This window comes from Lysobacter sp., from assembly GCA_013141175.1.
Classification (GTDB): Bacteria; Pseudomonadota; Gammaproteobacteria; order Xanthomonadales; family Xanthomonadaceae; genus Lysobacter_I.
Window position 1 is genome coordinate 1,599,860 of the sequence record JABFRN010000001.1, and the last position, 230,146, is coordinate 1,830,005.

Annotated in this window: 219 protein-coding genes and 1 tRNA gene (2 of these 220 cut by a window edge); 100 read left to right on the forward strand and 120 right to left on the reverse strand. The window is 64.9% G+C overall.

All coding sequences use genetic code 11. The features are described from left to right. The 6 genes from HOP03_07135 to HOP03_07160 form a co-directional block, all read right to left on the reverse strand. Positions 1–321, reverse strand: the start of a protein-coding gene (locus tag HOP03_07135; protein ID NOT87938.1) for an ATP-binding cassette domain-containing protein. 1,560 nt of this gene lie to the left of the window's left edge; only the first 321 of its 1,881 coding nucleotides appear in the window; the start codon lies at positions 319–321; its stop codon lies beyond the left edge, outside the window. Between the two features lie 321 nt (positions 322–642). Further along, the gene (locus tag HOP03_07140) at positions 643–2,289 is read right to left on the reverse strand and encodes a YdiU family protein (protein ID NOT87939.1); all 1,647 of its coding nucleotides are present in this window, start codon (positions 2,287–2,289) and stop codon (positions 643–645) included. After that, positions 2,267–3,379 carry a glycosyltransferase family 4 protein gene (locus HOP03_07145; protein NOT87940.1) on the reverse strand — a complete coding sequence of 371 codons (1,113 nt, stop codon included), beginning with the start codon at positions 3,377–3,379 and terminating at the stop codon, positions 2,267–2,269. The genes HOP03_07140 and HOP03_07145 overlap by 23 nt, the downstream gene beginning before the upstream one ends. A 12-nt stretch (positions 3,380–3,391) precedes the next feature. After that, positions 3,392–4,300, reverse strand: coding sequence for a glycosyltransferase family 2 protein (locus tag HOP03_07150; GenBank protein NOT87941.1), 909 nt, complete (start codon positions 4,298–4,300; stop codon positions 3,392–3,394). Positions 4,301–4,310: 10 nt separating this feature from the next. Next, positions 4,311–5,261, reverse strand: a complete 951-nt coding sequence (locus HOP03_07155) for an SDR family oxidoreductase (GenBank protein NOT87942.1) — start codon at positions 5,259–5,261, stop codon at positions 4,311–4,313. A 144-nt stretch (positions 5,262–5,405) separates the two neighbouring features. Then, positions 5,406–6,206 (reverse strand): glycosyltransferase family 2 protein, encoded by an 801-nt coding sequence (locus HOP03_07160; GenBank protein ID NOT87943.1) that lies wholly within the window; start codon positions 6,204–6,206, stop codon positions 5,406–5,408. Here HOP03_07160 and HOP03_07165 point away from each other — a divergent pair. Then, complete coding sequence (locus HOP03_07165; protein ID NOT87944.1) at positions 6,205–7,257, forward strand: CDP-glycerol glycerophosphotransferase; 1,053 nt, start codon at positions 6,205–6,207, stop codon at positions 7,255–7,257. The genes HOP03_07160 and HOP03_07165 overlap by 2 nt on opposite strands. Before the next feature lie 103 nt (positions 7,258–7,360). Here HOP03_07165 and HOP03_07170 read toward each other — a convergent pair whose 3' ends face one another. The 3 genes from HOP03_07170 to HOP03_07180 form a co-directional block, all read right to left on the reverse strand. Continuing rightward, the gene (locus HOP03_07170; protein ID NOT87945.1) at positions 7,361–8,893 is read right to left on the reverse strand and encodes a PH domain-containing protein; all 1,533 of its coding nucleotides are present in this window, start codon (positions 8,891–8,893) and stop codon (positions 7,361–7,363) included. Further along, the gene (locus HOP03_07175; protein ID NOT87946.1) at positions 8,874–9,302 is read right to left on the reverse strand and encodes a PH domain-containing protein; all 429 of its coding nucleotides are present in this window, start codon (positions 9,300–9,302) and stop codon (positions 8,874–8,876) included. The genes HOP03_07170 and HOP03_07175 overlap by 20 nt, the downstream gene beginning before the upstream one ends. 185 nt (positions 9,303–9,487) lie before the next feature. Further along, complete coding sequence (locus HOP03_07180) at positions 9,488–10,405, reverse strand: lauroyl acyltransferase (GenBank protein ID NOT87947.1); 918 nt, start codon at positions 10,403–10,405, stop codon at positions 9,488–9,490. 225 nt (positions 10,406–10,630) lie between these two features. Between HOP03_07180 and HOP03_07185 the strand changes: the two genes are divergently transcribed. From HOP03_07185 to HOP03_07195, 3 genes are all read left to right on the forward strand, one after another. Beyond that, complete coding sequence (locus tag HOP03_07185; GenBank protein NOT87948.1) at positions 10,631–11,071, forward strand: D-tyrosyl-tRNA(Tyr) deacylase; 441 nt, start codon at positions 10,631–10,633, stop codon at positions 11,069–11,071. Between the two features lie 206 nt (positions 11,072–11,277). Further along, a complete protein-coding gene (rpoD, locus tag HOP03_07190) occupies positions 11,278–13,128 on the forward strand; it encodes an RNA polymerase sigma factor RpoD (GenBank protein NOT87949.1) in 1,851 nt (616 codons plus the stop codon). Positions 13,129–13,299: 171 nt separating this feature from the next. Beyond that, a tRNA-Ile gene (locus tag HOP03_07195) sits at positions 13,300–13,375 on the forward strand. Positions 13,376–13,495: 120 nt separating this feature from the next. On the opposite strand, the gene HOP03_07200 is transcribed toward HOP03_07195, so the two are convergent. Both HOP03_07200 and HOP03_07205 read right to left on the reverse strand, forming a co-directional pair. Beyond that, the gene (locus HOP03_07200) at positions 13,496–13,984 is read right to left on the reverse strand and encodes a helix-turn-helix domain-containing protein (protein ID NOT87950.1); all 489 of its coding nucleotides are present in this window, start codon (positions 13,982–13,984) and stop codon (positions 13,496–13,498) included. A gap of 43 nt (positions 13,985–14,027) precedes the next feature. Continuing rightward, positions 14,028–14,339 (reverse strand): hypothetical protein, encoded by a 312-nt coding sequence (locus HOP03_07205; GenBank protein ID NOT87951.1) that lies wholly within the window; start codon positions 14,337–14,339, stop codon positions 14,028–14,030. Positions 14,340–14,468: 129 nt separating this feature from the next. Here HOP03_07205 and HOP03_07210 point away from each other — a divergent pair, with 129 nt between their 5' ends. The 5 genes from HOP03_07210 to HOP03_07230 all read left to right on the forward strand — a co-directional run bounded on the left by HOP03_07210 (position 14,469) and on the right by HOP03_07230 (position 21,281). Further along, complete coding sequence (locus tag HOP03_07210) at positions 14,469–15,305, forward strand: cytochrome P450 (protein NOT87952.1); 837 nt, start codon at positions 14,469–14,471, stop codon at positions 15,303–15,305. 533 nt (positions 15,306–15,838) lie between these two features. Continuing rightward, positions 15,839–17,260 carry a cytochrome P450 gene (locus HOP03_07215; GenBank protein ID NOT87953.1) on the forward strand — a complete coding sequence of 474 codons (1,422 nt, stop codon included), beginning with the start codon at positions 15,839–15,841 and terminating at the stop codon, positions 17,258–17,260. Beyond that, positions 17,261–18,637: an MATE family efflux transporter gene (locus HOP03_07220; protein ID NOT87954.1), complete on the forward strand. Its 1,377-nt coding sequence runs from the start codon at positions 17,261–17,263 to the stop codon at positions 18,635–18,637. Beyond that, complete coding sequence (locus HOP03_07225) at positions 18,634–20,004, forward strand: insulinase family protein (protein ID NOT87955.1); 1,371 nt, start codon at positions 18,634–18,636, stop codon at positions 20,002–20,004. Before HOP03_07220 ends, HOP03_07225 begins: the two co-directional genes overlap by 4 nt. Further along, on the forward strand, positions 20,004–21,281 hold the full coding sequence (locus tag HOP03_07230; protein ID NOT87956.1) for an insulinase family protein: 1,278 nt from the start codon (positions 20,004–20,006) through the stop codon (positions 21,279–21,281). The genes HOP03_07225 and HOP03_07230 overlap by 1 nt, the downstream gene beginning before the upstream one ends. Positions 21,282–21,322: 41 nt before the next feature. Here the strand turns inward: HOP03_07230 and HOP03_07235 are convergent, their stop codons facing one another. From HOP03_07235 to HOP03_07245, 3 genes are all read right to left on the reverse strand, one after another. Further along, positions 21,323–22,267, reverse strand: a complete 945-nt coding sequence (locus tag HOP03_07235) for a sugar kinase (GenBank protein ID NOT87957.1) — start codon at positions 22,265–22,267, stop codon at positions 21,323–21,325. Next, the gene (locus tag HOP03_07240; protein NOT87958.1) at positions 22,264–23,277 is read right to left on the reverse strand and encodes an SPFH domain-containing protein; all 1,014 of its coding nucleotides are present in this window, start codon (positions 23,275–23,277) and stop codon (positions 22,264–22,266) included. Before HOP03_07240 ends, HOP03_07235 begins: the two co-directional genes overlap by 4 nt. 79 nt (positions 23,278–23,356) lie before the next feature. Continuing rightward, a complete protein-coding gene (locus tag HOP03_07245; GenBank protein NOT87959.1) occupies positions 23,357–24,337 on the reverse strand; it encodes an AraC family transcriptional regulator in 981 nt (326 codons plus the stop codon). A gap of 112 nt (positions 24,338–24,449) precedes the next feature. Here HOP03_07245 and HOP03_07250 point away from each other — a divergent pair, with 112 nt between their 5' ends. The 5 genes from HOP03_07250 to HOP03_07270 all read left to right on the forward strand — a co-directional run bounded on the left by HOP03_07250 (position 24,450) and on the right by HOP03_07270 (position 26,821). Then, a complete protein-coding gene (locus HOP03_07250) occupies positions 24,450–24,857 on the forward strand; it encodes an MAPEG family protein (GenBank protein NOT87960.1) in 408 nt (135 codons plus the stop codon). Between the two features lie 16 nt (positions 24,858–24,873). Continuing rightward, the gene (locus tag HOP03_07255; protein ID NOT87961.1) at positions 24,874–25,587 is read left to right on the forward strand and encodes an SDR family NAD(P)-dependent oxidoreductase; all 714 of its coding nucleotides are present in this window, start codon (positions 24,874–24,876) and stop codon (positions 25,585–25,587) included. 87 nt (positions 25,588–25,674) lie between these two features. Beyond that, positions 25,675–25,881: a 4-oxalocrotonate tautomerase family protein gene (locus HOP03_07260; protein ID NOT87962.1), complete on the forward strand. Its 207-nt coding sequence runs from the start codon at positions 25,675–25,677 to the stop codon at positions 25,879–25,881. Next, on the forward strand, positions 25,878–26,360 hold the full coding sequence (locus tag HOP03_07265; GenBank protein NOT87963.1) for a SnoaL-like domain-containing protein: 483 nt from the start codon (positions 25,878–25,880) through the stop codon (positions 26,358–26,360). The genes HOP03_07260 and HOP03_07265 overlap by 4 nt, the downstream gene beginning before the upstream one ends. Next, on the forward strand, positions 26,360–26,821 hold the full coding sequence (locus HOP03_07270; GenBank protein NOT87964.1) for a DMT family transporter: 462 nt from the start codon (positions 26,360–26,362) through the stop codon (positions 26,819–26,821). Before HOP03_07265 ends, HOP03_07270 begins: the two co-directional genes overlap by 1 nt. A gap of 30 nt (positions 26,822–26,851) precedes the next feature. Here the strand turns inward: HOP03_07270 and HOP03_07275 are convergent, their stop codons facing one another. After that, the gene (locus tag HOP03_07275; protein ID NOT87965.1) at positions 26,852–28,018 is read right to left on the reverse strand and encodes a beta-lactamase family protein; all 1,167 of its coding nucleotides are present in this window, start codon (positions 28,016–28,018) and stop codon (positions 26,852–26,854) included. 224 nt (positions 28,019–28,242) lie between these two features. Here HOP03_07275 and HOP03_07280 point away from each other — a divergent pair, with 224 nt between their 5' ends. Beyond that, entirely contained in the window at positions 28,243–28,779 is a 537-nt protein-coding gene (locus tag HOP03_07280; GenBank protein ID NOT87966.1) for a sigma-70 family RNA polymerase sigma factor, read from the forward strand. Then, the gene (locus tag HOP03_07285) at positions 28,776–29,549 is read left to right on the forward strand and encodes a hypothetical protein (GenBank protein ID NOT87967.1); all 774 of its coding nucleotides are present in this window, start codon (positions 28,776–28,778) and stop codon (positions 29,547–29,549) included. The genes HOP03_07280 and HOP03_07285 overlap by 4 nt, the downstream gene beginning before the upstream one ends. 629 nt (positions 29,550–30,178) lie before the next feature. Here the strand turns inward: HOP03_07285 and HOP03_07290 are convergent. The 4 genes from HOP03_07290 to trxA form a co-directional block, all read right to left on the reverse strand. Next, positions 30,179–31,237 (reverse strand): hypothetical protein, encoded by a 1,059-nt coding sequence (locus tag HOP03_07290; protein NOT87968.1) that lies wholly within the window; start codon positions 31,235–31,237, stop codon positions 30,179–30,181. Then, a complete protein-coding gene (dcm, locus tag HOP03_07295) occupies positions 31,203–32,372 on the reverse strand; it encodes a DNA (cytosine-5-)-methyltransferase (protein ID NOT87969.1) in 1,170 nt (389 codons plus the stop codon). Before dcm ends, HOP03_07290 begins: the two co-directional genes overlap by 35 nt. Before the next feature lie 222 nt (positions 32,373–32,594). Next, on the reverse strand, positions 32,595–34,364 hold the full coding sequence (gene rho / locus HOP03_07300; protein NOT87970.1) for a transcription termination factor Rho: 1,770 nt from the start codon (positions 34,362–34,364) through the stop codon (positions 32,595–32,597). A 350-nt stretch (positions 34,365–34,714) separates the two neighbouring features. Beyond that, positions 34,715–35,041, reverse strand: a complete 327-nt coding sequence (gene trxA / locus HOP03_07305) for a thioredoxin (protein ID NOT87971.1) — start codon at positions 35,039–35,041, stop codon at positions 34,715–34,717. A 224-nt stretch (positions 35,042–35,265) separates the two neighbouring features. On the opposite strand from trxA, the gene rhlB reads away from it, so the two are divergent. The 7 genes from rhlB (at position 35,266) to HOP03_07340 (ending at position 43,213) form a co-directional block, all read left to right on the forward strand. Next, positions 35,266–37,050, forward strand: coding sequence for an ATP-dependent RNA helicase RhlB (gene rhlB / locus HOP03_07310; GenBank protein ID NOT87972.1), 1,785 nt, complete (start codon positions 35,266–35,268; stop codon positions 37,048–37,050). A 190-nt stretch (positions 37,051–37,240) separates the two neighbouring features. After that, positions 37,241–37,642 (forward strand): hypothetical protein, encoded by a 402-nt coding sequence (locus HOP03_07315; protein ID NOT87973.1) that lies wholly within the window; start codon positions 37,241–37,243, stop codon positions 37,640–37,642. Between the two features lie 115 nt (positions 37,643–37,757). Continuing rightward, positions 37,758–38,447: a cell division ATP-binding protein FtsE gene (gene ftsE, locus HOP03_07320; protein NOT87974.1), complete on the forward strand. Its 690-nt coding sequence runs from the start codon at positions 37,758–37,760 to the stop codon at positions 38,445–38,447. Next, entirely contained in the window at positions 38,440–39,393 is a 954-nt protein-coding gene (locus HOP03_07325) for an ABC transporter permease (GenBank protein ID NOT87975.1), read from the forward strand. Before ftsE ends, HOP03_07325 begins: the two co-directional genes overlap by 8 nt. 65 nt (positions 39,394–39,458) lie before the next feature. Beyond that, positions 39,459–40,298, forward strand: a complete 840-nt coding sequence (locus tag HOP03_07330; protein NOT87976.1) for a response regulator — start codon at positions 39,459–39,461, stop codon at positions 40,296–40,298. Between the two features lie 206 nt (positions 40,299–40,504). After that, on the forward strand, positions 40,505–41,218 hold the full coding sequence (gene ung, locus HOP03_07335) for a uracil-DNA glycosylase (protein NOT87977.1): 714 nt from the start codon (positions 40,505–40,507) through the stop codon (positions 41,216–41,218). 417 nt (positions 41,219–41,635) lie between these two features. Beyond that, positions 41,636–43,213: a sodium/solute symporter gene (locus tag HOP03_07340; protein NOT87978.1), complete on the forward strand. Its 1,578-nt coding sequence runs from the start codon at positions 41,636–41,638 to the stop codon at positions 43,211–43,213. A gap of 226 nt (positions 43,214–43,439) precedes the next feature. Here HOP03_07340 and HOP03_07345 read toward each other — a convergent pair whose 3' ends face one another. The 5 genes from HOP03_07345 to HOP03_07365 all read right to left on the reverse strand — a co-directional run bounded on the left by HOP03_07345 (position 43,440) and on the right by HOP03_07365 (position 53,291). Then, complete coding sequence (locus tag HOP03_07345) at positions 43,440–44,474, reverse strand: LacI family DNA-binding transcriptional regulator (protein ID NOT87979.1); 1,035 nt, start codon at positions 44,472–44,474, stop codon at positions 43,440–43,442. Between the two features lie 95 nt (positions 44,475–44,569). After that, complete coding sequence (locus HOP03_07350; protein ID NOT87980.1) at positions 44,570–46,477, reverse strand: 9-O-acetylesterase; 1,908 nt, start codon at positions 46,475–46,477, stop codon at positions 44,570–44,572. A 70-nt stretch (positions 46,478–46,547) separates the two neighbouring features. Then, a complete protein-coding gene (locus HOP03_07355) occupies positions 46,548–47,288 on the reverse strand; it encodes a hypothetical protein (GenBank protein ID NOT87981.1) in 741 nt (246 codons plus the stop codon). A 1,110-nt stretch (positions 47,289–48,398) separates the two neighbouring features. Further along, positions 48,399–50,330 (reverse strand): glycoside hydrolase family 3 protein, encoded by a 1,932-nt coding sequence (locus tag HOP03_07360; protein NOT87982.1) that lies wholly within the window; start codon positions 50,328–50,330, stop codon positions 48,399–48,401. Positions 50,331–50,537: 207 nt separating this feature from the next. Beyond that, positions 50,538–53,291, reverse strand: a complete 2,754-nt coding sequence (locus HOP03_07365; protein ID NOT87983.1) for a TonB-dependent receptor — start codon at positions 53,289–53,291, stop codon at positions 50,538–50,540. 234 nt (positions 53,292–53,525) lie between these two features. On the opposite strand from HOP03_07365, the gene HOP03_07370 reads away from it, so the two are divergent. The 6 genes from HOP03_07370 to HOP03_07395 all read left to right on the forward strand — a co-directional run bounded on the left by HOP03_07370 (position 53,526) and on the right by HOP03_07395 (position 60,829). Next, on the forward strand, positions 53,526–54,983 hold the full coding sequence (locus HOP03_07370) for a glycosyl hydrolase (GenBank protein NOT87984.1): 1,458 nt from the start codon (positions 53,526–53,528) through the stop codon (positions 54,981–54,983). Positions 54,984–55,141: 158 nt separating this feature from the next. Next, a complete protein-coding gene (gene zwf, locus HOP03_07375; GenBank protein NOT87985.1) occupies positions 55,142–56,602 on the forward strand; it encodes a glucose-6-phosphate dehydrogenase in 1,461 nt (486 codons plus the stop codon). A gap of 14 nt (positions 56,603–56,616) precedes the next feature. Continuing rightward, complete coding sequence (gene pgl, locus HOP03_07380) at positions 56,617–57,321, forward strand: 6-phosphogluconolactonase (protein NOT87986.1); 705 nt, start codon at positions 56,617–56,619, stop codon at positions 57,319–57,321. Beyond that, complete coding sequence (locus HOP03_07385; GenBank protein ID NOT87987.1) at positions 57,321–59,156, forward strand: phosphogluconate dehydratase; 1,836 nt, start codon at positions 57,321–57,323, stop codon at positions 59,154–59,156. Before pgl ends, HOP03_07385 begins: the two co-directional genes overlap by 1 nt. A gap of 3 nt (positions 59,157–59,159) precedes the next feature. After that, a complete protein-coding gene (glk, locus tag HOP03_07390; GenBank protein NOT87988.1) occupies positions 59,160–60,179 on the forward strand; it encodes a glucokinase in 1,020 nt (339 codons plus the stop codon). Beyond that, positions 60,179–60,829: a bifunctional 4-hydroxy-2-oxoglutarate aldolase/2-dehydro-3-deoxy-phosphogluconate aldolase gene (locus HOP03_07395; GenBank protein NOT87989.1), complete on the forward strand. Its 651-nt coding sequence runs from the start codon at positions 60,179–60,181 to the stop codon at positions 60,827–60,829. Before glk ends, HOP03_07395 begins: the two co-directional genes overlap by 1 nt. Before the next feature lie 30 nt (positions 60,830–60,859). On the opposite strand, the gene HOP03_07400 is transcribed toward HOP03_07395, so the two are convergent. After that, positions 60,860–61,324, reverse strand: coding sequence for a hypothetical protein (locus HOP03_07400; protein ID NOT87990.1), 465 nt, complete (start codon positions 61,322–61,324; stop codon positions 60,860–60,862). A 338-nt stretch (positions 61,325–61,662) separates the two neighbouring features. On the opposite strand from HOP03_07400, the gene HOP03_07405 reads away from it, so the two are divergent. Further along, positions 61,663–62,499: a CHAD domain-containing protein gene (locus HOP03_07405; GenBank protein ID NOT87991.1), complete on the forward strand. Its 837-nt coding sequence runs from the start codon at positions 61,663–61,665 to the stop codon at positions 62,497–62,499. Between the two features lie 12 nt (positions 62,500–62,511). On the opposite strand, the gene HOP03_07410 is transcribed toward HOP03_07405, so the two are convergent. The 7 genes from HOP03_07410 to HOP03_07440 form a co-directional block, all read right to left on the reverse strand. Beyond that, the gene (locus tag HOP03_07410; protein NOT87992.1) at positions 62,512–63,171 is read right to left on the reverse strand and encodes a DUF2278 family protein; all 660 of its coding nucleotides are present in this window, start codon (positions 63,169–63,171) and stop codon (positions 62,512–62,514) included. Between the two features lie 304 nt (positions 63,172–63,475). Further along, on the reverse strand, positions 63,476–64,234 hold the full coding sequence (locus tag HOP03_07415) for a hypothetical protein (GenBank protein ID NOT87993.1): 759 nt from the start codon (positions 64,232–64,234) through the stop codon (positions 63,476–63,478). A 178-nt stretch (positions 64,235–64,412) separates the two neighbouring features. After that, positions 64,413–64,577: a hypothetical protein gene (locus HOP03_07420; GenBank protein ID NOT87994.1), complete on the reverse strand. Its 165-nt coding sequence runs from the start codon at positions 64,575–64,577 to the stop codon at positions 64,413–64,415. Further along, a complete protein-coding gene (locus HOP03_07425; GenBank protein ID NOT87995.1) occupies positions 64,519–64,848 on the reverse strand; it encodes an excalibur calcium-binding domain-containing protein in 330 nt (109 codons plus the stop codon). Before HOP03_07425 ends, HOP03_07420 begins: the two co-directional genes overlap by 59 nt. A 255-nt stretch (positions 64,849–65,103) precedes the next feature. Then, positions 65,104–65,595 carry a CAP domain-containing protein gene (locus HOP03_07430; protein NOT87996.1) on the reverse strand — a complete coding sequence of 164 codons (492 nt, stop codon included), beginning with the start codon at positions 65,593–65,595 and terminating at the stop codon, positions 65,104–65,106. Positions 65,596–65,814: 219 nt separating this feature from the next. Further along, the gene (locus HOP03_07435) at positions 65,815–66,033 is read right to left on the reverse strand and encodes a YdcH family protein (GenBank protein NOT87997.1); all 219 of its coding nucleotides are present in this window, start codon (positions 66,031–66,033) and stop codon (positions 65,815–65,817) included. Between the two features lie 51 nt (positions 66,034–66,084). After that, positions 66,085–66,342, reverse strand: coding sequence for a hypothetical protein (locus tag HOP03_07440; protein ID NOT87998.1), 258 nt, complete (start codon positions 66,340–66,342; stop codon positions 66,085–66,087). 301 nt (positions 66,343–66,643) lie between these two features. Here HOP03_07440 and HOP03_07445 point away from each other — a divergent pair, with 301 nt between their 5' ends. Beyond that, positions 66,644–66,808, forward strand: coding sequence for a DUF1328 domain-containing protein (locus tag HOP03_07445; GenBank protein ID NOT87999.1), 165 nt, complete (start codon positions 66,644–66,646; stop codon positions 66,806–66,808). A 75-nt stretch (positions 66,809–66,883) separates the two neighbouring features. On the opposite strand, the gene HOP03_07450 is transcribed toward HOP03_07445, so the two are convergent. From HOP03_07450 to HOP03_07475, 6 genes are all read right to left on the reverse strand, one after another. Beyond that, positions 66,884–67,984, reverse strand: a complete 1,101-nt coding sequence (locus HOP03_07450) for a hybrid sensor histidine kinase/response regulator (protein NOT88000.1) — start codon at positions 67,982–67,984, stop codon at positions 66,884–66,886. Further along, the gene (locus tag HOP03_07455) at positions 67,974–70,121 is read right to left on the reverse strand and encodes a response regulator (GenBank protein NOT88001.1); all 2,148 of its coding nucleotides are present in this window, start codon (positions 70,119–70,121) and stop codon (positions 67,974–67,976) included. Before HOP03_07455 ends, HOP03_07450 begins: the two co-directional genes overlap by 11 nt. A gap of 58 nt (positions 70,122–70,179) precedes the next feature. After that, a complete protein-coding gene (locus HOP03_07460) occupies positions 70,180–70,698 on the reverse strand; it encodes a tryptophan-rich sensory protein (GenBank protein NOT88002.1) in 519 nt (172 codons plus the stop codon). Between the two features lie 49 nt (positions 70,699–70,747). Then, entirely contained in the window at positions 70,748–72,271 is a 1,524-nt protein-coding gene (locus HOP03_07465) for a sigma-54-dependent Fis family transcriptional regulator (protein NOT88003.1), read from the reverse strand. A 437-nt stretch (positions 72,272–72,708) separates the two neighbouring features. Then, positions 72,709–72,915, reverse strand: coding sequence for a CsbD family protein (locus HOP03_07470; protein ID NOT88004.1), 207 nt, complete (start codon positions 72,913–72,915; stop codon positions 72,709–72,711). 67 nt (positions 72,916–72,982) lie between these two features. Further along, positions 72,983–73,348: a BON domain-containing protein gene (locus tag HOP03_07475; protein ID NOT88005.1), complete on the reverse strand. Its 366-nt coding sequence runs from the start codon at positions 73,346–73,348 to the stop codon at positions 72,983–72,985. A gap of 199 nt (positions 73,349–73,547) precedes the next feature. On the opposite strand from HOP03_07475, the gene ttcA reads away from it, so the two are divergent. The 3 genes from ttcA (at position 73,548) to HOP03_07490 (ending at position 76,351) form a co-directional block, all read left to right on the forward strand. Then, a complete protein-coding gene (gene ttcA / locus HOP03_07480; GenBank protein NOT88006.1) occupies positions 73,548–74,453 on the forward strand; it encodes a tRNA 2-thiocytidine(32) synthetase TtcA in 906 nt (301 codons plus the stop codon). A 121-nt stretch (positions 74,454–74,574) separates the two neighbouring features. Then, positions 74,575–75,480 carry a recombination-associated protein RdgC gene (locus HOP03_07485; GenBank protein ID NOT88007.1) on the forward strand — a complete coding sequence of 302 codons (906 nt, stop codon included), beginning with the start codon at positions 74,575–74,577 and terminating at the stop codon, positions 75,478–75,480. A 58-nt stretch (positions 75,481–75,538) separates the two neighbouring features. Beyond that, on the forward strand, positions 75,539–76,351 hold the full coding sequence (locus HOP03_07490; GenBank protein NOT88008.1) for a M48 family metallopeptidase: 813 nt from the start codon (positions 75,539–75,541) through the stop codon (positions 76,349–76,351). A 113-nt stretch (positions 76,352–76,464) separates the two neighbouring features. Here HOP03_07490 and HOP03_07495 read toward each other — a convergent pair whose 3' ends face one another. Together HOP03_07495 and hemH are read right to left on the reverse strand one after the other, a co-directional pair. Beyond that, entirely contained in the window at positions 76,465–77,301 is an 837-nt protein-coding gene (locus HOP03_07495) for an alpha/beta hydrolase (protein ID NOT88009.1), read from the reverse strand. Continuing rightward, positions 77,301–78,338 (reverse strand): ferrochelatase, encoded by a 1,038-nt coding sequence (hemH, locus tag HOP03_07500; GenBank protein NOT88010.1) that lies wholly within the window; start codon positions 78,336–78,338, stop codon positions 77,301–77,303. The genes HOP03_07495 and hemH overlap by 1 nt, the downstream gene beginning before the upstream one ends. A gap of 125 nt (positions 78,339–78,463) precedes the next feature. On the opposite strand from hemH, the gene HOP03_07505 reads away from it, so the two are divergent. The 4 genes from HOP03_07505 to tatC all read left to right on the forward strand — a co-directional run bounded on the left by HOP03_07505 (position 78,464) and on the right by tatC (position 80,817). Beyond that, entirely contained in the window at positions 78,464–79,306 is an 843-nt protein-coding gene (locus HOP03_07505; protein NOT88011.1) for a lipid-binding SYLF domain-containing protein, read from the forward strand. Positions 79,307–79,400: 94 nt separating this feature from the next. Beyond that, entirely contained in the window at positions 79,401–79,622 is a 222-nt protein-coding gene (gene tatA / locus HOP03_07510; GenBank protein ID NOT88012.1) for a twin-arginine translocase TatA/TatE family subunit, read from the forward strand. Positions 79,623–79,682: 60 nt separating this feature from the next. Further along, on the forward strand, positions 79,683–80,081 hold the full coding sequence (gene tatB, locus HOP03_07515; GenBank protein NOT88013.1) for a twin-arginine translocase subunit TatB: 399 nt from the start codon (positions 79,683–79,685) through the stop codon (positions 80,079–80,081). Next, a complete protein-coding gene (gene tatC, locus HOP03_07520) occupies positions 80,068–80,817 on the forward strand; it encodes a twin-arginine translocase subunit TatC (GenBank protein ID NOT88014.1) in 750 nt (249 codons plus the stop codon). Before tatB ends, tatC begins: the two co-directional genes overlap by 14 nt. A gap of 733 nt (positions 80,818–81,550) precedes the next feature. Here tatC and HOP03_07525 read toward each other — a convergent pair. Both HOP03_07525 and HOP03_07530 read right to left on the reverse strand, forming a co-directional pair. Further along, entirely contained in the window at positions 81,551–83,212 is a 1,662-nt protein-coding gene (locus HOP03_07525) for an MFS transporter (protein ID NOT88015.1), read from the reverse strand. A gap of 50 nt (positions 83,213–83,262) precedes the next feature. Further along, positions 83,263–84,624, reverse strand: coding sequence for a hypothetical protein (locus HOP03_07530; GenBank protein ID NOT88016.1), 1,362 nt, complete (start codon positions 84,622–84,624; stop codon positions 83,263–83,265). A 156-nt stretch (positions 84,625–84,780) separates the two neighbouring features. Here HOP03_07530 and acs point away from each other — a divergent pair, with 156 nt between their 5' ends. Both acs and HOP03_07540 read left to right on the forward strand, forming a co-directional pair. Next, positions 84,781–86,796 carry an acetate--CoA ligase gene (gene acs / locus HOP03_07535; protein ID NOT88017.1) on the forward strand — a complete coding sequence of 672 codons (2,016 nt, stop codon included), beginning with the start codon at positions 84,781–84,783 and terminating at the stop codon, positions 86,794–86,796. 88 nt (positions 86,797–86,884) lie between these two features. After that, on the forward strand, positions 86,885–87,550 hold the full coding sequence (locus HOP03_07540) for a response regulator transcription factor (GenBank protein NOT88018.1): 666 nt from the start codon (positions 86,885–86,887) through the stop codon (positions 87,548–87,550). Positions 87,551–87,583: 33 nt separating this feature from the next. On the opposite strand, the gene HOP03_07545 is transcribed toward HOP03_07540, so the two are convergent. The 10 genes from HOP03_07545 to HOP03_07590 form a co-directional block, all read right to left on the reverse strand. Then, complete coding sequence (locus HOP03_07545) at positions 87,584–87,784, reverse strand: CPXCG motif-containing cysteine-rich protein (protein ID NOT88019.1); 201 nt, start codon at positions 87,782–87,784, stop codon at positions 87,584–87,586. 7 nt (positions 87,785–87,791) lie between these two features. Further along, on the reverse strand, positions 87,792–88,898 hold the full coding sequence (locus HOP03_07550) for a hypothetical protein (protein ID NOT88020.1): 1,107 nt from the start codon (positions 88,896–88,898) through the stop codon (positions 87,792–87,794). Between the two features lie 40 nt (positions 88,899–88,938). Then, positions 88,939–89,310, reverse strand: a complete 372-nt coding sequence (locus HOP03_07555) for a phosphotyrosine protein phosphatase (protein ID NOT88021.1) — start codon at positions 89,308–89,310, stop codon at positions 88,939–88,941. Positions 89,311–89,411: 101 nt separating this feature from the next. Then, positions 89,412–90,518 carry a hypothetical protein gene (locus HOP03_07560; protein ID NOT88022.1) on the reverse strand — a complete coding sequence of 369 codons (1,107 nt, stop codon included), beginning with the start codon at positions 90,516–90,518 and terminating at the stop codon, positions 89,412–89,414. Between the two features lie 64 nt (positions 90,519–90,582). After that, positions 90,583–91,017: a hypothetical protein gene (locus HOP03_07565; protein ID NOT88023.1), complete on the reverse strand. Its 435-nt coding sequence runs from the start codon at positions 91,015–91,017 to the stop codon at positions 90,583–90,585. Between the two features lie 46 nt (positions 91,018–91,063). Further along, positions 91,064–91,249 (reverse strand): hypothetical protein, encoded by a 186-nt coding sequence (locus HOP03_07570; GenBank protein ID NOT88024.1) that lies wholly within the window; start codon positions 91,247–91,249, stop codon positions 91,064–91,066. Between the two features lie 15 nt (positions 91,250–91,264). Then, on the reverse strand, positions 91,265–91,768 hold the full coding sequence (locus tag HOP03_07575) for a hypothetical protein (protein NOT88025.1): 504 nt from the start codon (positions 91,766–91,768) through the stop codon (positions 91,265–91,267). Positions 91,769–92,108: 340 nt separating this feature from the next. Next, entirely contained in the window at positions 92,109–93,149 is a 1,041-nt protein-coding gene (locus HOP03_07580; GenBank protein ID NOT88026.1) for a DUF4917 family protein, read from the reverse strand. A gap of 112 nt (positions 93,150–93,261) precedes the next feature. Continuing rightward, positions 93,262–96,714, reverse strand: coding sequence for a hybrid sensor histidine kinase/response regulator (locus HOP03_07585; protein ID NOT88027.1), 3,453 nt, complete (start codon positions 96,712–96,714; stop codon positions 93,262–93,264). A gap of 81 nt (positions 96,715–96,795) precedes the next feature. Beyond that, the gene (locus HOP03_07590; GenBank protein NOT88028.1) at positions 96,796–97,755 is read right to left on the reverse strand and encodes a WYL domain-containing protein; all 960 of its coding nucleotides are present in this window, start codon (positions 97,753–97,755) and stop codon (positions 96,796–96,798) included. Between the two features lie 108 nt (positions 97,756–97,863). Here HOP03_07590 and HOP03_07595 point away from each other — a divergent pair, with 108 nt between their 5' ends. The 3 genes from HOP03_07595 (at position 97,864) to HOP03_07605 (ending at position 99,596) form a co-directional block, all read left to right on the forward strand. After that, positions 97,864–98,454 carry a hypothetical protein gene (locus HOP03_07595; GenBank protein ID NOT88029.1) on the forward strand — a complete coding sequence of 197 codons (591 nt, stop codon included), beginning with the start codon at positions 97,864–97,866 and terminating at the stop codon, positions 98,452–98,454. Beyond that, positions 98,439–98,930, forward strand: coding sequence for a DUF1579 domain-containing protein (locus HOP03_07600; protein NOT88030.1), 492 nt, complete (start codon positions 98,439–98,441; stop codon positions 98,928–98,930). Before HOP03_07595 ends, HOP03_07600 begins: the two co-directional genes overlap by 16 nt. 84 nt (positions 98,931–99,014) lie before the next feature. After that, entirely contained in the window at positions 99,015–99,596 is a 582-nt protein-coding gene (locus HOP03_07605; GenBank protein NOT88031.1) for a GNAT family N-acetyltransferase, read from the forward strand. Here the strand turns inward: HOP03_07605 and rpmG are convergent. Together rpmG and rpmB are read right to left on the reverse strand one after the other, a co-directional pair. After that, on the reverse strand, positions 99,589–99,753 hold the full coding sequence (gene rpmG / locus HOP03_07610; protein NOT88032.1) for a 50S ribosomal protein L33: 165 nt from the start codon (positions 99,751–99,753) through the stop codon (positions 99,589–99,591). The two genes, HOP03_07605 and rpmG, sit on opposite strands and share 8 nt — an antisense overlap. Positions 99,754–99,766: 13 nt before the next feature. Beyond that, positions 99,767–100,003, reverse strand: a complete 237-nt coding sequence (rpmB, locus tag HOP03_07615) for a 50S ribosomal protein L28 (GenBank protein ID NOT88033.1) — start codon at positions 100,001–100,003, stop codon at positions 99,767–99,769. Between the two features lie 422 nt (positions 100,004–100,425). Here rpmB and HOP03_07620 point away from each other — a divergent pair, with 422 nt between their 5' ends. Then, positions 100,426–101,127, forward strand: coding sequence for a 2OG-Fe(II) oxygenase (locus HOP03_07620; protein ID NOT88034.1), 702 nt, complete (start codon positions 100,426–100,428; stop codon positions 101,125–101,127). A 2-nt stretch (positions 101,128–101,129) separates the two neighbouring features. Further along, entirely contained in the window at positions 101,130–101,561 is a 432-nt protein-coding gene (locus HOP03_07625; GenBank protein NOT88035.1) for a hypothetical protein, read from the forward strand. 141 nt (positions 101,562–101,702) lie between these two features. On the opposite strand, the gene HOP03_07630 is transcribed toward HOP03_07625, so the two are convergent. Then, on the reverse strand, positions 101,703–102,842 hold the full coding sequence (locus HOP03_07630) for a PA0069 family radical SAM protein (protein NOT88036.1): 1,140 nt from the start codon (positions 102,840–102,842) through the stop codon (positions 101,703–101,705). 52 nt (positions 102,843–102,894) lie between these two features. Between HOP03_07630 and cls the strand changes: the two genes are divergently transcribed. The 3 genes from cls to HOP03_07645 all read left to right on the forward strand — a co-directional run bounded on the left by cls (position 102,895) and on the right by HOP03_07645 (position 105,556). After that, the gene (cls, locus tag HOP03_07635; protein ID NOT88037.1) at positions 102,895–104,364 is read left to right on the forward strand and encodes a cardiolipin synthase; all 1,470 of its coding nucleotides are present in this window, start codon (positions 102,895–102,897) and stop codon (positions 104,362–104,364) included. A gap of 131 nt (positions 104,365–104,495) precedes the next feature. Next, positions 104,496–104,777 carry a hypothetical protein gene (locus HOP03_07640; protein NOT88038.1) on the forward strand — a complete coding sequence of 94 codons (282 nt, stop codon included), beginning with the start codon at positions 104,496–104,498 and terminating at the stop codon, positions 104,775–104,777. 29 nt (positions 104,778–104,806) lie between these two features. After that, complete coding sequence (locus tag HOP03_07645) at positions 104,807–105,556, forward strand: pyridoxine 5'-phosphate synthase (GenBank protein ID NOT88039.1); 750 nt, start codon at positions 104,807–104,809, stop codon at positions 105,554–105,556. 46 nt (positions 105,557–105,602) lie between these two features. Here the strand turns inward: HOP03_07645 and HOP03_07650 are convergent, their stop codons facing one another. The 12 genes from HOP03_07650 to dnaA all read right to left on the reverse strand — a co-directional run bounded on the left by HOP03_07650 (position 105,603) and on the right by dnaA (position 118,161). After that, on the reverse strand, positions 105,603–105,971 hold the full coding sequence (locus tag HOP03_07650) for a biopolymer transporter ExbD (protein ID NOT88040.1): 369 nt from the start codon (positions 105,969–105,971) through the stop codon (positions 105,603–105,605). A gap of 210 nt (positions 105,972–106,181) precedes the next feature. Continuing rightward, complete coding sequence (locus HOP03_07655) at positions 106,182–106,595, reverse strand: biopolymer transporter ExbD (protein ID NOT88041.1); 414 nt, start codon at positions 106,593–106,595, stop codon at positions 106,182–106,184. Positions 106,596–106,619: 24 nt separating this feature from the next. Then, positions 106,620–107,042: a biopolymer transporter ExbD gene (locus tag HOP03_07660; protein ID NOT88042.1), complete on the reverse strand. Its 423-nt coding sequence runs from the start codon at positions 107,040–107,042 to the stop codon at positions 106,620–106,622. A gap of 36 nt (positions 107,043–107,078) precedes the next feature. Beyond that, positions 107,079–107,846, reverse strand: a complete 768-nt coding sequence (locus HOP03_07665) for a MotA/TolQ/ExbB proton channel family protein (protein NOT88043.1) — start codon at positions 107,844–107,846, stop codon at positions 107,079–107,081. 91 nt (positions 107,847–107,937) lie between these two features. After that, entirely contained in the window at positions 107,938–108,114 is a 177-nt protein-coding gene (locus HOP03_07670; GenBank protein ID NOT88044.1) for an energy transducer TonB, read from the reverse strand. Beyond that, positions 108,075–108,596, reverse strand: a complete 522-nt coding sequence (locus HOP03_07675) for an energy transducer TonB (GenBank protein NOT88045.1) — start codon at positions 108,594–108,596, stop codon at positions 108,075–108,077. Before HOP03_07675 ends, HOP03_07670 begins: the two co-directional genes overlap by 40 nt. A 246-nt stretch (positions 108,597–108,842) precedes the next feature. Beyond that, positions 108,843–110,030, reverse strand: a complete 1,188-nt coding sequence (locus HOP03_07680) for a hypothetical protein (protein NOT88046.1) — start codon at positions 110,028–110,030, stop codon at positions 108,843–108,845. Between the two features lie 122 nt (positions 110,031–110,152). Next, positions 110,153–110,986 (reverse strand): M48 family metallopeptidase, encoded by an 834-nt coding sequence (locus tag HOP03_07685; protein NOT88047.1) that lies wholly within the window; start codon positions 110,984–110,986, stop codon positions 110,153–110,155. A gap of 228 nt (positions 110,987–111,214) precedes the next feature. Beyond that, a complete protein-coding gene (gene gyrB / locus HOP03_07690) occupies positions 111,215–113,683 on the reverse strand; it encodes a DNA topoisomerase (ATP-hydrolyzing) subunit B (GenBank protein NOT88048.1) in 2,469 nt (822 codons plus the stop codon). Positions 113,684–114,190: 507 nt separating this feature from the next. Further along, on the reverse strand, positions 114,191–115,303 hold the full coding sequence (gene recF, locus HOP03_07695; GenBank protein ID NOT88049.1) for a DNA replication/repair protein RecF: 1,113 nt from the start codon (positions 115,301–115,303) through the stop codon (positions 114,191–114,193). A gap of 117 nt (positions 115,304–115,420) precedes the next feature. Then, positions 115,421–116,521, reverse strand: a complete 1,101-nt coding sequence (dnaN, locus tag HOP03_07700; GenBank protein ID NOT88050.1) for a DNA polymerase III subunit beta — start codon at positions 116,519–116,521, stop codon at positions 115,421–115,423. 317 nt (positions 116,522–116,838) lie between these two features. Continuing rightward, entirely contained in the window at positions 116,839–118,161 is a 1,323-nt protein-coding gene (dnaA, locus tag HOP03_07705) for a chromosomal replication initiator protein DnaA (protein NOT88051.1), read from the reverse strand. A 309-nt stretch (positions 118,162–118,470) separates the two neighbouring features. Between dnaA and rpmH the strand changes: the two genes are divergently transcribed. The 6 genes from rpmH (at position 118,471) to HOP03_07735 (ending at position 123,898) form a co-directional block, all read left to right on the forward strand. Next, positions 118,471–118,611, forward strand: coding sequence for a 50S ribosomal protein L34 (rpmH, locus tag HOP03_07710; protein ID NOT88052.1), 141 nt, complete (start codon positions 118,471–118,473; stop codon positions 118,609–118,611). 110 nt (positions 118,612–118,721) lie between these two features. After that, positions 118,722–119,189 carry a ribonuclease P protein component gene (gene rnpA / locus HOP03_07715; GenBank protein NOT88053.1) on the forward strand — a complete coding sequence of 156 codons (468 nt, stop codon included), beginning with the start codon at positions 118,722–118,724 and terminating at the stop codon, positions 119,187–119,189. Then, positions 119,186–120,892 (forward strand): membrane protein insertase YidC, encoded by a 1,707-nt coding sequence (yidC, locus tag HOP03_07720; protein NOT88054.1) that lies wholly within the window; start codon positions 119,186–119,188, stop codon positions 120,890–120,892. The genes rnpA and yidC overlap by 4 nt, the downstream gene beginning before the upstream one ends. Positions 120,893–121,032: 140 nt before the next feature. Then, positions 121,033–121,383 (forward strand): hypothetical protein, encoded by a 351-nt coding sequence (locus tag HOP03_07725; protein NOT88055.1) that lies wholly within the window; start codon positions 121,033–121,035, stop codon positions 121,381–121,383. 7 nt (positions 121,384–121,390) lie between these two features. Continuing rightward, positions 121,391–122,725: a tRNA uridine-5-carboxymethylaminomethyl(34) synthesis GTPase MnmE gene (gene mnmE / locus HOP03_07730; protein ID NOT88056.1), complete on the forward strand. Its 1,335-nt coding sequence runs from the start codon at positions 121,391–121,393 to the stop codon at positions 122,723–122,725. A 114-nt stretch (positions 122,726–122,839) separates the two neighbouring features. Next, positions 122,840–123,898: an energy transducer TonB gene (locus HOP03_07735; GenBank protein NOT88057.1), complete on the forward strand. Its 1,059-nt coding sequence runs from the start codon at positions 122,840–122,842 to the stop codon at positions 123,896–123,898. A gap of 130 nt (positions 123,899–124,028) precedes the next feature. Here HOP03_07735 and HOP03_07740 read toward each other — a convergent pair whose 3' ends face one another. The 5 genes from HOP03_07740 to HOP03_07760 form a co-directional block, all read right to left on the reverse strand. Continuing rightward, positions 124,029–125,219, reverse strand: coding sequence for an ABC transporter permease (locus HOP03_07740; GenBank protein NOT88058.1), 1,191 nt, complete (start codon positions 125,217–125,219; stop codon positions 124,029–124,031). Then, entirely contained in the window at positions 125,216–125,962 is a 747-nt protein-coding gene (locus tag HOP03_07745) for an ATP-binding cassette domain-containing protein (GenBank protein ID NOT88059.1), read from the reverse strand. The genes HOP03_07740 and HOP03_07745 overlap by 4 nt, the downstream gene beginning before the upstream one ends. A gap of 120 nt (positions 125,963–126,082) precedes the next feature. Then, positions 126,083–127,585, reverse strand: coding sequence for an alpha/beta fold hydrolase (locus HOP03_07750; GenBank protein NOT88060.1), 1,503 nt, complete (start codon positions 127,583–127,585; stop codon positions 126,083–126,085). A gap of 63 nt (positions 127,586–127,648) precedes the next feature. Continuing rightward, positions 127,649–128,785 (reverse strand): hypothetical protein, encoded by a 1,137-nt coding sequence (locus HOP03_07755; GenBank protein NOT88061.1) that lies wholly within the window; start codon positions 128,783–128,785, stop codon positions 127,649–127,651. A 158-nt stretch (positions 128,786–128,943) separates the two neighbouring features. Next, the gene (locus tag HOP03_07760; protein ID NOT88062.1) at positions 128,944–129,762 is read right to left on the reverse strand and encodes a ferredoxin--NADP reductase; all 819 of its coding nucleotides are present in this window, start codon (positions 129,760–129,762) and stop codon (positions 128,944–128,946) included. Positions 129,763–129,824: 62 nt separating this feature from the next. Between HOP03_07760 and HOP03_07765 the strand changes: the two genes are divergently transcribed. The 6 genes from HOP03_07765 to HOP03_07790 all read left to right on the forward strand — a co-directional run bounded on the left by HOP03_07765 (position 129,825) and on the right by HOP03_07790 (position 134,243). Continuing rightward, the gene (locus tag HOP03_07765) at positions 129,825–130,790 is read left to right on the forward strand and encodes an ABC transporter ATP-binding protein (GenBank protein ID NOT88063.1); all 966 of its coding nucleotides are present in this window, start codon (positions 129,825–129,827) and stop codon (positions 130,788–130,790) included. Continuing rightward, a complete protein-coding gene (locus HOP03_07770; protein NOT88064.1) occupies positions 130,787–131,593 on the forward strand; it encodes an ABC transporter permease in 807 nt (268 codons plus the stop codon). Before HOP03_07765 ends, HOP03_07770 begins: the two co-directional genes overlap by 4 nt. Before the next feature lie 55 nt (positions 131,594–131,648). Beyond that, entirely contained in the window at positions 131,649–132,164 is a 516-nt protein-coding gene (locus tag HOP03_07775; protein NOT88065.1) for a hypothetical protein, read from the forward strand. A 76-nt stretch (positions 132,165–132,240) separates the two neighbouring features. After that, a complete protein-coding gene (locus tag HOP03_07780; GenBank protein NOT88066.1) occupies positions 132,241–133,146 on the forward strand; it encodes a DUF2167 domain-containing protein in 906 nt (301 codons plus the stop codon). A 108-nt stretch (positions 133,147–133,254) separates the two neighbouring features. Then, on the forward strand, positions 133,255–133,659 hold the full coding sequence (locus HOP03_07785; protein ID NOT88067.1) for a hypothetical protein: 405 nt from the start codon (positions 133,255–133,257) through the stop codon (positions 133,657–133,659). Positions 133,660–134,045: 386 nt separating this feature from the next. Continuing rightward, positions 134,046–134,243: a hypothetical protein gene (locus HOP03_07790; GenBank protein NOT88068.1), complete on the forward strand. Its 198-nt coding sequence runs from the start codon at positions 134,046–134,048 to the stop codon at positions 134,241–134,243. Here HOP03_07790 and HOP03_07795 read toward each other — a convergent pair. Beyond that, entirely contained in the window at positions 134,219–135,055 is an 837-nt protein-coding gene (locus tag HOP03_07795; protein ID NOT88069.1) for a hydrolase TatD, read from the reverse strand. The two genes, HOP03_07790 and HOP03_07795, sit on opposite strands and share 25 nt — an antisense overlap. A 185-nt stretch (positions 135,056–135,240) precedes the next feature. Between HOP03_07795 and HOP03_07800 the strand changes: the two genes are divergently transcribed. Next, positions 135,241–136,425: a beta-lactamase family protein gene (locus HOP03_07800; protein NOT88070.1), complete on the forward strand. Its 1,185-nt coding sequence runs from the start codon at positions 135,241–135,243 to the stop codon at positions 136,423–136,425. Between the two features lie 53 nt (positions 136,426–136,478). Then, on the forward strand, positions 136,479–137,648 hold the full coding sequence (locus HOP03_07805) for a beta-lactamase family protein (GenBank protein ID NOT88071.1): 1,170 nt from the start codon (positions 136,479–136,481) through the stop codon (positions 137,646–137,648). Between the two features lie 104 nt (positions 137,649–137,752). Here HOP03_07805 and HOP03_07810 read toward each other — a convergent pair whose 3' ends face one another. The 3 genes from HOP03_07810 to HOP03_07820 all read right to left on the reverse strand — a co-directional run bounded on the left by HOP03_07810 (position 137,753) and on the right by HOP03_07820 (position 141,745). Further along, positions 137,753–138,178 carry a hypothetical protein gene (locus tag HOP03_07810; protein NOT88072.1) on the reverse strand — a complete coding sequence of 142 codons (426 nt, stop codon included), beginning with the start codon at positions 138,176–138,178 and terminating at the stop codon, positions 137,753–137,755. A gap of 142 nt (positions 138,179–138,320) precedes the next feature. Further along, positions 138,321–139,601: an amidohydrolase family protein gene (locus HOP03_07815; GenBank protein NOT88073.1), complete on the reverse strand. Its 1,281-nt coding sequence runs from the start codon at positions 139,599–139,601 to the stop codon at positions 138,321–138,323. A gap of 398 nt (positions 139,602–139,999) precedes the next feature. Then, positions 140,000–141,745: a ribonuclease gene (locus HOP03_07820; GenBank protein ID NOT88074.1), complete on the reverse strand. Its 1,746-nt coding sequence runs from the start codon at positions 141,743–141,745 to the stop codon at positions 140,000–140,002. Positions 141,746–142,529: 784 nt separating this feature from the next. Here HOP03_07820 and hrpB point away from each other — a divergent pair. Further along, the gene (hrpB, locus tag HOP03_07825) at positions 142,530–144,536 is read left to right on the forward strand and encodes an ATP-dependent helicase HrpB (protein NOT88075.1); all 2,007 of its coding nucleotides are present in this window, start codon (positions 142,530–142,532) and stop codon (positions 144,534–144,536) included. A 184-nt stretch (positions 144,537–144,720) separates the two neighbouring features. Here the strand turns inward: hrpB and HOP03_07830 are convergent, their stop codons facing one another. Continuing rightward, a complete protein-coding gene (locus tag HOP03_07830) occupies positions 144,721–145,257 on the reverse strand; it encodes a pseudouridine synthase (protein NOT88076.1) in 537 nt (178 codons plus the stop codon). A 72-nt stretch (positions 145,258–145,329) separates the two neighbouring features. Here HOP03_07830 and HOP03_07835 point away from each other — a divergent pair, with 72 nt between their 5' ends. Beyond that, positions 145,330–145,875, forward strand: a complete 546-nt coding sequence (locus HOP03_07835; protein ID NOT88077.1) for a DUF1003 domain-containing protein — start codon at positions 145,330–145,332, stop codon at positions 145,873–145,875. 312 nt (positions 145,876–146,187) lie between these two features. Here the strand turns inward: HOP03_07835 and HOP03_07840 are convergent, their stop codons facing one another. Then, positions 146,188–147,072: a class I SAM-dependent methyltransferase gene (locus HOP03_07840; GenBank protein ID NOT88078.1), complete on the reverse strand. Its 885-nt coding sequence runs from the start codon at positions 147,070–147,072 to the stop codon at positions 146,188–146,190. A gap of 35 nt (positions 147,073–147,107) precedes the next feature. Further along, positions 147,108–148,853, reverse strand: coding sequence for a bifunctional isocitrate dehydrogenase kinase/phosphatase (gene aceK, locus HOP03_07845; GenBank protein NOT88079.1), 1,746 nt, complete (start codon positions 148,851–148,853; stop codon positions 147,108–147,110). A 504-nt stretch (positions 148,854–149,357) separates the two neighbouring features. On the opposite strand from aceK, the gene HOP03_07850 reads away from it, so the two are divergent. Then, on the forward strand, positions 149,358–149,567 hold the full coding sequence (locus tag HOP03_07850) for a hypothetical protein (protein NOT88080.1): 210 nt from the start codon (positions 149,358–149,360) through the stop codon (positions 149,565–149,567). 78 nt (positions 149,568–149,645) lie between these two features. On the opposite strand, the gene icd is transcribed toward HOP03_07850, so the two are convergent. Continuing rightward, complete coding sequence (gene icd, locus HOP03_07855) at positions 149,646–150,974, reverse strand: isocitrate dehydrogenase (NADP(+)) (protein ID NOT88081.1); 1,329 nt, start codon at positions 150,972–150,974, stop codon at positions 149,646–149,648. A 187-nt stretch (positions 150,975–151,161) separates the two neighbouring features. Between icd and HOP03_07860 the strand changes: the two genes are divergently transcribed. Both HOP03_07860 and HOP03_07865 read left to right on the forward strand, forming a co-directional pair. Further along, entirely contained in the window at positions 151,162–152,325 is a 1,164-nt protein-coding gene (locus tag HOP03_07860; protein NOT88082.1) for an NAD-dependent epimerase/dehydratase family protein, read from the forward strand. Positions 152,326–152,706: 381 nt separating this feature from the next. Continuing rightward, positions 152,707–154,218, forward strand: a complete 1,512-nt coding sequence (locus tag HOP03_07865; protein ID NOT88083.1) for a hypothetical protein — start codon at positions 152,707–152,709, stop codon at positions 154,216–154,218. Between the two features lie 202 nt (positions 154,219–154,420). On the opposite strand, the gene HOP03_07870 is transcribed toward HOP03_07865, so the two are convergent. Together HOP03_07870 and HOP03_07875 are read right to left on the reverse strand one after the other, a co-directional pair. After that, positions 154,421–155,926 (reverse strand): hypothetical protein, encoded by a 1,506-nt coding sequence (locus tag HOP03_07870; GenBank protein NOT88084.1) that lies wholly within the window; start codon positions 155,924–155,926, stop codon positions 154,421–154,423. 76 nt (positions 155,927–156,002) lie between these two features. Next, positions 156,003–156,704 carry a UPF0149 family protein gene (locus HOP03_07875; GenBank protein NOT88085.1) on the reverse strand — a complete coding sequence of 234 codons (702 nt, stop codon included), beginning with the start codon at positions 156,702–156,704 and terminating at the stop codon, positions 156,003–156,005. A 126-nt stretch (positions 156,705–156,830) separates the two neighbouring features. On the opposite strand from HOP03_07875, the gene HOP03_07880 reads away from it, so the two are divergent. Next, positions 156,831–157,355: a DUF1579 family protein gene (locus HOP03_07880; protein ID NOT88086.1), complete on the forward strand. Its 525-nt coding sequence runs from the start codon at positions 156,831–156,833 to the stop codon at positions 157,353–157,355. Positions 157,356–157,418: 63 nt separating this feature from the next. Here the strand turns inward: HOP03_07880 and HOP03_07885 are convergent, their stop codons facing one another. The 5 genes from HOP03_07885 to HOP03_07905 all read right to left on the reverse strand — a co-directional run bounded on the left by HOP03_07885 (position 157,419) and on the right by HOP03_07905 (position 161,114). Further along, complete coding sequence (locus HOP03_07885) at positions 157,419–157,919, reverse strand: hypothetical protein (protein NOT88087.1); 501 nt, start codon at positions 157,917–157,919, stop codon at positions 157,419–157,421. Positions 157,920–157,982: 63 nt separating this feature from the next. After that, positions 157,983–158,342 (reverse strand): LysM peptidoglycan-binding domain-containing protein, encoded by a 360-nt coding sequence (locus HOP03_07890; protein NOT88088.1) that lies wholly within the window; start codon positions 158,340–158,342, stop codon positions 157,983–157,985. 89 nt (positions 158,343–158,431) lie between these two features. Next, a complete protein-coding gene (gene queF / locus HOP03_07895) occupies positions 158,432–159,241 on the reverse strand; it encodes an NADPH-dependent 7-cyano-7-deazaguanine reductase QueF (protein ID NOT88089.1) in 810 nt (269 codons plus the stop codon). A gap of 68 nt (positions 159,242–159,309) precedes the next feature. Further along, positions 159,310–159,780 carry a hypothetical protein gene (locus tag HOP03_07900; GenBank protein ID NOT88090.1) on the reverse strand — a complete coding sequence of 157 codons (471 nt, stop codon included), beginning with the start codon at positions 159,778–159,780 and terminating at the stop codon, positions 159,310–159,312. Positions 159,781–159,803: 23 nt separating this feature from the next. After that, a complete protein-coding gene (locus HOP03_07905) occupies positions 159,804–161,114 on the reverse strand; it encodes an amidohydrolase (protein NOT88091.1) in 1,311 nt (436 codons plus the stop codon). A gap of 250 nt (positions 161,115–161,364) precedes the next feature. Between HOP03_07905 and HOP03_07910 the strand changes: the two genes are divergently transcribed. Further along, positions 161,365–162,702, forward strand: a complete 1,338-nt coding sequence (locus tag HOP03_07910; GenBank protein NOT88092.1) for an APC family permease — start codon at positions 161,365–161,367, stop codon at positions 162,700–162,702. Positions 162,703–163,305: 603 nt separating this feature from the next. Beyond that, positions 163,306–164,790 carry a hypothetical protein gene (locus HOP03_07915; protein ID NOT88093.1) on the forward strand — a complete coding sequence of 495 codons (1,485 nt, stop codon included), beginning with the start codon at positions 163,306–163,308 and terminating at the stop codon, positions 164,788–164,790. 99 nt (positions 164,791–164,889) lie between these two features. On the opposite strand, the gene HOP03_07920 is transcribed toward HOP03_07915, so the two are convergent. From HOP03_07920 to HOP03_07970, 11 genes are all read right to left on the reverse strand, one after another. Next, positions 164,890–165,618, reverse strand: a complete 729-nt coding sequence (locus HOP03_07920) for a hypothetical protein (protein ID NOT88094.1) — start codon at positions 165,616–165,618, stop codon at positions 164,890–164,892. Between the two features lie 3 nt (positions 165,619–165,621). After that, positions 165,622–166,872, reverse strand: a complete 1,251-nt coding sequence (locus tag HOP03_07925; protein NOT88095.1) for an ammonium transporter — start codon at positions 166,870–166,872, stop codon at positions 165,622–165,624. A gap of 182 nt (positions 166,873–167,054) precedes the next feature. Beyond that, entirely contained in the window at positions 167,055–168,140 is a 1,086-nt protein-coding gene (locus tag HOP03_07930; protein NOT88096.1) for a methyltransferase, read from the reverse strand. A gap of 162 nt (positions 168,141–168,302) precedes the next feature. Then, positions 168,303–168,653, reverse strand: coding sequence for a hypothetical protein (locus HOP03_07935; protein ID NOT88097.1), 351 nt, complete (start codon positions 168,651–168,653; stop codon positions 168,303–168,305). A 2-nt stretch (positions 168,654–168,655) separates the two neighbouring features. After that, complete coding sequence (locus tag HOP03_07940) at positions 168,656–169,378, reverse strand: glycosyltransferase family 2 protein (protein NOT88098.1); 723 nt, start codon at positions 169,376–169,378, stop codon at positions 168,656–168,658. Next, positions 169,375–169,671 (reverse strand): type II toxin-antitoxin system RelE/ParE family toxin, encoded by a 297-nt coding sequence (locus HOP03_07945; GenBank protein ID NOT88099.1) that lies wholly within the window; start codon positions 169,669–169,671, stop codon positions 169,375–169,377. Before HOP03_07945 ends, HOP03_07940 begins: the two co-directional genes overlap by 4 nt. A gap of 3 nt (positions 169,672–169,674) precedes the next feature. Beyond that, on the reverse strand, positions 169,675–169,959 hold the full coding sequence (locus HOP03_07950) for a ribbon-helix-helix protein, CopG family (GenBank protein ID NOT88100.1): 285 nt from the start codon (positions 169,957–169,959) through the stop codon (positions 169,675–169,677). Between the two features lie 54 nt (positions 169,960–170,013). Then, a complete protein-coding gene (locus HOP03_07955; GenBank protein ID NOT88101.1) occupies positions 170,014–170,931 on the reverse strand; it encodes a ParB/RepB/Spo0J family partition protein in 918 nt (305 codons plus the stop codon). Further along, positions 170,928–171,749, reverse strand: a complete 822-nt coding sequence (locus tag HOP03_07960; protein NOT88102.1) for a ParA family protein — start codon at positions 171,747–171,749, stop codon at positions 170,928–170,930. Before HOP03_07960 ends, HOP03_07955 begins: the two co-directional genes overlap by 4 nt. Before the next feature lie 106 nt (positions 171,750–171,855). Further along, entirely contained in the window at positions 171,856–172,512 is a 657-nt protein-coding gene (gene rsmG, locus HOP03_07965) for a 16S rRNA (guanine(527)-N(7))-methyltransferase RsmG (GenBank protein ID NOT88103.1), read from the reverse strand. A gap of 7 nt (positions 172,513–172,519) precedes the next feature. Next, positions 172,520–173,149, reverse strand: coding sequence for a 4'-phosphopantetheinyl transferase superfamily protein (locus tag HOP03_07970; protein NOT88104.1), 630 nt, complete (start codon positions 173,147–173,149; stop codon positions 172,520–172,522). Between the two features lie 128 nt (positions 173,150–173,277). Between HOP03_07970 and HOP03_07975 the strand changes: the two genes are divergently transcribed. After that, positions 173,278–174,663 (forward strand): acyl-CoA synthetase, encoded by a 1,386-nt coding sequence (locus HOP03_07975; protein NOT88105.1) that lies wholly within the window; start codon positions 173,278–173,280, stop codon positions 174,661–174,663. 61 nt (positions 174,664–174,724) lie between these two features. Beyond that, a complete protein-coding gene (locus HOP03_07980) occupies positions 174,725–175,126 on the forward strand; it encodes a hypothetical protein (protein NOT88106.1) in 402 nt (133 codons plus the stop codon). A gap of 350 nt (positions 175,127–175,476) precedes the next feature. Here HOP03_07980 and xth read toward each other — a convergent pair whose 3' ends face one another. Next, the gene (gene xth / locus HOP03_07985) at positions 175,477–176,250 is read right to left on the reverse strand and encodes an exodeoxyribonuclease III (GenBank protein NOT88107.1); all 774 of its coding nucleotides are present in this window, start codon (positions 176,248–176,250) and stop codon (positions 175,477–175,479) included. 188 nt (positions 176,251–176,438) lie between these two features. Next, on the reverse strand, positions 176,439–177,341 hold the full coding sequence (locus HOP03_07990; protein NOT88108.1) for a LysR family transcriptional regulator: 903 nt from the start codon (positions 177,339–177,341) through the stop codon (positions 176,439–176,441). 162 nt (positions 177,342–177,503) lie between these two features. Between HOP03_07990 and HOP03_07995 the strand changes: the two genes are divergently transcribed. Then, entirely contained in the window at positions 177,504–178,016 is a 513-nt protein-coding gene (locus tag HOP03_07995) for an SRPBCC family protein (GenBank protein NOT88109.1), read from the forward strand. Between the two features lie 55 nt (positions 178,017–178,071). Here the strand turns inward: HOP03_07995 and HOP03_08000 are convergent, their stop codons facing one another. Continuing rightward, the gene (locus HOP03_08000; protein ID NOT88110.1) at positions 178,072–179,616 is read right to left on the reverse strand and encodes a coniferyl aldehyde dehydrogenase; all 1,545 of its coding nucleotides are present in this window, start codon (positions 179,614–179,616) and stop codon (positions 178,072–178,074) included. A 45-nt stretch (positions 179,617–179,661) separates the two neighbouring features. Here HOP03_08000 and HOP03_08005 point away from each other — a divergent pair, with 45 nt between their 5' ends. The 4 genes from HOP03_08005 to HOP03_08020 are packed head-to-tail and all read left to right on the forward strand — an operon-like array spanning position 179,662 to position 182,915. Then, positions 179,662–180,222, forward strand: a complete 561-nt coding sequence (locus HOP03_08005; GenBank protein NOT88111.1) for a gamma carbonic anhydrase family protein — start codon at positions 179,662–179,664, stop codon at positions 180,220–180,222. A gap of 1 nt (position 180,223) precedes the next feature. After that, a complete protein-coding gene (locus HOP03_08010) occupies positions 180,224–181,246 on the forward strand; it encodes a DUF2157 domain-containing protein (protein NOT88112.1) in 1,023 nt (340 codons plus the stop codon). Further along, on the forward strand, positions 181,243–182,328 hold the full coding sequence (locus tag HOP03_08015; protein NOT88113.1) for a DUF4401 domain-containing protein: 1,086 nt from the start codon (positions 181,243–181,245) through the stop codon (positions 182,326–182,328). The genes HOP03_08010 and HOP03_08015 overlap by 4 nt, the downstream gene beginning before the upstream one ends. Continuing rightward, a complete protein-coding gene (locus HOP03_08020) occupies positions 182,325–182,915 on the forward strand; it encodes a GDYXXLXY domain-containing protein (protein NOT88114.1) in 591 nt (196 codons plus the stop codon). The genes HOP03_08015 and HOP03_08020 overlap by 4 nt, the downstream gene beginning before the upstream one ends. Positions 182,916–183,046: 131 nt before the next feature. Here HOP03_08020 and HOP03_08025 read toward each other — a convergent pair whose 3' ends face one another. Continuing rightward, a complete protein-coding gene (locus HOP03_08025) occupies positions 183,047–183,328 on the reverse strand; it encodes a YkgJ family cysteine cluster protein (GenBank protein ID NOT88115.1) in 282 nt (93 codons plus the stop codon). Between the two features lie 193 nt (positions 183,329–183,521). On the opposite strand from HOP03_08025, the gene HOP03_08030 reads away from it, so the two are divergent. The 6 genes from HOP03_08030 to HOP03_08055 all read left to right on the forward strand — a co-directional run bounded on the left by HOP03_08030 (position 183,522) and on the right by HOP03_08055 (position 190,707). Then, complete coding sequence (locus HOP03_08030; GenBank protein NOT88116.1) at positions 183,522–184,220, forward strand: RDD family protein; 699 nt, start codon at positions 183,522–183,524, stop codon at positions 184,218–184,220. A gap of 35 nt (positions 184,221–184,255) precedes the next feature. Further along, positions 184,256–185,359 (forward strand): stage II sporulation protein M, encoded by a 1,104-nt coding sequence (locus HOP03_08035; GenBank protein ID NOT88117.1) that lies wholly within the window; start codon positions 184,256–184,258, stop codon positions 185,357–185,359. Continuing rightward, entirely contained in the window at positions 185,356–187,047 is a 1,692-nt protein-coding gene (locus HOP03_08040) for a DUF4129 domain-containing protein (GenBank protein NOT88118.1), read from the forward strand. Before HOP03_08035 ends, HOP03_08040 begins: the two co-directional genes overlap by 4 nt. Next, positions 187,044–188,309 (forward strand): DUF4350 domain-containing protein, encoded by a 1,266-nt coding sequence (locus tag HOP03_08045; protein NOT88119.1) that lies wholly within the window; start codon positions 187,044–187,046, stop codon positions 188,307–188,309. Before HOP03_08040 ends, HOP03_08045 begins: the two co-directional genes overlap by 4 nt. Next, complete coding sequence (locus tag HOP03_08050; GenBank protein NOT88120.1) at positions 188,306–189,313, forward strand: MoxR family ATPase; 1,008 nt, start codon at positions 188,306–188,308, stop codon at positions 189,311–189,313. Before HOP03_08045 ends, HOP03_08050 begins: the two co-directional genes overlap by 4 nt. A gap of 95 nt (positions 189,314–189,408) precedes the next feature. Further along, the gene (locus tag HOP03_08055) at positions 189,409–190,707 is read left to right on the forward strand and encodes a DUF58 domain-containing protein (protein ID NOT88121.1); all 1,299 of its coding nucleotides are present in this window, start codon (positions 189,409–189,411) and stop codon (positions 190,705–190,707) included. A gap of 302 nt (positions 190,708–191,009) precedes the next feature. Here the strand turns inward: HOP03_08055 and HOP03_08060 are convergent, their stop codons facing one another. From HOP03_08060 to hemB, 5 genes are all read right to left on the reverse strand, one after another. Beyond that, the gene (locus tag HOP03_08060) at positions 191,010–191,681 is read right to left on the reverse strand and encodes a hypothetical protein (GenBank protein NOT88122.1); all 672 of its coding nucleotides are present in this window, start codon (positions 191,679–191,681) and stop codon (positions 191,010–191,012) included. A gap of 587 nt (positions 191,682–192,268) precedes the next feature. Next, positions 192,269–192,625, reverse strand: a complete 357-nt coding sequence (locus tag HOP03_08065; GenBank protein ID NOT88123.1) for a hypothetical protein — start codon at positions 192,623–192,625, stop codon at positions 192,269–192,271. After that, positions 192,622–192,990 carry a hypothetical protein gene (locus tag HOP03_08070; GenBank protein ID NOT88124.1) on the reverse strand — a complete coding sequence of 123 codons (369 nt, stop codon included), beginning with the start codon at positions 192,988–192,990 and terminating at the stop codon, positions 192,622–192,624. Before HOP03_08070 ends, HOP03_08065 begins: the two co-directional genes overlap by 4 nt. A 3-nt stretch (positions 192,991–192,993) precedes the next feature. Then, a complete protein-coding gene (gene aroE / locus HOP03_08075) occupies positions 192,994–193,833 on the reverse strand; it encodes a shikimate dehydrogenase (protein ID NOT88125.1) in 840 nt (279 codons plus the stop codon). 10 nt (positions 193,834–193,843) lie between these two features. Further along, positions 193,844–194,839: a porphobilinogen synthase gene (gene hemB / locus HOP03_08080; GenBank protein ID NOT88126.1), complete on the reverse strand. Its 996-nt coding sequence runs from the start codon at positions 194,837–194,839 to the stop codon at positions 193,844–193,846. A gap of 195 nt (positions 194,840–195,034) precedes the next feature. Here hemB and HOP03_08085 point away from each other — a divergent pair, with 195 nt between their 5' ends. Together HOP03_08085 and HOP03_08090 are read left to right on the forward strand one after the other, a co-directional pair. Beyond that, positions 195,035–195,892 carry an ABC transporter permease gene (locus HOP03_08085; GenBank protein ID NOT88127.1) on the forward strand — a complete coding sequence of 286 codons (858 nt, stop codon included), beginning with the start codon at positions 195,035–195,037 and terminating at the stop codon, positions 195,890–195,892. Between the two features lie 142 nt (positions 195,893–196,034). Continuing rightward, positions 196,035–197,651, forward strand: a complete 1,617-nt coding sequence (locus HOP03_08090; protein NOT88128.1) for an ABC transporter ATP-binding protein — start codon at positions 196,035–196,037, stop codon at positions 197,649–197,651. 113 nt (positions 197,652–197,764) lie between these two features. Here HOP03_08090 and HOP03_08095 read toward each other — a convergent pair whose 3' ends face one another. Then, positions 197,765–198,013 carry a hypothetical protein gene (locus HOP03_08095; protein ID NOT88129.1) on the reverse strand — a complete coding sequence of 83 codons (249 nt, stop codon included), beginning with the start codon at positions 198,011–198,013 and terminating at the stop codon, positions 197,765–197,767. A gap of 72 nt (positions 198,014–198,085) precedes the next feature. Continuing rightward, on the reverse strand, positions 198,086–199,018 hold the full coding sequence (locus tag HOP03_08100) for a pteridine-dependent deoxygenase (protein ID NOT88130.1): 933 nt from the start codon (positions 199,016–199,018) through the stop codon (positions 198,086–198,088). 439 nt (positions 199,019–199,457) lie between these two features. Between HOP03_08100 and HOP03_08105 the strand changes: the two genes are divergently transcribed. The 9 genes from HOP03_08105 to HOP03_08145 all read left to right on the forward strand — a co-directional run bounded on the left by HOP03_08105 (position 199,458) and on the right by HOP03_08145 (position 206,893). After that, on the forward strand, positions 199,458–199,727 hold the full coding sequence (locus HOP03_08105) for an acyl carrier protein (protein NOT88131.1): 270 nt from the start codon (positions 199,458–199,460) through the stop codon (positions 199,725–199,727). Between the two features lie 26 nt (positions 199,728–199,753). Beyond that, positions 199,754–200,410 (forward strand): ketosynthase, encoded by a 657-nt coding sequence (locus HOP03_08110; protein NOT88132.1) that lies wholly within the window; start codon positions 199,754–199,756, stop codon positions 200,408–200,410. A 7-nt stretch (positions 200,411–200,417) separates the two neighbouring features. After that, the gene (locus tag HOP03_08115) at positions 200,418–200,747 is read left to right on the forward strand and encodes a hypothetical protein (GenBank protein NOT88133.1); all 330 of its coding nucleotides are present in this window, start codon (positions 200,418–200,420) and stop codon (positions 200,745–200,747) included. Positions 200,748–200,757: 10 nt separating this feature from the next. After that, entirely contained in the window at positions 200,758–201,732 is a 975-nt protein-coding gene (locus HOP03_08120; GenBank protein NOT88134.1) for an acyltransferase, read from the forward strand. Beyond that, a complete protein-coding gene (locus HOP03_08125) occupies positions 201,692–202,363 on the forward strand; it encodes a fatty acyl CoA synthetase (protein ID NOT88135.1) in 672 nt (223 codons plus the stop codon). The genes HOP03_08120 and HOP03_08125 overlap by 41 nt, the downstream gene beginning before the upstream one ends. Positions 202,364–202,490: 127 nt before the next feature. After that, positions 202,491–204,842 carry an MMPL family transporter gene (locus HOP03_08130; protein NOT88136.1) on the forward strand — a complete coding sequence of 784 codons (2,352 nt, stop codon included), beginning with the start codon at positions 202,491–202,493 and terminating at the stop codon, positions 204,840–204,842. Further along, positions 204,839–205,267, forward strand: coding sequence for a phosphotransferase (locus HOP03_08135; protein NOT88137.1), 429 nt, complete (start codon positions 204,839–204,841; stop codon positions 205,265–205,267). Before HOP03_08130 ends, HOP03_08135 begins: the two co-directional genes overlap by 4 nt. 109 nt (positions 205,268–205,376) lie before the next feature. Beyond that, positions 205,377–206,111: a 3-oxoacyl-ACP reductase FabG gene (gene fabG, locus HOP03_08140; GenBank protein NOT88138.1), complete on the forward strand. Its 735-nt coding sequence runs from the start codon at positions 205,377–205,379 to the stop codon at positions 206,109–206,111. A gap of 185 nt (positions 206,112–206,296) precedes the next feature. Next, on the forward strand, positions 206,297–206,893 hold the full coding sequence (locus HOP03_08145; protein ID NOT88139.1) for a hypothetical protein: 597 nt from the start codon (positions 206,297–206,299) through the stop codon (positions 206,891–206,893). A 71-nt stretch (positions 206,894–206,964) separates the two neighbouring features. On the opposite strand, the gene HOP03_08150 is transcribed toward HOP03_08145, so the two are convergent. Genes HOP03_08150 through HOP03_08165 form a run of 4 tightly spaced genes read right to left on the reverse strand, consistent with a single transcriptional unit; the run spans position 206,965 to position 211,474 of the window. Further along, complete coding sequence (locus HOP03_08150; protein NOT88140.1) at positions 206,965–208,656, reverse strand: NAD(P)-binding protein; 1,692 nt, start codon at positions 208,654–208,656, stop codon at positions 206,965–206,967. Positions 208,657–208,661: 5 nt separating this feature from the next. Next, the gene (locus tag HOP03_08155; protein ID NOT88141.1) at positions 208,662–209,471 is read right to left on the reverse strand and encodes a glycosyltransferase family 2 protein; all 810 of its coding nucleotides are present in this window, start codon (positions 209,469–209,471) and stop codon (positions 208,662–208,664) included. A gap of 7 nt (positions 209,472–209,478) precedes the next feature. After that, on the reverse strand, positions 209,479–210,270 hold the full coding sequence (locus HOP03_08160) for a hypothetical protein (protein NOT88142.1): 792 nt from the start codon (positions 210,268–210,270) through the stop codon (positions 209,479–209,481). Further along, a complete protein-coding gene (locus HOP03_08165; protein ID NOT88143.1) occupies positions 210,257–211,474 on the reverse strand; it encodes a beta-ketoacyl-[acyl-carrier-protein] synthase family protein in 1,218 nt (405 codons plus the stop codon). Before HOP03_08165 ends, HOP03_08160 begins: the two co-directional genes overlap by 14 nt. A 258-nt stretch (positions 211,475–211,732) precedes the next feature. Here HOP03_08165 and HOP03_08170 point away from each other — a divergent pair, with 258 nt between their 5' ends. From HOP03_08170 to HOP03_08180, 3 genes are all read left to right on the forward strand, one after another. Then, positions 211,733–213,157 (forward strand): S8 family serine peptidase, encoded by a 1,425-nt coding sequence (locus HOP03_08170; protein NOT88144.1) that lies wholly within the window; start codon positions 211,733–211,735, stop codon positions 213,155–213,157. A 21-nt stretch (positions 213,158–213,178) separates the two neighbouring features. Then, positions 213,179–214,240, forward strand: a complete 1,062-nt coding sequence (locus tag HOP03_08175) for a DUF1176 domain-containing protein (GenBank protein NOT88145.1) — start codon at positions 213,179–213,181, stop codon at positions 214,238–214,240. A gap of 273 nt (positions 214,241–214,513) precedes the next feature. Beyond that, positions 214,514–215,548, forward strand: a complete 1,035-nt coding sequence (locus tag HOP03_08180) for an adenosine deaminase (GenBank protein ID NOT88146.1) — start codon at positions 214,514–214,516, stop codon at positions 215,546–215,548. Between the two features lie 580 nt (positions 215,549–216,128). Here HOP03_08180 and HOP03_08185 read toward each other — a convergent pair. The 5 genes from HOP03_08185 to HOP03_08205 form a co-directional block, all read right to left on the reverse strand. Continuing rightward, positions 216,129–218,687 carry a hypothetical protein gene (locus HOP03_08185; GenBank protein NOT88147.1) on the reverse strand — a complete coding sequence of 853 codons (2,559 nt, stop codon included), beginning with the start codon at positions 218,685–218,687 and terminating at the stop codon, positions 216,129–216,131. Between the two features lie 200 nt (positions 218,688–218,887). Further along, a complete protein-coding gene (locus HOP03_08190) occupies positions 218,888–220,696 on the reverse strand; it encodes a DUF885 domain-containing protein (GenBank protein NOT88148.1) in 1,809 nt (602 codons plus the stop codon). Positions 220,697–220,817: 121 nt separating this feature from the next. Then, positions 220,818–221,255, reverse strand: coding sequence for a hypothetical protein (locus tag HOP03_08195; GenBank protein ID NOT88149.1), 438 nt, complete (start codon positions 221,253–221,255; stop codon positions 220,818–220,820). Between the two features lie 16 nt (positions 221,256–221,271). After that, positions 221,272–223,506 carry a S9 family peptidase gene (locus HOP03_08200; GenBank protein NOT88150.1) on the reverse strand — a complete coding sequence of 745 codons (2,235 nt, stop codon included), beginning with the start codon at positions 223,504–223,506 and terminating at the stop codon, positions 221,272–221,274. A gap of 41 nt (positions 223,507–223,547) precedes the next feature. Beyond that, positions 223,548–224,261 carry a thiol:disulfide oxidoreductase gene (locus HOP03_08205; protein ID NOT88151.1) on the reverse strand — a complete coding sequence of 238 codons (714 nt, stop codon included), beginning with the start codon at positions 224,259–224,261 and terminating at the stop codon, positions 223,548–223,550. A gap of 116 nt (positions 224,262–224,377) precedes the next feature. On the opposite strand from HOP03_08205, the gene HOP03_08210 reads away from it, so the two are divergent. The 3 genes from HOP03_08210 to hemF all read left to right on the forward strand — a co-directional run bounded on the left by HOP03_08210 (position 224,378) and on the right by hemF (position 228,408). Further along, complete coding sequence (locus HOP03_08210; GenBank protein ID NOT88152.1) at positions 224,378–225,028, forward strand: TIGR00645 family protein; 651 nt, start codon at positions 224,378–224,380, stop codon at positions 225,026–225,028. 146 nt (positions 225,029–225,174) lie between these two features. Then, positions 225,175–227,370, forward strand: coding sequence for a DNA helicase II (gene uvrD / locus HOP03_08215; GenBank protein NOT88153.1), 2,196 nt, complete (start codon positions 225,175–225,177; stop codon positions 227,368–227,370). A 117-nt stretch (positions 227,371–227,487) separates the two neighbouring features. Next, on the forward strand, positions 227,488–228,408 hold the full coding sequence (hemF, locus tag HOP03_08220; GenBank protein ID NOT88154.1) for an oxygen-dependent coproporphyrinogen oxidase: 921 nt from the start codon (positions 227,488–227,490) through the stop codon (positions 228,406–228,408). Between the two features lie 5 nt (positions 228,409–228,413). On the opposite strand, the gene HOP03_08225 is transcribed toward hemF, so the two are convergent. After that, on the reverse strand, positions 228,414–228,905 hold the full coding sequence (locus HOP03_08225; protein ID NOT88155.1) for a DUF421 domain-containing protein: 492 nt from the start codon (positions 228,903–228,905) through the stop codon (positions 228,414–228,416). Positions 228,906–229,300: 395 nt separating this feature from the next. Further along, positions 229,301–230,146, reverse strand: partial view of a DNA polymerase I gene (polA, locus tag HOP03_08230; GenBank protein ID NOT88156.1) — the 3' end only. 1,920 nt of this gene lie beyond the right edge of the window; only the last 846 of its 2,766 coding nucleotides appear in the window; its start codon lies beyond the right edge, outside the window; its stop codon occupies positions 229,301–229,303.

Below are 230,146 nucleotides of genomic sequence, written 5' to 3' on the forward strand. Positions count from 1 at the left end.
GGCGTGGATCAGGTGGTGATAGTCGGCAAGCAGCTGGCCCATCTCGCCCAGACCGTCGGCGACCACGTCGAACACGCTGCCGGCGGCACCGGCCGGCACTTCCTGCTCCAGTCGGGCGATGCGCACCCCGCCCTCGATGCGGATTTCGCCGTCGTCGGGCTTGTGCTCGCCGGCCAGCAGGCGCAGCAGGGTGGATTTGCCGGCGCCGTTGCGGCCGATCAGGGCGATGCGCTCGCCGGGCTCGATCGCGAGATCGACGCCTTGGAGCAACAGCGGGCCGCCGACGCCGAAATCGACGTCATTCAGAGTGAGGATGGGCATCCGCCTAGTTTACCGGCTGCACCCTGCCGCAGTACGCTTGGCTTTCGATTAGCCATCAAGCGGAGCCCGTCATGTCCAAAGGCATGGATCAGAAGAAGCAGGACAAGAAGAAACCGGAAAAGACGCTGAAAGAGAAGCGCGCGGAAAAGAAGGAAAAGAAGGGCAAGTGAGCGCAGGCTTGCGCGATCACCGCGCTTGATCCTCCTTGATCGTCATCCCCGCGAAAGCGGGGATCCAGAGTCATTCAGAGCCACTGGATCCCCGCTTTCGCGGGGATGACGGCTTTTGGGGTATCGCGCCCGTTGAAAACTGCGCTGGTATTCAGGAACTGCACGACAGCATCGAACATCCCGCACGATCGCGCGCCCAGTCGGGACGCTTTTCGGCGAAGCGTTCGTTGCCCGGCCGGCCCGCATCAAGCGCGTCGTCGTAAGGCCGGCGCATCACTTCCAGCAATTCGCCGATGCCCGCCGTGTCGCCGGCTTCGGCGCGATCGATGACCTGCTGCGCCAGGTAGTTGCGCAATACGAATTTCGGATTGGCCAGACGCATCCGCTCGCGACGATCCGCAGCCGTCAGCGGGTCTTCGCGCAGCCGCGCGGCGTAGCGCTGCAGCCAGTCGTCGAACTGCGGCGCATGCGTGTCGCGCTTTGCCTCGTCGTAGAACGCGTGCTCGAACGGCGCCAGCGTTGGCGCTTCGATGTCGATGTCCATCAACGCGCGGAACCACAGGGTCATGTCGACTTCGGCCGCATGCATCGACGCGTGCAGGTCGCGAATCAACACGACATCGTCGTCGCGACAGGTCTCTAAACCCAGCTTGCGCGCGATGTTGTCGCGGTCCGCCGCGCTGTAGGCGATACCGAAGCCATCGATGCCGGCCTGCAGCGCTTCACCGCTTGCGAACAGCGGCGAGATCGCCTGCGCGAGGCGTACCAGATTCCAGCGCGCCACCGCCGGTTGCCAGCCGAAACGATAGCGACGGCCGCCGGCATCGGTGGTGTTCGGCGTCCAGTCCGGGTCGTAGGCGTCGATCCAGCCGTAGGGGCCGTAATCGATGGTGAGGCCGAGGATCGAAAGATTGTCGGTATTCATCACGCCATGGACGAAACCGACCCGCATCCACTCGGCCATCAGCCGAGCGGTGCGCGTGGAAACTTCGGCGAACCAGTCGGCGTACAGCGTCTCGCCACTGCCGGTGAGGTGCGGGAAGTCGCGGCGGATCGCGAAATCGAGCAACTGCCGCAGCAGGTCGACTTCGCCGCGCGACGACGGCAGCTCGAAATGACCGAAGCGCAGGAACGATGGCGCGACCCGGCAGACCACCGCGCCGGGTTCGGGCTTCGGATGGCCGTCGTAGAACATGTCGCGGACCACGTCCTCGCCGGTGGCGACCAGCGACAGCGCGCGCGTGGTCGGCACGCCGAGGTGATGCATGGCTTCGCTGCACAGGAATTCGCGGATCGACGAGCGCAGCACCGCGCGGCCGTCGGCGCTGCGCGAATACGGCGTCGGGCCTGCGCCCTTCAACTGCAGCTCCCAGCGCTGACCGGCGGCGTCGACGGTTTCGCCAAGACTGATCGCACGGCCGTCGCCGAGCTGGCCGGCCCAGTGCCCGAACTGGTGGCCGCCGTAATTGGTCGCGAACGGGTCCATGCCCGGGAGCAGCGCGTTGCCCGCGAAGACCTGTGCGAACTGTTCCGACTCAACTTCGGCTTGGTCCAAGCCAAGCACTTCTGCCATCTCGCGCGAAATCGCCAGCGTGCGTGGCGCGACGACCGGCGCCGGCGCCACGCGCGACCACAGCGCGCCGCGCACTTCGCGACGTCGCGGCCCTGTGTCTGCGTCGCCCGGCAGTTCGGCAAGCAGGCGGTTGTCGAAATCGAACTTCATGCCCGGCAGGATAGACGCGCCGGGCGTCGCGTGTCGCCGACGTTGCGGGCGATCACCCGGAACGCGCAGTGGCATAGGCCGCTTCGGTGCTGGAGACGAAGATCTCCAGCCCGAATTCCCGTTCGGCATGGGCTGCAGCATGGCGACCCATGTCCGCCAGCCGGATCGGGTCTTCGAGCATTCCGGTCACCGCCTGCGCGATCGCCGCACGATCGCGGACCGGAACGCACCAGCCATCGGCGCCGGGCTCGATGTTCTCCGGCAGACCCGCGTAATCGCTGATCAGCACCGCCTTGCCCATCGCCATCATTTCGCGACAGGCGAACGAAATGGTTTCCACCGCGTACGACAGAACGAAACCGGCATCGATGGCGGCGATCATCGGCCGCACATCGTCGAGCATGCCGAGATGACGGACCCGGTCGCGCAGGCCGAGCGCTTCCAGCCGCGTCGACTGCGCGGGCGTCAGCGGTTTGCCGCACAGCAGCAGCCGCACCTGGCGCTTCGCGTCGTCGTCGAGCGTCGCGATCGCTTCGATCAGGTCCATCCAGCCTTTGTGATCGGCGGTGCCGGCGTTGCTGCCGAGCAGCAGCGTCGCACCCTCGGCATGGCGCGCGCGTTCCGCCGCCACCGCGTCCGTCGGCCAGGGATGGAAGTAGCCGGTGTCCACGCCGTTGCGCACGGTCACGATCGGCAGGTTTGCGTACGCGCTGGTTTGCAGCATGCGCCGGGTGTAATCGCTCACCGCGAGCACCAGGTGCGTGCGCTTGGCGCGCCAGCGATGGCCTAGCCCGGCGATCGGTTTCGAGTTGTGTTTGGTCAGCACGATGCGCGGCGCGTTTTCCGCGCCGCGCAGCGCCGCGAGCACCAGCCGGTGGTCGGCCGAACCATTGACATGGACGATATCGAACGCGTGCTGGCGCAGATAGGCGCGCAGTTGCCGGCGTGCGCGCAGCGACTCGGCCAGTTTGCCCAGTCCGTTCGGAAACGGCTGCGCGACGGCACGGATACCTTCGACCGTGGCCGCTTCGCGATACAGCCGACTGGTGGGCGGCGCGGCGACATGGATCTCGTGCCGGTCGCGGAGCCCGCGCGCCAGCGCCATCAGGTACGTGGTGTGGCCGCCGCCGTCGCCTTCGTGGAAATTGGTCAGCAGGATCTTCATGCGGGCATGCGTTCAGCGGGCACGTTTGCGGCCACCGAGAATGCTCAGCGCGCGCTCCAGCCGCTTCCAGAGCGGCGCCGGGCCGCGCATGCACAGGCGCATGTAGCGCTTGGTTTCGGCCCAGTCCGGCGCGGGCTTGGTCTTGTATTCCAGCTTGGCCAGTTCGAGACAGGACTCGTCGATGCCCACCATGCGCGCGTAATGGCCGATCAGGCCGCGCGAGTGCAGGCGGTTGAGGAAATTCGAGGTCGGGCCGCGATTCGACCACCAGCCGTTGTTGCCGTGGATGCGGTAGCCGACATCGCCGGTGGGCAGAAAATATTTGTGCGCACCGTACACGCTGGCGCCGTAGACCAGACAGTTGTCGGCGCAGAGTTTCCAGGTGCGATAGAGCTGCTGCGGCAGATCGAGCGAGCGCTCGGCGTAGCTCTTCCGCATCGACAGCGCCGAAGTCGGGGCACCGTACCAGTAGGTCAGCGCCCAGGTGCTGATCGCGGTGTAGCCCAGATCCACCGCCTTGTCGGCGTAACCGATCCGCCGCTGTTCATCGCCGAACAGCACGATGTCGGTGAACACGAAACCGACCTCCCTGCGGCCGTCGTAGATCTCGCCGATCTTCGCCAGATAGTCCGGCGCCCAGCGGTCGTCGGCATCGAGAAAACACAGCACGTCGGCATCGCTCGCCGCCACGCCGCGCTGGAACGCGACCAGCTGGCCGCCGTTCTCGCCGCACAGCAGCGTCACCCGCGCATCGTGGCCGTAGCGTTCGCGCAGATAGTCCTGCGAACCGTCGGTGGAACCGTCGTCGACGACGATGATCTGTTTCGGCGCACGGGTCTGCGCCAGCGCGCCGTCGATCGCCTCGGCGACGAAGTTGCGGTAGTTGTAGCTGGTGACGATGACCGCGAAGGTCGTGCTCATAAGCTCGTACTCATGCCGCAGCACCCTCGCCCAGCGTGCGCCGGAAGTAGGCGATGGTTTCCTTCAACCCGTCTTCCAGCGCGACCTTCGGCTCCCAGCCGAGTTTCGAGCGGGCCAATGAGATGTCCGGCTGACGCTGGCGCGGATCGTCTGAAGGCAAGGGCCGGAACACCAGTTTCGAGCGACCGCCGACCAGCTTCAATACCAGTTCGGCGAGTTCGACCATGGTGAATTCGCCCGGGTTGCCGATGTTGATCGGGCCGGTGAAACCCGCCTCGGTATCCATCGTCCGCACGAAGGCTTCGATCAGATCGTCGACATAGCAGAAGCTGCGCGTCTGCTTGCCGTCGCCGTAGATGGTGATGTCTTCGCCGCGCAATGCCTGGACGATGAAATTGCTGACCACGCGGCCATCGTTCGGATGCATCCGCGGGCCGTAGGTGTTGAAGATGCGCACGACCTTGATGTCGAGACCATGCTGGCGGTGGTAGTCGAAGAACAGGGTTTCGGCGCAGCGCTTGCCTTCGTCGTAACAGCTGCGGATGCCGATCGGATTGACGCGGCCCCAGTAGCCCTCGGTCTGCGGATGCACTTCCGGGTCGCCGTAGACCTCGCTGGTCGAGGCCTGCAGGATCCGCGCCTTCAGCCGCTTGGCCAGTCCAAGCATGTTGATCGCGCCATGGACGCTGGTCTTGGTGGTCTGCACCGGATCGTGCTGGTAGTGCACCGGCGAAGCCGGGCAGGCGAGGTTGTAGATCCGGTCGACTTCGACGTACAGCGGAAAGGTCACGTCGTGACGCATCAGCTCGAAGTACGGGTGGCCCAGGCGGTGCGCGATGTTGCGTTTGCTGCCGGTGAAGAAATTGTCGACGCAGATCACATCATGACCGTCGTCCAGCAGGCGATCGCACAGATGCGAGCCGAGAAAGCCGGCACCGCCAGTGATGAGCATACGAGCCATGTTGACGGTAGTCCTTGAATGAATTGGGATGGCATTCCTGTGCCGAACAGGACGCCGCAATCAACGGCCCCCAACCGTCGCGATATTTTCGTGGATCGGGCGCCGGAACGCGAGCGATGGGTGAAACCGGACCTCAGTCACAGGTCAGCGTTCAGGCGTATCCAGCGGTCGACCTTCCTGCAGCAGCCACAGCATGATCGTCTTCTGGCGCACGTAATTGGCGCGCACATAGGCGTAGACCAGACCATGCCAGCCGTCGAGAAACCCCAGCCGGAACACGTAGCCGCGCCAGAACCGCCATGCGGGCGACAGGATCAGTTTGGCGAGCGAGGCGCGTTTGCCGCGCGAGAATTCGTATTCGGCCATCATCCGCGCGTAACGCTCGGTCTTGCTCAGCTGCTGCATCAGCGAGCGATACGGGTAATGGATCAGATCGCCGGCCAGCGTTCGCACCGCGCCGTCGACGCTGGCGGCCTCGTGGATTTCGCGATCGCCGCGCCAACCGCCGCGACGGCGGTCGAACAAGCGCAGCACGCGATCGGGATAGGCGTTGCCGCGGCGCAGGAATTTGCCGAAATACTCGCTCAACCGCGCGAACCGGTAGCCGACCGCATCGGCGAAACCGGCATCGCGCGCGGCCAGGATCGACGCCTTGAGTTCCGGGCTGATGCGTTCGTCGGCGTCCAGGCACAGCACCCAGTCGTGGGTCGCTTGATCCACCGCGAACTGCTTCTGGCTGCGGAACCCGTCGAACGACCGCACCAGCACGCGCGCACCGGCCGCCTCGGCAAGCGCACGGGTGTCGTCGGTGGAACCGGAGTCCACCACCACGATCTCCGCGCAGAATGCCAGCGAAGCGAGGCAGTCGCCGATGCGGTCGGCCTCGTTGAACGTGATAATGACCGCCGAAACCGGCGGGTCCGAAGCGGGTGAGGACGTATTGATGGCGGAGTACCTGTTGTTCGCGACCGAGCGCTATGCGCTGCCCATCCTGCAGCCGTTGGCGGATGCGCTGCAAGCCTCGGGGCACGGCGTGTCCGCGTGGCTGGTCGACGGCGCCGCTGGCGCGCGCCTGCCCGCACCGGTGCGCAGCGTGGGTCTGCGCGAAGCGGTGGCGCTGAAACCGCGTGCGGTGTTTTCGGCCGCGAACTGGGTGCCGACCTTCCTGTCGGGCCCGAAGGTGCAGATGTTCCACGGCTTCAACGTGGAGAAGCGCGACGATGCGCGCGGGCATTTCCGGGTGCGCGGTCTGTTCGACCTCTACTGCACGCAAGGCCCGGCGACGACCGCCCCGTTCCGCGCACTGGCCGCACAGCATCCGCACTTCGCGGTGGTCGAAACCGGCTGGCCCAAGCTCGACCCGCTGTTCCGCGACGACGGCGGCGCTTCGGCCGCCTTGCGCGCGCCCGCGAACGGACGACCGACCGTGCTGTTCGCCTCCACCTTCACCGAACGCCTAAGCGCCGCGCCGCATCTGTTCGACGCCATCGCCGCCGAGATCGCGCGCGGCGACCGCTACTGGCTGCTGACCCTGCACCCGAAATGCGCGCCCGAGCTGTTCGACCGCTATCGCAGCCTCGTCGGTCCGAACGCCGCTTTCGTCGAAACCGAACAGCTGATGGCCGCGCAGCGCGCCGCCGATGTGCTGGTGGCGGACACGACGTCGGTGGTCTCGGAATTCGTGGTCCAGCACAAACCGGTCGTGACCTTCCGCAACCGGGCGCCGAAGCCGCACATGCTCGATTTCGACGCGCCATCGCAGCTGCCGACGATGCTGGCGCAGGCGTTCGCGCCCAGCGCATCGCTGCGCGACGCCTTGGCCGACTACGCGAATGCGATTCATCCGTATCGGGATGGCCGTTCGTCCGAACGCGTGCTCGCGGCCACCGAAGCGCTGCTCGAGGGCAGGTTCGGCAGGCTCGCCGGCAAACCCTTGTCGGGGCGACTGCGCGCCCTCCAGATTCGCGCCGATCTGGGCTACTGGCGTCCGGGCTGATTCTTCAGTTTTTTGTGGGAGCGGCGGAAGCCGCGATGCTTTCCGAAAAATCTTTCGGTCGCTTATCGCGGCTTCCGCCGCTCCCACAGGATCCCGTACCCGGTCACCAGCGCAGCGTACTGCGCGCGATTTCACGGCCAAGACGGGCATGCAAGTCATGCGCATCGGCGGCGGGCAGGAAACGCAGCCGCAGCGGTTCGGCCATCGCATTGCCGCCAGCGGTGTCCAACAGCAGCGAAGCCATGCCGAGACTGCGTTCCAGCGGCGATTGCCCGATACGGATCGCCTGCAGTTTGTCGATCTCGGCGAAACGCCATTTGCGGTTCCACCACCCGTTGCGGATCGCGATCAGGGTGTCGTCGATCGCATAGCCGGCATGACGCGCATCCTGCCATGAGATGTACGCCGCCCAGGGCACCCACAGCGCCACCAGCGTCGCGCCGAGTACGCCGAATTTGTACCAGCCGACCCAGGCGACGGCAGCGGTGATGAGCAGCCGGGGCACGAACAACCGCCAGCCCGTCCATCGATGCAACGGCCGCCATTCGACGATCGGCCAACGGATCCGGGGCGCGAGATGGCGGATCAGTTCGTCGCAGCGCTCGGGCGTGGCGACCGGTGCGATTTCGCGCAGCGAGCGCGGCTGGCCATGCGAGCCGTTGTCGAGCACCGCCGTGCTTACTTCCAGCGTGCGCCGGTGGAACAACCGGTGCAGCATGCCCTCGCGCAGCGCCCACGACTGGATGCGCCGGCGCGGCGTGCTGGTACGCATACGGGTGAAGAGGCCGCGTTCGAGCGTCAGGCGGCGGCCGTGCTCTTCCAGTCGGAAACCGCTGTACTGCAGGACTGCGATGACCACCGAGAACAGCCGGATCAACACGACGAAACCGATGATCATGATCACCACCGCGATCGCTTCGTGGCCGCGACCATAGGTTTCGACGACCCCGAACATGCCATAGGCCATCGCTCTGAACACGCCTTCAATCAGGTCGGGGCTGAACTGGGAGAGTGCCGCGAACGCACCGCCGATCACGAGCATGCCGCGATTGGAAATCAGCCCCGCCCGGACGATCTCGGACAACGACAGCGTGTGCAGCACGTCGCCCGTGTCCGCCATCGCACTCTGCGCGGGCGCGCCGGCCGGCGCGCCCGCACCGCCCCGGCGTCGCACCAGCGCTTCCAGCGCCAGTGCGTCTTCGAGCTTCAACACCCGCATGTCCGCTTCCGGCTTGATCCCGCCGGCCGATTCCAACCGCACTTCGGCCACGCCGAAAATGCGGTGCAGCAGCGTCTGATGCAGGCCGACGTTGTGGATCCTCGCGAACGGGATCTGGCGCAGGCTGCGTTCGAATAGACCGCTGCGGATCTGCAGACTGTCCTCGCCGATGCTGTAGCGATAGCTGTAGTACTGCCAGAGCGAGATCGCACCGAGGATGCAGATCGTCACCAGCCCCCAGAGATCGTTGCGATCGCCGCGACCGAACAGGAACACCACCAGGATCGGCACGATGAATTGCCGCAGTTGCTGGATCAATACGAACAGCCACGACATCGGGTGCAGCCGACGTTCCAGCGGCGCGGCGGCGGCGATGGCGGCGGGTCTCTCCAGCGCGTCAGGCGTCGGCGTGGTCATCGTCTTCCTGGCGATCGATCTGGCGGCTGAAGTAATTGCGCAGGCGTTCGGCGTCCTCGTCCTCCAATCCGGAAATGCTGACCGCATTCAGCCGTGTGCCTGCGGTATGCAGGACCAGCGAAGCGAGACGATGCGCGCGTTCCAGCGGCCCGCGCTTGATGTCCAGATGCTGCACGCGCGAGGTCGGCACCCGGGTTTCCCACTGCCACAGTCGCCCGCGACGCACCGAGAAGCCGTCCGCATCCAGTTTCCAATGCGTATGGCGATAGCGCTTGTGCGCCACCCACAGGACCAGCGAGATCGACGCCATCCAAAGACCCGCCATCGCCAGCCATGTCCAGTCGTGCTCGAATCGATTGGCGTAGAGCGAAGCGGAGATGAACAGCGTCGGCGGCAGTGCGACGAACATCGCCACATACAGGAAGACGCGATATGCGCGCTGCGGCAGGCGCTGCCAGTCGCTGGGACCGGACCAGCCGGGGGCGGTGTCCAGCGCCGGGATGGCGCTTCCGGTCGTGTCGAACGACGGTTCGATCGCGAGGGCGTCGGCTGTCGCGGGGTCGCTCGGATGTGGCGTGGATTCGCTCTGCGGCGTCATGCGCGGCCTTCAAGATCGCGGTAGGGGTTGTGATACGGGTTCAACGACGGTTGCAAGGTGTAGCGCTTGTAGGTCCACTGGTACTGCGTCGGCGCGCGACGGGCGATGCGCTCCACCGCCGCATTCAACGCCGCGACCGCGACGATGGTATCGCCCGACGCGATCGCGTCGGGCGCCGGCTCGATCCGCAACGCGAACGCCTGATCGCCGATCCGCTCGCAGTAGGCGAACAGCACCGTCGCGCCGCTGCGTTCGGCCAATCGCGGCAACAGGGTCATCGTATACGCAGGCCTGCCGAAGAACGGCGCGAACTCACCGTCGCCGCGCTTCGGTTGCTGGTCGGGCAGGATACCTATCACGCCGCCGTCGCGCAGGCGTTTGAACAACTGGCGGATACCGGCGGCCTCGGCGCGGATCTGGGCGACACGGCCGTCATCGTCCGCGCGCACCCGGCGCAGGAAGGCTTCGCCCAGCGCCGAGTCCGGCGGGCGGTACAGGATCGCCAGCGGCGTGTGCGCGGCCAGCCACTGGCTCAACAGTTCCCAGTTGCCGTAATGCGGCGCGGCGACGATCACGCCCTTGCCCGCCGCGATCGCCGCATCGAACAGTTCGACGCCCTGGGTTTCGCGGATCAGCCGGAGATTCGCTGCGTGCGGCCGGGTCCACAGTCGAAGGGTTTCGAGCGCCTGGCGCGCGGTGGTGCGCAGGATCTCGCGCTGCAGCGCGTCGCGCTGCCCGGGCAGCAGCTCGGGGTAGGCCAGTTCCAGATTGCGGTGCGTCACCCGGCTCTCGCGACCGCCGCTGCGCCACCACAACCAGGCGATCCCATCGCCGAACACGCGCAGCCACGGCCACGGCAGGCGCGCGAAGGCACTGGCGAACAGAAACAACAGGTGGGCGACGACTTCGGACATCCGTCGAGTCTACTTGGCCGGCGGCAGCGGCACGGAGTGACGGATGTCACTGCGTGCGGGTCATTGCGTGCGAGGTCGTTCTCCTGATGACCACCGCAGCGATGACAGCCGCCGCGATGACAGCCGGCCCATCCAGGACAGGCTTGCGTCTCGAAGCGCATCCCGGAGATGCTGCCGCGTCCCGTCTCCCTCATCGCTGCCCGACACCATGCTCGCCCTGATCCAATGCTCGCCCTGATCCAACGCGTCACCGAAGCCAGGGTCGTCGTCGACGGCGAGACCGTCGGCGCCATCGGCCCCGGGCTGCTGGCCCTGATCGGGGTGGAGCCCGGCGATGGCCCGGCACAGGTCGCCAAGCTCGGAGACCGCCTGCTCCGTTACCGGGTATTTTCCGACCCCGCCGGAAAAATGAACCTGTCCCTCGCCGACACCGGGGGCAGCCTGCTGCTGGTCAGCCAGTTCACCCTCGCCGCCGAGACGTCCTCGGGGCTCCGGCCGAGCTTCAGCACCGCGGCTGCGCCTGCCGACGCAGAGCGTATCTTCGACGAAATGGTGGTTTACTGCCGTCAAAAGCATGACAAGGCCGTTGAAACCGGCCGCTTTGGCGCACACATGGTCGTCAGCCTCGTCAACGACGGTCCGGTGACCTTCCTGCTCCGGGCCTGAATCCCGCAACCGCGCCGCCGCACGAGGCTTGAATGCGTGGCTGCGGCGCACCACATCGTCCGGGCACAGCCTCCTTTTCCCCGGTCGCGCGTTGTACCGACCGAATGCTTCCGAATCACCTCAAGCGCCGTTTCCGCCCACTCCGGCGCCCAGTCCCCGCCCCGGGGCTGTTATAATTACGGGTTCACTTTCCCACGGTGGCGCCCATGGCCAACGAACGTCAGGCTCCGCAGTCCGACATCAAGCAACTGATCAGCAAGGGCCTGGAGCAGGGCTATTTGACCTATGCCGAGGTCAACGATCACCTGCCCGACGACCTTGTCGATCCCGAGCAGATCGAAGACATCATCGGCATGATCAACGGCATGGGCATCGAGGTGCACGAAGTCGCGCCCGATGTCGACACCCTGCTGCTCGCCGAAGGCACGACCGGCAATCGCGAAGTCGACGATACCGCTGCCGAAGAAGCCGCGGCCACGCTGACCGCGCTCGACGGCGAAGGCGGTCGCACCACCGACCCGGTGCGCATGTACATGCGCGAAATGGGCACGGTCGAGCTGCTGACCCGCGAAGGCGAAATCGCCATCGCCAAGCGGATCGAAGAAGGCCTCGTGCAGATGATGTCCGCGCTGGCCAGCTTCCCGTGGTCGGTGCAGCTGTTGCTCGAAGAGTACGACCTGCACAAGGCCGGCAAGAAGCGCCTCGCCGACATCGTCGTGGGCTTCAACGACATCGAAGAGCCGGTCGAAGAGATTCCTGTCGCAGAGATCGCCGAAGACGCGCTGGAAGCGGCCGAAGACGAAGAAGTCGCGGAAGGCGCCGAAGCCGAAGCCGGCCCGACCGGTCCGGATCCTGCGGAAGTCGCGCGTCGCATGGAAGGACTCGGCGCCAGCTACGTGAAGTTCCAGAAGGCCTACGCCAAGCAGGGCCCCGCCAACAAGGCCGTCGCCAAGCTGCGCGAGGAAATGGCCGAGCAGTTCATGACCCTCAAGCTGCCGCTGCCCTTGACCGATACGCTGGTCCGCAAGCTGCGCGAAGTGCTGGGCCAGATCAAGGAACACGAGCGCCGCATCCTCGACCTCTCCACCCGTATCGCGCGCATGCCGCGCAAGGATTTCATCCGCGCGTGGGAAGGCAACCAGACCAATGTGGGCTGGGTCGACGAAATGCTCAAGCGCAAGCAGAAGTGGTCATCGGGTCTGCGCGACGTGAAGGACCAGGTCATCGCCGAACAGGAAGCGACCATCGCCATCGAACAGGCGCTGTACCTCAACCTCGTCGACATCAAGGACATCAGCCGCGCGATGGCCTACGGCGAAGCCAAGGCGCGCAAGGCGAAGAAGGAAATGGTCGAGGCCAACCTGCGCCTCGTCATCTCCATCGCCAAGAAATACACCAACCGCGGCCTGCAGTTCCTCGACCTCATCCAGGAAGGCAACATCGGCCTGATGAAGGCCGTGGACAAGTTCGAATACCGTCGCGGCTACAAGTTCTCGACCTACGCGACGTGGTGGATCCGCCAGGCCATCACCCGCTCGATCGCCGATCAGGCGCGCACCATCCGCATCCCGGTACACATGATCGAAACGATCAACAAGTTGAATCGTATTTCGAGGCAGATGCTGCAGCAGTACGGCCGCGAAGCGACGCCGGAAGAATTGGCGAAAGAAATGGACATGCCGGAGGACAAGATCCGGAAAGTCCTGAAAATCGCCAAGGAACCGATCTCGATGGAGACCCCGATCGGCGACGACGAAGACAGCCACCTCGGCGACTTCATCGAAGACACCAACGTCGAATCGCCGATCGAGAACACGGTCAACATCAACCTGCAGGAAACCGTGCGCGACGTCCTCGCCGGCCTCACCCCGCGTGAAGCCAAAGTGCTGCGCATGCGCTTCGGCATCGACATGAACACCGATCACACGCTGGAGGAAGTCGGCAAACAGTTCGACGTCACCCGCGAGCGCATCCGCCAGATCGAAGCCAAGGCACTGCGCAAACTGCGTCACCCCAGCCGGTCGGAACAACTGCGGAGCTTCCTCGATATCGAGTAGGCACCACTGCGTTCAACCGGAGAAAAGCCCGCCGCATGGCGGGCTTTTCGTTTTTGCGGGGCATGCTGCAGGAACGCCTTCAGGTGCGACTGCCGACATGAGCCCAGACCCGTTGTCCCGGCGAAAGCCGGGACCCAGTTCTTCGCCTCGCTTTGCTAAGATTCCGCTCACGGGCCTATAGCTCAATGGTTAGAGCAGGGGACTCATAATCCCTTGGTTCCAGGTTCGAGCCCTGGTAGGCCCACCACATCGACCTCCGGCGGCATCCGCTTCGCGCGGATTCGTCATTGACCAGACATCCGATCGATTTCGGATCGCCGTAATCGCCGGATTGCAGCAAGCGCTTTGCAGAATCAGCCGGGGTTGCCTATGCGGACAATCGCCGCTTCCGCAACGGGCGAGCGGACAGGTTTTCGGTAAGACCCACCACCGCAGCGCGATCGAAAGCATCCAGTTCGCGGAAGGCTTCGATCAATTGTTCTTCTTCGTCGCTGCGGGCGAAGTGACGATGCACCACGGCGAACTCGCCGTTTTCTTCCGATGCGGCGTCGACTCGACGAGTCGCATGCCTGGTGCCTTTGCCTGTGGCGAGCCACTCGAACGAGCAACCCAAAGCGGCAGCAAGGTCCGCGAAGTGCGTGGTGGACGGCGTCGAACCGGAAGCGCTCTCCCATTGCGCGACGGCGCTGCGACTGAGGTTCAGCATTGTCGACAGTTGCGCTTGGGTCAATCGCGCGGCCTGCCGGGCGCTTCGGATCCGCAAAGCAATGCTTTTCTGCACCAGTCGTCTCCTGCTTGTCAGCCCCCCTGACATGTTAAATATCGGTAACCGGATGTTGTAGCGTTCGGATAACAAGATGTCTTTTACACGACGGAGAAAAAAGAAAACCGGATTGACGTCAGTGTTGCTTGCCTGAAACGCCCATTGACGAATTTCCGTTTTCGTTATTGTTGGCTCGCCGGTGGCGCGCAGGCGCGATGCATCGAATCGGTAGAACCGTCACGTACTGTTCGCGATCCGAAGGAACGGATAAGACATGCTCAAGGAAAACCTCGAAGCTCGCTTTTCCAACGACCCGCTTCGGTTCCTGGACGAGCAGTTCCCCGGAAACGGCGATGCCGTGAAAACCGGACGGCATGAATACCTGCTGGGCAATCCGATCGATGCGCGCGCAGTGCTTCGCAACAGCGAAGGTCGTTACGGCGAACATTCGGATTTCTTCCATACCCGGTATGGGATCTTCGGCCCGAGATCCGCGCAGCTCAAGATCCGTCGTGCCGCGCGGTTACTGGTGCGCACTCATGTACAGGCGTGCGATCAGGGCGAACTGTCATCGTTCATGGCCGCCCATCTGCCTTCGGCGAGCGATTGGCCGGATACCGGCAATCGGCTTGCCTATCGTTTTCTTTCGCCGGTATTGCTTGCGCCGGGCAGCCCACCGGAATTGCGCAGGCTCCTCGACCGCATCGTCGAACAGGCGGTGCTCGCCAATGCCCGGTCGCGCCAGCCGCGCTGGCGACGGATGCTGCTGCAATTCAATACGACGTTGCGGCTTTCAAAAGCGATCGAAGCGCGCCAAGCGCTTGCGCGCGAGCAGCCGATCGATCTTCTGGACGTCGTGGCCTGCTCATCGGGACCGGAACAGCGGGTCGACGAGCTGGTCGAAGTGTTCCTGTCGTTCCTGTTCGCGATCGCCGGATCGGTCGGTTTCGTCCTGGGGTGGTCGCTGTATCTGGCAGGCACGCACCCCGATCGCGAAACGCCACCGGAATGGATGGTGCAGGAAGCATTGCGCCTGTGGCCGGTCGCGTGGCAGTTGGGACGACATCCAACGAAGGACCACGAAATTTCGGGCGTGAGCGTCGGCGCCGCGGACGAAGTCGTGGTGTGTCCTTACCTGGTGCACCGGAATCCACAGTACTGGTCGGAACCGACATCGTTCCAACCGCAGCGCTGGTCGTCGCCGGACGCATGGCGCAATCCGGCGTTCATTCCATTCGGTTACGGGCCTCATCGCTGCATCGCGGCCGATCTGTCGTCGCAACTGGTCAGCGCGATGCTCGGCGCGATCCTGCGGTCGAACATGCTGTCGATCGAAGCACATGAAACGCGCCCGACCGTGGCGGCGGCAATGGCGCCGCCGCCGTTTCGCATGACGCTTCGACCTCGCGGTTGAAGCGCCATGTTTCAAGATCAGCGCCGATCGCGAAGCGGTCGCCGCAACTGGGCACCATGGCATTCAGCGATGTTTATCGAGCTGCCTGTCCTGGCGTAAACGCGGTGAATATCCACTCATCTGGAACAAGGAGATCGACATGAAAAAGACAATCTGCGCGTTGAAAGCCGCTCTTGGCGTGCGTGGCATCGGCTGCGGGATGTGGCGTTGGCTGCAGTACCACAACATCTGAGCGGCAGGCGCCGGAATGCAGTGAAAGAAGCATTCAGCGCCGCCACCTCGACACAACACGGCAAGTATCCACACACCCGAAACAAGGAGATCGACATGAAAAAGGCAATCTGCGCGATGAAGGCTGCATTGGGCATTCGCAGCATCGGTGGCGGCAACCGCTGGCGTTGGGTGCATTACCACAACATCTGAGCGACCCGCGCTGCAGGGTGGTGCCGGCAGTCCGTTGCGCCGCCCGGATTGAAGCGATGCCGTAATTTCCCACACATCCGAAACAAGGAGATCGACATGAAAAAGGCCATTTGCGCGATGAGAGCCGCACTGGGCATTCGTGGTATCGGTGGTTGCCAGATCGGCGCCTGGCGTTGGCAGCACTACCACAACATCTGATCCGTCGACGCCGGAGGGCGGCGCGAGCCGCTCTCCGGCTGATGCATATTCCATCCGGAGTGTTGGCGATGTCGGACTCGACAGTGACAGAATCAGAAGCGATGCGGGCGTTTCGCCACCGCCGTCTCGACGAGGGGGATGTGTTCTGGGCGCGCGAAAACTTTCTGGCGATATTCGACGCGCAGACCGCTCAGCGGTTCGAAGCGACGAATTTCGCCGACCTGACGATGCTGGATGGCTTCGCCGACGTCGTCCGTGGCAAGCAGAGCGAGTCGTTCGATTGGACCCGGTTGCGCTCAGGCTGGTCGGGTCAGTTGCGCCACTTGAGCAATGCCGATGGCCTGCGACAACTGGCGCAACGCATGGACCGGGTGCTCGACGCGGAAACAGGGCGGCATCAGGATCTGGTGTGGCTGGCCGAGCGGGTGTCCGTCGAAGCGCTGGTGCCCTCGATCATTTCCGGGCTGAAGCCTGCCGCGCATCGCCGCGTCGTCAAGGAAGTGCTCTCGAAGGTGGCTTGGGTGCTGTCGGATATCGATTCGCACCGCGCTCCGCCCTGGCACAAATCGAAGATGTTCGCGCTGCAGGTGATCGCAGGCATCGATGTCCGGCGCGAATTGAAAGGACGCGCCAGCGGGAAGCGGCAGCGACAGCGGGATCTCGTCGATCCGGTCGTGGACATGATCCCGGCATTGGGAATGGGCCGCGCCGTGGACGCGGTAACCGCCCTGCTCACCGCCATCACCGGATCGCCGGGCGCAGCCGCCGCATGTTTTCTTTACGAGTTGAGTCGACAGCATGCATGGCGTAGCCGCCTGGAGGCGGAGCTGGCCGCCGTGCCGTTGGAAAATCTCTGCGAATCGCCGATGCGCATGGCGCCATTGACGGGACGATTCATCAAGGAAATCCTCAGGATCTGGAGCTCGCCACCGATCGTGGTGCGCAACGTGCGCACCGATATCCAGCACGAGGGCGGCTGTTTGAAAGCCGGCCAGCACTATGTGCTCAGTTCCTTCCTGATCCACCACAACGACAAGGACTGGTCCGATCCCGAGACCTTCGATCCTGATCGCTGGCTGGCGGAAGGCCGCCGCGAACAGTGTCCGCACGGCAGCTACGTGCCGTTCGGGTGGGCGCCGAAGGCGTGCATCGGCGCGAACCTCGGCATGGCGCAGCTGGTGATCCTCGCGCATCTGCTCTGCACGCGCTATCGCCTCGATGTGTCGCAACCCGAGCGGGCGCGCATGGCAGTGGCCTCGGTCGTCAGGCCGGCGGATTTCAATGGCGTGGTCACGCGTCGCGAGCCCGCTGTCACAAGCGCTGCGGAGTCCTGAATGAAGGATCTGACCCAAGGCCGCATCGATGTGCATCTGCTGAGGATGTCGGGCGCAATGCTGCTCAACATGCTCATGGGCACGCTGTTTTCGCTGGGGAACATCTATTGGCTCGGACGTCTCGGCGCTCAGGCGCAGGCGGCGGTCACCCTGTCCGGCATTCCGATGATGCTGCTGCTGACCCTGATGCCTGTGATCAGCATGGGCGCGGGGATCCTGATTTCGCATGCGGTCGGCGCCAAGGATCAGGCGCGCGCGAATCGGATCTTCAACGAAGCGTTCGGCGCTTCCATGATCCTGATCGCCGTGATCGGAGCGATCGCCTGGGTGCAGCGTGAAGCGTTCGGGTCTCTGATGACGAGCGACCCCGGGACCGCTGCGCTGATCGCGACCTACACGCGCTGGTTCATCCCGTCGATCGTGGTGCAACTGCCGCTGTTCGTGTTGGCGGGGGCGCTCGAGTTCACCGGCAATGTCCGCGCCGGCACCATTGCCCAGTCGGCAACGGTGGTGTTGAACGCGATACTCACGCCGATCCTGATGTTCGGCTGGCTGGGCATGCCGAAGCTCGGGCTGACCGGCACCGGCATGGCGTCGTTCATCGCCTGCAGCATCACCATGCTGTGCATGCTCGCGTATTTCGCGCGCAAGGACGCCTACCTCAGCATGCGTCCGTCGATCTGGTTCTCGCGACCGAAGGAGCTGTGGGGCGCGCTGAAGATCGGCCTGCCGATCGGTATCGAAGGCGGTCTGGTCGCCGCCTATCTGCTGGTGATCGCATTGTTGCTGCGCCCGTTCGGTCCGGTCGAGCAGGCCGCCTTCGGCATCGGTCATCGGGTCTTCCAGGCCGCGCTCATGCCGTTGATGGCGCTCAGCACCGCGGCCTGCGTCATCGTCGGTCAGAGCCATGGCGCCGGGATGGGAGATCGGGTGCGCGAAGTGCTGCGGACCAGCCTGATCATCGGAGGCATCGTCGGCCCCACGCTGCTGATCGTGTTCGAGAGCTTCGCGCCCTGGATCTGCAGCCGCTTCTCCGACGACGCGGCCGTCATCGCAGCGGGCTCGGTCTTCCTGCGCATCGGCGCACTGACCTTCATCCCATCGAGTGTCGCCTATGTCGTCTTCGCGGTGCTCACGGGCATGGGCAACACGCGCGCGAGTCTGTTCACGCAGATCGCTTACGCCGCCCTCGTCGTGCTGCCGGCGTTCGCCTTGTCGCGTCTCGCGGAATTCGAACCACGCTGGCTGTGGACCGTGATGGTGGTCGCCGGCTGTGTGCAGGCATTGATGGCCTGGTATTTCCTGCGCAGGGACTTCGGCAAACGCGTCGACCAGGTCCCGGCCATGCCTGCCGTCGAAATGGGTACGGCGTCTTGAGTGTCTTCAGTCCAGCGCCGCAAGAGGCCGGAAGACTGCGTCCTTCCGTCGCCTGCGATACCGGCGGCGCATTGTCCGGCTTCCGATGCATCCGCAGCGTCGGCGGCATCGAGGAGTACCGGCTTGCCGCCAACGGTTTGCGCGTGCTGTTCATGGAGGCGCGCGCCGCGCCGGTCGCCTTGTTGATGTTGACCTACGAGGTCGGCAGTCGACACGAAACCGATGGATTCAAGGGTGCGAGCCACATGATCGAACACCTGATGTTCAAGGGCAGCGCGCGCTTCAACAGGCAGCTGGGAACCTCGATCTTCGATCTACTCCACCCCGTTGGTGCCCAGACCAACGCGACCACCTGGCTGGACCGCACGAATTACTTCAACCTCGTGCCGGTCAGCCATCTCGAGATCGCCGCGGACGTCGAAGCGGACCGGATGCGCAATCTGCGCATCGCGCCGGCCGACCTGGAAGCGGAAAGAACCGTCGTGCTCAACGAACACGACATGTACGCAGGCGATCCGCTGGAACGACTCAATCAGGCGGTCTGGGGCGCGGCATTTCGTGATCATCCCTATGGCCATCCCGTGCTGGGCACCCGCGACGACATCCTGGGGCTGACGCGCGAGCATCTGTTCGAGCACTACAACCGCTATTACTGGCCCGACAACGCCACGCTGACCGTGATCGGCGATGTCGACCGCAAGCGCACCTTCGACCTCGTCCGTCGACACTTCGAGCCTCTGCCCTCCGCGAATCGCAGCTTCGAAACGGATCATGGGGCCGAACCCGGGCCGCATGGCGAACAACGTGTCGTCGTCGAGCAGGAAGGTCAACCGGGCTGGGTCATGCTGGCCTATCGGACACCCGATGGTTCGAGCGCGGATGCGGATGCGTTGGAACTGCTGGGCAGCGTGCTGACCTGCGGCAAGTTGTCCCGCGTGTACCGGCCGCTGGTGGTCACTGGATTGGCGACAGGGGCATGGTCCAGTATTTCGCGCTTGAGGCATCCAGGCCTGTTCCAGGTGCAGTCGCTCCTGGGCAGCGATCAGGCGCATCTTCGCGTGGAACAGGTGCTCCGCGACGCCATCGCGGACATCCGGCGCCACGGTGTGTCCCAGCAGGAACTGGATCGCGCCAAGGGCCGCACGCGCGGAAACCTGCTGACGTCGCGCGATGGCCCCGTCGCTGTCGCGCTGCAGCTCAACGAAGCGATCGCCGCCGGCGACTGGACATCGTATGCGGCGGCGACCGACCGGATCGCTGCGGTGACGGTCGCCGATGTGCAGCGCGTGGCCCGCGACTATCTGATCGACGCACGCCTGACGGTCGGCCACCTTGCCCAACCCGGGCATGGCGGAGCCGTGCAGTGATGGAGATCGCCCGGTCGAAGCAGCCCGACAGCGTGATCGAAGTTCCGCTGTCGCACGGTCGCGTCCATGCGCTGCGCGTCGCCACGCCGGATTTGTTCGCGGTGACCGGCTCGTTCCGCACCTCGCCCGCAATCGATCGTGGCGACTTGCTGCTGCAGCAACTGGTCGCAGCGCTGGCGACCTGCGGCAGTCTCCACCACGATCCGTTCGAGATGGCGGACCTGCTGGAAAGCCGCGGCGCTGCGTTGTCGATCGAATCCGAGTCGCAACGGGTCACGTTTTCGGCCCAGGCCTGCAGCGCGGACCTGCCGCTGGTCGTGGCATTGCTCGCGGAATGCCTGCGCGAGCCGAGGTTCGATGCGGACGATTTCGTCACCGAACAGGCGCGTCTGATCGCGGAGCTGGAATACCGCGCGGCCGAACCGACCGCGATGGTCGCCGATGGCCTGTCGCGCGCGCTCTATCCTCCATCGCATCCGCATCATCAAGCCGTTCTCGCCGAACAGGTCGCGCATCTCGAGCGGTTCAGCGTCGACGACGTACGCCGCTATCATCGCGAACACTTCGGCGCGAACGATCTGTGCATCGTGGTCGTGGGCGATATCGATCCGTGGATGGCCGCTGCCGAATTCGACCGCCACCTCTCCTCGTGGCCACCGCGTTTCGTCCGCACGCACGACGACGACGCGACGCTTCCGGATTCGAAGCAGGACCTCCGCATCGCCGCGCCGGGGCGCGAAAATTTCGATGCCGCGCTGGGCCATCGGCTGGACATCCGCTGCGACGATCCGGACTACATGGCGCTGTGGATGGCCAACCATATCCTCGGCGCGACCTTCGACTCCCGGCTGGTCGCGGCCGTGCGCGAGGAACAGGGGCTGACCTACTCGATCCGCTCGCAACTGACCAAGCCGTGTCGCGAGTACGACGGGCATTGGCAGTTCAATCTCTCGTCGAGTCCCGACAAACTCGAGGCCGGCCTGGCGGCGACCCGCGCGGAAATCGCGAAGTTCGTCGACCTCGGCGTTTCGCCGCAGGAACTTTCCGCCAAACAAGCGCAAGCCATCGGCGCTTTCCAGATCGGCCTGGCGACGCTGTACGGGCTGAGCGAAACCATGCTGTTCGGCGCGGAGCGGGGTTGGGGTCCGGGCTATATCCGCGACTTCGCCGGCAGGATCGGCAGCGTCACCGTCGAACAGCTCAATCGCGTCATTCGGGAACATCTGCGGCCCGCGGAACTGCGCACGGCGATTGCGGGACCGTTCGCGCACGTCTGACGCGAGTACGCGCGAGCGCCTGGCGCGCGTAGCCATCGAGACTATTGCAACAACCGCCCGTGCTTGTCGGCCAGATCGATCACCGCTTCCATGCCGGAACGGAAATCCAGGCCATCGGCTTCGATGCCGTCGCTGAAGATCACGCCGCCGTCGGGCATCAGCGAGCGGATGCGCAGTGGATGCGATGCGTCGATATCGCCGAACACCAGTTCGGCCTGACTCCAGCGGCTCGGGAACGGTTCGCGCACGCTGAACACGAGTTGCCGCGCGTCCCAGGCGAAACCTTCCTTGCGCAAGGACTGCGCGCGCTTCGACGGTCTGCCGCCGGCAACGGCGGTCGCGCCGGTCAACACGCTGCGCAGCCAACCGGTGGAACCCAGTCCAGTGGACACGATCACGCCGCTCGACGATTGCCGCTCCGCGCGTTCGCCGAGCTGCAGTTCGTAGCGCGCGGAGATGTGGCTGCGCGCGCCGATGAAGAAATCGTTCACCGCCAGCAGCTCCTGTCCATCGGTCAGCCGCGCGCGCGCCATCGTGATCTCGCGGATCGCGCGACGGCCGCGCCAGATCTCCGGCAGGAGTGTCGGCAGTTCTTCCGGCTTGAACGGCAGCAGCGCGCCGTCGAAGCGCTGCGGATCGGGATTGACGGCGATCACGGATTGCTCGCCGAGATATTTCAGCGTGTTCGCCACCAGTCCGTCCTGCCCCAGCACCACCACGATGCAATCCGGCGGGAACAGGAAGTTCGGCAGGAAGCCGCGATCCAGCGGCTGCACGCGGCCGTGCTTGCGCAGCGACTGTTCGACGCTTGCGATCGCCGCGCGATAGACGCGGTCTTCGAGCAGGAAATCCTCGAAATCCATGCCCAGATGTTCGGCCTGGAAGCGCGCCTGCTCGACGGTGTTGTAGCGCGCCACCAGTTCCTGCAGGCGCGTGCGTCGCGTGATCAGGACGATCTTGCGGTCCTGATCGTTGCCTGCGGTCATTTCGATTTGCCGGCGAGCTGTCGCAGCAGATCCGGCGAGAAATTGAACTCGCCGATCTTCGCGGCGTTGTCGGCGATGTTCTGGAACCCCAGCGCCAGCAGCGTTTCCGGGCTGGCCTGTCCCAGCAGCAGCGCCTGCTGGGCGCGCGGATCGAGGCTCTGCATCGCTTCGACCAGCGTCTGCACCGCGTACGCGCGCACTTCGGCTTCACGCTTGCGGTTCTCCGCCTGCAGCTGCACCAGCTCTGCGTTCTGCTTTTCAAGGCCCACGTTGCCGGCCAGCTCCTGGGTCTGGATCTCCTGCCGCTTCTCCAGGATCACGCGCTCGGACTCGACCTCGGTCTCGCGCACCTGGCGTTTCTTCTGCTCGATCACCAGCTCGCTGCGCAGCTCGCTTTCCTTGATCATCTGTTCCTGCGCGATCGCCGCGTTGCGTCGCGCGTAGGTCGCGTCGTCGGCCTGCTTGAGGATTTCCTCGCGCATCGGCGCTTCCAGCGCACGCGAGGTTTCCGGCGTTGGCTTCGCCGCGAGCAAGGCGAGATCGACGATTTCGATGCCCAGCGCGATCAGGCTCGGCGCCGCCGCCAGCCCCTGCCGCGCGGTCTTCGACAGCTGCTCGGTGCCGTGCAGCACTTCGCGCAGATCGGCTTCCTGCAGCAGCGCGCGGAACTGCGCCTTCACCGCGTTCAACACCCGGATCGGCAGGCGCTCCGGATCTTCCGATGCGTACGCGCCGTTCGGCAGCAGCACGAAGTTCTGCTGCTCCGCCAGGGTCTTCGGCTGCACGATGCGATAACCGACCTGTCCCTGCAGCGTCACCGCCTGGAAGTCGCGGGTGGTCTCCTCGAACATGAAAGGCACATCGACCGCATTCAGCGGCACGCTCACCAGCGTCGACTTCGGCGCGAAATAGAAGAACGCCAGACCGGTGCCCTCGCGCACCACCTTGCCGTTCTGGAACTGCATCAGATAGTGGCTGGGCGAGGATTTGACGTAGCGGACACCGAACATGCGGGGGTTCTCCTGGGATGCCCGCCACGGATCGGGCAGGCGGACATGGAACGACGCCGTCATCTTCTCAAAAGTACGCTCACAGCGGCAGCCGCTTCCGTTCGCCGATACCTGGATTGCGCCACGCCGTGGGCGACTGCCCGAGCTGTGCCTTGAACGCGCGGCTGAAGGCCGGCAGGCTTTCGTAGCCGATGCGATCGGCGATTTCGCCCAGCTGCAGATCGGTTTCGCGCAGCAACCGGCAGGCGAGATTGACGCGCCACGACGCGACATAGGCCATCACGCTCTGTCCGGTGGTCTCGCGGAAGCGCGCCGCGAAGCGCGAAGCCGAGAGCGCCGCCGTCGACGCCAGCGCCGGCACCGTCCACGCCCGAGCAGGTTCCGCATGGATCTGCCGGATCGCTTCGGCGATGCGCGGATCAGCCAGTCCTTTGAACCAGCCCGGGTGTTCGATGCCGCCGGTGCGCCGGTAGGCACTGATCGCTTCAGCGCAGAACACTTCGAGCAGACGCGCCACGGTGTAGCTGCCGAACGCGCCGCGACCGATCTCGTGCGCAAGCATGGTCGCGGTGCTGGAGAGGATCGGGCTGAGCGCGACATCGTCGGCCGCCACCCGTACCGCCGACGGCAATGCCGCCAACAGTGGATTCAACGGCGCTGCGCGCAGATAGAAAAAACCGCAGATCAGTTCGGTGGAACCGGGCGTGCCCGAAGCGACCCGTTGCGGGCCGCCGCCGCGCACGATCTCGTCGAACGGCGCCGACACCGCATCGCCACACGACATCAGATGGCTTCCGCCGCCGGGGCAGATCACCACTTCGCCAGCGCGCACGGGCATCGCGGCGCTGCCTTCGACCTGCAGATCGAAGGTTTCGCGACGGACGTAGTGGAACACCACGACGCGCACGTCGTTGCCGACCCCGAGCAGCTCGCGCAGTTGCGCCTCCTCGGGCACGGCAATGGCCCAGGGGGCGAGATAGGACTCATGGAACAGGACCGCGCCGGAGACACGCAGGTCTTCCAGCGCATCGTCGAAGGGGTCGTGCTTGCGTCGGGTCACAGTCGTTCTGGTTAAGTATCGAGTCGATTGAATCATAGATCCAATCAGGTCCCGGGCATAGGATCCCTCCACCCGATCTCCGGCGCCACGCGCCCATGCCCAGGACCTCCCGATGACGATGCTTTCGCCGGAACTGACCTATACCGCCCTCGCCGCCGCGCTGACCGGCTGTCTCTGGGTGCCGATCATCCTCAACCGCCTGCGCGAGATGGGCCCGTGGAAGGCGCTGAAGAACCCGCAGCCCGATGTCCGCCCGGACGCCGACTGGGCCTACCGCCTCGCCAACGCGCACCGCAACGCGATCGAGAATCTGGTCGTGTTCGCACCGCTCGCGCTCGGCGTGCACGCGATGGAACTCGGCACCGCCGCCACTGCGATCGCCGCCGCCCTGTATTTCTGGAGCCGCCTCGCGCATGCGCTGATCTACACCTTCGGCGTACCGCTGCTGCGCACGATCGCGTTCGTCGTCGGTTTCGGTGCGCAGGCGACGATGTTCCTGCGTCTGTTCGGCAAGCTTTGACTGGACGGCATGACCCATGCACTCGAATACGAACAAACCCGCCTGCGTCATCGTTGGCGTCGGTCCGGGCAATGGCGAAGCGCTGGCGCGAACCTTCGCCGATGCCGGTCATGCGGTCGCACTGCTTGCGCGGCGCCACGCGTTCTGCGAGGCGCTCGCGGCACAGTTGCCCGACGCGCGCGCATTCGCCTGCGAAGCGACCGACGCCGCAGCGGTCGAACGCACGTTCGCGCTGATCGCAGAAGACATGGGCGATATCGCCACGCTGGTCTACAACGCCGGCAAGGGCGTGTGGGGCGCGGTCGATCAGGTCAGCCAAGACGATTTCGAGCAGGCCTGGCGGGTCAACGCGCTTGGACTGTTCCTCGCCGCACGCCAGGTGATTCCAACGATGAAATCGCGCGGCGCGGGCAATATCGTCGTGATCGGCGCCACCGCGTCGCGACGTGGCGTCGCCGGTACCGCCGCGTTCGCGCCCGCGAAAATGGCGCAACGCGCGTTGACCGAATCGATGGCGCGCCATCTCGGCCCATCCGGCATCCATGTGTCGCTGCTGATCCTCGATGGCGCGGTCGGCGGCCCGGAACCGCGCGTGCGGTTCCGGGATCGCCCCGACGATGCGTTCATCGCTCCCGAGGCGATCGCAAGCACTGCGCTGCAATTGACGCTTCAGGATCGCTCGGCATGGAGCTTCGAGGTCGACCTGCGTCCCTTCAACGAGAAGTGGTGACGCGTGACGCGCGACGTGCCCGTTCGACACGGTCGCCAACGTCGCGTTGCCGCGAAACCGCTTTCCACTGCATTGCCGGGAAACGACATGCCTTACGTCAATATCAAGATCACCCGCGATGGCGTGACCCGCGAACAGAAAGCCGCATTGATCGCAGGCGCGACGCGTCTGCTGGTGGACGTACTCGCGAAAAATCCGGAGACCACCGTGGTGGTCATCGACGAAATCGATACCGACCACTGGGGGATCGGCGGCATGCCCGTCACCGAACGCCGCAAGGACGCGACACCATGATCGACGCCGATACCATCATCACCGGCAGCGAAGCGCCCGCCGGCGACGACAGCGCACTCGATGCGCTGATCGCCTTCTATCGCGCGTTCAACCGCGGCGACATCGATGCCTTGTCGCGGAACTGGATGCCGGGCGATACGCCGAGCATGAACAACCCGATCGGCGGCATCCGCCGCGGCTGGCCGTCAATCCGCGAAGGCTATGCGCGCCTGTTCGATGGCCCGGCGAATGTGCGCGTCGAATTCTTCGATTTCACCACCCTCGGTGGGGACGATTGGCATCTGTTCGCGGGCCGCGAGCGCGGCGAATGCGTGACGCCATCGACACGCCTGACGTTGCGCATCCGCACGACCCGCTGGTTCGTGCGCCGCGATGGCGCATGGCGCCAATTGCACCACCACGGCTCGATCGAAGAGCCGTCGTTGCTGGCCGATTACCAGCGTGCGGTTTTCGGCAAAGCGCTTGGAGACGACGCATGATGTATCTGCGCTATGCCGTGTGGGCTTCGATGGCCGGCATGTTCATCCCGGTCATGGCGGTGTTGAACGCCCGGCTGGGACGAACCCTCGGCGAACCGCTGCACGCCGCATTCATCCTGTTCGCCGTGGGGTTGCTCGCGACCGGTCTGGCGAGCCTCGCTTTCACCGGGCGTCTGCCTTCGCCCGCGGCGCTGCGGCTGGTCGCGCCGATCAATTTCGCCGGCGGCGCGATCGTCGGCTTCTACATCTTCAGCATCACCCTGCTGGCGCCGCGATTCGGTGTGGGCAATGCGATCCTGTTCGTGATGACGGCGCAGATCTTCACCTCGGCCGCGATCGATCATTTCGGGCTGTTCGATGCCGCGGCACGTCCGATGACGGCGCTGCGCGCCGGCGGACTGGCGCTGCTGCTCGCAGGCCTGTGGATCTCGCAGCTTTCGACGCAGACGCCGGCGCGCTGATTCCACCATCGTCGTGCCGTGCGTCGGCTTTCATTTCCCGATACGCGCGGGCTCCCAGAACGTCATGTCGCCGTATTCCCAGCGCCACGGCGCACCGGTCTTGCCGAGCACGAATTCCACCAGTCGCGGAAACGCCGCTTCGGCACGCACATCGTTCGCCAGAATCACCACGCAGCGCTGCCCGCGTTCGACGCAGACCAGGGTGTTGCCGGTGGAATCGTTGTGGCCGCCTTTCATGAAGCCCGCGCCCTGCGGGCCGCGAAACGCGATCACGCCCAGACCGGCGGCGAGATCCTTTCTGCGCTGATCGACAGGAAGCTCAGGCTGCAGAGACGGAAACTGGGAAGCGGTCGTGATCGGCAACTGCGGCTTGGTCAGTTCGGTCCGCGCCTTTTTGCCGATGCCTTCGCCGCGCACATAGGCCGCCGCGAACTTGGCGATATCGTCGATGGTCGTGTCCATCGAACCTGCCGCGCGCACCTTGCTGCGTTCGTCGTGCGGTTCCACCGAACCATCCGCGCGCCAGCCATCGGCGAGATTCGTCGCGAATTGCGGACGCCAGATCATGCTGGTGTTTTTCATCCCGAAACGGTCGAACACCCGGCGCTGCATCTCGACGCCGACATCCAGACCCAATCCACGTTCGATCACGAACTGCAGCAGGATCATGCCTTCGCCCGAATAGGCATAACGCGCGCCGGGATCGAAATGGAAACGCAATTTGCCGTCGGGTTCGACGAAGGCAAAATTGGCGAAGCCGACGCTGTGTGTGAGGACATGGCGCGCGGTGATCGACCGCCAGCGCTCATCGCCGGCGAGATCGGACCAGGGTGCGTATTTTTCTTCGCTCGGGTATTCGGGCAGCGGGCGGTCGAGATACTCGGCGAGCGGCCGGTCCAGATCCAGCCGCCCTTCTTCGACCAGTTGCATCACCAGGTAGGCGAACGCCGACTTGGTCAGCGACGCGCCGTACATGATCGTGTCGGTCCGCAGCGGCGCGCCGTCGGCATTGCGCGCGCCGTAGCTGCGCACGCGCACCACGCGGCCCTTGTCGATGATCGCGATGGCCAGCCCGCGCGATTGCGTGGCGGTCATGGCGCGCGCGACCTCGGCGTCGAGTGCGGCCTCGGTCGGCACGCGTGCGGCAACAGGCGACACGGTGGCGGCGGTCAGCGCTGCGGCGCAGAGCAAACGCATTGCATGGCGGCGCAACGACGGATTCGGTGGAGGCATGGTCATGGCGGTTTCCTGTGAGGTTCACTGCACATGACGGACAGAAAGGCGCGAACTTACATCGTCATGCCTGCGATTATTTGCATTTCCGGATGTAAGAACCCGCGTCCCGGCACGTCATCACGGGTAAACCCTCCCCGCAGAACCCCACGATGTCATGCTTGCCCACTCTTTGCAGGAGCCCGCTGGTGGCCGAATCCACAGCGTCCGATGACCCCGAGGCCTTGGCGCGCCAGTACGGCCAACTGGTGTTCAAGGCCGCGTATCGCGTGCTCGGCGACGCCTCGCTGGCCGAGGACGTGCAGCAGGAGGTGTTCCTGCGGCTGATCGAAGCGCGTTCGACAGACGCGCGGCAGGATGCGGTGAAGTCCTGGCCGGCCTATCTCAGCGCATCGGCCGCGCGCGCCGCGATCGATATGCTGCGCCGCCAGCGCCGCTGGTGGCGCCTGCTCCCGATGTGGCAGATGCATGCGCCGAGCGAAGCACCATCCGCCGAAGACACCGGCATGGCGCACGAACAGGCGCAGCGGCTGCGCAGCGCGCTGGCGAAACTGCCGCGCCGCGAAGCGCAGTGCTTCGGCCTGCGCTATCTGCAGAGTCTGGACATCGGCGAGATCGCACAGGCGCTGTCGATGACCGAAAACAACGTCAACGTCACCCTGCACCGCGCGCGCCGCCGGCTCGAAGCGCAGCTGGGCGACGCCACCATGGAGACCACGCCATGAGCCGCCATCACGAAAACGAACTCTCCGCGACGCTCGCTGCGCATGTGCGCAGCACCGATGAGGTGCCTGACGACGCGATCGACGGTGCGCAGGCGCGACTGACCGCGCGGCTGCAGCAGCAACGCAAACCCGCGCGCGCACCGGCACGCGCATGGTGGGCGGTCACCGCGACCGCCGTGCTCGCGATCGCCGCGATCATCGCCGGTCCGATGCTCTCCGGCGGCGGCGATGCGTTCGCAGCGGTACAGGCGCACTTCCGTCATTTCGACACGCTGTCGATGACCATTACCCAGCGCCTCGGCGGCCAACCGCTGCAGACCTCGCACACCATCGTCGACGCACGCGGCGTGGTGCGCACCGATGTGGGCGATCAACTCAGCGTGATCGTCGATGCGCCGCGCGGCCGATTGCTGACGCTGCTGCACGACTCGCGGCAGGCGATGCTCGCGACCATTCCGAAAAACAAACCCGCCGCCGACGACGCGCTGTCGTGGTTGGACGACGTGCGCAATTTCAAGGGCCAGGCCACACCGCTCCCCGACACCCGCATCATCGACGGCCGCACCGCCCACGGCTGGACCCTGCAGACCGGCGGCACCACGATGGAGCTCTGGGCCGACGACGACGGCTTGCCCCTGGCGATGCGCCAACTGGGCGGTGGTGGATTGGAGATCGACTACCGGTTTGAGTTCAACCAACCGATTGCGCCGGAGATGCTGAGCAGCGATGTGCCGGCGGGGTATGCGCCGGTGGCGCCGGATGAGGAGTGATGCGTTGGGGCGATGTGGTTCGTTTCGATTGTCTATGTCTATTGCCGAGCCGCCCATAGGGTGCTGCCTTGGCGCACCGCTTGTGCTTTTTCGCCGGTCAACAACACATAGGGTGCGCCAAGGCACACCCTATGAATACATTCGTTATGAATCCATTCGTTCGTCATAGGGCGTGCTCAAGCACGCCGTTTTGTGCGCCTGTGGCGCAAAAGCGCCCCTCATCCGCCCTTCGGGCACCTTCTCCCCACGCGTGGGGAGAAGGACAAAACAACCTGCGCTCGATTGAACCTGCCCCTCTCCCCATCTGCGGGGAGAGGGTGCCCGAAGGGCGGGTGAGGGGCGAACGAAGCGACTGTCAAATAGCGAGCACGATAGGTTAATAGGCGAAGCATCAGGAAGTCGACGCTGACCCGAATGGCACTTACTTAAGCCCCGTCATCCCCGCGAAAGCGGGGATCCAGCGACTTTGCTTGGTCAAGAAAGCCTGAAGTCACTGGATTCCCGCCTGCGCGGGAATGACGAAAATCTGGATGCCGCGCTTAAGTAAGTGCCATTCGACACTGACCCTCTATTTACCATCGTCATAGCGCGTGCTCAAGCACGACTTTTGTACACGTCATGGCCTTAAGTCACTTGGAAGTTTTCTTGATATTGCTTTTGATTTTCCCCGACTTCTTACCGAATAGCCGTCCAAAGTTATACCTCCACTGGAGCGCAAAACTCATCCCTATCATTCCATCGAGAGGGCTCTCTAGGAGCCTCTCCCACTCATTGTCATTAGGTGCTCGAGATGCATCCTTGAGAAACTCGGTTACCCAATTATCTAGCTGATTAATTACCCCAACATGTCTCGGAGTGACTTCAAATATCTTTAAAAGAGATGCTAAATCAATATCAGGAATGAGTTCTTTATCTTTCTTCGCCCTTTCTTTGTTCTGTTTCTCGAAGTCTGCTTCGATTTTCTCTTTGTGAACATCGAAATCTGGAATTTCGGCACTGATGTTGTCCAAGAGAGTAAGCAGCCACTTGGCCATCCAGTCAGCTTGATTAACGTACGCAAGAAAGCGGAAAACACGCTTTGCAGTAGATCCAGAGGCGTCCTCTGCCAGTAATTTTTCACGACAGTGTCGCGCTACCCGGCAAAGCTCCTGATCAGCAATCTGACTACCGCGCATGTAGCACCATGACTGCACTTGAAGCTTAAAATCGCCTTTCTTCTTTTTCGCATCTTGATAGTCAGTTAGCAGAACCAGGCAATCATGTTCGTTTCCATACAAGCGCTCATATGCTGAAAAAAATGGCTCGCTTGTGCAGAAGTTCGTAGAGGGCGATTTAATTCCAAGATCCAAGTCAGGAAGGTCGACTCCCCGAGCAGGATTGACTCGGAGTTTCATTCTGGTATCTGCAAGCGTTGATTTCTCGATGACAGCAACCAAGAGCATTTCCAGAATGCTGCCGATTGTCTTACCGTCTAGGTTAGCGATAGTGCCCTTCTCTTTTAGCTCTTGGTACCAGTGCGGCAGTTGCCCACCGCGCGAAATTCGGGCAATAACATCTTCCAACTTCTTGAGCCTTTCCCCACGCAGCGCTGCATTCAACGTGCGCATAATCGTATCAAGGTCTCCTGCAACACGTGCGCGAAGCTTTGCCTTTTCATTGGACACAGAACAGATCCTTTTGAGTTGCATCTCGGCGTATAGCGATGGGAGAGAAGGATGGCTCAGATAGCACTTTTCGCATTACCCATTCGATCATAGGTGGCGGAACCGCATTTCCAAGTAAAGCGTACTGATCATAACCTCTCACTACCGCGCAATGGCTGTCAGCAAACCCTTGAAGCCTCGCATATTCAACTGGTGAGAGCCGCCGATATCTTTCACCGATTTTGTAGCGCTCATAGTGGCGACTTGTCGATGCAGTCAGTGTCGGGGCAAGACCATTCGCACCGAATATGGTGTATCCCATGCGCGCCCCTCCACTCTGGTTACTCACTATCTCAACCCCATTTACGAAACGGTCGACCACTTCGTTCATGTGAAGTCTGTCAAGCGTCTGTGTGGTGTAGTCATACTCCTCACCTGGGTTTTTTTCGAGGACATCAAGCAACGATCTTCTCGGGAAAATTTCAGGAAAATCATTTAACTCGTGCGCGACGTAGCGCGAACCAAACGCGACCCCCCAGTTTGGAAATTTTGATCGGTGCTTGTCGACAATGCTCCAAATGCTAAGGTCTCGGAGAATTTGATCTATGCCTGCAGGCGTGTGCGCGGCTTCCATAAGCCGAATCTTTCCGTGCGCCTGAAAATGACCGAGCTCGTACGCATCAACGCGAGTGCCGACAATTACGACTCTTTCTCGGTTCTGCGCCAATCCAAAGTGTTTTGCGTTTAGAACGCGCCACTCAACAAAGTAGCCTAATGAAGTTAATGCAGAGAGCACTGTTGCGAAGTGTGCGCCCAATTCCATTGACAGCAAGCGCTTAACGTTTTCGAGGATGAAATGTTTAGGTTGCTTTTCTCTTACCACGTCAACGATTGTTTGGAACAACGTTCCACGATGATCTCTAATGCCCTTCTTCTTGCCCGCTGCACTAAACGGTTGGCAAGGAAACCCTCCCGTAAGGATGTCGTGTTCAGGAATCCCTAAGACCAACCCTGCAATGTCACCTTCATGAAGGACGTCAGAACCAAACTGATCTCGATAAACATTACATGCGAGAGGGCTAAAATCGTTCGCCCATATAGTTTTGATTCCTATCCTGTCTGCTGCAATTCGAAAACCACCTATTCCGCAGAAAAGTTCTACGGTTGTGAGACCATTCAATTTTTCAGCGTACAACTCATCTGTTCGGTCTATCGAACAAATGCTTTTGCTTTTTTTGACTCGCTGGTTCAATTGAGTACCTTCTAGATGACGTTAGGGCGTCCTAATCAAGTCGCCTTATGACCAAATAATATGGTACAGCGTACTAGCACGGGTCCGGCTCTACAACAAAACGCCCTGCAATGCAGGGCGTTTTGTTGTAGAGCAGGGTTTTCCCCCAACTCACCGCTTCATAGAAGAAAAGAACTCATCATTCGACTTGCTGCTCTTCATCTTGTCCAGCATGAATTCCATCGCGGCGATTTCGTCCATGCCGTGCAGGAGCTTGCGGAGGATCCAGATCTTCTGCAGCAGGTCCGGTTCGATCAGCAGGTCTTCGCGGCGGGTGCCGGACTGGTTGATGTTGATCGCGGGGTAGACGCGTTTCTCGGTGATGCGGCGGTCGAGGTGGATTTCGGAGTTGCCGGTGCCCTTGAACTCTTCGTAGATCACCTTGTCCATCGCGCTGCCGGTGTCGACCAGGGCGGTGGCGATGATGGTCAGGCTGCCGCCTTCCTCGACGTTGCGCGCGGCGCCGAAGAAGCGCTTCGGGCGATGCATGGCGTTGGCGTCGACGCCGCCGGTCAGCACCTTGCCGGAGCTGGGCACGACGTTGTTGTAGGCGCGGGCGAGGCGGGTGATGGAGTCGAGCAGGATCACGACGTCCTTCTTGTGCTCGACCAGGCGCTTGGCGCGTTCGATCACCATTTCCGCGACCTGCACGTGGCGGGCGGCGGGTTCGTCGAAGGTGGAACTCACCACTTCGCCGCGCACGGTGCGCTGCATTTCGGTGACTTCTTCCGGACGCTCGTCCACCAGCAGCACGATCATGTGCACGTCGGGATGGTTGTAGGTGATGGCGCTGGCGATCTGCTGCATCATCATCGTCTTGCCGGCCTTGGGCGGCGAAACGATCAGCGCGCGTTGGCCCTTGCCCTGCGGCGCGACCAGGTCGAGGATGCGGCCGGTGATGTCTTCGGTGCTGCCATCGCCGCGCTCCAGCTTGAAGCGCTTGCGCGGGAACAGCGGGGTGAGGTTTTCGAACAGCGCCTTGTTCTTGGACGCTTCCAGCGGTTCGCCGTTGATGGTGTCGACCACGGCCAGCGCGAAGTAGCGTTCGCCGTCCTTCGGCCAGCGGATGCGGCCGGAGAGGTGGTCGCCGGTGCGCAGGTTGAAGCGGCGGATCTGGCTGGGCGAGATGTACACATCGTCCGGGCCGGCGAGATAGCTGGCTTCGGCGGCGCGCAGGAAGCCGTAGCCGTCGGGCAGGATTTCCAGCACACCGTCGGCGGCGACGCCTTCGCCATGGCGGGTAAGCACCTTGAGGACGGCGAAGATGACGTCCTGCTTGCGCGCGCGGGCCACGCCTTCCTGGATCTGCAGCTGCTCGGCGATGTCCAGCAGCTTCGGCATGGGCATGCGCTTGAGATCGCCCAGCGAGTACTGCGGGAAGCCTTCCGGGACACTGGACACCTGTCGCGCCACGTACTGCGGCTGCTGGAAGCTGCCGGCGTCCTGGTTGCCGTCCTGGTCGCCGCTGTCGTCGCGATTGCGATAGCGGTTGTTGTTGTTATTGCTGTTGTTGTTGCGGTTGTTGCGGAAGCGGTCGCGACGATTGTTGTTGTTGAAGCGCTGGTTGTCGCCCGGCTGGCCTTGGCCGCCCTCGCCCTGCATACCGCCGCCCTGCGGGTCGAACTGACCGCTGGGCTGGCCGTTGCCGCCTTCCTGCGTGGAAGGCTGCTGGGGCTGTGGTTGCGGCTGCTGGTGCGCCTGTTGCGGCGGGTGCTGCTGATGATGACGCGGCTGCTGCGGCTGGGCCTCACGCGGCTGCGACTCGCGCGGCGGTGCGGCCTGGGCGGGCGGCGGATTCGGGGATGGCGGCGCGGCGACCGGTGGTGGCGCGACCGGTGGTGGCGCGGCCGGCGGCGGTGCGGGCGGAGGCGGCGCGGCCATGGGCGCCGGCGCTTCGGGAAGCGGGATGCTGGTCTGGGCGGCGGATGCCTTGGGGGTGCGCGGCTTGCGCACGCGCTTCTCGGCGGTTTCGCCGGATTCGGGGGTCTTGTCGGACAAACGGAATTCCTCGCGGCTGCGAGCGTCCGCGGTGCGCGGACGGGATCTGGGGAGTGGGTGGTCGGTTAAGACGGAAGGTTACGGCGCCGGAGGCGCGTCGTTTTCAGGAAACTAGCACCCGCAAGGCGCGGCGGCAAGTCTCGGAATGAAGATGGGTTCAGGCGTGCGACCGGCGGTAAGCAGATCGACGATCGCGTTCTGCGCCCGAAACGGGCGCTGTGGCGAGGTTGTCTTCAAAGCGCCTTGTCGATCAACTGGGCCAGGTGCGGCTTGCCGACAGCACCGATCTGGGTGCCGTGGACCTGGCCGTTCTTGAACACCAGCAGCATCGGAATGCTGCGCGCATTGAAGCGGCGGCCGAGGTTGGGGTGGTCCTGCACGTCGACCTTCACGATCTTCGCGCGGCCTTCGTATTCAACGGCCAGCTGGTCGAGCAGCGGCGCGATCATCTTGCACGGGCCGCACCACGGGGCCCAGAAATCCACCAGCACCGGGACGTCGGAATTCAGGACGAGCGCATCGAAATCGGCGTCGGTGGCATGGGTGATCTTGTCGCTCACGGGGGTCTCCGGGGAATACGGACGGCCGGATCGGCGCGTCGGAAGGTGGGGTCGGCGGGGGTGAAGCCGGCCTGTTACACTGCGGGCTTCCGTCGCCGGCTTCAAGGGTCAGAGCCCGAACCGAGCGCCACGTCCCGGCAGTGCGCAGAAGCCTGCAGTCTGCTTCCCCACGCCCGCCCGCGCAAGCGCATCCGCCTGCGCCAGCCCGCATTCAACGCCAGAGCATGAGCGATAAACCCCTAACCGACATCACCTTTTCCTCCTTCGAGCTGCATCCGGCGCTGTTGGCCGGGCTCGAAGCCGCGGGCTTCACCCGCTGCACGCCCATCCAGGCCCTGACCCTGCCGGTGACCTTGCCCGGCCGCGATGTCGCCGGACAGGCCCAGACCGGTACCGGCAAGACCCTCGCCTTTCTGGTGACGGTCATCAATCGCCTGCTGTCGCGTCCGGCACTGGCCGAACGCAAGCCGGAAGATCCCCGCGCGCTGATCCTCGCCCCGACCCGCGAACTGGCGATCCAGATCCACAAGGATGCCGTGAAGTTCGGCGCCGATCTGGGCCTGAAGTTCGCGCTGGTCTACGGCGGCGTGGACTACGACAAGCAGCGCGCCCTGCTGCAGGCCGGCGCCGATGTGATCATCGCCACGCCGGGCCGGCTGATCGACTACGTCAAACAGCACAAGGTCGTCAGCCTGCACGCCTGCGAAGTCTGCGTGCTGGACGAGGCCGACCGCATGTTCGACCTCGGCTTCATCAAGGACATCCGCTTCCTGCTGCGGCGCATGCCGGCCTGCACCGAGCGCCAGACCCTGCTGTTCTCGGCCACTCTCAGCCACCGCGTGCTGGAGCTGGCCTACGAGCACATGAACGATCCGGAAAAGATCGTCGTCGAGAGCGAGTACATCACCAACTCGAAAGTCCGGCAGCTGATGTACTACCCGGCCGACGACGAGAAGATCCCGCTGCTGCTGGGCCTGCTGTCGCGCAGCGAGGGCGCCCGGACGATGGTGTTCGTGAACACCAAGGTCTTCGTGGAACGCGTCGCCCGCGCGCTGGATCGCGCCGGTTACCGGGTCGGCGTGCTCAGCGGCGACGTGCCGCAGAAGAAGCGCGAATCGCTGCTGAAGAAATTCCAGGCCGGCCAGCTCGAACTGCTGGTGGCCACCGATGTGGCCGCGCGCGGTCTGCACATCGATGGCGTCAGCCACGTCTACAACTACGACCTGCCGTTCGATGCCGAGGACTACGTCCACCGCATCGGCCGCACCGCCCGTCTGGGTGCGGAAGGCGACGCGATCAGCTTCGCCTGCGAGCGCTACGCGGTGTCGCTGCCCGATATCGAGGCCTACATCGAGCAGAAGATTCCGTCAGAGCCGGTCACCCGCGAACTGATGACCTCGCTGCCGCGCCCGGAGCGCGAGCGTCAGGCGGTGGTGGAAGGCGAAGAAGGCGACAACGACGACAGCCTCAGCACGATCTTCCGCGAAGCGCGTGAAGCGCGCGAGGCCGACCGGACGGGCGGACGCACGGGTGGCGCGCGCAGCGGCAGCGGTGGTCGCAGCGGTAGCGGCGGCCCGGGCGGTCGTTCCAGCGGACCACGCTCCGGTGGTCCACGCTCCGGCAGCCCGGGTTCCAGTGGTTCAGGCAGCGGCGAACGTCGCGAGCGCACCCCGCGTCCGCCGCGCGAAGGCGATGCCGCGCCGAAGCCGGCAGTGGCGCAGGTCGCGGCAGCCGCCGCCATCCCGAACGCAGCGGACGGCGAGCGCGGTCCGCGCAAACCGCGCAGGCGTCGCGGCGGCAAGCGGATCGACGGTGGTGGCGAGAATACGAACCCCGTCAGCCAAGCGGTCCGCGCGCTGGAGACCCCGGCGCCGGTTTCGGTGGGCGGCACCTCGGCGGGCGGCATGCCGCCCGCGAAGTCTGCCGGCGAATCCAAACCGTCGCTGTTCTCGCGCCTCGGCAACAAACTGAAATCGCTGGTGATCAAGCCGCCGCGTTCGCAGCACTGACGCGTTGCATTCTTTTTCGAGCATGCGAAGGCCCGCTTTCAACGCGGGCCACGGCGGGAGGGCGTGGTCTTTCGCCATCGCGACAGCGGTCGCGCCGATCGCCCCGTGCTTGCGACTGTGAACGTCTTGAAGCGCGCGCTATAGTCGAAACGCAGGGGACGGTTTACGAGTCATCACACGAAGGAATGTCATGAAACTCAAATCAGTCTTGATGTCTGCGGCGCTGCTCGGCGGGTTGATGGCCGGCCAGGCCAGTGCGAACCCCACCGGCTGCTCACTGAGCGTCAGCCAATCGTATGTTCCGGTCGGCCAGATGTTCACTTATGGCGTCGGCATCTATGAGCTCTATCCCGGCCCGCAGCCGCCCCCGTCCTACCCGTACAGCGTGGTTTTCCACGGAACCAGGAACGGGGTCACCGACATCCCGGCCGAGGGCGAAACCTACCCGGCGATGTTCGATCGGGGCAACAACACGTTGACCGGCTACGGCAACCCCGGCGGATACAGCGGCTACTACCTCCGCTACGCGCTGATCTACAAGTTCGATCAACTGTTCTGCGTCACCAATCTGGTCGGCGTGACGCTGGAATAAGGCTTCCCGACGAAGCTATCGCCCGCGCGCTTGCAGGCTGTTGAAAACAGCCTGCAAGAATTCCGGGGCCTTCCCTGGCGTTCTTTGCGGTGGCGGCTTCTGCAATACTTCGCGCATGACCGTTCTTCGCTTCGACAACGTCGGCAAGCAATACCCCAGCGGACATCGTGCGCTGACGGATGTCTCGTTCGCGGTGAATCCCGGCGAGATGCTGTTCATCACCGGCCACTCCGGCGCCGGCAAAAGCACCCTGCTCAAACTGATCCATCTGTCCGAGCGCCCGAGCAGCGGCGCGGTGCTGTTCGGCGAGCGCAATCTGCGCAAGGTGGGCGGGCGCGGGGTGGCGATGCACCGGCGCGAGGTGGGCGTGGTGTATCAGGATCACCGCCTGCTGACCGACCGCACCGCAGCCGAGAACGTGGCGCTGCCGCTGATCCTGCGCGGCGTGCGCCGCGACGAGATCCGCAAGCGCGTGCGCAGCGTGCTGGACCGCGTCGGCCTGGGCGCACGGCTGGAAGCGCTGCCCGGCCAGCTGTCGGCGGGCGAACAGCAGCGCGTGGGCATCGCCCGGGCATTGGTCGGCGAGCCGCAGCTGCTGGTCGCGGACGAACCCACCGGCAATCTCGATCCCACCCTGTCGGCCGAGATCATGGCGCTGTTCGCGGCGCTTCACGAACGTGGCACCAGCGTGCTGATCGCCAGCCACGACCTGGGCCTGGTCAAACGCATGCGCAAACGGGTGCTGGTGCTGGATCACGGCCGGCTGCTGGACGACATCGCGCCGGAGGAGCTGGCCGATGGCTAAGCCCACCGCGCCCGGCGCCACCGTCGCCAAACCGCGTTCGCGGATCGCCGCCTGGGCCGAGCACCACGGCGACAGCCTGGTCGCCAGCCTCGGACGGATGTCCGGCAAGCCGTGGGCCACGCTGCTCACCGTCGGGGTGATGGCCGTGGCGCTGGCGCTGCCGCTGGGCCTGGCGCTGGTGTTGGACAACGCTGCACGGCTGGGCGGCAACATCGAGCGCGCCCGCGAAGTCACGGTCTTCCTGAAACAGGACATCGCGGTCGACCGCGCCCGCACGCTGGCGAAGACGCTGCGCGCACGCGCCGACATCGCCGGAGTCGCACTGCGCACGCCGGACGAGGGGCTCGCCAGCCTGCGCGACAGCGGCGACACCGATATCTACGCCGACGCCCTTGCGGCAGTGGGCGGGAATCCGCTGCCGAGCGTGCTGGTCGTGCGTCCCCGCGGCGACGAGCGCGCGCTGGTCGCCGCGCTGGCGGCGCTGCCGGAAGCCGATCTGGTCCAGCACGACGCGGTCTGGCGCGAACGCCTGGACCGCTGGCTCGGTTTCGGCGAGCGCGTGGCTTGGGTGCTGGCGGCGCTGCTGGGGCTGGGCGCGCTGCTGGTGGTCGGCAACACGGTGCGCCTGGACATCCAGTCGCGGCGCGAGGAGATCGCGGTACTGCAGTCGCTGGGCGCCACCGACGGCTTCATCCGCCGGCCGTTCCTGTATCTCGGTGCCTGCTATGGCCTGGCCGCCGGCGCATCGGCGCTGGGGCTGTTGACCGCCGCCGAATTCGCCTTGCGCCAGCCGTTGCGCGCGCTGGCCGACAGTTACGGCAGCCGCTTCGCTTTCTCCGGAGTGGAGCCGCTGCACGCTCTGCTTGTGCTCGCCGTCGCAGGGGCGCTGGGCTGGCTTGGGGCCGGCGTGGTCACCGGACATTTTCTGCGTCAAACTAAGGTTTGATTGATCTCTGGCGCAAGGTTGCGCCGCTGGCCCCCTTCCGCAACCGAAGCGACCGAATCCGACCCATGGCAGCCCACGATGTCCGCCACCTGACCACCGACACTCCACGAGTGATGGTGGTCGACGCATCGAAAATGGTCCGCCGGCTGATCGGCGACATGCTGCAGCGCGATCTGCCGGGCGTGGAAGTGATCGGCTGCGGCGGTCTGTCCGAGGCCAAGGCCGCGCTCGAAGAGGGTCCGGTGGATCTGGTGACGACGTCGCTGGTGCTGATGGACGGCGACGGGCTGCAGGTCGCCCGCCAGGTGCGCTCCAGCGCCGGCCAGCGCTATGTGCCGGTGATCGTGGTCTCGGGCGACGCCCAGGCGCATCTGGAAGCCCGCCGCTTCACCGAAGACGTCACCGATTATTTCGACAAGGCCGATGGCTATCCCGCGCTGGCCGCATTCATCCGCGGCTACGTGCATCCGGAACCGATCCCCGACGCGCGCGTGCTCTACGTCGAGGACAGCATCACCGTCGCGGTCGCGACCCGGCGCATGCTGCAGGCCCACGACATCAGCGTGATCCACATGAGCCGCGGCGACGATGCGCTGGCTTATCTGCGCGAACACCTCGGCCAGGACGACGTCGGCGCCGATCTGCTGCTCACCGACGTGACCCTCGATGGCGAAGTCAGCGGTCTGGATCTGCTGCGCGCGGTGCGCAACGAATTCAGCTACGGCAAGCGCCGGCTGCCGGTGCTGGTGATGACCGGCGACGGCAACCGCGACAAACAGTCGAACCTGCTGCGCGAAGGCGCGAACGATCTTGTGCTCAAGCCGATCGAGGAACGGATGCTGATCACCAAGACCCTGTTCCAGCTGCGCATGGCGAAGCTGCCGGAGCGCGCGCCGCTGGTGTAGCGCGATGCGGTTGTGCGGGTTGCCCGGCGCGTCGACGCGGGATTCCCCGTGGGGACGATGTCTTTCGAAGATGGATGGATCACCGCAGGGGCTTGTTCACGGGCTGGGCGCGCGCGAAACAAGCGTCATGCCCATCGGGCCGCGCCATCCGCAAGAGCGTTGGTGCATCATCGGCACCCCCACCGTTCGCAGGGATTGATCTCGTCATGGCCGACAAAGACCGCATCAAACTCGAACCTTCCTGGAAGGCCCGCATCGGCGATTACCTGCAGCGCGAGGACATCGCTGCGCTCGGTGCCTTCCTGCGCCAGCGCAAGGCGCAGGGCGCGCGCATCTATCCGCCGGGCGCACAGATTTTCTCCGCCTTCGACGCCACCCCGTTCGACGCGGTGAAAGTGGTGATCCTGGGCCAGGACCCGTACCACGGCGCGGGCCAGGCGCACGGACTGTGTTTCTCGGTGCGCCCGGGCGTGGCGGTGCCGCCGTCGCTCGACAACATCTTCAAGGAGATCCAGCGGGATCTGGGCATCGCCCGGCCCGACCATGGTTGCCTCACGCCCTGGGCCGAACGCGGCGTGCTGCTGCTCAATGCCGTGCTGACGGTGGAAGACGGCCGCGCTGGCGCGCACCAGGGCAAAGGTTGGGAAGGCCTCACCGATCACGTCGTCGATGTGCTCAATCGGGAAAAGGAAGGCCTGGTGTTCCTGCTCTGGGGCAGCTACGCGCAGGCCAAGGGCAAGATGATCGATCCGGGCCGCCACCGCGTGTTGAAGGCACCGCATCCTTCGCCGCTGTCGGCGCATCGCGGCTTCATGGGCTGCGGGCATTTTTCGGCGACGAACGATTATCTGGCCCGCAAGAGTCGGACGCCGATCGACTGGTCGTTGCCGCCGCGCGCGGCGCTGGCTCCCTCCGGCTGATGTCCGCAGCGACACCCCGCAAGCTTCGGACACTGCGGCCGGCCCCTGCATCACGCCGGTGTATCGTCGACACCGTTGACAACGCTGTCAGTAACGACTAGAACGTTTCACGCGGCCACGGGCAGAGCGCCCTCTCCGCATCGGTACCGCAGGGCATTGCGGTGGGCCGATGTCCGGAGAGGGATCGACTTGCACGAGTGCGGGCATACAGCGGTAACGTTCGCATGCCGAACCGACGGATCCCCCGGTTCGGACCACAGCGGACAGCGACCGCCGAATGCATGCATGCTCGCCGTGGCCGCCACTTTACCGATGCGGCGGATCCAGACCGCAGACCGCCGTCCCCCTCCGGCGCACAATCAACGCAACCATTGAAGACGCTCCGTCGCGCAAGCGACGAACGAACCGGAGAACGACGTGAGACTTTCGACAATCGACACGATCATCGTGCTGGCCTATCTGGTCGGCATCTTCGTGCTGGCGCAATGGGTGTCGCGCGAAAAGAGCGGGCATCAGAAGGACGCGAAGGATTATTTCCTCGCCAGCAAATCGCTGCCGTGGTGGGCGATCGGCGCCTCGCTGATCGCGGCCAACATTTCCGCGGAACAGATCATCGGCATGTCGGGCTCTGGCTACGCGCTCGGGCTCGCCATCGCGTCCTACGAATGGATGGCGGCGCTGACCCTGCTGATCGTCGGCAAGTTCTTCCTGCCGGTGTTCCTGCGCAACGGCATCTACACGATGCCGCAGTTCCTCGAGGAGCGTTACGGCCCACGCATCCGCACGATCATGGCGGTGTTCTGGCTGGGCCTGTACGTGTTCGTGAACCTCACCTCGATCCTGTGGCTGGGCTCGATCGCGGTGACCCAGGTCACCGGCATCAGCCAGTTCGCGGCGCTCGCGCTGCTCGGCGGCTTCGCGCTGATCTATCAGCTGTACGGCGGACTGAAGGCGGTCGCGCTCACCGACATCGTGCAGGTCTCGCTGCTGGTGCTGGGCGGCCTGCTGATCGTCGGCATTTCGCTGGACCGCATCGGCGGCGATGCTGGCGTGGTCGGTGGTTTCCACGCGCTGATGGCCGCGCATCCCGATCATTTCCACATGATCCTGTCGCGCGACAACCCGTTCTACAAGGATCTGCCCGGCCTGAGCGTGCTGATCGGCGGCATGTGGATCATGAATGTCAGCTACTGGGGCTTCAACCAGTACATCATCCAGCGCGCGCTGGCGGCGAAGGACATCGCCGAAGCGCAGAAGGGCGTGGTGTTCGCCGCGTTCCTCAAGCTGTTGATGCCGGTGATCGTGGTGCTGCCGGGCATCGCCGCGCTGATGCTGGTGACCGATATCGAAAAGCCCGACCAGGCTTATCCGAAGATGATGTCGCTGCTGCCGACCGGCGTGCTGGGGCTGGTGTTCGCGGCCTTGATCGCGGCGATCGTGGCCTCGCTGGCATCGAAGATCAATTCGGTATCGACCATCTTCACCCTCGATTTCTACAACAAGCGCGCAAAACTGCCCGGCGCGAAACCGCACGACGAAGCGCATCTGGTGAAGGTGGGGCGGATCTCGGCGTCGGTGGCGATCCTGCTGGCGGTGCTGACCGCGAAGCCGCTGCTCGGCAGTTTCGACCAGGGCTTCCAGTACATCCAGGAATACACCGGCTTCTTCACGCCGGGCATCGTGGTGATCTTCATGCTGGGTCTGTTCTGGAAGCGCGCCAACGAAGCCGGCGCGATCGCCGCTGCGGTCGGTTCGTTCGCCCTGTCGATCGCACTGAAGCTCGCATGGCCGGAACTGCCGTTCATGGACCGCGTCGGCCTGGTGTTCCTGTTGGCGCTGGTGCTGGCGGTGATCGTGTCGCTGACGCTGCGCGCGAGTTCGGATCCCAACCGCATCCGCACCGACGACGTGAGTTATGCCACCAGCGGCACGTTCAACTTCGGCGCCTTGGGCGTCACCGGGATACTGATCGCGCTGTACGCGGCGTTCTGGTGATCGGTTGAAATCGAATCGGGTGCGCCTCGGCGCACCTGCTTTTTCATATCGGCGAACGCAGACGGCGCTCCTTCGGGCATTTCAAAAACAGCGTCATCCCGCGAACGCGGGGATCCAGTGACTTTCAAGCTTCTTCGCAGGGCAAAGACACTGGGTTCCCGCGTTCGCGGGAACGACGGGTAAACGTGGGGATACCCCAGGCCAGAAGCGCGCCCCATGGACACCGTTACCGGTGCCGTTTCGGCGCCGGCCCCGTGGAGGCACGCAGGACCAGTTCGTAAGGCACCTGCACCATGCCGGCGACCTCCGGTTCGCGGATCGACAGCAGCAGCTGTTCGGCCGCGATCCGACCCATTTCACGGCTCGCCTGGCGCACAGTGGTCAGCGCTGGCCACAGCTGCCGCGCCATCGGCAGGTCGTCGAAACCGAACACCGACAGATCCTGCGGAATACGCACGCCGCGTTCCGCTGCGGCGTGCATGACGCCTGCGGCCGTATCGTCGTTGGCGGCGAAGATCGCGGTCGGCCGCTGCTTCAGCGAGAGCAGCGTCTCGGCCCCGGCGACGCCGGATTCGAACGAGAACTCGCCGGACAACACCAGATCCTTGTCGAATTCGATGCCTGCGGCAGCAAGCCCGTCCTTGTAACCGTTGAGGCGCCATTCGGACGCGCCGTGATCGCGGTGGCCCTTGATGTGGCCGATCCTGCGGTGCCCCAGCGACACGATGTGCGCCATCATTTCTCTCACCGCGCGACGCTCGTCCAGGCGCGCGCCGATCCCCGCGTTCTTCTCGCGCGGCGAAATACTCGCGTAACGGACATTCAACGACTTCAGCTTTTCCAGCAGCGCGACATCATCTGTCAGCGGCGGGGTGAGGATCAGTCCATCGGGTGCGTACTGGGCGACGCTCTCGGCAAGGACATCCACGTGATTCCTGCTGCTGAAATCGACCGGCCGCATCATCATGCTGTAGTGCGCGGCTTCGCAGGCGTCGAGCACGCCGGACACCACCTGCATCACGTAACTGCTCGATGGATTGTCGTAGACCAGCGAAACCAGGTAGGAGCGGTTTCCTGCAAGGCTGCGCGCCGAAGGATTAGGCCGGAAATTCAGGGTTTTGGCCGCCACTTCGACTTTCGCGCGCGTTTCCGGGCGCACGTTCGGTTCATGATTGAATACGCGCGAAACGGTCTTCATCGACACGCCGGCGAGTCGCGCCACGTCGTCGATCCTGACCCCGGAACCTGCCGATTTACCCATCCCCCCCGCTCCTCAACATTGTCGTGAAATCGTCTCCGCGTCAGCGACGGCGCCGGTCTTGCCGGCACTCCGCACAACCGCCATGCGCCAGCGTATCACCACGCGTCGCTTCGGAATGGCGAAACGGGCAGCTGCTCCCGGCCGATCAGGTCGGCGTCTTCCGGATCGTCGCGCCAACCGTAACGCACTGCTTGCGGTTTCGCGACCTGCGGACTGCTGGCCACGACGATATCGCCCTGGAGATTCGCTTGCGCAGGATGAAAAACCCGATCCGCACCGGCCAATGCGAATCCACCGACCCGATCGCCTCCACCACGCACCGCCAACGCGGCGCCATGATCGAAGCGGACATGCGCTTCGTTTCCGACGAAATCGACGCTCTTGAAGACAGGCGGCGAGTACACCAGCGATTCCCCGTAGGCCAGATGACGCGCGGCCAGCGCCAATCGATGCGCGACGTCCTGTTTGTTCGCGGGATGGATATCGCCTGGCGTGCCGATATCGATGGTCACCGCCTGCGCGGTGGACGGCAGCGCCAGCGCAACCGATTGCGATTCGCGCAGCAGCGCCCACGGGCTTTGCGTGGAGGTGTCGAAGCCGGATCTGAAATTGGCGAGCTGCACCCACAGGAACGGCAGTTCCGGCGATGCCCACTGGCGGCGCCACTGCCGGATCATCGCGACGAACTGTTGGCGATAGCGCAAGGCGTCTTCGGCATTGTCCGCATTCGCCTCGCCCTGGTACCAGACCACACCGCGCAGCGGCATGTCGCGCAGCGGCGCGATCATCCGGTTGTAGAGCAGCGTCGGCTTGTGCTGTTTTCCGTCGACGGTCGAAAACACCGCGTCGGCCACGCGGAACCGCCATTCGCGCGGGAGCGGCACGCACGCGCGATCGTCGCTCTGTACACAGACATCTTCCGGCGGGCCATGGATTCCGCCACCACCGCCGCCGTCGATGACCCGCACCGCCAGCGAATTCCTGCCCGCATGCAGCGCGCGCGCCGGCACCTCGTAGCTCCGGGGCGTATTCCACTGATTGCGCATGGCGCCGACCGCGATGCCGTTGACCCAGGTGTCGTCGGAATCGTCGATACGGCCCAGCGACAGCCGGAGGCCGCGCTTCGCCTGCGCCTCGTCCAACTCGAACGTCGTGCGATACCACGCCACGCCGTCGAGGCCCGTCCAGCCCGCCTGCTCCCACAGCATCGGCACGGCGATCGACACCCAGTCGCGTTCGTCGAGATGCTCGGCCTGCCAGCCTGCGTCGTTTGCAGGCATCGTTTTCCAGAAAGCGAGGCGGTGGCGGGTTTCGCTCAACGCGGCCTCTTCTTCCGCGCGCATGCGCTCCACATCGCGCGCGACCTGTACCGGATCGATGCCGAGCGTCTGCGCATCCATCCAGGCTTCGATGCGGCTCCCGCCCCAGCTGCTGTCGATGATGCCGATGGGAACACCGGTCGTGGCGCGGATTTCGCGCGCGAACAGATGCGCCACCGCCGAAAACTCACCGGCGGTTTCTGGCGAGGACGCGACCCACGATCCGCCTTCCAGCTGCCATTGCCGTTGACCCGACCAGGCGTGCGGAATCTTGAAATGACGGATCTTCGGATCATCCGCGCGCGCGACCTCGGTCGCGGCATTCGCCGCGCGCGACAGCGTCCATTCCATGTTCGACTGGCCCGAGGCCAGCCAGACATCGCCGATCAGGATGTCGTGCAGTTCGCGCGATGCGTCAGCGCCGATGATGCGCATCCGGTAGGGGCCGCCTGCGGCATGCGCCGGCAACATCAAACGCCATCGACCGCTGCCGTCGGCCACGGCTTCGATGGCGTTGCCGTCGAATTCGACCCGGACACGACTGCCGGCATCGGCCATGCCCCACACCGGGATCGGCCGGTCGCGCTGCAGCACCATGCCGTCGGAAAAAAACAGCGGCAAGTCCACCGTCGCGTGCGCAAATCCGCATGTCAACAGCAGGCATATCGCCACGAAGCATTTCATTCGAACGTCTCCATCCACCCATGATACCGAGAGCGCGCAGCTCGATCAGGGCCGCCGGAAATGGCGCCTGTCAGCGATACAGGATGCTCCGCGTGCGATCCACGATCCAGACCGGGCCGAAGGTGTAGGCGAAGATGGCTTCGAGCCCGGCCACGCCGTCCACGTTCGCGTAAGTCGGCGCACCGCCGTTGGTGAAGTAGAAATACGCACGCGTGGCGTGCAGACGGTCGTCCACGACATAGCTGGTGCCGTCCACGTACGAGAACATGATCTCGTTGCCCACCGCACCGTTGAATTCGGCGATTTTCACGTAGCGCGGGCCGCCGCCGCTGCCGATGGCCGGAACGTTGTACAGCCGCGTTTTCCTGGCGCGATCGTCGATGACCCACACGGTGCCGTCGTTGTTGATGAAGGTCACCTCATTGCCTGTCACGCCATTCATCTCCGAAAAATAGATGACGCGCCCGGCCCCTGCGGGCGTCGCGAGATACAGACGCGTGGCTCTGATACGGTCGTCGACGATCCACACCGTGGTGCCCGCGTACGTCACGACGAATTCGTACCCGGCGACGCCATTGGCTTCGACCGCGCTGATCGTCAACCAATTCACAGGCACACTGTAACTTGTGGTTCCGCCGCCGCCGCGAGCGATCGAGATCGCGCCCGACGCGGCGGTGATCGTCGCCGTGTCGATTTTGCCGTCGCCGTTGAAGTCGGCGACGATCGTCGCCGCCTGGCTGGTGACCGAAAGTCCCAGCAGGCCTGCCGCGAACAACAGGCCGGCAAGGAAGCGCTCGGAGATGCTGGACATTGAGATTTTCATACGTCGAAGTTCCTGTGTTGGTTGGTTGAACTGACTGCAGCCCACACCTCATTCCATTCGCGCTACGAAAATTCCTCTGTCTTTTCCCCGGAAAGTCGATTGAAATATCTCAGCATCAAGATCCACACCGGTACACCCGACATCGAGCGCTGCCCCGGCTTTTGGTGCAGCGATGGATGTCCGAAATCGAAAGCGGCCGGCTCCTCGAAAAACGCTACGACGACCATAAGCCGAGGACATCCCGGGTCATTCGGTCACTTGCTGCCGCACGCCTGCGCTGCGAATACAGGCAGCGAGGCTCACGTCAAGCACAGCGTGCAGATTTTCGTATCACCTTTGCGCGTCAAGACGCGCCCGTGTCGATGTCTTTTGCTCCACTGTTATGTTGCGGAACACATCAGTTGGGCCGCACGACGGTGATATCGCGCGGCCCAACTGGTTCGTTCGTTTTAGTTGCAAACCATTACGAGTCTACTCTCCCGGTAGATTTGGTTCTGGCAGCCCCAGCAAGGCGTTGGCGAATTACGGGGTACCGCCGGACCTTGTATCCCCCATTGCCCATAGCTCCCACAAACGGCGCCGGGAGTTCTACTGAACAGAACTACACGGTCGATTTGCCAAAGCTTGCCCTGATAGTTGAACTGACAGGAATTGCCGTTGAGATAGGGCGCTTCCCAGCAGGTTCCCCATGCGATCGGCCTCCAAATCCCTTGGCGGGCAAAAGCAGGCGCACTCGCCAGAAGGCTGCCAAATGCAACCACCAGTGCACAACAGACCAACATTTTCGTTTTCATATCCAGCTCCTGAGTACTAAGTTGAGTACCGATCGAATCGGTAGGTTCAAAGCATTCGGGCGAAACCTCCGATTCGGCGGCTGTTTGCCCTTCCCCCTGTTCCGTGCATACGGCGGAAATTTCTGCGCCCGAGGTACGAATGCCGTCGGAGAATTCCGTCCATGGTTTCCGCCGAGCGAGCGCAATGTGTTTCGCTCGACGGTTGGAACGACGACGAATTCCTGCTGCAAGAAACCAGAAATCGCCGTTTGATCGGATACTGTTGTTCGCTTACTCGTAACTCGGGCCGTTTTTGGCGACACGATCACCGCACGCCGCAACTCTGCTCGGCGGATACGGACAGCATCGGTACCGCTTTCGCCCGCGCATAGCTCGATCCATAGCCACCCGGAAACAGCGGCGGCTCCGCAGCCATCGCCGCGGCCGAGAACAATGCTCCGCACGGCGTGCCGGGCCACGGGAACGACAGCCGGCCGCGAAAGTCGTATTTGGCGCGACCGGTTGCATCGGCGAACAGCACATCCGCCACGCCCTTGCCTTCGGTTCCCGGCAGCCATGCAGCGACGAAAGCATGGGAGAGATTCAGCAGATCGTTCGCATACACCGGTCTGCCGGAAACGAAGACGGTCACCACCGGTTTGCCGGCAGCCGAAAGCGCCTGCAGCGCGGCGAGATCTTCCGGATAGCGCTGCGTGTGTGTCAGAGTTTTCGGCGGCGCGAGGTCGCCCTTGGTTTCGGCATAGGGCGTTTCGCCGATGATGGCGATCGCCACATCGAAACTCGCGGGATCGATGCGCTCGGGCTTCTCGACGAATACGACATTGTCCTTGCCCGCAGCCGCTTCGATGCCGGCCAGGAGGGTGTCGGCATCGGGATAATCCGCATTCGTGGTTTCGTCGCCCTGCCAGGTCAGCGACCAGCCGCCTGACTGGTTCGGCACGCTGTTGGCGGTTTTGCCCACCACCAGCACGCGCGTGCCGCGACGGATCGGCAATGCGGCGCGTTCGTTCTTGAGCAACACCAGCGATTCGCGGACGGCGCGGCGCGCGAGTTCGCGGTGCTGCACGCCCGCGAGTTGGCCGGCGCCCGCATGCGCGGACGGCGCGATGCCATCGAACATGCCCGCGCGCAGCTTCACGCGCAGGATGCGGCGGACCGCGTCGTCGATGCGCGACATCGGGATCTCGCCCGCCTCGACCTGTTTCGTGGTGTTGTCGATGAACGCTTTCCAGTCGTCCGGCACCATGATCATGTCGATACCGGCGTTGATCGACTGCGGGCAGCTTGGTTTGGTGCAGCCCGGCACCTGCTCGATCGCGTTCCAGTCCGAAATCAGGAAGCCGTCGAAACCGATGCGGTTCTTCAGCACATCGGTCAACAGCATGCGGTTGCCGTGCATCTTGCCGTGATCGATGCCGGTGTCGGCATCCTTCCAGCTGTTGTACGAAACCATGACCGTCTGCGCGCCGGCGCCGATCGCGCCGTAGTAACCCTGCGCATGCGTGCGCACGAGGTCGCGCTGGCTCGCGATGTTGAGCCCCTGGTCGGTGCCGTTCTGCGTGCCGCCATCGCCGAGGAAATGCTTGACCGAGGCGATCGCGCTGTTCGCGCCGAACCGCTGCTGCAGACCTTGGACGTAAGCGCTGGAATACGCTTTCACCAGTGCGGGATCGTTGGAATAGCTTTCATAGGTGCGGCCCCAGCGCGCGTTCTGCACCGCCGGCACGGCCGGTGCGAACACCCAGTCGATGCCGGTCGCGCGCACCGCTTTCGCGGTGGCGGCGGCGATCTCGCGGATCAGCGCCGGGTCGCGCGCGGCGCCAAGCCCGATGTTGTGCGGAAAGATCGTCGCGCGGTAGACGTTGCTGTGCCCGTGCACCGCGTCGGTGCCCCACATGATCGGCACTTTCACCGCCATGTCGGTCGACATCGACGCCGAATAGTAGGCATCGGCGAGCGCGGCCCACGCCACGACGCTCGCGTGCTTGTCCTTGCCCGGCCACGAACCGCCGCCGTTGAGCACCGAGCCGATGTAATGGGTTCTGACTTCATCGGGCGTGATCGATTTGATCTCGGCCTGGGTCATCTGGCCGATCTTCTGCCGCAGCGACATGCCGGACAGTATGCGATCGATCTCCGCCTCGAGTTTGCGATCGATGGCGATCGCGCTTCTGGTCTTGCGCCAGTCGCCGGACAATGCTGTCGTGGCGACATCCGTCGACGGTGTAACCGGCATCGGATTGTCGGCGTGCGCGGGCGACACGATGCCGGCGATGAGGACGACCGAAACCGACGTTCCGGCCAGAATGCGTGGATTGATCTTCAAAGCGGACTCCTGCAATGACTGGGCCCCGGCGATCGTCGCGTCGCGCCCGCATCGCCCGGGAGTAACGTCCCTGCGCCGGAGCGCAGGGACGTCGCAGGCCTGTGGCCTGCCCGTGGATTACATCTTGTAGCTGATGCCCAACAGATACTGCCGCCCGTACTCGTTGTATTCCAGCGGCGTGGTGTAGAAATCGCCGCCCGCGCCGAAGTCGGAACGCTGCACCGTGCGATACGGCGAGTTGGTGAGGTTGTTGACCTGCAACATCATCGACCAGCCGGACAACTTGCTGGAAGGCTGGAACTCGTAGCCGATCTGCATATCGGTCTGTCGATCCGGCAGGATCTGGGTGTAGTCCCGCTGCGCGAACAACGTGGTGATCTCGCCTTGGAATCCGGAACGGTAACGCTGACTGACGCGCGCGGAAAACCCACTCTTCTCGTAGTACGCAGTGATGTTGCCGACCACCTTGGACAGGCCGGGCAGGCCGCGTCGCAGGCGCGTATCGTCCAGCGGATTCGGATCGATCGACGACTCGGTGTACGAGGCGTTGAACAGCACACCGAAGCCATCGAGCATCGACGCGATCGCGCCGCCTTCGAGCGAGGTGCTCAGCTCCGCACCACGCATGTAGCCGCCCTTGCCGTTGGCCGGCGTGCTGAAGGTGCCGATATTGCTGATCGGAACGACGGTCGTCGGGTTGCTGAACCCCGTGAAATCGTAGGGGACGTTCTGGTTGTAGACGTAGCTCTGCAGGTCCTTGTAGAACAGGGCCAACGCGACATAACTGGCGGTCCCGAAATACTTTTCGAACGACATGTCGACCGAGTCCGCACGCCACGGCTCGAGCAACGGATTGCCGCCATTTCCACTCCACAACCGCGTGGTGGTGCTCACGCCAGCAGATGCGGAAGCGCGCATATCGTCGATGCGCGGCCGGGCCATGGTCTTGGTCGCGCCGAAACGGGCCATCCAACCATCGCCGAAATCCGCGACCAGGTTCAGACTCGGCAGCACATCGTCGTAGCTGGTTCCCCGATTGAGCGTACCGGCGGCACTGTTGTTGTCGATATCGAAGCCGGTCGATGATTGCTTGGTATGCACCAGTTGCACACCGACGTTGCCGCGCAGGCGCACAGAGCCGATCTCGGTATCCAGATCGAGTTTGGTGTAGACGGTTTCGATGTTCTCGCGGACCGTGAAGTCTTTTCTGAGGTCGTTGCCGTCCAGCGCGAGCACCAGATCGTAGTGCCTTGCCAGCGCGCCGTACACATCGTAGGTCAGGACGCCCGGAAAACCTGCGAAACCGAGTCCGGTCGAACGTCGGACCAGATCGCTGTCTATGGTCGCCGTGGTGGCGCCACCCCTCAACTGGGCGAAATACACCGATGAGGTCTTGTCCTTCACCCGGTTGGTCCCCGCGAAGCCGAACTGCACGGCCGAGAACGGGCCCGAGGTGAACGACCGCTCGATCTCGAAACGCACGCCGGTGTGCTTGTCGTCCTGCTTTGTTTTCTCCAGACGGCCTTCATGGCCCCAGCCGGCGGGGTCGCTCAAACGAATCGTGGAAGCATCAGTGTAGTCCAGGCCCGGATCGAAGGTCGGGAAGTCCGAGGAACCCAGGTTGATATCGAAACCGATACTGTCGAGCGCGGTTGAGCCCGCATAGGTTTCCAACGTACTCGCATTGCGTCTGGCGCGGGAAATATAGCCGTCGACCGAACCCGACCAGTTTTCGTTGAGCTGGAATTCGTTCTTCAACCCGACCGAATACATGTTGTCGTCGCGGCCGTTGTTGTCGTTGCGGACGATCGGACGAACACGATTCACCGTACCGCTGTTCACGACCGAAACGCCGCCCAGACTCGTGGTTCCGGCATTGCTCAAGGTCACGTTGTTGCCGGTCCACGGGTCCTGCGACCACATGATGCCGCGCATCGATTCCTTCTGTTCGAACTTGGAGTAGTAAACGTCGAGAATGCTGTGCAGGAACTCGTTGGGCTTGTATTCCAGCACGCCCATCACGCCATCGCGAACCTGGTCGCGCGAGCGCGCCCAGATTTCGGCGCCTTCCATCATCGCCGCGTCGGCCGGCTTGCCGGGAACGGGCGCGCCCCAGCGGGTCGTGTTACCCCACCACCAAGCCTTGAAATGCTGTTCCTGGAACGGCGAATCCAGTTCGGCGACACCGATGGCGATGCCGACGGTGTTGTCCGCGAACTGGTCGACATACGACGCGCTGACCCGGTAGCCGGTATTGCTGCCGTCATGATTCTGCTTGCCCAGCGTGTTGTATTCGCCGCGGGCATTGGCCACGAAGCGGCGCTGGCCGACGGTCAACGGACGAATGGTCCGCAGGTCGACGGTGCCCGACAGACCCTGCCCGATCACGCTGGCATCGGGTGTCTTGTAGACGACGGCCGAATCGAGCAGTTCCGACGGGTACTGGTCGAACTCGACGCCGCGGTTGTCACCGGTGCTGACCTGCTCGCGGCCGTTGAGCAGGGTCGCCGCGAAATCGGGCGACATGCCGCGGATCGCGATGACCTGCGCGCGACCGTCCACGCGCTGGGCCGCCAGACCCGGCAGCCGCGCCAACGATTCGGCGATGCTCACGTCGGGCAGTTTTCCGAGGTCCTCGGACGACACCGCTTCGACGATCGAGCTGGATTCCTGCTTGGTCACGCGGGATGTTTCGATACTGCGACGCAGGCCGGTGACGACGATCGCGTCCAGCTCTTGTTCTTCTTCTTTGGCCGAGTCCTGCGCGGCTGCGGAGAACGACAACACGGCCAGGGAGCAAGCGGCGGCCAGCGCGCACTTCCGGATTCCGGAATAGGCCGGCGCTGCGGGTTTCTTATAAGTACGGATCATGGGTGTCATTGCTCCCCCTCATCGGATGCAAGTTGTTGACAGCGCTGTCAAATACATGTAATTCAGCACTGTGTCAATACCGATGCACGAATCAATAGTCGATATGCCGGGAATACCTTTCTGCAGCGCGTCATCCCACTGCAACAGGCGGTGCATTTTTGCTGCACTGCAATATCGGTATTGCGCGGAATTTTCGCCTCTCTGCACCGCAGTTCGCGGGAAGGAATACGCAACATGAAATCGTTCTGCGTCCTGTCGCTCGCGGCCCTGTCGTCCCTGTTTTCCTTCGACGGCGCTGCTGCGGACCTTTCAGCCGCAGATCGGGATTCCGCGCCCACGATCCAGGTCTGGGCGACGACATCGGATCGCAGCTACGCACTGACCCCCCTGCCTGCGGCCACGACCGGCGATGCTTCGACATCCGATGTCCGGATCGCGATCGACCCCGGCCAGCGCTATCAGGACATCCTGGGTTTCGGTGCTGCGGTGACGGACACATCGGCATGGCTGATCCAGCGGCGGATGCGTGCGGACCAGCGCAAGGCCCTGCTCCGGGAACTGTTCGGTCGCGATGGCGGCATCGGCCTGGGCTTCACCCGGATGACCATCGGCGCGTCCGATTTCTCATTGAGTCATTACAACCTCGACGACCCGCCGCGCGGCAAAGCCGATCACAAACTGCGTTATTTCCGCGTCGCGCCGCAGGCGCAGGACGTGTTCACCGTGGTGCGCGCCGCGCGTGCGATCAATCCGCAGCTGCAGACGATGGCCTCGCCGTGGAGCGCGCCGGCCTGGATGAAGAGCGGCGGCAGCATGATCAAGGGCACGCTGCGCGAAGACGCCCACGACGCGTTCGCCCGCTACCTGCTGAAGTACCTCGACGCCGCCGCCTCGAAAGGCGTGCCGATCTTCGCGCTGACCGTGCAGAACGAACCCGCGTTCGAGCCCGAGAACTATCCCGGCATGCGCCTGGGCGCAGCCCAGCGGATCGCATTGATCGGAAAACATCTGGGGCCGTTGCTGGAGGCCTCGGGCCGCGACGTCCGGATCCTCGACTGGGACCACAACTGGGACATGCCCGAAGAACCCACCGCCGTCCTCTCGGATCCCGAAGCCTCGGCATATGTGGATGGCGTGGCATGGCACTGCTATGGCGGCGACATCGCCGCGCAATCGCAGGTGCATGACCGGTTTCCGTCGAAAAGCGTCTACCTCACCGAATGCTCCGGCGGCGACTGGGAACCGGTGCGCAGCGGCGGCATGACCATGCTGGCGCGGCAGTTGATCATCGGCGGCACCCGTCACTGGGCGCGCGGGGTGTTGTTGTGGAATCTGGCGCTGGACGAGACCGCCGGCCCGCATGCCGGCGGCTGCGGCAACTGCAGGGGCGTGGTCACCATCGACAGCCGCACCGGCGCGGTGACGCGCAACGACGAGTACTACGTGCTCGCGCATGCCAGCCGTTTCGTCAGGCCCGGTGCGCACCGGATCGAATCCAGCGCCGGTGCCGACGATGTCGACAACGTCGCATTCACCAATGCCGACGACGGCAGCGTCGCGCTGATCGTCACGAATTCGTCGACGAGCCCCCGGACCATCGCCGTCGCGTACGCAGGACGCACGTTCCGCTATGCGCTGGTGCCGAAGAGCCTCTACACCTTCACGTGGCCCGGTCGAGCTGCGGCCCGGTGACCGTGCATTTCGCGAAAACCCCAGACACCGCACTGAAACATCACCACTGAAACATCCGCAGCGATGCGCATCCCGATCATGTCCATGCAAACGTTTACAATGCGGCAAACCAACGCCAAAGTTTACGCTTGCGAACCCCCACGACGGAATCGGCTGTGATCACCTCTCCCGCCTCGCTGCTGACCATCTTCGGCGCCACCGGCGACCTCGCCCAGCGCATGCTGCTGCCCTCGCTGTACGGCCTGCAGGGCGACGGCCTGTTGCCGGCGTCGATGCGCATCCTCGGCACCGCGCGCAGCGCGCTGGACGACGAAGCGTTCCGCGCGTTCGTCGCCGACGCCATCGCGCGCTTCGTGCCGGCGGATCAACGCAAGGATTCGACGCTGCAGGCGCTGCTGGCGCGCGTGCACTATCAGCCGGCTTCGCTCGACAACGACGCTTCGATGCAGGCGCTGGCCGAACGCGTCCAGGGCCTGCGCAGCGGCGACATCGTCTATCACCTCAGCACGTCGCCGAAATTCTACGAACAGGCCTGCGCCGCGCTCGCGCGCCACGGTCTCGCCGGCCCCGGCACCCGGGTGATGCTGGAAAAACCCATCGGCCACGATCTGGCCGAAGCCATCGCGATCAACGACGGCGTGACCCGCAGCTTCGACGAAGACCGCGTGTATCGCGTCGATCATTACCTCGGCAAGGAAGGCGTGCAGAACCTGCTGGCGCTGCGCTTCGGCAACGCGTTGTTCGAGCCGCTGTGGAACGCGCGGCATATCGAACAGGTGCAGATCACCGTCGCGGAAACCGTCGGCGTCGAAGGTCGCGGCGATTACTACGACCACTCCGGCGCGATGCGCGACATGCTGCAGAACCATCTGTTGCAGCTGGTGTGCCTGACCGCGATGGAGCCGCCATCGCAGTTCGAGCCAACCGCGGTCCGCAACGAGAAGATCAAAGTGCTGCGCTCGCTGCGCCCGATCGGTCGCAATGATGTCGCCGCCGAAACCGTCGCCGGCCAGTACACCGCCGGCGCGATCGGCGGCCGGGCGGTGCCCGGTTATCTCGAAGAATTGGGCCGCAGCAGCAATACCGAAACCTTCGTCGCGATGCGCGCGCACATCGACAACTGGCGCTGGTCGGGCGTGCCGTTCTACCTGCGCACCGGCAAGCGCATGCCGAGCCGCTGCACCGAGATCTACCTGCAGTTCCGCGCGGTGCCGCATTCGATCTTCGCCCGTGGCGGCGCGGCTACCCAGCCGAACGCGCTGATCATCAAGCTGCAGCCGGAAGAACGCATCGAAATGCAGTTGATGCACAAGACGCCCGGCCTGGACCGCAGCGGGCTGCGCCTGTCGCAGGTCTCGCTGGATCTTGATCTCGACGAGCGCTTCGCGCACGAGCGCCGCCGGCTTGCCTACGAACGCCTGTATCTGGATGCGATCGAAGGCAACGGCACGCTGTTCGTGCGTCGCGACGAAACCGAGGCCGCGTGGCAATGGATCGATGCGATCTTCGACGGCTGGGCGCATGCCGGCAGCGCGCCGAAACCCTACGCCGCCGGCACCTGGGGCCCGAACGCAGCGGTGGCGATGACCGAACGCCACGGCCACAGCTGGCGCGAATAAGCGAACCGACGACGATGGCCTGGATCGAACACGACTACACCGACAGCGACGCATTGATCGATGCGGTGTCCGCGCAGTTGCGCGACCGCTGCGCAGCGGGCCTGAAGCAGCACGGCCACGCCCTGCTCAGCCTCGCCGGCGGGCGTACGCCGTTTCCGATCTATCGCAAGCTCGCCGCGAGCGCGCTCGACTGGCATCGCATCGTCGCCATGCCCGGCGACGAGCGCTGCGTGCCGCATGCGCATGCCGCCAGCAATATCGCCGCGCTGCGCGAGGCGTTCTCGGCCGCCGAAGGCCTGCGCATCGAATCGCTGACCACCGCCGACGGCAACCCGGAGGATTCGCTCGCGCACGCGCGCACGATGCTCGCCACGCACGCGGACGCATTCGACGCGGTGGTGCTGGGCATGGGCGAGGACGCGCACACCGCGTCGCTGTTTCCCGGCGCCGACGACCTGCCCGAGGCGATGGCGAAGGACGCGACCGAAGACGCCTTCCTGCTGGTGCCGAAACCTCTGCCGCCGGAAGCGCCGTTTCCGCGCATCACCCTCGGCCTCGACCGCCTGCTGCGTGCGCGCAGCCTGCACCTGATCGTCACCGGCGCGCGCAAACGAGACGTGCTGCGCGCCGCACAGACCGCGCACGATCCGCTGCGGGCGCCGATCTCGGCGCTGCTGCACGCATCGGGCACGGTCGTCCATCTGCACTGGAGCCCATGATGTCATTGCACCCCGTCATCGAGCGCGTGACCGCACGCATCGCCGGACGCAGTCGTCGAACCCGCGACGGCTATCTCGCGCGTATCGATGCCGCCCGCATCGATGCGCCCGCGCGCAGGCAATTGAGCTGCGGCAATCTCGCCCACGGCTTTGCCGCATCCGGTGGCGACAAACCGATGCTGAAGACCGGCGCGGGCGGCAACATCGGCATCGTCACCGCCTACAACGACATGCTCTCGGCGCACCAGCCGATGGAGCAGTACCCGACGCTGATCCGCATGGCCGCGCGCAACGCCGGCGGCAGCGCGCAGGTCGCCGGCGGCGTGCCGGCGATGTGCGACGGCGTCACCCAGGGCCGCACCGGCATGGAGCTGTCGCTGTTCTCGCGCGACACCATCGCATTGGCGACCGCGGTGTCGCTGTCGCACGAGATGTTCGACGCCGCGCTGATGCTCGGCGTGTGCGACAAGATCGTGCCCGGCCTGTTGATCGGCGCGCTGAGCTTCGGCCATCTGCCGGTGATCTTCGTACCCGCCGGACCGATGCCCTCGGGCCTGCCGAACAAGGAAAAAGCGGCGGTGCGCCAGCGTTACGCCGACGGCAAGGCATCGCGCGACGAATTGCTGGAAGCCGAATCCGCGTCGTACCACAGCGCCGGCACCTGCACGTTCTACGGCACCGCCAATTCCAACCAGATGCTGATGGAAGTGATGGGCCTGCACATGCCGGGCAGCGCGTTCGTCAATCCGAACACGCCGCTGCGCGATGCGCTCACCGTGGCCGCGACCGAACAGGCGCTGCGCATCACCGCGCTCGGCGACGACTACCGCCCGCTCGGCCATACCGTCGACGAGAAGGCGATCGTCAACGCGATGGTCGGGCTGGCCGCGACCGGCGGTTCGACCAACCACGCACTGCATCTGGTCGCGATCGCGCGCGCGGCCGGCCTGATCATCGATTGGGACGATCTGGACGAACTCTCGCAGGCCACGCCGCTGCTGGCGCGGGTCTATCCCAACGGCAGCGCCGACGTGAACCATTTCCATGCCGCCGGTGGCATCGGCGTGGTGATCCGCGAACTCATCGATGCCGGCCTCATGCATGCCGACATCCGCTGCGTGCACGGCGGCGATCTGCGCCAGCAGACGCTGGCGCCCGCACTGGACGGCACCTCGCTGCGCTGGACGCCGCCGCCCGCGCAGTCGCGCGATACCAGCATCCTGCGCGGCGTGGCCGAACCCTTCGACCGCGAAGGCGGCCTGCGCCGGCTGCAGGGCAACCTCGGCCGCGCGGTGGTGAAGATTTCGGCCGTGGCACCCGAACATCGCGCGATCGCAGCACCGGCGAATATCTTCGATTCGCAGGACGCGATGCTGGATGCATTCAAGGCCGGCGCGCTCACCGGGGATTTCGTCGCGGTGATCCGTGGCCAGGGCCCGCGCGCGAACGGCATGCCCGAGCTGCACAAACTCACGCCGACGCTCTCGCTCTTGCAGGATCGCGGCCAGCACGTCGCCCTGCTCACCGACGGCCGCATGTCCGGCGCATCGGGCAAAGTGCTCGCGGCGATCCACATCACGCCCGAGGCCGCCTGCGGCGGCGCCATCGCGAAGCTCCGCGACGGCGACCTGATCCGCATCGATGCCGAAGCCGGCACGATGCAGGCGGACGTGCCCGAAGCCGAATGGAACGCGCGCGTGGCCGCGACCCTCGACCTGCGCGGCAATGCGCACGGGGTCGGCCGCGAACTGTTCGGACTGATGCGTGCGCAGGTCGGTTCGGCGGAAGCAGGCGCCTGCAGTCTGTTCGCAAACGATGACTCCGGGGAACACTGATCGATGATGGACACCGTGAATCCCCCAGCGCTCGCGCTGATCGCCGACATCGGCGGAACCAACGCACGTTTCGCGCTGACCGATCTGTCGGCGCCCGCCGCGCAGGTGCTGGACGCGCGCAGTCTCGACGCATCCGCATTCGCCAGCCTGCAGCACGCAGCCGAACACTACCTTGCCGCGGTCGGCGTGCAGCCGCGCCGCGCCGCGATCGCGGTCGCCAGCCCGGTCAATGGCGAAGAGATCCGGCTGACCAATCGCGCCTGGTCGTTCACGCGCAGCGAATTGCAAAGCGCGCTCGGGCTCGACCGCCTGCACGTGCTCAACGATTTCGGCGCGGTGGCGTGGTCGGTGCCGGCGCTGTCGGACGCGGAAACCATCACCGTGCACGGCAGCGACGACGCTCCGCTAGAGGGCCCGATCAGCGTGCTCGGGCCGGGCACCGGTCTTGGCGTGGCGATGCTGGTCGGCAACGACACGTCTGCTCAAGGCCGGCGCTGGCAAGTCGTGGAAACCGAAGGCGGCCATATCAGCTTCGCGCCGCTGGGCGAGGAAGAACTCGCGATCGCGCGCTGGTTCACCGCGCGCTTCGGCCGCGTATCGAACGAACGCCTGCTCTGCGGCAGCGGCCTGTCGCATATCGATGCGGTGCTGCGCGGCGCGGTCGATCACGCCACCGGCCAGCATCAGGATCTGCGCGAGCCGGCGGACATCGTCGCCGCGGCGCTGGAAGGTCATGATCTCGCCGCACGCCGTACGCTCGCGCGCTTCTGCGCGGTGCTCGGCAGCGTTGCCGGCGACGCCGCACTGATCCACGGCGCACGCACGGTGATGCTGGCCGGTGGCATCGTGCCGCGCTTCGTGCCGTTCCTGCGCAGCAGCGCGTTCCGCGAACGCTTCCTCGCCAAGGGCCGCTTCGCCGCGTATCTGGAATCGGTGACGATCCGCGTCATCACCCACAGCAGTCCCGGTCTGCTCGGCGCGGCGATGTCGCTGCGCGCGGACGCCTCGAACGAGAACCGATGATGAGTCACGCCCACACCGATCGCATGACCGCCATCGTCGACGACATCCTGCGGCAGGCGCCAGTGGTGCCGGTGCTCGCCATCGCCGATCTCGACGATGCCGTTCCGCTTGCCGAAGCCCTGGTCGCCGCCGGCCTGCCGGTGCTCGAAATCACCCTGCGCACGCCGGTCGCGCTCGACGTGATCCGACGCATGCGCGGCGTGCCGGGTGCGATCGTCGGCGCCGGCACGGTGTTGACCTCGGACGATCTGGCTGCAGTGCAGGCCGCAGGCGCCACCTTCGCGATCTCGCCCGGCGGCACCGACGCGCTCTACGCCGCCGCACGCGGCGCCGATATCCCGCTGCTGCCCGGCATCGCCACCGCCAGCGAACTCATGCGCGGCCTCGAACACGGCTACAAGCGCTTCAAATTCTTTCCCGCCGAATCCAGCGGCGGGGTCGCCGCACTCAAGGGCTTCGCCGGCCCGTTCGCGCAGGTGAAGTTCTGCCCCACCGGCGGCATCGACGCGGCGAAAGCGCCTTCGTATTTCGCGCTGCCCAACGTCATCACCGTCGGCGGCTCGTGGATGGTGCCCAACGATGCGCTGGCGGCGAAGGACTGGGCGCGGATCGGCGCGCTGGCGAAAGCGGCGGCGGCGTTGCGCGGCTGACAGCAACACCTCCCGGAGGACACGCGCGCGTCAGCGCACGGGACCACTCGCCGCAACCGCGAGCGCTTCCGACTCGGCCCATTCGCGCAGACCGCGTTCGACCGCTTCCGCTTCGAACGCATACCAGGCATTCAATGCCTGTTCCTGTTCCAGCATGTCCTTGAACCGCGCATAGGCGCCCCGCGCCGCGAACATCTCGTAAGTCTCCTCCAACCGCTCCGGCAACGATGCCTGCACGAAACGCACCGCAAGCCGCTTGCCCAGGCGCAGATCCTGACGCGACGGCACGATCGCGTATTTCGCGACATCATCGAGATCGGACGGCAGATCAGGCTCAAGCTCGACGCCGAAGTCCTCCTCCGACGTCATGAACACCCGCCCGCTTTCGCGACAGACGAACGCCATGTTCTCGGAACCCGAAAGATCGGACACCCAGTCGAGCGCCTGGATCATTTCATCGAGCGAAACGGTGACGGTATCGGCGGATGAGGACATCTGCGAGGCTCACGGTGGCGGGACCAGACGCAGACGATAGCGGTGGTCCGTTTTGACGGCAAATCCGTCGGCAAATGATCCGGATGCGATCGAGTCGCAGCACCGGCAATCGAAAACGCTGCCGGCTCCGCCACTCCGGAGATAGACTCCACCGTTGCAAAGCGCACGACAGACCGCACGCGTTCGTGCAGAGGTGCGCTCGCTGCGGGACCTGCCACACTCCGACCACGCACCACGGTCTACGCGCGGCGAACCCTCTGCCGGACCGCGATGCCTGTTGCGACGATACAGATCCATCCTCGCGAAATGACGGTACTGTGGCCTTTGGAGGCCAGCGCATGTCACGCAGCACAGCCGACGTATCGACAAAATCGAGCGCCATCACCACGACACCCCTCCCACTCGGCATGCGGCTGCTGGTGTTCGCCGGCGAGCAGCTGCAACAGGCGCAGGCCCATCTGGTCCGCAAAGGCGAGGCGCTGCACGAAGGCATCCATCAAGCGCGAAAATCCATCCGCCGCGCGCGGGCGACGCTGGCACTCGGCGCACGGGTCTTCGGGCCGCGCGCGCAAGCGCTGGATGACGAACTGGGTCGGCTGTGTCGCGGCCTGTCGCATCTGCGCGATGCACAGGCGCTGATCGAAGTCCTGCAACGGCTGGAGGCACAAGCACCGGATCGTATCCGCGCGATTCTTCCTGCTGCGGAACGACTCGCGCGGGAGCGTCGCGACGATATTCTCGAACGCGCACTCGTGCGCGATCCGGCGTTCCAGGCGCGCGGCCTGCGCCTACAGGCAGCGCAGCAACGCCTGGCACGTCTGGGTTGGCGCGCAGTAGACGAAACCGAGGTCTCGTCAGCGATGAAGCGCAGCCAGCGCCGCGCCGACAAGGCGGCCAAACAGATCAAAAAGAACCCGGAGGACGATGAGGCCTGGCACGTCTATCGACGCCGCCTGCGCCGTCTGCGTCAGCAGGACAGCCTCCTGGCCGAGCTGCTGCCCGCACTGCGCCTGTCGAAAAAGCGCGCCCGCGATCTGGCCGATGTATTGGGCGAATCGCAGGACGATGCGCTGCTGTTGCGCCACTGCGACAGGCGCTCGCCGTTTCCGTCCGATCAACGCAAGCAGTTGCGCGCCATCGCGCGGGAGCGCTTGCGGCGCACGCGCAGCGGCTGACCGGAGGTCGATTCAGATCGGCTTGCCCAGATCATCGGTCTTGAACGCTTGTGTCTTGAACTTGTTCAGGAACGCATGGAACTCGCCCTGCGCGGTTTCGACGATGGTGCCGCCGTCCTGCCAGATCGCGTTTTCGCGATCATGCCCACCACCGACCGGATCTCCCTGATTCTGATGGATGTTGTGCACGCCTTTGTCGCTGGTGAACGGTTCGCCGAAGACGTAGAACCGCACGCCCTGATCGATGATCGCCTCCAGATCGGTCAGCGCCTGGAACCCGGTACCGCTGTTCCACGGCGGATTCCAGCGGATGAAATCCAGGAAGCGCGACAGACAGCTGTCGTAGCGGACGTTCCAGATCATGATCGGCGGATGCAGCATCGGTGAACGGATGTAATCGAGCGCACCGGATATCGCATTCGACGCCAGCATATGCCAACCATTCGCCAACATCCGGATGTCCGCGAACTCCGACGGCCGGATCTTCACGATGCGCCACTGGATGCCGTCGGGCATGTTCTGCGGATCGACATCGATCGCGCATTTGTAAACGCCATCGGGCGCCTGCACGAACAGATTGCCGTGGTAGTAACGCCCGAAATCGTCCGGCGGATCGCGTTGGTAACCTGCCTTGGTGCCGATCACGACCCCGTAGCCATCGCTGAGTCCCATCGTGCTTCTCCTTCGCGACAACCCTGCGCGTTATATCGCAATGGCCTTGCCCTTGAAGACCAGTACGGCATTTCCGATGCCGGACGGACAATTCATGGAGGTTGCCGGATGTCGGCCAGAACCCGCTTTTCGTAGGGCGGGCATCTTGCCCACCATTGCAATATCTCGGCGCAATGCGGATTGAACGCAGTCACGATACATGGCGATGATTTTTTCGTGCGTTCAAGCTTCATTCGGTGGGCATAAAGCCCACTCTACGGCCCTAAAGAGATAAATTTCATCGCATTTCTGGAACTTTGCATGGCTATGGGTAAGAACTACCAATAAAGTCTTTGTCCGTTTCGGATAGAACCCTATTCCAATCAACCTTCCAGTCACCAACAGTCAATTCGTTAGGTATCGCGTAATGCATGATCGATTTGGAGTCGTATCGGCTGGTGTTCAGACGGTCATAGCCATATCTCGCGAATATGTTGTTGTCCACATCCTCTCTTTTCCAGCCCATTTCCGCGTAATAGGCGTACACCTTTTCCCTGTCCCACGGAATTCCACTCTCAGGATGCTGGTGCTCATGGATAGCGCCCAATGCATGGCCAAACTCATGCAGTACTACGCGACTGTATTCTTCATCCGGCGTATCCTTGTGCAACCAACCAAAATTCATCGTCGGCTGCCCGGGCTCTATCAGCTTTGCGTCCGTACCAATGTACGACCACGATCCACCCGGAGTCGTCGCAATGCGGATATCACCGTCCAGCCCGCTTACGAAATCGAACTTAAGATTGACGTGTTGAAGCCAGCGATTTGCGTAAAGAATTATTTTTTCTTTGACTGCTGGATCCACGCCACCCAGGAACGCGATGCGTAAAGTTCGCCCTGTCTTCCATTTTTTCGAGAAAATGATCGCCATGCGAGGTGCGTCGCTGCTGGCAAGCGCCATCGCCAAACCTGGATGTCGAAAGTTATTCACCACGTTATTCGGGTTTTCTTCAGCTGCCACACGTAGCGAAGCTGCTCTGTCGTCTATTTTCATTTCCGTGCAGAGTTCAATATGTTTTTTCATTTATTACTCCCGATTATTCTTTGGCCGCCTGATCGGTAACTTTTACTTTGCATACTGATCAGGATTTATTTTTCTCTGTTGTGTCAAATAACGCAGCTTTACATTGCGTACGATTCAGGTCGTTTTCGGTGTCATGGCGACGCAAGAAAACGCAGAAACGCATCAAGTCCACTTCTCTTCAGCACTTGATGCCAAAAGAAATCACTTCGCTGCGAATTTCATGATCACGCTTCACAGTCTGCGCTTCGGTTTTGTTTTGCGTTCTTTTCAGCATCTTTTCAGCATCACTTCCGCCTCGGCTCACACCCCACCCCATCCCCATCGCGATCCAGATGCGGTCCATATCCCGGCTCGCCACGTCTTACCGGCGCAGCCCCCGCAGCCCGCGCGTCCGCACAATTCGCAAACACCCCCGATCCTCGCGGCGCAGGCGCAGTCCGCACTGGCGTGAAGCCGTTCGCCGGTATCAATTCGCTGCGCAATGAAGGCGCACTGCCGCGATGGCAGTGATAGCCACCATGCTTGCGATCGTGATGACACCCTTCGGCGTTGAGCCGTCCGCCATGGCTGGCAGCGTTGCCGGCAATACACAGTGCGATGACGGCGAGCGCCATCGTCAATGACGCGCGGCTGGGCGTCGATTGCGGTGCGTTCCCTGCGCTTGCCCTGGCCATCCTGCATTCCCCCTGTGGAATGCGCTTCGATGTCGGTCCGAAGCGTGATCGGTGTTGTCTTCCTGCGCGATGCGCTTGTCAATCGTTTCCGCGCATCCGCTATCGCCGGGACGCAATGTGAATTCGGGTCTCTGTGCCGTAAGCCATGAAATGGCGATTCCTCGTCAATCGCAGAGTGAACATCGATTCACCACGTCAATGTTCTGGCTCCATCCCCAGCCACAGCACCGCATAGTGCTGCGAGACGCGGATGCCGAGCGCGCGCCAGGTGGTGTCCCGCCAATCGCCGCGGTTGAGGATGACGCCGTGATGCGTGGCGCTGCGTCGCCAGCAGTCCATGGCGATTTCGGGGGTCATGCTGTCCGCGTTCCAGCAGACGATCTCGAAGCCGTGGCCACGGTACGCGCCACGGGTGATCTCGCGAGGTTTGTCCCACATGCAGCGCGCCTGGGTGTGATCGCGGGTGTAGCAGCATGCGGACCAGCGCCCGTTCGCGGACCAGCTGTGGGTACTGCATTGGCCGCTGGGTGCGTGTCGTTCGAGATCGGCGACGTGCAGTGCGGCGACGGTGCTGAGGCTCGGCGATACGGGGATCGCCGGCAGGCCGTTCTGCGCACGGTAGTCGAAGATCAGGTCGGTGAGTTGTTCGGATGCCGGATCGGCGGCGGCGGCGCAGAATGCGGACATCGCGCAGCACACCGCCGAAAGCCACGCGATGCGGTGCGCAGGTCGGCGCTGTTGCTGTCGCGATGGCGTCGACCACGATGTCGGCATGCCCGCCCCCGGAACGATGACTGTCCCGGAGTCTAGGCGAGGCGATCGATACGGAATGCGGCGGTGGTCTCGGACGCGCAACGCCGGGTGGCGGGAGACGGGCTTATGCGGTTTCGATCGCCGCCGGGGTGTTCACGCCGGTTCGTCGGGAATCAATGCGGACTCGAAGCGGATGATCGCGTCCTTCAGCTGCAGCTTGCGCTTCTTCAGGCGCTTGATGGCCAGTTCGTCGGCGACGATGTTCTCGTGCAATCGGGCGATGGCCAGATCGAGGTCTCGGTGTTCCAGGCGCAGCTCGTTCAGCCGATGGGCGACTCGGGAGAGTTCTGCGGGGTCGGAAGGCTGGTTCATCGTCCCGAAGCTTAGCATCGGGCCGCTGCCGCGCGGGCAGGCGGCAGCGGATCAGCGCTCGGCGATGTAACGGTCGGCGAGGGCGCCCTCGGTGTCGACGGATTCTTCGGGATCGGCCCCTTGAAGAACAGCGTCCGGCAGGGCCGATGCGGTCGGCGATACGGCTTCTGCGGGGGTCGCCCAAGGCTTCCACGCACCGGATGCGCACAGCAGCAGGACCACGGCGGCGACCAGGATGCGGGTTCGCAGATAGCGCGTGCGGCGACGCGAACGATGGCGATACGGCAGGGCGTGCAGGAGCATGGGCATGGTTGAAGTCCTCACGGTCTTTCAGGACAACGCATCAAGTTCCGTGCCACGGCCAAGCGCTTGTTTTTCCTGCGCGATCGCCGGACGCCGACAGGCGTTCTGCACGGCCGCCGAGGCTGGATCGTGCGCATCGCGGGCCAGGCCGACAACCCGATATCGCGAGGCATCGGAAATCATTGCGCAAAGCGCTGAAAAACAAGGTGTTGCCGGCGATTCAGATCGCGCCGCCGCTGGCACGCAACTTGTGTGCTTATCCGTGAGGCCGCGCTCTGCGGCGCCTCGCGACTTCTGGAGAAATCATATGTTGTATTACGCCGTTGTCTTTTTCGTGATCGCGCTGATCGCCGGTGTGCTCGGCTTCGGCGGTATCGCCGGTGCTGCGGCCGGGATCGCCAAGATCCTGTTCTTCGTGTTCCTGGTCCTGTTCGTGGTGTCGTTGATCATGGGGCGCCGCGTCAAAGTCTGAAGTTCCGTAGCGCGTTTCGAAGCACGACCACAACGAAGCCCCGTGCCGGACCGGCGCGGGGCTTCGTTCCTGCGTTCACGCGAGCGGCAATTCCAGCGTGAAGCTGGCGCCGCCGCCCTCGCGGTCGTCGTACCAGACATCGCCGTTCATGGTGCGCGCGCGCTGCTTCGCGAGCGCCAGGCCCAGGCCGGTCGACGATTCGCCTCCGGTGGGCTGCGCGCTCAAACGCACGTAACGCTGGAACATGCGTTCGCGATCCTTCGCCGAAATGCCCGGGCCGCGATCGTGCACCGTGAGCCGTCCATATTTGCCCTGCCGCGAGGCGGTCAGGCGCACTTCGCTGCCGGGCGGCGCGTATTTCAACGCATTCGACAGCAGGTTCTGCAGGACATGCAGCGTACCCGCGCGCTCCGCCAAGAGATACATCTCGTCCGTAGCGTCGGTATCGATATGCACGCGCATGCGTTTGGTCTGCGACTGGTGCGAAAGCAACCCGGCCACTTCGTCCAGCAGTGCGCGTGCGGCGAGCGGGCAAGGAGGAACGCCGTGCGACCGGTCCTGCTGCTGATCCAGGAAGGCCTGCAAGAACAGGACGCCGGCATCGGCTGAGGTGCGGATCGATTGCGCCAGCCGCTGGCGCGCATCGTCGGCCATGGCCGGATCGCGCAGCAGTTCGGCGGAAAACAGGATGTTGGCGAAGTGATTGCGCAGATCGTGACTGACGATTTCCGCGACTTTCTGGCGCTCGTCCGCGACCCGCGCCAGGCGATCTCGCGCCTGTTTCAGATCGAGGTGCGTGCGCACCCGCGCCAACAATTCTTCGGCGAGGAAGGGCTTGGTGATGTAGTCGACCGCGCCCGAGGAGAACGCGCGGGTCAGGCTGTCGCGCTCGTGGTCGGCGGTGAGGAACACCACCGGCACATCGCGCGTCTGCGGCATGGCCTGAAGACCTTCCAGTACCTGGAAGCCGTCGATGCCAGGCATCCGCATGTCGAGCAGCACCAGATCCGGCGGGCTGCGTTCGGCGAGCGCCAGGGCTTCGCGACCATCCAACACCGGTACGACGTCGTAATCCGACCGGGTCAGCAATTGGCCGACCACCTGCACGTTCGCGGTCTGGTCGTCGATCACCATCACCACCGGCAACGCGACCGTCGCCTGGAATCTATTCGGCATCGCCATTCTCCTCATGCCAGTGGGCCAATCGATCAAGCACGATCTTGACCTGATTCACATCGAAGCGCTGCAGCGCGAGCTTGAGCCGGTGCGCTTCGGCCTGCAGGGCGAGGTCGCGCAGATCGTCGGCCAATTGCAGCAGCCGCTTCGAGAATTCGCCGATTTCGCGCATGCGCATGCGCGTGCGCAACGCCTGCAGCGGCAGGCCGCGCATGCTGCGCCATTCGGCACGGGCACGGGTACGACGTTCCTCGCTGTCGGCATCATCGGCCTGCGACGCGGGCGCGACCGCTTCGACGCGCTCCGCATCGTCGTTGCGGAACAGGGTATTCAACACCGCGAACAATTCCAGCGGCGTATAGGGTTTCCGCAGGAATCCGTCGAACGGCGCGTGCTGCGGTCCGGCCTCGCCGGCAAGACTGGACGCGGTGACCGCGATCACCCGCGTGCCGAGCAGGGCGGTGTCGGCGCGAATCGCTGCCAGCGCGTCGAAACCGTTCATCCGCGGCATGCGCAGATCCATCATCACCACGTCCGGGCGCAATCCGTGCGCGATCCGGACGCCCTCGGCGCCATCGTGCGCCACCACGACCTGATGGTGGCTGTCGTGGAGATAGCCTTGGGCGACTTCGAGATTCCATTCGACATCGTCCACGACCAGGATCTTCAGCGCCGGCAACTGGTCGAAATCGACCCGCGCTTCTTCAGCGCCGGCAGGCACGATGGCCGCTGGTTCGAGATTCGGGATATTGACGCGGAAGGTCGCCCCTTCCCCCGGTTGACTGACCACATGGATGCGGCCATGCATCAGGTCGACCAGCCGTTTGGTGATGCTCAGGCCCAGGCCGGTGCCCTGCCGCACCCGTCCGTCGGGACTGTCCGCCTGATAGAACGGTTCGAAGATCTGTTCCTCTTGTCCCTGGTCGATGCCGACCCCGGTATCGATCACCGCGATCCGCAGGTCGCGGCCCTGGCCGAGCGGCGAAGGCAGCATCGACAGGCGCAAGGTGACATCGCCGCGTTCGGTGTATTTCACCGCGTTGCTCAGCAGATTCATCAGGATCTGGCGCAGCCGCTGCGCATCCACCACCACCGGTACAAGATCGCTGTGATCGATCTCGATCTGCAGCCGCACGCCTTTGGATTCGGCCATGGGCTCGAACAGGGCGAGCGTTTCGGTGGCCAGTTCGGTCAAGTCGGTGCCCTGCGGGGTCAGATGCATTTTCCCCGCTTCGATCTTGGACAGATCCAGCACATCGTTGATCAGCGACAGCAGCATCTGTCCGCTCTTCTTGATCGACGCCACCCATTCGCGCTGCAGCGGATCGCGGACATGGTCGCCGAGCAGCTGCGCGAAGCCGAAAATCGCATTCATCGGCGTGCGGATCTCGTGGCTCATGCTGGCCAGGAACACGCTTTTTTCTTCATTGGCACGGCGTGCCTGGGCGGCGCGCAGTTCGCCGCGCAGTGCGTTTTCGGCTTCCTGCTGCGCGCGGCGCAATGCGAAGAATCCAAGCAGGCCGGCCACCAGCGCCAGGCCATTGGCGATCATCAGCGTGGCGGTGGTCTGTTTCACGAGCGCATCGCGCTTCAAGCGCCGCTCATCCAGCAGGCGGTCCTCCTCGCGGGACATCGAAAACACCTTTTCGCGCATCCTGTCGACGACGTCTTCGCCCTTGCCGTCGCGAAGACGCAGCGCCGTCCTGCCGGATTTGCCGTTTCGCAGTTCGGCATCCTTGATCCTGATCGACCCCTGCACCCGGTCCTCGAGCGCTGCGTAATCCCGCGCGAGCGCCCGCAGCGTGGCCTGATGCTGCGGATTGTCGGTGGTGAGGGCCTTCAACAGTCCGAGCAGACGACCGATGGCATCGAGATGCGTGCGCAATCCCGCACGATGATGCGCCGCGCCGCCGATCATGAAACGCAGGCCATCGGCTTCCATCATCCCCAACTCCACCTGCAGCGCGGTCAGATCGTCCTTGACGTCGAGCGTATGCGAGACCCGTTCGATGGACTCGGCAAGATCGTTGGTGGAACGCACCGAAATGATGGAGGTGGCCAGAATCACCACGAACGCCAGCGCCAACAACCCGACGTTGGCGCGGTTGCGGAACTGCGCGGTGCGCGACAGTGGCATGCGGGATCCCCGGGGATGACCCCCTGCTGCGGATGGGCGGTTGCGGACAGGCCTGACGTTACGAGTTCATCAACCAGATCGTACCGTTCAATACCAGCGCGAACGACACCCACAGCAGATATGGCAACAACAGATAGCCAGCCAGCGCCCGCACTCGGCCGAACGTCAGCATCGTCGACAGCAGCGCGATCCACAGCAGGCAGATTTCGACGAACGCGAGCCCCGGACTGTGCAGCCCGAAAAACAGCGGTGTCCACCCCATGTTCAACAGGAACTGGATCGCGAACAGCGCCAGCGCGCGCTGGCGCAGGGCATCGTCCACGTCAGGCTCTCGCCGCACCAGCCAGAGCGCGACCGCCATGGCCATGTACAGCAGCGTCCATACCGGGCCGAACAGCCAGGATGGCGGGTGCCAGGTCGGCTTCAACAGCGCGGCATACCAGCCGTTTGGAGCGAACAGGACACCGACCAGTGCGCCCAACCCCACCAGCAGCAGGATCCAGCCCAGGAGCGCGAGCCAACCGTCGCGAGGTCGTGCTGCGATGTCGGGAAGGATGACGGGCGGGCGATGATTCATGGCAGGCGGAGACGACTCGAAGCGAAGCGGAGGTTGTTGGTCTGGGCGGTCACAGACCGAACAGCTTGCGTTTTCGATACAGCGTGGAGGCGTCGATGCCCAGCGTGCGCGCGGCGGCATCCAGGCTGTCGCTGGAGGCGAGCACGCGTTCGATGTGCATGCGTTCCAGTTCGTCCAGCGAAATCGCCATGCCCGGCTGCGCGTCGTTGCGGGCGGATGCGCTCAGCGCGAGCAGGTCCGGGCCGATCTCTTCATTGCGGCCGAGGATCACCGCGCGTTCCATCATGTTCTGCAGTTCGCGCACATTGCCCGGCCAGGCGTACGCGCGCAGCTGCGACAGCGCCGCGGAAGACAGTCGCCGGGCAGGCAGGCCGTAGTCGGCGGCATAGCGCCGCACGAAACCGTTGGCCATGTCTTCGAGATCTTCCGGGCGCTCGCGCAGCGGTGGCAAGGTGATGCTGATGACATTGAGGCGATACAGCAGGTCCAGTCGGAACTGGCCTTCCTTCACCATCGTCTCCAGGTCGCGATTGGTGGCGGCGACGATGCGCGCATCGGCCTTGCGGGTAACCGGATCGCCGACCCGCTCGTACTCCTTGTCCTGGATGAAACGCAGCAGCTTCGGCTGCAGCGCCAGCGGAAAATCGCCGACTTCGTCCAGGAAAATGGTGCCGCCGTCGGCATGGGTCACGCGGCCGACGGTGTTCTGCACCGCGCCGGTGAACGAGCCCTTGGAATGGCCGAACAACTCGCTTTCCATCAGCTCTGCGGACAGCGACGGACAGTTGACGGTGACCAGTGCGCCGGCCGCGCGCGGGCTGGCGCGATGCACGGCCTTGGCGATCACGCCCTTGCCGGTGCCGCTCTCGCCCAGCAGCAGCAGGTTGGCATCGGTGCGCGCGACCTGCAGGGCCATGTCGATCGCGGCCTGCATCGTCTTGTTCTTGCTGGTCAGTTCCGGCGTGCCGGTCTGCGCTTCGCGTTCGAAGGTGTCGAGGCGGTCGAGAATGCGACGGGTGTCGACCTGCCGCGCCACCGAGATCCGCAATTGTTCGGGCGAACACGGCTTGACCAGATAATCGCTGGCGCCGAGCGCGATCGCTTTCACCGCATCGTCGATCGCGGCATTGGCGGTCACCATCACCACGCGCATCAACGGCGCCAGTTCGCGCAGTCGCGGCAGGGCCTCGAGGCCCGAGTCGTAGCCGATGTTGTGATCGAGCAGACAGACGTGGAAAGGTCGGGTCGCGGCCAGACGCAGGCCGTCGGCGAGGTTGTCCGCAGTCTCGACGCTGTAGCCGTCGCTTTCCAGCGCGAGCGTGAAGTTCTGCAGCAACCGGGTATCGTCGTCGATCGCCAGGATGCGACCGGCAGGTTTGAAATCTGAATTCGGCACGGGTCGTGACTCCAGCGTGTGCGGGGCACGGATCTGCGGGGGAGTTTCCACTATATCGACGACGCCGGTCTCAATCGCCGGCGGGCGCCATGCGCCATTGATGGTTGCGATCGGCGATGCCGGGCGGATTTGCACGGGACCGCTCTGCACGGATCGGCGTTCGAGGGTGGCACTCATGCGGAACTCCTGCGGGTGGCGTCTGCGGATCGCGTGCGGCGTAAAGCGCGGGGGGACGGGAAGTGCACCGCAAGCCCTGTGCCAGCCCGGGAAAGCCCGTCGTTGCTGGGATCGCGTGCCGCCGGTGCCGGCTTTATGCACGGTCTGCCGGCGCTGGCGGGCATTCCGCACGATCGCCGCCCGGCCAAAAAATGCCGCCTCGCGAAACGATACGAGGCGGCAAAGGGGTCCAGCGAAAGGGATTTCGAGGCGCCTTCGGAGCGCGGAGCGCACGCGATCGAGCGCGAAGTGGATGCCCCGTCCGCACCGGCTTGCGGAATCCTCGGTACGGACGGGCATCCGGTGTTTTCGCTGCGGGCCTGCGGGGGAGAGTGTCAGGGCACCGCAGCGAACCCACCGCACGCCTGCACGGGCGCATGCGGGAGCGGCGGCGCGACTCAGTCGCCGCGAACGGTCTTTTCGAAGTCCTCGACCTGCTTCATCGCGATGTCCTTGGTCACGCCGTAGCGTTCCTGGACCTTGCCGGCGAGGTATTCGCGATTGCCTTCGGCGATGGTCAGATCGTCGTCGGTGAGGTCGCCCCACTTGGCCTTGATCTTGCCGTTGAGCTGCTTCCACTTGCCTTTGATGATGTCGCTGTTCATGGTGTTTTCCTTTGGGGGGAGTCGGGACGGACGGGTTGCCCGTCGGAGTGATCGTTGCGCGCTGGCGTCAACGACGCGGCTTGACAGTGAGCGTGGTGGCGTCCACCGAGACCACGCCTCTGATCCCGCGTGCGATGGCCACGGCCTTGTCGACCTGCATGGCGTTGTCGAGCTTGCCGGACAGCGTGACCACGCCATTGGTGGTGGTGACGTTGATGTCGAGGCCCTTGGTCTCTTCGGTGACCAGCAGATCGGCTTTCACCTTCGTGGTGATCCAGCTGTCGTTGACCGGCTGTTCCGAATCCTCGTAAGCCTTCGTGCGCTCGCCGGGTGCCTTGTCGGACATGCCGGTCGACGCGCAACCCGCCGTCAGAACCGCCAGGAGCATCAGCGAAAGCATCGTGCGGGAACGGTCGAACAGGGTGTTGCTCATGCCTATCTCCAAACGCTTGGGGGATGCCGGAAAAAACACGCCGGCACCACCACCCATACAAGGCGCGTGCCAAGCGTTCCGCGCCATGCGAATCAATGCGTTACATGTCTTCGCTCATGTCGTTGGATTGCAATCTGCTGCGCTCATCGGGCGCGGCGCACGACGTGTCGAAACACGATCCGGCTAAAATGCGCGTTGCATGAGCACCGTCCTGCCCCTGTCCGAACCGCTGCCGCCGCCCGGCCGCCGTGCCGCGCACGAAGCCAGCCGCTTGGCGAAGCGCCTGCGCCATCAGGTCGGCCGCGCGATCGCCGATTTCGGCATGATCGAAGACGGCGACAAGGTGATGGTGTGCCTGTCCGGCGGCAAGGACAGCTACACGCTGCTCGACATCCTTCTGCAGTTGCAGAAGAAGGCGCCGGTGTCGTTCTCGATCACCGCGGTCAACCTCGATCAGAAACAGCCGGGCTTCCCGGAACGCGTGCTGCCGGACTACCTGCACTCGCTCGGCGTGGATTACAAGATCCTGGAACAGGACACGTACTCGGTGGTCACGCGCGTGGTGCCCGAAGGCAAAACCATGTGCTCGCTGTGCTCGCGGCTGCGGCGCGGCGCGTTGTACGCGCATGCGGAGGCCGAAGGGTTCACGAAAATCGCGCTGGGTCATCACCGCGACGACCTCGTGGCCACGTTCTTCCTGAATCTGTTCTTCCATTCGAAGCTCGCTGGCATGGCGCCGAAACTGCTGAGCGACGACGGCAAGCACGTGGTGATCCGGCCGCTGGCCTATGTGCGCGAAGACGACATCGCCGCATACGCGGAAGCGGAACGGTTTCCGATCATCCCGTGTAACCTGTGCGGCTCGCAGGAGAACCTGCAGCGCAAACAGGTGAAGAAGATGATGGACGCCTGGGAGCGCGACTCGCCGGGACGCGTCGAACAGATCGCGCGCGCGCTGGGCGACGTCCGCCCGTCGCAGCTGGGCGATCCGAAACTGTTCGACTTCCTCTCGCTGGGCCGGCACGGCGAAGGCGGCATGCCGGATGCGCATGCGTGGTTGAGCGGCGAACCGGAATCCACGCACGGGAATCGGGAAACGTCATGACCCTGTCATCCCGAGGCCGCAAGCCGAGGGACCTGCTTTGCTGCTTTGCCGCCTCATCATCACGACAACAGATCCCTCGGCCTGCGGCCTCGGGATGACATATCACTCATTCGGACACGCGATGTTTTTTCGAAACCTGACTTTCTTCCGCTTCCCCGCTTCGCTCGACTTCTCCGACCTCGACACCGGCCTGACCGAATGCACGCTCAAGCCGGTCGGCGCGCTGGAGCTGTCGTCGCGCGGTTTCGTGCCGCCGTTCGGCCGCGCCGATACCGAAACGCTGTCGCACCGTCTCGGCGATGCGATCTGGCTCGCCGCCGGCAGCGAGGACAAACTCCTGCCCGGCGCTGTGGTCAACGATCTTCTGCAGAAGAAACTCGAAGAGATCGAAGAGAAGGAAGGTCGCAAACTCGGCGGTCGCGCGCGCAAGCGCCTGAAGGAAGACCTGGTCCACGAACTGCTGCCGCGCGCCTTCGTGCGCCCGGGCCGCACCGACGCGATGATCGACTGCGCCAACGGTTTCATCGTGGTCGATACCTCGTCGCGCAAGACCGCCGAAGCGGTGGTATCCGACGTCCGCCACGCCATGGGCAGTTTCCCGGCGCTGCCGCTGAACGCCGAAGTCGCGCCGCGCTCGATCCTGACCAGCTGGATCGCCGGCGATCCGCTGCCGCAGGGCCTGTCGCTGGGCGACGAATGCGAGCTGCGCGACCCGACCGACCACGGCGCGATCGTGAAATGCCAGCACCAGGAACTGCAGAGCGACGAGATCGCCAAACATCTCGAGGCCGGCAAGCAGGTCACGCGGCTGGCGCTGACGCTGGACGATCATCTGAGCTTCGTGCTCGGCGAAGATCTGATCATCCGCAAGCTGAAGTTCCTGGATGGCGCGGTCGACCAGCTCGAATCCGGCGAACGCGAGGACATGCGCGCCGAATTGGGCGCGCGCTTCGCGCTGCTGAGCGGAGAAGTGCGACGGCTGTTCCTGACTTTGGAACCCGCATTGAAACTGTCGAAAGCGGAATGACATCACGGTGCGGTACGGCACGGCTTCCCCGCGCCGTGCGCAGCGGGTAGCATTTCGCATGCCTTTCCGTTTCCGTCTTCGCGGACTCACGCACCTCGCGCGCCCCACGGCGACGCGCGCCACCGACGTCCGCAGCCAACAACGCGACCGCGTCCCGCTGCAGCTCGAGGACGGGCGCAGCATCGATGTGTTGCGCGTGCGCGATCCGCGCGCACGCCGGATCAAGCTGTCGGTGAGCGAGCGCGGCGTCCGCCTCACCTTGCCGCAGCGCGCGAGCCTGGTGGCCGGCGAACGCTTCCTGATCGAACATCGCGATTGGCTGCACGCACAGCTCGACCAGCTGGCGAATGCCGACGACACGGCCCTGCGCCGCGACGAGAGCACGTCGCTGCCGCTGCGCGGCGGAACCGCGGCGCTGCGCTGGGAGCGCGGACGTTTCACCGCGATCCAGCGCGATGGCGACGGCCTGGTGTTCCAGACCAACGCACGCGCCGGCGGCCCCGCGATGCACCGCGCACTGCGCGATTTCTACGAGGCCGAAGCGCGTGCGGACATCGGTCGCTGGATGCCGCTGTATCTGCCGTCCATGCCGCGCGCGCCACGCCGGGTGCAGCTGAAAGTGATGAGCTCGCAGTGGGGCTCGCTCGCGCCCGACGGCACCCTCGCGATGGATCTGTCGCTGGTGCTGGCGCCGCCCGCCGCGTTCGAGTACGTGCTGGTGCACGAACTGTGTCATCTGATCCACCACGACCACTCGCCTGCGTACTGGCACGAGGTCGAAGCGCGTTATCCGCAATGGCGCGATCAGCGCGAATATTTCCGCAGCGAGGGTCGCAGGATCAAGGCGACGCTGCAGGCGCTGTTGCGCTGACGCTCTACGCGCTTCGAGCTTTTCGCAGGAGCGACGGAAGTCGCGACAGGCCACTGAAAACTTGCCGGAAAGCGGTCGCGACTTCCGTCGCTCCTACAGAAAATCCGGGCCGATCAGAGTCCCAGCGCCGCCACAACTTCGGCCGGCTGCGTCATGTGCAGATGATGGCTGCCGGTCAGCGACACGCTGCGGATCTGCGGGACGCAGGCGACGCGCGTATCGCGCAATGCAGCCATGAAATACGGCGGCGTGGGGTCGGCGGCCAACAACACCACTGGGCAGGCGATCGCACGCAGGCAGTCCTGCACCTGGGTTTCAGACATGCGCACTGCGGTCGGCAGGGTGAGCCGGACGTCGCTGCTCCACTCGAAACCGCCTTCGACCGCGCGGATGCCGCGTTCGATCAGCAGCCGCGAAGAGGCCTCGTCCAGCGCGGCGATACTGGTGTGCATGCGCGCTTGCACCGCCAGCTCGGGATCGGTGAACACGCGCTTGCGCTTGCCGTCGAGCGCGCGACGCTGGCTCACCGCATCGCGCAAGCGGTTGGCGGTGCTGTCTTCGGAACCGGACAGCGGGCCGAGCGCTTCGATCAGGAACAAGCGTTCGATGCGCTCCGGCGCAGCGGCAGCGAGCACGCTGGCGATCGCACCGCCCATCGAGTGGCCGAGCAGCGCAAAACGCTGCCAGCCCAGCGCATCGGCGGCGGCGAGCACGTCGAGGATCGTGCTGAACAGGCTGTACTCGGCGTCATCCGGGTAGTGGAAACTGCGGCCGTGGCCGGGCATATCCAGCGCCACCAGATCGTGGCCGGTCAACAGCGGCGCCATCGGCAGGAAGCTCGCCGCGTTGTCGAGCCATCCATGCAGCGCCAGCAGCGGTGTGCCTCCGGTATTGTCGTTGCGCAGCGCGCCGAAACGGCCACGCGCGGTGTCGAGAACGATGTCGCGCATCACGCTGCTCCACGAAAAAGATGTCGCTGCGCCAGCGCCACAAGCGCATCGGCGTGCGCGGGCGAGGCATTGAGGCAGGGGATGTAGTTCAACGAATCGCCGCCGGCCGCGCGGAACAGCGCCGCGTTCTCGACGGTGATTTCTTCCAGGGTTTCCAGACAGTCCACGGCGAAACCCGGGCAGACGATGTCGATTTTCTTCACGCCCTCGGCGCCCAGCGCTTCGAGGGTCTTGTCGGTGTACGGCTGCAGCCACGGTTCGCGGCCGAAGCGCGACTGGAACGTGAGCATCGTGTGATCGGGATCGAATTCCGGCACGTCGCCCAGCGCGGCGACGATCGCATCGACGCTGGCCTGCGACTGCTGCCGGTACGGGTCGCCGGCATCGACCAGGCGCTGCGGAATGCCGTGGAACGAGAACAGCAGCCGCTCGCCGCGTCCGTGTTCGGCCCAGTGCGCGCGGATCGAATCGGCGACCGCCGCGACCCAGGCCGGATCGAGGTGATACTCGGCGATGACCCGGAACCGGAGTTCGTCTTCGTCGTAATCGCATTCCAGCGTTTCGACCTTGTCGGTGACCGACGCGGTGGTGGTCGTCGAATACTGCGGATACAGCGGCAGCACCACGATTTCGTCGACACCCTCGGCACGCAGCGCGGCCACCGTATCCGTCATCGACGGATTGCCGTAGCGCATCGCGTACGCGACCCGCGCCCCGGGCAGCCGTTCCTGCATCGCAGCGGTGAGATCCGCGGTGTGCACCGCCAGCGGCGAACCGCCGGGCATCCACACCTGCGCGTATTTCTTCGCGACCTTCGGTCCGCGCAGCGGCAGGATGATGAAATGCAGGATCGGGCACCACAGCCAGCGGCTGAGCGGCACCACGCGGTAGTCGTGGAGGAATTCGGCCAGATAGCGGCGCACCGCCGATGCGGTGGGCGCATCGGGCGTACCGAGATTGACCAGCAGGACCGCGGACTTCGCGGACGACGCGTTCACAGGCGACGCGTTCACGGACAATGGGGAGGCGGCTGACATCGGCATAGGATGACAGCTGGGACCGCAGCCGTCAGCGCCGGGGCGCACAGACTGGCGCGGTTCATCGCTTCCGGACTACGCTCCGCGGCAACCCCGCTGGAGACGTACCGTCCATGTCGCAACGCATGCAGATCACTGCCCTGTCCCTCGCGCTGTCGCTCGTTTTCGCCGCTGCCGCGCACGCCGGGCCCCGCGAAGACGCCCAGGCCGAGAACGCCGTGCGCGTGCTGGCGGAGATCCAGGCGATTCCCGAGTCCTCCATTCCCGACAAGCTGCTCGATGAAGCCAAGGCGATCGTGATCGTGCCCGACACCATCAAGGCCGGATTGGTGCTGGGCGGCCGTCGCGGCCACGGCGTGCTGTCGGTGCGCACCGCCGACGGCGGCTGGTCGAACCCGGGCTTCGTCACCCTCACCGGCGGCAGCATCGGCCTGCAGGTGGGCGTGCAGTCCGCCGACGTGGTGCTGGTGTTCCGCAGCGAACGCGGCCTGGATTCCATCGTCAACGGCAAATTCACCCTCGGCGCCGATGCCGGCGTCGCCGCAGGCCCCATGGGGCGTAATGCTTCAGCCTCCACCGACGGCCAGATGAAGGCCGAGATCTGGTCCTGGTCCCGCGCCCGCGGCCTGTTCGCAGGCGTCGCCCTCGACGGTGCGGTGCTGTCGATGGACGACAAGGCCAACGAGGCCGTCTACGGCCAGGACACCACGCCGCGAATGATCTTCGAGGGCCGCGCGCAGCAGGAACCTTCGCCGGCCATCGCCGGCTTCCGGAGCCGTTTGGCCGAAGCGAGCGCGTCCGCACGCGCCGCACGCGCGGACGACGACGCGCCGGCAACGGCACCGGTCGCCAGCCCGGCGATCGATGCGACCACGACCACAGCGCCGGCGACCGTCGAACCGCAGCCGCAGCCGTTCCAGGCGGTCGACAATCCCGCCAAGGTCGAAGCGCTGCCGGTCACGCCGTGAAACCGGCGCGGCGATGATCCGGACCCCTGTCAAGGTCGGGGTCGAGCGACTGCGGTATCCTTGGCCTGCTTTTTCACAGACAGCGAGAAACGTCATGGGCGCTTGGGGTATCGGTCACTGGATCATCGTGCTGATCATCGTGCTGTTGGTGTTCGGCACCAAGCGCCTGACCAGCGGCGCCAAGGACATCGGCAGTGCGGTCAAAGAGTTCAAGAAAGGCATGCGCGACGAAGATAAGCCGGCGCAGCTCAGCGACCAGTCGAAGAACGAATCTTCGAGCGAGTCGCAGCGCAACGACGACAACGTCGCGCGCTGATGTTCGCAGGGCGCCGGCCTCATGGCCGGCCCCGCGATGCGTCTCTCATTCACGCACATCATGTTCGACATCGGATTTTCCGAACTCTTCCTGATCGCGATCGTCGCCCTTGTGGTGCTCGGCCCCGAGCGCCTGCCCAAGGCCGCGCGCTTCGCCGGACTCTGGGTGCGCCGCGCGCGCGCGCAGTGGTATTCGGTGAAGAGCGAACTGGAGAACGAACTGGCCTCGGAAGAACTGAAGCGCACGCTGCGCGACACCCGCCAGGCAGTGGCCGACATCGACGCCGACATCCGCACGGCGCAGGCCGAAGCCCGTCGCGAATTCGACTCGATGCAGGCGCAGATCGAACACGACGCCACGGACGATCGCGCCGACAGCACCGCGCTGATCGACAGCGACGACAAGGCCATCATCGACGCCGTCGAAGCCACCGACGGGAGCAGCGATGTCCGACGTTGATCCGGATGCGTTCGAGGCCGCCGAGAGCGGGCTGTTCGCGCATCTCATCGAGCTGCGCGCACGGCTGATCCGCGCGCTCGCAGGATTGATGCTGGTGTTCGTGTGCCTGCTGCCGTTCGCGAACACGCTTTACGGCTGGTTTGCGCAACCCTTGCTCGACAAGCTGCCGAAGGGCGGCCAGCTGATCGCGGTGGAGGTCGCATCTCCGTTCTTCGCGCCACTGAAACTGGCGTTCTTCGTCGCCGTGTTCGCGGTGATGCCGTGGCTGCTCTACCAGGCATGGGCTTTCGTCGCGCCGGGCCTGTACAAGCGCGAGAAAAAGCTGGCGCTGCCGCTGCTGGCGTCGGCGCTGCTGCTGTTCTACAGCGGCTGCGCGTTCGCGTTCTTCGTGGTGCTGCCGTCGGTATTCGGTTTCCTGGCCAAGGTCACGCCCGAGGGCGTGGCGATGATGACCGACATCAACGCCTATCTCGATTTCGTGCTGGTGATCTTCCTCGCCTTCGGCACCAGCTTCGAGCTGCCGGTGGCCCTGGTCATTCTGGTGCTGTTGGGCTGGGTCACGCCGAAGCAGCTGTCGGAATGGCGCGGCTATGCCATCGTCGGCATTTTCATCGTCGCTGCGGTGATCACGCCGCCGGATGTGATTTCGCAGCTGTTGCTGGCGATCCCGATGTGCCTGCTGTACGAGGCGGGGATCGTTGCGGCGAAGCTGGTGGGGCGGAAGTCGGAGGGTTGACTGGGTTGTGGGTCGGCGCCCTCTAGAAGTTCTCGTCGCGCTGTGGATGTTTGGTGATCATGGTGTGTGGGTAAGGCCTGGCACCTTTTTCGCGCTGGTGCGCGAGTTACTTTCTTTGGCGCAAAGAAAGTAACCAAAGAAAGCACTTCAAGTCCAGACCTAAACTGCCATCTGAGGCGAAGCCGGGATTTTTCGATGAGACATCCTTGTCTCATCGAAAAACGGCGCACATCCTGTGCGCCGCCCTCCGGGTCTGCAATCTAATCAGACTACACCGTAGTTTGGGCATCGGTGGGACGATGTAGATTGCTGGAATTTCGGCAACGCGTGAATGACTTCATGGCATGCCGCAACTGTATTCCTTGAAAGGTCAGGCTAGCGATATAGCTATTGCTTGAATGCCAATAGAGGGTAACGTCCCGATGATCTTGCAGACGCGGCATGCTATCCCCTGATTGGAGACCCGGAGGGCGATGCACAGGATGTGCATCGTTTTTCGATGAGACAAGGATGTCTCATCGAAAAATCCCGGCTTCACTTCAGATCGTAGTTTTGAATTGGACTTGTAATGTTTTCTTTGGTGACTTTCTTTGCGCCAAAGAAAGTCACTCGCGCACCAGCGCGAAAAAGGCGCCAGGCCTTACCCACAAACCATTTTCCGAATCTCAAACAAAGACGCCGGCTTTCGCCGGCGTCTTGTTTCAAAGCCAACAGCTCGCGGCTAAAGCCGCTCCTACTGGGTAATATCCACGTCCTTCGTCTCGCGCAGGAACAGCGAACCGATCACCAGCGTCATCAGCGCAACGCCGATCGGATACCACAGCCCGCTGAAGATATTGCCGGTCGCCGCCACGATGGTGAAGGAGATGAACGGCAGGAACCCGCCGAACCAACCGTTGCCGATGTGGTACGGCAGCGACATCGAGGTGTAGCGGATGCGGGTCGGGAACAACTCGACCAGCCACGCCGCGATCGGACCATAGACCATCGTCACCAGCAGCACCAGATAAGCGAGCAACGCGATGACCATCGGCTTGTTGATCTGCGCATCGTCGGCCTTGGCCGGATAACCCGCGGCGGTCAAGGTGTCGCCGAGCTTCTTGGTGAACTCGTCGGCCTTGGCCTTGAACGCATCCTTGTCCAGCGCTTCGCCTTCGAAGCTCTGCACCGTGGTCGCGCCGATGGTGACGCTGGCGACCGTGCCTGCCGGCGCCGATTCGATGGTGTACGGAATACCTTTCTTCGCCAGGCCCGACGCGATGATGTCGCAGGACTGCTTGAAGGTCTTCTTGCCCACGGGATCGAACTGCAGCGCGCAGCGGTCGCGATCGGCCAGCACTTTCGCCGGCGAGGTGGCGACCGCCGCTTCCAGCGCCGGATTGGCGTTGTGCATCAGCGCCTTGAACACCGGGAAGTAGGTCAGTGCGGCCAACAGGCAACCGGCCATGATGATCTTCTTGCGGCCGATCTTGTCGGACAACCAGCCGAACAGGATGAAGCCGCCGGTGGCGAGCGCCAACGAAATGGCGATCAGGATATCGGCGGTGTTCGGGTCGACGCTCAGGGTCTTGGTCATGAAGAACAGCGCGTAGAACTGGCCCGTGTACCAGACCACCGCTTGACCGGCGGTGGCGCCGAGCAGCGCGAGCAGCGCGATCTTGCCGTTCTTGGAGAGGAAGCTCTCGGTGAGCGGCGCTTTCGAGGTCTTGCCCTCGGCCTTCATCTGCTGGAACAGCGGCGATTCGTTGAGCTGCATGCGGATCCACACCGACACGCCCAGCAGCACCACCGACACGATGAACGGAATGCGCCAGCCCCAGGCTTCGAAAATATCCTTGCCCAGGTAGTTGCGGCACAGCCAGATCACCAGCAGCGACATGAACAGGCCGAGCGTCGCCGTGGTCTGGATGAAGCTGGTGTACAGACCGCGTTTGCCCGGAGGCGCGTGTTCGGCGACGTAGGTCGCGGCACCGCCGTATTCGCCGCCGAGCGCGAGGCCCTGCAACAGACGCAGCGTGATCAGGATGATCGGCGCGAGGATGCCGATGGTCGCGTAACCGGGCAGGACACCGACCAGGAACGTCGACAGGCCCATGATGACGATCGTGATCAGGAACGTGTACTTGCGCCCGATCATGTCGCCCAGGCGACCGAAGAACAGCGCGCCGAACGGACGCACCGCGAAACCGGCCGCGAACGCCAACAGCGCGAAGATGAACTGGCTGGTGTCGTTGAGGCCACTGAAGAAATGCTTGCCGATATGGACCGCGAGCGATCCGTAAAGATAGAAGTCGTACCACTCGAAGACGGTGCCGAGACTCGACGCGAAGATGACCTTCTTGTGCTCCCGGGTCATCCCGCCGCTCACGGGGACAGTTGCTGTAGTGCTGGACATGATCTGTTACCTCTTCAGAATTGGATCGTGCTTATCCGACGCTGCAGCCGTCAGAAGCTGTATTTGACGTGCGTGTGGAAGCGGCGCAGATCGCCTTCGAGATCGTTTTCGAGCGAGCGCTGGCCCCAGATCAGTTCCGCGCCGACGTCGAGCTTCGGCAACGGCGAATAGATCAGGTTGGCGTGCATCGACTGCGCGCGCTCGGTGGCGGCCAGGCCGGTGAGGGCGACGTTGTTGTCGAAGTGCGCGGCGGAATAGAACAGGTTGCCGCGCAGCTTCGGCGAGAACGCATGCCGCCAGGCGACGAAGCCGCCGTAGCCGTCGATCGTTTCCAGATTGCCGCCCGCATCGAGCACGGTGTCGGCGCCCAGCCCGAAGGCCATGTAGCGGCCGATGCCCTGGCCGGCGTTGACCGCATAACGCAGGTCGTTGCTGGCGCCGAGGTTGAACTTGCCCGACACGCTGACCGACGCGCCGGTCGTGGTCTCGTTCAGACGCTTGAACTGGCGCACCAGGCCAGCGGCACTGAAGTGGCCCCAATCGCCTTTCTTCTGCCAGCGCGCGGTGACATCAGGCAGCACGTTGTCGCCCGAATTGGCGCGCGTGGCGCCACCGAGGAACGGCGTGACCGTGGTCTGCGGATTCTCCATCGAGAACGACCACGGGCCCTTGGTGTAGCGCAACTGCGCCTGGCGGACGAACACGGTACCTTCGGTCGGGCCGACGAAGTCGACGCTGTCGGGCAGCGCGGCGACATCCATGAAGTTCGACCAGGTCTGGCCGGCGAGCCACTGCGCGCCGTTGGGCCGGGTCAGGCTGACGTAGGCCTGGCGGAGCGAAACGGCATAGGTGTTGGTCGCGGTTTCGTTGCCGACCAGCGCGTTGCTGCCGCCACCGAACATGTCGGCTTCGATGTAACCCTTGATCTTGTCGCCGTCGCTCGTGGCGTGATCGGCGCTGAACCAGAAACGCGAGAACTGCCCGTGGAAATCGGTGTAGGCATCGCCGCCATCGGAGCCGGCGGGACCGACCGGAATCGCGGCGGGAAGATAGAACAGGCGACCGGCAGTGCCATCGGCGATGCGGCCATCGCTGGTGTCGGTCACCATCGAATCGAGCTTGATGAAACCGCCGTACGAGAACGTGGTGCCCGGATTGGCGGCGGTGAGGATCGGCGTGCTCTGGATCTTCGGCTTGCCGTCGTCGGCGGGTTTCGCCGCAGGCGCGGCTGCGATCGGCGCCTGTTGTTGCTGCGTGACCAGTTGCTGCACGATCTTTTCGAGTTCCGCGACGCGGGCTTCAAGTGCTTGTTCTTTCGGTGTAGCGGCCTGCGCCAGCGCCAGGCCGGGCGCCATGAGGCACACCAGCAGCGATAACGTCAGCGGTCGCCGCAGTTGCGATCGTTTGTTCATGATGGGCCCCTCCCGAGGGCGCGTACGGATGCACGGTGAGCGCAGCCTGTGCGCCGTCGCCGGTTCCGCATATTCGCCATTGGTCGAACCTCCCGGCATTTTCAGGGGTTTTTCGACCATGGTCTAAGCACGTTGCTGCACTGCAAAACGCCGCGCATGCGGCACACTGTGACCACTGCGGATCCCATACCAACCGCGGAGGAACGCCTCATGTCGCAGAACGACAACGCCCAGTCCATCTATCCGGTGCCCGCCGATTTCGCCGCCGCATCGCGCATCCGACGCGAAGATTACGAACGCGATTACGCCGCATCCATCGCCGACCCGGACGCCTATTGGGGCAAGATCGCGCAGCGCCTCGACTGGTTCAAGGCACCCACGCAGATCAAGGACGTGAGCTTCCATGTCGAAGACTTCCACATCCATTGGTACGCCGACGGCGAACTCAACGCCAGCGTCAACTGCCTCGATCGCCATCTCGCGACGCGCGGCGACAAGACCGCGCTGATCTTCGAACCGGACGATCCGGCGACACCGTCGCAGCGCATCAGTTATCGCGAACTCTACGAACGCGTGTGCAAGCTCGGCAATGCACTGCGCCATCTCGGCGTGAAGAAGGGCGATCGAGTCACCATCTATCTGCCGATGATTCCCGACGCCGTGGTCGCGATGCAGGCCTGCGCGCGGATCGGCGCGATCCACTCGGTGGTGTTCGGCGGATTCTCGCCGCAGTCCATCGCCGATCGCATCGCCGACTGCGGCACCAGGGTCGTGATCACCGCCGACGAAGGCCTGCGCGGCGGCAAGAGCGTGCCGCTGAAGGAAAACGTCAATGCCGCGCTGAAGATGCCCGGCACCGATTCGGTCGAAACCGTTCTGGTGATCCGCCACACCGGTGGCGCGATCGGCATGCAGATGCCGCGCGACCGCTGGTACGACGCGGTGGTGGACGATCAGCCCGCCAGCTGCGAACCCGAACGCATGAATGCGGAAGATCCGCTGTTCATCCTCTACACCTCGGGCAGCACCGGCAAGCCGAAAGGCGTGCTGCACTCCACCGGCGGCTATCTGGTGTGGGCCAGCTACACCCACGAATGCGTGTTCGATCTGCGCGAAGACGACATCTACTGGTGTACCGCCGACGTCGGCTGGGTCACCGGCCACAGCTACATCGCCTACGGTCCGCTCGCCAACGGCGCCACCGCGGTCGTGTTCGAGGGCGTACCGAATTACCCGACGGTCTCGCGCTTCTGGGAAGTCGTCGACAAGCACCAGGTCACGATCTTCTACACCGCACCGACCGCGATCCGCGCGCTGATGCGCGAAGGCGAGGCGCCGGTGAAGAGGACCTCGCGCGCGTCCATCCGCGTGCTGGGCTCGGTCGGCGAACCGATCAATCCCGAAGCCTGGCGCTGGTACTACGACGTGGTCGGCGAAGGTCGCTGTCCGATCGTCGATACCTGGTGGCAGACCGAAACCGGCGGCGTCCTGATTTCGCCGCTGCCCGGCGCGACCGATCTGAAACCCGGCTCGGCCAGCAAACCGTTCTTCGGCGTGCAGCCCGCGCTGGTCGACGCCAACGGCGCGCTGCTCGACGGCGCGACGGAGGGCAATCTCGTGCTGCTCGATTCGTGGCCGGGCCAGATGCGCACGGTCTACGGCGACCACCCGCGTTTCATCGATACCTACTTCAAGACCTATCCGGGCATGTACTTCACCGGCGACGGCTGTCGCCGCGACGAGGACGGCTATTACTGGATCACCGGCCGCGTCGACGACGTGATCAACGTCAGCGGCCACCGGATCGGCACCGCCGAAGTCGAAAGTGCGCTGGTCTCGCATCCGAAGGTCGCCGAAGCGGCGGTGGTCGGCTTCACCCACGACATCAAGGGCCAGGGCATCTACGCCTACGTCACCCTCGTCGCGGGGGAAGCGCCCAGCGAAGAGCTGCGCAAGGCGCTGGTGGCGCACGTGCGCAAGCAGATCGGGCCGATCGCCACACCGGACTTCCTGCAGTGGGCGCCCGGTCTGCCGAAGACCCGCTCCGGCAAGATCATGCGCCGCATCCTGCGCAAGATCGCCGAAAACGCGCCCGACCAGCTGGGCGACACCTCGACCCTGGCCGATCCTTCGGTCGTCAAGTCGCTGGTCGACGAACGGCTGGTGAAGTGAGCACACCGCCATGAACCGGCCGCCACCATTGGTGACGGCCGCCGGTCTGCGTTACCTTGGGCGGGACGCCATCGCACGGCCACCGCTTATGCCTACTGTTCTCGTCGCCGACGACCACCCGCTGTTCCGCGAAGCGCTGCGCAACGCGGTGGCGCGCGCGCTGCCCGACGCGATCCTGCGCGAGGCCGACAGCGTGGACGCGCTGTATGCGCTGATCGAACGCGAGCCCGACGCCGATCTGCTGCTGCTCGATCTCAACATGCCCGGTGCGCACGGCTTCAGCGCGCTGGTGCACCTGCGCGCGCACTTCCCGCAGCTGCCGATCATGGTGGTGTCCGCGCGCGAAGAGCCTGCGGTGATGCGCCGCGCGCTGGATCATGGCGCGGTCGGCTTCCTGCCGAAATCCGCCGATGCCGCGACCCTCGGCGAAGCCATCGACGCGGTGCTCTCCGGCGACCGCTGGGCGCCAGCGTCCGCATTGAAGGCGCCCGCCGCCGGCGCGGAAGAACACGATGCCGCGCAGCGCGTCCGCGACCTCACCCCACAGCAGTTCCGCGTGCTGCAGATGCTGGGCGATGGCCTGCTCAACAAACAGATCGCCTACGAGCTCGGCGTTTCCGAAGCCACGATCAAGGCGCACATGACCGCGATCCTGCGCAAACTCGGCGCCAACAACCGCACCCAGGCGGTGCTGATCGCCGGCAAGCTCGCGATCGATCCCGAAGCGGTGATGCCGCCGCCGGAAGAAGACTGACGGCCGGCGGTCCGGCGCTCGGCCATCCTGCGCTCAGTCGTCTTCCGAACGCGCATCCACGCTCAGCACTTCACCGTCTTCGGCGACGACGGTGAACACGATCGGCCGGCAGCACACGCTGCAGTCCTCGACATACTGTTGATGATCCACCGAGCCGTCGACGACGATCTCGATGTCTTCGCCGCAATACGGGCATTGCGTGAACGCGGTGTCGGTGTAGTGCTTAGCTGTCATGCTCTTCTCAACGATCGATTTTTGTTGCCGCATGGTTTATGCCCTCGACGATCGACAGTTTTCGGCACAGGTCATCGATCAGCGTATTGATCGTTCTGTCCGGAAGCTGTCCCTCGATGGTCATCACGATGCTGGTCATATCCTCGATGTAGCGCACGGTAACGCCTTCGACAGAAATACGGTGCACGTTGAATTCCTCATCTCTGCTTTTGATCGGCGTGTGCGGCACGGGCGGACTGTAAAGCTCGGCAATCCTTTCGGGTTCGGCGCTTGGGCCAAGCTCCGTTGCGAGCGACAGCTTGGACTCTTCCCACTCCTTCATCCAACCCACGCTTCTGTTCCAGAGCATTTGGCGGATTTCCCACAAGGCGTTACAGCGAGCCTCTTCGCACGCGAATTTCCAACGCTGCCATTGCCGTCGCGCGACATGTGTCCAGACACCTGTATCCAGACACAGTTTCCAAGTATCCAGATTCTCGACCAGGATCAGCGCAACATCGTGATGGACCGTCCCTCCGGTGATGCAGATGTGTTTCCCATCCGCATCCAATTCTGCGACATGTCCATGCAGCCATGGTGGCATGTCCCCGGATGTCGGCAGGCTCCGGAAGCGGTAAGTCATTGTGTCCAGGATGCGTATCGCATCGATCTTTTCCAGTCGTTCCTGCTGATATCCCAGTCTGCCGATCACATAGATGTCGGTGCCGACCAGCGTCGCACTGTGGAAATCCGTGGGTGGGAACACCTCTGTGGGATAGCCATAGATCGACACGTTACCCGACGCGTCGACGACCACGACATCATTGTAGATATGGAAATCCGGATCGTAGTAATCCTCGTGCTCTCCGCCGATATGGATCTTGCGGCCGTCCGGCATCAACGTGATGGACTGACCGTAGCGGTCAAAGCACCATGTCGGCCCGTTTTCGAACGCACTGCCTGCACCGTATCGATCAACGGCTTCGTAAGCGCTGATTTTCGATCTCACCAGCCAGGTCCAAACCGGATTATCCATCCTGGTGGGATTCCCGGAACCAGAGCGGGGCGCTCTCCACTCATCGAATTCGGCGCGGGAAGCGGGAAGTGACGACTCTGAGTCTGTGGTGTCGTTCATTGTTCCAATCCATCGATCGATCATGCTTTGCGAAGATGCGCTACGCGAACAGCATCGGCTCCACCGTCTGCTCCAGCATGTCGATCAACTCCGGATCCATGTACTTGTACTCGTCCGGGATATCGAGCACGTGGATCGGGGTGTGCGCGATCAACTGCGCGTAGTCGGCGACGATGCGCTCGCGGTGTTTGTCTTCCATCACCATGATCACGTCCGCCCAGTCGATGTCCACATGCGAGATGCGGTGTCTTGCGCTGAGACTGGTGCCGGCCGAGCGGGCAATGATCACCGGATGTCCCTTGAACATGCGCTCTGCGGTGGGGCTGCGCCATTGGTTGCGGCTGCAGACGAACAGCACGTTCACGTGTTCGCGATCGACGGGCTTGTGTTCGGGCACGACCGGAAACTCCATACCGAATTGATTCGCAGGCGACCAGTCCATGGATGGTCGGTCCACAGAAGCGGAGACGCCCGATTCGCGCCGGGCGTGCACGCTTTGCAACGGAACTTGGTTCAGGCGGTCATCGAAACCGGTTTGCGCGGTTCCTGCTCGGGCGCCGCCGCAAGCTGGTTCCGCGCATCGATCGCATTGTTGGCCGCGACTTCGACCGGCGTTTCGCGGGCCTGATTCTCGCTGACCCTGGCGTGATTCGGACCGAGCGGGCCGTTGTTGCCGTCGAACACGAACAGATTGCGGTCCGGATTGCCGTTGGCATCGTTCACCGGTTTGCCGACTTCGATATTGGTCACGCCGGTCAGGCGCTCGCGGGTCGCGGCGGCGTAGAGATTCGCGGCCATCGCATCGCCTTCCAGACCTTTGGCCTGCATCGCGGTCACCACCTGGCCGTACATCGGGTCCTGGCGCATCCGGTCGACATTCGGCGCCGCGTCCGCAGCGGCCAACATGGTGCCCTGCTGCCCCGGCGTCACCGGTGCGGCGTTGTAGCTGAGGGTGGGTGCCACCACGCCGGGCGTGCCGAGGTTCGGCCCGAGCACTTCGTTCGGCGCAAGTCCGTGCTGTCCTTTGACGACGCGGTCGCTCCATTCCAGGCTGCCGTTGCGGTCCACCACCACCAGCTTGCCCTGATTCAAGGACTGCTCGACCAGATTGGCCAGCTGTTCGGGCGTGGCGTTCCTGTTGGCGGCGCCGATCGAGCGCCCCACCTCGTTGTTGTACAGATCCATCGCTTCGCGATTGGCGGTGTTGCCGGGCAGACCTTCGTGCGCGGTCGCGAAGGCCTTGGTCCATTGCTCGCCGTACTGCTGCGTCATCAACGCATTCCAGTAGGCGTGACGGAACGCGTCGCGATGCCCATCGTTGCCCTGCCATTCGCGCGCGCGATCCGGGGGAATGTTGTCGGGAAGCGGGTTGTTCGGGAAACGCTTGTCGCCTTCGCTGAAGGCGCGGTCCTTGATGCCGCTGAAATCCTGCAGGCCGACCAGGCCGCGACTGAAGGTCAATTCGTCGAGCAGTGCGCCTTCGGTCTTCGTCACCTTGACCGCGTTGGTGAACGGAATATCGATCGCGCCGAACGCACGCGGGTGATAGTCGATCATCGTGTCGTCGGCGACCTGATACTGGGTGCGGACACTGGTGAGATCGGGCCGTTCGTTCGCCATCGGAGACTCCTTACGCGGTCGTGTTGTTCAGTCGTTTGATTCAATCTTGTGTCGGGCGCGACGCTTATCGGCGTCCCCAGCGATGGGACGCGACCTTCCCATCCTGGTAGGTGATCTCGAAGAACTCCTCGTCGATGCCATAGCGCGCGACGCCGAGCTCGTAGAGATCGGTCGCGGCTGCCGCATCGCGGATATCGGGTTCGCCAAGCAGCGCGATCACTTCGTCGCGCGGCATCCCCACCTGCACGGCTTTCTCCGCCGACGCCAGCATCGGGCCGCGCTGGTTCTGTTGGGCAGCGACACCGCGTTGGGATTTCCAGGCGGCAGTATCGAAATTGGAAGTGGTTTGCATGGCACAGGCCGATAGGGAAAGAAGGAGGACGATCGCGAAGCCCCGCGCGCAGGCGCGCAGGCGCAGGAAACGGTACGGGAGCGGGACACCCTGAACGGATGTCCGGGATGCCGCACGGATGGGGACGCCATCGAGACGATCGGGCACGTGCATTTCCATTGGACGGGATGACTGCCTTGAACAGGGCGTGAGTTCAACCGGAAACGAACTTACCACGGAAATACGGCCAATTCATGAACTGGCGAGTGTCGGAACCGTGCGGAAACACCGTGCCGGAGACGACCACCGGAATTGCGCCAATGGGATCCGCGCGACGTTTGATCTCCGGCCCGAACATTCTGGATGCCGTCGCCGCGCGCGCGCAGGCGGTTTCGTTCAAACCTCTTTGGCCGGATCAATGACGCTTCTTGAAGAATCCGCCGCGATAGCCCCGGGCACGCTGGATCGCCCACATGGGCACCACGATCGCGTTGATCAACGCGACACCGACGAACACGAGGATGGCGGGCATGAACCAGGCCGTCTCTTCCCACTCGGGATGCACACCGAACATCTGTCGCGCCAACACCGCCAGCAGCCAAGGCCACGCCATCAGCAGCGGCAGGGCGACGTAGGCTTTCAGATAGGTCACGAGAATGTCGGGAAGATGCAGCGGCAGCTTCGCATCCATCGCGAAGGTGTCCGTCCGCGACGCATGCCCGACCATCGCGAGCGCGATGTCCGATGGCGATGCGGCGAGGCGTTCCCGATCGAAATCGGTGGTCGCGGTCAGACGATGCCGGGACAAGGGAACAATGGGCAGATAGAACGCCGTGAACCACCGCGTCGCCGTCGAAGGCGCATCCGGGGCATGACGCCACCCGTAGAACATCGTGCCCCAGCCGTTGACGGTGCTCATCGTTTTTTTCCGGATCAATATGATCCGCAAGAATTCCGCAAAGCGAAGGCACGAGTCAAGCCGCCACGTGTTTATGGCTCTCGTTGCCGCCAGCGACGCTTTCCGTAGGATGGGTGGAGCGCAGCGATCCCGATCATCGAACGAACCACGACGTTTGTGAAATTCAGAGCGCTCATTTTCGCCCATGCGCTCCACGGTTCCGAGTAGCCCGGGTGCGCGCATCGCGCGTACCCGGGGCCAAGCGATGCATGACTCTCGGAAGATCCCGGGTGCGGCCTTTGGCCTTACCCGGGCTACGCCACTCCTCACTAGACTCCAACGGGGATCTTCATTCCGCCGCTCAACCCCACACTCTTGCCGACTGTGCGTCGTAGAAGTGCACTTCCAATTCTTGTGCGCGTTTTCTGCCACTAGTTCGCGTCGCCCTAGCTTGAGCAATCTTGCGCGCACGTGCAATCATTTCGGCGTTGTGCTGCGCGTTAGGGTCTCCGTAGACGCCAACAAACAGTCTTCCGATTTTCCCAATTTCAAGCATTCGGATTACATGTTCATCGTTCGGCGCAAAGGATAGACCATACACAAACATTGATCCGGTGACCTTCGGCATGCTCGCTAGACCACGATGAAGGTAACCGCTATGTTTTATTCGCTCTAGTTTCTCTCGTGATGTGCCTTCAGACACAAAGAGCGGGTATTTAGATTCCGCGAGAGCAGAACGAATCTGCTCCTTAAGCCTCACCCCCGTATTCTTCCATGTGTACTTCTGTAACTCAGCGCCAGCATCGAACAGGTGAAGCGCTCCATGGAGGTAGTAGATCTTTTGATCATGGCTGTTTTCGACCTCCCACGTGACGTATTCCTCTGGACCCGTATCAGGATGACGGAAACCATCGTCGCAATTTAGGAGAGGCTCGATCTCTTCCTGCATGTATGCCCAGTAGAGGAGGAGGTCGTAATTGAGCGTGTAAACACGTTCAAAGTTCTCTAAAAAGCACTTACATGCATGATATGCGTCGGAATCAATTTCTCCCGGCCAGTTAGGGTGACTGCCTGCAATAGCCGCTACCAGAACTTCCCGGAGCTTTATTGAATCCTCTCGGAGAGTCGCCGCGAGTGCAGCGCTTGCCGATGAATAGGTTTCGAGAATTGTGGCTGCTGAATTGAGCGCCCTGATAACGATCTCGAAATCTGTGGTGCCTAGAGCGTCAAATGCCTTTCGGCAGTGTGGCGATAGACCAGCAAAGTCGGCTCGGTCAAAGAGGGCTGCGTACGAAAAGATGTCATTCCGACACGCGCGGCTGAACCCATTTCCCAGCAGCGCATGCATTTTTCCTGATTCTTTGGCAATGGACAAGCATTGATCGAATGTCCGGAGTGCAATGGTCATTGAATTCGAGCCCTAACTACGGATGTCGCCACATTTGGGCATATCAGCAGCCTGCACGTCTAGAAAAAACCCGTCAAAAACAGCAAACCTGCAACATCTAACAGCCTCATCCCCACGCCCCCAACCAAGCCCTTAACGACGCCGGCTTCACCGGCTTGGTCAACACCGCGCATCCGTATTCGCGCGCGGCATGTTTCAGCGTGTCGCTGCCATCGCCGGTCAACAATGCAGCGGGCAGATCGCGCTTCGCGCGTCGACGCAGTTCGGCGATCACGCCGAGGCCGTCGAGCCGGTCGTGCAGGTGGTAATCGACGAGGGCGACATCCGGTAGCGATTCGGGATCGCTGCTGTCGATATGCGCCAGCGCTTCGTCGACGGTCGCGGCGGTGAGTGCGATCGCTTTCCAGCGGCCGAGCAGGGCGCGCATGCCGTCGAGGATTTCCGGGTCGTTGTCGACGCAGAGCACGCGCAGGCCGGCGAGCGCGTCGGAAGCCGGCACGATCTCGCGCAGCACCGGTTGCCGGGTGACGACGCCGACCGGTACGCGGATCGAGAACACGCTGCCGCTGCCCACGCGCGAGTTCACGCGCAGCGGATGATCGAGCGTGCGCGCGATGCGCTGGCAGATGGAAAGACCGAGGCCCAGGCCGCGTTCGCCACCGACGCCGGGTTGGTCGAAACGACGGAATTCCTCGAAGATCTGGGTCAGATGATGTTCGGGAATGCCGGGGCCGGTGTCCCACACCTGGCATTCGATCTGTTCCCCGCGACGACGCAGACCGAGCAGCACGCCGCCCTCGCGGGTGTAGCGCAAGGCGTTGGCGAGGAAGTTCTGCAGTGCGCGGCGCAGCAGACGACGGTCGCTGCGCACGAATACATCCGTGCCCGCGTGCACGCGCAGCGCGAGACCGCGACCGGCGGCACTGGGTGCGTACTGCGCGGCGAGTTCCTGCAGCAGTTCGGCGGCGTCGAAATGGGTGAGCTCGGGCTGCAGCGCACCGGCATCGAGCCGCGATACGTCGAGCAGGCCGTCGAGCAGATCCTCGGCCGCGCGCAGTGCGGTGTCGACGCGTTCGGCCAGGTGCGTGCGCTCGTCGTTGTCGGTGGTTTCGCGCAGCGCCGATGCGAACAGGCGCGCGGCGTTCAACGGCTGCAGCACGTCATGACTCACCGCCGCGAGGAAGCGCGTCTTCGACTGCTGCGCGGCCTCGGCCTCGCGGGTGCGCAGTTCGACGCGATGTTCCAGGGTTTCGTTGATATCGCGCAGCGCCTGCTCGGCGCGCTTGTAGTCGGTGATGTCGCTGAAGCTGGTGACGTAACCGCCGCCCGGCAGCGGCTGTCCACGCATTTCGATCACCTGTCCGTTGCCGCGCACGCGTTGATACACGTACGGCTGGCCCACGCGCAGATGCTCCAGGCGGCGGCGCACCTGCTCTTCGATATCGTCGATGATGGCCGGATCGGCGACGCTCAATTCCGCACGTTCGGCATTCCAGCGGATCAGTTCGGCGATCGGCCGTCCGACGTAGAGCATGCCGTCCGGATAGCCGAGCATGTCCTGGTATCGACGGTTCCATGCGATGAGACACATGTCGGCATCGACCACGCTCACGCCCTGGCTGATGTTCTCCAGCGTGGTCGACAGCACCTGACGGTTGAAGCGCAGTTCCTGACTGGCTTCGTCGAGCAGCGACACCACTTCGCCCAGCTCCATGCCGGAGCCGCGCAGCGCGCTGGTGAGCGTGAGCCGCGCCGACGCCGCGCCGATCGCGGACGCCAGCTGCCGTTCGGTGAACTGCATCAGCGCGCGGTCGGCGAGTTGTTCCGGTTGCCATTGACGCCCTTGGCTCAGCGCGTATTCGTCGAAAGCGCGGCGCGCGTGACGCTCGCCGAGGATGCGTTCGGCCAAGGCCAGCAGGTCGCCGCTGCGGATGCTGCCGGCCCACCCGCCGGGACCCAGCGGCGAGCGCTGCGCGTAGGGGTCGAGATAGGTCGCGGCCAGCAATTGTTCCTGCAAGCGCGGCCGACGCTGCGCCGAGACCAGGAACAGCGCGCCGACATTGAACAGCAGCGACCAGAACACGCCGTGGGTGAGCGGATCCCAGCCGGTCAAGCCGAACAACTGTCGCGGGCGCAGCCATGCGATGCCGAGCGGACCGTGTTCGATCCAGTCGCTGCCGACCACGCCGCTCTGCGCCAGCGCCGGCAACAGCAGCGTGTACGCCCAGGTCAGCGCACCGAGCAGCAATCCGGCGAACGCACCGGCACGGCTGGCGCCACGCCAGTACAGGCCACCGATCAATGCCGGCGCGAATTGCGCCACCGCCGCGAACGCGAGCAGACCATGCTGCGCAAGACTGTCGCCCGCCGCCGCGCTGCGGTGATAACCATAGGCCATCAGCGCCAGCGCGAGGATCGTGACGCGTCGCACCCACAGCACTTGCCGATCGATGCCGCCGCCTTCGGACAGCACGCCGTTGCGCAGCAGCAGCGGCATCACCAGATCGTTGCTGACCATCGTCGAGAGCGCGACGCTGGACACGATCACCATGCCGGTCGCCGCGGAAAATCCGCCGATGTAGGCCAGCAGCGCCAGCGCTTCCTGATCCAGCGCCAGCGGCAGCGCGAGCACATAGGTGTCGGGCGATACGCCGCTGCCGGACAACAGCGACTGTCCCGCCAGCGTGATCGGCACGACGAACAGACTGAAGATCACGAGATAACCGCCGAACAGCCAGCGCGCCGGGCGGATATCGGCGGAATCCTGGCACTCCACCACCGCAACGTGGAACTGGCGCGGCAGGCAGATGATCGCGGCGAACGCGATCAATGTCTGGGCGATGAAGCCGGTGGGCAATCCCGGTGCGGTCACCACGCGCGCGGCTTCGGCGACGCGCACGCCCAGCGGCGCATCGCCGGGCAGATGCAACAGCGCGAAGAGGCCGATCGCGACGAACGCGAGCAGTTTCACCAGCGATTCCAGCGCCACCGCCAGCACCATGCCGCGATGATGCTCGGTGGCGTCGATCTGGCGCGTGCCGAACAGGATCGCGAACACCGCGAGCAACAGCGCGACATACAGCGCGGGATCGGCGAACAGCGCGTCGTCGCTGCCCGGCGCCAGCACTTCGACGCTCATCGCCACCGCCTTGAACTGCAGCGCGACGTACGGCACCGCAGCGATCAGCGCCACTGCCGCAACCAGCGCCGCGAGGCCGGGCGCGCGCCCGTAGCGCGACGACAGGAAATCGGCGATCGACACGATGCGGTGTTCGCCGGAAATCAATGCGAGGCGTTCGAGAATGCGCCAGCCGAACATCAGCATCAGCAACGGGCCGAGATAGATCGGCAGGAAGCCCAGCCCGGTGCGCGCGGCGGTACCGACCGCGCCGTAGAACGTCCACGACGAGCAGTACACCGCCAGCGCCAGCGAATAGATCAGCGGGCGCGCCCAGCGCCAACGCGGCACGGCGCCGCGCAGGTCGCCCAGATACGCCACCGCGAACAGCACGCCCACATAGCCCAGCGACACCAGCAGCAGTACCCAGCCTGGAATCATGCGCGCCTCAAGAAACAGCAATCCGGCGAGTGTACGGCGCGCGCTGGCGCGGGCGGGTGGCTTCGACGAAAGTCGCGGCGCTCATGTGCTGCGGTGAACGACTTCGGCGGCGAGGTCCCGCAACCGGAGCCTGAGCGCGTCCGGTGCCAGCACCTCGATCTCCGGACCGATACCGAGCAGGGTCAGCGCGGCGTGATCGAGGGTCTCGATCGGCAGCGACAGGCACGACCAACCCTCGTCGTCGGCCGGTGCCGCCGTCTGCACCGCGCGCTGCGCGAATGCACCGAGTTGCGACAACCGCTTCAACCCCAGTGCAGTCGCTCGCAGCTGTGCCGTGCCGGTGCGCAGCCCGGCTTCGAAGCGCGTGGTTTCCGCCGGCCACCATGTGGCGAGATCGAAGTCGGGCGGACGCTCGAAGTGGGTGTCCCGGACTTCGTGCCGCAGGATGTTCGCGACCTTGTAGATCCGCGCGACGCCGTCGCTGCGCGCGACCAGATACCAGGCACCGGCTTTCAGCACCAGGCCGAGCGGCTCCACCACGCGCTCGCGGACGCCGCGCCAGCTGTCGTAGGTCATCGCCAGCACGGTCTGGTCGAGCACCGCGCGGGCGATCGCGGGCAACTGCTGCAGCGGTTCGTCGTCGCGATACCACTCGACCGGGTCCAGATGGAAACGCGCGCCCATCCGCCCGGCCACGTCGCCGGAGGATCGCGGCAGCGCGGCCAGCATCTTGCGGCCCGCATTCGATGCCGCCGGCCCCATGCCCAATGCTGCCGCCGGCCCGGGCAGGCCGATCATGAACATCGCCTCCACCTCGTCCGCCGCCAGCCCGGTCAGCCGGGTGCGATAACCATCGACCAGCCGGAAGCCGCCACCCGGGCCGCGATCGGCGTACACCGGCACCCCGGCCTCGGCGAGTCTGTCGATATCGCGATAGATCGTGCGCACCGAGACCTCGAACTCCGCCGCCAACGCATCGGCGGTCAGCCGGTCGCGCAGCTGCAGCAGCATCAGGATCGACAGCAGACGGCTCGCGCGCATGGCAACTCGTTCCGGGTCACGGTGTCCAGATTGCGAGTGTATTCCTGACGAGAGTTGTCAGGTATCGGCGGCTAAGGTCGTGGCACCTCTTCCGATCGGAGCACCGCCATGAGCCAGACACCCGCCGACGATTCCCGCCGCACCCTGCTGAAAACCGCCGCCGCCGGGCTGGCGGTCTGCGTCACCGGAACGGGCGCCGCCCTCGCCGCGACGACCGAAGCCGAGGCCGCCGCCGAGGCGCCCTACGGCAAGCCCGGCGATTTCGACTTCCTGGCCGGCGAGTGGAAGATCCGGAACCGCCGCCTGAAGACCATGGGCAGCGACGACTGGGACGAGTTCGAAGGCGAGGCGACCTGCTGGACCATCCTCGGTGGCGTCGGCAGCGTCGAAGAGCTGCGCATCCCCGCGCGCAACTTCAGCGGCATGGGCCTGCGTCTGCTCGACGTCGAAAAGCGCCTGTGGTCGGACTTCTGGGTCAATGCGAAATCCGGCGTACTGACCACGCCCGGCACCACCGGCGTATTCGTCGATGGTGCGGGGACTTTCCTCGCCGACGACATGGACGGCGACAAACCGATCAAGGTCCGCGGCGTGTGGGACCGGATCACGCCGACCTCCTGCCGCTGGCACCAGGCGCTGTCTTACGACGACGGCAAGACCTGGCAGGGACAGTGGTTCATGGACTGGACGCGGGCGTGACGGCTTCGGGCGCGGACGGCTTCGACTTCATCATCGGTGACTGGCGCGTCCATCATCGCCGTCTCAAGCAACGGCTGGCGGGTTGTCGCGAGTGGCTTGAATTCGAGGGCACCTCGACCACCCGGAAGATCCTCGGCGGTTTCGGCAATCTCGAAGACAATGCGCTGGAACCGCCCGATGGCCCGTATCGGGCGGTCGCCATGCGCTCGTTCGATCCCACGACAGCGCTGTGGGCGATCTGGTGGCTCGACGGACGCAGGCCGCATCAGCTCGACGTGCCGGTGATCGGGGGATTCGATGACGGCGTCGGCCTGTTCCACGCGGACGACATGCTGGATGGCAAGCCGATCAAGGTGCGCTTCACGTGGACACCTCTCGACGAGAACGCTGCGCGCTGGGAGCAGGCGTTTTCCGATGATGGCGGAAACACGTGGGAAACCAACTGGACGATGGGTTTCGTGCGGATGCGGGTTTGAATCCACGGTGCGGCGACTGGTGCCGCCGCCCAGCGGTGGATACGCTTGTCCGCGATATCGTCGCGCGCCGCGTCAGGACTATCCATGCTTCAAGACATTCGTCTCGACCGGCTGACCGGATTCGATTTCGGCGCCCTCGCACGACTGGCCGACACCATCTGGCGTGCGCACTATTCGTCGATGATCAGCATGGCGCAGATCGATTACATGCTGGACGGCCGCTACGCGCCGGAACGGCTGCGCGGCTACATCGATTCGCAGGAACGCTGGCTGTGGATGTTGCGCGTCGACGGCGTGCCGGCCGGTTATTGCAGCTGTTCGCTGGGCGAAGAGGCGGATGCAATGAAGCTGGAGCAGCTGTACCTGCTTGCCGGGCACAAAGGGAAAGGGCTGGGTGGGCGCATGTTGCGCCATGTCGAAGAGAAGACCCGCCAGCTGGGGCGGACGCGGCTGTACCTGACCGTCAACAAGGGCAACACCGATTCGATCGCGGTGTATCTGAAATCCGGATTCGTCGTCCGTGAAGAGGCCGTGTTCGACATCGGCAGCGGTTACGTGATGGACGACTACGTGATGGAAAAACGTCTTGAGCGCCGCCTAAACGACGAAGCCCGCCAAATGGCGGGCTTCGTGGAAGACGTCGAACAAGTCGCGAGACTTATTTGATTTTCCCTTCCTTGTACATCACGTGTTTGCGGACGACGGGATCGTACTTCTTGATCTCCATCTTGGCAGGCGTGTTCTTCTTGTTCTTGTCGGTCGTGTAGAAATGACCGGTACCGGCCGAAGAGATCAGGCGGATTTTGTCGCGTTTGGAAGCCATGGTTGAATCCTCCTCAGATCTTTTCGCCGCGTGCGCGGAGTTCGGCGAGCACGGCATCGATGCCGTTCTTGTCGATGGTGCGCAGGGCATTGGCGGAGACGCGGAGCTTCACCCAGCGGTTCTCGGAAGCCACCCAGAAGCGGCGTTCGTGGAGATTGGGCATGAAGCGGCGGCGGGTCTTGTTGTTGGCGTGCGAGACGTTGTTGCCGCTCTGCACGCGCTTGCCGGTCACTTGGCATTCGCGGGACATACGTACCTCTATCGATAAGAACGCGCGACGGATCGTGCGATCTGCGGTGGCCTCCCATAGCCCGGGAGACGGCGGCCCCGGTGTCGGCGCGGATCGACGGATCGGTCCGGACGTTCACCTTGCGAGACGGGATGTGTTTTGGTGTCGCTGCGCTGGCGGGCGGCATCGCGGACCGGCCCTCCGGCCGTATGGAAGCGGGCCGGGCGTAACGAGCCGCGCATTATGCCCGGGAAAGCGTTCGCCGGCAAACACTTAGCGGAAAACGCTGCGGCGAAAGCACCCTTTCCCGTCTCTTGCTGCCCCGAGACGACAGCGGCCTGCGGGTAGGTGAAAATAGACCCTGCCGCCATGACCCGGTCCGGGAGCAGGGCGTCACGCCATAGCCTGCCTGCATTCGACGCCCACCCCACGGAGCGACCGTCATGAACGACAAGGATTTCATCACCATCACCCCGGAGGCCTTGCCGCGCGACACCTGCGCCCAGATCGTCGGACACATCCGCGACAGCAGCGCACTGCGCCCCGGACAGGTCGGCGGCGGCGTCTATCCCGAACTCAAGCACAGCCGCGACATCACCATCACCGGCAACCCGGAATGGCAGCAGGTCGAAGAAACCCTGAACATGGCCATGCTCGGCAGCCTGATCCGCTATCTGCGCGAATACCCGCAGACCCTGATCTCGCCGCTGATGCTCCAGCAACCCGGCCCGGACGGCAAACTGCGGCGGCTGACGGCCGAGGACATGATCGCGAAGGACGACGCCGGCCTCGTCGAACTGATCCGCACCTGCCTGCGCCCGGCGAGCATCAACCTGCAGTGGTACCGCGCCGACGAAGGCGGCTACCCGTACTGGCACTGCGAGCAGTACCCGCGCGACGCGAGCTGCGAGACCCTGCACCGGCATCTGCTGTGGACGCTGTACCTCAACGACGGGTTCGACGAAGGCGAAACCGAATTCATGTACCAGGACCGCAAGATCAAACCGCAGACCGGCTCGCTGCTGATCGCCCCCGCCGGCTTCACCCACACCCATCGCGGCAATCGTCCGAAGGGCGGGGACAAGTTCATCGCGACGAGTTGGATTCTGTTCCAGCGGGCCGAAGTGCTGTACGGGCAGGCATAGCCATGTCCACGGCTGCGGAGGGGGCTTCTTCTCCACTGGACGCGATCCGCAGGAAGCTGCGCGGCTACCCACGGCTGTCGGTGGTGGACACCGGCGATTCGATCACGGTGAAGGCGCAAACCCCCGACGGTTTCGCCGTGTCGTTCCATTCAGGAGACGGCGAATACACCGTCTCCATGGACGGCTGGCATGCGCACTTCGATGCGACCCAGATCGAGACCGCACTCAACTGCTTCGCGTTCGGACTGAGCGACACCGCGCGCCTGGAAGTGCATTCCCGTGGCGGCAGGGATTACCGCTGGACGCTGGAAGTCTTCGAAGACGACGCGTGGCACCCGGACTCGACCACGGGTCTGCTGTTTTCCCGGTTCTGGCGAATGAAGACGGTGCGGTATCTGCGGAATGCGGTGATCGCTTCGGAAGAGATTTCGTAGACTGTCGAGGCCGCAATACTTTCTATTGGCCCGACCAAGCCCACAGCCAAAGCGCCCCTCACCCGACCTTCGGCCACCCTCTCCCCGCAAAGCGGGGAGAGGGAAGAGCGAGCGCCGCGAACGAGGGTGCGGGGCGCTCTTCTAAAACAATTTGCCCTGCGGCGAATCAGGCTTCTCCGCCACCGGCGGCAGAAACCTTGAACACTCCAATGGCGGCAACCGCCCGAACCCGATCCGCTTGTACGCTTTTGCAAAACGCATCGCGATGAGATCGGCGAATGGCCCTTCGCCGCGCATGCGGGTGCCATAGGCGCTGTCGTAGTCCTTGCCGCCACGCATCTGCTGCACGAGGCTCATCACGTGCGCGGCGCGTTCCGGGTAATGCAGCGCCAGCCATTCGCGCCAGACTTCCTTCAATTCGTGCGGCAACCGCAGCAGGACATAGCCGGCGGCGCGGGCGCCATGCGCGTAGGCGGCTTCGAGGATGTGTTCGATCTCACGGTCGGTGATCATCGGAATGATCGGCGCCACCATCGTGCCGACCGGGATGCCTGCCTCATGCAGCGCCTGCACCGTCTTCAGGCGCGTATGCGGCGCGGCGGCGCGGGGTTCGAGTTTCGATGAGAGCTGATTGTCGAGAGAAGTGATCGAGACATACACCGTCACCAGGCCCTGTCGTGCCATCGGTGCGAGCAGATCGATGTCGCGCTGGATCAATGCGCTCTTGGTGATCAGACTGACCGGGTGCCGGCATTCGGCGAACACTTCCAGCAGTTGCCGGGTGATGCGGTAGCGGCGTTCGATCGGCTGGTAGGCATCGGTGTTGATGCCGAGCGAAATCGGCGAACAGCGATAACCTTTGCGCGCGAATTCCTTGCGCAGCATTTCGGGGGCATTGGTTTTCGCGTACAGCTTCGTTTCGAAATCGAGGCCCGGCGACAGATCGAGATACGCATGTGAAGGCCGCGCGAAGCAGTAGACGCAGCCATGCTCGCAGCCCCGGTAAGGATTCAGCGATTGACTGAAGGGAATGTCGGGCGACTGGTTGCGGCTGACGATGCTGCGCGCGCGTTCTTCGGTGACTTCGGTGCGCAGCTGTCTGGGCAACGGATCCGCGCCGTCTTCGTCGCCGGCATAGACCGAGCCCCAACCGTCGTCTTCGGCTTCGGCGACGGTCTTCTCGAAGCGTCCGCGCACGAACGACGCCGCGCCACGGCCTTTCATCGGCCCGCTGCGCAGCAGGTTGTGGGTCGCGTCGTCGACTTTGCCGCCCTGTGCCATCGGAGTAGGCTAGCGCGCGCAAGTCGCAATCGCTGCGACGGAGTTCTCCCGCATGTTCGAAATCTGGGGTTGGCTGTGGGACTGGCTGCACCAAATCCCGGTGATCGGGTCGAAGATCGGCCCCGTGCTGCTCGTCGTCTGGCTGACGTATCTGATTCTGCTCGGCGGCTGGATCGTGCTGCAGAAACGCGAACCGGTGGCGACGCTGAGCTGGTTGCTCGGTCTGGCGCTGCTGCCGTACGTCGGTTTCGCGATCTATCACCTGCTCGGACCGCAGAAGATCCAGCGTCAGCGCCTGCGGCGCGCGCGCAGCCGACTGGAAGGCGATGCGCTCGGCAACGCGCTGTGCAGCGCCGCCTGTTCGCCCGACGCCCAGGAACTCGCGAAGCTTGCGCAGGCCTCGACAGGACTCGCCCCCAGCACCGCGCGCGACGTGCGTCTGCTGGTCGACGGTGCGGCGAAGTACGACGCGCTGATCGCGGATATTGCTTGCGCGCGGCATCATGTGCATCTGGAGTACTACATCTTCACGCCGGATCGCAGCGGTACCGCGCTGCGCGATGCGCTCGTGGCCTGCGCCGGGCGCGGCGTGCGCGTGCGCCTGCTGCTGGACGCGATCGGCTCCGGCAAGTGTTCGCGCGGATTTCTCGCACCGCTGATCGCTGCCGGCGCCGAACTCGCGTGGTTCCATCCGACGCGGTTCTGGAAATTCTGGTCGCGGCCATGGCTGAACATGCGCACGCACCGCAAGATCGTGGTGATCGACAACCGCGTCGCCTACACCGGCGGCATCAACATCACCGACGACGAGAACGAACGCCTGCGCAGCGACGCCTACCGCGATCTGCATCTGCGTATCGAAGGCGACACGGTGCGCGCGCTGCAGCTGGTGTTCGCCGAGGATTGGGTCTACGTCACCGGCCAGCGCGATTTCATTTCCGATATCGCGCGCACGTTGCCGGAGGCTGTGCCCGGCGCGATCTCGGCGCAGGTGCTGACCTCGGGCCCGGACTCGTCATGGGAAGCGATCCATCGTCTGCACGTGAGCCTGATCCACGGCGCACGCGAGCGCGTGTGGCTGGTCACGCCCTACTTCGTGCCTGGCGAAGCGGCGATGATGGCGCTGACATCGGCGGCGCTCGGCGGCCTCGACGTACGCCTCGTCGTGCCGCGAATGAGCGATTCGCGACTGGTCACGCTGGCCGCGCGTTCTTACTACGACGACCTGCTTGCCGCTGGCGTGAAGATCTACGAGTACGGGCCGCGGATGCTGCACACCAAGGCGCTGCTGGTGGACGACGCATCGGTGATCGTGGGCAGCGCGAATTTCGACCATCGCAGTTTCCGCCTGAACTTCGAAGTGTCGGTGTTGTTCCAGGATCGCGACCTCGGCGAGCGCATCGCGACGTTGATCGGGGGCGAGTTCGCCAACGCGCCGCGGGTCCGCGCCGATCGTCGGCGGCCACTGTTCGCCACCCGCCTGCCGGAAGCCCTTGCGCGGCTGATGTCCCCCTTGCTGTAGGCCGCGCCGCAGCAGCGGCGACGGACGGCAGGGCCCGGCCGGCCGGCGGCCTGTCGGCGCGATGCGGCTCCGGAGTAGACTGACGCCCGTCCCCCATTCCCCCGGCACCCTTTCCGGTAAGGACGCGACCCATGCCTTGGCTCCTTCTTCTCATCGCTGTCGGACTGTTCCTGGTCGCGCTCAGCGCCACTTCGATGGCCATGGTGATCCTCTGCGTACTGGCGTCCCTGGGGCTGAGCGTCTTCGCGATCATGGGCCTGCTGGCGCAGCGCGTCGGCAACAGCGCCCGCAGCGAAACCATGCTGATCGATCCCCAGGAACTGCGTCGGCTGCGAGAACAGGCCGAAGCCAAGCGCGCGGAAGCCGCCGCCGGTACACAGGCGCCCGGCACTGGCGACACCGCGCAGCCCTGATCGGCTCACGCATCCATCCCCTCGCCGCTTTGACCGTTCTCAGCGTCAACGTCAACAAGATCGCCGTGCTGCGCAATTCTCGCGGCGGCCACGATCCCGATGTGGTGACCGCCGCGCGCGTCTGCCTGGATGCCGGCGCACATGGCATCACCGTGCACCCACGGCCCGATGCGCGCCATATCCGGTCCGACGATGTCCATGCACTCGCTGACCTGACTCGACGTTACGGCGTCGAATTCAATCTCGAGGGCAATCCGTTCGCACCGCCGCGCGCGGGATATCCGGGCTTCCACGCATTGTGTGCGGAAGTCCGTCCCGCACAGGCAACGCTCGTTCCCGATGGCGATGGCCAACTCACATCGGACCACGGCTTCGATTTCGTCCACGACCTCGACGCGTTGCGCGTGCAGGTCGCTGGCCTGAAAGCACTCGGCTGCCGCGTCAGCCTGTTCGTGGATGCCGGCGCCGATATCGCGGCAGCCGCAGCCAGCGGCGCAGATCGCATCGAACTGTACACCGGCCCGTATGCCGAAGCGTTCGCCGCCGGTGCGCCCGCATCACAGCTGGACGCGTTTGCGATGACCGCGCACGCGGCGGCGGCGCATGGGCTCGGCGTCAACGCCGGGCACGATCTGAGCGAAGCGAATCTCGGCCGGTTCCTGCGCGATGTGCCCGGCGTACTTGAAGTCTCGATCGGTCACGCACTGATCAGCGAAGCGCTGTATGCGGGGCTCGATGCGACCGTGAAACGCTATCTCGCCGTCATCGACGGCCGCTGATCCTTGTCGCGAGCGGCATACCGCCGCCCGCGACTTGCGATATCGATTACCGCTTGAAACTGATGCTGCCCAGACCCGCGTTCTGCGCGGTGGCCAGCACCCTGGCGATGACCTGGTAGTCGGCGTCGCCACTGGCATCGATCTTCAGCGACGGCAACTGCGTTCCGCCGCGTTCGATTTCCGCCGAGAACATCGAAGACAGCGCCGAAACCGGCACCGGCTGACCCGCCAGGAAGACTTCGCCAGCGGCGTCGATCCGCAGTTCGATCGGCGGCGGCGGTGTTTGCGTTGTCAGCGGCGGCTTGCCACCAAGCGGCAGCGGAATCGCCTGACTGAACACGGGGGCGGTGACCATGAAGATCACCAGCATCACCAACATCACGTCGACCAGCGGGGTGATGTTCATTGCCGAAATGGCGTCCTGCCGGGATTCCGCTTGTGCGAATGCCATGGGCCTGCTCCTCTCGGTTGAGTGCGGTTCCACGTTACTCGCGCGCCCACCCAAACGGCAAGCCCCCCGCGCCAGACAAAAAAACGCCGCCCGGTTGGGGCGGCGTCGGAATTGAGGCAAGCGGTTTACAGGTCGGCGGCGGGCTGCAGGTCCGCCACCGGCCGGTGTAGCGGTTTACTTCTTCACGAAGCCGATCTTCTTCATATCGGCATTCTTGGCGGATGCCAATACTTTCGCGAGAATTTCGTACTGCGCATCCTCGTTCATGTCGATTTCGAGGGTGGGCTGGTTGCTGGGATCGCGTTCGATTTCGCTGCTCATCATGCTGCGCAGGGCGTTCACCGGGGTCGGACTGTTGTTCCAGTAGACCGTACCGGAGGCATCGATACGGAGCTTGATCGGCTCCGGCGGTTCCTTCGGATTCTCCGGCGGATTGTTGGTCCGCTGCGGCAGATCGATATCGATCGGGTAGGACAGGATCGGCGCGGTCACCATGAAGATGATCAGCAACACCAACATCACGTCCACGAGGGGCGTGACGTTCATGTCGGCCATCGGGCCGCCACCGGAGTTGGATGCGAATGCCATGCGTCTGTTCTCGCTGTGTGGGCGTCAGTTGCGTTCGCGGGTGGCGACGAAACCGACCTTGCGCATGCCCTGGGCCTGGGCGATGTTGACCACGTCGTTGACGAAACGGTAACGGGTGGTCTTGTCGCCGCGGATGTTGACCGCCGGCTGTGGGACTTTCTGGGCTTCGACCGAGAGCCGGCTTTCCAGCAGTTCGCGGGTCATCGGTTCGTCGTTGAGGAAGTAACGGCCTTCCTCGGTGACGGCGACCGTGATCGGCGGCGCAGGCGGAACATTGGCTTCAGTGTTGTCGAGGGTCGCCTGTGGCAGCTCGACCTTCGTTTTGTGCGACATCAGCGGTGCCGTGATCATGAAGATGATCAGCAGCACCAACATCACGTCCACGAGGGGCGTGACGTTGATCTCGGACATCGGGCCGCCGCTGTCGTTACCGGTACTGAAGGACATGGCTGTACTCCGTCGAGGGTTCGATCGTCGCGTGGATCAGCGCTTGCCGCCGACTTCGCCGACGCGCGCGCCGGTTGCGAAGAAGTCGTGCAGATCGTGCGCGAAGGTGTCGAACTTGTTGTTGGTGATGCGATTGCTGCGCACGAAGAAGTTGTACGCGAGCACCGCCGGGATGGCGACGAACAGACCGACGGCGGTCATGATCAGCGCTTCACCGACCGGGCCGGCGACGGCGTCGATCGAGGCCTGGCCGGTCGCACCGATCTTGATCAGCGCGCCGTAGATGCCCCACACGGTACCGAGCAGACCGACGAACGGCGCGGTCGAACCGACGGTGGCGAGGACGGTGAGGCCGCCTTCGAGGCCCATCGATTCGCGGGTGACGGCCTGGCGCAGGGCGCGGTCGACGAACTCGGAGCGGTTCAGGGACTCGACCAGACGCGAGCCTTCATGGCGCTGGTGATGCGCGGCGGCCTGGGCGGCGTCGAGCGCGATCTTCGAGAACGGTTCGCTCTTGGGCTGCTCTTCCATGAAGCGGATGGAGTCCTGCGCGTTCGGGGTTTCCCAGAACGTACTGGTCACCGAATCGCCGCGACGGCGGAGATTGATGTTCTTGATGAAGTTGACCACGATCCAGTACCAGGACATCGCGGACATGATGACCAGGGTGGCGGCAACTGCGAGCTGGACGACATAGTCGCCAGGGTGGGACATCATCTCTGCAACCAGATGGTCGACACCCATCTGCTTCAGAGCGGCGGCGCTGTTGCCCCCGGTTGCGGCGGCGGTGGTTTCCTGCAGCATGACGCTTACCTTTCTTGTGTGTGGAAGGAACGATTCAACGGCTCAGAACTAACGGGTCAATCGGATTACGGTTCGCGGATTACGGTTCGGGTCAATCAGGGAGCGTCAGGTCGAGCGGCAGGATGCCGACGCCTGCCGCACCCGGGCAGAGCTTCACTTTCTTGGCCCACGTCAGCGCGGCGCGATCGAGATCGCGGTCGCGGCTGCCGACTTCGATGGAGGCGTCGGTCACGCGACCGTCTGCTTCGTAGTTGATCTTGATTCGCATCTTGGCGCCACGGCCCGCGCGCGAAATCGCGGCGGCGAGCTGACCATCCGGCGGGCGGACGCAGATGCTGCCGCGAAGGTCGCTGTTGTTGCGCGGTGGGCCGGTCGGCGCCGGGGGCGCGGGCGGGGCCGGCGGGCCGGCGGCGGCGCCGGGGTGTCGACCGGAGACGGTTCGTCGAAGGTGACCGGCGGCGGCTCTTCCGGCGGCGGCTCGATCACCGGCCGCGGTGTTTCCTGCGGCGTGAGTTTGATTTCTTTCGGCGGCTCCGGCGGCGGCGGCGGTGGCGGCGGCGGCGGTGGTGGCGGCTCGATGATGACGACGCTGGTGTTCTGTTCTTCTTCCTGCTCGGCGCCCGGCGGAGTCACCGGGACCAGCAACAACATGAGCGCCGCGATATGCAGCGCAATGGCGAAGCTGATAGCGGAGATCCTCGACCAGTTCAGGCCGGATTCTTCGCGGTCGCGCTTGTCGTGTGTCGGCAAGTGTTGGGTCATGCGCAGCAGGCTCGGTTTAGCGGACTCGTGGTACAGACTCGGTGTCGCGTTCGCGATCTATCCATGAAGATGAACCCGACCCCAAACCACCATACCCCGGAATGGTCGAACCGCAAATGCCTCCCATATGAGAGCCAGTCGCGGGAATCTGTAAGCTTATACCAATCGCGGCCGGACTTACCAACACCCCGAGTCCAGAGAAGCCGACTCTGAAAGGAATTGGCAAGCCTTGGCTCACTTTCCGCCAGGCAAGGCCAGAATGTCGTTGGCGTCCTTTGGCTTTTTCACGCCCTTGGCCAGCGCTTCGCGCGCTGCGGCCTTGGCCTCGCCCAGACGATTTTCGTTGCGCAGCACCTTGGCCAGATTCAACGACGCTTCGCCATCGGTCGCGACCTTGGCTGCACGCGAATAGAAATCGATCGTCTGCGGCACCTTGTCGTCGGCGTAATAGCTCTGGGCGATGATCGAGTAATCGTTGGCCAGTGTCTGCGATGGCTTGATCGCGCCTTTGGCCACGCCCTCCTCCAGGACCGCCTGCGCTTGCGCGTACTTCTCGGCGTTGATGTAACCGACGAACAACGCGCGGTATTCGTTGCCATCGACCAGCAGGCCCTGTTTTCGGGCATTTTCAAGCAGCGCGTTGGCCTTTTCGAAATCGTCGGCCTGTTGATACAGGGCGACGGCGTTCATGAGCACCGAGCGGTCGTCAGGGGTGGCCGCCAGGACCTTTTCGTAGAGCGCGGCGCCTTCGGCAGGACGGTCCAACTGGCTGAGGAGATAGGCCTTCAGCGCGATCGCCTCTTTCTTTTCGCTCTTGGTTTCGGTCAGGAAACGATCGATCGCAGCCAGCGCATCCGCATACCGGTCCAATTGATTGAGCGTGATCGCGTAGTTGAACATGATCATGTAATGGCCGTTGTTGTCGAGGCCGTTCGCATCGAGGGTCTTCTTGAAATATTCGGCGCCTTTGGCGTTGTCGTCCATCGAAGTCGCGGCGCTGGCGGCGAGCTGGTAGAGATAGCTCTGCAGGTAGGCGTTGGTCGAGCCGGCTGCGGTGAAGGCATCCACCTTGCTCATCACTTCGGCGTACTTCTTGGCGTCGTAATCGGCCTGGATCGCGTTCGCGGTTTTCGCATCCTTTCCGGACACCGGTTGCTTGGCCGGCTCGGTGCGCGTGGCCTGCGGATACTGCGGCGGCTGGGTATTGGCTTTGTTCGCCGCTTCGGCCTTGCGCTGGCGCGCACGTTCCGCCGCAGCCGAGGCGCTACCGGTCATGCTGGTCGATTTCGGCTTGTCGTCGTATTCGTCGCCCACTTCACCGTCCTGCGCGATGGCGCCGCCGGCGAAGGCACTGCCGATCAGCAGCGCGATGGCGGCATTGAGAGCGGTTCTGGGAAGGACACGGAAAGCGGAAGCGGTCATGGAGATTCTCGGGTCGAAGTGACGTTGGAAACGGCGGAATCGGTAAAGCGGGGTTCGATTGGACACGTTCGCAGCGGGGCGGCGGATGCGGACACCCCATTGCAAGGCAAGCAAAGAACGGGTCAACCGCATTTCGGCTTGCGGCCGGCGGTGCGGGATTGTTCGTAGGTCGGCATCAGCGCATCGGCGCGTTTGCGCAGCTCGCCGATGCGGGATTTGGGATCGGGGTGGGTGGAGAGCCATTCCGGCGGACGGCTGCCGCTGGCGGTCAGCATGTTCTGCCACAGGTCGACCGCTTGGCGCGGGTCGAAACCGGCCTGTGCCATCAGCCGCTGGCCGACCACGTCGGCTTCGGTTTCCTGCTCGCGGGTGCCCGGGAGCAGGAAGCCGCCCTGGGCAAGGATGCTGCCGCCCTGCGTGGCGATATTCGAGCCGCTCTCGCCGTACTTGGCGCCGGCAAGCGCACCGAGCAGCTGGACCGCACCGGCGGCACCCATCTGCCGGGTGATGCGCTCGTTGTGGTGATTGTCGATCACATGGCCGATTTCGTGGCCGATCACGGCCGCGAGCTGATCCTGGTTGCGCGCGACATCGAAAATACCGGTGTATACGCCGACCTTGCCGCCCGGCAGCGCGAATGCGTTGGGACTCTTGTCCACGAACACCGCTTCTTCCCATCCGCCCTGCTGCCACTGCGGCGGCAACTCGCGGACGATGGCGTCGACGACGCAGCGCACATAGGCCGATTGCTTGCCATCCTGGGTCAGCGGCTTCTCGCCCTTGACCTGATCGAAGGCCTGCGCGCCCAACTGGTTGAGCTGTTGCTGCGATACCGCGCCGACGTACTGCTTGCGGCCGGTGGACGATGTGGTGGTGGCGCAGGCGCCCAGCAGCAGCGTGCAGGCGACACCCAGCGCGACAACGCGGACGGGAGGCGTGATCTGTCGGTCGGTCATCGCGGCGGCTCCGGTCAGCGGGGTGGATGTTGTAATCCGACGGGGATTAAAGTTTCGTCAATTGCGCGGCCCCATGACGCTGGGCACACAGCACCCGTCGGGTCGGCGGTCCGATTATCCATGCCCGCCCGGTCGCTCGAAAGCCGTTCTCCGGGTTTTTCGACCCGGGCCGCCGCCTCGGCAGCAGGCACCCGGGCAATTTGTGCTCCGGCCTGGAGCCGCACCGCATCAAACGTCGAGGTTCGCCACCTTCAGCGCGTTGTCCTCGATGAAAATGCGCCGCGGTTCCACCACATCACCCATCAGCGTGCTGAAGATCTGGTCGGCGGCGACCGCGTCTTCGATCCGCACCTGCAGCAGGCGGCGGCTGTCGGGGTTCACCGTTGTTTCCCAGAGCTGTTCCGGGTTCATTTCGCCGAGGCCCTTGAAGCGCTGGATCTGGCGGCCTTTCTTCGCTTCCTCCAGCAACCAGGCATGGGCCTGGGCGAAGCTGGCGACGGGTTCCTCGCGATTGCCGCGCACGATCTTCGCGCCTTCGCGCAGCAGACCGTGCAGCAGTGCCGCGGCATCGCGCAGCGGACGCAGTTCGCCGTGCTCGAAACTCGGCAGCGGCAAGACCTGGACCTGCGATTCGCCCATGTGGGTGCGGGTCACGAGCAGCGCGCCCGGCTGGGCATCGTTCGCGGCCTGTACGTTGACGCGATAACGCGGACGGCCAAGACCGGTGCGGTTGAGCCGCGCTTCCAGCGCGTCGAGCTCGGAGCGCTCGTCGGTGTTGCGGGCGAGCGAGGCGGCATCCAACGGCGTGAAATCGATCAACGCTTCCAGCAGCGCCGGATCGTAGCGGTAGGCGTTGCGGGCGATCGCATCGCGCGCGCCGGCATAGGCCAGCAACAACTTCTCCAGATTCGCGCCTTCGATCGCGCGTTCGCCTTCGGCCGGAACCAGGCCGGCGTTCTCGACCGCGTTGTTGGCGAGGTAGGCGTCGAGCGCGGCATCGTCCTTCAGGTACAGCTCGTTCTTGCCCTGCTTGATCTTGTACAGCGGCGGCAGTCCGATATAGATGTGGCCGCGCTCGATCAGCTCCGGCATCTGCCGGTAGAAGAACGTCAACAGCAGCGTGCGGATATGCGAGCCGTCGACGTCGGCGTCGGTCATGATGATGATGCGGTGATAGCGCAGCTTGTCGGCGTTGTATTCGTCCTTGCCGATGCCGGTGCCCAGTGCGGTGATCAAGGTGCCGACTTCCGCCGACGCCAACATGCGGTCGAAGCGTGCGCGTTCGACGTTGAGGATTTTGCCTCTGAGCGGCAGTACCGCCTGGTTCTTGCGGTTGCGGCCCTGCTTCGCCGAGCCGCCCGCCGAATCGCCCTCGACGATGAACAGTTCGGACAACGCCGGATCCTTTTCCTGGCAGTCGGCGAGCTTGCCGGGCAGGCCGGCGATATCCAGCGCGCCCTTGCGGCGGGTGAGGTCGCGCGCCTTGCGCGCGGCTTCGCGGGCACGGGCGGCATCGACGATCTTGCCGGTGATCGCGCGGGCTTCGTTGGGGTGTTCCTGCAGGAATTCCTCCAGGCGCGCGCCGAAGGTGCTCTCGACCACCGGCCTGACTTCGGAGCTGACCAGTTTTTCCTTGGTCTGCGACGAGAAACTCGGATCCGGCACCTTCACCGACAGCACCGCGATCAGGCCTTCGCGCATGTCGTCGCCGGTGAACGAAACCTTGGCCTGTTTGGCGATCCCGTTCTGCTCGATGTAGTTCGTCAGCGTGCGCGTGAGCGCGGCTCGGAAGCCGATCAGATGCGTTCCGCCGTCTTTCTGCGGAATGTTGTTGGTGAAGCAGAACATCGTTTCCTGGTAAGCGTCGGTCCATTGCAGGGCCACGTCGACCACGATGCCGTTCATTTCGCCGCTGACCGAAATCACGTTCTGATGCAGCGGCGTCTTCAGCTGCGCCAGATGTTCGACGAACGAACGGATGCCGCCTTCGTACTGGAACACATCATGGCGCGGCCCTTCGTGGGTATGCCCTGCGCGATCGTCCCTGCGCTCGTCGGTCAGCGTGATCTTGACGCCGGAATTCAGGAACGACAGTTCGCGCAGGCGCTTGGCGAGGATGTCGTAATGGAATTCGACGTCGGTGAAAATATCCACCGCCGGTTTGAAGCGCAGCAGCGTGCCGCGCTTGTTCGAAGCTTCGAGCTGCTTGAGCGGATACTGCGGTTCGCCCAGCGCGTATTGCTGTTCGTAGTGATAGCCGTCGCGCCAGACTTCCAGCCACAGACGCTCGGACAGCGCGTTGACCACCGACACGCCCACGCCATGCAGGCCACCTGACACCTTGTAACTGTTGTCGTCGAATTTGCCGCCGGCATGCAGCACGGTCATGATCACTTCCGCCGCCGACACGCCCTCTTCCTTGTGGATGTCGACCGGAATGCCGCGGCCGTTGTCCGACACCGAGACCGAACCGTCTTCGTGGATCGTGACGAAGACATCATCGGCATGGCCCGCCAACGCTTCGTCGATCGCGTTGTCGACGACTTCGAACACCATGTGGTGCAGGCCGGTGCCATCGTGCACATCGCCGATGTACATGCCCGGCCGCTTGCGAACGGCTTCGAGGCCACGCAGCACGGTGATCTTGGTGGAGTCGTAGGTGTTGTTGGGGCTGGGCTGCTGGGTGTCTTCGGTCATACGTTCTTCGGCTGCTGTGCTTGCAAAGCCATGCCTCGCGCGCCGGGGGCACGCGATACATTAGCTATAGGGTTTGAGGCGTGATTATAGCCCCCACACGGGACACAGGCGATCCAGCCGCGAATTCCCCCGCAGACGGGATGACCGGGGACGCATCCGTCCGTTCAGCGCGCCTGCTCTGCGGCCCGTTGGGCCGGTGCTGCCAGGGCCGCGGCAGTGGCGGATCCCGCAACGCCAGCTCGACGCGTTGGCTTGAAAATCCCGCACGACGTATTTCAGCGCCTGCGCCAGCGGAGCGACCTTCCCATCTTCGCGATTCGTCGCTTCAATGGTTTCGCGCTGGCAGGCACATCCAGCCAGATCATTTTTCCGGGCGCGCATATCCAGCATCGGTTTTCGATGTCCATCACCCGGCCGGCCGCTGCACAAGCTTGCTGGCCGTTGAGTCCATCCGGCTCCGATCTGCATCCTGATCATAAAAACAATCAAAACAACCACTTATCAAAATTAGAGCATCAGATTGCCTTGTTCCACGTGAAACACCTCAACGCCACCCTTCAGCATGGACAACGCTGCCGGGGCTTCTGTCCCGGTGATGAAGACTTGAGCGCCGGAAGCCTCCAACCGTTCGAGCACCCGACGCTGGTGGCTGCGGTCCAGTTCGGACGCGAGGTCATCGAGCGCCACCACCGGCCATTCGCCAGACGCCGCAGCATGCTGCTCGGCCTGGGCCAGCAGGATCGCCAAGGCGCTCAATTTGGCCTGTCCGCGCGAAAGCGTCTCACGCCCGGGCAGCGCGGCATAGTCGATGCGCCAGTCGGCGCGGTGCGGGCCCACCGAAGTGAAACCGTTCGCGATATCCCGATCGCGAGCCACCAGCAATGCATCCGCCAACGACAGGTTGTCGCGTGCCCAGCCGGGCAGGAATGTCAGCTGCGGCAAACCCAGTGATGGCGCAAGTTCGGTCGCCATCGCCTGAAGGAGCGGCTCGAGAGTCTCGAGATAATCCTGCCTTCGGCGGGTCAGTGGTTCCCCTGTCTCCGCAAGCTCGTGATCCCACGCTTCCAGCTGACTGTCGCGGACGCGAGCCTTGAGCAAGGCGTTTCGCTGCTTCAATGCCCGGGCATAGCGACGCCACAGGGTCAAAAAGCCACACGCATCACCTGCGGCGACCGGATTCGCCTGTTCCACGTGGAACAGACCCCAATCGACCAGGCGTCTTCTGGGCTCTCCACCTCCGGTCACCAAGGCATGGCTGCCGGGTTCAAAGGTCACGACCGCCAATGCGGCGCACAATTCACCCAGCTGCGAAACGGATTCGCCATCCAGACGCCCCTCCCAGCGCTGGCCCGAATGACGCAAACCCGCCCGGCGCGTGCGCCCACTGGCGTCTTCGCGCCACTCCGCAAAGACTTCGACCGCATCGGAACCGGTCCGGATCAGGCCATCGCGGACGCGCCCCCGGAAGCTGCGACCGTAGGCCAGCAGGTGCAGACCTTCCAGGAGACTGGTTTTGCCGGCGCCATTGTCACCGGTGATCAGGTTGATGCCCGGCGCCGGTCGCAGGCCAACATCCACCAATCGGCGGACCGCACTTACCTGCAACCGGGTCAGGCGCACAGGCGCTGCGACCTGCCGAACCGGCACAAACGAATACGCCCGGCAATAACCGGGCGATCGTGAGCATGCTTCATGTGTTCCACGTGGAACGGGAGATTGACCATCAGCGCCTGATCGTCAGAGTCGGAGCGGCATCACCACATGCCTGCACTTCTCACTGCTGGCTTCGCGAACCAGCGCCGACGAGTTGGAGTCGCGCAGTTGGATCACCACGTGCTCGTCGCGCAGGGCGGACAGGGCATCGAGCAGATAATTCACGTTGAAGCCGATGACCAGGCTGTCGACGCGGGTGTCGGCCTCGATCTCTTCCTGGGCTTCTTCCTGTTCGGGATTGTGGGCGTTGATCTTGAGCTGGCCGGGCGATACTTCGATACGGACGCCGCGATACTTTTCGTTCGACAGGATGGCCGCGCGCTGCAGCGAAGCGCGAAACGCTTCGCGGTCGACCTTCACTTCGCGGTCGGCACCGATCGGAATCACCGCTTCGTAATCCGGAAAACGACCGTCGATCAGCTTGCTGGTGAAGGTGACATCGTCGCGCTTGACCCGGATATGGCTACGACCCATTTCCATTTCGAGTTCGCGGTCGCCGCCTTCGAGCAGGCGCTGCAGTTCGAGGACACCCTTGCGCGGCACGATGATCTGGCGCTTGGTCTGTACGGTCTCTTCCAGCACGGCTTCGCACAGCGCAAGCCGGTGGCCATCGGTCGCGACGCAGCGCAAGGCCTTGTCGCGCAGATCGAACAGCAAACCGTTGAGGTAGTAACGCACGTCCTGCTGCGCCATCGCGAACGCGGTGCGCTCGATCAATTCTTTCAGGCTGGCTTCGCCGACGCGGACACGTTCGGTCGCATCGACCTCGTCCAGTGCCGGGAAATCGTTGGCCGGGAGACTGGCCAGCGTGAAGCGGCTGCGCCCTGCGGAGACCGTGACCTTGTCGCCGACCTGGGTGATCGTGACCTTGCTGCCGTCGGGTAGTGCACGGACGATCTCGAACAGTTTTCGCGCCGGGATCGTGGTTTCACCGGCCTCGGCATCGTCGACCTTGGTGCGGGCAACCATCTCCACTTCCAGATCAGTACCGGTCAGGGACAACAGTTCGCCTTCGACCCTGGCCAGCAGGTTGGCAAGCACCGGGAGCGTCTGCCGGCGTTCGACGACATTGACGACCTGAGCCAGCGGCTTCAAGAGTACTTCGCGCTGCAGACTGAAACGCATGTGATTTGATTCCCCAGAAAAGACATTGGCCGGTTGAGCGATCAGGTAACCCATGCTTTCAAGAGAGATATAAATCTCAAAAGCTGGTGGTGATGGTGTCGCGAAAAACCGGGGGTAACAGATCCAAGTTTATGATTCCAAAACATTTTTTGCTACTGCCAACCTCTGTAAAACAACCGGGGTTGGGTGGGGACGACCTGTGGACAACTTTCGATGTGCAATTCCGCACCCGACTTATCCACAGCTTGTCTCCAGTCTGTTCTCAGGGTTTGCGACAGCCGTATGGCATCGCATCCTCCTGCTAACAAAGACCATGATCATTCACTCAACTTGCGAATCAACTTGTCCCAATCCTCGTGCAGTTTGCCATCGCTTTCGATGAGCGATTTGATCTGGCGGCAGGCGTGCAGGACCGTGGTGTGGTCCCGCCCCGCAAATGCATCGCCGATCTCGGGCAGGCTGTGTTCGGTGAGCTCCTTGGCCAAGGCCATCGCCACCTGCCGCGGTCGAGCCAGCGAGCGGGTCCGGCGCTTGGACAACAGATCCTTGATCTGCAAGCCGTAGTAGTCTGCCACGGCCTTCTGGATATTGGCGATGCTGATCGCCTGCTGCTGTGCCCGCAATAGATCGCGCAGCGTTTCCTGGGCGAATTCCGGGGTGATGCTGCGTCCGGTGAAGTTCGCGCGTGCCGCCAGCGTGTTCAGTGCGCCCTCGAGATCGCGCACGTTGCTGCGCATCTTCTTGGCGAGCAGGAAGGCCACGTCCTCGGGGATCATGACGCCGCGCTCGCGGGCTTTCGACAGCACGATCTGGGCGCGGGTTTCGAAGTCCGGCGGCTCGATCGCGACCGAAAGACCCCAGGCGAGCCGCGATTTCAGCCGCGGCTCCAGGCCTTCGACTTCGCGCGGATAGCGATCGCAGGTCAGGATGATCTGCTGGCGACCATCGAACAGCGCGTTGAAGGTGTGGAAGAACTCTTCCTGGGTCCGGTCCTTGCCGGCGAAGAATTGGATATCGTCGATCAACAGCGCATCGACCTGCTGGAACAGCCGCTTGAACGCATCCATGGTCTTGTCCTGCAGCGCTTTCATCATCGCGCTGAAGAACTGTTCGCTGCGCAGATACATCACCCGCATCCCGGGGTTCTGCCGGCACATCTGGTTGCCTGCAGCGAACATCAGATGAGTCTTACCCAGGCCGGTACCGCCATACAGCAACAGTGGATTGTGGGCGCGGTCGCCGGGTTTCAGTGCCGCCTGCCAGGCAGCGGCACGACCGAGCTGGTTGCTGCGTCCCTCTACAAAATTGTCGAAGGTGTAATGGTTGTCGAGATTGCCGGCGAATTCGGCCACCGGTGCGCGCGCGGCCAGCACTTGGGTCGGGCTGGGGGCGATCGATGCCGGGCGTGCGACCGAACCGATCTCCAGCGACACCACGGCGTTACCGGCGTAGTAGCCCAGCAGTTCGCTGATCCGGTTCAGGTATTTGGCCTGCACTGCGTCGCGCACGAAGGCATTCGGGGCGTACAGCACCATGCCGTCGTCGTGCAGGCGGGCCTGCAGCGGTTTCAGCCAGGTCTGGACCTCTTCCACCGGCAGTTCGGCTTCGAGACGTTCGAGACAACGGGGCCAGGCATCCATCGGAATTTGCAGAGACACTTCTTGAGACGTGCACAAACAGGTCGAGCCTGACGCCGGGCTGCCCGTATCAGGTTCGAGGGCAGGGCGCACGCGGGTCGCAGGGAAGAGGACCAGACTACCACCGCGCCGGCGCCCCCGCACCCGTGACGACAGCGATTCGGGCACGGCCCTGGGAGCCAAGCTCTTTCTATTTGACCATGCTGCCCTTGGCCCCGCATAATCGCTGGTTCTTGCGGTCCCGGTGTTGCGCTTCGGCGCGGTCTCGCCGTCTCCGCGTCACATCGCAACACGCAACGATCGAGCCCGACCATGGCAACCAAGCGCACCTACCAGCCCAGCAACCTCAAGCGTAAGCGCGACCACGGTTTCCGTGCCCGCATGAAGACCGCCGACGGCCGCAAGATTCTTGCCCGCCGCCGCGCGAAAGGTCGCACGCGCCTCACGGCCTGATCGCTTCGGTTCCGCGACCGGCCCGATGCGCCAGTCGCTTCCGAAAGGATGTTCCAGGCATGTCGCGCCGGGCATGAACTCGCGTCCGGCATGAACGTCGATCGTTCATGATGACCGGGCTTTCCGCCGTCGAACGCACCGCCCGTTACCCGCGCAGCGCGCGGGTACGCGCTCGTCCGGAGTTCGATGCCGTATTCGCGAAGGGCCATCGTGCTGCGACGCCGATACTCGCCCTGCACTACCTTCCAGACGACCGCGCTGCCCGCATCGGTTTCGCGGTGTCGCGCAAGGTCGATACCCGCGCAGTGATCCGCAACCGGATCAAGCGTGTCCTCCGCGACTATTTCCGTCGCCATCGAATGACCCTCGCCGCCGGCGCCTATGTCGTGGTCGCACGTCCTCCTGCAGCGCGCGCATCGGGGCCTGAGCTCATTGGCGCGTTCGAGCACACGCTTCGCCAGGCCTTGCGCCGTGCCGCGTTGCCCCCATCCCTCGCGAGCGGCACAATGCCGCCCGCTTCCCCTCCTCCCGAACAAGCGCCGGTGTCCTGCGGCGCGCCGAGTCCGTCCGCCCCATGAACCAAATGCGCACGTTTCTGATTTTCGCCTGGCTGATGGTAGCGACCATCCTGTGGATGAACTGGAACAAGGAAAAGACCGCTCCGCCGACGCAAGTCGCCCCGTCGGCAGCGCCGGTTGCAGTCCCGGAGGGCTTGCCGCCGCCTGCGGTTCCCGGTGCGGTTCCTGCGGCTGTACCGACGGCGACAGCGACGGCACCGGCGGTCGATGGCCAGCCCGCCAGCGTCGCCCGGATCGGCCCCGCGCCAGCCACGGCGCCGCGGATCACACTCAGCAACGACGTGCTGCGGCTGAGCCTCGATGGCGGCAATGTGCGCCGGGCCGAACTGCTGAAATACCACGTCAGTCGTGCGCCGGACGCGTCGCTGGTACGCCTGTTCGACGACAGCGCGGAGAATTTCTATATCGCCCAGAGCGGTTGGACCAGCGCCCAGGGCGCGCCCAGTCACCAGACCGGCTTCGTCGCCGAACAGCCCGCGACCGAACTCAAGCTGGCCGATGGCGCCAAAGCGATCAGTGCGAGCTACGTGTGGACCGGCGCCGACGGCGTCAGCATCCGCCGCACCTACACGCTGACGCGCGGCGAATACGCACTGAAAGTGCGCGACGAGGTCTTCAATCGTGGCGCCAAGCCATGGACCGGCCACATCTATCGTTACCTGTCGCGCGTGCCGCACGTGCTCAAGCGCGGCATGACCAATCCGGAATCCTTCAGCTACAACGGCGCGGTCTGGTACACACCGAAGGAAAAATACGAGAAGCGCGCCTACGACGATTTCGTCGAAGACGGCCCGCTGAACATCACGACCGATGGCGGGTGGATCGCGCTGCTGCAGCATTATTTCTTCGCAGGCTGGATCCCGCAGGCGGACCAGAAAGCGAACTTCGCGCTCGTCAAAGCCGGCAACCAGTCGGGCATCACCGCCACGGGCCCGGAATTCACGGTCGCTCCGGGTGGGCAAGCCAGTAGTGTCGCGACGCTGTGGATCGGCCCGAAACTGCCGGAGATGCTCGCCAAGCAGGCGCCGGGCTTCGAGCGCGCGCTCGACTACGGCATCTTCACGTTCCTTGCCGAACCCATCCATTGGCTGCTGGCCAAACTCCACCTCATCACCGGCAACTGGGGGTGGGCGATCATGTTCCTGGTGCTGCTGCTCAAGCTCGCGCTGTATCCGCTGTCGGCCGCGCAGTACAAGTCGATGGCGAAGATGCGCAAGTTCCAGCCGCGCATGCAGCAGCTGAAAGAGCGCTACGGCGACGATCAGCAGAAGTACCAGGCCGCGATGATGGAGCTGTACAAGAAGGAGAAGATCAATCCGGCCGGCGGCTGTCTGCCGATCCTGATCCAGATGCCGGTGTTCCTGGCGCTGTACTGGGTGCTGATCGAATCGGTCGAACTGCGCCAGGCGCCGTGGATGCTGTGGATCCAGGATCTCACCGCGCGCGACCCGTTCTTCATCCTGCCGGCGATCAATATGGCGGTGATGTGGTTCACGCAGCGCCTGACACCGATGGTCGGCGTCGATCCGATCCAGGCGCGGATGATGCAGATGATGCCGTTGATCTTCGGCGTGATGTTCGCGTTCTTCCCGGCCGGCCTGGTGCTGTACTGGGTCACCAACGGTACGCTGGGCATGCTGCAGCAGCTGTGGATGATGCGGCAGTACGGCGACAAATCCACGGCGACGGTCGAGAAGGCCTGAGTCGCGGGTTGCGGTCGCACCGAAACGGATCGCAACGAAGCCCGCCGCAAGGCGGGCTTCGCGTTTGCCGGCAGCGCTTGATCCGGACTTCATGCAGAATCCGCTCAACACGTCGTCTTCCGTGAATGAGTGGATCAAAGATGCGCAATACCACCGAACGCTGGATGCTGGCCACGGGGCTTCTCGCCGCCATCGCGATCGCGGCTGGCGTGAACCTCGTCGTCCCGCAATTCGAAGATGTGTTCCGGAATTTCGGCGCCGAACTTCCGCTGCTGACGCGCCTGTTCGTCGAAGCCCGCTACGCGTTATTCGGGCTGCCGTTGATCGTATTGGCCGCCTGGGCGTGGACACCGCGACGGACGCCGCCAGGCAATGAGCGCGGCATCGTTGCGCTGGCGATCGGAGTGGGCCTGGGCGTGATTCTGCTGCCGCTGTGTCTGATCGCGATGTATCTGCCGATTTTCCGACTGGGCGCGATGGTCGATGGCTGACCAGGCGATGCAGACCCAGGACACCATCGCCGCCGTCGCCACCGCCGCAGGCGCCGGAGGCGTGGGTGTCGTGCGCATGTCCGGCGCGCGCGCGCGCGCGATCGCCGAAGCCGTCTGCGGGACCGGGCTGAAGCCGCGTCACGCGCACTACGCGCGGTTCCACGATGAACGCGGCGAAACGCTCGACGATGGGATCGCCCTGTATTTCAAGGCGCCGGCGAGTTACACCGGCGAGGACGTCGTGGAACTGCAGGCGCATGGCAGCCCTGCGGTGCTGCAACTGCTGCTCGCGCGTTGCTGCGCGCTCGGTGCGCGCATGGCCCGCGCCGGTGAATTCAGCGAACGCGCCTTCCTCAACGGCAAGCTCGATCTCGCCCAGGCCGAAGCGGTCGCCGATCTGATCGCGGCGGGCGATGTCCGCGCGGCGCGCGCGGCGCGGCGGTCGCTCGACGGCGTGTTCTCGCGGCGCGTGGATACGCTCGCGGACGCGCTGCTGCGGCTGCGGATGCACGTGGAAGCGGCGATCGATTTCGCCGATGAACCGCTCGACACGCTTGGGGGCGAGGCGCTGCGCAACGGCATGGCGCAGGCGGCGGCCGATCTCGACGCGCTGCTGCGCGAAGCCGAGCGCGGGCAGAAGCTGCGCGATGGGCTGCATGCGGTGATCGTGGGGCCGCCGAATGCCGGCAAAAGTTCGCTGTTGAACGCGCTGGCCGGCAGCGACCGCGCGATCGTCAGCGAGATCGCCGGCACCACTCGCGACCTGCTGCGCGAAACCGTGCGCGTCGAGGGGGTGGAACTGACCCTGGTCGACACCGCCGGGCTGCGCGCGGGCGGCGACACCATCGAGCGCGAAGGCATGCGCCGGGCGACATCGGAGTTGACGCGCGCGGATCTGGCGATCGTGGTCCTCGATGCGCGCGAGATCGAGGCCGGCCGCGCGGCGGTCGCGGAGGCGATCGCGGCGGTGCCGCAACGCCTGTGGGTGATCAACAAGATCGACCTGCTCGCCCAACCGCCGACTCCGGCCGAGGATGAAGTCTGGGTCTCTGCACGCACCGGCGCGGGGCTGGACCGCCTGTCTGTTGCGCTGCAAACGCTTTCGGGCGGGGCTGCGGAGGGTGCGGACGGTGCATTCAGCGCGCGCGTACGGCAGGTCGAGGCGTTGCGTCGCACAGCGCTGGAACTGGCGGGTGCGCAGCGATCGCTGGATGGGGATATGCTGGAACTGTCCGCCGAAGCGCTGCGGTTCGCCCACGACACCCTGGGAGAAATCACAGGTAGGGTTGCGCCGGACGACTTACTCGGTCACATTTTTTCTCGTTTTTGTATCGGAAAGTAATGACCTGCAAGTAAATGCATGGCACCCGGGGACGCGGGTGAGCGAGATAAAGGGGGCTGCTGGCACAAGACGTGCTTGCAGACCATCGACTCCAGCCAGCAGGAAACCATCGTGATGTCCGTTGCCCAAGACACCGCTTCTTCGTCCTTCCGTCCGCTTCGCGACGGTTTCCGCCATGCCGTACTGTCGGTGGCCCTGGTTCTGGCGATCGCCGCGTGCGGTGGCGACAAGGCCGAACCCGACACGGCCACCCAGCCGGCGACGACCGCAGCCACGACCACCCCGGTGCCGACCCAGGTCGTTTCCGCCCAGGTGGCGGCGATGAGCGTGGATCAACTCCGCGAAGCGGCCCGCGCTGCCCAGCTCGAACAACGCATGTACGCGCCGGCCGGCAACAATGCGATGGAGTACTACCTCGCGCTGCGCGACAAACAGCCGAACGACGCCGCCGTCGCCAGCGCTTTGACCGATCTGATGCCGTATGCGCTGATCGCCACCGAGCAGAGCATCGGCCGCGATGATTTCCCGGAAGCGCAGCGGCTGTACGCGCTGATGGAAAAAACCGACAAGGCCGCGCCTGCGCTGCCGCGTCTGAAGCAGTCGCTGGCCGATGCGCAGAACTCGTTCGCCCAGCGTCAGCAGCAGACCGAAGTCGATGCCGAAACCGAGAAGGCGCGCTTGGCCAAACTCGAAGAGGATCGCAAGAAAGAACAGGAAGAGACCCAGCGCAAGGCAGCGGAAAAGCTCGCGCAACAGCAGGCGACGCAGCAAGCAGCGGCGCAGCAGCAAGCGGCGCAGCAGGCAGCGGCCCAGCGCGAAGCCGAACAGCGCGCCGCTGCCGAGCGCGAAGCCGCGCAGCGCGAAGCCGCGCAACGCGAAGCCGCCCAGCGTGCGGCGCAACCGGCGACGGCGACGGCCAGCGACCTGCGCGCGATCAGTACTCCGTCGCCGAAATACCCGTTGGAAGCGCAGCGCGCCGGTCTATCGGGCGAAGTGCTGGTCGAATTCACGGTGGCGACCGATGGCTCGGTCAGTGCCGCGCGCGTCGTCCGCGGCAACCCGCCGCGCACATTCGATCGCGAAGCACTGGCTGCGGTCAAACGCTGGCGCTTCCAGCCGGTGGCCTCGCCGGTCACCACGCGGCGCACCATCGGTTTCAAACCCGGCGCCTGAACGCACGCATCGGCGCATCCGTTCGGTCCGCATCGCAGTACGAAAAGAGCCCGGCTTGCGCCGGGCTCTTTGCTGTCTGCGTATCGGCTTCGTGCTTGAAGCGGACTGATTCGAAGCGGACTGATTTGAATCAGGCAGAGATCGCGAGTTTTTCCTGACGGTAGCGCCAGATCGCCGCAAGCCACAGCACCCCGGCCAATGCCAGTGCGCAGAGCAGATAGATCGCCCATTGTTCGGGCGATGCGTTCTCGCCGCGGCTGGCTTTGACCAGCATCTGGTTCTGCGACAAGAACGGAATCGCGTACTGCCACAGATCCTGGTCCTTCAGCGGATACGCCATCAGCGCGTAGCTGGGGAGCATCGGCATCAACATCAGCCACACCATGTGGCTCTGCGCTTCCTTCATGCTTTTCGAGCCGGCGGCGATGAAGGTCAGCAGCGCCGTTCCGATCAGCACCAGCGGCAGCAGCACCAGCATCATCCTGCCGATGGCGAGAAACGAGACATCCAGCGAACTCGCCATTGCGCTGGTCGACAGCGCTGCGCTGAGCTTGAACGACAGCAGGGTGAGGATCACGCTGGCGATGCCGATCAGCGACGCTGCCGCCATCTTGCCGCTGACCAGCGTTCCACGCGCGACCGGCGTCGCCAGCAGCGGTTCCAGCGATTGCCGTTCGCGTTCGCCTGCGGTCACGTCCATGGTCAGATGCGCGCCGCCCATGAATGCGAACAGCACCAGGATCAACGGCAGCACGATCGACATCATCCGTCCCTGCTTAGCTTCGGGCGTGGCCACGTCGCGCTGTGTCACCGCCACCGATTGCGTCAACAGCGGGTTCACGCCGCGCGCGACCAGACGCAATGCGCCGGCCTGAGCGCTGTAGGCGTTGAGCGCGGAGCGCAGCCGTTCGATCGGCACATCCGCATTGGTGCGGGTGGTGTCGGCGACGATCTCCACTTTCGCCGGCCGGCTGGCGCGCCATTCCTCGCCGAAGTTGGGTGCGATCACCAGCGCCACGTCCTCGTCCTGGTTGCGGATCGCGGCGATCAGGTCCTTCGGCGCCGGCTTGGCGCGGATGTCCTGCGTCGCCAACCACGCGACGAGATTCGGCGCATGCTGCGCACCGATGATCGGAATCTCCAGCGGCTTCTCCAGCTGCGTGCTCATCCGCGCTTCCATCAGCTTGCCCATGCCCAGCATCAGCAGCGGATACATCAGCGGGCCGAGCAACAGCGCCATCAGGAAGGTGCGCCGGTCGCGGGCGAAATCGCGCAGTTCCTTGCGCAATACGGTCATGAAGATATTCAAGGACGTGCTCATGCGTGCAGGCCCTCCTCCGAGCCGATCAACTGGACGAAGGCGTCTTCGAGATTCTCGTGGCCCGCGCGCGCACGCAATTCATCGGGCGTGCCGATCGCCTTGACTTCGCCGGCCGCGATCACCACGATCCGGTCGCACAGCGCAGCGACCTCCTGCATGATGTGGCTGGAGAAAATCACGCAGCGGCCTTCGGCGCGAAGCTGCAGCAGGAACTGGCGCAAACCACGGGTGGTCATCACGTCGAGCCCGTTGGTGGGTTCGTCGAGGATCACGTTCTTCGGATCGTGCACCAGCGCCCGCGCGATCGCGGTCTTGGTGCGCTGGCCCTGCGAGAAGCCTTCGGTGCGACGGTCGAGGACATCTTCCATTCCCAGCGTTTCCGCCAGCCGCGCGGTGCGCATCGCAATGGTCTTCGCATCCAGTCCGTGCAGCTCGCCGAAGTAGGCGATGTTCTCGCGTGCGGTCAGGCGCTTGTACACGCCGCGCGCGTCGGGCAGTACGCCCAGGCGCTGGCGCACCGCAGTCGCATTCTTCTGGATGTCGAAGCCATCGACCGTCACCGTGCCCTGGTCGGGCGACATCAACGTATAGAGCATGCGCAGCGTGGTGGTCTTGCCGGCGCCGTTCGGGCCGAGCAGGCCGGTGATTTCGCCATCATGGGCGGTGAAACTCACGCCGCGCACGGCTTGCACCAGACCGGTCTTGGTCTTGAACGACTTGTGCAGATTATTGACATCGATCATGGGACAGCCCCGTGAAGAAAATAGGTGGATGACGCACGCACCGCAGCGTTTGCGAATGATCCGCCGCCCTTGGCCAAAAAGACCAAGAGGAGGAACATGGCTTCGGGCTTCAGCGCCGGATCAAGGCTCCCAGCCGTAATTGCCCGCGAACGGCGGCGTCGGCTTCAAGCGTTTCAGGCAGCTGGCGTCGATCTTCTTGGCATCGGCGGTCTCCACGAACTGCGCGAACAATTTCGGCATGCAGCCGGTGGTCAGTACGCTGTGGCCCTGCCCCGGCAGCACCAGATGACGGCCGTTCGGCAGCGTCTTCACCACTTCGTCGCCGTAGCGCGGCGGCGTGACCGGGTCGTACTCGCCGCTGATCGCCAGCACCGGAACATCGCCCGCCAACGGTTTGCGGAAGCCGGGATCGCGCGTGCCTTTCGGCCACACGGCGCATTGCGCCTGGATGAACTCGGCGATGCTGTTGCCCAGGATCGTCTTGTCGTCTTCCGGGCGCGGCCGTATTTCCGGATCTTCGGTGCAGCTCACCGACAGATGCATGCCCAGCGCCATCGAATCGCCGATATCGCCGCTCAGCGCGCGCGACTGCGACAACAGTGTTTCGTAGCGGCCCAGCGCAGCGTCGTGCAGGATCAATGGCAGCATCGATGCCGATTCCGGACGGTACGCGTAGAACCGCAGCAGACTGCCGAGATGCCCGAACTGCGGCACTTCTTCGCGCCATTCGCCATTGGTCGGATCGCGATAACGCACCGCGGCAAGGCCACCTGCCTGCAGCGTCGTCCGCACCTTGATCAGCAATGCATCGGGATCGCCGATGTTGCGTTTGCAGGCCGCATCCGCCACGCAGCGCGCGAACTGCTTCTTGATCGCCGTATCCAGATTGAGCGCGTGCTCCTGGCCCAGCACCAGCGTGTTCGGCGCGATCGAGTCGAGGGTGACGGTGCGGGTGTGTTCCGGATAGCGGGCCGCGTATTGCTGAGCGACGCGGGTGCCGTAGGAAATGCCGGCGACGTTGAGCTGTTCCACGCCGATGGTGGCGCGCAGCAGATCCAGGTCGCGGATGTGGTCGGCGGTGGTGTAGAAGCGCAGGTCCGAGGTCTTCGCCAGGCGATCGCGGCAGCGCTCGGTCAATGCGCGCAGTTTCGCGGGATCGTCGCTGTCCTCGGCGTTTTCGTCGAGAGAAACGATTTCGTCGCACTGCAACAGATGCGAGCCGCCGGTGCCGCGCGCATCCATCAACAGGATGTTGCGATTGCGGCGGACATCGCTCAGCGCCGGATGCAGCATCGGATAGCTTTCGAGGATCGACTGCCCCGGCCCGCCGGCGATGATCACCACCGGGTCCGACTGGATCTGGCTCTTGGCGGGGATCATCGCCACGGCCAGGGAAATCCTGCGGCCGTTGGGCGCGTCGTGATTCTCCGGCGCCTGCAGTACAGCGCACTGCGCTTCGACGCCTTCGCCGCGATCGCCGCCCAGCGCGCAGGGCTTGAACACCAGGCCGCCGTAGCGCACATCGCCGTTGGCGTCGGTCTTCGGAACCGCGGTCTTTTCAGCCTGCCCGTCGCAGGCGGCGAGCGCCAGCGCGAGTGAGCACAGCAACAGGGGTTTGAACATGGAAGGCATCTCGGTGGTGGTGTTCGATCGGGCGCGCTGCCCGGCTTCATGTGCTTGGACGTGTCAGGGTGAAGGATGTGACTGCGATGTTTCGACCAACCGGTCCTGAAGCCGGTCGAGCCGATCGATGATAAGAGCGGTTTCCCCCGAATCGCCATCGATCCGGAGTGCTTCGCGCGCTTGGGCGACTGCGGCACGAGCGCCGTCCAGATCGGAATGGCGCATCGCCAGTTCCGCAGTCAACCACGAACGCAGCCCATTCGCGGGCAGAATGGTGTCGCCCTTGGCTTTATCGATCCATGCGGCCAACAGTTCCGGGCAAGGATCGACATCGGCCGCATACACGGCCAGCGACAGTGCCGCGTATGTCCGGTGGAAAGTGGACAGAGTCGGGTATTGCCCGTGCAACGCCCGGGCCAGGACATCCGCCGTCGCGCGATCTCCGCGATCCAGGGCCCGCAGGAGTTCCAGTCCAAGCGCTTCCATGGCCACGACCGGGAACAAGCCCGGCAGCAGCGACGGGTGCGGCAGTACCGATGGCCACGCGGAAGGCCGTACACCCGACAGGGAGAGCGCCGAAATGCGCATGCTGTCGCGCAGGATGCGCGACTGTTCCGTGCCGCGCAGCGCTTCAAGCAGCCAGCGTCCGTCGGTCATCCAGCCATGCGACAGCCTGGGGGTGAGACTCATCGCCGCGAACAGCAATCCCGACAACGCGAACAGAGCGACAGCGATCCGCATCTCCACAGGCGCCGACGTCATCTGCTGCAGTACGACGAAGCCGGCGGTCGCCAGCAGCAGGTTCATCGTCGCGCCGCCCAGCACGAACAGCATCATGCTGCCGTTGCCGAAAGTACGATCCGGCCTGGGCAGCATCATTGCGAAGCCCCCGATCCCTTTGACGACCATCGGGGGATGCTGGCGCCAACCGCTGGTGTGACGTACGAAAAGACAGGGCCCGAAGCTGATCGCGAGAGGCCGCATGCCGCATGCGATCCCGAAGGCCATGTGACCCAGTTCGTGAAAGACGATCTGCAGTGCAGCCGACAGCCACAACGCTCCCAGAGCGATCGACAACGTGAACAGGAAGCGGAGCCACCCGCCTTCGGCGACCATCGCGACGAATGGCGTGTCGGGCCAATCGTGGGCGATCAGCGGGCCGAGGATGACGCCCGTGACCACCCACGCAGCGAACCGCAAGGGAAACCCGACAGGCCTGTGCCGGCTCGGCACAGCGGATAGGTCCTCTTCCGCTGGCGGAAACAGCGAAAGGGTCTGGATCGTTTCCGACATCGCGATCCTCTGATGGGCCGTTGGCATCACGGAACGATTCGTGCCGCGCTGGATGGAAAGCGGCGTTACTTGCTGCTGACGTACTTTTCGCGACGGATGTGCGAGACCGGCAGGTGGTGGCTTTTCAGCGTCTCGAAACAGGCGTCGACCATGTTCGGGTTGCCGCAGAGGTAGGCGATGTCGCCTTCGGCCTGCGGCGCGAATTCGGCGAGCTGGTCCTGCACATAGCCTTTGCGCACGTCGGCATGCGCGTGCGGCGAGCCCTCGGCGGGCAGTTCGCGCGAGAAGCAGGGCACGAAGCGGAAGTTCGTGTGCGCGTCGGCGAAAGCGCGGAATTCGTCGCCGTACAGCAGCTCCTCGGGCGTGCGCGCGCCGAACAGCAGGACGACTTCGATCCCGCGTCCCGCGATCTGCGCCGCCAGCTGCGGCAGCATCGCGCGGTACGGGGTGACGCCGGTACCGGTGCCGATCAGCAGATAGCGGCGGTTGGCGTCGGCGGGCATCAGGCAGAAGCGGCCGTAGGGGCCGCTGGCGGTGATCGTGCCGCCCAGCGCCAGGCCTTCGAACAGCATGGTCGCCGCGCCGCCGGCCACGTAACTGACCGCGATCTCGACCGCATCGCCCGGCGCCAGCGCATGATCGTGCTGGGTGGCGAGCGAGTAGCTGCGCTTGGTCGCGGTGCCGTCGGCGTAGTGGAAATGCACCTGCAGGAACTGGCCGGGGATGTAATCCAGCGGTGCGCCATCGTCGCGGACGAAGCCGAGATGGGCGACGGTGGGGGCCAACATCCGGCGGGCGACGAGTTTGAGCGGGAAATGAGCGGACACAGGGCGACTCTGTGGGAAGGAGTGTTGCCGGGCGAAGACATCCAGGCAGCCGGGCATGGCCGCCTATACTAGCGGTTCCGCCGTTCTGTTCCCCTCCCTGCGGCGGAGTGAGGACCCCCATGCTTCCAGACTCCGCTTCCGGCACCCATCTGCCGGCGCTTTCGATCCGCGACCTGCGCAAGACCTACGACAACGGCGTCGAAGCCCTCAAGGGCGTATCGCTGGATGTCTTGCCGGGCGATTTCTACGCATTGCTCGGCCCCAACGGCGCCGGCAAGTCGACCCTGATCGGCATCACCAGTTCGCTGGTCAACAAGACGTCGGGCGAAGTCCGCATCTTCGGCGTCGACATCGCCGCCGACCGCGACGCGGCGATGCGCCTGATCGGCCTGGTGCCGCAGGAAATCAACTTCAACATGTTCGAGAAGCCGTTCGACATCTGCGTGAACTACGCCGGCTTCTATGGCGTGCCGCGCACGATCGCCCGCGAACGCGCCGAGCGGGTGCTGAAGGAAGCGCAGCTGTGGGACAAGGCCGACAAGATGAGCCGTACGCTCTCCGGCGGCATGAAACGGCGGCTGATGATCGCCCGCGCGATGATGACCAGCCCGCGCCTGCTGATCCTCGACGAGCCCACCGCCGGCGTCGATATCGAAATCCGCCGCGGCATGTGGAAGACGCTGAAGGAGATCAACGCCTCGGGCACCACCATCATCCTGACCACGCATTATCTGGAAGAGGCCGAAAGCCTCTGCCGCAACCTCGCGATCATCGACAAGGGCCGGATCGTCGAGGAAGGTCCGATGAAGGCGCTGCTGGCGAAACTCGATGTCGAAGGCTTCCTGCTGGATATCGAGCACATGCTCCCGGCCGAGCTGCCGAGGATCGAAGGCGCGACGCTGCTGGCCGAAGACGATCACACCATCGATATCGAAAAACCGCGCGCGATGGAATTGAACCAGGTGTTCGCCGCGCTGGATGCCGCCGGGATCCGCGTGCGCTCGATGCGCACCAAGACCAACCGGCTGGAGGAGCTGTTCGTGCGGCTCACCGGCAACGACAGCGCAAAGGCGGTGGCGGCATGAGTGCGCAGGAGAACGTTTCCGTCGAGATGAGCATCGGCCAGCGCCAGCGCGTCGCGCTGTACACCATCGTCCGTCGCGAAGTGGCGCGGATCCTGCGCATCTGGGGCCAGACCCTGGTCCCGCCCGCGATCACCATGACCCTGTATTTCCTGATCTTCGGCGGCCTGATCGGTTCGCGCGTCGGCGAGATGGACGGCATCAAGTACATGGACTTCATCGTTCCCGGGCTGGTGATGATGAGCATCATCCAGAACAGCTACGGCAACATCTCGTCGAGCTTCTTCGGCGCCAAATTCGGCCGCCACATCGAGGAATTGCTGGTCAGTCCGATGCCGTCGTGGGTGATCCTCGGCGGCTACGTCGCCGGCGCGGTGCTGCGCGGGCTGATGGTCGGCGCGATCGTATTGGTGATCGCGATGTTCTTCACCCACGTGCGCATGCCGCATCCGTTCGTCACCCTGACCACGGTGCTGCTGGGCGCGACCATCTTCGCCCTCGCCGGTTTCGTCAACGCGGTGTACGCGAAGAAGTTCGACGACATCGCGATCGTGCCGACCTTCATCCTCACCCCGCTCACGTATCTCGGCGGCGTGTTCTATTCGGTGAAGCTGCTGCCCGACTGGGCCGAAGCCGCGACCCATCTCAACCCGATCTTCTACATGGTCAACGCGTTCCGCTACGGCCTGCTGGGCGTGTCCGACGTGCCGCTGTGGCTGGCCTATGCGCTGATGCTGGGCTTCGTGGTGGTGCTGGGCGCACTGGGCCTGTGGCTGTTGAAGCGCGGCGTCGGGATGCGCAGCTGACCCCGAGACCTTCACCGGCCCGTTATCGCGACCGTCCAGACGCCAGGAGCGAACCATGCGAATCCCCACCTGCACTGCCGTTGTACTGATCGCCGCATTGACCGCGTGCACGGCCACCCAGCCGCAGGCCGCCGCCGCACCGCCCACGGATCCGCCGCAGGCGTCGCCGCCGCCGCCCGGCGCCTCCGGCAAGATCTCGGCCGACATGGTGGACAAGGTCAGCCCGGTGGCCGCGTTCAGGGGCCTGGGCGAGCACTTCAACATCGAGATCCAGAGCGAGGGCGGGCCGACCGCGGACGGCCTGCGCCACCGCGTGCATCTGGCATGGGGCATGGGCACGCACGAAGCGGACGGCACGCTGTTCTATCGCGACACGCCCGGACCGGCGCGCGGCGCACCGATCGCACTCGACGGCACGCTCGACACCGCCAAAGGCAAGCAAGCGATCCGGGTCGAAATCGTCACCGCAGCCTGCACCGACGATGCCGATGTCGTCCACCCGCAGCGGGTGAAGATCGCGCTGCAGGGCGAATCGGCGATGGCCGGCTGCGGCGATCTGGCGGTTTACTGAATTCTTCTGGCGCTGCGCGCTCGCTCGCGGCACACTTCCGCCACGGGCGCGGGGGCGCTCATCGATCGGGGTCGTCATGTTCAGGAAATGGGGATGGGTCGCGCTGGTCGCGATCGCGCTGTCGTTCGGCCAGAGGGTGTCCGCACAGACGCCCGACGAGGCCGCCGCGCAGCTGAAAACCTTCATGGCTTCGTTGAAGTTCCGCAGCGGCGATGTCCCCGTCTCCGAAGCCGAAGCGCGATTCCGCCTGGGCTCGCAGTTCCGCTATCTCGAAAAAACCGATGCACGCCGCGTGCTCGAGGAATTCTGGGGAAACCCTCCGGACGACAGCATCCTCGGCCTGATCGTGCCCACGTCCGCACCGCTCGACAGCGAGAAATCCTGGGCGGTGGTGGTCACGTATTCCGACGAGGGCTACGTCGCGGACGAGGATGCGGCGAAAACCGATTACAACGCCATGCTCGTCGAGCTGAAGAAGGCGACGCAGGAAGAGAACGCGGCGCGCAAGGAGGCCGGTTACGAACCAGTGGAGCTGGTCGGCTGGGCGGTTCCGCCGCGTTACGACACCGCCAGCAAGAAACTCTACTGGGCGAAGGAAATCGCATTCCAGGGCAACGAGCAGCACACCCTCAACTATGATGTGCGCGTACTCGGCCGCCGTGGTTTTCTCAGCCTGAACGCGGTCGCCGGAATGTCCGAGCTCAGTGCGGTGCAGACCGGCATGCAACAGCTGTTGCCGATGGCCGAATTCGATTCCGGCGCGCGCTATGCCGACTACGATGCCGGCAACGACAAACTGGCCGGTTATGGCGTCGCAGCGCTGATCGGCGGCGGCATCGCCGCCAAGACCGGCCTGCTCGCCAAGCTCGGCGTGCTGCTGCTCGCCGGCAAGAAGTTCATCGTGTTCCTGTTCATCGGCCTGATCGCGCTGGTGCGCAAACTGTTCAGCGGCAAGAAAGAGCGCGAGAACACCGTGCGCTGAACGGCCATCCTGCATGGCGCGGTGCAGCGTGCGCCCGCGCATCGCCGGGAGTAAGTTCGACCGACATCGACAGGGTTGCGATATCGCAACCCCGCCAAGGAGAAGGCGATGCTGAACAGGCTGAGGAAATTCCTGCCGCTGCTGTTGATCCCCGCGTTTTTCATGGCCGGCCTGTACGGCGGGCCGAAAGCGGTCGCGCTCTACAACACCGTGTTTCCGCCGAAGGAGTACACCACCGGCGATCACGATGCGCTGTACGCGAAAGTCGGCAACGACGTGGTGATCTACACCACCAGCACCTGCCCCTTTTGCGCGCAGGCGCGAGCGCTGTTCGCCGCGAAGGGCGTGAAGTACACCGAATACCAGATCGACAAATCGAAGACCGCCAACGACGAGTTCGCCGCGAAGGGCGGCATCGGCGTGCCCTTGGTGTACATCGGCGATCGCCGGATCGATGGTTATCGCGAGACGGCGATCCTGGAAGCTTTGAAAGCAATTGGCGCACAAAGGTAAGGTCAACGGGCCCGACCTTTTAGCGGCCCATATATCGATAAGGAGAGTGTGAAGTGAAAACCAGAACGCTGTTGTGGGCCGCCGTACTTGCATTTTCAACAGGATTGGGAATGAGTACATCGTTTGCAAAAGACGAAAGCCAAATATTTATCGGTGATAAATGCACCTTAGATTGCGGTAATAAATACCTTGGGTGTATTAGAAGTGGTTTCCCAGAGAATCAATGCTTAGAGCAGCGTAGCGCTTGCTTTCAAGCCTGCGGCCAGTAACTTTTTGATTTGTAGGCTCGCTTAGATCACCACGATAAAAAATAGCTGGAACTCTTTGATCCGGCTTCCAATAGAGTCGATCGTACTCGGAAGGAGAAGGACGATGAAGACGAAAACGTGGGTCCTGCCAGCATGATGGCGATGGCGGCCGGCCTGGGCATGTCGATGTCGACGACCACGGCTGCCGCCGGCAACCAGTGCATCAGGATGTGCCAGACCGAGTACACCGACTGCTGGTACTCGTGCACGCCCGGGCAGGGCTGGTGTTACGACATGTGCCGCACCAACTACTACGACTGTGCCGCCGACTGCTGATCGGCGCTACCAGAAAGCTTGAAAAACGCCATCGCCGTCGCGCTTGTCGCGGCGGCGACGGTCGCGACCGTCTCGCCGCGATCGCGCGCGAGTTCTTCGACGATATGCGCGAGGTACATCGGCTCGTTGCGTCGATGCGAAGGCGATGGCTTGACCGTGCGCGGCAGCAGGTACGGCGCATCGGTTTCGATCATCAGACGCTGCGCCGGAATGTGCTTCACCAGTTCGCGCAGGTGGGTACCGCGACGCTCGTCGCAGAGCCAGCCGGTGATGCCGATGTGCCAGTCCTGGTCGAGGTAGTCGAACAATTCCCTGCGGGTGCCGGTGAAACAGTGCACCACCGCCGGGCCGAGGCGATCGTCGAAATTCTTCATCATCGCCATGAAATCGTCGTGCGCATCGCGCTGATGCAGGAACAATGGCTTGCGCGATTCCGGCGCGCCGAGTTCGGAAGCCAGCTGCAGTTGCCGCTCGAACGCCCTGCGCTGCGCCGGGCGCGGCGAGAAATCGCGGTTGTAGTCCAGCCCGCATTCGCCCACCGCCACCACCTCCGCGTGCGTGTGCAGTTCGCGCATCTCTGCGTCGCATTCGTCGGTGTATTCCACCGCGTGGTGCGGATGCACGCCGGCGGTGGCGAACAGTACGCCCGGAAACGTCCGCGCCAGCAGCAGGGCTTTGGGCGAATGTTCGCGACTGGCGCCGGTGACGATCATCTTCGTCACGCCCGCCTCGCGCGCGCGCTGCAGCACGGCCTCGCGATCGTGATCGAAACTGTCGTGGGTGAGATTGGCGCCGATGTCGATCAGGGTCATGCGCAAGTCCGTGAGGATTGAACCGTCATTGTACGGAAACGCCGCATGCGTTCCGTCGATCATCGCTCCACCGGCCGCCGCCGGCAGCCCGAAACAATTGCTTACATCTTCGACCGCCGCAAACGTCAACCCGGCATGCATTGCCCGCGTTCATGGTCGCGTCCCTCAACCAAGGAAGACGTGCCGTGTTGCGAACCCTGTTCTCCGCCTTGTTCTCCACGTTTGCCGCGACCGCGCTCTCCGGCGCGGCCGGTGCCGCACATGCGGCGCCGATCTACGATTTTTCCCCGGTCACTGCCGGGATGCAGTCGTTCGTGCAGGCGCACCAGCTCGACGGTGCATCGCTGCGCGTCAACAAGGCCGACAACGTGGTGTACCGCCGCGCGTTCGGCGGCTACACCCTCGGCACCCGCGTGCGCATCGCTTCCGCCAGCAAGTGGCTGTCGGCGCTGACCATCGCGCGCCTGGTCGAGAAAGGCCAGATGCGTTGGGGCGACACGGTCGGCCAGTATTTCCCCAACGCCGAACCGGCCAAGCGCGGCATCACGCTGCAACAACTCTTCTCTCACACCAGCGGCCTCGCCTACGAAGAGGACAGCTGTCTGTCGAATGCGTTCTACACGCTGACGAGCTGCGCATACCACATCCTCCAGCAGCCGATGATCGGCCAGCCCGGAACGGTGTTCGCCTATGGCGGCAATTCGATGCAGGTGGCCGGACGGATGGCGGAGATCGCCACCGGCAAGGCCTGGGACGACATCTTCATCGCCGAGATGATCGCGCCGTTCGGCATGACCGGCACCGACTACTCCGGTGAATCCACCGCGCCGGGCTATGTGCGCAACAACAACCCCACCATCGACCGCAGCGTGCGCAGCACGCTGGAGGACTACGGCAAGGTGGTGGACATGGTGCTGGCGCAGGGCTGCCTGCGCGTCCGTCCCAATGGCAGTTGCGCCGCCGATGGTCGCTTTCTGCAGCCGTCGACCATTGCCTTCATGGCGCTCGATCGCAGCGTCGGCACGGTGTCCCTGTATCGGCCGCCGACCGCGACCGGCTTCGGTTACGGCCTCGGTCAGTGGATCGATCCATCGTCGCCATCGATCGTCTCGAGCCCGGGCGGCGTGGGATTCACGCCCTGGGTCGACTGGAACAAACGTATCGCCGGTGTCCTGCTGGTCGATGATCTCAACGTGCGCCTGGTCGACGACATCAACGACATCCGCGCACTGATCGATGTGGTGACCGCCGATGGTCAGGGGCGCCGCCTGCAGCCGACCCTGCCGGCGCAATTGCCGGCCGATGCGCAACGCAGCGCAGGGAAAGCCATTCCGCAACCGATGAAGGCATCCGCTTCCGGACGCCGCTGATCACCACTGGACCACGATGCAACACCGCATCGATATCCGCCAAGGAGCCCCGCATGAACCGTCACTCGATCTTCGCTTTCGTCTTCACCGTACTGGCCGGCGCTTCGGGCGCCGTGCACGCGGTGCCCAACTACAACTTCGCTCCGGTCACCGCCGAGATGCAGAGCTTCGTGCAGACCTACGGTCTCGACGGCGCATCGCTGCGCGTGAACAAGGCCGGCAATGTGGTCTACCGCCGCGCGTTCGGCGGCTACACGCTGGGCACGCGGATCCGCATCGCCTCGGCCAGCAAATGGCTGTCGGCGCTGACCGTCGCGCGGGTGGTCGAGAAAGGCCAGCTGCGCTGGACCGACACCGTCGGCCAGTATTTCCCGACGGTCGAAGCATCGAAGCGCTCGATCACGCTCGCGCAGCTGTTCTCGCATACCAGCGCCCTGCCCGGCGGCGACGATGTCTGCATGTCCAACCCGCAGTACACGCTCGAGACCTGCGCGAACCGTATCCTGCAGCAGCCGCTGATCGGCCAACCCGGCACGGTCTTCTCCTACGGCGGCAATTCGATGCAGGTCGCCGGACGCATGGCCGAGCTGGCCAGCGGCAAGGCCTGGGACGATATCTTCATCGCCGAAATGGTCACGCCGCTGGGCATGAACGCCACCGACTTCGCCACGTCTTCCACCGCGCCGGGCTACGTGCGCACCGACAATCCGCGCATCGCCGGTGGTGTCCGCAGCACGCTGGAGGACTACGGCAAAGTGGTCGACATGGTGCTGGCCTACGGCTGTCTCGACAACACGCTGCTGCTGTCGTGCCTGCCCAGCCGGCGTTTCCTCAGCCGCGCCACCATCGAGCTGATGGCTGTTGATCGTACGGTCGGTACCGTGGATGTTTCGCGTCCGCCGACGTCCACCGGCTTCGGTTACGGCCTGGGCCAGTGGATCGACCCGTCGTCGCCGCTGATCGTCTCCAGCCCCGGCGCGTTCGGCTTCACGCCATGGGTGGACCGCGTCAACCAGGTCGCGGGTGTCCTGCTGGTCGACGATCTGAATACCCGCGTCGTCAACGACGTCAACGACATCCGCGCGCTGGTCAATGTGGTCACTGCCGGCAATCAAGGCACACGGCTGAAGCCGGTGCTGCCGGCGGATGCAGCGACGTCAGCGGCAATGAAAGCGCCCAACGTGCGCGGTGCCCAGCGCATGCAGGAAGCGCTGCGACGCTGAGGTTCCCGGCGGATGCTTTTTTACAACCGTGAGACATCGACAAGCTCGAAGGCGCGCCCGGAGCGATCCGGGCGCGGCGATGCGCTCGCGGAGCGGGAGACCCGCTACTCCTCGCTGCTTTCGGCGGCGGCCTGTGCATGCCGCCGAAGACGAAGTCGCGGCATGATCGCGAAGACCAGCAGCAGCAACAGATAGACCGAACCCGAAACCTTGTCCCTGCTGTCGATGAATTCGGACAGCGTCCGATCCTGCAGGGCCACCGCAAGACCCAGCTCCGCGCAGACCGTCAACGCTAGCGCAAGAAACCCGGCGGCCAGGGAACGACCGGAGGAACGGATGACCGGAAAGTGACGCAGGATGAAGCCCGCAGCGAGAAAGATGACGACCGCCATGATCGGCATCTCCGCGAGTTCAGCCCAGCGCTCGCCGATCCGCGGCACGAGGAAAGGAACACGGAAGACGCCGAGTACGAATCCTGTCCCGAGCACGATGGCGAAATACGTAAGCCCGGCGAGAATGGTTTTGATCACGGTTGTGGCCTGCGGTGTGTTGGATTGCGTTGCCTGTATATCCAATCGACAAATGTAGGGAATGCCGAAGGCGATAGGTTCATGCCGTAGATCGCAGCGGTCATGTCGATGCTGCACCTGCGAGTGCGATGCCAAAGCCGTATCAACGATGCGCTATCGGTTCATCGTATGGGTTGCCGACCCCCGCTTCGTGCAGCAATCGCGCAGGAAGAAGCGCTTTGCCGCCCAGATATACCTTGCTGATCCGGCGGATATTGGCGATGTCCCGGGTCGGGTCCGCGCGGAGCACGACCAGATCCGCGCGCTTCCCGATGGCAATGGTGCCGATTTCGTCGAGCAGATCGAGCGACTCGGCGCCATTGCGGGTCGCGATCCGGAGCACGTCGGCAGGTGGAATGCCCGCCTCTACCAGCAGCGCCATTTCATCGTGCAGCCCCGCGCCTGGAATCACGTATGGATTCGGGAAATCGGAGCCGGTGGTGAGCAGCGCGCCGGCATCGTAGTACCGTTTCACCAGTGCGAGCATGCGCGGCCATACGGCCGTCCCGCGTTCGATATCGCCAGCGGACCAGTCGTCCAGCCAGCCGTCCCAGGTCTGCAACACCTCTTTGGGGGCGACATCCAGATAAGGACTGTTCCTGTATCGGTGATCCCGCCCGCGGAATTTCGTGATGTAAGCGATCAACGTCGGATCAATGGGTGTCCGCGCTGCGGCAACCGCGCGGACAGTGCGATCGATCTCGGGCCCGTCGAGATCAACCCATGCCAACCAGTCGATCCTGGCGCGTAAGCCGCCCACTTCGCGTTTTCGTGCGCGATACGCTTCGCGTCGAGAGATGGGAAGCAGTGCCGTCGTCCAGGTCGCGCCATGCGTGATCGCATCGATCCCGGCATCGACCGCTTCCTCGGGCGTGATCGTCTGCAGGTGACCGACCACCGGCAGGCCGCGCGCGTGCGCCGCATCGGTGACAGCCCGCAGCAGTCTCGGGGTGGTCTTCGCATAGACCTTGATGTAGTCCACGCCGACATCCGACTGTCGATCGACCTCGGCACGGGCTTCTTCGGGGGTGTGCTCGTTGCCCCAGTCGATCGGTCGTCCGGCGGTCAATATCCGTGGGCCAATCACCCGACCCGCACGGATGTCTTCACGCAGCGCGACCGCTTCGGCTTCCGGTGCTGCCGGGTTGCGAATGGTGGTAATGCCATGCGCCAGCAGGATCTTGAGGATGCGTTCCGTCGTTGCACGGTCGTAACCGGCGAAATGTTCCGGATCGCGCAGAAAGGTGGCATGCGCATGCGTGTCGATCAGTCCAGGCAGCAGGAACTGCCCTTCCAGTGATTCGACCTGCCATCCTGGCTGCAATCGGAGACGTTCCGACTTCTCGATGTTCACGATGTTGCCGTCGCTGATGACCACGGACATGCCCTTGCGCGCCGGTCCGCCTTCGGCATCGATCAGCGTCGCATTTTGAAGGACAAGGGTGACGCCTTGTCGCGCATTGGCACCTACCGCCGCATCAGGAGAGCACCCGGTCTGCAGTGCACAAAACAGGCCGATGAATGCCAGGCGAGGCAAGCCATCACCGCATCGCAAGTGGAAACGTCGCGCTTTCGACATCCAGGTCTTCCAGCACGATCGGCAACGGTTGGCATTGCGCTTTTCAGAAGGTTCGATCATCCGCTGCGACATCCCGGGTTGTACAGCGAACGAATACCACGTGCCGGCACATAGGACGCTGGATGACGGACGTCACCGACGTAACAAAAAACGCCGGCGATCTCTCGCCGGCGTTTTCGCACATCACGGCAATGTCGTGTCGATCAGTTCAGCTGGCAGGTCGGCGGCTTGGCCGAGGTGAACAGACCCGAGGTGGCCCATTCCGGGTGATCGATGAACGGGTTGCGGTTGCCCTGGAAGCTGTAGATCACTTCGTTGCGCGCCAGTTCGCGGGCATCCGGCGGATCAGCCTGGTGCCATGCGAGCAGGGTCGACATCAGACCCATGTAGGCCGGGGAGCTCGACGTGCCCACGATCAGGCTCGGGTTGTCGGTCAGTTCCAGATCCGGTTCGTTCTGGCCGGTGGTCGGGTGGGTGCCGCCTTCGTAGCGGACGGCCATGTACATCACCGCGCGCGCCACGTCGCCCTTGCGCTTGCCCCAGGTCTGGAAGTAGCTGGCGTTGAACCAGTTGGAGTTGCCCGGATACACGCCCGTGCCGCCGCCGGCGCCGTTGTAGGCTTCGGTGGCGCGCTCGGTGCAGCCGCTGCAGTTGCCGTACGGCTTGTTGCCGCGATCCGAGTTGTAGTTGGTGTCCGACGCGTACAGCATGTGGGTGTCGGTGTGCGGCGAGTTCGGCAGACCGAGGTTGCCGGTTTCCGCGCTGAAGCCCAGCGACTTCGGCCACGTGTGCTCGCGGTTGTAGGTCAGGCCGGTGCCGGTGCCGGCGCGGCTGGTGACCTTCGTGTAGCTGTGGTTGCGATAGACGTCCAGCACCTTGGTGGAGTTCAACGGATCTTCGTCGGCGATTTCGAGGATCGTCCAGGTGTTGGTGGTGCCGCCGCTGTACGGATACGCGGTGTGGCCCTTGATCGTCGCGTGCAACGAGCAGCGCAGCTGCGAGGCGCTGCTGGTGTTGACGTGCGCGTAATAGCCGGTGCCGCCGCCGCCGCCGGAGGCGACGTTGAAGTTCACCACCGTGTTCGCGGCCGGCTTGGCGCCGCCCGCATCGGTGATGTTGTTGGCCACGATCGTGAAGGTGCAGGCTTCGCCGGCGATCAGCGCGGTGTTGGTGGAGATCGAGAAGTTGCTGCCGCTGCCCGGATAGGTCAGCGCCACCGCACCGGACGATGCGCAGGAGAGCGTGAACGCGCCAGCGGCGGCGGTGACCGTTTCGCTGAAGGTCGCGGCCAGATTGCCGGCGGCCGGGAACGAGGTCGAACCGGCGGTCGGCGTGGTGCCGGTGACGGCAGGCGGGGTGTTCGGCGGGATCGTCGAGAACGTCTGTCCGGTGTTGCAGGTGCCGAAGGTGGCGGTGGCCGGTGCCTGCCAGGTGAAGTTGGCGTATGTGGTGCCGCTGCCGGCGAGCCGCAGCGATTTTCCGGCGGCGTCGGAACCGGTTTCGGACACCGACAGATTGGTGCTGGTCAGGCCGGCGGCCGGACCGGCGCTGGCCTTGATCTGGCCTTCGTAGCTGATGAACTGCACGACCTGACCGCTCGGGTCCACCAATGCCATACCGTCGTTGGTGCCGTTCTGGATGCCGTTGGTCGCGTAGGTCAGGGTGGCGATGCGCACCTGGCCGCCGCAGGTGACCAGGCTGCCTGCGGGCACGAGGTCGTTGTCGTAGGTGATGGCAGCGGTGGGCGTTGCGCCGTTGTAGAGATAGACACGGTAGGCGCTGAGCGTTTCGCCCGCAGTGGCGACGACTTCGATGCGCTCGCCGGTGTCGCCGGACGACGTGGAATCGTCGTAATGGAATTCATTGATGAAAACGGCGGCCTGGGCGCCGCCGCTTGCGAGGAGCAGGGCGCAGGCCAAAGGGCACAGCGAGGTATACGCACGCGACATGAGAACCTTCCTTCCGGGGTGGAGGCCGCAATCTAGCCGAGGGTCATGACAGCCGCCACCTAATTCGCGCGGGGCGCGGGGGCGGCCCGACAGACGGCGCGCACACGTGTCCTGTTAGCCTTGTGCGATGACGCCGCACGCCGCATTCCCCATCGTCGAACTGTTGCCGGAGATCCGGCGGACGTTGCAAACCGGCACGCGTCTCGTATTGGAAGCACCGCCCGGCGCAGGCAAGACCACCCAGGTGCCGCTGGCGCTGCTGGATGCCGACTGGCTGCGCGGGCGGAAGATCGTGATGCTGGAACCGCGCCGCGTGGCCGCGCGCGCGGCAGCGCAGTTCATGGCCGGGCAGTTGGGCGAAGCGGTGGGCGACACCGTCGGTTATCGCATCCGTTTCGAGAACAAGATCACCGCGAAGACGCGGATCGAAGTCGTGACCGAAGGCATCCTGACACGGATGCTGCAGGACGATCCGATGTTGGAAAACGTCGGCGCGATCCTGTTCGACGAATTCCACGAACGGCATCTCGCCGGCGATCTCGGGCTCGCGCTCGCGCTCGACGTGCAGGCGGGTCTGCGCGAAGACCTGCGGCTGGTGGTGATGTCGGCGACGCTGGACGGGGAAAAGCTCGCGGCGTTTCTCGATGCGCCGCGGCTGTCCAGCGCCGGGCGCAGTTATCCGGTGCGTATCGCGCACTTTCCCGCGCGCCGCGATGAGGCGATCGAACATCAGGCCAAGCGCGCGGTGGAGCATGCGCTCGCCGAACATCCGGGCGATGTGCTGATGTTCCTGCCGGGGCAGCGGGAGATCGGGAAGGTGCAGGCATTGTTGGCGCAACAGAGCCCCTCTCCCGCCGGGAGAGGGGTTGGGGAGCGGGTCGGTGGAACTGATTCGCGATCGGATCATCGCGCGTCGGACGAACCCTCATCCGGCGCTTTGCGCCACCTTCTCCCGAGGGGAGAAGGGAACAGCCAAGATGTCGAAATCCTCGCGCTCCACGGCGAACTTCCGGTCGAACAGCAGTCGCGCGTGCTGCAACCGTCGCAGGACGGTCGCCGCCGCGTGGTGCTGGCGACCAACGTCGCCGAATCCAGCGTCACCCTGCCCGGCGTGCGCGTCGTCATCGACAGCGGCCTGGCGCGCGAGCCGCGCTACGATCCGAACAGCGGCTTTTCGCGATTGGACGTGGTGAGCATCGCGCAGTCGTCGGCGGACCAGCGCGCGGGTCGCGCCGGCCGTGTCGCCGAGGGCTGGGCTTACCGACTCTGGCCGGAATCGCAGCGACTGGAACCGCAGCGCCGGCCGGAGATCGCGCAGGTCGAACTCGCATCGCTGGCGCTGGAACTCGCGGCCTGGGGCAGCGACGACCTGCGTTTCGTCGATGCGCCGCCGACCGGCGCGATGGCCGCAGCGCGCGAATTGCTGCAGCGACTCGGTGCGCTGGATACTGGCAATGCGATCACCGCGCTCGGACGCAGGATGCTGGCGATCGGCACCCATCCTCGGCTCGCGGCGATGCTGCTGTCGGCCGCGAACGACGACGAGACCGCGCTCGCCTGCGATATCGCCGCGCTGCTGGAAGCGCGCGATCCGCTGCGCGCGATTCCGGGACAGGGCCGCAGCGACGCGCTGGCGGCGCGCTGGCAGGCGTTGGCCGCGCATCGTCAGGGGCGTTCGCCGCCGGAAGCGGTGCGCTCATCGCTGCAGGCGCTGGATGCCGCAGCGATGCAGTGGCGTCGTCGTCTGCGCTGCAACGCCAGACCGCCGGCGAGCGTGCCGGCGCATGCGCTGGGCGATCTGCTCGCGCATGCGTTTCCCGACCGCATCGGCTACCGACACGGCAGCGATCTGCGCCGCTATCCGCTCGCCAACGGACGCATGGCGCAGTTGTTCGACGACAGCGCGATGATCGGCGAACCCTGGATCGTCGCCTGCGATCTGCGCTTCGAGGCGAAGGACGCGAAAGTGCTGCGCGCCGCGCCGGTCGACGAAATGCGGTTGCGTCGGGACTTCGCCGCGCGCTTTTCCGATCGCGACGAAGTGCGTTGGGACGAGGCGAAGCGCGCGCTGGTCGCCGAGCGCGTGCAGCGTTTCGACGGCATCGTGCTCGACGCGCGGCCGGCCGGTCGCGTCGATCCTGCGCAGGCCGCACAGGCGCTGACCGATGCGGTGCGCGCGCTGGGCATCGATGCGCTGCCGTGGCGCGAATCGCTCGCGCAGTGGCGCGCCCGCGTGCGCTGTCTGCGCGCGTGGATGCCGGAACTGTCGCTGCCCGATCTGTCCGACGACGCGCTGCTGGCGAGTCTCGACGCATGGCTGAAACCCGCGTTCGCCGGCAAGACCCGGCTCGATGCATTGAGCGAAGACGAACTGGGCGAAGCGCTGAAATCCGGAATCGGAAGATCAGGCCTCGACTGGCCACTGCGCCAACGTATCGATGCGCTCACACCGACGCGCATCGTGGTGCCCTCGGGCATGGAGCGGAAGATCGAATACGCCTACGACACCGCGACCGACGCACCGCAGCCGCCGGTGCTCGCGGTGAAGCTGCAGGAATTGTTCGGCCTGGCCGACACGCCGCGCGTTGCCGATGGCCGCGTGCCGCTGACCTTGCACCTGCTGTCGCCGGGCGGCCGTCCGCTGCAGATCACCCAGGATCTGCGCAGCTTCTGGGAAAGAACTTATCCGGAAGTGAAAAAGGAAATGAAGGGCCGCTACCCGAGGCATCCATGGCCGGAAGATCCATGGAGCGCGACCGCGACGCATCGGGCGAAGCCGCGAGGAACCTGAGTCCGCAACGCTGACGGCGTTGCACCTGTGGGAGCGGCGGAAGCCGCGAAACCCGCACTCTCTCGGGCGCGACACTGCATGCAATCCGACATTGCGAACTGAGCCATGACGATGAACAACGCATCGTCGGCAACCGTGCCGGCTTCGCGGCTTCCGCCGCTCCCACAAAAAAGCATTGTGTCACTCAATCCAGCCGCCGCCACTCCCCCGGCTGCAGATCATCCAACCGCCAATCGCCGATCGCCACGCGCACCAGCCGCAGCGTCGGCAAGCCAACTGCAGCGGTCATCCGCCGCACCTGGCGATTGCGGCCTTCGCGGATGGTCAGCTCCAGCCACGCATCGGGCACGGTCTTGCGATACCGCACCGGCGGGTCGCGCGGCCACAGCGCTGGCGCATCGATGCACATCGCCTGCGCCGGACGCGTGATGCCGTCGTTGAGTTCGACGCCGCGACGCAGCGCGTCGAGCTGCGCCGGCTGCGGCTCGCCTTCCACCTGCGCACGATAGGTCTTCGCCAGCTTGTGGCGCGGGTCGGTGATCCGGTGCGCCAGCGCGCCGTCGTCGGTGAGCAGCAGCAGACCTTCACTGTCGTGATCGAGGCGTCCGGCCGGATACACGTCGGCCGGCAGGCCGAAGTCCGCGAGCGTGGGCCGCGCCGGCACATTGCGGTCCGTGAACTGGCAGAGCACGCCATACGGCTTGTTGAACGCGATCAGCATGCGGCAGCGCCCGCGAACACGCGCCGCTGCGGCAGGCCTATGCTGTGCGCAGGCCTTTTCGCGAGCATCGTCATGAGCAACCACGACCTTTCCGGTCTTTCCGATCGCTGGCTGGGCAAAGCCTGGGAACACGCCACCGCCGCCGAACGCGCGGTGCTCACCCAGATCCATCGCCGCGAACACATCGTCCGCCCGCCGAAGAGTACCGACGACGACGACCGCACCTTCGGCGAACGCGTCGCCGATGGCGTGGCGAGGCTTGGCGGCTCATGGACGTTCATCGGCATGTTCATGGTCTTTCTCGGCGTGTGGGTGACGACCAACGTCTGGCTGCTGCGCGCGCATCCTTTCGATCCCTACCCTTTCATCTTCCTCAATCTGCTGCTGTCGATGCTGGCCGCGCTGCAGGCGCCGGTGATCATGATGAGCCAGAACCGGCACGCGGAGCGCGACCGCGAAGCCGCCGAGCACGATTACCAGGTCAATCTCAAGGCGGAGCTGGAGATCATGGCGCTGCACGACAAGCTCGACCAGCTGCGCGTGGAGCAGTTGGAGAAGATCCTCGAAGCGCAGTCGCGGCAGATCGCGCTGTTGCAGCAGCTGATCGAAACGCGTTGAGCCGTCGCTTTTGCGGGAGGGCCTTCAGGCTCGATGTTCGGGGCTAAAGCCTGAGGTATCCCCACTTTTTCGAGCATTTCAGAAAAAGTCGTCATCCCCGCGAATTCGGGGATCCAGCGACTTCAAGCTTCCGATGCTTCCGGCTTCTGCGCAGCGCAAAGGCACTGGGTTCCCGCGTTCGCGGGAACGACGGGCACAAGAACGGTGACTGCCGATCAATCGAGCCGTTTGATTTTCTTGAGGAAAAAGTGGGGATATCTCAGGCTAAAGCCCCTCCCACAGCAGCGCCTGAACGCCGCTCTCTCTCGTGTCTTATCGGGTGGGCTTGACGAACCGCAGCGTCATCCGGTCGCTTTCGCCGATGGCCTGATACATCGCGTCGTCTTCCGCATCGTGGCGATTCACCGGCGGCAGCGTCCACACGCCGTTGGGATGATCGGCGGTGTCTTTCGGATTGGCGTTGACCTCGCTGCGCGCATCCAGCACGAAACCCGCCTTCGTTGCCAGGTCGATCACCAGCTGCTCGGTCAGATAGCCCGAGGCCTTCATCTTTTCGATGTCCGTGCCCGGCTTGGCGCGGTGATCGACCACGCCCAGCACGCCGCCCGGTTTCAGCGCCGCGAAGAACGCGGCGAAGTAGGCATCGGCGGTGCCGGCGCCGACCCAGTTGTGCACATTGCGGAAGGTCAGCACGGTATCGGCGCTGCCCGGCGTTGCGAACACCGGCTGCTTCGGGTCGAACACTGCGATCTGCGCGCGATCGAACTGCGCCGGGTGCGCGGCAAGCCGCGCCTTGAGCGTGTCGATGGTCTTCAGCTGGTTGTCGCGGCTGCGGCCTTCGGGGACGGCGGCCGGGTCGACCTGCGCGGCGACGTACTTGCCGCCGTCGCGCAGATACGGCGCCAGGATTTCGCTGTACCAGCCGCTGCCGCCGGGGGTGATCTCGACCACCGTCTGCTTCGCGTTCACGCCGAAGAACGTCAACGTTTCCTGCGGATGACGATACGCGTCGCGCACCGTGTTCTTCGGGTCGCGCCAGTCGCCGGAGATCGCTGCGGACAGCGATGCATCTTCGGCAGGCGCCTGTTCGGCTTCGATCGCGGTGTTCTCTCGCGTCGATGCGCAGGCGCCGATCAACGGCGCGGCGAGGGCGAGGAGCAGGCAGCAACGCAGGACGGGCGCGGGCAGAGTCGGCATGGCGGCGATGAGTGTGGTGGTGGGAGGGGGGCAGCCTAGCGCAAATTCCCGTGCTGCTCGCGTGCCTGCGGCAAGCGCACGGCATCGGGGTATGGCGGCACATCGAAGTGTTCGCCCGCAGCGAGTCGGGTCTGCACATCGCGCCACCATGCGGGATCGAAAATTCCGCCGTGCACCGCGCGCAGCCGTTCGCGCAGCGCGGGCACGATGCCGAGAAACTGCGGGAACAGTTCCGGAAACACATCGTCGCGACCGGCGTACAGCCATTCGTCCAGCGGTCGGGTTTCGTCCTCGTCGCGCATCGGCGGCACGGCGCGGAACCTGCATTCCTCGACCAGGCACAGTTCGTCGTAATCGTAGAACAGCACCCGGCCGTGGCGGGTCACGCCGAAATTCTTCAGCAGCAGATCGCCGGGAAAGATGTTGCTGCGCGCGAGATCCTTGATCGCCTGGCCGTAGTCCAGCACCGCGCGTTCGGCGGCCACGCTCTGCGCCTCGCGCACGTGGAGATTCAACGGGCGCACGCGGCGTTCGACATAGCAGTGCTTGATCAGCACTTCATCGCCTTCCAGCTGCACGGTCTGCGCGCATTCGCGCAGCAGCTCGTCCAGCGCGGCGGGCGCGAACTGTCGTTTCGGAAAGCGCAGGCGCAGGAATTCCTGCGCATCGACCAGCCGGCCGATGCGGTCGCGGCGAAAGACCAGACGATATTTTTCCTCGACCTCGGCGCGGACCATGTCCTTCGGGTAGGCGAAACGGTCGCGGATCAGTTTGAACACCACCGGATAGCCGCGCGGCGTGAACACCGCCATCACCATGCCGCGCTCGCCGTCGGCCAGCACGAGTTCCTCGTCCGGATATTCGGCGAGGTGGCGGAACACCTGGCGGTAGCGTTCGGTCTTGCCCTGCTTGATCCGGCCGACGACGGTGAACAGTTCGTCCAGCGGTTTGCGCGGCAGCAGCGCATGCAGGAACGCGACGACATCGCCGACCCGGGCGATATCGGCGTGGAAATAGCTGCGCGAGAACCCGAACAGGATCGAGATCTGCTGCTCGTCGACGATCACCGCATCCGCGCGCACGCCGCCCGCTTCGCTGGTCAGCGCGATCACGACCGGGTACGACGCGCCCGATGCGCCGTGCGCGCGACCGACCAGATACGCGCGGCGCTCGCGATAGAACGGGGTGCGCAACATCGATACGCCGATCACGCCGCGCGACCGCAGCGCCTCGGCCACTGCGTGCGCGCTGGCGTCCAGATCGGCCCAGCCGTTGACATAGGCGAGATCGCGGAAGATCTCGCGCCACACCGCAGTCGCATCGTGATCGAAGGCATGGCGGCGCAGTTCACCCGGACAGGAGGCGTCCCCGGTGGGCACGATCTCGAACGCCAGGAACTCCACGTCCGGGGCGACGCCATCGATCCGGAAGAACCGCCGCGCCAGCGAGTTGTAGAACGTCTTGTACAGCTCGCGGTCCGGCAGCGCGGCGATGCGTTCGGCGTAGGCGCTGCGCACCGTGCGCCACAGCGGGCGCGAACGCACGCGGTCCTCGAGCAGCGCTTCCAGTCGCGACAGGGTTTCGCGCAGGCAGACATCGTAGAGATCGATCCGCCCGGTGTTGTCGCTCTGCGCGAGTTTCCAGTCGCGGCGCTCGAAGCGTCGGCGTGCGCGGCGGGTGATGTCCGAGAAGCGCGCGTTGTAGTCGTCGAAGCCGTCGGCGATCACCGCCGCCGCACGCTGCGCGGGGTCTTGAGGGCGCGGGACGACAGGCCTGTGCATGGGGCCAAGTGTACGCCAGCAATGACGAATCGATGCGCCGGAATCGCAGTCCGTGAGACGCCGGAAACGTATCATTCTTCCATGTCGGAAACGCATGAAAAGCCTTGAAAACAAGATGAATTCCTGAAGACTGGTCCGCTGCCATCGCAGCTTGTGAGACGCCTTCAGGAGACACTGTCTGCTCGGTACGCAGGGATGCGCCAAGGAAAAGGGGAGGCCCGAGTTCGCAGCCGTCGAGGCGCGGATGGGCAGCCCCCGGCACAAGGATGTGCCGCCGGGCAACCACGCCGTTCCGCAGGCGGTTTTTCCGACGATGTCCCGCCACGCACCGCGACGCACTGCCGTTTCGTACGGCGGTGGCGTCGACGCAGTGTCCGCGACACCCGCCCGCGTTTGCCGCGCGGCGCGACCGATCCCCCGCTGTCGTGCGACCGGCGCTGCCGGCTGCCGCTGCATTCCACCGTGACTGTCCCACCATCCCTGTCCAAGGAGAGACCCATGCAATTGTTCAAGACCGAAATGATGTTCATGCACCCGCCTCGAACCCGGCCCGTCTACGGATCGCGTTCGAAGCGTGTTCTGCGCTATGGCCGCGGTTTGCCGGTGCGTGCCGACCTCGCCGCGTTGCCGTGCGTCCGCAGGATCGAAACACCGCTGGCAGAGCGGCAGGCCGAGGCGTCGCCGCAAGCGTTCGATGTCGATCGGGCCGCGTAGCCGCAACGTGTTTCGATGCCAACAAAAAGGCCGCCCTCCCGGGCGGCCTTTTCGCATGCGTCGTGCGTACGATAACGATCAGAGATGCTTGATGATCTCGTCCGCGAACCCGCTGCACTTCACTTCGGTGGCGCCTTCCATCAGGCGCGCGAAGTCGTAGGTCACGTTCTTGCTGGCGATCGCACCGTCCATCGCCTTGATGATCGCGTCCGCAGCCTCGGTCCAGCCGAGGTAGCGCAGCATCATCTCGCCCGACAGGATCACCGAACCCGGGTTGACCTTGTCCAGATCGGCGTACTTCGGCGCGGTGCCATGGGTGGCTTCGAATACCGCATGGCCGGTGACGTAGTTGATGTTCGCGCCGGGTGCGATGCCGATGCCGCCGACCTGCGCGGCGAGCGCGTCGGACAGATAGTCGCCGTTGAGATTGAGCGTGGCCGACACGTCGTATTCGCGCGGACGCAGCAGGATCTGCTGCAGGAAGGCGTCGGCGATGGCGTCCTTGATGATCAGGCCCGCGCCGGGCTTGCCTTCGGGAATCACGTGCCACGGGCCGCCGTCGAGTTCGACCGCGCCGTAGAAATCGCGCGCGACCTGATAGCCGAAGTCGCGGAACGCGCCCTCGGTGAACTTCATGATGTTGCCCTTGTGGACCAGGGTCACCGACTTGCGCTTGTTCTGGATCGCGTAGCCGATCGCGCTGTGCACCAGGCGCTCGGTGCCGAGATACGACACCGGCTTGATGCCCACGCCCACCTGCACCGGCAGATCGCGCGCCGGGGCGCCGATGCCTTCCAGCGCCTTGTTCCACGCGTCGCCCTTGGCCTTGGTGCCGAAGCGGATCTTGTCGAAGCCCTTCGGGAATTCCTTCTCCAGGAAATCCAGGATCTTCTGCGCGTCGGCCGAACCGGGTTCGAATTCGATACCGGCGTAGATGTCCTCGGTGTTCTCGCGGAAGATCACCATGTCCACATCGCCCGGCTTCTTCACCGGCGAAGGCACGCCCTCGAACCAGCGCACCGGGCGCAGGCAGACGTACAGATCGAGCATCTGCCGCAGCGCCACGTTGAGCGAGCGGATGCCGCCGCCGACCGGCGTGGTCAGCGGGCCCTTGATGCTGACCAGGTATTCGCGGCAGGCCTCGACGGTGGCGTCGGGCAGCCAGTTGCCGGTGGCGTTGAAGGCCTTCTCGCCGGCCAGCACTTCCATCCATTCCAGCTTGCGCTGGCCGCCGTAGGCCTTGGCCACGGCCGCGTCCAGCACGCGCACGCTGGCACGCCAGATATCGGGGCCGGTGCCGTCGCCTTCGATGAAGGGGATGATCGGGCGGTCCGGGACGTTCAGCCCGGTCGGTGATTTGGTGATCCTGGCGCCGCCTGCGGGGGCCGTGGGGGTGAAGTCGACCATTCACTGTCTCCATGAAGGCCGACAGAAGCGCCGGCCAAGGCGGCCATTGTCGCGGGTCCGGTGGGTGGGGGAAAGAGCCGGCAGGGACTCTGCGGGCGGCAGCTGACTTCCGGCACGGGAGATGATTGCGATTTCGGAGAACGATGGTGCGTCCACCCGCCAGGTTGCCCCGCATGAGCCCCACCGTATGAATCTCGACCGTCGCGATCTCTTGAAGCTTGGCGCGTTGGCATTCGCCGCCGTCACCACCCGGGCACACGCCATGACCGAAGACAACGTCGCCGCACCGCGCGCCGCAAAGGCGCTGGACCTCCTGATCCTCGGCGGCACCGGACTGACCGGCCCGCATCAGGTGCGTTACGCATTGGCGCGCGGGCATCGGGTGACCATCTTCAATCGTGGCCGCAAGCAGCCGGAATGGCTGGGGCAGGTCGAACAACTGCTGGGCGATCGCGATACCAGCGACTACGCATCGATCGAAGCCGAAGTCGCCAAGGGCCGGCGCTGGGACGCGGTCATCGACAACCCCAGCAGCGTCCCCGCGTGGATCCGCGACGCGGCGAACGTGCTCAAGGGCCATGTCGGCGGCTACACGATGATCTCCAGCATTTCGGCCTACGCCGAAAACGAAACGCCCGGCCAGGACGAAACCGCCGCGCTGGCCACGTTCGAAGGCGATGCGCTGAAGGAAACCAACGCCAGCCTGCGCGCCGACATGACCAAGTACGCCGGGCTGAAAGCGGCGGCCGAAGCGGAAACGCGCAAACACTTCGGCGACCGCACGACCATCGTGCGCCCGGGCCTGATCGTCGGTCCCGGCGACGACACCGACCGCTTCACCTACTGGCTGCTGCGTCTGGCGCGCGGCGGCGAAGTGCTGTGCCCCGGCGACGGCCGCGACCCGGTGACCTTCATCGATGCCCGCGACCTGGGCGAATGGATGATCCGTCTCGCCGAGAACAACACGCGCGGCGTGTTCAATGCCTTCGGCCCGGATTACGACCTCGACATGGCCGCGCTGCTGTACGGCATTCGCGCATCGACCACGCAGGGTGCGAAGCTCACCTTCGTGCCGGCGGATTTTCTCGAAGCGCAGAACGTTTCGGCATGGGGCGATATGCCGGTGTGGGTACCCAACAGCGGCGACAGCGCCGGCTTCCATACGCGCAGCAATGCGAAAGCGGTTTCTGCCGGGCTGACGTTCCGCAGCATTGCCGATACGACTGCTGCGACGTTGGCGTGGTTTGCCGCACAGCCGGAGGAGCGGCGCAAGGCGGGGGCCCGGGCGGGGATTACGGCGGTGCGGGAAGCGGAGGTGTTGAAGGCTTGGAAGGTGAAGGCGAAAGGGTGATCTGTATCGGACGCGCATTTTTAGAAGTGGTGGCTTTCAACAGCCGCAGGGCTGGTCAAGTCGCAATTGCGTACTGCCGGGCATGACAGGCGCGATGCTTTCTATTATTGCGTTGATATAGCGGGGCCCGGCAGTCGACTTCGACTCATAGCGGACGTTTCGTAGGGTGGTGGTGAGCGTAGCGAACCCCACCGCTGTGTGGTCGCAACTGCGGCTATCCTCAAAGGGTGCAGGCGGCTGAGAATCTGAAGGTGGGGTACCCTCACCTACGCGCTGCACGGAGTGCGATCAACCGGTTTTTTGGCGTCGCAACGCCGGCTCGTGACTCGAGTCAGGAAGACGATTGGATTGGATCCTTCACAAATTTCAGGAGTAATTGCCATGCTGAATGCAAAGTCTGTCACAGCGGCGCTCGTCGTCGCGTTCGTCTCGATGCCTGTTTTCGCAGGTTCGGTCGTGGATTTGACGCAAAACAACTATGTGACATGGATCAGCAAAAGTGTCTGCGTGAACGACGCTGGAGAGCTGTTGCCGGTCGATCCGTACCAGGGATGTCCGCCCAATGCGGGCATCCGCAAAATTCAAATCGGCGACCCGCTGCCTTATGCCAATATCGATCAAGGCGGTTTCCAACGCAGCGATTCATATCCGGTGTACGACAAGCTTCGCGCTCCCGTCTTCATGCACACGTTCGATTACTCGCCTTTCGGCGAATTCAATCTGTATGACGGATCCGACGGTTATGACGTCTTTAAGGTGCTCAACGGATTCGTTTCGGCCGTGAATACTCGGGATGGCGGCGGATATGGGCAAACCTTCTTCGGTGCCGGTTGCTCCCAGGGCGACGGCTGGCGACTCTTCCCGGCTACGAATTTTCTGTCGGTCAACGAACAGCAAACCGTATCGCAGATTTCAGGGGTGTATTGGGAGCAAACCGGACAGTCGTTTCCGGGTGGCTGCCCTACCCGCTATGGTTCAACCATAACGACCTATCAATGGGTTCAGGGCAAGTCTTTTGGTGGTGTCGCCGGTCGTCCAACGAAAACGATGGACACTTTGATGGTGACTCATATCTCGAGCAACATCGAACGTTTCTACTTTACCCGCGAATACGGTTTGACTCGTTGGGAAGCATGGAATGAAATCGCTCCCACGCCTGCTCCGACGCCGTATTGCAGTGGGCCTCAATCGATCGTTGTGAAGGATAAACCGTATTACTACGCCGATTGTCGGGACTGGTCGGCCACCATCGCATTACAGACATCCAAGGTGCAGCCCTGGCCGCTGGTCAATGCCAATCTTTTGCAATACGCACACTTCAATCAGAGTGGTTTTGTCGACCACAACCAGGTGCAAGGATACTGGCATCGGTTTTATCCGCCTGCTGGCCCAGTCTTGAATTGGAGCGCTTCGGTTTCCGTTACGGGTGGCGATAACCGCTACGGTTCGGGAACAGCCTATCTCGCCATGAATTGTGGCTCGACGCAATGCCCGCCTCCGGGGACGCAAGCTGTCTACCAAGACATTCCGATCGAAAAGTTTTGCAGCCAATGCAGTTATCTCTACGGGGTCAATGCGCGCCGCGAGGCCGGCGACGGAGATTTGTATCTCGCACTGCAAGTGGTCCGCAACGGCGTGGTTGTTTGGCAGGATGTGACGGGCAAGCACTTGGCGCCGGATAATGGTTTCGGCGGATATGCGCAGGCAGACTCGGTCGTCAGGTCTTCTGCATTCGTGTCGAACGTGGTGAATCTGCCATCTTTGGCTGGAATGAGAAGCCCAAATGCTTTCGTGAGGTTCCTGATCCTTCCCGGTGCTCCGAACAATTTCAATATCGTCGATGCTTACGTCAATCCTTTGCCGACGACGCAGACGCGAATCGGAATTCCGTAAACGAACAAAAGCCGTAAGGTGGATGCGATGTTGTAGGGTGCATAAGCGAAGCGTCATGCACCTTCTTCAACGATACGGCGATTGCGATGTCTGCGGCGCATGACGCCTTCGGCTTATGCGCCCTACGTGTCTGCAATCAAAGTTGTTCCCGTGAGATCTATTTCGTACTCGATAATCCACGCGGTAACGTACCTTCTACCAATCAACCCGCATCGCCCCCGCTTCGGCAAGCGGGGTTGTCCGCGTCTGGCAGGGTGAGATAGCTGATCGAGCGAGGGGCGAGCCGGATCGCACGCCCGTTGGCGACGCGCGCGCCGGCGGCAGGTGCGGCGGTGGGGTCGCCGTTGAAGCGTCGGCCATTCATTCGCACGTCGCGTGCATCCAGAGACGTTGCCGTGAAGGTGCGCACGATGGCGGGATGATCGAATGTCAGGCGTACCGCTTCGTCTCCGGGCACGATGGCCACCACCGCGACGCCGCCTTGCGATCCGCGCAGGCAGTGGGCGTAGAGATGCGATCGAGATGGCGGTGCGAGCACCTGCGGGCCCATCAGCCGCTGCCACCACCAGGCCATCCAGTAGTTCGGTCTGGGCGCCAGCGATCGAGGGTCGACCAATGCGTAATCGCCCGCATCCAGCGTGTTGTGGGCGACGACGCGAACATCGCGTCGCGCCAGCCGGCCGAGCTGGTCGACGAAGCGGAAACTGTCGCGGAAGGTCGCGGCCCAGGCACTGCCGCCGCAGGCGGCCTGCGCGGTTTCGGTCAGCCAGATCGGCAATCCAGGCGCATGCCGGTCGCGCATGTCCGCATAAAACCGATGGTCGGCGTCGGTGCGCACAAGCCATTCCTCGCTCAACGCTTCCGCTGCGGAAACCTGGTTGCCGTATTCGGCGCAGCGCGGGGAGAGCGCGCCGTAGAAGTGATAGCTCACCGCATCGACCAGCCCTGCGGAGGCCATGAACAATGCTTCCGGCGGAAGATCGCCGCCGCGCCCGGACGTGCTGTGGCCGAGGACCGGGACGCCCGGAAGTCGCCGGGCCGCGAAGGCGCGGAAGGTGGCCAGATCGTGCGCATAGCCGGTCGCCGAGTAGCCTGCGGGGAGTTTTCCGAGTCCCGGCAGATTGGGTTCGTTGATGAACTCGACCGCCGCGATCTTGCCGCCGTACTGCAGGGTCAGATCGACCAGGCGATCAGCCTGCTCCGGCTGCCAGTGCCCCAGCGCATCCCGCGTTCCCTGGCTCCCCGGAAAAGACAGCAGCAGGGTCAGGTCCGCGGCATTGGCGAAGGCGATCAGGTCGCGCCATCGCTCGGGCCGCAGGACCTGCCCGAAGCCCTGCGGCGGCGATTCGCCTGCGGCTTCACCGGGGAGAGACACATAGGTGCTGTTCGCCCACGTGCCGCTGACGCGGAGGATGGCCGGGGACAGTCCACGCGCGAGTTGGAGCAGTCGCGGATCGGTGAGGTCCACGGGCTTGCGCGGCGCATAGCGTCGTTGCTGTGGATCGTCGTAGGGCGCCCAGAACTCGCCGCCGGTGATTGCCGCCATCTCGATGTTGAAGGAGAGATAGCGCGGATCGGTTCGGGCGATCGGCGCCCAGTCGCCCGGACGGAGCGTCGGCGCATCGGCCGAACGCCCGCCCGCCTGCGCTGCGGTCGCTGCCGCCATCAACAGGATCGCCGCCGACGCGGTGCGGAATCGGAACAACATCGTGCTCACGCTTGGGATCGATGAAGATTCATTCTCGATCAATGTCGTTTGCGTGAGGCCGTGCACGTCTCTGCCCTCACGCCCCGCAACACTTCTTGAATTTCTTCCCGCTGCCGCACGGGCATGGATCGTTGCGGTCGGGTTTCGCCTCGCGCTTCAACTGCGTGCGCGGGGTGAGTGCGTCGATGCGATGGTTGTGCAGGTCGGCGAGCATCGCCGGCAGTTCGATGATGATGCCCAGGCGTTCTTCGTAGCCGAGCGGGGCCGGTTCGGCTTCCGGGTCTTCGCCGAGGATTTCGCCGCTGGCGAGCCGGTCGAGGAAAGTGAAGATCTCGTCGATCCAGTCGTGTTCGTCCAGCCATGCGTCCCATGCGGTTTCGCGCAGTTCCACGCCACGGAAGAAGCCGTAGGCCCAGTCGCGGCCGATGTCCAGGGCGTCGTCGCTGTGTTCGGACGGATCCTCGGGCAGCCACAGCAGCGGCGCGAGATGGTCGGGCACATCCGCGCCGTGGCGCACGCGTTGTTCGATCATCCGCCAGTGCGCCGACAGCAGCGTGTCGACCTCGGTCGCTTCGTCCGCATCCCAGCGCGGCGGTTTGCCGCCCCATACCACCGGCTGCCATTCTTCGGGCGGCACCGTCTCCGGCGACACCGCCAGCGCGGACAGGAAGCCGTCCAGCGCCTCCAGGTTGAAGCCCTTGAACGGCACCGCGCGGGTGTCGAGCAGGTCGGACAGGCGGTCGAGCTGGGCGTCGTCGAGCAGAGTGGAGGCGGACATGGCGGGCACGGCGAAGGGAAACGGTCGATAGGGTAATCCACTCCGACAGGCGCAACCGCCAAGCCGGATCAATCGTCCGCATCCCGGTGTTGGTTACCCTGCCCGCGTCCTTCACCGGAAACCGCCATGCCCCCTCTTCGCCCGTGGTGCCTTGCGGCGATGTTCTTCTGCGTGCCGGCATTCGCCCAGGCCGCGCCGCCGCCCGCATGCGAGGCGCCCGAGTACCGGCAATTCGATTTCTGGCTGGGCGCGTGGGAGGTGGACGATGGGTTGCAGAACGGGCGGGTCGCCGGCCAAAACACGATCACGCGCGTCGCCTCCGGCTGCGCGCTGCGCGAACACTGGGTGAATGCGGGCGGCAAGGATGGCCACAGCCTCAACGCCTACGACCGCGAGGCGCAGCGCTGGACCCAGTTCTGGATCGGCTCCGATGGTGTGGTCCTGCGACTGTCCGGCGGTCTGCGCGACGACGGCGCGATGGCGATGGAAGGCACCTTGCCGGACGGCAAGGGCGGCGCGCAGCGCCAGCGGATCGTTTGGACGCCGAATGCCGATGGCAGCGTCGTGCAGCGATGGGATACGTCCGACGACGATGGCGGCAGCTGGCGGAATGCGTTCGTCGGCGTCTATCGCCGGAAAGCCGCGGACTGAGCGCAAAAAACAGAAGGGCGCGACCGGAGTCGCGCCCTTGCGTTGGAACGATGCGATGCGGACTTACTTCGTGACTTCGAAGTCCTTGCTCTGCACCACCGCGCCGTCCAGCGACACTTCGACCTTGTACTTGCCGACCGGCCAGCCATCGGGCTTGCTGAATTCGAAGTTGGTCGTGCCCGGACCGGCGAAGCTGAAGTCCTTGGTTTCTTCGCCGACCGGCATGGTTTCGGCGCCGTTGGCGAAGGTCAGTTTGGCGGTGAGCTTGCCGGGGACCGAGGCGGCCGGGTCGCTGGTGCTGGTGCCGACCGAGACGATGAACTTGTCCTTCGGCTTGAAGCTCATGGTGGTGGCGGTGAGCTTCATGTCCGGACCGGTGGCGGAGCCCAGGTCGACGCTGGCGACCGATGCGGTCGGCGCGGGCGCCGGAGCCGGAGCGGGTTCGACGGCGGCCGGGGCGGGCGTCGGTGCCGGTGCGGCTTCTTCTTTCTTCTTGCAGCCGACGATGGCGACGCTGCCGATCGCGGCGACGAGCAATACCTGATAGAGACGAGTGCGATTCATGCGTAATTCCTCAATGCGGTGTTGTGGAAATGCTGGGGCGAAGGCGGAGCGCGCGTTGCGCGATCAGCCGGCGGACGGGTCGTCGAGATCGCCGTCGCCGTCGACATCGATCGCCGGCAGCTTGATGGTCTGGCCGGGGAAGATCCGGTCCGGGTCTTCGATCGTGTCGCGGTTGGCCTCGAAGATCTGGCGCCAGAACTTCGCCTTGCCGTAGAAGCGCTTGGAGACGGCCGACAGCGTGTCGCCCTTCTCGATGGTGTAGGTCTGAGCGCCGGTACCGCCGCCGCCGCCTTCGCCGCCGATGATTTCTTCGGTCGAAGTGACGGTGGTCTGGACGTTGCTGAAGTCCGGGCGCTCCTGTTCGGTGCTGGTCACCGAGCTTTGCACGTTGGAAAAATCGGGTTTCTTATCGGGTGTGGTCATGGTCGAAAGCTCCTGCCAGATGGCCCGCCCACATTGACATGCGGAATGTTAAGAATCCATATCGTCGATGTGTTTTTTTCGCGGCGGGGTCACTGGCGCACGTCGCGGCCGGGCGTCGGTGGCGGCGTGCCGGGCGTCGCCCGCCAGGGATTGATGTCGAGCCCGCCGCGACGCGTGTAGCGCGCTTCCACCGACAGCGACCGTGGGCGGCACCGCGACTGCAGGTCGACGAAGATCCGCTCCACGCACTGTTCGTGGAATTCGGCGTGGTCGCGGAACGACACCAGATAGCGCAATAGTCCCGCACGATCGATCTTCGGGCCGCGATAGCCGATGCGCACGCTGGCCCAGTCCGGTTGCCCGGTGACCGGGCAGTTCGATTTCAGCAGTTCCGAGCGCAGCGTTTCCTCGATGACGGCATCGCCATCGAGCGCGAGATGCGCCGCGTTCGGCGGGCCGTAGTCGTCGATAGCGATGTCCAGCGTATCGATGAGCACCGCATTGTCATTCGCAGCGAACGGTGGCAATCCGAACGTCACGCGCACCGGCGCATCGGCGGCGCGCGACAGATCGGCGATGAGCGTGTCGCGCGCCGCCTCCGCAGTTGCGAAGCGCGCGGCATTGAGCGAATTCAGATACAGCTTCAGCGATTTGGATTCGATCAGAAATTGGGCAGTCGCCGGAATTTCCAGGGTCGCCGTCGCGACCGCCGGCTTGCCGCGCTCGTCCAGCCAGCTCAACTCGTAGGCGTGCCAGCGATCGTGGCCGATGAAAGGCAGCGCACGCGCATCGACGCCGATCTCGTCGCGGGCCTGCGCGCGCGGAATCGGAAACAGCAGGCCCGGGTCGTAGTGCGACGGATAGGCGACTTCGCGGCCAAGGGGAATGTCATGGATCATGAAAAGGCTTCAACAGATTCGATGGCGTGCGGTTGCGGGCGCGAGTCGGGCAAGGTTGGCATTACCCATCATTTTTTCCGCGACGCTCTTGGAAATGGATCGGTGTACAGCGACGAATTGCTGCTGCAGAGGTTCCGGCACGCGGCGGCATCCGCCTGTCCCTGCGCCATGTCCAGACGCAGCGTTTTTTTGTCGACCTTGAAGCGGATCGGGCAGACATCGGCTTCGCCGATCGGAGCGGAGAGATACAGGTGCTTGCCTTGCGCTTCCAGCGAGACCGTTCCTTCCAGCGCGCAACCGCCCTGGGTGGTCGCGAAGGTGTTGGTGTCCAGCGTGTAGCGGTAACTGCCTGCGGTATCGCCGGGCTTCAGCACGAGTTGATTCCACGCGACACAGCGCTTGTAATCGCCGCTGTCGGTGCGCTCATGGCATTCGCCGCGAACGCGATAGGTGCCGCCGAGGTCGGGAAGCGTCTGGCCCGCCAACGCGGGCAGCGAAACGAGCAGGGCAGCCAATATGCAGAAATACGATTTTCTCACGGTGTTTTTCCAGAAATTTCCAATCACTGTGCGCTGTGCAGATAATCCAGCGTCACCTGCAGCATCGCGCGCAGGCCGACATCCAGCGCGGATTCGTCGAGGAAGAATTCCGGCGAATGGTTCGATGCCGCTTTCAGTGCGTCCTGTCCCTTCGGCGTGGCGCCGACGAAGAAGAAGAAGCCGGGCACTTCGCGCGCGTAGAACGAAAAATCCTCGGCGCCCATGTTGAGGTCCATGTCGACCACGTTGTCGGCACCGACCGCGCGCACCAGGCTCGGCCGCATCTTCGCGCTCAGCGCGGGATCGTTGACGGTGACCGGGTTGCCCTTGGTGTCGGGGATCTGCGATACGGCGGTCGCGCCGTGCGCGGCGGCCACGTGTTCGGCCACGTTCTGCAGATCCTTGAACACCGCCGCGCGCATGCCCTCGTCGAAGGTGCGGATGGTGCCGATCATTTCCACCTGGTCGGGAATGATGTTGTAGCGGATGCCGCCCTTGATCGCGCCGAAGGTGACCACCACCGGCAGCTTCGAGATGTTCTGCCGGCGGCTGACAATCGTCTGCGCGCTGCCGATCACGTCGGCGGCGGCGACGATCGGATCGACCCCGCCCCACGGCCGCGAGCCGTGCGTCTGCCGGCCCTTGATGACGATGTTGAAGCGGTCGGACGCGGCCATCGCCGGGCCGGCGCGGTAGCCCAGTTGCCCGGCGTTGAGCGTGCTGAACACGTGCAGGCCGAATACCGCCTCCGGTTTGAAATCGCGGAACAGGCCCTGCGCCAGCATTTCCTCGGCGCCGCCCTCCTCGCCGTCCGGCGGGCCTTCCTCGGCCGGCTGGAACACGAACAGGATTTCGCCCGGCAGGTCGGCCTTCATCGCCACCAGCGCTTCGGCGACGCCCATCAGCGTCGAGGTGTGCGCGTCGTGGCCGCAGGCGTGCATCACGCCGACGGTTTCGCCGCGAAAGGTCGACGTGGCTTTCGAGGCGAACGGCAGTGCGTTGCGCTCGGTCACCGGCAACGCGTCCATGTCGGCGCGGATCGCGATGCGCGGGCCGGGTTTGCCGCCCTTGAGCACTGCGATCACGCCGGTGGTGGCGATGCCGGTCTTCACGTCGAGGCCGAGCGAACGCAGATGGTCGGCGACGACTTTGGCGGTGCGCGTTTCGCGGTTGCCCAGCTCCGGGTGTTCGTGGAGGTCGCGGCGCCAGGCGAGGACTTTCGGCTGCAGTCGCGCGGCCTGCTGGCCGACCTCCGGGCGCTGCCCGTCGGCGGCGGAAGCAAACGGAGCGCCGAACGCACAGGCGAGGGACAGGGCAAGCAGGGTCGTGCGCATGGTGGGCCTCCGGAGGGTGCGACGATGCTAACGCATGTGGCGCATCGGCAGCCTGTAGGAGCGGCGCAAGCCGCGATCAATGATCAAGCATGCGTCGAGACGGCATGGTCGTCTTGCGAAGCCGCTTCCGATCGTTGATCGCGGCTTGCGCCGCTCCTACAGGTGCTGTCCCATGGATTTCGGTTCGCGCACTCGTCAAACCGCAGCGCGCGTGCGAGGCTTCGCGCTTCGCTTGCCGCAGGCCACGCCCATGTCCGAACCCGCATCCATCCGCCCGCTCGAAGGCGATGCCGCGCTGATCCGTGCGGTCGGCACATTCGCGCTGACGGCGGCGGTGATCAACGTGATCATCGGCGGCGGCATCTTCCGCATGCCGTCGTCGCTGGCGGCGCAGATGGGCAGCGCGGCGCCGCTGGCGCTGTTGGCCGGCGCATTGGCCATCGTGCCGGTGGCGCTGTGCTTCGCCGCGATCGGCAGCCGCACCCAGGCCACCGGCGGGCCGTACACCTATCTGACCGCGGTGTTCGGGCCGTTCGCGGGCTTCCTGGCCGGTGCGCTGATGTGGATCAGCAATATCGCATCGAGCGCCGGTGTCGCCGCTGCGCTGTCGGTGCAGGTGGCCACGCTGGTGCCGGCGTTCGCGGACACCTATGCGCGCGCCGGACTGCTGACGGCGGTCTATCTGCTGCTGTTCGCGTTGAATGCGTTCGGCGTGAAGCTCGGCGCGCGCGCGATCGCGGTGCTGGCGACGCTGAAACTGCTGCCGCTGTTCCTGCTCGCCGGCATCGGCGTGTTCTTCGTCGATTGGAGCCAGGTCAGTTTCTCGTTCGGCGATGTGCCGTCGGTGTCCGCGCTGGGCGCGTCGATGGTGCTGGTGATGTTCGCCTACTCCGGCATGGAAACCGCGCTGGTGCCCTCGGGCGAACTGCGCGACCCCGCGCGCAACGTGCCGCGCGCGACCATCGCCGCGATCCTGCTGGTGGTGCTGCTGTATCTCGGCCTGCAGATCGTCGGCCAGGGCCTGCTCGGTCCGACACTGGCCGAGAGCGGCGTGCCGATCGCCGATACCGCCGCTGCGCTGTGGGCGCCGGGACGCACGCTGCTGCTGATCACCGCCTGTATTTCGATGAGCGGTTTTCTGCTGGGCAATCTGCTCGGCACTTCGCGGCTCGTGTTCGCGCTGGGACGCGACGGCTATCTGCCGCGCGCCTTCGGTCGCGTCACCGCGACGCATCGCGTGCCGCTGCTCGCGCTGGCGGTGCATGCGGGATTCGCCTGGGCGCTCGCGCTGGGCGGCACGTTCGATGCGCTGGCGCTGATTTCCGGCGGCGCGATCTGCCTCACCTACGGTTTCGTCAGCCTCGCCGCGTGGCGCGCGCAGCGCATCGACCTGCGCCAGAACGGCGCCGCGCCGTTCGTGATCCCCGGTGGTCCGCTGATCCCTGCCATCTCGCTGCTGGCGATGCTGGCCATCACCGCGACCTTGACCGCCAAGGAATGGAGTGCGATCGGCATCGCTCTGGCCGCGCTGATCGCGATCTACGGCCTGCTGCGCGTGCTGCGCCGCACACCGGCGACACCCGCCTGATCGATTCCGGGGTCACGACTTTCTGAACGGACGCGACGGGCGTCGCAATGTGCTTTTCGGCACGATGGCCGTCCGTCGTCGCGTTGCGCATTTCCGGCTGCGAGGAGTAGGCTGACTGCGGACTCCGGCATGAATGCTGGGGCCGTCGACAACGGTCGCAGGCCGGGGTGAACGAACAAGGAACGCGACAACGTCGCGAGTTCGAGGAGACGAGCGATGCATGCATACGGATACGCAGGCTGCCGGTCCTGCAATGCGCGGACAGACGCATCGATGCGCGGGTCATGCCTGCATGGATCGAGCCTGCGTGGATCAAGACCGCGTCGATCAAGCCCGTATGGATCAAGCCGCCGCGCGCGAATCCGCGCAGCACGTCGTGCACGCGCCCGGGCGATGCCACCGGGCATGCACGTCCCCTCCGTTTCGATGAACGCCACGACATGGTCGCGGGCCGTGCGCCCGCATTCGCATTCGCACAGATACCGTCGTCCCGCGATCACGGCGCAAGGCCGGAATCGCTGACTGTATCGCGGATCCCATCTTGGATCCGCTTCCAGCCGACGGTGCATTGCGCGCCATCGGCGCAACCCCAGGAGAGCTGTCATGAAAACAAGGATTCGCACTCGCCATTCGTTGTCTGTCGGTGTACTCGTCGCGCTCGCGGCGTTGCCGGGATCGGCATTCGCGCAGAGCTGGGAAGTGTATTCAGGCCTCAACCCGCATCGGGAACAATTGCACGGCGTCGCCGATGTGCAGTTCTGCGCGGGCGGCGGCCAGGTGGCGACCGGCACGCAGACCGTTCCGCCGACCGTGGGCGGGTTCAACAACATCGTCGTTGAGCGCAAGAACGCCGCGAACCCCATCGCCGGGCCGTGGCGTTTCAGCTACGACAGCGGTCGCTCCGAAGAGGGGCGCGGCATCGTCGAATACACCGACGGCACCGGCTTCGCGGTGGTCGGCACGTTCGATGCGCTGACCACGCCGGTTCAAACCCATCTGACCATCAGCAAGGTCGATTGCAACGGCAACATGGTCTGGCACCGCAGCTACGGCACCACCGCCGGCAAGCACACCGCCTGGGACATCATCCGCGCGACCACCGGCGACGGCGCGTTCGGCACGGCGGCGGGCGATCTGATCGCATTGGCCGAATACAACACCGGCACCGTGAACTACGTGCGCGTGGTCCGCATCAGGAGCAACGGCACGCTGATCTGGACGCGCGATTACGCCGTGCCCACCGCCACCGCGCAATTGACCGGTCGCGGCATCGCCGAAGTGGAAACGCCCTCGCTTGCCGACAACCTGGTGGTCGCGGGCGGCTACGGCAACAATGCGGCGGTCTTCCAGATCGACGGCAACAATGGCGCCTACATCTGCGGCTCGCAGTTGCCGGGTTTGGGCCTGTCGCGCTTCAACGACATCACCCGTCACGGCGGCACCCCCACCATCGCCTCGGGCTTCACGGCCGTCGGCGAAACCCGCACCACCAGCGCGGCGCTGCCGCAGGCCTACGTCGCCAGTTATCGCAGCACCGGCTGCGCGCTGCAGCGGCAAGTCCACTGGGGCACGCCCAATGAAAGCGAGACCGCGCAGGCGGTGACCACCACCCGCGCCACCACCTTCAGCACAGTGCCGAGCGGGCAACTGCTGATCGCCGGCAACATCACCGGCGCGTATCTGGGCGTCAGCAGCCGCGACGTGTGGACGCACCTGATGGTGCCGATCAATCTCACTCCCTACATCGCGGGCGGATACACCGGGCAACGCTACGGCACCCAGGGTGCCGGGCTCGCCGGTGCCGAAACGGTGGCGGACGTGGCCGAAAGCAGCAACGGCGCGCATTTCGTCGGCATGACGACCAGCAACTGGGATGGCTTGGCCGATCCTGCCGACGGCTACTCGGTGCGGATGGGCTTCAGCGGCATGAAGACGCTGTGCAGCGTGCCGTGGAGCGGCGCCGTCACCGCGCTGACGCCGTACACGGCACTGGTGGTGACGCCGACGCCGATCTCGCCGTCCACGCAGTTCAACCCGCTGCCGCCCGTCGCGCTGCCGGCTGCGCTGTGCTGCGGTATCGGGCCGTGAATCGGCGTTGATGGTCGTTGATCGCCTGCGCAACGGGCGATGATGACGATGCAACTGCTATCCATGCGAATCCGGCTTCGGCCGGATTCGCTTTCCGGGCTACAGCAGCATCTGCGGCGAGAACATCGACGCTTCCGGCAAACGTTCCGCATCGCTCGCGGCCTGCGCCAGCAGGCGATCGGCCTGCATCGGGCCGAGCAGGTCGGCGGCGAGCAGATACAGCAGATGGGCGAGCGGACGAAGATCGTCCTGTGACTGGAGTTTCGGCAACGCAGCGGAGGCGAAGCGCGCTTCCGCCCAGCGTTCCAGGATCCGATGCAGTTCCTGTTCGCGACCGGCGGATGCGACGGCAAGAGCGCCGACCGCCTGCATCAGCACGCCCGGATGACGATCGGCCTTGGCCAGGATCGCGGTGGCGATCGCCTGCGCGAAGGTCTTGAACACGATCAGTTCCGGCGGCTCCATGCGCGCCGTTGCCGCCACTTCGACTGGCGGCGATGCGGCAATGGCCTGCACCGCCGACGGCTCGATGGTGGTCGCCGGCATCCAGGCATCCGGCACCCGAGGCAGGTTTTCGTAGGTCTGGGTCAGGCCGTGGAACAGGCGTCGCTGGAAGGTCGATCGCTGCTGCGCATCGAAGCCTGCATTCTTCGCCACGACCGCCGCGAAACGGGTGACCACGAAATGCGCCTCGTGGCTGTGATCGCGCTGCCACAGATCGAAAAAACGGCGGACGTCCTGCGGATCGGGGAACGTGTCGTGCAGCGCGTGATAGATCACCCGCCGCCGATAGTTCAGGCCCATGCTGGTGTTGTCGTTGGCCACCATCGATCAGGCCTCGCCGCCCAGATCGCGATGCGTGCGCGACGCCATGAATTCGCCGTAGCCGATTTCGTAGTGCTCGGTGTAGTCGAGGCCGCGCTGTTCGTGCTCGGTGCTGGCGCGCACGCCGATCGTCATCGCGAGCAACTTGTAGAGGCCCCAGCCGATGGTGAAGGCCCATCCGGCGGCGACGAAGGCGCCGAGCGCCTGCACCCCGATCTGGTGGAGGTCGAACAGATGGTCGCGCATGAACATGCCGGTGGCGATGGTGCCCCACAGGCCACAAAAACCATGCACGGACACCGCGTCGACCACGTCGTCGATCTTCATCCGCTGCAGCATCGCCGGGCCGACCACCGCGATCATGCCGCCGACCAGGCTGGTGACGATGGCGAAGCCGGGATCCATGTATTTCGCGCCCGCCGTGACCGCGACCAGGCCGCCGAGCGCACCGTTGAGCACGGCCGACATCAGCAGCGGACGGCGATGGATGGACAGCGTCAACATCGCGCCGACGATGCCCGCAGCCGCGCCGAGATGGGTGTTGAGCACGATCACGCCGAGATCCTTGAAATCCGGATCTGCGGCGCCGCCGTTGAAGCCCAGCCAGCCCACCCAGAGCAGGAACGCGCCCAGCGCCGCCAACGGCAGGTTGTGGCCGGGGATCTCGCGGACCTCGCCGGTGCGCGAGAAACGTCCGAGGCGCGGCCCCAGCACCACCAGCGCGCCGAGCGCGGTGAAGCCGCCGATCACGTGCACGGCGGAACCGCCGGCGGTATCGAGGAAGCCCATCCCGCGCAGCCAGCCCGGATTGTCGGCGGTGCCGCCCCAGACCCATGCGCCGTAGATCGGGTAGATCACGCAGACCATGATCGCGGTGCCGACCAGATACGGCATGAAGCGGATGCGCTCGGCCACCGCGCCGCTGATGATGGTCGCGGCGGTGGCGGCGAAGAAGGTCTGGTAGAGCACATTCACCAGCGAGGTATCGCCGCCGCCGCTGGGAAAGAAGTCGCTGGTGCCGACCATGCCGTTCCAGTTCAGGCCGAACATCAACCCGAAGCCCACCGCCCAGTACGCCAGCGAGGCGATGGCGCAGTCGGTGAAATTCTTCATGATCACGTTGACCGCGTTCTTCGCGCGGCAGAACCCGCTTTCCAGCAGCGCGAAGCCCGGTTGCATCATCAGCACCAGTCCGGCGCAGGTCGCGATCCAGACCGAGTGCACGATTTCTTCGGTCGACGTCTGCGCGCAGGCCATGCCCGGCGTCAATGCCGCAACCACCAAACCCCACCGATGCCAGCGAGCCATGATTTCCCCAGGTTGTCAGGCCTCTCCCCAGAGGCCGGATCGAGACTACACCAATCGCCGTCGACATTGAGGCCATCGAAGGGGGCCCGCGCGCGGGCCGCGCTCGAATCGACCCCGATCGATCGGCCTGCTCAGAACCAGTCCTGCCCGCCTCCGTCGCGCGTCGCCAACAGTAGAGAGCCTTTGCCGTCTTCCGCCATGTCCACCCGGCGGATCGAGCGGCATCCGCCATCGCGCAGCCAGGCCTGCAGAAGCTCGGGGCGCTGCAGCGTGGTGCCGACCTCGACCAGCAGGGTCAGCAGGAACGATGCCGCGTAGCGTCCCGGATTGATCGGGTCGGCCGGGTCGTGGAAATACTCGTGGACCACGATCAGCCCGCCGGGCTTCAGCGCGTCCAGCGCACGGCGGACGATGTCCTGTGCATCGGCTTCGGTCTGGTTGTGCAGCACCGACAGCAGCAGGACGACATCGAATTTGCCGCCATCGCTTCCGGTGCCGAAATCGTCGGCGACCGCATCGCCGGCACGCAGGGTCATCCGCGCCTGCAGGCCATGCTGTTCGATCACGCGCGGAGTCTGGGTGAGGCTCTCGGCCAGATCGAACACGGTCGCGTGCAGCCGTGGATGACGCAGGCACAGGGAGGCCGCGTGCAGGCCGTGCGAGCCGCCGATGTCAAGCAGTTGGCGCGCGTCGGCCGGGATGTCGATGTGCTGCAGGAGATCGTCGGAAAAATAACCGGCGAAGGCTTCCATGTAGCGCGAGAACAGCGCGCCCATGCCGGGCCTGCGCGTCATCGTGGCCCACATCGATTCGGCCGGTTGTCCCTGGCGGATCGCATCCGTCAATCCGGTCATCAGCTTCATCGCCTCCGCATTCCACAGCAGACCCGGGGTGAGATCCGCCGCCGCCGCCGGCGTGAAATACCGTTCGATGAACGGCGCGTTGCGGTAGGTGCCATCGCTGTTGCGGATGAGCAGGTCGAACGATGCCAGGGCATGGAACAGGCTTTGCATGCCTTGCGCACTCGTATCCAGCCCCAGCGCCGCATCCAGCGAGGAAGCCGGCTGTCGATGCAGGAAATGGAACACGCCGAGTTCGGCCGCCGAAGTCATCGCCGCGCTCTTCACCATCGGCAGGTAGGCCGACATCATCGGGAAGGCGGTGGGCGGCTGCTCGATGGACGGCTCAGCCAGCGTCGGTGATGCGTCGTTCGACATGTGCGCTCACGAAGGTTGAATACGAAGACGCATTCCAGGCATGGCCTGGAACGCGGCGCGGTGATCCGGCGGCGGCCGTTCGGTGCGGAGAAACCCCGGTGTTTCGATTGCAGCGGCATCCATGTCGTCCGTCCTTGGCCTCAACCACCGTCCGTGTTGCGGTCAGTGCGTGTTCCTGTCGCGATGCCAGCCGCGATGCTTGATGTCCAGATACAGGCTGTAGCAGGCGGTGAAGGCCGGGAACAGATTCTGGATGATGCCGACCGAGTCCTGCTTCGAAGAAAAGATGAAGTAGCTGAGCGTCATCAGGCTGCCGACGATGCTCATGTACCAGAACAGCCGCGGGATCACCGGCTTGCCCTGGCGTTTGCTGGCGATGAACTGCACCAGCCAGCGACCGCCGAACATCAGCGCGCCGGTGAGGCCGATCAGCTTCCACGGGCTCATGTGCAGCCCGGTCCACGCCAGCCACGGGATCGGCGAGTTCATGATGTCCACGGCGACGGGATCCATGCCTACAGCTCTTCGACGGCGGTGCGCTTGCTGCGCACTATCAGCCAGGCCACGCCGCGCAGATCGCGCAGGCCGACGAGGGCGCGGTTGAGATTGTTGTACTTCGATACGCCGCTGGCGCGGTGGCGGTGGTTCACCGGCACGCTGACCGTCTTCCAGCCCGCGCGCTGCATCAGCGCCGGCAGATAGCGATGCATGTGGTCGAAGTACGGCAGGTCGAGGAAGGCATCGCGCTCGAACAGTTTGATGCCGCAGCCGGTGTCGGGCGTGGCATCGCGCAGCATGCGGCTGCGGATCGCATTCGCGAACTTCGAGGCCCAGCGCTTGCTGCCGGTGTCCTTGCGGTTCACGCGCCAGCCGGCGAACAGTTTCACGTCGGCGGCGGATTCGTCGCGCTTGGCGAGCAGCTTCGGGATATCGGCCGGATCGTTCTGGCCGTCGCCGTCGAGGGTCGCGATCCACGCGCCGCGCGCCTGCTTCACCCCGTTGCGCACGGCGGTGCTCTGCCCGCTCTGGCTGATGTTCTTGATCACGCGCAGCTCGGGCACGTCGGCCTTGAGCGCCTTCAGCACGTCGAGCGTGTCGTCGCGCGAGCAGTCGTCGACATAGACGATCTCGAACGTGATCAGGCCGCGCAGCGCAGTCACGATTTCTTTGATCAGCGGCGTGACGTTGTCGCGCTCGTTGAACACGGGGACGACGACGGAGAGGTGGGGCTGGGTCATGGGCGGTGGTATCCGGATTCTTTCTGCGAACGGACGGCGAGGATTCTCACCAGATCCTTCGGTTCGTCGTAACTGTAAAGGGCGATATAGCCGCGCATGCCGCGTCCGATCACCAGCTCGCGGCATCCATCCGCAGTGGGGCGGCCGATCAGCGGATTGGCGGCCAGCACATCAATCGCAGCGATCAGGCCCGCCAAGCGCACGGCGTCGTCTGTCGCAGCATGCTCGCGAAGATGGGCGAGGATACGTAGAAAGTCCGTACCGACCTCGTTCGCGAAGTAGATCGCCGCCAAAAGTCACGCCCCGATCCGTTTCGGCTCGGGCAACGGCAAGTCTTCGCCCGCCATCCGTGCGTTGAGATACTGCTTCATGTCTTCCCACGGAATTCCCATGCCGGTGTCGAGCATGCGTGCGAGTCGTTCCTGCGCCTCGGCGTGGAACGCCTGCCGCCGTTCCAGCGCGTCGGCTTTTTCGGTGATGGCATCGAGGATCAAGCCATGCGTCGACAGGCCCTCGTATTCCGCGAGCTTGGCCAACCGCGACTTCAGATCATCGGGGATGCGAATCGTGGTGGTGGACATGGCGACGTCTCGGCGCGTGGATGAGGCGAATGTAGCACAAGCGTGCTACAGCGCTTATCCGCGCGCCTTCAACCGCTCCAGCACGCCGTCCAGCGTGTCCAGATCGGTGTAGTGGATCACCAGCCGGCCCTTGCCGCCGCGACCGTGCAGCACGTTGACCTTGGTGCCCAGGGATTCGGAGAGGTCGCGCTCCAGGGCGACGATGTCGGCCTGCGGTTTGGCTTTGGCGCCGTTGGTTTTCGCCTTGGTGCCCGAAGGGATCTGGCCGGCGCTGTACTGCTGCACGCGGTGTTCGACTTCGCGCACCGACCAGCCGAGTTCGGCGGCCTGGCGTGCCAGCGCGATCGCGGCCTGCGGCGCCAGCGACAGCAGCGCGCGGGCGTGGCCCATTTCCAGTGCGCGGGTTTCCACCAGCGTGCGGATGTCGGCCGGCAGTTCCAGCAGGCGCAGCAGGTTGGAGACCGCCGCGCGCGAGCGGCCGACCGCTTCGGCGGCCTGCGCGTGGGTGAGGTCGAATTCGTCGATCAGCCGCTGCAGCGCCTGCGCTTCTTCCAGTGGATTGAGATCTTCGCGCTGGATGTTCTCGATCAGCGCCATCGCGACCACGGTACGGTCGTCGACCACGCGGATGACGACCGGCAGTTCGGTCAGGCCGGCCTGCTGCGAAGCGCGCCAGCGGCGTTCGCCGGCGATGATCTCGTAGACCTTGCCGCCCTTGTCCTTGTCGATTTCGCGCACGACGACGGGCTGGATCACGCCCTGCGCCTTGATCGATTCGGCCAGCTCGGTGAGCTTGCCCGGGTCCATCGCGCGTCGCGGCTGGTATTTGCCCGGCGTCAGCGCATCGATCGGCAGCATCCGCAGCGTGTCGGCGGGCGTGGCTTCCAGCGCGGGTGCCGCAGCGGCGGCCTTGGGGCCGAGCAGGGCTTCCAGGCCGCGGCCGAGGCCACGCGGCTTCTTCGCAGCAGTCATGCACGAGTCTCCGAGGTGATGGTGCGCGGATTGCCGGGGCCGGCTTTTTGCGCGCGCTCGCGCTGGTGGCGGATGATTTCGCCGGCCAGCCCGAGGTATGCGATGGCCCCGCGCGATCCCTTGTCGTAACCGACGATGCTCTGGCCGTGGCTGGGCGCCTCGGCCAGGCGCACGTTGCGCGGAATGATGGTGCGGAACACCTTGTCGCCGAAGTGCGAGGTGAGGTCCGCCGAGACCGCGTTGGCGAGGTTGTTGCGCACGTCGAACATGGTGCGCAGCACGCCTTCGATCTCCAACGCCGGATTGAGCTTGGCCTTGAGCGCGTCGATCGTCTGCAGCAAAGCGCTGAGGCCTTCGAGCGCGTAGTACTCGCACTGCATCGGCACCAGGATCGAATCGGCGGCGGTCAATGCGTTGAGCGTGAGCAGCGACAGCGCCGGCGGGCAGTCGACCAGGATGAAGTCGTAGCGTTCGCGCAGCGGTTCCAGCGCGCGCCGCAGCCGCTGTTCGCGACCGGGCTCGTCCATCAGCTCGATCTCCGCGGCGGTCAGGTCGCTGTTGCCGGGCATCAGGTCGAAGCCTTCGGGCGTACGCACGATCACGTCGGCGGCGTGCCTCTCCTCCAGCATCACGTCGCAGGTGGAGCCGGCCAGCTCGCGCTTGTCGATGCCGCTGCCCATGGTGGCGTTGCCCTGGGCGTCGAGATCGACCAGCAGCACGCGCTTGGGCGCCTGCGCCAGTGCGGCGGCGAGATTGACCGAGGTGGTGGTCTTGCCGACTCCGCCTTTCTGGTTGGCGATGGCGATGATGCGGGCCATGGTGGGGTCCGGAAGTCTCGGGTTGTCTGGGTGGAGCCGGGATGCCAGCGTCGATGGCGACGCGGGCCGAACCGCAGATTATGCCCGTTGCCGGCCGCGGCTGCCGTCAGCCGATGGTCGATTTCGTCCTGCCGACCGCCACCAGATGCCGATCTGCGTCCAGGCCGGGCACGATCAGGGGATGGATCTCCCGCAGCGCCCAGCCTGCGGGCAGGGCCGCGATCTCGTCGTCGGGGCGGGCGCCCTTCATCGCCAGCAGCACGCCTTCCGGTGCCAGCAGATGCCCGCCCAGCGCCAGGATCTGCGGCAGGGTGGCCAGGGCGCGGGCGGTGATCGCCATGAATGCCCCAGGACGGTTCAGGGCCTCGATCCGCGATTCGGCCACTTCGGCATTACCCAGGCCCAGGGTCCGGAGCGCCTCGCGCATGAACCGGGCTTTCTTGCCGTTCGATTCCACCAGGGTCACGTGCAGCCCCGGCACCGCGATCGCCAGCGGAATGCCCGGCAGTCCCGGCCCGGTGCCGAGATCGGCCAGGGTCGGCGCCGAAGCGACGAACGGCGCCATCGCCAGCGAGTCCAGCAGATGCTTGGTCACCATCTCGCGCGGGTCGCGGATGGCGGTGAGGTTGTAGGTGGCGTTCCAGCGCAGCAGCAGCGCCAGGTACCGCGCCAGCGGTTCGGCCAGCGCCGGCTCGAGGTGCAGCGCCTGCAGGCCGGCATCCAGATCGTTGCGGGCGGCGGCGGGGAGATCGTGGGTCGTCATGCGTGAATTATGCGCGACGCGATTTTGTGGAAGGGGTTTCGGCCCCGATCGCATCCGGGGCTGAAGCCCCTCCCGCAACAGCCCGCCAGGCCAGCGTCGCCAGATACCCCGGTACCGGCGACCACGCATCGAGTCGCCAATCGTTCGTGGCGCCCAGCGCCGGGTCGCAGCCGGCCAGTTGCGGCGCAGCCTCGTTGTCGTCGAGAACGAAGCGCAGTTTCTCCAGCCCGAACGACAGGCCGCGACCGTGCGCCTTCAGCAGCGCCTCCTTCGCGCACCACAATCGGGTGAAGGCGTGCTGCAGGTGCGCGGGGTCGTCGGCCAGCGTCGTCAGCCACGCGGTTTCCTCCGGCGCGAAGAACCGCCTCGCCAGCGCCAGCGCTTTCGGGCGAGGCCGCAGCAGTTCGATGTCGATACCGACCCGGCCGTCGTCGACGCAGGCGGCGATCAGCCAGTCGCCGCTGTGGCTCCAGTTGAGGTCCACGTGATGGCCGCCGCCGTCCAGATGCGGTCGGCCGTAGCCATCGCGGGTCAGCGCCAACGCGTGCGCTGGTAGATTCCACAGCGCGCCGAGCCATGCGCGTACCGGTGGTTCGGCGCGGTCGCCGCGACGATACGGCCACCATGCGCATTGCACGGGGCCGAAAGTTGCGGTGTTCGCCGATCGATTCAAGGGTCGTACGGTTTGAGGGCGGTTGGGCCGCCAGCGTAAGCTAAGCCCGAAGCCGGGACACGATGGCCGGACATGGCGGGAGCAGCGAACGAATGTCGGCAGCGATCGAAACCCACGGAACCCGCGCGAACGCAGGGGCGTCGTCCCCGCGCCGGGTCGCCCTCGCCGAAGGTCCCGCCGACCGCAGCTTCGCCTTCGATGCCCACGGCCGCATCGCCCTCGGCGGCTTTCTCGCCGATGTGCGCGGTGTCGCCGCCGGGCTGCCCGAAGCGGGCTGTGCGATCAATCTCTGCGAAGACCGTTACCGCTTTCTGGTCGCGTTCTGCGCGGTCGCGCTGCGCGGCCAGATCAATCTGCTTCCGCCCTCGCGCGCGCCGAACGCGATCGAAGATGTCCGCCGGCAGTATCCGGACAGTTACTGCATCAGCGACGTCGCGCTGTCGCCCGCACCGCCGCAGCTGCATGTGTTGCCCGAACCGCTTCCTGCACTGGACGGGCCAGCACCCGAAGTCGACGCCGACGCGCTGGCGATGATCGGCTTCACTTCCGGCAGCACCGGCACGCCGAAAGCCAATCCGAAAACCTGGGCCAGCCTGCGCATCAGCACCGCGCAGAATGTCGCCGCGCTGCGCCATCTGTGGCCCGATGATCATGCGGCCGGGGAAGGCATCCTGCCGGTCGTCGCCACCGTGCCGCCGCAGCACATGTACGGCATGGAGCTGTCGGTGCTGTTGCCGCTGCTGGCGCCGGTCGCGGTGCACGGCGGTCGCCCGTTTTTCCCCGAGGACGTCGCCAGCGCATTGCGCCACGCCGATGCGCGCGCGCTGCTGGTGACCACGCCGGTGCATCTGCGCGCATTGGTGGAATCCGGCATCGCATGGCCGCCGCTGGCGGGGATCGTCACCGCGACCGCGCCGTTGCCGCAGGCCCTGGCCGCCGCTGCCGAGCAGCGCTTCGGCTGCGAAGTGCGCGAGATGTTCGGCGCCACCGAGATCTGCATCGTCGCCCATCGCCGCACCGCGCACGAAGACGCATGGCACGCCTATCCCGGCGTGCGACTGCATCCGCAGCCCGACGGTACCCTGGTGGAAGCGCCGCATCTGCCCGCGCCGGTGGCCCTGGCCGACCTGGTCGAACTGCACACCGGCAACACTTTCGTGCTGTGCGGCCGTCAATCCGATCTGCTGGAAATCGCCGGCAAGCGCGCGTCGCTGGGCGACCTCACCCGCCGCCTGCAGTCGGTGCCCGGCGTGATCGACGCCGTGGTGCTGCAGCTCGATCCCTGCGACAACACCGGCGTGCGCCGCATCGCCGCGCTTGCGGTCGCGCCGGGCTTGGACGAAGCCACGATCCTGCAGGCGTTGCGACAGAGCGTCGACCCGGTGTTCCTGCCGCGCCGCCTGCGCATCGTCGAAGCGCTGCCGCGCAACGACACCGGCAAGCTGCCGCGCGAGGCCCTGCTGCGGCTGCTGGCGTGAATGGCGGACCGGGATCGCTGCGCTATGATCGCGGCCGATCAATCCCGAACGAGGACGACACATGACAGGCGCAGGCGGCACTCCCGGCGGTGTGGGGCAGTTCTTCATCGGTCTGATGTGCGCGGTGGCCGGCGGCTGGTTGCTGACCAACCAGGTCCAGGTCACCTCCGGCGGCTTCTGGAGTTTTTACGGCGTCAGCAGCTTCGGCCTGTCGCTGATTCCGTTCCTCGTCGGCACCGGCATGATCTTCTTCAACGGCAAGTCGATACTCGGCTGGCTGCTGCTGGCGGCGGGCATCACCATCATCATCGTCGGCGTACTCGCCAACCTGCGCATCTATTTCCAGCCCACCAGCCTGTTCAATACGCTGATGATGCTCGGGCTGCTGGCCGGCGGTATCGGCGCGATGGCGGCGGCGCTGCGGGTCAAGCCGACGCCGGAGAAATCGAAGAGTGAGACATAGGGTGCGCCTGGGCGCACCGGCTTTTGCACGATCGGGTAGCGGGTGGTGCGCCTCGGTATGAGGTATCCCCGTTTTTTCCCATGAAAACAAAACGGATCGATTGATCGGCAGTCACCGTTCCTTTACCCGTCGTTCCCGCGAACGCGGGTACCCGGTGTATTTGCGCTGCGCAGAAGCTGAAAGTCGCTGGATCCCCGCGTTCGTGGGGATGACGACGGTTTTCGAAATGCTCGAAAACATGGGGATACCTCAGGTCTTGGGGCACCGGCTTTTGCATGATCGGGTAATGGGTGGTGCGCCAAGGCGCACCCTATGAAGCGTGTGCTTGAAGTCGCTTGATTCGCATGCGCTCAGCCCGCGAGCTGCACCCACACCGGCGCATGATCGCTGGGCCGCTCCCACGTCCGCGGCACGCGGTCGATATCCGCAGCATTCGCCTTGTCGCGCAGCGCGTCCGAAATCAGGGTCAGATCGATACGCAACCCCAGGTTGCGGCGGAAACCGGCCTGGCGGTAATCCCACCAGCTGAAGAAACCGCCTTCGCCGTGATGCAGTCGGTAGGCGTCGTGCAGACCCAGATCGAGCAGCCGCTTCAGCGCCGCGCGCTCGGCGGTGGAGGTGAGGATGCTGTCGTCGTTCCACACCGCAGGATCGTGCACGTCGCGATCGTCCGGCGCGATATTGAAATCGCCCATCACCACCAGCTGCGGGTGCTTGCGCATTTCATCCGCCAGCCAACCATGCACGGCATCGAGCCAGCGCAGCTTGTAGTCGTATTTCTCGGTGCCGATGTCCTGGCCGTTGACCACGTACAGATTGACGATGCGCACGCCGTTGACGGTCGCGGCGATCGCGCGGCGCTGGGCGTCGTCGAAATCGGGGATACCGATGGTCACATCCTCCAGCGCATGCCCGCGCGCGAGCAGCGCCACGCCGTTGTAGGTCTTCTGCCCGGCGAACACGCTGCGGTAGCCCAGCCCTGCGAGCACCGCGTCTGGAAAGCGGTTGTCCTCGAGCTTGGTCTCCTGCAGCCCGACCACATCCGGCTGCGCATCCTGCAGCCACTGTTCCAGATGCGGCAGGCGCACGTTGAGCGAATTGACGTTCCAGCTGGCGATTTTCATGCGTGTGATGTCTTGTCGGGCGCCGATGCGTCGGCGGGTCGTGCGGACGATCTTGCCACGCGGCAACGGATCGATGGGAGTGCCTTCGCCAGCTCGCATCGGTTCTTCCAACGGATCATGCGTTGAAGCATGACGCCGGCATCAACTACGGAATGAAACGATAGTCCAATTTGAAAGTTGATTCCGGCTCAAGCTTCCTTCCGCAGAAGATCAGCGAAGAAGTCGAGGAACTTCGATACCCGCGCAAGCCGCGATGTCCCCTTGGGCATCAGTGCGTACACGTCCATACTGGCGAAACGGTGCTGCGGCAACACGCGCACCAGCGTTCCTGCTTCGACAGCGGCAATCAGTTCCTTTTCCGGCCGCAGACCGATACCGAGACCGGCATACATGGCATCCGCAAGCACACGACTATCGTCGGCTTCAAAGTTGCCCGTGACATGCACGGATTCGACATTGCCGTGCTTGTCGATCAGGCGCCATTCGTTCTGAGGGGGATTGGAAGTGATCCGCAGGCACACGTGCTCCGACAGATCGGATGGTGTTTTCGGTTTTCTTCTCGACACGAAGTAATACGGTGCCGCTGCCAGAGCCCATGACACCGAGTGCAAACGACGCGCATTCAACCGGCTGTCTCTTGGCGGCCCCACATGGACCACGACATCGAATCCACCGCCGATGGGATCAACGGGCGTGTTTACGACCAGCATTTCAAGTCGAAGTTCAGGGTTGGCTTCGAGAAAAGTCGCAATCCCGCCCAGAATTCCGGGGCTGCATGCGCCGCCGGGCATGGCCACGCGGAGCGTGCCCTGCACTCCGTTCAGACCTGACCGGATCGTATCTTCCGCAGCCTTCAGTTCTTCAAGCGCGCGCCGTGCATGCGCATAGAGCACGCGTCCTTCGGCGGTCACGGACACGGCGCGCGTCGAACGGCGCAGCACCTTGATGCCCAGATTCTGTTCCAGACGGATCATGCGACGGCTGACGGCGTTCGTCGTCAGCTGCATCAATCGTGCCGCAGATGACAGGCTGCCGGTTTCCACCACCAACGCGAATGTCTTCAGTTCGTCCAGATTGTCGAGGGCCTGCATTGTCACCTCACAGGTGAATAAATATCTCTCAATTATCAACTACCGGGACACGAGTGTACCGCGAATAATGTTGCTGTGTTCAACGGCGAGCGGATGATGGAAATGTCGATCCGTCGATGTGGGCGCAATACGTTTTCGTCGATTTTTAAGGAATTTCACAGCATGAAAATCATCACAGAGATCGTCGTCGACAAGCCCGTACGCATGGTTTGGGACGTACTGGGAAATCAATTCGGCAATGCCCATGTTTGGGGAAGCGCGCTGATCCATACCGAAGGCAGCGGCAGACAGTTGAGCGGACAGGTTTGCGAGAGCAGAACCTGCGACATCAAGGGGATGGGTCGTATCCGCGAGAATTTGCTGGAGTTCGACCCGGAGAATTTCGCGTTGAAGTACGAAGTAGTGCAAGGCTTTCCGTTTTTCGTCGAACGCGGCGTCAATCTGTGGACGTTGACGGAAGAAGGCGCCGCGACCCGGGTCAGATCCGTCGCCGAGATCACGACCAAAGGCATCGTCGGCGCGATGATGGCGCCGATGATGAAGATGCAGATGACCGGGCTCATGCAGAAGCTGGTCGAAGACCTGAAGCACTATGTGGAAACCGGCATGCCACACCCGCGAAAACTGAAAGCGTTCGCCTCCAGAAAGCCAGCCAAAGGCCTGGAAGCGAGGTGATTCGTACTGCAGTCAACGGCGGGTGATCGGGTCAGCGCTGAACAGCTGCGGCAGTCTATCCTGCCAGCATGCGGATCATCCGATCGATTTTCCCGCGATACGGCGGCTTGATGAAATCGGTCGCGGTGAATCGCGCCTGCCACAGCACCGGCATCGCCTTGGTGAAGGCGTCGAAGCCGGCGCGGCCGTGGTACTGGCCCATGCCGCTGGGACCGATGCCGCCGAACGGCAGATTGCTCGCGGCGAAATGCAGCAGGGTGTCGTTGACGGTGACGCCGCCGGCGATCAGTCGCGACAGAATGGTTTCGACGACGCTGCGGTCGTAGCTGAAGGGATACAGCGCCAGCGGCCGGTCGTGGCGTTCGACGTAAGCGAGCGCATCGTCGAGCGTCGCATAGCCGTGGATCGGCAAAATCGGCCCGAAGATTTCGTCCTGCATCACTTTCGCATCGTCGCCGGGTTCGATGATCAGCGTCGGCGGAATCAGGTGTTCGGCGTCGGCGCGCGACGCATCGATGCCGGCGAGTTCGATCACCGTCAATCCGCGCGTGCGCGCATCGTCGATGTAACCGCGCAGGCGCCGGTACTGGCCTGCGTTGATCACGCGGGTGTAATCGTCGGCCGCGCCCATGTCCGCACCGTAGCGTGCCTGCACCTGCGTGCGCAGTGCGTCGACCAGCGCATCGCGGCGCGCGGCGTCGATCAGGATGTAATCCGGCGCGATGCAGGTCTGGCCACCGTTGAACCACTTGCCGCTGGCGAGTCGCGCGGCGGCCTGTTCGATCGGGAAATCGGCGGCGATGATCGCGGGCGATTTGCCGCCGAGTTCGAGCGTGAGCGGGGTGAGATTCGGCGCGGCGGCGGCCATCACCTTGCGCCCGACCGCAGTGGAACCGGTGAAGACCAGATGATCGAACGGCAGCGCCGAGAACGCCGCGCCCAGTTCGGCACCGCCCAGCGCGACTGCGACGCGATCGGCCGGAAACACATCGGCCAGCAGCCGCTGCAGCCAGGCGCTGGTCTGCGGCGTGTGTTCGGACGGTTTCACGAACACGTGATTGCCGGCGGCGATGGCGGTCGCCAGCGGCACCAGCGCCAGATTCACCGGGTAATTCCACGGCGACATCACTCCGATCACGCCCACGGCTTCGTGCCGGATCCGCGCGCTGGCCGGCCACAGCCGCCAGCCCACGCTCGCGCGCTTCGGCCGCATCCAGCCGCGCAGATGGCGGCGCAGGTGATCGATCTCGCCGAGCACCGTCATGCCATCGGCCAACAATGTTTCGTGCGCGGAGCGGTGGCCGAAATCGGCGCGCACCGCCGCCTCCATCTCGCCCATCCGCGCCTTGAACGCCGCCTTCAGCCGCGCCAGATCGTCCATCCGCTGCGCGTAGCCGGGCTTCTTCGCTCGCCACGCCTTGCGCAGACGGTCGAGGGTGGGCGCGAGTTCGGCGATCTCGTCCGCAGGCGGCGCGCGCCCACCCGCCGGGATTGGCGCGTCGTGGTCGCTGCCGGCGGCGTTGATCGCGACATTGGCGGCGGTGATGGCTGCATTCGCGGCGATGGTGGCGGTCGTGGCCGCAGTGACGGTCGTGTTCATGGGGCGAGTTTAGAACGTGCCGCAGGGTCGTGCTTAAATGCGGCCATGACCGACGCCCACCCCCTCATCCGCCCCTACCTCCACCACCTGCCCGCGCTGGGCGAACGGGTCTACATCGATCCCGCCGCTGTCGTCATCGGCGACGTCGAACTGGGTGACGATGTCTCCGTGTGGCCCATGACGGCGATCCGCGGCGACGTGAATTTCATCCGCATCGGCGCACGTACGAACATCCAGGACGGCAGCATCGTCCACGTCAGCCACGACGGTCCGCACGCCAAGCTCGGCGGTTTCGCGACCCGGATCGGCAGCGATGTGACCATCGGCCACAAGGCGATCATCCATGCCTGCACCATCGAGGACGCGGCGCTGATCGGCATGGGCGCGATCATCCTCGACGGCGCGGTCGTGAAGACACACGCGTTCGTCGGCGCCGGTGCGCTGGTGCCGCCGGGCAAGGTCGTCGGCGAAGGCGAAATGTGGCTGGGCAGTCCGGCCAAGTTCGCGCGCAAGCTCAGCGAGGCCGAGATCGAAGCGCTGTACTACTCGGCGCAGCATTACGTGCGCTTGAAGGACGAATATCTGACGGGTCGGCCGAAGGCCTGACATGGGCGATTGGCAGCGCTGGCGGGAGACGGTCGCGGACCAGGCGCGGCTGCGCGAGTGGCGCCGCGACGGTGTGCTGGACGCGGCTGCGACCGCCGCCGCGCGCAAAACGCTGGGCCCCGCGCCGGATGCCGCGCTGTGGCGCTGGTTTCTGGATCGTCTGGCGCTGTGGCTGGGCGTGGCGCTGTGCGCGGCCGGGGTGATCTGTTTCATCGCCGCCAATTGGGAACACATCGGCAAATTCACCCGCCTGTACGGGATGCAGGCGCTGGTGATCGCTGCCGTCGCGGTGGCGGCGCGCTTGGGTCTCGCGCGGCTCGGCGGACAGGCGGCGCTGTGGCTGGCGATGGTGCTGCTGGGCGGACTGCTGGCGCTGATCGGCCAGACCTACCAGACCGGCGCCGACACCTGGGAATTGTTCACGCTGTGGGCGGCGTTGGCGCTGCCCTGGGCGTTCGCCGGACGGCATGCGGCACTCTGGCTGCTGTGGGTTGCGGTGGCGAACATCGCGCTGGGGCTGTGGGCCGACACGGCCGGCAGCGACTGGATGAACGACGAACGCAGCATGACCCTGGTGGGTCTGTTCGATCTCGCGCTGTATTGCCTCTGGAGTATCGCTGCGGCGCGCTGGGCCGAGTTCGCCGGCCATGCCGGGCCACGATTGCTGGCCGCCGCCGCCCTGTTCTGCCTGAGTCCGCCGGCCATCCTCGCCGCGATCGACCACGTGGCGCCGGAATTCGGATACGAACTCTGCGCATGGCTGGCCGCCATCGCGGTGCTGACCGCGTTCGAGTTGCGCCGTCGCCGCGATCGCGCGGTGTTCGCGATGCTGCTGGTGGCGGCGATCGGCGTGAGTACGGTCTGGCTGTACCGGCTGGCGACGTATTTCCTGTTCACCCGTCATGACGAACCGGCCGCACTGTGGCTGGTGTTGGCCATGGTGGTGGTGGGCGAAGCGACCGCGGGCGCGCTGTGGCTGCGACGGATGGACCAACAGATGGAACATCGCGAGGCGCGCGCATGAGCCTGCCGCACGAGACGCAAACGCTCTGGACACGTCTGCGCGCAGCCGGTGCGGTGGCCGGCGAAGCGCCCGCGCGCAACGACGGACTGCCGTGGTATCTGGCCGGTCTGATCGGCGTTTCCGCGTGGATCGCCGCGGGTCTGCTGTTCGGATTTTTCGCCACGCTGTTCGACCAGATCTGGAGGAGTCCTGACGTCGCCGTTGCAGCGGGTGCGCTGTGCATCGCCGCAGCGCTGGCCCTGCTGCGGATCGCGCGTGGCCGCGAATTTTTCGAACAGAGCGCCATCGCGCTGAGTCTGGTCGGCCAACTGCTGGTCGGCATCGGTTTCAGCGAATGGTTCGGCGATACCGCCGGTTGGGCCGGCAGCGCCGCCGTTGCGCTGGTGCTGTATGTATCGGGTGCGCAGACGATGCAGCGCTTCCTGTGCGGTGCGGTGTTCGCCGCAGCGGTGGTCGCGATCTGCAACGAACTCGATACCAGCGGTTACGGCCCATCGCGGATCACATTGCCGGTATTGGCATGGTTGGCATTCGCCGCGTGGTGGCGTGCGGAATACGAGGATCTGCGCACGTTGCCGGTGTCCCCGTTGGCGTGGGCGCTGAGTCTTGCGGCGCTGTCAATGGCCATCGTCGGCGACATGCTGTGGGCCGACAGCGCCGAAATTTGCGACTCGATGTTCCATGCTTGGGACGAGGACATCTACTCCGATTCCGACCCGTGCCTCCCGGCCTTCGGCTGGATCGAGCCTCTCGCCATGGCCATGCTGCTGCCGATGACAGCGCTGCGTCTGGCGGGGCCGTTTCGTCCGCTACCGCTGCTGTGCGCCATCGTGTTCGCACTGGTCTGGCGGCATGTGCCGGGAGTGAACCTCGGCGTGATGTTGATGCTGGTCGCATTCGCGTCCAACCGACCAGCGCTGCTTGCAATCAGCGCGATCGGCACGGCGTTCTATCTGGTCCGTTACTACTACCAGCTCGATGTGCCATTGCTGGAAAAATCGCAGTGGCTGCTGGCCGGCGGCGTCGTGCTGCTGACGATCCGCTTCGTGTTGATGCGCGCCGTACAGGGAGGCCGCACATGAAGCATTGGCGTTCGGTCCTGCTGTGGGGCGGTCTGCTGCTGGCACTGGTGGTGACCAATCACGGCATCGCCCAGCGCGAGCGGATTCTGTCCGATGGTCGCGTACTGCTGCTGGAACTGCAGCCGGTCGATCCGCGCTCGCTGATGCAGGGCGATTACATGGCGCTGCGGTTTGCGGTGGCGGAAGACATCAGAAAAATACTGGAAGAGGACTGCGCCGGGACGCGCGAGCAAAGCGCGCCAGGTGCGGGCAACACTGTCGCAGCGCTGAAGTGTTTTGGTGTTCATCATGATGGTGGCGGACCCCGGGTGCGCAAAGACGGTTACGCCGTGTTCGCACTCGATGCCGACGGCGCCGGCCGCTTCGTCCGCGTGCAGGCGACGCCGCGACCGGTCGCGCGCGGTGAAGTCGCGGTGCGTTATCGCCAGCGCAACTGGTGGGACATCCGCATCGCCAGCAATGCCTGGTTCTTTCCGGAAGGTCAGGCCGAGCGCTATGCGCCCGCGCACTACGGCGAATTGCGGGTGAACGACGACGGCGAGGCGTTGCTCACCGGCCTGCGCGACGACAAGCGCAAGCCGCTCTGAATCCGCAAAGCAGGGCAATCCATCCTGTGGGAGCGGCGGAAGCCGCGATCAATCGAATTCGGCGCTCTATCGCGGCTTCCGCCGCTGCCACAGAGAGATGGGTCATCGTGATCGCAGAGATCATTCGAGGATCACGGACGCGTCGCAATCTCCAACAGCGCCAACGCCGCCATCGCCTCGTCGCGCGAATGACCGCACATCTCCAGCTCCGGCCGCAGCGAGGCGCAGAACCCCGGACGCTCGGGCCGGCCGAACAACCGGCAGCGCAGATCGTCGTCCAGCTGTACGCATGGCATGCCGGCGGGTTTGCCGTGCGGCATGCCGGGAATCGGCGAGGCGATCGAGGGCGCGATGCAGCAGGCGCCGCAACCCGGGCGGCAGTCCATCGGCGGTGGCGGGTGTGCGGCGGCCATGGCGAAGATTCGTTTCGGAACGGTGGGAAATCAGCGGGTCGTCAAGGTAGAGTAACCGCCGAATACGACGACAGACGACGGGATCCGGGGCACACAGGATGCGGGACAGAAGCGGGGCGACATCAAGGCGGCCGAACAGCGGCTGCGCATACACGCCGAAGGCAACTCGCCGCACCGTCGGGACCGTGGTTCGATGACCGTTCGCGCGACCGCGCTCGACACCGTCCGCAATGTCTACACGCCCGAAGGCGTGGCCCTGCGCCTGCCGGCGGCGGGGCCGGTGCCGCGTTCGATCGCCTGGCTGATCGACACCGCGATCCGCTGGGGCATCCTGCTGGTGACCTCGCTGGTGGTCAGTCTGATCGGCAAGGCCGGCTACGGCATCTATCTGCTCGTGTATTTCATAGTGTTCTGGGGATATCCGATTCTCTGCGAAGTGCTGTTCGACGGACAGACGCCGGGCAAGCGCGCGCTGGAGCTGCGGGTGGTTGCCGATGACGGCGCGCCGGTGGGTTGGCTGGCGTCGATCACCCGCAATCTGCTGCGCACCGTCGACTTTCTGCCGGTGGGCTACGGCGTGGGCCTGGTCGCGGGGTTCGTCGATCCGTGGGGTCGGCGGCTCGGCGATATGGTCGCCAAGACCATGGTGATCCATGCGCCGCGCGACCGGCAGAGCCTGCGACCGCCGGTGGAGGGCGCGCAGGCGCCGCTGAAGCCGCTGCAGCAGCAGGAACAGGCGGCGGTGATCGCGTTCTCCGAGCGTGCGCCGCAACTCACCCAGGAGCGCCGCGCGGAGCTGGCCGACATCGCCGCGCCGGTGGTCGGCGTGGGCGGCGCGCTGGGCGTGCTGCGGCTGCAGGCGGTCGCCAATTGGCTGCTGGGGCGGCAATGAATCGCACGTCCGCATCCAGCATGAAGCAGGCGGTGATGAAGCAGGAGGCGTTCGTCGCCCGGCACGCCGCCGAATGGACCGAATTCGAGGCCTGGCTGGTCGCGCGCGGCGACAGCCCGCGCGAGGCGCGCCTGAAGCAGGCCCAGTGGCATGGACTGCGCGACGAGGACGTGCCGGCACGGTATCGCCGGCTTTGCCAGCAATTGGCGCTGGCGCGCAGCCGCGGCTACAGCCCGCAGGTGGTGGAACGCCTGCAGGCGCTGACCCAGCGCGGCCACGCGGTGTTCTATCGCGCGCCGCCGCCGCAGTGGCGCCGCGCGCTGGAATTCTTCCTCGCCGATTTTCCGCGCCTGGTGCGCGCGCAGCGCGGCTGCCTGCTGGCCGCGCTGCTGCTGTTCGTGGTGCCGCTGGTCGGTTCCTTCGTGGCGGTGCAGATCTCGCCCGAGCTGATCTACAGCGTGTACGAACCCGGCGCGGTCGCCGGCATGGAAGAGATGTACGACCCCGCCGATCCGCAGCGCAAGCTCGGGCGCGAGAGCGGCGACGATCTGGCGATGTTCGGCTTCTATGTCATGAACAACGTCAGCATCGCCCTGCGCACCTTCGCCAGCGGGCTGATCGCGGGTGTCGGCACCATTTTCGTGCTGGTCATGAACGGGCTGATGATCGGCGGTGTCGCCGGGCATCTGCAGGGCGTGGGTCACGGCGATCCGTTCTGGCGTTTCGTCGCCGGCCATTCGGCGCCGGAGCTCACCGCGATCGTGCTCGCGGGCGCCGCAGGCCTGAGGATCGGACTGGATCTGGTCGCGCCCGGGCGGCGACGGCGCGTCGATGCGCTGATCGAAGGCGGCAAGGTCGGCGCCAAGCTGTGCCTCGGCATCTTCGCGATGCTGGTGTTCGCCGCGTTCGTGGAAGCGTTCTGGTCGTCGATCGGCTGGATCCCGGCGATGGTGAAATTCACCGTCGGCGGCGTGCTGTGGACGCTGACCTTGCTCTGGCTGGCATTAGGCGGGCGAAGCGGATCCGCTAACGCGGCACCGCCGCGTGATCCGCTGAGCGCCCGGCCAAGGATGGCCGGGCCGGGCGATCCGAAGCTCGCAGCGTCGCGCCAGGGACGGCAACGAGACGCGTCGCCATGAAGCTTGAAACCCTGACCGTCGAACTGCGCCCGCGCTCGCCCTGGGAGGCGATGGAGCTGGGCAGCGCGCTGGTGCGCAAACACGCCCGTGCGATCTGGATTCCGTGGCTGCTGGTCACCGGCGCGGTGTTCGTGCTTCTGAATCTCGCGGCCTGGGCGATCGGCCACATCTGGCTGGCCGGACTGCTGTTCTGGTGGCTGCGGCCGGCGTTCGATCGCATCCCGCTGTACGTGCTGTCGCGCGCGGTGTTCGGCAGCGTGCCCAGCATTGCCGAGACCCTGCGCGCGCAGTTGACCTGGGGTTGGCGGCCGATGCGCGGCTATCTCACCTGGCGCCGATTGAGCCCGCTGCGCGCGGTGATGCTGCCGATCGATCTGCTGGAAGGCGCCGACCCCGCACGACTCGGCGAGCGTCGCCGGGTGATCGGCGTCGGTCTGGGTGGCCATGCGGTGCAGCTGTTCGTGATGTGCGCGAACTTCATCCTCGCCATCGAGCTGTCGCTGTTGCTGCTGACGGCGATCGCGGTGCCCAACGAATTGCTGCCCGAAGCGGCGCGCGCGGCGTGGGCGATGATCACCGAAGCGCCGCCGGCATGGGCGCTGATCGCGCTGAATCTGGTGGACTGGCTGGCGGCGGGCTTCATCGAACCGTTCTATATCGGCGCCGGCTTCGGTCTGTACCTCAATCGTCGCACGCAATTGGAAGCGTGGGATCTGGAAATCGCATTCCGGCGCATGCGCAAGCGGCTGGAAGCGGCCGGTGGCGCTATCGTGTCGATCATCCTGCCGATCGCCCTGCTGGCGTTCGTGCTGCTGTTGCCGATGGCGATGCCGGCGCAGGCCAGCGAACGCGAGGACGGGACCTGTCCTTTTCCGGATAAGACGACGCAAGCGAAGCAGTCCACGGCGCAGACCAGCGCTGGCGCACCGCCGATCGTCGTGCCGGATGCCGCGAAAGACGCTCAGGACGACAACGCGCCCGCCGAAGCCGCCGCCGAACCGGAAGCGCAGATCGAAACGTCGACGCTGGAGGAGATCTTCGGCGAAGACACCGCCGATCACGGCGCGTTCGGCAAAGCGGTCGGCAAGGCGTATCAGGATCCGCTGCTGCGCCCGAAACAGAAAACCACCACGTGGGAACGTCGCGACAAGAAGAAGGACAAGGAGCCGGAAGCGGCCGATGTTCCGCAGTTGAAATGGCTGGCGGCGCTGGTCGGCTTCGTCGCCGAATACGGCCTGTGGTTCCTGCTTGGCGTGCTGGTGCTGATGCTGGCGATCACCGCGAAACGCTGGTGGCCGTGGCTGCTTGGTGCTGCGGCAAAGCCTGAAGACGAACCGATGCCGGTCGAAATGACCGCGATTTCCCACACCGAACCGCTGCCGCCGGATATCGCGACGGTCGCGCGCCGGCTGTGGGCCGAAGGCCAGCCGCGCCGCGCGCTGGCGTTGCTGTATCGCGCCAGCGTCGAAGCGATGAGCGCGCGCGTCGATGCGCACCTGCCGCCGGGGGCGACCGAAGCCGAATGCCTGCGCCTGTCGCGACGCATGCCGGTGGTGGAAGACCGCGACGCCTTCCAGCGCATGGTCCGCATCTGGCAGTACGCCGCCTACGGCCAACGCCTGCCGACGGCCGATGAATTCGATGCGCTGCTGCAGACGCTGGCGCAACGCTTCGGGTGGCAGTCATGAGCCGGCGTGCGGATGCCATCCGCGTCGTCCTGATCGCGCTGGTGGTCGCGGGCCTGGTCGGCGGTTTCGTCGCGTGGTGGATGCACACCTACAAGCGCGTGGTCAACACCATCGATCTGCCGCCGAAGGGCGAAGCCTCGTACAACCCGCTGTACGCGCTGAAGATCGCGCTGGGCAAGGACGGCCAACGCGTCGACTCGCGCCAGCGCCTGGCCCTCGACGACCATCCGCTGAAACCGGCCGACACCCTGCTGCTGCTCGGCGACACGCGCACGCTGCCGGCCGCCGACAGCGCGCGCCTGCTCGACTGGGTCGAAGCCGGCGGCCATCTGATCGTGCGCACGCCGCCACCCGGCGTGGTGATCGGCGAAGACAAAGTACCGCTGCTCAGCGAGATCGGCATCGCGCTGGTGGATGCGCCGCTTGCAGAAGAGACGTTCGTGGACGAAGAGTCGTCCGACGGCAAGCCTGCCAACGGCGAAACGGCTGGTGGTGAAGCGGCAGTCGACGAAACAGTCGACGACACCTCCACCGACAGCGGATCGACCTGTCTCGGTCTGCAGGTGGCGAAGATGGACGAGCACACCGAGTTCTGCGACGGGCGCTGGTTCCAGTTCACCGAAGACGATGCCGAAGTCATGGCGCTCTGGGGCGATGACGACATCGCGCAATACGGCTACGCCCGCGTGCCGTGGGGCGAAGGCAGCATCGATGTGCTCGCCGATCTGGATTTCCTCGTCAACGCGAAGCTCGAAGACAGGCCGCATCGCGCCTTCACCCGGCAACTGCTGCAGCCGAACTACGCGCGCGCCGGCACCTTCCATCTGATCTACAGCGCCAACATGCCGCCGCTGTGGCGGCTGTTGCTGGATCACGCCTGGCGCGTGCTGCTGCCGCTGCTGCTGGCGCTGTTCGTGTGGCTGTGGATGCGCGCCGAACGCCTCGGCCCGGCGCGGCCGTCGCCGCTGCCGGATCGCCGTTCGCTGCTGGAACACGTGCAGGCCAGCGGCGATCACCTGTATCGCTACGGCCGCCGCGCCACGCTCTACACCGCCGTGCACGACGCCTTCCTGCGCCGCCTGCGCCAGCGCGACCCGTATGCCGCCGCGCTCGAAGGCCCGGCGCAGATCGACGCCATCGCCAAGCGCACCGGCATGACTGTCGCCGACATCGAGGCCGCCCTGCGCTATCCGCGCCCCGGCGACGCCAAGGATTTCGTCATCCGCATCACCAAACTTCTGCAGCTGAGAAAACGACTATGACCACGCTCTCGACCCACGAGTCCACCGCCGCCGCGCCCGCACCGATCGTCGGCGAAGCACTGGTCGCGCGCGCCGCCGCCGTGCGCGACGAAGTCGCCAAGGCCTTCATCGGCCAGGACGAGGTGCTCGACCAGATCCTGATCGTGCTGCTCGCCGGCGGCCATGTGCTGATCGAAGGCGTGCCCGGCCTCGGCAAGACCCTGCTGGTGCGCGCGCTGGGCCAGGCGCTGGGCTGCGGCTACGGCCGCGTGCAGTTCACGCCCGACCTGATGCCCAGCGACGTCAGCGGCCACGCGGTCTACGACCCGAAGACCGAACGCTTCGCCATTCGCCGCGGCCCGATCTTCACCAACCTGCTGCTGGCCGACGAAATCAATCGCGCACCGGCGAAGACCCAATCCGCACTGCTCGAAGCGATGCAGGAACAGCAGGTCACCATCGAAGGCAGCAGCCATCCGCTGCCGGCGCCGTTCATGACACTGGCCACGCAGAACCCGGTCGAACAGGAGGGTACGTATCCGCTGCCCGAAGCGCAGCTCGACCGCTTCCTGCTGAAAGTGCTGATCGACTACCCCTCGCACGCCGACGAAGTCAGCATGGTCACTGCGGTGAGCCACGGCCGCGCCGCCGCGCATTTCGATCTGTCGCAGGTCGTCAGCGTGCTCAGCGCCGAGGAGATCGTCGCGATGCAGCAGGGCACCGCGCAGGTGACCGTCGATGCGGCGGTGATCGATTACGCGGTGCGCATCGTCACCACCACGCGCAAGTGGCCGGGCATCGCGCTCGGCGCCGGCCCGCGCGGCAGTCTCGCGCTGGTGCGTGCGGCGCGCGCGCAGGCGGTGTTGGCAGGCCGCGATTTCGTCACCCCCGACGATATCCGCAGCATCGCCAAGCCGGCATTGCGCCATCGCATCGCGCTGTCGCCGGAAATGCAGATCGAAGGCCAGACGCCGGATCAGGTGCTGGAAGCGCTGCTCGCCAAGGTCGAAGCGCCCCGGCAGTGAGTGCGACGACCGCCCGCACGACACCGAAGCCCGCGCTTCCGCTGCCGGCCGCCGCGCGCGGCGTGGTGCGCGCGTGGCCGCGTCCCGCGCCAGCGATGGTGTGGGCGCTGGTCGCGTGGGCCGCGCTCGGTCTCGCCGTGAGTATGGGCGTCGTGCCTGCGCGCCATTGGTTGATCGCGTTCGCGGTGCTGATGGTGCTGGGCGCGATCGATCTGTGGCGGCTGACGCGCGCGCCCACGCCGGAAGTCGCGCGCGCCCTGCCCGAGGCCTGGCCGATCGGCGTGACCCGCGATGTCGAACTGCGGATCGAACACTACGGCCGCCGCCAGCGCGTCACCGTGCACGATCTGCATCCCGGCGACTGGGACATCTCCGAAGGCGTCGCGCGCGATATGCCGCGCACGCTGACCCTCGCCGCCGACAGCGTGTCCACGCTGAGCTATCGCCTGCGTCCGCAGGTGCGCGGCAATTTCCGCTTCGAAGGCACGCAATTGCGGCTGCATTCCGGCCTGCGCCTGTGGCGACAATCACGGATCGTCGGCGTACCGCAGTCGGTGCGCGTGTTCCCCAATTTCGCGCCGCTCGCGGGCTTCGCGCTGTTCAGCGCCGAACAGGCGTCGCGGCTGGTCGGCGCGCATATCAAGCGCCGTCGCGGCGAAGGCACCGACTTCCACCAGATGCGCGAATACCGGGTCGGCGACAGCATGCGCCAGATCGACTGGAAGGCCACGGCGCGCGCGCGCAAGTTGATCTCGCGCGAATACCAGGACGAAAAGAACCAGCAGCTGCTGATGGTGGTCGACACCGGCCGGCGCATGCTTGCGCACGAAGGCGGGCTGTCGCATTTCGATCGCGCGCTGGACGCGACCCTGGTGGTGTCGTACATCGCGCTGAAGCGCGGCGACGCGGTCGGGCTGTTCACCGTCGGCGGCGAACAGCGCTGGGTCGCCCCGCAGCGCGGCATGGCCGCCATCGACACCCTGCTGCGCGCCAGCTACGACCTGCAGCCCACGCCGGTCGCCACCGATTATCTGGCAGCCTCCACTGAACTCGCATTGCGCCAGCGCCGCCGTGCGCTGGTGATGCTGGTGACCAACCTGCGCGACGAAGACATCGAAGACGTGCTCGGCTCGGTGCGCCTGCTGCAGCGCCGGCATCTCGTCGTCGTCGCCAGCCTGCGCGAACGCGATCTCGACGAAGCGCTGGATCAACCCATCGACGACGTGCGCAGCGCCGTCCGCGCCGCCGCCGCCAGCCGCTACATCGCCCAGCGCGCCGCCGCGCACGAAATCCTGCGCAACCACCGCGTCACCGTGCTCGACGTCACCTGCGAACAATTGCCTGCGGCGCTGGTGGAGCAGTATCTGTCGATCAAGCGGAGTGGGTTGTTGTAGAGCCTGCCCCGGACTTGATCCGGGGTCGGGCCCTGGCCCGACATTGCAGTGCCTCAGGTCGCCTCGCGCAATGATCGAAATAATTCGTTGAGCGAATCAGTGTCGCCGCGCGTGAATGAAGGAATTCGCTTTCAACACAGAAACACCTTCACCACAAACCCGTAGCCCGGGTGCGCGCGCAGCGCGTAGCCGGGAGGGACTTGCCGAACAATTTCATCGATTTGGCATCCCGGGTGGGGCCGTTGTCCCCACCCGGGCTACTTCACTGCGGTCTTCGGTCCAACAAAGGCGATTGCACTGCTTCATTCGGCCATACGCCAGCGATGGATGGAGATGTTCTTGGTGAAGTCGCAGATGTCGTTGGCCTGCGTCTGGTTGAGGCCAAAATACAAGTCGTATGTGTTTCCGCCTGCTGGCGTGATGCTGGGGCCGATCGTGGCGCAGTAGGGAGAGCCGGAATTGGCAATGATGGTCTGTGCGCTATGGAAATTGGTGTTCGTTGCGCCGATGGCTTTCTTGATGTCGCCCCTGAGCTGGTAGCCGTTAGGCGAGCCGGTATAGACGTTGAAGAACAGATGCCATTGACCGTTGAAGAACCGCACTTCGGGATTCGTCATTGTTTCGTTGCTGGCGTAGACGACGGATGCCGAAATCGCATTGCGATTGCCATCGACTTTCGCCATTTTAATGACACCCAAATTCAATCTATCTGCGTAGTAAACCTTCCAGAAAGAACCATCCGCTTGTTGGTCGATGATTGCGGAAGGCTCGGCGGACCCCAGCCCTGAAGACAACAGCATTTTGTGTGCGCCCCATTCGATGCCATTGGAGGACACCGACGACCAGATCTGGTTTCCGGCTTGCGGGTCGCAGGTTTGCTGCGGTGGGAATTTCATGCAAACCGTGTAGAACATCGTGTACTGATATCGGCCAGACAGATTGTTCCAATGCTTCGTGACGGAAGGATCGGCCACGTGAGTGACGTCCGGGCCCAACATTGCAGGCGAGAGAACTATCTGATACGAGCTCCAAGTGTTTCGGTTGGTCGTTGTACGGTAGTAGATATGATCGTTGAAGACGCCAGCAACCTGCCAAGCGCTATACCACATTTTGTGCGTGGCGCCATCTGTCAGCACAGTCGGTGCATAGACGTTGGCTCCAGAAAATAGCGCGCGGCCTTCAATCAGCGAAGGCCGCCGCGGCGGGAACGGAGGCGATGGCACTCGAAAAACAAAGCATGAGTGCGGAAATCTGTTTCAAAATTCTCATGGTGGAATGTCCTTATTCATTCAGCAGGAGGAGAATGTCATTGAAGCCCAATTAATTTGAGCTTTTTCTAAACTATACAAATTCCACACGCGTATCAAGGATGGAGCGAACAAGCGCCCTATTCGCATCTGTATACGTCGACTTGTCGCCCACGAATTCTTCCGCAAGCCGAAGCTTCAGTAAGCAGGTTGGGCTGAAATGACAAGCAAGCTGAACGCATGAGCCGAAAGCGTCATGCGCCGGTTTTCACACCAAGCAAGGTGCATGACGCTTCGCTTATGCACCCTGCGTTCTACGCGCGACGCGGCTGGCAGCGCGTCGGCACCACCGAAACCGGCGAAGTGCGCTTCGAGCGCGACAACCGCAGCGAACCATAAGTAGGCTGGGCTGAAAAGCCCAGCATGCCGTTGGACGAAGATGCTGGGCTTTCAGCCCAGCCTACTTTTCCAAGCAGGCGCAAGCACCGACCGGATGAACGGATCCTTCGCATCCGTACCGGTTTCGCCGCAAGTCCAGGGACGGACGTGCTGCCGATATGTTCGACGGCCACGACAAGCGGCGAGAACACGCCGAGCAGTTCTTCGCGGATGCCGCGAAAGATATCAGGCCACTGCGCAGAATAAGGGCTGACGACGAACGCCGGTGTCATGGCGCCTTGAGGCGGTCGTCCTCGTTCGCGACCGTCCGCGTCGCAGTGCACAATCCCCATACCACCGCCAGCAGGCCGCCCATCGACACCAGATTCAGCGCGATGCGGACCGCGCTGAGGATCGAGAACATCCGCTGTATGAAGACGTGATCGCCGGCCGCGTTCGCGATCAGGATCTGCTGATAGATGCCGAGCCCGAGCGCGAGCAGCGACATGCACAGCATCACGCCGATGCCGATCAGGCCGAGCCTGCGCGCGGGTCCGGGCCGTGCGGTGGTTCCCAGCAGCGCGAGCGCGATGCCCAGGCCGAAGAGTTCCGGCAGGGAATACGCGAGCAGGGTGAGCCACTGCACCATCGATTCCATCGCTCAGTCTCCGGTAACCAGCGCGGCATGCCGGGTCTGCAGTTCGGCGTAGACCGGGTCGGTGTCGGGGCGCACGCCGTGCCAGAGGAAGAAACTTTCCGCCGCCTGTTCGACCAGCATGCCGAGGCCGTCGATGGCCTCGCGAGCGCCAGCGGCGCGTGCCCAGGCGAGGAACGGAATCGCCGCTTCGCCATAGCTCAGATCGACGGCGGCGGTGCGCGGGCCGACCAGCGACATCGGCAGCGCCGGCAGGCTGCCGTGACGGGTGGCCGACGTCGCGTTGATGATCAGTTCGAATTCGCCGAGCGTCTGGATGTCGTCGAAATAGCGCGAATGCACGCGACCGGGTTCGCCGAGCAGATCGGTCAATGCATCGGCTTTCTGCGGGTCGCGATTGACCACGAACAGATCGCCGATGCCCGCATCCAGCAGCGCCGGTGCGACCCCGCGCGCGGCGCCGCCGGCACCGATCATCAGCGTGCGTCGTCCGCGCAGATCCAGGCCATGACGGCCGGTGAGGTCGCGCACCAGACCGGCGCCGTCGGTGTTGTCGCCCAGCCAGCCGATGCCGTGCTTGATCAGCGTATTGACCGCACCGGCGCGCTTGGCGCGCGCGCTGAGCAGATTGCACAGTTCGGCCGCGCGCTGCTTGTGCGGCAGGGTGACATTGCCGCCCTCGCCGCCGCTGCGCGCGAACGACGACAGCGTGCCGGGGAGATCGCCGGGCGCGCATTCGATCGCGAGGTAGTCCATTGCGATGCCGGATTGCTTCGCGAAGGCCTGATGGATTTTCGGCGAGAGCGAATGCAGGACGGGGTGACCGAAGACGGCGTAACGTTTCATCGAGGGCTCCTCAGCCTTGCGCTTCGCGCAGCCAGCGCGCCGCATCCAGTGCGAAATAAGTCAGCACGCCATCGGCGCCCGCGCGCTTGAACGCGACCAGGGCTTCCAGCGCACAGGCGCGTTCGTCGAGCCAACCGTTCTGCGCGGCGGCCTTCAGCATCGCGTATTCGCCGCTGACCTGATAGACGAAGGTCGGCGCGCCGAATTCATCCTTCACCCGACGCACGATATCCAGATACGGCAGGCCCGGTTTGACCATGATCATATCGGCGCCTTCGTCGAGATCCTGCGCGACTTCGCGCAGCGCTTCGTCGGAGTTCGCGGGGTCCATCTGGTAGCTGTACTTGTTGCCCTTGCCGAGCGCGCCGGCCGAGCCCACCGCGTCGCGGAACGGGCCGTAGAAGCTGCTGGCGTATTTCGCGGCGTAGCTGAGGATGCGGGTGTGGATATGGCCGCCGACTTCCAGCGCTTCGCGGATCGCGCCGATGCGGCCGTCCATCATGTCGCTGGGCGCGACCACGTCGGCACCGGCGCGCGCATGCGACAGCGCCTGCTGCACCAGCGCTTCGACGGTTTCGTCGTTGACCACGTAACCGCTGTCGTCGATCAGCCCGTCCTGGCCGTGCGAGGTATAGGGATCGAGCGCGACGTCGGTGATCACGCCGAGATCCGGGAAGCGCTGTTTGAGCGCGCGTACGGCGCGCTGCATCAGGCCTTCGTCGTCCCATGCGGCCACGCCGTCGAGCGATTTCGCTTCGGGCGCGGTGACCGCAAACAGCGCGAGCGCCGGCACGCGCAGTTCGCTGGCCTGTTCGGCGACCTTCAGCAGTTCGTCGATCGACAGCCGTTCGATGCCGGGCATCGAGCCGATCGGCGCGCGGCCGTCCAGCTCGTGGACGAACACCGGATAGATGAGGTCGTTGGTGGTGAGGACGTGTTCGCGCATCAATCGACGCGAGAACTCGCTGCGGCGCATGCGGCGGAGCCGGGTATAGGGAAAGTTCATGGTGGAATCATACGCCCGGGATTCGGGAAGCGCTCCTGTAGGAGCGACGGAAGTCGCGACCGGGCGACGAAGGATTTTCCGAAGGGATCGTTGGCCCGAGCGCTTCGTTCCGATCTCCTGCATCCTTCTGGTACATCGGCGCGCCGTCGCGGCTCCCGCCGCTCCTACGAAAACAGGAGCGCATACAATCGCCCGATGCGATTCTTCCGCACCCTGCCGCCGATGGCCCGCGCCTGCCTGCTGTTCCTCGGCGGGCTGACGCTGCTGTGCTGGCTCGGGCCGCTGTGCATCGGCTTCGATCCGCATCGCCCGGACTGGGATGCGCTGTCGGTGGCGCCGGGCGTCGGCGGCCACTGGTTCGGCACCGATGCCATCGGCCGCGATGTGTTCGCGCGCACCCTGGCCGGTGGGCGCCTGTCGTTGACCGTCGGTTTTCTGGCGAGTCTGGTCGCGCTGATCGTGGGTCTGGGTTTCGGCGCCAGCGCGGGACTCGCGGGCGGCTGGCCGGAGCGGCTGATGCTGCGCGTGCTCGACATGGCCAGCGCGCTGCCGTTCCTGCTGATCGTGATCCTGCTGCTGACCCTGTTCGAGCGCTCGCTGTGGTTGCTGCTGGTGGCGATCGGCGGCTATGTGTGGATCGATCTGGCGCGGGTGATGCGCGCCGAAAGCGCGCGGCTGCGCGAGATGCCGTTCATGCTCGCAGCCACGGCGGCGGGCGCGGGTTTCGGCCAGCGGCTGCGCTGGCATGCGCTGCCGAATCTGCTGCCGCTGGCGTTCGTGTATCTGGGCCTGATCCTGCCGCAGGCGATCCTGGTCGAAAGCTTCCTCGGTTTCCTCGGTCTGAGCGTGGATGAACCGTCGGCGAGCTGGGGCACGCTGTTGTCCGAAGGCGTGCAGGAACTCGACAGCGCACCGTGGACGCTGCTGTTCCCGGCGGGCTTTCTGGTCGCGACACTGGCGGCGTTCCAGTTCCTCGGCGATGCACTGCGCGACTGGCTGGATGTGCATGCCGATACGCGACAGGACACCACGACGGAATCTGCCGCGGCATGAGTCCGCGTCGCACAGGTCACTGGGCCGTCATCCCCGCGAACGCAGGGACCCAGCGTCGTGGTTGCTTCACGAATCTTGTTGTGGCGTGCAAAGACGCTGGGTTCCCGCGTTCGCGGGAACGACGGTGTGCTGGGGTGCCGCAATGACGATTACGTTGCGCACGCTGGAAGTCTCTGTCGGCAGCCGCAGGCTGCTCGGCCCGCTCGATCTGGATCTGCTGCCGGGGCAGTGTCTCGGCGTGGTCGGCGAAAGCGGCAGCGGCAAGAGTCTCACCGCGCTGTCGCTGTTGGGTTTGCTGCCGTCGGGGCTGCGCGCCAGCGGCGGACTGGCGCACGACGGCATCGAGATCGCGTCGAATACGCGCGCGCATGCGGCGCTGCGCGGTCGCGTGATCGGTTGGGTGCCGCAGGATCCGCTGGCGGCGCTGCATCCGCTGCGCACGGTCGGCGCGCAGCTGGTCGAAACCCTGCGCGCGCACGGCCAGCCGGACAGCGAAGCGCGGGCGCTGCTCGAACGCGTGCAACTGCCGGAACCCGCAGCGTCGCTGCGACGCTTTCCGCACCAGTTTTCCGGCGGGCAACGGCAGCGCATCGCGATCGCTTTGGCACTGTGCAGCCGGCCGAAGTATCTGATCGCCGACGAACCGACATCGGCGCTCGATGCGCGGATCGCGCGCGACGTGCTGGATCTGCTCGATGCGCTGCGCCGCGAGGACGGCCTCGGCCTGATGCTGATCAGCCACGATCTGCCGCTGGTCGGCGCGTATGCCGAACACGTGCTGGTGCTGCAGCGCGGCGATGTGGTCGAACGCGGCGCGACCGCCGAGGTGTTCGCGCATCCGCAGCATGCGTACACGCGCGAGTTGATCGAGGCGGACACGCTGCCGCATGCCTCTGTGGGAGCAGCATCTGTGGGAGCGGCGGAAGCCGCGATGGATGTTGCGGAAAATCCTTTCGGAGTGCTAGCTGGCGCTTCCATCGCGGCTTCCGCCGCTCCCACAAAAGCAAAGCCCCTGCTCCGTGCAGAGTCCATGCGCATGCACTACCCGCGCGCGCCCAAGCCCGCGCTGGACGATGTCTCGCTCACGCTGCATCGCGGCGAAGGCCTGGCGCTGCTGGGCGAAAGCGGCAGCGGCAAGAGCACGCTCGGCCGCGCGGTGCTGCGGCTGCTGCGCGGCGCGCAGGGCCGGGTGTGGTTGGACGATGTCGAATTGACGGCGCTGAAAGGCGCTGCATTGCGCGACATGCGCAAACGCATCGGCGTGGTGTTCCAGGATCCCTACGCATCGCTCGATCCGCGCATGCGCGTAGCCGACATCGTCGGCGAACCGCTGCGCATCCACGGTATCGGCGATGCGGCGTCGCGGCTTGCGAAAGCGGGGGAACTGCTGACGGCGGTCGGGCTCGATCCCGACATGGGCGCGCGCTGGCCGCACCAGTTCTCCGGCGGGCAGCGTCAGCGCATCGCGATCGCGCGAGCGCTGGCCTGCGATCCGGATCTATTGGTTTGCGACGAAGCGGTGTCCGCGCTCGATGCGCATCACCGTCGCGAAATCCTCGCGCTGCTGGCGACGTTGAAACGCGAACGGGGGCTGGCGCTGTTGTTCGTCACCCACGATCTGTCTGCCGCCGCAGCGGTGGCGGAGCGCATCGCGGTGCTGGATGCGGGCAGGATCGTGGAGATCGGCGATGCCGCCGAAGTGTTGCGCGCGCCACAGCATGCGCATACGAAGGCGCTCGTCGAAGCAAGGCGGTGGTAGGGCGGGCCCTGGCCCGCCGTTTTGATGTTTACTTTACTGTCCCGAATTTCTTGAACAACGACGACAGCGGCGGGCTTGAGCCCGCCCTGCGACATCGTTTTTGTCGAGTGGGATCAGATGATCCCGCCGCCCATGCTCAAGCGGATCGCGGCGACGACGATGACGATGGCGTTGAGGATCAGGCCGGCCTTCGCTCGGCCGCGTTTTTCCTGCGAGGTCAGCAGGATGCCGATCGCGGCGATGATCGCGCCGACGCCGGCGAACGGGATGATCAGCCAGTTGCTCCAGCCGAGCAGCGGCACCAGCCCGATGAACATCAGCAGCATCGCAACGATGCCCCAGAGCAGACTGATCAGACCCATGTGCTTCCCCTTCGAGGATGGCCGCGAAAGCGCGGACCGGCAGTGCGGAAGATGGATGCGCGACCGGCGAATTCAAGCATGGACGCCGTCGATCTCCACCGCCAGCTCGCGGCGGCAGATCGCGGCGTGCAGCAGGATGCGCGGGACCGAGTTGCCGAAGCGGGCGTCCAGGGCCTGCGCCACCACCGGCAGGTCCTCGGCGTCGCGCACGTAGACCTTCAGCCGGGTGCCGGTGCCGAACCCCGCCGGCAGCAGCGGCTGGTGGCGGCGCGCTTCGGCCAGCAGCGCATCGAAGTTGGCGAAGGTCTCGCCGATCTGGCCGAGCAGTTCGCCCACGTGCAGCGACGCGTGGCCGACCACGCTGGCGGTGCCGGAGAGCAGCAGCGGCATCCGGCTGTCCGGCGGCGGCAGCATCGCGCGGGCGAAGCTCGGCGACTGCGGGCCGTACTGGCGCGGGTAGCGGTAGGCACTGACCTGGCGCGGATTCTCCACCGGCGTGCCGCCACGGTCCGCCGACAGCCAGTAGACCTGCAGGGTGCGCTGGCCGTCGCAGCGGCCGATCGCGGTCGCTGCCGGCAGTTCGATGGTGTCGAACCGGCCGAGCCCGCGGGCGCGGCCGACGCAGAACTGGCGGTAGCGCTCGGCGTCGCCAACGCCCTGGGTGATCGCGTCGAGGTAGTTCCACACCCGCAGCAGATGCGGCGTACGGCTGCCGGAGACGAAGCCGACCAGCTGCGCGTAGGCGCGCTCGGCGGCCTCGCAGATATCGCTGTGGTCGGGGTGTTCGCCCGGAGGTTCGTCGATCTCGATCACGCCGAAGGTCAGCTGGCCGTCGCTGGACCAGCGGATCTGGCCGGTCTGCGCGTCGCCTTGGGTGCCGTAGTCGACCGGGCCGGCGCTGCGCCAATGCTCGAACGGGGCGGTGCCGTAGGGCTGCAGCGGAATGCGCAGATAGCGCGGGTCGTCGCAGTGCGGGGCATCGTTGCCGAAGCCGAAGACCGCCAGGGTGTCGGCGGAGAGCAGGGCTTCGGGGGTGCCCGCCTGCACGTAATCGACGGAAAGCGCCGCGCCGGGCCGGGTCATCGGCCGGCTCATCGCGAACGCATCCGCGAAGCGGTGGAAGACAGCGCCGCACGGGCGGTTCCGACCTGAACCATGGAAGTGTCGCGCGCCGTCCTGGGCCGGGTCGATCCGGGAGGTTCCATTCCCGTGCGTGTCGCGTCGATTCGGACCGTCATGCTCTTCTTGTTGCAGTCTGAGACTGGCATCATACCGCGCGGCGCGATGCCGCCGCCCGGCCTTGCCGGTCGGCGACCCGGGCCCGGTATGCCCTCCCCTCGGACCGACCGGCGCCAGCGTGGTCGGCGGGCGCCTGATGACGTCGTGCAGCCGCCGCTTGCGGTCGCTTCGCGCGGCGTGTCCCTTTCTCTCTGGATGGTTTGCCATGTCTGCACTGACTCCCGCCGAACTCGCATTGGCGGAATTGCTGGTCGAGAGCCTGAATCTGGACGGCGTTGTCGCCGCCGATATCGACCCCGATGCGCCGCTGTTCGGCGCCGGCCTCGGCCTGGACTCGATCGACGCGCTCGAACTGTCGCTGGCGATCAGCAAGCGCTACGGCTTCCAGCTGCGTTCGGACAACGACGAGAACCGCCGCATCTTCGGTTCCCTGCGCGCGCTGTCGGCGCATGTCGAACAGCACAAGACGGTGTGACCGCCGCACTGCGGCTGTTGCTGCTGATGGCGTACCTGCCGTTGGCCCATTTCGCGGGCACCCGCCACTCGCCGACGCTGGCGGTGCTCGCGCTGGGCGATCTCGCGCTGCTGGTCCTGATCGAAGCCCTGCTGCGTCGGCGTCTGTCCGCATGGCTGGCGTTGGCCGCGAGCGTCGTGGCGCTGGTCCTGCTTGCGCGCACGCCTTACGCGCTGACGCCGTTGCTGCTGGTGCCATCGGTGTTCACGGCGATGATCGGCGGGTGGTTCGCGCGCAGCCTGCGCGCCGGCCGCGAGCCGCTGATCGCGAAAGTCGTAGGCGCGCTGTATGCGCAGGCCGGCATGCCGCTGACGCCGCGACACCGCAGCTACACCCGCCAGCTGACCCTGGCCTGGGCGCTGCTGCTGGCCGCGATGACACTGCTGAATCTCGCGCTCGCGTTGATCGCGGTGCCGGACGGCGTACTGGCGCAGTTCGGGATCGTCGCGCCGGTCACCGTCACCGGTGCGCAATGGTCGTGGATCGCGAACATCGCCAACTACGGGGTGATGGGCGGCTTCATGCTGGTCGAATTCCAGTTGCGCAAGCGTGTGTTCCCGGTGCGACCGTATCGCAACGCCTTCGATTTCGGGCGCCGCATGGCCGCGCTCGGCCCGGCGTTCTGGCGCGACTTTTTCCACTGACCGTGCCATGACCGACTTCACCATCCCCGCCGATCATCCCTGCCTGCCCGGCCATTTCCCCGGCCAGCCGATCGTGCCCGGCGTGGTGGTGCTGGATCGCGTGCTGGCGGCGATCGAAGCCCGGTACGGCGCGCTCGGTGCGCTGCGGATGCCGCAGGTCAAATTCCTGCAGCCGCTGTTGCCGGAACAGACGGCACGGATCGAACTGCAGCCCGCGGCCGATGCGCCCGATGCACCGCCGCGCTGGCGTTTCCGGGTGCTGCGCGACGACATCCTGATCGCCAGCGGCGAGGTGCATCCAGAATGCCGCGCCAGCGCCGAGGCGCCAGCCGGATGAGCGACGCACGATGAGTACCGAGTGGAAACAACGACCGGAAGGCGGCGGTCGCTTCGCGCTGTGGCTGATCCGTACCATCGGCCGTTACGGCGGGCGCGGGATCGCGCGCCTGCTGTTGTTTCCGATCACCCTGTATTTCCTGATCCGCCGTGGGCCGGAACGCGCGGCGTCGTGCGCATGGCTGTCGTGCGCGCTGGGTCGCCGCGCGACGCTGTGGGATGCGGCGAAACATGTGCATACCTTCGCGGCGACCATCCTCGACCGGGTGTTCCTGCTCGGCGGGAATACGCGCCGTTTCGATGTGACCGTGCGTGGCCTGGAGGATCTGCACGCGCATCTGGACCAGGGTCGCGGCATGCTGCTGTTCGGTTCGCACCTGGGCAGCTTCGAAGTGCTGCGGGTGCTGTCGCGGCAGCGGCCGGACTACACCATCCGCGTGGTCCTGGACAAAGCCCACAACCGGGCCCTGACCGAACTGCTGGACGCGCTGAATCCCGAGATCGCGGCGACCGTGATCGACGCTGGGCAGGACGGTCCGGGGCTGATGCTGGAGATCCAGCAAGCGGTGCAGGGCGGCGCGATGGTCGCACTGCTGATCGACCGCGCGCATCCCGGCGGGCAGACCGCGATGGCGCCGTTCTTCGGCCGGGAGGCGCCGTTCCCGATGGCGCCCTGGCAGATCGCCGCCGCGCTGAAGGCGCCGGTCACGCTGGCCTTCGGCCTGTATCGTGGCGGCAAGCGTTACGACCTGATCTTCGAGAACTTCAGCGACGGCATCGACATCCCGCGAGCACAGCGCAAGGAGGCGGTCGCGGCCTTGATCCGCCGTTACGCCGCGCGGCTGGAGGCCGTGGCGCGTCAGGCGCCGTACAACTGGTTCAATTTCTACGATTTCTGGGGCGTCGAGGCGCCGCGTACCGATGACGAACGTGCTGCCCGAGACCATGCTGCCGACAAGCCTGCTGCGCCGAATCGTTCCGTCTAGCCTGGCAGCGTCGCTCATCCTGTGCGCCGCGCCGGTCCGCGCGCAAAGCGTGGACAGCGGCTGGATCCTGCAGGCATTGGCGCGACCCGCGCCGATGCGCACCGCATTCGTCGAAGTGCGCGATTCGCCGCTGCTCAAACAGCCGCTGCGCCTGTCGGGCGAATACCGTCGCCCGAACAACGACACCCTGGTGCGCGAAGTGCGCGCGCCCTATCGCGAAACCACCACGCTCGTCTCCTCGAAATCCGGCCCAGGCGAAGCCCGCATCGCCCGCGACGGCAAACCGACACGCATGTTCCCGCTCTCGCGGGTGCCGGAACTCGCCGGCCTGCAGAACAGTTTCGGCGCGCTGCTCGCCGGCGACCGCGCGCTGGTCGAACGCGTCTACCGCATCGGCGCGCAGGGCGACCGCACGCGCTGGACATTGACCCTCGTACCCAAAGACAAAGCGCTGGCCGCGCGCGTCCGCGACATCGTGCTGTACGGCCAGGGCGCGGAACTGCGCTGCATCGAAACCCGCCCGGTCAAGGGCGAACTGCAGCGCACGCTGCTGGCCAGCGCGGCGCTGGCGGTGAAGGCCAAGACCGATGCGGCAGCGATACAGACCTTGTGCCGGCATGGTGTGAAGTGATCGGCATCGCGCCCAAGCGTTGTCATCCCGAGCATGGCGAGGGACCTGTTGTTGCTTTTTCGCGACGACAAGAGCAACAACAGGTCCCTCGCCTTCGGCTCGGGATGACAGCAAAAGAAACGCTCGCATGACCGCCACCCGCCGCACCGCGCTCGCGCTCGCCTGGCTGATCGTATTGATCGTTGCCGGATTCGTCATCGGCGAGCGCCTGCAGGTCAGCGGCGACCTGCGCAAATTCATGCCCTCCGCCGAAACCCCGGCGCAGAGACTGCTGCTGGACGAACTGGGCGAAGGCCCGGGCTCGCGGCTGCTGCTGATGTCGCTGTCCGGCGCCGGGGCCGAAGCGCTCGCCGCGCAGTCGCAACGCATCGCGCAGACCCTGGCCGCCGACGATCGCTTCGGCCTTGTCGCCAACGGCGGCGAACAGGCCCTGGATGCGATTCCCGAACGCCTCCGCCCGTATCGCTATCTGTTGTCGAACACGCTCGATGCGCAGCCGCTCGATGAAGCCTATCTGCGCGACGAACTCGACGCCCGCGTGCAGGATCTGGGCTCGCCGGCGGCGGCGCTGATCGAACCGCTGCTGCCGTCCGATCCCACGCTGGAAACGCTGCGCATCGCCGAGGCGCTGCAGCCGGCGAACGCGCCGCAGCGCCTGCATGGCGTGTGGTTCGACGAGTCGGGGCGGGAAGCGCTGCTCGCGATCGAAACCAGGGCGGCGGGCTTCGATCCGAGCGGCCAACAGCTGGCGGTGGACGCGATCCGGAACGCCTTCGACGATGCGCGCGGCGACAGCGGGACCACGATGATCCTGACCGGCCCCGGCGCGTTTTCGGTGGAGATCGGCGGTCGCACCCAGCGCGAATCGGCATGGATCGGCATGATCGACACCATCGGCCTGATCCTGCTGCTGCTGATCGCGTACCGAAGCTGGCGCACGCCCTTGTTCGGCGTGCTGCCGCTCGCCAGCGCGGGCCTTGCCGGCCTGGGCGCGGTTGCATGGCTGTTCGACGGTGTGCACGGCATTACCGTCGCGTTCGGCTTCACCCTGATCGGCGTGGTCCAGGACTATCCGATCCATCTCTTCAGCCACCAGCGCGCCGGCCTCTCGCCGTGGGCGAACGCGCGCGCGATCTGGCCCACGCTCGCCACCGGCGTCGCATCGACGTGCATCGCCTATGTGACCTTCCTGTTCTCCGGCGTCGATGGCCTGCAGCAACTCGCGGTGTTCACCATCGCCGGGCTCGGTGTCGCCGCCTTGACCACGCGCCTGCTGCTGCCGGCGTTGATCGATCCCGCGCCGCGGGGCTTCAAGAATGGCGATATCGCCGCATCGCCGCGCCTCGCGACGCTCTGGAAAGCGGTCGCGCGGGTGCCGCGACCGCGCGCCCGGCAGCTCGCGTCGCTGGCCGCGCTGTCCATCGCCATCGTCGCGTTCGCACCCGGCGCGTTCTGGCAGAACGATCTGTCGAAACTCACGCCGGTGCCGGCGGACGCGCTCGCGCAGGACGCGCATCTGCGCGACGCGCTGGGCGCGCCGGATGTGCGCTATCTGCTGGCGGTGCGCGGTGCGGACACCGAGCAGGCGCTGCAGCGCGTCGAAGCCCTGCATCCGAAGCTCGATGCATTGATCGTACGCAAGGCCATCGCCGGCTACGACAGCGCGGCGCGCGTGCTGCCCAGCGCCGCCACCCAGCGCGCGCGCCAGGCGAAACTGCCGGTGCCCGGAACGCTGCGCGCATCGCTCGATGCCGCCGTGGCGGCCACGCCGTTCCGCAGCGATGCATTCGAGGATTTCGTCGCCGATATCGAACGCGCGCGCATCGCCGCGCCGCTCGCCGCACGCGATCTCGCGGGCACGCCGCTGGCGACGCGCATCGGCGGCCTGCTGCTGGAAAACAGCGGCCACGCGACGGCGCTGGTTTCGATGACGGGCCTGTCCGACCCGGCGACGGTCGCGCGTGCGACCGCTGCGCCAGGCGTCGAGCTGCTCGATCTGAAGACCGCCTCCGAATCGCTGGTCGAAGCCTATCGCGAGCGTGTATTGCTGGCGCTCGCGGTCGCCGCACTGCTGCTGTCGATCACGGTCTGGCTCGCGCTGCGCTCGCCGCATCGCGCCTTGCGCGTGCTGCTGCCGATGGCGCTGACCACGCTGATCGTCCTAGCCGTGCTGCGCGCGTGCGGCGTCGAACTGACCCTGTTCCATCTGGTCGCGCTGATCCTCGCCGCAGGGCTCGGTCTGGACTACGCATTGTTCTTCGAGCATGCCGGCGACGACTACGCAGACCAGCTGCGCACGCTGCACGCGCTGATCGTCTGCAGCCTGATGACGCTGCTGGTGTTCTTCCTGCTGGCGCTGTCGTCGATCCCGGTGCTGCGCGCGATCGGAGTCACCGTCACCCTGGGCGTGATCGGCAACTTCGTGCTGGCGCTGTTGATCGCGCGGCATGCCGCCGCTCCCACCGGTGGGGTTTCGTGATCGCACGCCACGCCATCGAAGCGATGATCCCGCACAAAGGCGGCATGTGCCTGTGGGACGAAGTGATCGACTGGGACGCGCAGCGCATCCGCCTGCGCACCCGCAGCCATCGCGACGCGGCGAACCCGCTGCGCCACGACGAACGCTTGCGCGCGGTGCATCTGTGCGAATACGGCGCGCAGGCGATGGCGGTGCACGGTGGCCTGCGCGGCGCGGCGGCCGGCGGCGAGCCCAAGGTCGGTTTTCTGGTCGCGCTGCGCAATGTCGAACTGCGCGTCGCGCGCATCGACGATCTGACCGATGCGCTGGAATGCGAGGCGGAGCTGCTGGCGGAAAGCGAAGCGAGTCAGCAATATGCGTTCTGCATCGTGCATGCGGGGCAGACCGTCGCGGTAGGCCGTGCGGCGGTGATGTTGCAGGTCTGAACCCCCGTGTAGGAGCGGCGCAAGCCGCGATTGGACGTGGCAAGTCTTGCTGCAATCAATCGCGGCTTGCGCCGCTCCTACAGAAACTCGAAGAAGAGGAGAGTAACGAATGTCGAACACACCACCGCGTCGGGCACTCGTCACCGGCGGCAGCGGCGATCTCGGCGGCGCGATCTGCCGGCGGCTCGCGGCCGACGGCGCGCACGTCATCGTGCATGCGAACGGCAATCCCGCGCGCGCCGAAGCGGTGCGTGACGTCATCCTCGCGAGCGGCGGTTCCGCGCAGGCGGTGGTGTTCGATGTCGCCGACGGCGACGCCACGCGCGCGGCGCTGAACGCGCTGCTCGAAGCCGGTCCGATCCAGATCGTGGTCAACAACGCCGGCATCCACGACGACGCGCCGATGGCGGGCATGCGCGAAGAGCAGTGGAAGCGCGTGATCGACGTGTCGCTGCACGGCTTCTTCCATGTCACCCAGCCGCTGCTGCTGCCGATGGCGCGCATGCGCTGGGGCCGCATCGTCAGCATCTCGTCGGTGGCCGGCGTGCTCGGCAATCGCGGCCAGACCAATTACGCGGCAGCGAAAGCCGCGCTGCACGGGGCGACCAAATCGCTGGCCCGCGAAATGGCCAGTCGCGGCATCACCGCGAATGTGGTGGCGCCCGGCGTGATCGCCGGCGAGATGGCGCAACACGCGTTTCCGCCCGAACAGATCAAGCAGATGGTGCCCGCCGGCCGCGCCGGCACGCCGGAGGAAATCGCCGCGCTCGTGGGATTCCTGTGCGGCGGCGATGCCGGCTACATCAACGGCCAGGTGATCGGGATCGATGGTGGGATGAGCTGAGGCGCGGTGCGCTGGATCCAGTGCGGTGAAATCCCCGGGCTGGCCGAACCGGGCGACTCGAATCCAGACTGCTCGAATCCAGACGACTCGAATCCAGACGGCACGAAATTCAACGGTTCAAGACATAAACAACGATGTTTCCATTCCGGCCGCGCATGCGGTCGCCACTCAAGAGGTGAAAAGCAATGCGCATTCAAACAGTGTTCGCCGCCGTCCTTCTGCTGGTCGCGGTACCGTTCGTCGATGCCGCGGAATTCAAGAAACCCGCAGAAGACGCGAAGAACCCCGCGCCGACCGTCGCACTGGACACCTATCAGCGCTTCGAGATGGCGCCGGTCGCGATGGATGCGCCGTATGCCGGCCAGAAAGGCAACGAAGTCGCGCGCGAATACCTGCAGGGCAATCTCGATGAACGCGTCGGTGCCGTGCTCAAGGCATGGAACGACAAACCGGCAGGCGATACGCCACGGACGTTGAAGATCGAACCGAAGATGACGCATGTCCGCTTCATTTCCGGCGGCAAGCGTTTCTTCGCGGGCGGCTTCGCCGGAAAGTCATGGGTCTATGTCACCACGAAACTGACCGATACCCAGACCGGCGCCGTCGTGGGCGAGCCCGGCTTCTATCAGCAGGCCAACGCGATCGGCGCCGCCTGGACCTTCGGCACCACCGACAAGACCATGCTGATCCGCATTTCCAGCATGCTCCGTGCGTATCTGCAAGAGAACTACGACAAGACGGTCGAAGTTCCGGTGATGGTCGCGCCTGAAGTCGAAGACTGACATCGTTTCCGCAGGCAGTCGCCACGAGGGCCGCAGACGCGGCCCTCGTCGTGTTCGTCGTCGAGACCGCGTTACGCCGCAGTGGCGTACCAGTTCGACGCCAGCAACGGCTCGACCGTGACGCCTTGCATCAGAGCGGCCATGCCGCAGTCGTCGATATCGGGATGCGATGCGCGCGCGCGCATCCATATCTCGGATGCCAGCCATTCCATGCGAGAAACGTTGTCGCGGATCCGCTGCTCGAAGGCGGCATTGTCGAGCGCATCGTGCAGTGCGCGGTTCATCTCGTGGAACCAGTCGATGCTGAACTGGTCGAGCAGGCGTCCGTCGAGGGTCGCGGGATCCGGCGGATCCGCGGCGCGGTTGCGCTCGCCCCAGGTCCGCAGCAGCGACTGCATCGCCAGGTTCAGATCGCGCCCGCGCTCGAACTCCGGACGCAGCCGTCCAAGCAGCGCGATCTCGGTCAGCTTGTCGCCGCAGAACAGCGGCGCCAGCAGCGACCAGTAGTAGGTGTAGTCCCAGATCACCTTCACCGGCATCACCTGCGCGTCGCCGAACAGCGGGTACTGGCCGCGATACAGCGTCATCGTGTTCTCGAAAAACCCGAAGTGCAGCTGCTGGTAGATGTCGACGTACGCGCCGAAGGACCTGCCGCCGCGGTCCTTGTCGATCAGATCGCAGATCAGGGTGTTGGAGATGGCGATGAAATCGCTGCCCGGCGAATAGAACGGGTCGGGAAACAGGCCGGCCTCACCGGTCAGCGCCCAGCGATCGTTGCTGAACAGCTGTTTGCAGCCGTGCGAGAAATGGCGCAGGAACAGGAAATCCTGCAGCCGATGCTCCGGCGCGTCGAGCGCTTCGGCGATCCTCGGCTGGTGCTCGCGCAGCCAGGCCATGGCTTTTTCGTGGGTGTTCATCGTCTCCAGCGGATGCATCGCCGCGTCGCAGACGATGCCCAGCGAGTGCGCGCCGGACGACAGCGGAATCAGCCAGAACCAGTAACCGGGGCCGCACATGTGGTTGGTCGAGCGCCAGCGGTCCGGTGGCGTGCAGCGCGCCAGCCAGTCGGCATCGTCCGACCACAGTTTCGGATCGACGATGCCGTCGACGCGCCACCACACCGCATTGGCATCGTGGATTTCCGGCGCGGCCAGGTCGAATTTGCGTTTGAGCAGGCCGGCGCGACCGCTGGCATCGACGACCCAGCGCGCCGCTGCGGTGCGGGTGTCGCCATCGCGCTCGAAGGTGATCGCATGCGGCTCGCCGCTGTCGCTCATGGCCAGACCGCGCACGGCCGTGCCGTCGTGGAAGCGCACGCCGAGCCGTTGCGCCTCCTCGCCGAGGAAATTCTCGAAACGGCCGCGATCGATCTGCCAAGAGGGCGTCGGCAGGAGCCGGCTGACCCCGAGTTCGGTGCAGCGGTCGATGTCGCGACGTCCTTCGCTGAAGAAGAAGCGGAAACCGAATTTGCGGATGTGTTCCTTGTCGAGGTGTTCGCGCAGGCCGAGCACGTTGGCGAAGTAGTGCGCGCCGATCTCGACCGTGGATTCGCCGACCTTGAACGCCGCTTCCGGCACCGGATGCGCGCGGCGTTCGAGCACGACGACGTCGATGTCCGGATCGCGACGCTTGAGCTGGATCGCGAGCGTGAGTCCGGCCAGACCGCCGCCGAGGACGACAACATCGTGGATAACGGCACCGTGGATAACGACATCGTGCGTGACGACATCGGGCGAGGCGTTCGCGCTGCGGCTGGAAGGCATGTCGGTCACTCGCGGTGGGCGGTGGTGAATTCGCCGCTGGGGTCGTCGATCATCGGCGGATTGGCGCGCGCGCGCCGGTATTCGCGGATCACGTGGCCATGGCGCCAGACCTGCGCCACGACATGCGACGTGATCGCGTACAGGTCGCGGAACAGGCGGAAATGACTCTTGCGGAAGGCCTGCGGTGCGTCCGCAGTCTGGTAACGGGTTTCGATCGGAACGCCGACCACGCGCGCGCCTGCGCGGCGTGCGGCCGAGATCAGCAGTTGCGCTTCGAAGACGAAACCTTCGCCGGGAACATCGTGCAGGGTGAAGACGGATGCCGGATACAGGCGCTGGCCGCTCTGCGTGTCGCGGACCCGGAAGCCGCAGCCCCAGGCGATGCCCCAGTCGCCGAAATCGTTGCCGATCCGGCGGTACAGCGGCTGCGAAGCGCGCTTGCGCAGGCGCGCGCCGATGATCACGCAGCCGGGATGACGGTTGGCGGCGGCGATCAGTCGCGGGATGTCGCTGGCCGCATGCTGGCCATCGCCGTCGATGGTGGTGACCGCGGCCATTCCCAGCCGTTCCGCTTCGCGGAAGCCGTCGCGCAGGCTCGCGCCCTTGCCCATGCGTTGCGGGTGGCGCAGCAGGGTGATCGGCAGGTCGGCGATCTTCGCGGCGGTGTCGTCGTCGGAGCCATCGTCGATCACGATCACGCGGTCGCATTCGCCCAGCGCGCCCTCCACCACTTCGCGGATGCGCAGCGCTTCGTTGAGCGCGGGAATCACCACCGCCACATTGGTTCGATCGAAGACGACAGTCTTGTCCAGCATCGCGGCCTCATCCATAAGCGATCTCCACCGACATCACGCGCCCGGGGCCGGCATGCAGCGTCGCCTGTGCGGTGCCTGCGGCCAGCGCATCGAACAGCGGCAGCATCGGCGCCATCGGATTGGTGCCGGCATGGCGGCCGAGCGTGCCCGGCGTATCGGCCTCGCCATCGCCCAGTCGCACCGAGATGCACGGGCCGTTGCCGCTGCGCGACAACAGCAGCGCGCCGCCGAGCAGTCCGCTGCAGTCGTGCACCGATCGCAGCGGGCCGGTCGCACCGGTGTCGTAACCGACCAGCAGCACCGCTTCGGCGCCGGCCTCGAGTTGCATCAGCGCTTCGAGCAGGCCTTCGGCGAAACTGGCGTCGTAGGCGCTGATCGCGGTCGCGGCCTGCATGCAGTGCGCGCCGATCGTCCAGTAGCCGGCGGCGGCGTTGTGCACCGAGTTGTGGAACCTGGTCGGCGAGATCGCGGAGGGATCGCTGGCGAGCATGGCGCACATGTAATCGGTGATCGACAGATCGCCGTGGGTCGAGGTGAACACCGACGGCAGCGTCGCCGGGTCGCGACCTGCGTCCGTGCATGCGGCCAGCGCAACGTCGAGCGCGACCGCCACCGATTCCGGCGCGCGTCGGCGTTCGTTCGGCGGCAGCAGCTGCGGCGCGGGTTTGGTGGCGACGCCTTCGGGCATCGTACCGGTAGCGACGAAATCGCGCGCGTGCTGCCACGACGGCAGGCCGTTGTTCCAGTAGCCGACGCTTTCGATGGTGGCGGTGAGCGGGTTCACGTCAGCGCTCTCCATGCGATCCGTGCCCGAACACCAGCGACGCATTGTTGCCGCCGAAGCCGAAGGAATTGTTCATCGCGTAGCGGATGTCGCGTTCGACGTCGTCGAAGCGGATCTGCGGACCGCAGGCGGGATCGCGCTGCGGTTCGCCGGCGTGGAGCATGCCGGGCAGCAGCCCGCTTTCCAATGCGATCAGCGCGAACACCGATTCGACGATGCCGGCCGCGCCGAGCGTGTGCCCGACCCAGCCTTTGGTGGAACTGGCATGCAGCGCGTCGCCGAACAGGCTGCGCACCGCGAGCGCTTCGGCGCTGTCGTTCGCGGGCGTGGCGGTGCCGTGCAGATTCAGATAACCGACATCGTCGGCCAGGATGCCCGCGCGCGCGATCGCATCGACCATCGCCAGCCGTGCGCCGAGGCCTTCCGGATGCGGCGACGACATGTGGTGCGCATCGCTGCTTTCGCCGTAACCGCACAGTCGCGGCGCAGGGTCGTGCGCATCGTCGATGCGTTCGAGCAGCGCATAGCCGCCGGCTTCGCCCAGCGACAGACCGTCGCGACGCGCATCGAACGGCAGACAGGGATGCCTGGACACCAGTCCAAGCGCGTTGAAACCGAACAGCACGCTGCCGCAGAGCGTATCGACGCCGCCGACCAGCGCGGCGTCGACCACGCCGGCATGGATCAGCCGCGCCGCCTGCGCGAAGACTTTCGCGCTCGACGAGCATGCCGTGGCCACGGTCACACACGGTCCACGCAGCCCGGTCGCGCGCTGCAGGAAATGACCCAGCGAATGCGGCGTATGCAGCAGCGGTTCGCGCAGATCGATCGGAAAGGCGTCGCCATCGAGACGCGTATAGGCTTCCTCGCTGGCGCCGATGCTCGACGTCGATGTGCCGATGACGATCGCGACGCGTTCGGCGCCGTGGCGCGTGCGCAACGCGGCGATGCCGTCGAGGATGCCGTCCTGCCGCAATGCCAGCCAGGCGAGGCGATGGTTGCGGCAGTCGAAGGGTGCAAGCTCCGACGGCAGGACCACGTCTTCCACGCCATCGACGCGACCGATCCAGGTGTCGAGCCGCGCGTCGGCGCTGGCGCCATCGCCGAAATCGTTGCGGCGCAGGCCGCTGCGCCGCGCATGCAGCGCTTCGGCCTGGGCCTCGCGGCCGTGGCCCAGCGCAGTGGTGGCGGTGTAGGCGCGGATCGCGACCGGCGGCATCCGGGGCGGCATGGTTCGAGCCGGCGTCGTTGGAGAAGGAGATATCGTTGCGGAGGACACCGCGTCGCTCGGAATCGGAACAGCCCCGGATTATAGCGATCCACCCGTAATCCCGGCGCCGGGCCGTTCAGGCAACAGCATCCCCGATGGTCCGGGCGTGCGGAATCCACCTCCGCAGCCCCCCGGCGCGGTCGACGTCAGGGGCGATCCGGTTCCCGGCATTAGAATGCAGGCTCCGCCGATCACCGGATCTCCGCCATGAAGACGCCTGCGGTATTCATTCTGCTTGGCATCGTCCTTCCAGCGGCCATGTCGCCCGCGCACGCGCAGCGCGTCTCCGTCGCCGCGCAGCAACAGGCACAGCGCGATGGCGAGGTCCGCGCGTTCGTGATGCTGCGCGACCAGACCGTGGGCACACGACCCGGGGCGAACGGGGCGGCGATGAAGCGCGAGTCCATGCCGAAGCTGCATCCACGGGTGCGCGGCGATGTCGACGCGGTGCTTTCCACCTTGCCCCTGCGCGCGCGTGGCCGCGTCGTGCGTCGTTTCGAGCGCGTGCCGGCGTTCGTGCTGCAGGCGGACGCGGCGACGCTGGCGGCCTTGAACCGCAACCCGCGCGTGCTGCGGGTCGATCTGGATGTCGGCGGTTCCGGCCATGCGGTCGTGCCGGACGAATCGTCGGTGTTGAATCAGGTGCACCAGCTCGCGGCGCTCGGTGTCGGCGGCGCGGGGATGAAGGTCGGCATCGTCGATACCGGCATCGATACCGACCACATCGATCTGCGCGCGCGGATCGTCGGCCAGCAGTGCTTCTGCACCGTCGGCGCAGGCTGTTGTCCGGACGGCGGCAGCAGCCAGTCCGGCGCAGGCGCCGCAGAGGACGACCAGGGCCACGGGACCAATGTGGCCGGCATCATCGGCGGCGACGGCACGGTCGCGCCGCGCGGCGCATTGCCCATGGCGAGTCTGGTCGCGGTGAAAGTGATCGACCGCAACAACCGCTTCAATTCGACATCGGATGTGGTCGCTGCACTGGATTGGTTGGCCACGCAGCATCCGGACATCGACGCGGTCAATCTCAGCCTGGGCACGGATACGCTGTTCGCAGGCGACTGCGACAACAGCGCCGCATGGACCCAGGCGCTTGCGGTCGCGGTGGCGAATCTCAACGCCCTCGGCGCGGTGGTCACGGCGTCGTCGGGCAACCAGGGCAATCCCACCGGCATGAGCGCACCGGCCTGCATCCGCAACGTGGTGTCGAACGCGGCCACGTGGGATTTTTCCGGCGGCGCGACCACCTTCCTCGGCTGCACCGAAAGCGCCACCGCGCCCCGGCAACCCACATGCTTCTCGAACCGCAGCATCACCACCGACTTGTACGCCGCTGGCGCCTTCGTGCGTGCGCCCGGCTTCAATGGCGGCACCTCGAATTTCGGCGGCACATCGCAGGGAGCGCCGATGGTCGCGGCCTGCGCCGCTGCCTTGAAACAGGCCGCACCCGCCAGCACGGTCACGCAGCGGATGACCGCGATGACGCTCTCGCCCACGCATATCCAGGACACCGCGACCGGGCGCAGCTATCCGTTCCTGGATTGTCGCGATGCCATGAAGCTGCTCAATCCCGCGATGTTCGAGCCGATACCGGCCAGCGGTGCACGGCCCCGGATCCGTCCACGCACTTGATACGACATGGAACCATCACGCATGCACCACATTCCATACGGCACACGCTTCGTCCCCGCGCTGTTGCTCGCATTGATCGCGTCGGCAACATTTCCGGCGCAGGCCGTACAGAATTCATTCGATCACGAAGACTGGCAACTGGTCTGCGACAACACCCGCACCTGTCGTGTCGCCGGCTATCAGAGCGACGAAGCCGAGATGCCGGTGAGCGTGCTGTTCACGCGCAACGCCGGTGCGGGAACGGCGGTCGCGGGCCGCGTGGCGCTGGGCGATGGCTGGGAGGACAGCGTGCTCGACGCATTGCCGGCGCAGTTCCGCGTCGCGCTGTGGATCGACGGCAAACATCATGGCGAACGCACGGTGGCCAAGGACGCGCTGGAAGCCGACCTCACCGCCGCCCAGACCGCAGCCCTGTTGAAAGCATTGGCGCGCGACACGCGCATCGAATTCCGCGCGGGCAAGATCGTGTGGGTGCTCTCCGATCGCGGCGCCGCCGCCGTGCTGCTGAAGATGGATGACTTCCAGGGCCGCATCGGCACCGTCGGCGCCGCGCTTCGCAAAGGCAAACAGAACGAAGCGAAGGTCCTGCCGCCGCTGCCCGCGCCGGTCGTCAAGGCCGCTGCGCTGGTGCCCGCCAGACCCGCCGATGCGCGATTCATCGCGGACCACGGCGACGCCGTGCGCAAGGCGCTGCGCAGCGCCACCGATGAGGACGCATGCGAGGACTTGCACAAGACCGGCGACGAAGAACAGTCGCTGGATGTCGTCCGCTTGACCAAGACGAAACTGCTGGTCTCCACCCGCTGCTGGCTGGCCGCCTACAACGCCGGCAGCGGTTACTGGATCGTCAACGACACCCCGCCGTATCGCCCCGAACTCGTCACCAGCGACGCCAGCGACTTCGACGACGGCACCCTGATCTCCACCCAGAAAGCGCGCGGCCTCGGCGACTGCTGGGGCAGCGATCAATGGACCTGGAACGGCACCGGCTTCGAGCAGACCGCCTCGTCCTCCACCGGCCTGTGCAAAGGCTTCGCAGGCGGCGCGTGGGAATTGCCTACGCTGGTCACCGAGATCCGGTGATCGGTTCGTCACGAAGTTTGTAGGGTGGGCTTTATGCCCACCATCGCGACAAACTCGTTGTCGAAGACAATAATCGAAGCAGGCAACTGCGTAGGGCGCATAAGCCGAAGGCGTCATCCGCCATGATCGTTTCAATGGCCGACTGCCTCAAAGAAGGTGCATGACGCTTCGCTTATGCATCCTACTCGCTGGAATGGATTCGAATTCCAAACGCCCGCTAGGCGTCCGCCCCCGCTTCGGGCAGACTCCCGACACCAGAAAAAGGAACGCCGTATGGCCGTGTCTACCCAGAAACTCCCCGATTTCCTGCGTGGCCTGCCGAAGGCGGAGTTGCATATCCATATCGAGGGTTCGCTGGAGCCGGAGCTGATCTTCGCCATGGCCGAACGCAACAACGTCGCCCTGGCCTATCCGGATGTCGCGTCGCTGCGTGCGGCGTATGCGTTCACCGATCTGCAGAGCTTTCTCGATATCTATTACGCCGGCGCCAGTGTGCTGCTGACCGAGGCGGATTTCTTCGACATGGCCTGGGCCTATTTCCTGCGCGCGAAGGCGGACAACATCCTGCATACCGAGCTGTTCTTCGACCCGCAGACGCACACTGCGCGCGGGGTGTCGATGGGCACGGTGATCAACGGGCTGCGCCGGGCCTGCGATCGGGCGCAGTCGGAATTGGGCGTGCGTGCGGAACTGATCCTGTGCTTCCTGCGTCATCTGTCCGAAGACGACGCCCTGGCGACCTTCGAGGAGGCGCGCCCCTACCGGGGCAAGTTCATCGGCGTGGGTCTGGATTCCAGCGAACTGGGTCATCCGCCGGAGAAGTTCGCGCGGGTATTCGCGCAGGCGCGCAAGGATGGCCTGCGGTTGGTCGCGCACGCCGGCGAAGAAGGACCGCCGGCCTACATCTGGGGTGCGCTGGACGTGTTGAAGGCCGAGCGCATCGATCACGGGGTGCAGGCCTTGAAGGATCCCGCGCTGGTCAAGCGGCTGGCCGAACAGCGCGTGCCGCTGACGGTCTGTCCTTTCTCCAACATCAAGCTGTGCGTGTTCAAGACGCTGGCTGAGCATAATTTGCGGCAGTTGCTCGATGCAGGGCTGATGGCGACGGTGAATTCGGACGATCCGGCCTATTTCGGCGGCTACTTGAACCAGAACTTCGTCGACACGTTCGACGCGTTGGGGCTCGATGCCGGCCACGCGGTGACGCTGGCGCGCAACAGCTTCATCGCAAGTTTCGCCAGCGCGGCGCAGAAGCGTGACGATCTGGATCGACTCGACGCCTATCTCGATCACGCCGGCGTGCGTTGATCCGATGGGCAAGCGGACCCCATGCGTGACCGACATCACCGCGAAACAGGATCAAGCCGTTGAGTAGGGCGGGCTCAAGCCCGCCATTCGGGAATCATCCGGTAGGGTGGAGTAAGCGCAGCGCAACTCCACCATCGCATCGACGCAATTCAACACGTTTTCCAAGCATGCGGATGACCGGTTCGATCAAGCGTTCGTCATGTCTCTGACGTCGCAATGGTGGAGTTGCGCTGCGCTTACTCCACCCTACTCGCTACGAAATTCCGTTCGGTTTTAATGTCGACCCACCGAATTCTAGATAGGGTGCCGCCTCGGCGCACCGCTGACGCACGACACGGCGCGGTTGAACGTCCATCGGCGCGATGATCGGCATGACGCATATGCATCGGAGTCGCGACTTTCGTAGATCCGTAGGACGGGTCTTGACCCGCCAATTGGCTAACAATCGCTTCGCATGCAGCAACATCGCAGAGTTCGTCCGTCTTGCGGATAAGAAGCGGCCGATTCATTTCAATAGGCGGGTCAAGACCCGCCCTACGAGAGATTTCAATGCGCCTTACGGATTGACACCGTTATCCGATCAGGATTTCGGACGCATCTCCTCCCACAGCCGATCCAGTAATCCCTCGTATTCCGAATCCTGCGGTTCAACCCGATGCGTCCGGGCATCGCCGCGTTGCCCATCCAGCGAAGTCACTTGTCCCAGGCGCAGGCATTCGCGGGTGTGGATTTCTGCCTCATCGACAACCCCGGACAGGAAGAGTGCATAGCCGAGATTGCCGAGGACCATAGCCGAATCGTCCTTTGAGCACTGTTGCTGCGCACGCTCCAGATCATTGATGGCTGAGGTAAGCAGATTGTGGCGCTCTGTTTCAGTCTGCCAATGTCGCTTGGCCTGCAACAGGTAATGGAAAGCACGGCCATTGAGTGCGCCGGCGACCTGTTCGCGCAAAGCTGGGCTCGCATCCCCGCCGTAGCTACGGTCGATCTCGTCATAGACCGCAATCGCATCCTCACTGCGATCACACTGCCCCAGCGTGACGCCTTTGTTAACGAGCGCATTGGCGACCTGTTCACGCAAGGCCGGACTCGCATCCGCGCCGTAGCGACGATCAATCTCGTCATAGACTGCAAGCGCCTCCTCATTGCGATGATGCTGTCCCAGTGTGCCGCCTTTGTTGACGAGCGCCTTGGCGACCTGTTCGCGCAAGGCCGGACTCGCATCCGCGCCATAGCGACGGTCGATCTCGTCATAGACCGCAATGGCGTCCTCACTGCGGTCTCGCTGTCCCAGCGTGATGCCTTTGTTGAACAGCGCCTGGGCGACCTGTCCGCGCATGGTTGGACTCGCATCCGCGCCGTAGCGACGGTCGATCTCGTCATAGACCGCAATGGCATCCTCACTGCGATCACGCTGTCCCAGCGTGACGCCTCTATTGACGAGCGCCTTGGCGACCTGTTCGCGCAAGGCCGGGCTCGCATCCGCGCCATAGCGACGGTCGATCTCGTCATAGACTGCAAGCTCCTCCTGATTGCGATCATGCTGTCCCAGCGTGGCGCCTTTGTTGACGAGCGCCTTGGCAACCCGTTCGCGCAAGGCCGGGCCAGCATCCGCGCCATAGCGACGATCGACCTCATCATAGACTGCAAGCGCCTCCTCATTGCGATCATGCTGTCCCAGCGTGACGCCTTTGTTGAACAGCGCTTGGGCGACCTGTCCGCGCATGGCTGGACTCACATCCGCGCCGTAGCGACGGTCGATCTCGTCATAGACCGCAATGGCATCCTCACTGCGATCACGCTGTCCCAGCGTGACGCCTCTATTGACGAGCGCCTTGGCGACCTGTCCGCGCAAGGCCGAGCTCGCATCCGCGCCGTAGCGACGATCGATCTCGTCATAGACCGCAATGGCGTCCTCACTGCGATCACGCTGTACTAGCGTGATGCCTTTGTTGAAGAGTGCATTGGCGACCTGTTCGCGCAAGGCCGGACTCGCATCCGCGCCGTAGCGACGGTCAATCTCGTCATAGACTGCAAGCTCCTCCTCACTGCGATCACGCTGTCCCAGCGTGACGCCTTTGTTGACGAGCGCCTTGGCGACTCGTTCGCGCAAAGCCGGGATCGCATCCGCGCCGTAGCGACGGTCAATCTCGTCATAGACCGCAATAGCGTCCTCACTGCGATCAAGTTCACCGAGTGCAGCAGCGCGGGCATAGAGAAACTTGGCGTGGTTCTCTGGGGAGATGCTTTCCGCACGCGCGCTCAGGAGTGCCTTGTCGAAGCTTGACAGCGCCGAATCGAAACGCCCGGCGATGTATTCGTTGAGTCCTCTCGCATAGTGATCATCGGCCGTGAATGCATTCTCGGGCTTAGCTTGCAGCGCAAGGCTGGCCTCTTGAACGGCAGCGATGGCAGACGGATCAACGGGTTGTTGCGCGTTCTGATGCTTGGCCGATACGGCCAATACCTGCTGGGCCGCCTGGTCAATGACCTGCCGGTTTTGCTTGGCGTGATCATCAACCCCTGCGGTTAAACGATCGATTTCGCCATGCGCATCCTCGGCTTTTTGACGGAGGATATCGACCTGTGATTGCAGACTTTTCGCTTGTTCACGGAGCACGTCGATCTGGCCGCGAAGGTCAGTCGCATTCTGTTGGAACCAGCGCTCGGAAGCATCCTTCGCTTCAGCCGACGCCCGATTTTTCGCGCTGAAGTAGACGATAAAACCCGCTCCGAACGCGATCAGGGTGATCGCCGTACCGACCCACGCCGTCACGTTCGAGATCGCTGCCATATAGTTGGCCTGTTGACCGGTCCAGATGTCCAGATCGCCAATGCGCTGATCCTGGGCATCCAAACGGTTGTCCGAGACTTCCTTGAGGACGGAGACCTCCTTGTCGAGGGTTTGAACTTGCGCTTGGATTTGTGCGATGCCGTTTTCCTTGTCCAAGGTTTGAACGCGCGCCTGAACTCGCGCGATCTCGTCCTGCTGGGCGGGTGGAGCTGACATGGCCGGCAAGGCAAGCAGCACCAAACACAGGGAGAGACCGATGAGGCGCATGTGCATGTTCATTCCTTCGATGACGGCGCCGGCATAGGCCGTAGCGTTTTCGTTGCAGGAGACCGTAGGCTGGGTCATCGACCCAGCCCCACCGGAAACATCCCGCGAGCTGGGTCGATGACCCAGCCTACAAAAATCAGAGGGCGCTGTCTGCAGGCGAAAAAGCACAAGTGGTGCGCCAAGCCAGCGCCTCATGAACACGATGCTGCTGCATGGTGGGCTTCGCTGCGCTCACCCCCACCCTGCGTTGGCAGTGAGTCGCAGGAACACCCTTCGCCTCAACGCTTCCCCAACTCCCCCGGCACAAACCGCTCCCGCACCGCCTTCGCCAACAGATCCGGCGGCAGCATCCCCTGGTCCAGCAGGAAGTTGTTGAAGGCGAGGCGGTCGAACTTGTCGCCGAGGGCGAGTTCGGTTTCGGCGCGCAGTTCGAGGATGCGGGTGTAGCCGTAGAAATAGCTGCCGGCCTGGCCGGGGGCGTTGAAGGTGTAGCGGTCCAGTTCCTGGCGTGCCATCGCCTTGGATAGGCCGACATCGTCGATCAGCACTTTTTCGGCGCGCGCGCGGTCGATCATGCCGAGGTTGAGCATCGGGTCCAGCATCGCCCGCGCTGCGCGCAGCAGCCGGAATTGCAGCGCCATCAATTGGCCGTCAAGCGGTTCGTAGGGAATCATTTCCGCTTCGGCATACAGCGCCCAGCCTTCGACATTCACCGAGTTGAACGCGAACAGGCTGCGTGCGATCGAGACGCCGCGTTCGAGCATCGCGGTGAACTGCAGTTCGTGGCCGGGACGGCCTTCGTGCGCGGACAGCGTCCATGCCACCGAGGGGAAGTTGAAATCGTCGTAGGCGTCGGTCTTGTCGTGCAGCGCGGGATTGCCCAGCGGCAACACGAACTGGCCCTGCTGGCCGGTATTGCCGATCAGCGGTGCGGGCAGGAAATGCGGCGCGGGTTGCGCGGCGCTCTCGGCATCGGTGCCCAGGCGCATCACCATCGGCCGGTTCGGTACGTCGACGATGCCTTCGCGGCGGATGATCGGGTCGATCGCGTCGATCACCTCGCGATAACGCGCTTCCAGCTGCGCGTTCGGGATGGTGTCGCGTTTCAGGGCGCGGATCACGCTGCGGTAATCGGTGGCGGCGATGTTCTTCTCTTTCGCCACCAGCGGCGCCAGCCGGTCCATCGCCGCGCGCGTTTCCATGAAGGCGAGCCGCGCGCGTTGGATCAGCAGCGCCGGGGGAATATCGATGCCGACCTGCTTGAGCTGCAGCGCGTAGAGTTCCGGCGGCAGCATGGTGTCGGTGCGCGCGGCGGGCAACACGTCCTTGCGCACCCATGCGGTGTATTCGGCGAGCTGTTTGTCGAGCGCCGCCAGCGCCGGTCCGCTGCTGCTCACTTTGTATTTCGCGAACAGTTTGCGGATGCCTTTGGCATAGGTGTCCGCGTTGGACAGCGCCTGCTCCACCTGGAGTTTCGTCGGACGCAGCAGCTCGGCATTGCCGGCGCGTTCTTCGTAGCGTGCGCGCGCCTGCGTGGTGATCGGGGTCGTGCCGGCGGTCATGCCGACGTAGGCCTTGAGCCGGTCGAGCGCCTTGGCGCGACGATCCGCCGGTGTCTGGTCGGAGAGCAGTCCCTGCAGGCCCTGGAACACCAACTGCGATGCGTCGGTGAACGGCAATACCAGGCGTTCGTTCACCTGTGCCGATTCGATGCTGTCGTCGGCCGCCTGGATCATGATCTCCAGGTCCTGGCGGACGTTCGGATCGCGTTCCAGCTGCAGTTTTTCCTGCAGTTTCGCTTTGGCGTCGACGATGGCTTTCTGGAAGCGCGCGGCGTTGTCCGGGCCGAGATCGGCGACCTTGTCGTCGTAACCGGGAATGCCGAAGAACGATGCGGATTCCGGCTGGAAGCGCAGCTGCGCCTGCAGCAGGATCTGGGCGTAGCGGTTGCTGGTGTCCACCCAGGCCGGAGCCGGCGCGGGCGCTTGTTTTGCGGCGGCGGGTACCGCGGCGGCGGTCTGCGCGAGCGCGCAGCTGGGCATAGCGATCGCGAGGGAGAGTGCAAGAACGAGGGTCGATGGGTTCATCAGGGAATCCGGTGGGAGGAGGCGGCAACGTACTCCACGACAACGGGACTGCCCATGGTCGGAGGTCATGTGTGCCGAGCATGCGCTGGCGATGACGCAGCGTTTGAGATTGCGCGATCGACTATGGGGCGGTGTCGTTATCGGCGGATTCAGGAAGCAGATCGATCGGCGCGGTCTGTCCGTCGATCGCGACGATCAGCGTGGAATATGTCCACTGGCCGGCGGATTTTTCCGCTGCTATGGTGAGATCGCCTTCGCCCTTCGGGCCGGAGATCGGGATCTGCAGATCGGCTTTGCCGGAGGTGTCGCTGGTTTCCAGATGGCCTGTGAGATACCACGCGGGCTCGAACGGTGCGCCCAACGCTGCGACGACCTGCGGGTTGTCGCGCGCCCGCTGCATCGCGGTGGTGTAGACGTCCGATGAACGCATCGCACCGAACAACACCGACATGAACAGCGCGAACACGCCCGCGAACACGCCGAGGCAGAACACGCACAACAGCGGGATCGCCCAGCGCCAATGGCGCTGCCACCAGCCTTCGCGTGGCGCGTCGGGCATCGTCAAACCGGCGCGCTCAAGGCTTCAGACACTGCGCGAAGAAGCGTTCGGTCAGGCGGTAGCGATGCAGGGCGTCGTTGCCGCGCAGGCCGTGTTTGGCGCCGGGATAGGTCATCAGCGCGAACGGTGTCGCCTGCTTCTGCAGCGTGCTCATCAACTTCGTCGAATTGCTGAACAGCACGTTGTCGTCGGCCATGCCGTGGATCAGCAGCAGCGCATCCGGCTTGATCCCGCCGACGTGGGTGAACACGCTGGCTTCGCGATAGCCGTCGACGTTCGCGGCCGGCAGGTGCATGTAGCGCTCGGTGTAGTGGGTGTCGTACAGCGCCCAATCGGTGACCGGCGCGCCGGCCACACCGCAGGCGTAGTGGTCTGCGGCCTTGCCCAGCAGCATCAGGGTCATGTAGCCGCCGTTCGACCAGCCGTAGACGCCGATGCGCTTGCCGTCGACCCAAGGCTGCGCGCGCAGCCATTCCACGCTCTTGCGCTGATCGTCGACTTCGACCGTGCCCTGCTTGCCGTACAGCGCGCCGCCGAACGCAGCGCCGCGTCGCGGCGTGCCGCGATTGTCGACGGTGAACACCACATAGCCTTGTTGCGCCATGTACTGGTTGAAGAAGTGATCGCCGCGTCCCGGCCAGCTGTCGGTCGCGGTCTGCGCGGCGGGGCCGCCGTAGACGTAGACCATCACCGGATAGCGCTTCGCAGGATCGAAACCCGGCGGCTTGATCAGGCCGTAATGCAGCGGCGTCTTGCCGTCGCCGGCGGTGAGCGTGCCGAATTCCACCGGGCGATGCGCGGCGAGGTATTTCGCGTAGGGGTGCGCGGGTTTCGTCGGATCGTTGTCGACCAGATTCGCCACGAAAGTACCGTCGGCGCGATGCAGCGCGATCTGCGGCGGCGTGCGCGCGTTCGACCAGCTGTCGACGTAGACGCTGGCGTTCTTCGCGAAGCTGGCACCGTGCATGCCCGCTTCGGTGGACAGCGTGCTGATCCTGCCGCCCGCGAGCGGCACGACATGGAGCTGCGATTCGCGCGGCGCGGCATGGCCGGCGGCATCGCGACCGGCGCTGAAATACACCAGGCCTTTCGCTTCGTCGACCGCGAGCAGCTTGTCCACCGGCCAGTCGCCCCGGGTGAGCGGCGTCATGCGCTTGCCGTCGGCGCTGGCGAGATACAGATGCTCGAAGCCGCTGCGTTCGCTGCTCCACACGAAACGTCCGTCCTCGAGGAAGTACAGACTGCTGTGCAACGGCACCCAGGTCTTCGCGGTCTCGGCGACCAGCGTGCGCTGTTTCCCGGACGCGAGATCGGTTTCGATCAGTTCCAGCGTGCGCTGGTCGCGCGACTGGCGCTGGAAGGTCAGGTGCTGCGGGTCGCGCCAGTCGACGCGGGCGAGATACAGATCCTGCGCGTAGGCGTCGCGACCGTCGTCCAGTTCGACCCACGCGGGTTTCGCGCCGGCTTCGGGCGAGATCGTGGCCAACTGGATGCGGACGTTCGGATCTCCGGCCGCCGGATAGCGCTGCTCGACCACTTCGGTGCGGTCCGGATACACCTCGTAGCGTTTCTGCACCGGCACGCCGGATTCGTCGATGCGCGCGTAGGCGATGGCGGAATCGTCCGGTGCCCACCAGTAGCCCGTGTGACGGTCCATTTCCTCGTCGGCGACGAATTCGGCGACACCGTTGCCGATGACCTCGCTGCCATCGCTCGTGAGCTGGATTTCCTCGCCGCTGGCGAGATCGATCACCCACAGATTGCGCGCGCGGATGAAACTGACGAAGCCGCCCTTCGGCGAGACCTTCGGATCGGTGGCGAAGCCGGCGCCGGTCGTGACCTTGCGCACGGCGGCCTTGCCGGACTTTCGCAGGTCGTAGAGATACAGCTCGCCGCCGAGCGGGAACAGCAAAGTGTTGCCGTCCGGCGACCACTGGTAATCGACGATGCCCGACAGCGCGGCGGTGCGCTGGCGTTCGCGCCGCGCCTTCTCTTCGTCGCTCAGCACTTCCTCGCCGGGCAGCACGTCGCTGGAATCCACCAGCAGCGCGGCCTGGCCGGTGGCGACGTCGAACGCCCACAGATCCAGCCGGTTGCGGTCGAGGTCCTTGCCGCGCAGGAAGGTGACGCGCGAGCCGTCCGGCGCGATCTGCGGCTTCAACAAGGTGGGGCCGGACAGCGGTGCGTCGCCGGTGATCGCTTCGAGTGTGAGTTTGCCCGTCTCCGGGTCGGCGGCGTGCGCGATGGGCATGGCGAGAAGGCTGCAGAGAAAGGTGGTGGTGAGGAGGCGGATCATGGTTTCGCACCTTGTCCGAACAGCACCTTGCGCTGTTCTTCGGTCAGTGGCTGGCCGGCGGTCGGGCTGATCTGTTTCGTCCACGCATACGCGCGTCGGGTCGCGGGGCGCGCGGCGATGGCATCGCGCCAGCGGCGGACGTCCGGGTACGGCGCCAGATCGATCGGTGCGCTCTTGTACGGATCGATCCACGGATAGCAGGCCATGTCGGCGATGGTGTAGTCGTCGCCGACGATGAATGCGCGACCGGCGAGACGCTTGTCGAGCACGCCGAGCAGCCGGTGGGCTTCGCGCGTGTAGCGATCGATGGCGTACGGAATCTTCTCCGGCGCGTAGACATTGAAGTGACCGTACTGGCCGGTCATGGGGCCTTGCCCGGCCATCTGCCAGAACAGCCATTCCAGCGTCGCCGCGCGACCGCGCGGATCCTGCGGCAGGAAGCGGCCGGTCTTTTCGGCCAGATACAGCAGGATTGCGCCCGACTCGAACACGCTGACCGGTGCGCCGCCGTCGGCCGGTGCGGTGTCGACGATCGCCGGCATGCGGTTGTTCGGTGCGATCGCGAGAAACGCCGGCTCGAACTGTTCGCCGGTGCCGATGTTCACCGGCTTGATGTCGTAGGCCAGCGGCTCGCCGGCGTCGACCAGTTCCTCCAGCAACAGCGTGATCTTGTGGCCGTTGGGCGTGGGCCAATAGTGCAGTTCGATCATGGCGGGCGGGTCGATGCGGGGAATGCGCGCAGTGTAAGCCGTGCGCGCGGCTTGGCGCAGGCCGGTGCGACCGCTACCCTATGGCCGGATTTCTCCGCCCCAAGCAGCGCCAGACCATGTCGAAAGCCACGCCGTCGAAAGCCACGCCCCCATCGCTCAATCCGCTGCCCCGCCTGATCTTCGCCTCGCGCTGGCTGCAGCTGCCGCTGTATCTGGGCCTGATCGTGGCCCAGGGCGTGTATGTGGTGCTGTTCGGCAAGGAACTGTGGCACCTGATCCACGAAACGCCGACGCTCAGCGAGCAGGACATCATGCTGATCGTGCTCGGCCTGATCGACGTGGTGATGATCTCCAATCTGCTGATGATGGTCATCGTGGGCGGCTACGAAACATTCGTGTCGCGGATGAATCTGGAAGGCCATCCCGATCAGCCGGAATGGCTGAGCCATGTCAACGCGAGCGTGCTCAAGGTCAAGCTGGCGATGGCGATCATCGGCATTTCCTCGATCCATCTGCTCAAGAGTTTCATCGAGGTGGGCATGGTCGATGGCCTGCCGCTGTGCAGCACGATCGAAGGCATGGAGGCGGTGAAAGCGATGCAGCCGCTGATCGATGCCGGCCAGAAGCTCAAGGCGTGCACCAGCATCACCTCGTCCGGCGTGATGTGGCAGGCGATCATCCACGGATTGTTCATCCTCTCGGCGATCGGTATCGCCTGGACCGATCGGATCATGACCGGCGGTTCGAGCAAGCGAGATCAACACTGATCCAACATTCCGGTAGCGCGACCTTCGGGTCGCCGCTGTGGGAGGGGCTTCAGCCCCGAACATCGGGCCTGAAGGCCCTCCCACAAGAGCAGCCGCTCTGGCGGGGTGAGCATGGGCCGTGTGTGGCCATCGCGTAGAATGCCGGGATGGATGTTTCCCACCTGCTCGACGGCCTCAACGCCGCACAACGCGAAGCCGTCAGCGCCGAGCCGGCGCACATGCTGGTGCTGGCCGGCGCCGGTTCCGGCAAGACCCGCGTCCTGACCCATCGCATCGCGTGGCTGCACGAAGTCCACGGCGTGCCGATGCACGGCATCTTCGCGGTGACCTTCACCAACAAGGCCGCAGGCGAGATGCGCCATCGCGCGGAAATGCTGCTGCCGGGCGGCAGTCGCGGCATGTGGATCGGCACCTTCCATGGCCTCGCGCATCGGCTGCTGCGCCTGCACTGGCAGGATGCGAAGTTGCCGGAAAGTTTCCAGATCCTCGACAGCGACGATCAACTGCGGCTGATCAAGCGCGTGGTGCAGGCGCTGGAGCTGGACGAAGCGCGCTTCCCGCCGCGCCAGATCGCGTGGTGGATCAACGCGCAGAAGGACGAAGGCCGCAGACCGCAGCACATCCAGCCAGAGAAGGACGAATGGGCCAGCGTGATGCTGCGCGCCTACACGCTGTACCAGGAACGCTGCGAACAGTCGGGGCTGGTCGATTTCGCCGAAATCCTGCTGCGCGCACACGAGCTGCTGCGCGATCATCCCGCGCTGCTGCAGCACTATCGCCATCGCTTCCAGCAGCTGCTGATCGATGAATTCCAGGACACCAACAGCCTGCAGTACGCGTTCATCCGTCTGCTTGCCGGCGATACTGGCCAGGTGTTCACGGTCGGCGACGACGATCAGGCCATCTACGGCTGGCGCGGCGCGAAAGTGGAGAACGTGCAGCGCTTCCTGCACGATTTTCCCGGCGCGCGCACCATCCGCCTCGAACAGAATTACCGTTCCAGCGCCAACATCCTCAACGCCGCCAACGCGGTGATCGCGCACAACCCGTCGCGTCTCGGCAAACAGCTGTGGACCGACAGCGGCGAAGGCGAACCCATCGACCTGTATGCCGCCTACAACGAAATCGACGAAGCGCGGTTCGTGATCGAACGCATCCGCGCCTGGGTGCGCGACGGCGGCAGCCATGGCGAAACCGCGATCCTCTACCGCAGCAACGCGCAGTCGCGCGCGTTCGAGGAAACCCTGCTCGGCGAACAGATTCCGTTCCGCGTCTACGGCGGCATGCGCTTCTTCGAGCGTGCCGAAATCAAGGACACGCTGGCCTACCTGCGTCTGGTCGCCAATCGCGACGACGACGCGGCGTTCGAGCGCGCCGTCAACACTCCGACGCGCGGCATCGGCGAGCGCACGCTGGATGAGGTGCGCCGCTATGCGCGCACCCACGGCATTTCGCTGTGGAAAGCGGGCGCGCTGGTGTCGCGCAGCGATCTGCTGTCCGGACGCGCGCGCAATGCATTGACGATGTTCGAGGGTCTGATCGACAGCATCGCCGAAGAGTCGATCGATCTGCCGCTGAAGGACAAGATCGATCATGTGCTGGCGCGCTCCGCCCTGCGCGATCACTACGCCGCGCTGTCGAAAGGCTCGCTGGATTCGCGCACCGACAATCTCGACGAACTGGTGTCGGTGGCCTCGCGCTTCGTCAAGGGCGACGACGAGGAATCCGCCGCGTTGCCGGAGTTGGTCGCATTCCTCGCCTACGCCGCGCTCGAGGCTGGAGAAGGCCAGACCGAAGCCGGCGAAGACGGCGTGCAGCTGATGACCCTGCACAGCGCCAAGGGTCTGGAATTTCCGCTGGTGTTCCTGGTCGGCATGGAAGAAGGCCTGTTCCCGAACAACAAATCGATCGATGAAGCCGGTCGGCTGGAAGAAGAACGCAGGCTGGCCTACGTCGGCATCACCCGAGCGCGGCAAAAGCTTGTCATCACCTATGCCGAAGCGCGGCGTCTGCACGGCCAGGACATGTACGGCCTGCCGTCGCGTTTCCTGCGCGAGATTCCGCCGGCGCTGATCCACGAAATCCGCCCGAAGATCCAGGTCGCGCGGCCGATGTACAACCCGAACGCGCGCCGCGATGCCTGGCAGCAGAATCGCGGCCATGCCTCGCTGCAGGAAAGCCCCGGCTTGGGCATCGGCCAGAACGTGACCCACGCGAAGTTCGGCAGCGGCGTCGTCACCGACATCGAAGGCAGCGGCGCGCATGCGCGCGTGCAGGTGAATTTCGAGGACGAAGGCAGCAAGTGGCTGGTGATGGCGTATGCGAATCTGCAGCCGGCGTGACCAGATTTTCTGTGGGAGCGGCGGAAGCCGCGATGGAAGATGCGACACAGCCTGATCGCGGCTTCCGCCGCTCCCACAGAACCCATCCAACAATGCTTTGGACATGAGTGACCGACAATGACCCATGACCCCGATTTCCTCCGCGTCCGCGACTACCTCACCGGCCTGCAGGACCGCATCTGCGCCGCGATCGAAGGAGCGGATGGGCAAGCGACATTTTCCGAAGACCTGTGGGAGCGCGCCGAAGGCGGTGGCGGACGTACGCGGATCCTGCGCGATGGCGCGGTGTTCGAGCAGGCGGGGATCGGATTCTCGGATGTCTCGGGCACCAAGCTGCCGCCGTCGGCGACCGCAGCGCGGCCGGAGTTGGCGGGCGCATCGTGGCGTGCGGTCGGGGTGTCTCTGGTGTTCCATCCGCGCAATCCCTACCTGCCGACCACGCACGCGAACGTGCGCCACTTCCGCGCGATCCGCGATGGTGAAACCGTGGCCTGGTGGTTCGGCGGCGGCTTCGATCTGACCCCGTTCTATCCCTTCGACGAGGATGTGCGCCACTGGCACCAGACCGCGCGCGATCTGTGCGAACCCTTCGGCGGCGAAGCGCGCTACGCCGCGCACAAGGAATGGTGCGACGAGTATTTCTTCCTCAAGCATCGCGGCGAGACGCGCGGCGTCGGCGGATTGTTCTTCGACGACCTGCACCAGAATTTCGAGAACGACTTCGCCTACCAGCGCGCGGTCGGTGATGGTTTCCTCGACGCCTATCTGCCGATCGTCGAGCGCCGCAAGGCGACCCTGTACGGCGAGCGCGAACGCCAGTTCCAGCTGTACCGTCGCGGTCGCTACGTCGAATTCAATCTGGTGTTCGATCGCGGCACCCTGTTCGGCCTGCAGTCCGGTGGACGCACCGAATCGATCCTGATGAGCCTGCCGCCGCTGGTGCGCTGGGAATACGGCTATACGCCCGAAGCCGACAGCGATGAGGCGCGGCTGGCCGATTATCTCAAACCGCGCGACTGGCTGGGCGCTTCGGCCTGACGGCGTCAACCCGGCCGCGGTGCGTCTTCGCTCAACACGATGCTGATGCGGCCGTTGGTTTCCAGCGTGGCGACGCGGATGTGTTCGATGGCGCTGCATCCGGTTTCGCGCATCGCTTCCAGGAAATCGGCGTTGCTGACCAGCTCGCGCTTGAGCACGTCGCGGAAGACCTTGCCGTCGCGCGCGAGCACCACCGGCTCGCCTTCGATGAAACGCCGTGCGCGCGGGCTGCGCGCGGCGACGAAAGCGACGGCGTAGTTCAGCGCGATCAGGCAGACCGCCAGGATCACCGCGCCGGTGAGCGAATCGTCGCCGCCGTTCATGCCGTTCTGGACGGCATTGCCGATGAGGATCAGCAGCACCAGGTCGAACGGCGTGAACTGGCCGACCGCGCGTTTTCCCGACATCCGCACCAGCAGCATCACCAGCACGTAGACGGCGACCGCGCGCAGCGCGAAGTGCCACCAGGGTGCGGACAGTTGGAAAATTTCGGTCATCGATGGCGTCCGCAGCGGCGAGAGCGCCAGTCTCGCCCTCGTGCGGGCAAAGGGAAAGCAGGCGAGATCCGCCGGATCGCAGGCGCAAATCGCAGGCAATAAAAAGCCCCGCAGGCGGGGGAACCGGCGGGGCTGGGAACGGGACTTGGGGAGAGTCTTACGTTCCGGCGACCAACCCTAGGGGAGAGGGCTGGTCTGCGACAGACGTTGCATCTGTCGCGAACAAGTTGACCATGTTCGACGTGGAGAGTTCGTAAAAAAGAAGTTCAATCGCGCGCCGAATTCAGGATCGATTCACTGCTGGTGCAACGAGCGTTCAGTTTCGCGGAAATCCTGCGCGCAGGACCTGTCTGAACTTACAGGATTGTGGTTCCGATGGCGAATTCCGCATCGCCTCAATGCGCCTCGTCCCAGTTGTCGCCCACCCCGCTGTCGATCACCAGCGGCACCCGCAGCTCGGCCGCCGCCGCCATCCGCGCCGTCGCCTCATCCACGAGCGTATCGACGAAATCCCCGTCGCACTCGAACACCAGTTCGTCGTGGACCTGCAGCAGCATCCGCGCGCGGTCGGCGTGCGCGGCGATCCAGCGATCGATGTCGATCATCGCGCGCTTGATGATGTCGGCGGCGGTGCCCTGCATCGGCGCGTTGATCGCAGCGCGCTCGGCGCCCGCGCGCAGGCCCTGGTTGCGAGCGTTGATGTTGTCCAGATACAGCCGGCGGCCGAACACGGTTTCGACGAAGCCGCGCTCGTGGGCCTCCTTGCGCGTGCGCTCCATGAACTCGCGCACGCCCGGGTAGCGGTTGAAGTACAGCGCGATATAGTCCTGCGCCTCGCCGCGACCGATGTCCAACTGCTTCGCAAGGCCGAACGCGCTCATGCCGTACATCAGTCCGAAGTTGATCGCCTTGGCAGCGCGACGTTCGTTGCCGCTCACCTCGTCCAGCGGCTTGCCGAACACTTCCGCCGCAGTCGCGCGATGGATGTCGGCACCGGCGGCGAAAGCGCGGAGCAGGCCGGCGTCTTCGGACAGATGGGCCATGATCCGCAGTTCGATCTGCGAATAGTCGCAGGCCACCAGCTTGCGGCCCTTCGGCGCGATGAACGCCTTGCGGATGCGGCGGCCGTCGTCGGTGCGGATCGGGATGTTCTGCAAATTCGGGTCGGTGGACGACAGCCGGCCGGTAGCGGCGCCGGCCTGGTGATAGCTGGTGTGCACGCGGCCGGTGTCGGGATTGAT

Coding starts and splice junctions, on each gene's coding strand:
- HOP03_07140 (NOT87939.1), bottom strand. CDS start 2,289: ATGCCACTGCGCGTTCCGGGTGATCGCCCGCAACGTCGGCGACACGCG.
- HOP03_07145 (NOT87940.1), bottom strand. CDS start 3,379: ATGAAGATCCTGCTGACCAATTTCCACGAAGGCGACGGCGGCGGCCAC.
- HOP03_07150 (NOT87941.1), bottom strand. CDS start 4,300: ATGAGCACGACCTTCGCGGTCATCGTCACCAGCTACAACTACCGCAAC.
- HOP03_07155 (NOT87942.1), bottom strand. CDS start 5,261: ATGGCTCGTATGCTCATCACTGGCGGTGCCGGCTTTCTCGGCTCGCAT.
- HOP03_07165 (NOT87944.1), top strand. CDS start 6,205: ATGGCGGAGTACCTGTTGTTCGCGACCGAGCGCTATGCGCTGCCCATC.
- HOP03_07170 (NOT87945.1), bottom strand. CDS start 8,893: ATGACCACGCCGACGCCTGACGCGCTGGAGAGACCCGCCGCCATCGCC.
- HOP03_07175 (NOT87946.1), bottom strand. CDS start 9,302: ATGTTCGTCGCACTGCCGCCGACGCTGTTCATCTCCGCTTCGCTCTAC.
- HOP03_07180 (NOT87947.1), bottom strand. CDS start 10,405: ATGTCCGAAGTCGTCGCCCACCTGTTGTTTCTGTTCGCCAGTGCCTTC.
- HOP03_07185 (NOT87948.1), top strand. CDS start 10,631: ATGCTCGCCCTGATCCAACGCGTCACCGAAGCCAGGGTCGTCGTCGAC.
- rpoD (NOT87949.1), top strand. CDS start 11,278: ATGGCCAACGAACGTCAGGCTCCGCAGTCCGACATCAAGCAACTGATC.
- HOP03_07205 (NOT87951.1), bottom strand. CDS start 14,339: ATGTTCGCCGTAACGACCTTCGCTGTTGCGAAGCACTGCGCGCGCATC.
- HOP03_07210 (NOT87952.1), top strand. CDS start 14,469: ATGGCCGCCCATCTGCCTTCGGCGAGCGATTGGCCGGATACCGGCAAT.
- HOP03_07220 (NOT87954.1), top strand. CDS start 17,261: ATGAAGGATCTGACCCAAGGCCGCATCGATGTGCATCTGCTGAGGATG.
- HOP03_07230 (NOT87956.1), top strand. CDS start 20,004: ATGGAGATCGCCCGGTCGAAGCAGCCCGACAGCGTGATCGAAGTTCCG.
- HOP03_07235 (NOT87957.1), bottom strand. CDS start 22,267: ATGACCGCAGGCAACGATCAGGACCGCAAGATCGTCCTGATCACGCGA.
- HOP03_07240 (NOT87958.1), bottom strand. CDS start 23,277: ATGTTCGGTGTCCGCTACGTCAAATCCTCGCCCAGCCACTATCTGATG.
- HOP03_07250 (NOT87960.1), top strand. CDS start 24,450: ATGACGATGCTTTCGCCGGAACTGACCTATACCGCCCTCGCCGCCGCG.
- HOP03_07255 (NOT87961.1), top strand. CDS start 24,874: ATGCACTCGAATACGAACAAACCCGCCTGCGTCATCGTTGGCGTCGGT.
- HOP03_07260 (NOT87962.1), top strand. CDS start 25,675: ATGCCTTACGTCAATATCAAGATCACCCGCGATGGCGTGACCCGCGAA.
- HOP03_07265 (NOT87963.1), top strand. CDS start 25,878: ATGATCGACGCCGATACCATCATCACCGGCAGCGAAGCGCCCGCCGGC.
- HOP03_07270 (NOT87964.1), top strand. CDS start 26,360: ATGTATCTGCGCTATGCCGTGTGGGCTTCGATGGCCGGCATGTTCATC.
- HOP03_07275 (NOT87965.1), bottom strand. CDS start 28,018: ATGCGTTTGCTCTGCGCCGCAGCGCTGACCGCCGCCACCGTGTCGCCT.
- HOP03_07285 (NOT87967.1), top strand. CDS start 28,776: ATGAGCCGCCATCACGAAAACGAACTCTCCGCGACGCTCGCTGCGCAT.
- HOP03_07290 (NOT87968.1), bottom strand. CDS start 31,237: ATGCAACTCAAAAGGATCTGTTCTGTGTCCAATGAAAAGGCAAAGCTT.
- rho (NOT87970.1), bottom strand. CDS start 34,364: ATGGCCGCGCCGCCTCCGCCCGCACCGCCGCCGGCCGCGCCACCACCG.
- rhlB (NOT87972.1), top strand. CDS start 35,266: ATGAGCGATAAACCCCTAACCGACATCACCTTTTCCTCCTTCGAGCTG.
- HOP03_07315 (NOT87973.1), top strand. CDS start 37,241: ATGAAACTCAAATCAGTCTTGATGTCTGCGGCGCTGCTCGGCGGGTTG.
- ftsE (NOT87974.1), top strand. CDS start 37,758: ATGACCGTTCTTCGCTTCGACAACGTCGGCAAGCAATACCCCAGCGGA.
- HOP03_07325 (NOT87975.1), top strand. CDS start 38,440: ATGGCTAAGCCCACCGCGCCCGGCGCCACCGTCGCCAAACCGCGTTCG.
- HOP03_07330 (NOT87976.1), top strand. CDS start 39,459: ATGGCAGCCCACGATGTCCGCCACCTGACCACCGACACTCCACGAGTG.
- ung (NOT87977.1), top strand. CDS start 40,505: ATGGCCGACAAAGACCGCATCAAACTCGAACCTTCCTGGAAGGCCCGC.
- HOP03_07345 (NOT87979.1), bottom strand. CDS start 44,474: ATGGGTAAATCGGCAGGTTCCGGGGTCAGGATCGACGACGTGGCGCGA.
- HOP03_07350 (NOT87980.1), bottom strand. CDS start 46,477: ATGAAATGCTTCGTGGCGATATGCCTGCTGTTGACATGCGGATTTGCG.
- HOP03_07355 (NOT87981.1), bottom strand. CDS start 47,288: ATGTCCAGCATCTCCGAGCGCTTCCTTGCCGGCCTGTTGTTCGCGGCA.
- HOP03_07360 (NOT87982.1), bottom strand. CDS start 50,330: ATGCCGGTTACACCGTCGACGGATGTCGCCACGACAGCATTGTCCGGC.
- HOP03_07365 (NOT87983.1), bottom strand. CDS start 53,291: ATGATCCGTACTTATAAGAAACCCGCAGCGCCGGCCTATTCCGGAATC.
- HOP03_07370 (NOT87984.1), top strand. CDS start 53,526: ATGAAATCGTTCTGCGTCCTGTCGCTCGCGGCCCTGTCGTCCCTGTTT.
- pgl (NOT87986.1), top strand. CDS start 56,617: ATGGCCTGGATCGAACACGACTACACCGACAGCGACGCATTGATCGAT.
- HOP03_07385 (NOT87987.1), top strand. CDS start 57,321: ATGTCATTGCACCCCGTCATCGAGCGCGTGACCGCACGCATCGCCGGA.
- glk (NOT87988.1), top strand. CDS start 59,160: ATGATGGACACCGTGAATCCCCCAGCGCTCGCGCTGATCGCCGACATC.
- HOP03_07395 (NOT87989.1), top strand. CDS start 60,179: ATGAGTCACGCCCACACCGATCGCATGACCGCCATCGTCGACGACATC.
- HOP03_07400 (NOT87990.1), bottom strand. CDS start 61,324: ATGTCCTCATCCGCCGATACCGTCACCGTTTCGCTCGATGAAATGATC.
- HOP03_07405 (NOT87991.1), top strand. CDS start 61,663: ATGTCACGCAGCACAGCCGACGTATCGACAAAATCGAGCGCCATCACC.
- HOP03_07410 (NOT87992.1), bottom strand. CDS start 63,171: ATGGGACTCAGCGATGGCTACGGGGTCGTGATCGGCACCAAGGCAGGT.
- HOP03_07415 (NOT87993.1), bottom strand. CDS start 64,234: ATGAAAAAACATATTGAACTCTGCACGGAAATGAAAATAGACGACAGA.
- HOP03_07420 (NOT87994.1), bottom strand. CDS start 64,577: ATGGACCGCATCTGGATCGCGATGGGGATGGGGTGGGGTGTGAGCCGA.
- HOP03_07425 (NOT87995.1), bottom strand. CDS start 64,848: ATGGCGCTCGCCGTCATCGCACTGTGTATTGCCGGCAACGCTGCCAGC.
- HOP03_07430 (NOT87996.1), bottom strand. CDS start 65,595: ATGTCCGCATTCTGCGCCGCCGCCGCCGATCCGGCATCCGAACAACTC.
- HOP03_07435 (NOT87997.1), bottom strand. CDS start 66,033: ATGAACCAGCCTTCCGACCCCGCAGAACTCTCCCGAGTCGCCCATCGG.
- HOP03_07440 (NOT87998.1), bottom strand. CDS start 66,342: ATGCCCATGCTCCTGCACGCCCTGCCGTATCGCCATCGTTCGCGTCGC.
- HOP03_07445 (NOT87999.1), top strand. CDS start 66,644: ATGTTGTATTACGCCGTTGTCTTTTTCGTGATCGCGCTGATCGCCGGT.
- HOP03_07450 (NOT88000.1), bottom strand. CDS start 67,984: ATGCCGAATAGATTCCAGGCGACGGTCGCGTTGCCGGTGGTGATGGTG.
- HOP03_07455 (NOT88001.1), bottom strand. CDS start 70,121: ATGCCACTGTCGCGCACCGCGCAGTTCCGCAACCGCGCCAACGTCGGG.
- HOP03_07460 (NOT88002.1), bottom strand. CDS start 70,698: ATGAATCATCGCCCGCCCGTCATCCTTCCCGACATCGCAGCACGACCT.
- HOP03_07465 (NOT88003.1), bottom strand. CDS start 72,271: ATGAGTGCCACCCTCGAACGCCGATCCGTGCAGAGCGGTCCCGTGCAA.
- HOP03_07470 (NOT88004.1), bottom strand. CDS start 72,915: ATGAACAGCGACATCATCAAAGGCAAGTGGAAGCAGCTCAACGGCAAG.
- HOP03_07475 (NOT88005.1), bottom strand. CDS start 73,348: ATGAGCAACACCCTGTTCGACCGTTCCCGCACGATGCTTTCGCTGATG.
- ttcA (NOT88006.1), top strand. CDS start 73,548: ATGAGCACCGTCCTGCCCCTGTCCGAACCGCTGCCGCCGCCCGGCCGC.
- HOP03_07485 (NOT88007.1), top strand. CDS start 74,575: ATGTTTTTTCGAAACCTGACTTTCTTCCGCTTCCCCGCTTCGCTCGAC.
- HOP03_07490 (NOT88008.1), top strand. CDS start 75,539: ATGCCTTTCCGTTTCCGTCTTCGCGGACTCACGCACCTCGCGCGCCCC.
- HOP03_07495 (NOT88009.1), bottom strand. CDS start 77,301: ATGCGCGACATCGTTCTCGACACCGCGCGTGGCCGTTTCGGCGCGCTG.
- hemH (NOT88010.1), bottom strand. CDS start 78,338: ATGTCAGCCGCCTCCCCATTGTCCGTGAACGCGTCGCCTGTGAACGCG.
- HOP03_07505 (NOT88011.1), top strand. CDS start 78,464: ATGCAGATCACTGCCCTGTCCCTCGCGCTGTCGCTCGTTTTCGCCGCT.
- tatA (NOT88012.1), top strand. CDS start 79,401: ATGGGCGCTTGGGGTATCGGTCACTGGATCATCGTGCTGATCATCGTG.
- tatB (NOT88013.1), top strand. CDS start 79,683: ATGTTCGACATCGGATTTTCCGAACTCTTCCTGATCGCGATCGTCGCC.
- tatC (NOT88014.1), top strand. CDS start 80,068: ATGTCCGACGTTGATCCGGATGCGTTCGAGGCCGCCGAGAGCGGGCTG.
- HOP03_07525 (NOT88015.1), bottom strand. CDS start 83,212: ATGTCCAGCACTACAGCAACTGTCCCCGTGAGCGGCGGGATGACCCGG.
- HOP03_07530 (NOT88016.1), bottom strand. CDS start 84,624: ATGAACAAACGATCGCAACTGCGGCGACCGCTGACGTTATCGCTGCTG.
- acs (NOT88017.1), top strand. CDS start 84,781: ATGCGGCACACTGTGACCACTGCGGATCCCATACCAACCGCGGAGGAA.
- HOP03_07540 (NOT88018.1), top strand. CDS start 86,885: ATGCCTACTGTTCTCGTCGCCGACGACCACCCGCTGTTCCGCGAAGCG.
- HOP03_07545 (NOT88019.1), bottom strand. CDS start 87,784: ATGACAGCTAAGCACTACACCGACACCGCGTTCACGCAATGCCCGTAT.
- HOP03_07550 (NOT88020.1), bottom strand. CDS start 88,898: ATGAACGACACCACAGACTCAGAGTCGTCACTTCCCGCTTCCCGCGCC.
- HOP03_07555 (NOT88021.1), bottom strand. CDS start 89,310: ATGGAGTTTCCGGTCGTGCCCGAACACAAGCCCGTCGATCGCGAACAC.
- HOP03_07560 (NOT88022.1), bottom strand. CDS start 90,518: ATGGCGAACGAACGGCCCGATCTCACCAGTGTCCGCACCCAGTATCAG.
- HOP03_07575 (NOT88025.1), bottom strand. CDS start 91,768: ATGAGCACCGTCAACGGCTGGGGCACGATGTTCTACGGGTGGCGTCAT.
- HOP03_07585 (NOT88027.1), bottom strand. CDS start 96,714: ATGATTCCAGGCTGGGTACTGCTGCTGGTGTCGCTGGGCTATGTGGGC.
- HOP03_07590 (NOT88028.1), bottom strand. CDS start 97,755: ATGCGCGCGAGCCGTCTGCTGTCGATCCTGATGCTGCTGCAGCTGCGC.
- HOP03_07595 (NOT88029.1), top strand. CDS start 97,864: ATGAGCCAGACACCCGCCGACGATTCCCGCCGCACCCTGCTGAAAACC.
- HOP03_07605 (NOT88031.1), top strand. CDS start 99,015: ATGCTTCAAGACATTCGTCTCGACCGGCTGACCGGATTCGATTTCGGC.
- rpmG (NOT88032.1), bottom strand. CDS start 99,753: ATGGCTTCCAAACGCGACAAAATCCGCCTGATCTCTTCGGCCGGTACC.
- rpmB (NOT88033.1), bottom strand. CDS start 100,003: ATGTCCCGCGAATGCCAAGTGACCGGCAAGCGCGTGCAGAGCGGCAAC.
- HOP03_07620 (NOT88034.1), top strand. CDS start 100,426: ATGAACGACAAGGATTTCATCACCATCACCCCGGAGGCCTTGCCGCGC.
- HOP03_07625 (NOT88035.1), top strand. CDS start 101,130: ATGTCCACGGCTGCGGAGGGGGCTTCTTCTCCACTGGACGCGATCCGC.
- HOP03_07630 (NOT88036.1), bottom strand. CDS start 102,842: ATGGCACAGGGCGGCAAAGTCGACGACGCGACCCACAACCTGCTGCGC.
- cls (NOT88037.1), top strand. CDS start 102,895: ATGTTCGAAATCTGGGGTTGGCTGTGGGACTGGCTGCACCAAATCCCG.
- HOP03_07640 (NOT88038.1), top strand. CDS start 104,496: ATGCCTTGGCTCCTTCTTCTCATCGCTGTCGGACTGTTCCTGGTCGCG.
- HOP03_07655 (NOT88041.1), bottom strand. CDS start 106,595: ATGGCATTCGCATCCAACTCCGGTGGCGGCCCGATGGCCGACATGAAC.
- HOP03_07660 (NOT88042.1), bottom strand. CDS start 107,042: ATGTCCTTCAGTACCGGTAACGACAGCGGCGGCCCGATGTCCGAGATC.
- HOP03_07665 (NOT88043.1), bottom strand. CDS start 107,846: ATGCTGCAGGAAACCACCGCCGCCGCAACCGGGGGCAACAGCGCCGCC.
- HOP03_07670 (NOT88044.1), bottom strand. CDS start 108,114: ATGCGAATCAAGATCAACTACGAAGCAGACGGTCGCGTGACCGACGCC.
- HOP03_07680 (NOT88046.1), bottom strand. CDS start 110,030: ATGACCGCTTCCGCTTTCCGTGTCCTTCCCAGAACCGCTCTCAATGCC.
- HOP03_07685 (NOT88047.1), bottom strand. CDS start 110,986: ATGACCGACCGACAGATCACGCCTCCCGTCCGCGTTGTCGCGCTGGGT.
- gyrB (NOT88048.1), bottom strand. CDS start 113,683: ATGACCGAAGACACCCAGCAGCCCAGCCCCAACAACACCTACGACTCC.
- dnaN (NOT88050.1), bottom strand. CDS start 116,521: ATGCGTTTCAGTCTGCAGCGCGAAGTACTCTTGAAGCCGCTGGCTCAG.
- dnaA (NOT88051.1), bottom strand. CDS start 118,161: ATGGATGCCTGGCCCCGTTGTCTCGAACGTCTCGAAGCCGAACTGCCG.
- rpmH (NOT88052.1), top strand. CDS start 118,471: ATGGCAACCAAGCGCACCTACCAGCCCAGCAACCTCAAGCGTAAGCGC.
- rnpA (NOT88053.1), top strand. CDS start 118,722: ATGACCGGGCTTTCCGCCGTCGAACGCACCGCCCGTTACCCGCGCAGC.
- yidC (NOT88054.1), top strand. CDS start 119,186: ATGAACCAAATGCGCACGTTTCTGATTTTCGCCTGGCTGATGGTAGCG.
- HOP03_07725 (NOT88055.1), top strand. CDS start 121,033: ATGCGCAATACCACCGAACGCTGGATGCTGGCCACGGGGCTTCTCGCC.
- mnmE (NOT88056.1), top strand. CDS start 121,391: ATGCAGACCCAGGACACCATCGCCGCCGTCGCCACCGCCGCAGGCGCC.
- HOP03_07735 (NOT88057.1), top strand. CDS start 122,840: ATGTCCGTTGCCCAAGACACCGCTTCTTCGTCCTTCCGTCCGCTTCGC.
- HOP03_07740 (NOT88058.1), bottom strand. CDS start 125,219: ATGAGCACGTCCTTGAATATCTTCATGACCGTATTGCGCAAGGAACTG.
- HOP03_07745 (NOT88059.1), bottom strand. CDS start 125,962: ATGATCGATGTCAATAATCTGCACAAGTCGTTCAAGACCAAGACCGGT.
- HOP03_07750 (NOT88060.1), bottom strand. CDS start 127,585: ATGTTCAAACCCCTGTTGCTGTGCTCACTCGCGCTGGCGCTCGCCGCC.
- HOP03_07760 (NOT88062.1), bottom strand. CDS start 129,762: ATGCCCGGCTGCCTGGATGTCTTCGCCCGGCAACACTCCTTCCCACAG.
- HOP03_07765 (NOT88063.1), top strand. CDS start 129,825: ATGCTTCCAGACTCCGCTTCCGGCACCCATCTGCCGGCGCTTTCGATC.
- HOP03_07770 (NOT88064.1), top strand. CDS start 130,787: ATGAGTGCGCAGGAGAACGTTTCCGTCGAGATGAGCATCGGCCAGCGC.
- HOP03_07775 (NOT88065.1), top strand. CDS start 131,649: ATGCGAATCCCCACCTGCACTGCCGTTGTACTGATCGCCGCATTGACC.
- HOP03_07780 (NOT88066.1), top strand. CDS start 132,241: ATGTTCAGGAAATGGGGATGGGTCGCGCTGGTCGCGATCGCGCTGTCG.
- HOP03_07785 (NOT88067.1), top strand. CDS start 133,255: ATGCTGAACAGGCTGAGGAAATTCCTGCCGCTGCTGTTGATCCCCGCG.
- HOP03_07795 (NOT88069.1), bottom strand. CDS start 135,055: ATGACCCTGATCGACATCGGCGCCAATCTCACCCACGACAGTTTCGAT.
- HOP03_07805 (NOT88071.1), top strand. CDS start 136,479: ATGAACCGTCACTCGATCTTCGCTTTCGTCTTCACCGTACTGGCCGGC.
- HOP03_07815 (NOT88073.1), bottom strand. CDS start 139,601: ATGTCCGTGGTCATCAGCGACGGCAACATCGTGAACATCGAGAAGTCG.
- HOP03_07820 (NOT88074.1), bottom strand. CDS start 141,745: ATGTCGCGTGCGTATACCTCGCTGTGCCCTTTGGCCTGCGCCCTGCTC.
- hrpB (NOT88075.1), top strand. CDS start 142,530: ATGTTCCTGCCGGGGCAGCGGGAGATCGGGAAGGTGCAGGCATTGTTG.
- HOP03_07830 (NOT88076.1), bottom strand. CDS start 145,257: ATGCTGATCGCGTTCAACAAGCCGTATGGCGTGCTCTGCCAGTTCACG.
- HOP03_07835 (NOT88077.1), top strand. CDS start 145,330: ATGAGCAACCACGACCTTTCCGGTCTTTCCGATCGCTGGCTGGGCAAA.
- HOP03_07840 (NOT88078.1), bottom strand. CDS start 147,072: ATGCCGACTCTGCCCGCGCCCGTCCTGCGTTGCTGCCTGCTCCTCGCC.
- aceK (NOT88079.1), bottom strand. CDS start 148,853: ATGCACAGGCCTGTCGTCCCGCGCCCTCAAGACCCCGCGCAGCGTGCG.
- icd (NOT88081.1), bottom strand. CDS start 150,974: ATGGTCGACTTCACCCCCACGGCCCCCGCAGGCGGCGCCAGGATCACC.
- HOP03_07860 (NOT88082.1), top strand. CDS start 151,162: ATGAATCTCGACCGTCGCGATCTCTTGAAGCTTGGCGCGTTGGCATTC.
- HOP03_07865 (NOT88083.1), top strand. CDS start 152,707: ATGCTGAATGCAAAGTCTGTCACAGCGGCGCTCGTCGTCGCGTTCGTC.
- HOP03_07870 (NOT88084.1), bottom strand. CDS start 155,926: ATGTTGTTCCGATTCCGCACCGCGTCGGCGGCGATCCTGTTGATGGCG.
- HOP03_07875 (NOT88085.1), bottom strand. CDS start 156,704: ATGTCCGCCTCCACTCTGCTCGACGACGCCCAGCTCGACCGCCTGTCC.
- HOP03_07880 (NOT88086.1), top strand. CDS start 156,831: ATGCCCCCTCTTCGCCCGTGGTGCCTTGCGGCGATGTTCTTCTGCGTG.
- HOP03_07885 (NOT88087.1), bottom strand. CDS start 157,919: ATGAATCGCACTCGTCTCTATCAGGTATTGCTCGTCGCCGCGATCGGC.
- HOP03_07890 (NOT88088.1), bottom strand. CDS start 158,342: ATGACCACACCCGATAAGAAACCCGATTTTTCCAACGTGCAAAGCTCG.
- queF (NOT88089.1), bottom strand. CDS start 159,241: ATGATCCATGACATTCCCCTTGGCCGCGAAGTCGCCTATCCGTCGCAC.
- HOP03_07905 (NOT88091.1), bottom strand. CDS start 161,114: ATGCGCACGACCCTGCTTGCCCTGTCCCTCGCCTGTGCGTTCGGCGCT.
- HOP03_07910 (NOT88092.1), top strand. CDS start 161,365: ATGTCCGAACCCGCATCCATCCGCCCGCTCGAAGGCGATGCCGCGCTG.
- HOP03_07915 (NOT88093.1), top strand. CDS start 163,306: ATGAAAACAAGGATTCGCACTCGCCATTCGTTGTCTGTCGGTGTACTC.
- HOP03_07920 (NOT88094.1), bottom strand. CDS start 165,618: ATGGTGGCCAACGACAACACCAGCATGGGCCTGAACTATCGGCGGCGG.
- HOP03_07925 (NOT88095.1), bottom strand. CDS start 166,872: ATGGCCTGCGCGCAGACGTCGACCGAAGAAATCGTGCACTCGGTCTGG.
- HOP03_07930 (NOT88096.1), bottom strand. CDS start 168,140: ATGTCGAACGACGCATCACCGACGCTGGCTGAGCCGTCCATCGAGCAG.
- HOP03_07935 (NOT88097.1), bottom strand. CDS start 168,653: ATGGATCCCGTCGCCGTGGACATCATGAACTCGCCGATCCCGTGGCTG.
- HOP03_07940 (NOT88098.1), bottom strand. CDS start 169,378: ATGACCCAGCCCCACCTCTCCGTCGTCGTCCCCGTGTTCAACGAGCGC.
- HOP03_07950 (NOT88100.1), bottom strand. CDS start 169,959: ATGTCCACCACCACGATTCGCATCCCCGATGATCTGAAGTCGCGGTTG.
- HOP03_07955 (NOT88101.1), bottom strand. CDS start 170,931: ATGACTGCTGCGAAGAAGCCGCGTGGCCTCGGCCGCGGCCTGGAAGCC.
- HOP03_07960 (NOT88102.1), bottom strand. CDS start 171,749: ATGGCCCGCATCATCGCCATCGCCAACCAGAAAGGCGGAGTCGGCAAG.
- rsmG (NOT88103.1), bottom strand. CDS start 172,512: ATGACGACCCACGATCTCCCCGCCGCCGCCCGCAACGATCTGGATGCC.
- HOP03_07975 (NOT88105.1), top strand. CDS start 173,278: ATGTCGGCAGCGATCGAAACCCACGGAACCCGCGCGAACGCAGGGGCG.
- HOP03_07980 (NOT88106.1), top strand. CDS start 174,725: ATGACAGGCGCAGGCGGCACTCCCGGCGGTGTGGGGCAGTTCTTCATC.
- xth (NOT88107.1), bottom strand. CDS start 176,250: ATGAAAATCGCCAGCTGGAACGTCAATTCGCTCAACGTGCGCCTGCCG.
- HOP03_07990 (NOT88108.1), bottom strand. CDS start 177,341: ATGCAGGCCCTCGACAATCTGGACGAACTGAAGACATTCGCGTTGGTG.
- HOP03_07995 (NOT88109.1), top strand. CDS start 177,504: ATGAAAATCATCACAGAGATCGTCGTCGACAAGCCCGTACGCATGGTT.
- HOP03_08000 (NOT88110.1), bottom strand. CDS start 179,616: ATGAACACGACCGTCACTGCGGCCACGACCGCCACCATCGCCGCGAAT.
- HOP03_08005 (NOT88111.1), top strand. CDS start 179,662: ATGACCGACGCCCACCCCCTCATCCGCCCCTACCTCCACCACCTGCCC.
- HOP03_08010 (NOT88112.1), top strand. CDS start 180,224: ATGGGCGATTGGCAGCGCTGGCGGGAGACGGTCGCGGACCAGGCGCGG.
- HOP03_08015 (NOT88113.1), top strand. CDS start 181,243: ATGAGCCTGCCGCACGAGACGCAAACGCTCTGGACACGTCTGCGCGCA.
- HOP03_08020 (NOT88114.1), top strand. CDS start 182,325: ATGAAGCATTGGCGTTCGGTCCTGCTGTGGGGCGGTCTGCTGCTGGCA.
- HOP03_08025 (NOT88115.1), bottom strand. CDS start 183,328: ATGGCCGCCGCACACCCGCCACCGCCGATGGACTGCCGCCCGGGTTGC.
- HOP03_08030 (NOT88116.1), top strand. CDS start 183,522: ATGACCGTTCGCGCGACCGCGCTCGACACCGTCCGCAATGTCTACACG.
- HOP03_08035 (NOT88117.1), top strand. CDS start 184,256: ATGAAGCAGGAGGCGTTCGTCGCCCGGCACGCCGCCGAATGGACCGAA.
- HOP03_08040 (NOT88118.1), top strand. CDS start 185,356: ATGAAGCTTGAAACCCTGACCGTCGAACTGCGCCCGCGCTCGCCCTGG.
- HOP03_08045 (NOT88119.1), top strand. CDS start 187,044: ATGAGCCGGCGTGCGGATGCCATCCGCGTCGTCCTGATCGCGCTGGTG.
- HOP03_08050 (NOT88120.1), top strand. CDS start 188,306: ATGACCACGCTCTCGACCCACGAGTCCACCGCCGCCGCGCCCGCACCG.
- HOP03_08055 (NOT88121.1), top strand. CDS start 189,409: ATGGTGTGGGCGCTGGTCGCGTGGGCCGCGCTCGGTCTCGCCGTGAGT.
- HOP03_08065 (NOT88123.1), bottom strand. CDS start 192,625: ATGACACCGGCGTTCGTCGTCAGCCCTTATTCTGCGCAGTGGCCTGAT.
- HOP03_08070 (NOT88124.1), bottom strand. CDS start 192,990: ATGGAATCGATGGTGCAGTGGCTCACCCTGCTCGCGTATTCCCTGCCG.
- aroE (NOT88125.1), bottom strand. CDS start 193,833: ATGAAACGTTACGCCGTCTTCGGTCACCCCGTCCTGCATTCGCTCTCG.
- hemB (NOT88126.1), bottom strand. CDS start 194,839: ATGAACTTTCCCTATACCCGGCTCCGCCGCATGCGCCGCAGCGAGTTC.
- HOP03_08085 (NOT88127.1), top strand. CDS start 195,035: ATGCGATTCTTCCGCACCCTGCCGCCGATGGCCCGCGCCTGCCTGCTG.
- HOP03_08090 (NOT88128.1), top strand. CDS start 196,035: ATGACGATTACGTTGCGCACGCTGGAAGTCTCTGTCGGCAGCCGCAGG.
- HOP03_08095 (NOT88129.1), bottom strand. CDS start 198,013: ATGGGTCTGATCAGTCTGCTCTGGGGCATCGTTGCGATGCTGCTGATG.
- HOP03_08105 (NOT88131.1), top strand. CDS start 199,458: ATGTCTGCACTGACTCCCGCCGAACTCGCATTGGCGGAATTGCTGGTC.
- HOP03_08110 (NOT88132.1), top strand. CDS start 199,754: ATGGCGTACCTGCCGTTGGCCCATTTCGCGGGCACCCGCCACTCGCCG.
- HOP03_08115 (NOT88133.1), top strand. CDS start 200,418: ATGACCGACTTCACCATCCCCGCCGATCATCCCTGCCTGCCCGGCCAT.
- HOP03_08120 (NOT88134.1), top strand. CDS start 200,758: ATGAGTACCGAGTGGAAACAACGACCGGAAGGCGGCGGTCGCTTCGCG.
- HOP03_08125 (NOT88135.1), top strand. CDS start 201,692: ATGCTGCCGACAAGCCTGCTGCGCCGAATCGTTCCGTCTAGCCTGGCA.
- HOP03_08130 (NOT88136.1), top strand. CDS start 202,491: ATGACCGCCACCCGCCGCACCGCGCTCGCGCTCGCCTGGCTGATCGTA.
- fabG (NOT88138.1), top strand. CDS start 205,377: ATGTCGAACACACCACCGCGTCGGGCACTCGTCACCGGCGGCAGCGGC.
- HOP03_08145 (NOT88139.1), top strand. CDS start 206,297: ATGCGCATTCAAACAGTGTTCGCCGCCGTCCTTCTGCTGGTCGCGGTA.
- HOP03_08150 (NOT88140.1), bottom strand. CDS start 208,656: ATGCCTTCCAGCCGCAGCGCGAACGCCTCGCCCGATGTCGTCACGCAC.
- HOP03_08155 (NOT88141.1), bottom strand. CDS start 209,471: ATGCTGGACAAGACTGTCGTCTTCGATCGAACCAATGTGGCGGTGGTG.
- HOP03_08160 (NOT88142.1), bottom strand. CDS start 210,270: ATGGAGAGCGCTGACGTGAACCCGCTCACCGCCACCATCGAAAGCGTC.
- HOP03_08165 (NOT88143.1), bottom strand. CDS start 211,474: ATGCCGCCGGTCGCGATCCGCGCCTACACCGCCACCACTGCGCTGGGC.
- HOP03_08170 (NOT88144.1), top strand. CDS start 211,733: ATGAAGACGCCTGCGGTATTCATTCTGCTTGGCATCGTCCTTCCAGCG.
- HOP03_08175 (NOT88145.1), top strand. CDS start 213,179: ATGCACCACATTCCATACGGCACACGCTTCGTCCCCGCGCTGTTGCTC.
- HOP03_08180 (NOT88146.1), top strand. CDS start 214,514: ATGGCCGTGTCTACCCAGAAACTCCCCGATTTCCTGCGTGGCCTGCCG.
- HOP03_08185 (NOT88147.1), bottom strand. CDS start 218,687: ATGACCCAGCCTACGGTCTCCTGCAACGAAAACGCTACGGCCTATGCC.
- HOP03_08190 (NOT88148.1), bottom strand. CDS start 220,696: ATGAACCCATCGACCCTCGTTCTTGCACTCTCCCTCGCGATCGCTATG.
- HOP03_08195 (NOT88149.1), bottom strand. CDS start 221,255: ATGCCCGACGCGCCACGCGAAGGCTGGTGGCAGCGCCATTGGCGCTGG.
- HOP03_08200 (NOT88150.1), bottom strand. CDS start 223,506: ATGCCCATCGCGCACGCCGCCGACCCGGAGACGGGCAAACTCACACTC.
- HOP03_08205 (NOT88151.1), bottom strand. CDS start 224,261: ATGATCGAACTGCACTATTGGCCCACGCCCAACGGCCACAAGATCACG.
- HOP03_08210 (NOT88152.1), top strand. CDS start 224,378: ATGTCGAAAGCCACGCCGTCGAAAGCCACGCCCCCATCGCTCAATCCG.
- uvrD (NOT88153.1), top strand. CDS start 225,175: ATGGATGTTTCCCACCTGCTCGACGGCCTCAACGCCGCACAACGCGAA.
- hemF (NOT88154.1), top strand. CDS start 227,488: ATGACCCATGACCCCGATTTCCTCCGCGTCCGCGACTACCTCACCGGC.
- HOP03_08225 (NOT88155.1), bottom strand. CDS start 228,905: ATGACCGAAATTTTCCAACTGTCCGCACCCTGGTGGCACTTCGCGCTG.